The following is a 230,686-nucleotide window of genomic DNA, read 5'->3' on the forward strand; positions in this document are numbered from 1 at the left end:
GCGAGCTCAGCTTGTCCCAGACTCAAATCCTCGCCCAGCAGGCCTTGGCCGTGGGCAGCGCCAATGAAGTGCGCGCATTAGTGGAGGCCCTGTAATGGCCAGGATTCTCACCCTGACCCTCAACCCGGCGCTGGACCTCACCGTCCAGTTGCCGGTGCTTGCACCCGGTCAGGTCAACCGCAGCGACGCGATGCACACCCACGCCGCCGGCAAAGGCGTGAATGTCGCGCAGGTATTGGCCGACCTCGGTCATCAACTGACGGTCAGCGGTTTTCTCGGTGAAGACAATCTTCAAGCGTTCGACACCCTGTTCGCCAAACGGGGTTTTGTCGACGCCTTCATCCGCGTTCCCGGCGAGACTCGCAGCAACATCAAACTGGCGGAAAGCGACGGGCGCATTACCGATCTCAACGGTCCGGGGCCGGTGGTGAACGAAGCGGCGCAACAGGCGTTGCTTGAGCGGCTTGATCAGATTGCGCCCGGTCATGATGCGGTCGTGGTTGCCGGCAGCTTGCCGCGTGGCGTCAGCCCGCACTGGTTGCACGGCTTGATCCTGCGCCTGAAAAGCCTCGGCCTGAAAGTCGCCCTCGACACCAGCGGCGAGGCGCTGCGGGTTGGTCTGAGCGCGGCGCCGTGGCTGATCAAGCCGAACACTGAAGAACTCACCGATGCGCTCGGTTGTGAGGTGGTGTCGGTGGCCGCCCAGGCCGAAGCGGCGAGCCGCTTGCACGCCCAAGGCATCGAGCATGTGGTGATTTCCCACGGTGGCGATGGCGTGAACTGGTTCAGTGTCGGGGCGGCAATGCATGCCACGCCGCCCAGGGTCAGCGTCGTCAGTACCGTCGGCGCTGGCGACTCGCTGCTGGCCGGCATGCTCCACGGTTTGCTCAACGCCGATACGCCTGAGCAAACGTTGCGCACTGCCACCGCGATTGCCGCGATGGCCGTTACGCAGATCGGTTTCGGCATCGGTGATGCGGCGCACCTGGCGCAGCTCGAACAGGGTGTGCGCGTGCGCCCCCTGACAGAACAATAAGAGGGGTTGTCATGAAGTTAGCCATTGTTACGGCCTGTCCGAACGGCATGGTCACCAGTGTGCTGTGCGCGCGCCTGCTGGATGCGGCAGCCCAGCGTCAGGGCTGGAGCACGAGCGTTGAAGTGGTTGATTCGACGCACCCGGAGCGGGCGCTGTCGGCGGCCACGATCGAGGCGGCCGAGTGGGTGTTGCTGGTGACCAGCGCGCCTGTGGATATGTCGCGATTTATCGGCAAGCGAGTGTTCCAGAGCACCCCGGCCCAGGCCCTGCAAGACGTTGAAGCGGTGTTGCGCCGTGGCGCTGAGGAGGCGACGGTTTACGTCGCTGCCGAGGCTGTTCCTGCCGCTCCTGTCGAGGCCGCAAAGAATGCGCCGCGTCTGGTGGCGATTACCGCCTGCCCGACCGGCGTCGCTCACACGTTCATGGCCGCCGAAGCCTTGCAACAGGCGGCCAAGCGTCTGGGCTACGACCTGCAAGTGGAAACCCAAGGCTCGGTCGGCGCGCGTAACCCGCTGAGCGCCGCCGCGATTGCCGATGCCGACGTGGTGTTGCTGGCCTGCGATATCGAGGTCGCCACCGAGCGTTTCGCCGGCAAGAAGATCTACCGTTGCGGCACCGGCATTGCACTCAAGCAAGCCGAAGCCACACTCAATAAAGCGCTGGCCGAAGGCAAACAGGAAAGCGCATCCAGCGGCGCGGCGGGGCCGGCCAGGCAAGAGAAGACAGGCGTCTACAAACACTTGCTGACGGGGGTGTCGTTCATGCTGCCGATGGTGGTGGCGGGCGGCTTGATGATCGCGTTGTCGTTCGTCTTCGGCATCACCGCGTTCAAGGAGCCGGGCACCCTGGCGGCGGCGTTGATGCAGATCGGCGGTGAGACCGCGTTCAAATTGATGGTGCCGTTGCTGGCAGGCTACATCGCTTACTCCATCGCCGACCGTCCGGGCCTGGCGCCGGGGATGATCGGCGGCATGCTCGCCAGCACCCTCGGCGCCGGATTTATCGGCGGGATCCTGGCCGGTTTCATCGCCGGCTATGCGGCGCAGGCCATCAACCGTTACGCGAAGTTGCCGCAGAGCCTTGAGGCGCTGAAACCGATCCTGATCATCCCGTTGCTGGCGAGCCTGTTCACCGGTCTGGTGATGATCTACGTAGTCGGCAAACCGGTGGCGGGGATGCTCGAAGGCCTGACGCATTTCCTCGACAGCATGGGTACCACCAACGCGATTCTGCTGGGCGTGTTGCTGGGCGCCATGATGTGCGTCGACCTCGGCGGTCCGATCAACAAGGCGGCCTATGCGTTCTCCGTCGGGCTGCTGGCCTCGCAAAGTTATGCCCCGATGGCCGCGACCATGGCCGCCGGCATGGTGCCGCCGATTGGCCTGGGCATCGCTACCTTCATCGCCCGGCGCAAGTTTGCTCAAACCGAACGCGAGGCCGGCAAAGCGGCGCTGGTGCTGGGCTTGTGCTTCATCTCCGAAGGGGCCATCCCGTTTGCCGCCAAAGACCCGCTGCGGGTGATTCCGGCGAGCATCGCCGGTGGCGCGCTGACCGGGGCGTTGTCGATGTATTTCGGCTGCAAACTGATGGCGCCGCATGGCGGGTTGTTTGTGCTGGCGATCCCGAATGCGATCAACCATGCGCTGCTGTATTTGCTGGCGATTGTGGCGGGGAGTTTGTTGACGGCGGTGGCGTATGCCGTGCTCAAGCGGCCGGAGGTGGTGGAGTTGGCGGTGGAGCCGGTTAACGCCTGATCCACACATATCCCTACATCGCCCCCATATTTGATCGGCGCCAACCAAAAGTCTGTGTCACAACGGATTCATCCAACCGTGCTTTAGTTTCCCTTTTCCAGGGAGAACACCATGAGCGAATTCAATCTCGGTCGCCGTCGTGTCATGCAAGCGGTCGGGGCCGGGCTGTTATTGCCCGGCCTGGCGCCGGCGGTCATCGCTTCGGTCAAGGATCGACCACAACTCACCGACGGCGTGCAATCAGGCGATCTGCTGGGCGACCGGGCGATGATCTGGAGCCGCAGCGACCGCCCGGCGAGGATGGTGGTGGAGTGGGACACCCGCAGCCAGTTCACTAATGCGCGCCGATTCGTCTCGCGCCTGGCCGATGCCCGTACCGATTTCACTGCCCGGGTCGAACTCACCGGGCTGCCCGCCGACCAGGCGATTTTCTATCGCGTGCATTTCGAAGACGCCCAAAGCGGGGTCGCCAGCGAGCCCTGGCTCGGCCACTTGCGCAGCGTGCCCACGGCGCGTCGCGACATCCGTTTTGTCTGGAGCGGCGACACCGTCGGCCAGGGCTTCGGCATCAACCCGGACATCGGCGGCATGCGCATCTACGAAGCCATGCGCCAACGGCTGCCGGATTTCTTTATCCACAGCGGCGACACCATCTACGCCGACGGCCCCGTACCGGCTCAGCTCACCACCGAAAGCGGTCGTATCTGGCGCAACATCACCAGCGAGGCGAAGAGCAAAGTCGCCGAAACCCTCGACGAATATCGCGGCAATTATCGCTACAACCTGATGGATGAAAACGTCCGTCGCTTCAACGCCGAGGTGCCGCAGATCTGGCAGTGGGACGACCATGAAGTGGTGAATAACTGGTCGCCGGGCAAGCAACTGGATGAGCGCTATCAGGACAAAGATATCCACACGCTGGTGGGCCGCGCGCGCAAGGCGTGGCTCGAATACGCGCCGATGCGTTTGCAGAGCGCCGACAACGGCGGGCGGATTTATCGCAAGCTCAGTTACGGGCCGATGCTCGATGTGTTCGTGCTCGACATGCGCAGTTATCGCGGCGCCAACGATGACAACCTGGGGGCTGCCAAACCATTCCTGGGGCGTGAGCAACTGGACTGGCTCAAGCGTAAGTTGAAGTCATCCAGTGCCCAATGGAAAGTCATTGCCGCCGACATGCCGATTGGCCTTGGCGTGCCTGACGGCGAGGTCAGTCCCGGGGTGGCGCGCTGGGAAGCGGTGGCCAATGGCGACCCGGGACCGGCCCAGGGCCGCGAGCTGGAAATCGCCGAGTTGCTGGGTTTCCTGCGGGCGCAAAAGGTGCGCAACACGGTGTGGCTGACGGCGGATGTGCATTACTGCGCGGCGCATCATTACCACCCGGATCGGGCGGCGTTCCAGGATTTCGATCCGTTCTGGGAGTTTGTCGCCGGGCCGTTGAATGCCGGCAGTTTCGGGCCCAATCCGCTGGATAAAACCTTTGGCCCCGAGGTGGTGTTCGAGAAGGCGCCACCGGTGCAGAACAGCTCGCCGTTTGCCGGATTTCAGTTTTTTGGCGAGGTGAATATTGATGGGCGCTCGGGGGAGATGAGCGTGGTGCTGCGGGATCTGGCCGGTGTCAGTGTGTTTGAGCAGAAGCTCCAGCCGGTTTAAATCAGCGAATACACCGATCAAATGTGGGAGCGAGCAAGTCGCACCGCCGCTCCCACACAGACCAAAATGTGGGAGCGAGCCTGCTCGCGAAGAGGCCTCAACCATCAATCGAGATATATCAGTAAACGTCCCGGCGGTAGCGACCCTGCTCAATCAACCGGTCCACCTCTTCAATCCCCAGCACCTGGTTCAGCACATGATCCACGCCTGAAGCCATCCCCTGAAGGCTGCCGCAGATGTAAATCACCGCGCCCTCCGCCAGCCATTTTTTCAGTTCGTCGGCCGATTCGCGCAGGCGGTCCTGTACGTAGATTTTCTCGGCCTGATCTCGTGAAAACGCCAGGTCCAGCCGCTCCAGATCCCCGGAAATCAGCCAGTCTTCCAACTCGTCGCGGCACAGATAGTCATGCTCGCGATTGCGTTCGCCAAACAGCAGCCAATGGCGCTGCTGCCCATCGGCAATCCGCGCCTTGAGCAAACTGCGCAATCCCGCCAACCCGGTGCCATTGCCGAGCAAGATCATCGGCAGCGGTTCGGTTGGCAGGTGGAAGCCGCTGTTGCGCCGCACCCGCAGGCTGATGCTGCCGCCCACCGGCGCATGTTCGGTAAGCCAGCCGGAGCCAACCCCCAGATTGCCGTCGGCGTGCATTTCCTGACGCACGATCAGTTCCAGTACACCGTCGGCGGCAATCGAGGCGATGGAATATTCGCGCATCGTCAGTGGCACCAGTGCCTGCACCAATGCCTGGGCATGCAAACCGACCAGGTGGGCGCGGTTTTCCGGGAGTTGGCGACTGGCGAGGGCTTGCTCCAGCGGTTGCGACAGGCCATCGAGTTCCACAGTGGCTCGACCGTCAATCCCCAGGCCATCAAGCAAGTGCTCGATCGCCCACGCGCAATTGCGCGGCAGCACTTCCACCAGATCACCGGCCAGCCAGCTGCTGGTGCTCGGGGCGGTGAGGCCCAGCAAATACACTGGCGAACCGCTGCTGTCCGGGTTGAGCAGCTCGCGGCGGGTCAGGGTCCAGTTGTCGTAGCTCGGCGCCTGCCAGGTGTCCACCGGCGCTTGTCCGGTCAGCAGCCCGAGTTGTTGCTGCCAGTGACGCAGGGCGTACGGGTCGCCGCTGTCGACTTCCACAGGGGCGAACAGCGTCTTGCCGCCATGCTCGCCGAGCCAGTTGTGCAGGCGCCGGGCGAAACCGCAGAAGTGTTGATATTGCCGGTCGCCGAGACCCAGCACCGAATAGTTGAAGTTCGAAAGACTCAGCGTGCGGCCCAGCACCTTGCGCTCGAAACCACGGGCACTGTCCGGCGCTTCACCGTCACCAAACGTACTGACCACAAACAGGGCGTTGCTCGAATCCTGCAGGTCCTGCTCGCTGATGTCCGCCAGTGCTTGCACCTTCACCGGCAAGCCGGCGGCCTGCAATTGCCCGGCGGTCTGCCAGGCCAGTTGCTCGGCAAAACCGCTCTGGCTGGCGAAACCGATCAGCCAGGCCGGTGCATCGCTGCCCGGTTGCGTGAGCCCTTTGCGTGCATCCTTGATCTGTTTTTTCTTGCGCCGGCGATCCAGGTACAGCAACCAGCCGGTGATGAAAAACAGCGGCATGGTCAGCGCGGTGACAGTCAGGATGATCCGGCCGGCAATGCCGAAATAGCTGCCGACGTGCAGCGCGTAAAGGCTGGTCAGCCATTGCGCCTTGAGGCTCTTGTCGCTGTAGCGATCATGCTGGGTGACGATGCCGGTGGCCGGGTCCAGGGTGATCTGGTTCAGCGCCCGGTCATGGGGCGAGGAACTCAACAGATAGAACACCGTGGCCGGCTGGCCGGCCACTGGCGGCATACGAATGTTGTAGGCGGACAAGTGCGGACCGGCGGCGCTGTAGATGCTGCTCCACATTGCCGCATAGTCAGCCGTCGGTGCCGGGCCTTCGGGAGCCGGGCCGCGACCGCCGCGAACCCGTTCGTTCTGCGGCGCATCGGACAGCAGTCTGGTCAGGCCCTTGTTGTACCACTCGTACGACCAGGACAAGCCGGTCAGCGCCGCCAACAGGTAAAACACCAGGCACCAGGTGCCGGCGACCGAGTGCAGGTCCCAGTTGAAGCTGCGGCCCTTTTTCTTCCAGTCCAGGGCCAGCCAGGCGCGCCAGCTTTTCCACTGACGCGGCCAGCGCAGGTACAGGCCGGACAGGCAGAAGAACACCAGGATCAGCGTGCAGGCCCCGGTGATTTGCCGACCGGTGTCGCCCATGGCGAGGAAACGGTGCAGTTGCAGCATCAGGCCGAAGAAGTCCTGGCCGGTAGCGTCGCCCATGAACTCGCCGGTGTACGGATCGAAGTAGCGCATCTGGCCACGACGCTCGCCCGGCGGCGGGGTGAAGAACACCCGGGCGGCATTGCCGCTGTCGGTCTCGACCCAGAGCATCGAGACTTTCTTGCCGGTGGCGCCTTCGATTTTTTCCACCAGCTCGACGGGCGGCAACACACCGCTGACCTGCTTCTCGACCTGCAACACCGAGGGGTTCAGTGCCCGCAGGATTTCATCCTGAAACGACACCGTGGCCCCGGTGATGCCCATCAGAGCCAGGACGAGGCCGGCGCTGATGCCAAAAAACCAGTGCAACTGGAACAGGGTTTTCTTCAACACGTCGCTCGCCTTGTCCGTTCGAAAATAATCATCACGGCGCGCATTATGCCGTGGGTTGTCGAGAAACATTCTTTTTTACGCACAAAAGCCCCGTTCACCTGGATGAACGGGGCTTTGCCCTGCTTCCTGTCTCCACCCGCATTCAATGTGGGAGCGAGCTGGCTGGCGATCAGAAGTGGAAGTTGGCACTCAGCAAGGCAGTCCGGCCCGCCGCGACATGGGCGTAGTGGGTCTGGAACACCTGGTCGAAATAGCGCTTGTCAGTCAGGTTCTGCACGTTGAGTTGCAGGTCCACGTTCTTGGTCAGGGCGTAGCTGGCCATCGCGTCGTAGCGCCAGTAGGACGGGATCTCCACCGAGTTGGCGACGTTGCCGAATTGCGAATCGACGAAGGTCGCGCCACCGCCGACAGTCAACTTCTCCGGAATCAGGTCGTAGGTCGACCACAGGGTGAAGTTGTTTCGTGGCGTGCTCGGCATGTGGTTGCCTTTATCGGCAGCGAGGGTGGTCTTGACCACTTCGCTTTCCATATAGGTGTAGCCGCCGAAAACTTTCCAGTTGCGGGTCAGCTTGCCGGTGTAGGTCAGTTCCAGACCATTCACGGTTTGCTCGCCGTCGAGCACCTGAGTGGTGGCGCCGTCCGGATCGTCGATACGTGCGTTGGTTTTCTCGGTGCGGAACAGGGCCGCGGTCAGCGACAGGTCGTCACCGAAGAAGTCCCACTTGGTGCCGACCTCGTAGTTGCGGTTCTTTTCCGGGTCCAGGTCGCTGTTGTTCGCCGCCAGTTCCATGCCGCCATTACCGCTGGTTTCGCCGGCCGGGTTGCTGGAGGTGGAATAGGCTGCATACACGCTGCCGTTAGGCAACGGGTTGTAGACCACGCCGATCTGGTAGTTCAGCAGGTTGCTGGTGTTCTCGCGCGAGAAGTTGCCCGCCACTGCACCACGGCCGCCGGTGCTGTAACCGCTGGATTCGGTCTGGTAGTTGTCGTAGCGCAGGCCCAGGTTCAGGGACCATTGCTCGTTGAACTTCAGGGTGTCGAACACGTAGGCCGCAGCGGTCTTGGTGTCGGTATCGGTATAGGCGGCGCTGTCAGTGATGGTGCCCGACCAGTTATCCCCAGGCGTCGGCTTGTACAGATTGGTGCAGTCGCCGGAGCTGAACAGCGCGCGGTTGCACGTAGTGCCGGTGGCCGTCGAGGTCAGGACATACGGCCGGTTGTGCGTGTCCTGATAGGAAAACTCCAGGCCGGTGACCAGGCTGTGCTCGATGCCGGCCGTATTGAATTTGGCGCTCAGGTCGGTCTGGTTGACCCAGCCGCTGGACGTCGAGTTACGGCTTTTCGCACCACGGTACACGCTGCCATTGGCCACGTTGCCCTTGCTGTCGTCCGGGTTGGTGACGATGTAGTCCAGGGTCGAACGGGACATGCGGAAACTGTTGGAAACGGTCAGGTCATCATTCAGATCATGTTCGATCTTGACGGTGCCGCTGTCGTCGCTGGTCTGACGGTAATCGCGGCTGGTCAGGCCGTAGAAGTTGTCGCGATTGACGTTGGCCGGTTTGTCGACCTGGTATTTGCTGCGATTCGGGCTGAGGGTCAGCGGGATGCCGTAGTCCGGAATATCGTCACTCTCGTTGTGGTAGTAACCGACGATCACACGGGTGTCGGTGCCCAGGCCGAACGAGAAGGTCGGCGCCACGCCCCAGCGGCTGACGTCCACGGCGTCACGGCCGGCGACGTTGGCTTCGTGCTTCATCAGGTTCAGACGGAAGGCCGAGGTGTCGTTGATCTGCTGGTTCAGGTCCAGGGTGGTGCGTTTGGTCTGATCCGAGCCCCAGGTGAAGCCGCCGTTGTAGAAGTTACCCAGTTTGGCGGTCTTGCTGATCAGGTTCAGGCTGCCACCGGTGGAACCGGCGCCGGTGAAGGCCGAGCCTGGACCTTTGCTGATTTCAATCGACTCCACGTCGAAGATTTCGCGGCTTTGAGACGCCGGGTCGCGCATGCCGTCGATGAACACGTCGCTTTCAGCGTTGAAGCCACGAATGATCGGGCGGTCGCCGGCCGGGTTGCCACCTTCACCGGCACCGAAGGTGATGCCTGGGGTGGTGCGCAACGCATCGACCAGGCTGGTCGCGCCGGTGTCACGGATCACTTGCTGCGGGATGACGGTGACGCTTTTCGGGGTTTCACGAAGCGGCGCGGTGTACTTCTTGGAGGCCGATGTATCGGTCTTGTAGGAGGTGTCGTCCAGCTCGCCGGTCACGCTGGTGGCGTCCAGCGAGATTGCATTGCTCGGCGCTTTGTCGTCGGTCTTTTCAGCGGCAAAAACCAGGTGGCCTGCAGAGCCGGCAGTGATCGCCACGCCAATTGCAGACGCGAGCAAACGCGGTGAACTGACAGGTAATTGTGATGGTTGGCGTGACATGTGAATTCCCCTCCCCAAGGATTTGAGGTCGCGGAATATAGGGTAAACAGGTATCTGTATCAATTGCGAAACGTTGCTATTTGCGCTGAATTTACAATCTTTACGATTTACCCTTACGGTTTTTGTTGTCTCGTGCGTCACAGGGTTTTACATGTGCAATAAGAATCAATACCATTGGCATCCCTTTGCGTCTGGTGTTTTCCCTATGCTGCTGCACATCCCCGGCGTGTTCGCGAAAGAAGAAGTACAGCGCATTCGTGAGGCGCTGGAGCACGCTGATTGGGCCGATGGGAAAATCACTGCGGGCTTCCAGTCGGCCAAGGCCAAGCACAATCTGCAACTGCCGGAAGGCCATCCGCTGGCCAAGGAAATTGGCGCGGCGATGCTCGAGCGGCTGTGGAAAAATCCGCAGTTCATGTCGGCAGCGTTACCGCACAAGGTTTTTCCGCCGTTGCTGAACTGCTACACGGCGGGTGGCAGTTTCGATTTCCATATCGACAATGCGGTGCGCCAGCCCAAGGGCAGCGTCGAGCGGGTGCGTACCGATTTGTCGGCGACGCTGTTCTTCAGTGAGCCCGAGGACTACGACGGCGGCGAACTGGAAATCCAGGACACTTTCGGCACCCAGCGGGTCAAGCTGCCTGCCGGTGACATGGTGTTGTACCCCGGCAGCAGCCTGCACAAGGTCAACGCTGTCACCCGTGGCGCACGCTATGCATCGTTTTTCTGGACCCAGAGCCTGGTGCGCGAAGACAGTCAGCGCGCCTTGCTGTTCGAGATGGATGGCGCGATCCAGCAACTGACCCGGGACATGCCGGACCACCCGTCGCTGATTCGCCTGACCGGCACTTATCACAACCTGCTGCGCCGTTGGGTCGAGGTATGAGTTATCAACTGCGCCGCGAAGAGGTGCTCGACGGCGATCAGCTCAAAGCCATGCTTGAAGAAAGCCCGGCGCGGGCGGCCCAGGCGATCCTGATCGCCGCCCGCGAAGGCGTCCTCGACGCTCAGGCCTTGCTCGGGCAAATCCTGCTGGACGGGCAGGGCATCGAACAGGATCAGCCGCTGGCCGTGCGCTGGTTTGCAATTGCTGCCAACGCTGGACACCTGATGGCGCGCAACATGCTCGGGCGTTGTCATGAACACGGCTGGGGTTGCACTGCCGATGCGGTGGTGGCCGCCGCGCATTACCGCCAAGCTGCGCAGGCCGGGCTGGATTGGGCGATGTACAACTACGCCAATCTACTGGCCACTGGCCGTGGCGTCGCTGAAGACCAGGCGCAAGCGCTGATTCTTTATCGCCGTGCCGCTGAATTGGGCCATGCGAAGTCGATGAATTTGCTGGGGCGCTATCTGGAAGACGGACGGGTTTGTTCGGCTGATCCGCTGGCCGCCCGTGACTGGTATCAGCGTTCGGCGTTCGGTGGTGATTTCCGGGGACAGTTCAGCTATGCCGCGCTGCTGGCGGATGAGGGCCATATCGAAGACGCGCTGGGCTGGTTACGCAAGGCGCTGGCTGGCGGGAATCTGAATTTTTTGCGGGTGGCGAGTCAGACGTTATTGAACGCAGAGCATCCAGCTATTCGTGCATTGGCCACTGACTACGCCAAACGCTGGGCCGAACTGACGCCTCTCTGACATGCGACGCGGGGAGATATTTCACGCACAAAAAAGCCCATGACGCGTCATGGGCTTTTTCATGTCTACGAGTAGCGCTTAAACGTAGTACGACTTCAGCGGCGGGAAGCCGTTGAATTCAACCGCGCTGTAGCTGGTGGTGTAGGCACCGGTCGACAACCAGTACAAACGGTCACCAATCGCCAGGTTCAGTGGCAGGCCGTACTTGTAGTTTTCGTACATGATGTCAGCGCTGTCGCAGGTCGGGCCGGCGATGACGACTTCTTCCATCTCGCCTTTTTTCTCGGTCCAGATCGGGAACTTGATGGCTTCGTCCATGGTTTCGATCAGGCCGGAGAACTTGCCCACGTCCGTGTACACCCAACGCTCTACCGCGGTACGGGATTTACGCGCCACCAGCACCACTTCACTGACCAGGATGCCGGCGTTGGCGATCAACGAACGGCCCGGCTCCAGAATGATTTCCGGCAGGTCGTCGCCAAAGTCTTCCTTGAGGAAACGGATAATTTCTTCAGCGTAGGTTTCCAGGCTGTTGGTGCGGGTGATGTAGTTGGCCGGGAAGCCACCGCCCATGTTGATCAGCTTCAGGTGGATGCCGTCTTCTTCTTTCAGGCGCTCGAAGATCACTTTGACCTTGGCGATGGCCGCGTCCCAGACGCTGATGTCGCGTTGTTGCGAGCCGACGTGGAACGAGATGCCATAAGGCACCAGGCCCAGGTCGCGGGCGAGGATCAGCAGGTCCATGGCCATGTCGGTCTGGCAGCCGAATTTGCGCGACAACGGCCAGTCGGCAGTGGTCGAGCCTTCGGTGAGGATGCGCACATAGACTTTCGAACCCGGTGCAGCCTTGGCGATGTTGCGCAGGTCGGCTTCGGAGTCGGTGGCATACAGACGCACGCCCTTCTCGTAGAAGTAGCGAATGTCCTTGGATTTCTTGATGGTGTTGCCGTAGCTGATGCGGTCCGGGGTCACGCCCTGGTTCATCACTTTGTCGAGCTCGTAGATCGAGGCGATGTCGAAACTCGAGCCTTTCTCTTTGAGCAGGTCGATGATTTCCACGGCCGGGTTGGCCTTGACGGCGTAGTAGACCTTGGCGAATTCGAAACCGGCGCGCAGGTCGTCATAGGCCTGGCTGATCATCGCGGTGTCGATCACCACGAACGGGGTTTCTTGTTTGTCGGCGAACGCCTTCATTTTGTTGAAGGTATCGCGCGCGAAATAGTCTTCGACATCGATCGACATGGATGGGGCTCCTACTGGCAAACTGAGTAAATAAATGGGTGCAAATGAACGCCCTCCGTATCCCCACTTTGGTTCGCCTACTTCCCAAGGCATGTCGCCGAAAGCAAAAAGGCCATGGGCGATGGTTCTGCCCTTGGCCTTGCTGTCTCGTCGTCAGTACTTGAGCCGGATGGATCGTTTCCAGCATGGACGTTCGGCGCGAACTTTAGGGCGTGAGGGGCTTGAGATCAACAAAAAATGTCGCGTTTTTGCACGCTTCCGTCGTGTGGTCCTGGGTAGCTACTGATGTAACCGACCTGTGTGACGGTGTGATGTTCCCGTAGAAGGGAGATTTGAAGGGGATTGGATGGCCCTTGTGGCGAGGGAGCTTGCTCCCGCTGGGCTGCGCAGCGGCCCCAAAATCAGGCAATGCGGTTCTTCAGAAGGACCGTATCGGCTGATTTTACGACTGCTGCGCAGCCGAGCGGGAGCAAGCTCCCTCGCCACAAGAGCACTGGTGCCTCAGACAGATCAGGCGACGGCTGTCTCGGCTGGCGAAACAATGCTGGTCTTGCCACCACGCGACTTGCCGGAGCTCAGGTACTCGGCAATCGATTCCTGAGTCACCTCCCCAAGGAACACGCGCTCGGCATCCATCACCGGCAGCCACGAGCGGTTGAACTCGTACATGCGCGACAGCAGGATGCGCAGGTGCTCGTCGTACGCCGCCGTGGCGTTGAACTCGCGCAAGTACTGCGCGCAGGTGCCGGTCTGACGGTGCAGGTCGCGACGTCGTACATAGCCCAGTGCCTTGTTCTCACCGTCAGTGACGACGACATAACGACGGTCCAGTTCGTCCATCAATTCCAGGGCCTCGGCCACTGGTGTTTCCGGGCTGACCGACGGCGCGTTGTCCGCTGCGTCTTCGGCTTTCACCAGGAGCAGGCGCTTGAGCGTGCTGTCCTGGCCGACAAAATTGCTGACAAATTCATCAGCCGGATGCGCCAGCAGCGTGTCCGGGTGGTCGATCTGCAGCAGCTTGCCAGCACGGAAGATCGCGATCTTGTCGCCCAGCTTGATCGCTTCGTCGATGTCGTGGCTGACCATGATCACGGTCTTGTTCAGCGCCCGTTGCATCTCGAAGAATTCGTTCTGGATCATCTCGCGGTTGATCGGGTCGACGGCGCCGAACGGTTCATCCATCAGCAACAACGGCGCATCCGCCGCCAGCGCACGAATCACGCCGATCCGCTGCTGCTGGCCACCCGACAATTCACGCGGGTAGCGATTGAGGTACTGCTTGGGTTCCAGCTTGATCATGCTCATCAACTCGCGGGCACGGTCGTGGCACCTTTGTTTGTCCCAGCCCAGCAGGCGCGGAACGATGGTGATGTTTTCCTCGATGGTCATGTTCGGGAACAGACCGATCTGCTGGATCACATAGCCGATGTTGCGGCGCAACGTCACTTCGTCGAGGTCGGTGGTGTCTTCGCCGTTGATCAGGATCTTGCCGGAGGTCGGCTTGATCAGGCGGTTGATCATTTTCAGCGTGGTGCTTTTGCCGCAACCCGATGGCCCGAGGAACACACAGATTTCGCCTTCATTGACGGTCAGGCTTACCGAGTCCACGGCTTTCACATCTTTGCCGTTGCTTTGGAAGGTCTTGCTGAGGTTTTGAAGTTCGATCATTTCAGGAGTCCTTTTGGAGTCAGCGTGCGTTGCAGCCATTGCAGAAGCAGGTCGGCGAAGATGGCCAGGAGACTGACCAGCACGGCGCCGACGATCAGCATCGACATGTCGCTGCGGCTGATGGAAGCGAGAATGAGTACGCCCAGGCCGCCGGCGCCGATGGTGGCGGCGATGGTCATGACACCGATGTTCATCACCACGGCGGTGCGCACCCCGGCGAGGATCACCGGCACGGCAATTGGCAGTTCGACCATGCGCAGGCGCTGGCCGAAGGTCATGCCGATGCCTTTGGCGGCTTCGCGAATACCCGGTTCGACGCCGGTCAGGGCGAGGTAGGTGTTACGCATGATCGGCAACAGCGAGTACAGAAACACGGCGGTGATCGCCGGCATCGGGCCCAGCCCCTGGCCGAATTTGGAGTAGAACGGCAGCAGCAGGCCGAACAGCGCAATCGACGGCACGGTCAACAGCACTGTGGCGCTGGCTTGCAGCGGGCCGGCCAGCGACGGGAAACGCGTCATCAGAATGCCCAGCGGCACACCGACGAAAATCGCCAGCGTCACGGCGATACCCACCAGTGTGATGTGCTGCCAGGTCAGGTGTGCGACCTGCGCCCAGTCGAGATGGGAAAAGGCGTTCAAGAATTCCATGGCTTTTCCTCCTCAGTTGATCGGATGCTGGCGCAGGAAATCTGCGGCAACGGACGACGGGCTTTCGTGATCGACATCGACCCGCGCGTTGAGCTGGCGCATGGTTGCGTCGTCGAACAGTTCAGCCAGAGGCTTGAGTTCTTCAGCCAGTTTCGGATGCGCGTCGAGGTACACCTGACGCACCACGGGAGCGGCGGTGTAGTCCGGGAAGTAGTGCTTGTCGTCTTCGAGCAGTTTGAGTTTGAAAGCGTTCAACCGACCGTCGGTGGTGTAGACCAGGCCGGCAAACACCTGGCCGTTACGCAGCGCGGTGTAGACCAGCCCGGCGTCCATCTGGCGGATGTTCTTGCGGGTCAGGTTCATGCCATAGAGCTTGACCAGGCCGTCCAGGCCGTCGGAGCGGTTGGCGAACTCGGTGTCCAGCGCCACCAGGTGGTTTTGCTTGTGCTCGGCCTGCATCACCGTGTTCAGCTCGCTGATGGTGTTGATCTGCGGATACGCCTTGGCGGTGGTTTCCGGCAGGGCCAGGGCGTAGGTGTTACTGAATTTCGAGGGCGTCAGCCAGACCAGGCCTTTTTTCGCGTCGAGTTCTTTCACTCGGGCGTAGGACTGTTCGCTGTCGAGTTTTTCCGTGACGTGGTTATAAGCCACCAGCGACACGCCGGTGTATTCCCACATCAGGTCGAGCTGGCCGCTTTCGTGAGCGCTGCGGGCCAGGTTGCTACCCAGACCGCCGGTCACCTGGGTGTCATAACCCTTGGTGCGCAGGTACTGGGAAGTGATTTCCGCCAGCAGGGTTTGTTCGGTGAACACCCGTGCGCCGATGCGGATCACCGGTTTTTCAGCGGCTTGGGCAAATCCTGCGAACAGCAGGACGCAGCCTAGTAACAAGCTAATTCTTTTCATGAGTTTTCCTTTGCCGAGGCTTAAGACGGGCGCAAGCCGCGTTCGAGCCAGAGGCGGCTGGCCAGTGTCACCAGACCGTCGAGCAGCAAGGCCAGCAGGGCGGTGCAGGCCGCGCCGAGCAGCAGTTGCGGCTGATTGTTCAGGGCGATGCCGGGGAATATCAGGCTGCCCAAGCTGTTGGCGCCGATCAGGAATGCCAGCGGGGCGGTCCCGACATTGATCGCCAGCGCCACGCGCACGCCACCGATGATGATCGGTACGGCGTTCGGCAATTCGACCCGCCACAGCACTTGAGTCGGCGTCATGCCGATGCCGACGGCCGCTTCTTTCAGCGAACCCTGAACGTTTTTCAGGCCTTCATAGGTGTTGCGCACAATCGGCAGCAGCGAGGCGAGGAACAGGGCGAAGATCGCGGGACCGCTGCCGATACCGAGAATGCCCAGGGCGATGGCCAGTACGGCCAGAGGCGGCACGGTGTTGCCGATGTTGAAGATCTGCATGAAGCGTTCAGCGCGGCTAACCATGGTCGGGCGGCTGAGAAAGATGCCGGCGGGGATGCCCACAACGAGGGCGGCCAGCATGGAAGCGAGGACAAGGATCAGATGAGCTTGCAGGTAAAACAACAAATCGTCGCGGTAATGTTCGATCGTGTTGATGCCGATCCAGTGGACCAGCAGGGCCAGAAGGGCGACGACAACCGCACCTCCTATCAGCCCTTTGCCATAGCGAATAGCCACAGGCGGACTCCTTTTTTTCTTTGTCGGCGAACGCAGTCCCGAGTGGCAATGCCATTCCTGGCTGCCGGGAAAATACGTTCGCGAGAAGCAGCTCTTCATGCTGATGAAACCGCATGAGATCGAGCCATAAGCGCAGCCTCGTCAGGCTAACTTGCTGATTTATCAGCCCCTGGTACGAATGCTGTAACAGGGGAGTGGACGTCTGCACCTTTTAAAAGGTTCCATAAATAACAGCATTTAGCCACCCTTGATCTCGTTTCGCGGCCTTGCAGTGACCGATGGCGACTGGGCGAGCGGTGGTCCGTGAGGCTCGGTTTGCGCTATACTCGCCGCCCTTTTTTGAATCACCTGCCAGGCGATTTCCCATGACCAAACAGGCCGCCGAAGTCGCGAAACGCCGCACTTTCGCCATTATTTCCCACCCCGATGCCGGTAAAACCACCATCACCGAGAAGCTCTTGCTGATGGGCAAGGCGATTGCGATTGCGGGCACGGTGAAATCTCGTAAATCCGACCGCCATGCCACCTCAGACTGGATGGAAATGGAAAAGCAGCGTGGTATTTCCATTACCACGTCGGTCATGCAGTTCCCGTATCGCGATCACATGATCAACCTGCTCGACACCCCGGGCCACGAAGACTTCTCCGAAGACACCTATCGCACATTGACTGCGGTGGATTCGGCCCTGATGGTCCTCGACGGCGGTAAAGGTGTTGAGCCACGCACCATCGCCCTGATGGACGTCTGCCGTCTGCGGGACACGCCGATCGTCAGCTTCATCAACAAACTCGACCGTGACATCCGCGACCCGATCGAACTGCTCGACGAAATCGAAGCCGTCCTGAAGATCAAGGCCGCGCCGATCACCTGGCCGATTGGTTGCTACCGCGACTTCAAGGGTGTCTACCACCTCGCCGACGACTACATCATCGTGTACACCGCCGGTCACGGCCACGAACGTACCGATGTGAAAATCATCGAGAAGCTCGATTCCGATGAAGCGCGCGCACACCTGGGCGACGAGTACGACCGTTTTGTCGATCAGCTGGAACTGGTGCAGGGCGCCTGCCACGAGTTCAACCAGCAGGAGTTCCTCGACGGCCAGCTGACGCCGGTGTTCTTCGGTACGGCATTGGGCAACTTCGGTGTCGATCACGTGCTTGACGCCGTGGTCAACTGGGCCCCGAAACCGCTGGCCCGCGTCGCCAACGAGCGCACTGTGGAACCGGTTGAAGAGAAATTCGCCGGCTTCGTGTTCAAGATCCAGGCGAACATGGACCCTAAACACCGCGACCGTATCGCCTTCATGCGTATCTGCTCCGGCAAGTACGAAAAAGGCATGAAGATGCGCCACGTACGTACCGGCAAGGACGTGCGGATCGGCGACGCGCTGACGTTCTTCTCCTCCGAGCGTGAGCAACTGGAAGAGGCGTTTGCCGGCGACATCATCGGCCTGCACAACCACGGCACCATCCAGATCGGCGACACCTTCACCGAAGGCGAAGTCCTGGGTTTCACCGGTATCCCGCATTTCGCCCCGGAACTGTTCCGTCGCGTGCGCCTGCGTGACCCGCTCAAATCCAAGCAACTGCGTCAGGGCTTGCAGCAATTGGCGGAAGAGGGTGCCACCCAGGTGTTTTTCCCGGAGCGCAGCAACGACATCATCCTCGGCGCGGTCGGCGTGCTGCAGTTCGATGTGGTCGCCAGCCGTTTGAAAGAGGAATACAAGGTCGAGTGCTCTTACGAGCCGATCACCGTCTATTCCGCGCGCTGGATCGATTGCAGCGACAAGAAGAAACTTGAGGAATTCCAGATCAAGGCTGTGGAAAACCTGGCAGTCGACGGCGGCGGTCACCTGACCTACCTGGCGCCGACCCGGGTCAACCTGGCGTTGATGGAAGAGCGCTGGCCGGACGTGAAATTCCGTGCGACGCGTGAGCATCACTAAGCGCTCTGCCGGAACACCCAAAAGCCCCGTTGCGAAAGCAGCGGGGTTTTTTATTGCCTTCAGTAAGGTGCTGCACGGAAAGTAATGTTGCACGCCATAAGTAACTAACTGGTTATAGTGGAGCAAGGTCTGGACGGGCATCAATCTCGCTTATTTGTTTGACACATCGTATTTAGGATCTATAGTAGGCCGCAGCGAATTGGACGGATCCAATTACGCCGGACATCGGGAGCTTTATGATGTATCAGATTACGGATGATCTAAACTTAATCTTTGAGCCAGTCACTTTCAATGATCGCTCGGGTGTTGATTACACCACCGCATTTGATCTGGGCACGTACCACAACGGTAGGGTCCAGACTCGGTTGACCTCTCAGTCTTACCTCAAGCTATGCGCACACACTCCAATACTCGTCAACCCAATACCCCGCTGTTGGCGGTGCTCTGGCGCTCTGACTTTGTGTTCGGAAATAGCTTCTTTCTCTGTCTCTTGTAATCCTTTCATTACGCCCCTTCTGCATTAGCAGGACATACGGCTTGGCAATTCCATTGTTTGAGCGCCAGCACTGCGTCTGTAGCACTTAAGCACATGGACTGACGTCGTCCGTTTGCCCAAGAAAAATCTAATTCCAAAAGAGGGTGCGTCATGAACACGGTTAGCTATGTAGAACGAAGCCCTGTACTTGCAGATAACCAGCGGCGAACGGATGGTTTTATACTTCGCTCCGGGAAAGTTGAAGACGCCGAAGCGTTGGCGTCTTTATTTAGAATCTCGTACGGAGAAACGACCCACCCTTGCCAGAACACACGCTATATTTACAACGCGATTATTTCAGAGTTGCAAGAGTGGTTTGTTCTTGAAAATGACGCTTCAATTGTAGGTTGTTCGTGCATCGCACGTCGTACCTGGAACCGAACCTGGGAGTCATGCTACGGGGTTGTTCATCCTGGCGCTCGTCGATCAGGGGGCATCTCCAGCTTGATAAAACTCAGTTTTGAGGGCTTTGATCCAGACCCCATAGAGATAGGGTTCTATGTGCCGAGAAGCAGAGCCATCTACTCCATCATGAGCCAGATCCGCAAAGGTGTGCTGGTGGGGCATGATGGGGGACCCAATACGGTTGACGGCATAAGGGAGTACCACTTTACCGCGATACATCCTCCTGCCGCCGATGGGTTCAGCCACATCGCGCCGTCCTATGTCAGCGAATTGAAGTCTTCTTTCATAAAAGATCACTTGTATGATCCGCTCGGCCTTCAACCGATCAATGGCGACTACCCCAATACCTACTTTACTGGCCCATCCGACACTGAAGAGCACGGTTCTTTCTTGTATTCCTGCGACGCAGTGGCGGATGCATTCACCGTGTCTGGCTATACCGGCGCGGCAACAACTGAACGTGAAGTTTTTCTTGAGTTGAAGTCGGCTATCGCGACATGGGAAACATCTGCCTATATCGGCGCGTATATGCTTGCCGACAAAGTCGAGTTAATCAGTCAGATGGTTAAGCTGGGGTTTGTCATGACAGCTTATCTTCCAGCCTGGCACCTTCACGCCGGTGTTCGATTCGATTGCGTCATGCTTGTACGCCATCGCTTCTTGCAGCCTCCGCAAAGCCATGGCTTCGATCACGAAGTGGCCTTCTTTGATCAGGCTTACTCCGAACTGACCCAAAGTCTATGTCTTATTGGACGCAACAATTAATGCTCATTTATTCAGCCCGCCGAGCCCGATTCATGAGTGCCCGAATCACTACCGAGGAGTTTTAAAATGACAAGAGAACAATGGAGCGCTGTTCGAAAACAGATTCCCGACGGTGCCAAGGAGCCCTGGACACTTATTCTGTGGGTGGCTGATCTGTTTATTCTCGTGTTCGCCTGGAATCTATGGATCAGCTCATCTATCGCACTTCAAGGTATCGCCTTGATACTGGCCGGGCTTGCCATCGTGCAGATATACCTTATCTCGCACGAGGCGTTACACGGCTCAGCCTCGGACAACCGGAAAATCAACAATTTCATCGGCCACTTTAATGGTTGGCTAATTGCCCTGCCTTTTCTGGTTCGACGCCGATATCACATGGCGCACCATACGTGGACCGCTCACCCGGTCAATGATCCAGAAAACAAAAGCATGATTGAAAAATTTTCAGTGATGACCAAAAAGCAGGAAAGAACACTGGAGTTCATGTGGAAGCACTGGATTCCAATGATTGCTGCCAATCACTTCCTGGCCAACTGGCGAGCGCCGTTTGTCGCACGCGCCCAGGGTGATAACTCACCGAAGATAATGAAAGAGATCCGTTTCGCACGTCTTTATCTGGCGGGATACGTCGTCGTAGCGCTCATTGCTTTCGCGTTCGGCCGCCTGGCAGAGCTGGCATGTTTTTATCTTGCGATGTGGCTGATCCTCTTCTTCATGGTGGAGTTGTTGAATCTGCCTCATCACGCCGAAGCCCCGCTTCTGGACAAAGATGCCGATCGCCTCCAGTTCTGGGAGCAAGACACCGTTTCTCATGATTGCGGGAACGTACCGCTCTGGTCGCGCTTCATCATCCTGAACTTCAATCTCCATATCGTTCACCACGCGTTCCCCTCGGTCCCCTGGTATCGCTTGCCTCAAGCCCACAGTCTTCTGCATCAGCAAGAAGGCGACCATCTAGTAGAACAATCGAATGAATGGCGTTTTGCATGGAAAAATCGACGCCGGCCGTTACTCAAGCTGATGGGGCATTTCTTCGATCGGCGGGTCTGACCGTCACAAGCGCCAAGACCGGCAGTGTTTAAGAACCTCTTGCGGACTTGATGCCGAAAACCCCGTTGCGAAAGCAGCGGGGTTTTTTATTGCCCCGATCCCGGCCAGCAAGCAAATCCCTGTGGGAGTGTTGCGTTAGTTGAATTTGATATGTCGATTATTCCAAACCAGTCTATCCAGCGGCGGCAATTACTGCCCTTCGTTAGCGTCCTATCTGGAGAACCCGGCTGATCGGAACTAGATTTCATTCAGCGCCACGGCAATCGGGAATATCCGCCGCCAGGCACCCACGGTTTTACCCACGAAAGGATGGTATCGGCTATGAGAATTTTTCAACGCATCTTGCTGTTGATCAAAGTGATGGTGATGTTGTCGCTGGGGACGTCGGCCGCCTGGGCCAGTGGGCATCCCGCACAGGACCCCGGCATGTGGTCCTCGAAGGCCGCGCAGGGCAATGTCTTGATGGTCGCCAAGTCCGAATCGGAGCCGGGTGACGAAGACCAGGGCGGTACCAAGGGTGATGACGACTCCACCGACAAAGAGCCAGACACCGACGATGACGATGACGGCGATAGCCAGAGCTGAGTGATCGCTTGAAAAAGAAAACCCCCTCTACCTGACTGATGCGCAATCGAGGTAGAAGGGGTTTGGACAACTGAGGAAGCTGCAATCCCTGTGGGAGCGGGCTTGCTCGCGAAGGCGTTCAGACATTCAACATGATTGTTGAATGTGATGCCCTCTTCGCGAGCAAGCCCGCTCCCACATTTTCATGCCGCGCCGTCGAGGAATTGCTCGGCGTAGTGGCAAGCCACCTGGCGGTTATCGAGCGGGCGCAGGGCTGGCTCTTCGGTGCTGCAACGCTCGGTGGCGTACGGGCAGCGCTTGTGGAAAGCGCAACCGGACGGCGGGTTCAGCGGGTTGGGCAGTTCGCCGACGATCTTGATCTTCGGCTTGTTCGGGTCCGGGTGAATGGTCGGGGTGGCCGACAGCAACGCCTGGGTGTACGGGTGCAGCGGACGCTGGTAGATGTCGTTCTTGGGGCCCATTTCCACCGGGCGACCGAGGTACATCACCATCACGTCATCGGCCACGTGCTGGACCACGGCCAGGTTGTGGGAGATGAACACGTAGGCGGTGTTGAACTCTTGCTGCAGATCCATGAACAGGTTCAGTACCTGCGCCTGGATCGACACGTCCAGCGCCGAGGTCGGTTCGTCCGCCACCAGCACTTTGGGTTGCAGCATCATGGCGCGGGCCAGTGCGATGCGCTGACGCTGACCGCCTGAGAACATGTGCGGGTAACGCTGGTAGTGCTCAGGACGCAAGCCCACCTGCTTCATCATCGCCTGGACTTTCTCGCGACGTTCGGCGGCACTGAGGTTGGTGTTGATCAGCAGCGGCTCGCCGAGCTGGTCACCGACTTTCTGCCGTGGGTTCAACGAGGCGTACGGGCTCTGGAACACCATCTGCACGTCTTTGCGCAGTTGCTTGCGCTGCGCCTTGTCGGCACCGGCGACTTCCTGCCCGGCGATTTTCAGGGAGCCGGAAGACGGCTCCTCGATCAGCGTCAGGGCGCGGGCCAGGGTGGACTTGCCGCAACCCGACTCACCTACAACGGCGAGGGTCTTGCCAGCGTGCAACTCGAACGACACACCGTTCAGTGCGCGCACGGTCGCATGACCCTTGAACAGGCCACGGGACACTTCGTAGTGACGGGTCAGGTCGCGGGCGGTAAGTACGACGGCCATTACGCCACCTCCTGATTCAGCGGGTAGAAGCAGCGGGCGAGGCTGTTGCTTTTCGGGTCAAGGCCAGGACGCTGCGCGCGGCAGCTGTCTTGCACATACGGGCAGCGTGGCGACAGCAGGCAACCTTGCGGGCGGTCGTAGCGGCCGGGAACGATGCCCGGCAGCGTGGCCAGGCGCGTGGCGCCCAGGCTGTGTTCCGGGATCGCCTTGAGCAACGCTTCGCTGTACGGGTGCGCGGGGATGTCGAACAACTGCGGCACCTGACCCACTTCCACCGCCTGGCCGGCGTACATCACGCACACGCGCTGGGCGGTTTCAGCCACGACCGCGAGGTCGTGAGTGATCAGCACCAGGCCCATGTTCTGCTCTTTCTGCAACGCCAGCAGCAGGTCCATGATCTGCGCCTGAATCGTTACGTCGAGGGCCGTGGTCGGTTCGTCGGCGATCAGCAGTTTCGGTTCGCCGGCAATCGCCATGGCGATCGCAACACGCTGGCTCATACCGCCGGACAGTTGATGCGGGTAGGCGTCCATACGGCTGGCGGCGCCCGGGATTTCAACTTTTTCCAGCAGTTCAATGGCGCGCTTGCGTGCCTGTTTGCTGGACATTTTCAGGTGCAGGCGCAGTACTTCTTCGATCTGGAAGCCGACGGTGTAGCTCGGGTTCAGCGCGGTCATCGGGTCCTGGAAGACCATGGCCAGGTCTTTGCCGACGATTTGCCGACGCTGACGGTTACTGAGCTTGAGCATGTCCTTGCCGTCGAAATTCAGGGCGTCGGCGGTGACGATCCCCGGATGTTCGATCAGGCCCATCAGCGCCATCATGGTCACGGATTTACCGGAACCCGACTCGCCAACGATGGCCAGGACTTCGCCTTTGTCCACGGTAATGTCGAGGCCATCGACCACCGGAACGGCGTTCTTGTCGCCGAAGCGAACGTTGAGATTCTTGATTTCCAACAGTGACATTTGAATCTCCTCAGGCGGCGTTCTTGAGTTTCGGGTCCAGCGCATCGCGCAGGCCGTCGCCCATCAAGTTGATTGCCAGCACGCTGAGCAAAATGGTCAGACCAGGCAGACTTACCACCCACCAGGCGCGTTCGATGTAGTCGCGAGCCGAAGCCAGCATGGTGCCCCACTCAGGCGTTGGCGGTTGTACGCCAAGGCCGAGGAAGCCCAGTGCCGCGGCATCGAGAATGGCCGAAGAGAAACTCAGGGTGGCCTGAACGATCAGCGGTGCCATGCAGTTGGGCAGCACGGTGATGAACATCAGGCGTGGCAGGCCGGCACCGGCCAGGCGCGCGGCGGTCACATAGTCGCGGTTCAGCTCGCCCATTACCGCGGCGCGGGTCAGACGAACATAGGACGGCAGGGACACCACGGCGATGGCGATCACGGTGTTGATCAGGCCAGGGCCGAGGATGGCGACAATCGCCACGGCCAGCAGCAGGGACGGCAGGGCCAGCATGATGTCCATCAGACGCATGATGGTCGGGCCAAGCAGGCGCGGGAAGAAGCCGGCGAACAGACCCAGCAGGATCCCCGGAATCAGCGACATCACCACCGACGACAAGCCGATCAACAGCGACAGGCGCGAGCCCTGGATCAGGCGCGACAGCAGGTCACGCCCCAGTTCATCGGTGCCGAGCAGGAACTGCATCTGCCCACCTTCCAGCCAGGCTGGCGGGGTCAGCAGGAAATCGCGGTACTGCTCGCTCGGGTTGTGTGGCGCGACCCAAGGGGCGAACAGGGCGCAGAAAATCACCAGCAGCATGAACAGCAGGCCGGCGACGGCGCCTTTGTTCTTGGAAAATGCTTGCCAGAACTCTTTGTACGGAGACGGGTACAGCAGGCTTTGATCGACTGCTACCGCTGGAATTGGAGTGGTCATGGTCATGATGATCTCAGCGCTGGTGACGGATGCGTGGGTTGGCAAAGCCGTAGAGGATGTCCACTACGAAGTTGACCAGAATCACCAGGCAGGCGATTAACAGGATGCCGTTCTGCACCACGGGATAATCCCGTGCGCCAATGGCTTCGATCAGCCATTTGCCGATGCCGGGCCACGAGAAGATGGTTTCGGTCAGGACTGCACCGGCCAGCAGTGTGCCGACTTGCAGGCCGACCACGGTCAGTACCGGGATCAGCGCGTTGCGCAGGCCGTGCACGAACACCACGCGCGCCGGCGACAGACCTTTGGCGCGAGCGGTACGGATGTAGTCTTCGCGCAGCACTTCGAGCATCGACGAACGGGTCATCCGCGCAATCACGGCCAGCGGGATGGTGCCGAGCACGATGGCCGGCAGGATCAGGTGGTGCAGGGCGTCGAAGAATGCACCGACGTCATCGGCCAGCAAGGTGTCGATGAGCATGAAGCCGGTGCGCGGCTCGATGTCATAAAGCAGGTCGATCCGTCCGGAAACGGGGGTCCAGCCCAGGCTCACCGAGAAGAACATGATCAGGATCAGGCCCCACCAGAAGATCGGCATCGAATATCCCGCCAGGGAGATGCCCATCACCCCATGGTCGAACAGGGATCCTCGCTTGAGTGCCGCAATCACCCCGGCCAAAAGGCCAAGGACGCCGGCGAACAACAGGGCGGCCATGGACAGTTCCAGGGTCGCGGGGAATAGAGAGCTGAACTCGGTCCAGACACTGGTGCGTGTGCGCAGTGATTCGCCAAGGTCGCCGTGGGCCAACTTGCCGATGTAATCCAGGTATTGGGCATACAGGGGTTTGTTCAGACCTAGGCGTTCCATTGCCTGGGCGTGCATTTCGGGGTCGACCCGACGTTCGCCCATCATTACTTCCACGGGGTCGCCCGGAATCATGCGAATCAACGCGAAAGTCAGCAGGGTGATGCCGAAAAACGTGGGGATCAATAACCCCAGTCGGCGGGCAATAAAACTAAACATCTTGTTGTGTACCTCATCAGCCGGTTAGGCGTGCCCGGCTTCCCTGGGATCAGGGAGGCCGGGAGTTTCTTATCTACTTCACCTGGGTGGTGGCGAAGTTATTAGTGGTGAGGGGGCTAATGTGGTAGCCCTCTACGTTATTGCGCATTGCGGTGAACATGCGGGTGTGGGCCATGCTGATCCATGGCTGATCCTGGTTGAAGATCGCTTGGGCTTGTTCGTACAGCTTGGCACGTTCGGCCGGATCTACTTTAGCTCTTGCTTCGTCAAGCAGGGTCTGGAATTTCTCGTTGCACCAACGGGCGTAGTTTTCGCCGTTCTTCGCCGCTTCGCAACTGAGCATCGGCGTCAGGAAGTTATCCGGGTCGCCGTTGTCGCCCGCCCATCCGGCAGACACCATGTCGTGCTCGCCGTTTTTGGCGCGCTTGAGCATTTCGCCCCATTCCATGACGCGAATGTCGAGTTTTATCCCGACCTTGGCCAGGTCGGCCTGCATCATCTGTGCGCCGAGCATCGGGTTGGGGTTGGTCGGGCCGCCGCCGTTACGGGTGAACAGGGTCAGCTCAGTGCCTTCCGGTACGCCGGCTTCCTTGAGCAGGGCGCGGGCCTTGTCCAGGTCACGGGGCGGGTTCTGCAGATCATGGTTGTAACCCAGCAGCGTTGGCGGGTACGGGTTGACCGCCACGGTGGCGTTGCCTTTGCCGAACAGCGCGTTGACGTAGGCGGCCTTGTCGAAAGCAATGTCGATTGCCTTACGTACCCGCACATCGCTCATGTATTTGTGCTGGGTGTTCATGGCGATGTAGGAGACGGTCATAGCGTCCATTTCATCGACTTTCAGGTTGGTATCTTTCTTGATGCTCGGGATGTCGTCCGGTTTCGGATACAGCGCAATCTGGCACTCGTTGGCCTTGAGCTTTTGCAGGCGCACGTTGTTGTCGGTGGCGATGGCCAGGATCAACGCGTCAGCCGGTGGCTTGCCACGGAAGTACTCCGGGTTGGCCTTGAAGCGGACCTGAGCGTCCTTGGCGTAACGCTGGAAGATGAACGGGCCAGTGCCGATCGGCTTGCTGTTCAGGTCGCCGGTCTTGTCGGCCTTGAGCAACTGGTCGGCGTACTCGGCGGGGTAGATCGAGGAGAACGCCATGGCGATGTCGGCCAGGAACGGCGCTTCGCGGCGGGTCAGGGTGAACGTGACCGTGTTGTCGTCGACTTTCTCGACGCTTTTGAGCAGTTCCTTGAAGCCCATGCTTTCAAAGTACGGGAAGCCCACGCTCGATTTGTTGTGCCACGGGTGTTTCGGGTCCAGTTGACGCTGGAAACTCCAGACCACGTCGTCGGCATTCATGTCGCGGGTCGGCTTGAAATATTCGGTGGTGTGAAACTTGACGCCTTTGCGCAGGTGGAACGTGTAGGTCAGACCGTCCTCGCTGATGTCCCAGGAGTCGGCCAGTGCCGGAACCACTTCTGTGGTGCCGGGCTTGAAGTCCGCCAGACGATTGAAGATGGTTTCGGCCACCGCATCGGCTGTGACTGCAGTCGTGTACTGGACCATATCGAAGCCTTCCGGGCTGGCTTCGGTACAGACCACCAAGGGTTTGGCAGAGACGCCAACAGCGACACTCAGCAACGCGGCCGCGATGGCCGCACGTAGGGGAAGCAATTTCATCAAGAACCCTCTGCAATCGGTTGAAGGACTAAAGCCGAACGGCCGACTCATCATGAGTCAGCCGTTCGGTGGCGTTTTTACAGGATGTTGAATGGAACAGTGGTCACCAGACGGAACTCGTTGATGCTGCCGTCAGACTGGTTTTCGCTGGCACGGTGAGCGGTATAGGTCGCTCGAACAGTGGTGGCCTTGAGCGGGCCGCTCTGCACGGCGTACGAAGCACCGATGCCGTATTCATAGTGATGTTCGCCGTCCATGTTCTTCACGTCGTAGGCGGTGCCGGTGTAGTGAGTACCGTCGATGCCCCAGCCGCGAGCCTGGTAGATGTTGAACTTCAGGCCAGGCACGCCGTATTCCGCCATGTTCAGACCGTAGGCGATCTGGAAGGACTGCTCGTTCGGGCCGTTGAAGTCGGACAGCAGGGAGTTGGCCAGGTAGATGCCGTTGGTTTCGTGCAGGTAGTCGAAGTACTCGTCACCGTTAATTTTCTGGTACGAGAAGGTCAGGCTGTGAGCCTGGTGGGTCAGGCCGAACGACAGGGAGTAGGTGTTGTTGTCGATTTCACCCATTTCCTTTTTGCCGGTATCGACCGTTTTGTAGTAGTTCAGGCCGGTGGTCAGGCTCAGAAGCTGGCTGTCACCCAGTTCGTGGGTAGCGCCGAAGTAGTACTGGTTCCAGAAGTCTTCAACCTTGGAGGCGTACAGGCTGGTCTTCAGGCTTTTGAGCGGCTGATAGTTCAGACCAACGATGCTCACGCGATCGGTTTCGGCGCCATTGGCGCTGTACTCGGTGCGGAATTTCGACAGGCTTTCTTCAGTACGCGGGGATACGCGGTCGAAGCTGCCAGCGTCGAACGACAGGTTGTTCAGCTCTTCGCTGTGCAGGCTCACACCTTCAAAGCTCGAAGGCAGTGGACGGTTGCCGATGTTGTCGACGATGGGGGTGCTGAAGTTCTGGCGACCGGCAGTCAGGGTGGTGTTGGAGACACGGAACTTGACGTTGGCCAGGCCCAGTTTGCTCCACTGGCCTTGGGCGTCGCCGCCTTCGGTAGTCAGGGTACGGTTGTTGCCTGCCCCTGGACGCGAGCCCGGTGCGCCACCGTTGTTGGAAGCCAGGCTCTTGCGATCACGTTCCAGTGCAACGGCGTTGTACGCAGCCACTTCAGTGCTGACACCGACGGTGCCCTGAGTGAAACCGGAGGTGTAATTGACGATGGTGCCCTGGACCCAGTTGATACGGCGGTCGGTAGGCGTTGCTACGCCGTCTTTGCGGTAAGTGAACTTGCCGCCGCGTTTCAGCTGCTCGTTGGCGTACCAGTTGCGCGTGGTGCCGCTGACCGTTGAGCCTTCGACAAAGCCGGTAGCCGCGCCTTGTGCGCTTTTTTCGTTGACCGTCACCGGGGTGAAATCCTGGCTTTGGGTTTCTGCGTAAGCCGTGGCGGTTACGCTGCTAATGGCCAGGGCCAGTAACGCAGTGCTGCTCAGTTTCATGGGTGAAGCTCCTTTACTTTCTTTTTTTTTAGTGCCGGTTCTTTATGGTCCGGCTATTGGTTTTACAACTCATTCATGGCTTCGCAAACGTTTGCTGGAGGCCTGTTCGGCGAATTCAGGCAACACGCTTGCGTGAGGGCGAAAATCGCCCCCAGCGTCTTTGGCTAATCAGTTATTGGTCGAGGCTGACCCCCGAGAACACATTGCGACCGAAGGGGCTGACCTTGAACCCTTCGATTTTGGCGCTCAACGGCTGGTTGACCGTCGAGTGAGCGACTGGCGTGATCGGCACTTGCTGCTTGAGCAATTGCTGCGCCTGTTTGTAGAGTGCGGTGCGCTGACCAATGTCGGTGACGGTTTTGGCCTGCTTGATCAGCTTGTCGTAAGCCGGATCACACCACATGGAGTAGTTGTTGCCGCCAATGGCGTCGCAGCTGTAAAGCGTGCCGAGCCAGTTGTCGGGATCCCCGTTGTCGCCCGTCCAGCCGATCAGGCTGATGTCGTGTTCACCATTCTTGGTGCGCTTGATGTACTCGCCCCATTCGTAGCTGACGATCTTGACCTTGAGGCCGATCTTTGCCCAGTCCGCCTGGAGCATTTCGGCCATCAACTTGGCGTTGGGGTTGTAAGGGCGCTGGACCGGCATGGCCCAGAGGGTGATTTGCGTGCCGTCCTTCACGCCGGCAGCCTTGAGCAATTCCCTGGCTTTTTCCGGGTTGTAGGCGGCGTCTTTGATGGTGTCGTCGTAGGACCACTGGGTCGGCGGCATGGCATTGACCGCCAACTGCCCGGCACCTTGATAGACGGCGTTGAGAATGCCTTGCTTGTTCACCGCCATGTCCAGCGCCTGGCGCACTTCGAGCTGGTCGAAGGGTTTGTGGCGCACGTTGTAGGCGATGTAACCGAGGTTGAAGCCGGGTTTTTCGATGAGCTTGAGTTTCGGGTCGTTCTTCAGTGCGGCTACATCGGCAGGGCGCGGATGCAGGGTGATCTGGCATTCGCCGGCCTTGAGTTTCTGCACTCGCACCGAGGCGTCGGTATTGATGGCGAAGATCAGATTGTCGAGCTTGACCCGGCTCGGGTCCCAGTACTGCTTGTTGCCGGTGTACCGGATGTTCGAGTCTTTCTGATAGCTCTTGAACACGAACGGCCCGGTGCCGATCGGCTTCTGATTGATGTCGCTGGGCTTGCCGTCAGCCAGCAATTTGTCGGCGTATTCAGCGGACAGGATGGCGGCGAAGCTCATGGCAATGTTCTGGATGAACGCGGCGTCCACGCTGTTGAGCGTCATGACCACGGTCAGCGGCCCGGTCTTTTCGACCTTGGCGATGTTCTTGTTCAGGCTCATCCCGTTGAAATACGGGAACTCCGTCGGGTAGGCCTTACGGAATGGTTGTTGCGGGTCGAGCATGCGATTGAACGTGAACAGCACATCATCGGCATTGAAATCGCGAGTCGGCGTGAACCAGGGCGTGGTGTGGAATTTCACCCCTTCGCGTAGATGGAAGGTGTACTTGAGGCCGTCCTCGGAAATATCCCAGCTCTTTGCCAGGCCCGGTACGACGTTGGTCGCGCCTTTCTCAAACTCTGCCAGCCGGTTGTACAGCGGTTCGGCGGCGTCGTTGTCGGTCGCAGTGGTGTACTGCGCCGTGTCGAAACCGGCGGGGCTGCCTTCGGAGCAGAAGACCAGGCTGTTGTTGGCGGCCTGGCTGGAAGTGGCGGCCAACAGGCCGGTGCTCAGTAACGCGGATAAAACCAAGGTATGGCGCATAACGCTCCCTCTTTTCAGTGTTTTGACAATGAAGCGGCGCGCCGTCCGGGCACGTAATGCTTCATTGATCTCAATCCATCGCAGCAGCAGCAAACCGGTGGCGCACGCATGAACGGGTCGGATCCCGACGGTATGAGCCGTGGGTCCGGCAGTAAATGCGTAAAGCCTGAAAATCTCGTAGGAAAAGCCGACAGTCGTCTGTCTCTGCTGTGTGTGCAGTGGATCAGGCTGTAGGTAATTTCCCGCTTTTGCGGCGGATTAAACTGCGGCGACGTTAAACGTCGCCGCAGTCGAACCTTATTTGCTGATGCTGACGCCGTAGAAGGAGTTCAAGCCGAATGGGCTGATCTTGAAGTCCTGCACGTTGGCGCGCATGGGTTGATACACCGTCGAGTGTGCGATAGGTGTCATTGGAACAGCATCCTTGAGCAGATGTTGTGCCTGTTTGTACAGCTCGGTGCGTTTGGCCTGGTCCGGGGTGGACTTGGCTTCCTTGATCAGTGTGTCGTATGGCTTGTCGCACCATTTCGAGAAGTTGTTGCCGTTCATGGCATCGCAACCGAACAGGGTGCCGAGCCAGTTGTCCGGGTCACCATTGTCGCCGCTCCAGCCGATGATCATCGCCTGGTTCTCGCCACCTTTGGAACGCTTGATGTACTCGCCCCATTCGTAGCTGACGATGTTCACGTTCAGGCCGATTTTCTTCCAGTCGGACTGCAGCATTTCAGCCATCAGCTTGGCGTTCGGGTTGTACGGACGCTGAACCGGCATGGCCCACAGAGTGATCTGGGTGCCTTCCTTGACGCCAGCTTCCTTGAGCAGCTCCTTGGCTTTCTCAGGGTCGTACTTGGCATCCTTGATGGTGGTGTCGTAAGACCACTGGGTCGGGGGCATGGCGTTGACGGCCAGTTGGCCCGCGCCCTGGTAAACCGAATCGATGATCTGCGGCTTGTTCACCGACATGTCCAGCGCCTGACGAACGCGCAGGTCAGCCAACGGGTTGGCGTCGGTGCGGCCCTTGAGCACAGGCATGACGTTGTAGGCGATATAGCCCAGGTTGAAACCAGCCTGATGCGGCAGTTTCAGATCCTTGTCTTCGCCCAGTGCCTTGAGGTCGGCCGGACGCGGGAAGAGGGTGACCTGGCATTCGTTCTTCTTCAGCTTCTGAATGCGCACCGACGGGTCGGTGGTGATGGCGAAGATCAGGTTATCGATCTTCACGTCGTCAGGTTTCCAGTAGTCCTTGTTCCCGGTGTAGCGGATGTTGGAGTCTTTCTGGTAGCTCTTGAACACGAACGGACCGGTACCGATCGGCTTCTGGTTGATGTCGCCCGGCCTGCCTTCCTTGAGTAGCTTGGCGGCGTATTCGGCGGACTGGACGGAGGCGAAGCTCATGGCCAGGTTTTGAATGAACGCTGCATCAACGGTGTTCAGCACGAACTTGACGGTGTGATCGTCGATCTTCTCGACCTTGGCAATGTTGGTGTCCATGCCCATGTCGGTGAAGTACGGGAATTCGGTCGGGTACGCTTTGCGGAACGGATCATCCTTGTTAATCATGCGATTAAAGGTGAACAGCACGTCGTCGGCGTTGAACTCACGAGTCGGGGTGAAGTACGGCGTGGTGTGGAACTTCACACCTTCACGCAGGTGGAAGGTGTATTCCTTTACGTCCGGGGAAATGTCCCAGCTGGTCGCCAGGCCAGGAACAACGGCGGTGCCGCCGCGCTCGAACTGTGTCAGGCGGTTGAACATGGTTTCTGCAGAGGCGTCGAAGTCGGTTCCGGTGGTGTACTGACCAGGATCAAAACCGGCCGGGCTCCCTTCGGAGCAAAACACCAGGTTAGTCGCCGCAACGGCGAAAGGTGCGCTAGCCAACAGGCTGGCGCCGACTAAAAACGGAATGACCGCGTGTTTAAGCATGGTGGCCTCATGATTTGTTGTCATTTTTGGAATTAGAGGACGACCTCGTGAGTCGTGCCTGCGGATACTTATGCAGGGGCCATACCCATTGCAAGATCTTGCATGGCTACAAGCCTTAAACAGTGGCACGAACGTACCTTAATGTCGCATATGTATAAATTCTGACGCATTTGACCGTTTGCGGGCGTTTTTTACGGTGCAAACGGCGCACCGCGACGGGGCAACCGGGGCGTCTGGCGCACCCGGTTGGCGCGCGGTGTTACTTATTTATACCCACGCCGTAGAAGGGTGTGAGGCCAAACGGACTGATTTTGAAATCAGTCACTTCCTTGCGCAGCGGCTGGAACACCGTCGAGTTGGCGATCGGCGTGATCGGCACCTGCTGCTTAAGGATTTGTTGGGCCTGTTGATACAATTTGACCCGTTGGTCACGGTCGGTAGACACCTTCGCCTGCTGGATCAACGTGTCGTACGCCGGATCACACCACTTGGCGTAGTTGCTGCCTTTGACCGCCGCACAACTGTAGAGCACGCCGAGCCAGTTGTCGGGGTCACCGTTGTCACCGGTCCAGCCGTAGATCATCGCGTCGTGTTCGCCGTTCTTGGCGCGCTTGATGTACTCGCCCCATTCATAGCTGACGATGTTGGCCTTGATCCCGACTTTCTCCCAATCCTGCTGGATCATCTGCGCCGACATCCGCGCGTTCGGGTTGGAGGCGCGCTGCACGGTCATGGCCCACAAATTGAGGGTCGTACCCGGCGCAACCCCTGCTTCCTTCAGTAGCGCCTTCGCCCTGGTCGGGTCGTAGGGCGCATCCTTGATGTTCGGGTCATAGGACCATTGCGCCGGCGGCAGGGCGTTCTGCGCCAGCTGCCCGGCACTCTGGTAGACGGCCTTGATGATCGCCGGCTTGTCGATGGCCATGTCCAGCGCCTGACGCACCTTGAGCTGATCCAGTGGCGGGTGGGTGACGTTGTAGGCAAGGAAGCCCAGATTGAAACCGGCCTGTTTGAGTACTGTCAGGTTGGGGTCTTTCTCCATGACCTCGATGTCTGCAGGGCGCGGGTAGCCGCTGACCTGGCACTCGCCGGTCTTGAGTTTCTGCAAACGCACGGCGGCGTCCGGGGTGATCGAGAACACCAGATTGTCGATTTTCACGTCCTCGGGTTTCCAGTACGCCTTGTTGGCGACGTAGCGAATCTGCGAGTCCTTCTGATAACGCTTGAACACGAACGGACCGGTGCCGACCGGCTTCTGGTTGATGTCGGCGGCTTTGCCTTCCTTTAATAGCAGCGCGCCGTATTCGGCGGACTGCACCGAGGCGAAGCTCATCGCCAGGTTCTGGATGAACGCGGCGTCGACGTTGTTCAGGCTGAAGCGCACGGTGTGTTCGTCGAGTTTGTCGACGCTTTTGATGGTCTTGTTCAGGTCCATGTCGGTGAAGTACGGCGACTCGGCGGGGTAGGCCTTGCGAAAGGCGTTCTCCGGATCGAGCAGGCGCTGGAAAGTGAACAGCACGTCGTCGGCGTTGAAGTCGCGGGTTGGGGTGAAGTAGTCGGTGGTGTGGAATTTCACGCCGTCGCGCAGGTGGAAGGTGTAGCTGAGGCCGTCCTGGCTCACGTCCCAGCTTGTTGCCAGGCCCGGTTCTACTTCGGTGCCGCCGCGTTTGAATTGGGTGAGGCGGTTGAATACGGTTTCGGCCGAGGCATCGAAGTCGGTGCCGCTGGTGTATTGGCTGGGGTCGAAGCCGGCGGGGCTGGCTTCGGAGCAGTAGACCAATGTTGTGGCTGCGTTTGCGAAAGGGGCGATTGTGGCCAGGGTGAGTGCGAGTAGGAGCGGTTTGACGGTGGTTCTTGGCATGGGGGACCTGAGGGGGTTCTGGCGGCTATATGTTTTTGAGAGTAGCCGGGTTGGTGGGGGTGGCGGAAATATCGTTTTTTCAGGGGGACCCCTGTGTCTGGGCATAGTCGCTTGGACTTGGCGGCCTTAGGGCCGACCATGTTCTTCCAGGTGTGCACTGTTCAAACTGTGGGAGCTGGCTTGCCTGCGAAGGCGGCCTGACAGCCGACCGGGATTTTGATGGGGTGTATATCCGTTGCTGCGGTAACGGCGGCTTATGGTTTCGCCCTTACGGCGAGGCACTTTTTTCAAACGCCAAAAAAGTACCCCAAAAGGCTCGCCCCGAGCGTACGGCTCCTCGCCTGGGCTCGGTGTTCCCTCGCTCCGGTATTCATCTGGGGGCATCGCCTACGGTCTGCTTCGCGACGACCTCCTCTCGATGTGTGCGGCTGCGCCGCACGGCGCTACGCGCCCATCCCCAGATAAACACCTCCACTCGGCCTCCCGAAGGGGCGGGTAGATCAAGAGCTGCAGGCGAGCTAACGCTCGGCCTGATGAGTGGTGAAGGGCGGGGGGGGGGGATGCGGATCTGCTTCTGCTTTTGCTTTTGCTTTTCTGTGGGAGCGAGCTTGCTCGCGATGGCGGCCTACCAGCCGACCAATCTCTCCCGAATGTACCCCACTCAAACCTGTGGGAGCTGGCTTGCCTGCGAAAGCGGCCCACCAGCCAACCAATCTCCCCCAGATGCACCCGATCCACCTGTGGGAGCTGGCTTGCCTGCGAAAACGCCCAGCCAGCCAACCAATCTCTCCCAGATGCACCCCGCTCAAAACTGTGGGAGCTGGCTTGCCTGCGAAAGCGGCCCACCAGCCAACCAATCTCCCCCAGATGCACCCAGTCCAAACTGTGGGAGCTGGCTTGCCTGCGAAGACGCCCCACCAGCCAACCAATCTCCCCAGATGCACCCAGTCCAAACTGTGGGAGCTGGCTTGCCTGCGAAGACGCCCCACCAGCCAACCAATCTCCCCCCAGATGCACCCAGTCCAAACTGTGGGAGCTGGCTTGCCTGCGAAAGCGGCTCATCAGCCAACCAATCTCCCCCAGATGCACCCAGTCCAAACTGTGGGAGCTGGCTTGCCTGCGAAAGCGGCCCACCAGCCAACCAATCTCCCCCAGATGCACCCAGTCCAAACTGTGGGAGCTGGCTTGCCTGCGGAGACGGCCCGCCAGCCAACCAATCTCCCCCAGATGCACCCAGTCCAAACTGTGGGAGCTGGCTTGCCTGCGAAAGCGGCCCACCAGCCAACCAATCTCCCCCAGATGCACCCAGTCCAAACTGTGGGAGCTGGCTTGCCTGCGAAGACGCCCAACCAGCCAACCAATCTCCCCCCAGATGCACCCAGTCCAAACTGTGGGAGCTGCCTTGCCTGCGAAAGCGGCCCACCAGCCAACCAATCTCCCCCAGATGTACACCACTCAAAACTATGGGAGCGCGAAGGCGGCAGGCCAACCGTCAAATAAATCAGGGCCTGACGACAGGCAATAAAAAACGGCGATCACTCAAGTGATCGCCGTTCTGTATTCAAGTGCTATCGCCTCAAGGCGCCATCAACACTTCAATCGACCCGTCCGCCGTCATGCTCACCTGGCTGGTGCCCGCCTCAACATCCGGGGTCACGGGCGCCGAGTCCATGCCTGCTGCCGCTTTCATCATCATCGGCGCGCGCATGTACGGTTGTGGATAACCATTGCTGTTCAGGTTCAGGTTGACGATTTTGTAGCCCTTGCCGCCCAGCGCATCGGTCGCCAGTTGGGCGCGTGCCTTGAAGGCGGTCACGGCTTCTTTAAGCAGTGCGTCTTCGCTGGCCTTGCGGGTCGGGGTGGCGATGGCGAAATCCATGCCGCCCATTTTCAGGTCGGTGAGCAGTTCGCCGGTGAGTTTCGACAGGGCGGCAAAGTCCGAGCTTTCCAGGCGCAGTTCGGCACGTTCGCGCCAGCCGGTGATTTTCTGGCCTTTGGGCTCGTAGATCGGGTAGCTGTTGCGGCTGCCCTGGCGCAGGGTGATGTCTTTGACTTGCTTGGCCTGGGCCAGTGCTTTGTTCATGGTGGTGCTGATGTCGGCGGCGAGTTTGGCCGGGTCGGTGTTTTGTTCTTCGGTGTAGAGCGTCACGATCATCAGGTCGCGGGCCACTTCCTGGCTGACTTCGGCGCGCAGGGAAATCTGGTTGTAATGCAGATCGTCGGCGGCCAGGGCCGGGAGGCTGGCGACGGTGCCAACGCTGAGGGCGAGAAGGGCGGCGCTGCGGCGCAATGTGAACATGAAAAGCTCCTTGAAAGGGGGCGCAGGGGTGGTGGTCCGGGCCTGCGTGAACCATCAGACTCTAGCTTTTATGATCCGGTTCGCACAGTTACAACTTCTATACAGATGCGGGGGGGACTGCGGCGCAGTCAATCGCGAGCAGGCTCGCTCCCTCAGGGAGCGCATTCCAATGGTGGGAGCGAGCCTGCTCGGGAAGGCGTCCTTATAGACGCCAAAATCCGTTCTGCCATGTGGCTGTTTGCCGCACTTTTGCCTCCCGGCCCCCGTGCTTGGTTATACTCCGTGCGATCCGCCTGGAGCGCTCATCAGGAGAGCTCATGCTCGCCCCCGTTCAACTGACTTCCGCCACTCGCCAGAATCTCTGGCGGCTCACATTCATTCGCACCTTGGTGCTGGCTGCGCAGGCTGGTTCTGTCGGGTTGGCCTATTGGTTCGATCTGCTGCCGCTGCCGTGGCTGCAACTGGCGATGACCCTCGGCTGCTCGATGCTGCTGTGCGCCTTCACGGCCATACGCCTGCGCACTTCATGGCCGGTCACCGAACTTGAATACGCCGTGCAACTGGCCTGCGACCTGTTTATCCACAGCGCCTTGCTGTATTTCTCCGGTGGTTCGACCAACCCGTTTGTCTCTTATTACCTGGTGCCACTGACCATCGCTGCCGTGACGTTGCCGTGGCGTTATTCGGTGGTGCTGTCCGGTATTGCACTGACGATGTACACCCTGCTGCTGGCGCGTTTCTATCCGCTGCAAACGTTTCCCATCGCCCGGGAAAGTCTTCAGGTGTACGGGATGTGGCTGAGTTTTGCCCTGGCCGCCGCCGTCATAACGTTCTTCGCCGCCCGCATGGCCGAAGAGCTGCGCCGTCAGGAAGAGCTGCGCGCCATTCGTCGTGAAGAAGGCCTGCGCGATCAGCAATTGCTCGCTGTCGCAACGCAAGCCGCCGGTGCCGCCCATGAATTGGGCACGCCGCTGGCGACCATGAGCGTGCTGCTCAAGGAAATGCGTCAGGATCATCCCGATCCGCTGTTGCAGGACGATCTGAGCGTGCTGCAAGATCAGGTCAAACTCTGCAAAGAGACCTTGCAGCAGTTGGTGCGCGCCGCCGAGGCCAATCGTCGCCTGGCCGTGGAAATGCAGGACGTCACCGACTGGCTCGACGAAGCGCTGAACCGCTGGCACCTGATGCGCCCGGAAGCCAGTTACCGCTTCCAGCGCCTCGGCCAGGGCGCTGTGCCGCGCATGGCCCCGCCGCCGGACCTGACCCAGGCGCTGCTGAATTTGCTCAACAACGCCGCTGATGCCTGCCCCGAAGGGCTGCAAGTGACGCTGGACTGGAATGCCGAAGATTTGACCATCAGCATTCGCGACCACGGCGCCGGTGTGCCGCTGGCCATCGCCGAGCAGATCGGCAAACCGTTTTTTACCACCAAGGGCAAAGGTTTCGGCCTGGGCCTGTTTTTGAGCAAGGCCAGCGTGACACGCGCCGGCGGCTCAGTGAAACTCTACAGTCATGAGGAAGGCGGCACGCTCACCGAGCTGCGCCTGCCCCGTGTCGCCCGAGGAGACGAACATGAGTGACGAGATCCAAGTTGAAGGCGAAGAGCTGCCGCATTTGCTGCTGGTAGACGACGACGCCACCTTCACCCGCGTGATGGCCCGTGCCATGGCCCGCCGTGGTTTTCGCGTCAGCACCGCCGGCTCCGCCGAAGAAGGCCTGACCATCGCCCAGGCTGACCTGCCGGACTACGCCGCGCTCGACCTGAAAATGGACGGCGACTCGGGTCTGGTGTTGCTGCCGAAACTGCTCGAACTCGACCCGGAAATGCGCGTGGTGATTCTCACCGGTTATTCGAGCATCGCCACCGCTGTCGAGGCGATCAAGCGCGGCGCCTGCAACTACCTGTGCAAACCGGCCGATGCCGATGACGTGCTGGCGGCGCTGCTGTCCGAACACGCCGACCTCGACACCCTGGTGCCGGAAAACCCGATGTCCGTAGACCGCTTGCAGTGGGAACACATTCAACGCGTGCTGACCGAACACGAAGGCAACATCTCCGCCACTGCCCGCGCCCTGGGCATGCACCGCCGCACCTTGCAGCGCAAACTGCAAAAACGCCCGGTCCGTCGCTGAACCTGCGCTGAACGAATGCTGGTCGCATCTCGCGACAAATCGAACCGATCATCTATGATCGGTTCGTGCGTGTTCTTTTCTTTATCGAGCCTTTTCCATGAATCAGAACGCTGAATATTCCGCGGTCAACGATGCTGTGCGCGGGCAGTTTTTCCGCAAGGTATGGGCGATGACCACGCCGTACTGGCGCAGCGAAGAAAAGGGTAAGGCCTGGACGTTGCTGATCGCCGTGATTGCCCTGTCGCTGATCAGCGTCGGGATATCGGTGTGGTTCAACACCTGGTACAAGGATTTCTACAACGCCCTGCAAAAGAAGGACGAGGCGGCGTTCTGGAAGCTGATTCTGTATTTCGGCGCGATTGCGACGGTGGCGATCATCGGTGCCGTGTACCGACTTTATCTGACCCAGATGCTGACCATCCGCTGGCGGGCCTGGCTCACCGAAAAGCATTTCGCCCGCTGGCTTGGCGACAAGAACTATTATCAGCTGGAGCAGGGCGGTTACACCGATAACCCGGACCAGCGGATTTCCGAGGACCTCAACAGCTTCACCTCCAACACCCTGGCGCTGGGGCTTGGGCTGATCCGCAACGTGGTCAGCCTGGTGTCCTTCTCGATCATTTTGTGGGGCGTGTCCGGCAGCATCGAGGTGTTCGGTTTCACCATTCCCGGCTACATGTTCTGGTGCGTGCTGATTTATGCCGCGGTCGGCAGTTGGCTGACGCATCTGATCGGTCGTCGCCTGATTGGCCTGAACAACCAACAACAACGCTTCGAAGCTGACCTGCGTTTCTCCATGGTGCGGGTTCGCGAGAACGCCGAAAGCATCGCGCTGTACAACGGCGAGCCCAATGAGAACCGTCGTCTGAGCAGCCGCTTCGGCATGGTCTGGCACAATTTCTGGGACATCATGAAGGTGTCCAAGCGTCTGACCTTCTTCACCTCCGGTTACAGCCAGATCGCGATCATTTTCCCGTTCATTGTCGCCGCACCGCGTTACTTCACCGGCAAGATCGAACTGGGTGAGCTGATGCAGATCAGCTCGGCGTTCGGCAACGTGCAGGAGAGTTTCAGCTGGTTCATCAGTGCGTACTCGGACCTCGCCGCGTGGCGCGCCACCTGTGATCGTCTGCTGAGTTTCCGTCAGGCGATGACCGACAACGAAGAGCGCCAGCCGTCCATTGACGTGCAAAACCAGGGCTCGGAACTGAAAATCCACAACCTGGGCCTGGACCTGGCCGACGGCCGGCATCTGCTGACCAGTGCCGACATGACCGTGCAAGAGGGCGAGCGAGTGATGCTCAGCGGTCGTTCCGGCAGCGGCAAATCGACATTGCTGCGGGCGATGGGGCACTTGTGGCCGCGTGGTCACGGCAATATCCGGCTGCCGGCGGGACGTTATCTGTTCCTGCCACAAAAGCCGTATCTGCCGATCGGCAGCTTGCGTGAGGCGCTGAGTTATCCACAGACCGGCGACACGTATACGCAAGAGCGTTACGTGCATGTGCTGGAAACCTGTCGTTTGCCGCATCTGGTGGCGCGTCTGGACGAAGCCAATCACTGGCAGCGCATGTTGTCGCCGGGCGAGCAGCAACGCCTGGCCTTCGCCCGTGCGCTGCTCTTTGAACCGCAATGGCTGTACATGGACGAAGCTACCTCGGCGATGGATGAAGAGGACGAAGCGACGCTGTATCAGGCGCTGATCGATCAATTGCCGGGGCTGAGCATTGTCAGCGTCGGCCATCGCAGCAGCCTGAAACGCTTCCATCCACGGCACATCCGTATCGACAACGGTCATCTGGTGGATCAGGCCGTAACCGCGTAAACACCACAATCCCTCCTGTGGGAGCGGGCTTGCTCGCGAAGGCGATGTGTCAGTCAATATATATGGAGCTGACACTCCCTCTTCGCGAGCAAGCCCGCTCCCACAGGGGAATGGTGCAAACCGTGACGGTGATCGTACAACCCGCATTAAGTTATGATGCGATTTCAGCCGAATTTTCGAGAAAGACGTTCACCATGGAAAACCCGATTGACGCACCACGCCTCCCTCGCAAGCGCCGCAGCCTCGCGCAGGAACTGGTGACGGTGCTGTCCGAGCAGATCCGCGACGGTCAGCTCAAGCGCGGCGACAAGTTGCCCACCGAGTCGGCGATCATGGAAGCGCACGGCGTCAGCCGCACTGTGGTGCGTGAGGCGATTTCCCGTTTGCAGGCGGCAGGGCAGGTGGAAACGCGTCATGGCATCGGCACCTTCGTGCTCGACACACCGAGCCCAAGTGGCTTTCGCATCGACCCGGCGACCGTGGTCACCTTGCGTGACGTGCTGGCGATCCTGGAACTGCGCATCAGCCTGGAAGTTGAATCCGCTGGCCTGGCCGCGCAACGGCGCAGCGCCGAACAGTTGGCGTTGATGCGTGCAGCGCTGGATGCACTGAACGAAAGCGCTTCCCACGCCAGCGATGCCGTGGCCTCGGACTTCCAGTTCCACCTGCAAATTGCCCTGTCTACCGGCAACCGCTACTTCACCGACATCATGACCCACCTGGGCACCAGCATCATTCCGCGTACGCGGTTGAATTCGGCGCGCCTGGCCCATGACGACCAGCAGCACTACATGAGTCGCCTGAGCCGTGAGCATGAGGAAATCTACGATGCGATTGCCCGCCAGGATTCGGATGCCGCGCGGGCGGCGATGCGCTTGCACCTGACCAATAGCCGTGAACGGTTGCGCCATGCGCATGAAGAGGCTGAAGCGCAACGCGGTTGAGATTTTAGTCGCCTGACACGACGCCATCGCGGGCAAGCTCGCTCCCACAGGGTGCCATGTGTGACCACATTTTCGTGTTCGACACATGACACTGTGGGAGCGAGCTTGCTCGCGGTGAGGCCGGCAGCTTCAGTGCATAACTTTCAGATCCCCTTCAAAATCCCCCGATCCCACATTTTCGTGTTCGACACATGACACTGTGGGAGCGAGCTTGCTCGCGATGAGGCCGGCAGCTTCAGTGCATAACTTTCAGATCCCCTTCAAAATCCCCCGATCCACCCGCACCGCCAGTTTCGCGGCCCCAGGCTTGGCATCAAACGTCACCTGACCGCCATCACCCACCACCGCCCGGGCAATCGGCTTGCCATCGGCCAGCAGTTCCAGCGGTGCGCCTTTCAGGGATTGGCCCGAAGCCAGTTCCAGTGTCACTTTGATTGTCATGATCGATCTCCTTATCAAACGTTGCCTTTGGGGTTGTAGTCCTTGAGCAGCAAGTACGTGCTCCAGCCCCACCAGTCATCCACGGTCGCGGTGTCGTTGAGGTTGTTCACGTCCTTGCGCCGCAATACCTTGCTGCCCTCGACCCGGAACAGCGGCGAAAAGTTGTTCGCTAGGTTCAGCACTGCTTGCAGATCCGGCAGCCGTTTCAGCGCCGCGTAAGTGGTGGGCGAGGGCAGTGTGCCGCTCAGGTAGGCCGTAAAAATCTCATCGGCCGAATCCTGCACCGCCTGCTTTACATGGACGCGGTTGACGCTGTCGCCACTGTCGAAGTAGCGCTTGTCGCCATAAGCACGCCATTGATCGCCGTTGCCGTTGCGCACCTTGAGGCCGAACTTGCTGTCTTCGTCGTGCATGAAGCGGGTGATCAGCGAGCCCAGGTCGCTGGGGGTAACCACCGCTGCGAGCTCCTTGCGTGGTACGCGCAAATGGCCGGACGAGAACAGGTCGGTCAAAAAGTGATCAGCGAAGGCGTTCATTGCATACGCCTGTTCCAACAGCTTCTTGTCCTGGCTGGCCTTGGCGTTTACGGCGTGTTGTAGCGCGACGCTGTGCCCGGCGATGTACGCCAGTTGCGCGTATTGGGCAAAGTGATCGGCATTGTTGGCGGCCAGTTTCAGGTAACGGCCGAACGGGAACATCGCCGAGACAAAGCTGCCGCCGCCGGTGATGCGATTCCACTCCTCGGACAACGTATCTCCGAGGGCGTCATAGGCTTCGTGCGGCTCCTTGCCGTCCGCGATCGCCTGGTTGACCGCGTCGATTTCCTTTTTCATCACGGCGAGGATTTTCGTCGCTTCGGCGCGCGAGGCCGGCAGCACGGCCAGGGATTCGTAGGCGGCGATGAAGCGCTGCAGCCGGTCTGCCAGCGTGCTGCCTTCACTGATTGGCCGGTCCGGGATGCCATAAAAGTCGCCGCCTAACGCCAGCACCTGACCATACGTCAGCGCCAGTTCGTTGGGCAGGCGCAACTGCACATCTTTGGCCTGTTGATCGTGGCCGGCGTTAAAACTCAGGAAGATGTCGTCGCCAATCGCGGTGTGTTCACCGCCCTCGAACCGCGCCCGAGGTTTTTCTTTCAGGCCTTTTTTGCTGGCGACAGCCGGTTGTCGCGACTTGCCGTGCAGGTCGGCGGTGAGCAGCACCAGGTGGCTGCCGTCGCCGGAAACAGCAATGCCGTGTTCGCTGAACAAGTGATCGAATTCGGCAATTGTCTTGCCGTCCGCAGTGGGTGTGGCTTGAGGATGTGAGGGTAGACCTGACATTTCTGGCTCCTTGATATGTCTGTAGCACAGGAAAAAATAACTGTATGTATATACATCTGTTCCGAGCCTAGCTCAGAACTTTCCTACGTCAAGGTAAGCAGATGCCTACACGAATTTTTGAACGGGCGATGAAATGCAGTTGACGGTTGTATTTTAAGTTGTACGATGACTTACAACTTCGGCCAAGGCTGAACAGCTTCCTCACACAAACGTTGCTACCCAGGGTGTTCGAATAATGAATCCACAAGAACTGAAGTCCATCCTCTCCGCCGGCCTGCTGTCGTTCCCGGTCACCGATTTCAATGCTCAGGGCGATTTCCATCGCGCGGGCTACATCAAGCGTCTCGAATGGCTGGCCCCCTACGGCGCCTCGGCATTGTTCGCCGCGGGCGGCACCGGTGAGTTCTTTTCTCTGGCGGCCAGCGAATATTCGGAAATCATCAAGACTGCCGTCGACACCTGCGAAACCAGCGTGCCGATTCTGGCCGGCGTTGGCGGTTCTACCCGTCAAGCCATCGAGTACGCACAGGAAGCCGAGCGTCTGGGCGCCAAAGGCTTGTTGCTGCTGCCGCACTACCTGACCGAAGCCAGCCAGGACGGTGTCGCCGCCCACGTTGAAGCCGTGTGCAAATCGGTGAAAATCGGTGTGGTGGTCTACAACCGCAACGTCTGCCGCCTGACCGCGCCGCTGCTGGAACGTCTGGCCGAGCGCTGCCCGAACCTGATCGGTTACAAGGATGGCCTGGGTGATATCGAATTGATGGTGTCGATCCGTCGCCGCCTCGGTGATCGCTTCAGCTACCTGGGCGGTTTGCCGACCGCTGAAGTCTATGCCGCTGCCTACAAGGCCCTGGGCGTACCGGTCTACTCCTCGGCGGTGTTCAACTTCCTGCCGAAAACCGCGATGGATTTCTACCACGCCATTGCCCGCGACGATCACGCCACCGTTGGCAAGATCATCGACGACTTCTTCCTGCCGTACCTGGACATCCGCAACCGTAAATCCGGCTACGCGGTGAGCATCGTCAAGGCCGGGGCAAAAATTGTCGGCTATGACGCAGGCCCGGTGCGCTCGCCGCTGACCGACCTGACCGGCGAAGAGTACGAAATGCTCGCCGCGCTGATCGACAAGCAAGGTGCGCAGTAACCCATCCGATTAACCAGGGCCGCTGAGCAATCAGCGGCTTTTTGCGTGAGGAGAACATCCCGTGGCAGATGCAAAGCGTTTTGATAACTACATCAACGGTCAATGGGTTGCGGGCAGTGATTACTGCAGCAACATCAACCCGTCGGAGCTGAGCGACAACATTGGCGACTACGCCAAGGCAGACCTGGCGCAGGTGCACGCCGCCATCGACGCTGCCCGCGCTGCATTCGCGGCGTGGTCCACTTCCGGCATTCAGGCGCGCCACGATTCGCTGGATAAAGTCGGCAGTGAGATCCTCGCCCGTCGCGAAGAGCTCGGCACCCTGCTCGCCCGGGAAGAGGGCAAGACCCTGCCCGAAGCCATCGGCGAAGTGACTCGCGCCGGCAACATCTTCAAATTCTTCGCCGGTGAATGCCTGCGTCTGTCCGGCGACTACTTGCCGTCGGTGCGTCCGGGCGTCAACGTCGAAGTCACTCGCGAAGCGCTGGGTGTGGTCGGCCTGATCACCCCGTGGAACTTCCCGATTGCCATCCCTGCGTGGAAAATCGCCCCGGCCCTGGCCTACGGCAACTGCGTGGTGTTGAAGCCGGCCGATCTGGTGCCGGGTTGCGCCTGGGCCCTGGCTGAAATCATCTCCCGCGCCGGCTTCCCTGCGGGCGTGTTCAACCTGGTGATGGGCAGCGGTCGTGTGGTGGGCGATGCGCTGGTACAGAGCCCGAAAGTCGATGGCATCAGCTTCACCGGTTCGGTGGGCGTGGGTCGTCAGATCGCCGTCAGCTGCGTGTCGCGCCAAGCCAAAGTGCAGTTGGAAATGGGCGGCAAGAACCCGCAGATCATTCTCGACGACGCCGACCTCAAGCAAGCGGTCGAGCTGTCGGTCCAGAGCGCGTTCTACTCCACCGGCCAGCGTTGCACCGCCTCGAGCCGCTTCATCGTCACTGCCGGGATTCATGACCGGTTCGTTGAAGCCGTGGCCGAGCGCATGAAGTCGATCAAGGTCGGCCACGCGCTGAAAGCCGGCACCGACATCGGTCCGGTAGTGTCGCAAGCGCAGCTTGAGCAGGACTTGAAGTACATCGACATCGGCCAGTCCGAAGGTGCGCGTCTGGTCAGCGGCGGCGGCCTGGTGACGTGCGATACCGAAGGCTATTTCCTCGCGCCAACGCTGTTTGCCGACAGTGAAGCGTCGATGCGCATCAGTCGCGAAGAGATCTTCGGCCCGGTGGCCAACGTGGTTCGCGTGGCGGATTACGAGGCAGCGCTGGCGATGGCCAACGACACCGAATTCGGTCTGTCGGCGGGCATCGCCACGACCTCGCTGAAATACGCCAACCACTTCAAGCGCCATTCCCAGGCCGGGATGGTGATGGTCAACCTGCCGACGGCGGGCGTGGATTACCACGTTCCATTCGGCGGGCGTAAAGGTTCATCCTATGGTTCCCGCGAGCAAGGTCGCTACGCGCAAGAGTTCTACACCGTGGTGAAAACCAGCTACATCGGCTCGTAAACGCAATACCCCTGTGGGAGCGAGCTCCCACAAAAGCCACAGATTCACCCGCGCATAAAAATAATCAGTGGGAGTACATCTACATGCACGCGACCAAGCCGACTCACGTCCGCTATTTGATCCTGCTCATGCTGTTTCTGGTGACCACGATCAACTACGCCGACCGTGCGACCATCGCCATCGCGGGCTCCAGCCTGCAAAAAGACCTCGGCATCGACGCGGTCACCCTCGGTTTTATCTTCTCTGCATTCGGCTGGGCCTACGTGGCCGGGCAAATTCCCGGTGGCTGGCTGCTGGACCGGTTCGGCTCGAAAAAAGTCTATGCACTGAGCATCTTCACTTGGTCGCTGTTCACCGTGCTGCAGGGTTATGTTGGTGAGTTCGGCATGTCCACGGCCATCGTTGCGTTGTTCATGTTGCGCTTTCTGGTGGGGCTGGCCGAAGCGCCATCGTTCCCCGGCAACGCGCGCATCGTGGCGGCCTGGTTTCCCACGGCCGAGCGCGGCACCGCCTCGGCGATCTTCAACTCGGCGCAATATTTCGCCACCGTGCTGTTCGCACCGCTGATGGGCTGGATCGTCTACACCTTCGGCTGGCAGCATGTGTTCGTGGTCATGGGCGGCATCGGCGTGGTGTTCTCGCTGATCTGGCTGAAAGTTATCCACAGCCCGCGCCAGCACCCGATGATCAACGAGGCCGAGTTCAAGCACATCGCCGACAACGGCGGCCTGGTCGACATGGATCAGGACAAAGGCAAGGGCAGCAAGGTCGACGGTCCGAAGTGGGATTACATCCGCCAACTGCTGACCAACCGCATGATGCTGGGCGTGTACCTGGGCCAGTACTGCATCAACGGCATCACCTATTTCTTCCTGACCTGGTTCCCGGTGTACCTGGTGCAGGAGCGCGGCATGACCATCCTCAAGGCCGGTTTCATTGCCTCGTTGCCGGCGATCTGCGGCTTTATCGGCGGCGTGCTCGGCGGGATCATTTCCGACTACCTGCTGCGCAAGGGCCACTCGCTGACCTTCGCCCGCAAGGCACCGATCATTGGCGGCCTGCTGCTCTCGACCACCATCGTTGCCTGTAACTACGTGGACATCGAATGGATGGTCGTCGGCTTCATGGCCCTGGCGTTCTTCGGCAAAGGCGTGGGCGCGCTGGGCTGGGCGGTGGTGTCCGACACCTCGCCGAAACAGATCGCCGGCTTGAGTGGCGGCTTGTTCAACATGTTCGGCAACATCGCCTCGATCACCACGCCTATCGTCATCGGCTACATCATCAGCTCCACTGGCTCGTTCAAATGGGCGCTGGTGTTTGTCGGTTGCAATGCGCTGGTGGCGGTGTTCAGTTATCTGGTGATCGTCGGCCCGATCAAACGCGTGGTGCTCAAAGAACCACCGGTCAGCGGCCCGCAAGTGACCCATAAATTATCTCAAGCACATTCCTGAGGAGCGGCGTCATGCAGTTGATTGAACATTCCGACTCGCCGCGCTATATCCGCCTGCACGAGCGGGACAATGTGGTGATCGTGGTCAACGACCAGGGCGTGCCGGCCGGCACCGAGTTTCCCGACGGCCTGGTGACGGTGGACTTTGTGCCGCAGAGCCACAAAGTCACCCTGCAAGACATTCCCGAGGGCGGCCAGGTGATTCGTTACGGCCAGACCATCGGCTACGCCTTGCAGCCAATCCCGCGCGGCAGCTGGGTCAAGGAAGATCAACTGCGCATGCCCACCGCACCACCGCTGGACAGCCTGCCGCTGTCCACCGACGTGCCGGCGGCGCAGGCACCGCTGGAGGGCTTTACCTTCGAGGGCTATCGCAACGCCGACGGCACGGTCGGCACGCGCAATATTCTCGGCATCACCACGACTGTGCAGTGCGTCACTGGCGTGCTCGATCACGCGGTCAAGCGCATCAAGGACGAGTTGCTGCCCAAGTACCCGAACGTCGATGATGTGGTGGCGATCACTCACAGTTACGGCTGCGGCGTGGCGATCACCGCCACCGATGCCTACATCCCGATCCGCACCGTGCGCAACCTGGCGCGCAACCCGAACCTGGGCGGCGAAGCGCTGGTGATCAGTCTGGGCTGCGAGAAGTTGCAGGCCGGGCAGGTGATGCATGACAACGACAGCTCGGTGGATCTGAGCGAGCCGTGGCTGTATCGCTTGCAGGATTCGAGTCACGGTTTTACCGAGATGATCGAGCAGATCATGGCGCTGGCCGAAGTCCGTTTGAAGAAACTCGATCAGCGTCGCCGGGAAACCGTGCCGGCGTCCGAGCTGATTCTCGGCATGCAGTGCGGTGGCAGCGACGCATTTTCCGGTATCACCGCCAACCCGGCCTTGGGTTATGCCTCGGACCTGCTGCTGCGAGCTGGCGCGACGGTGATGTTCTCCGAAGTCACTGAAGTGCGCGACGCGATTTACCTGCTGACCTCAAGGGCTCAAAGCAAAGAAATTGCCGAAGAGCTGGTGCGGGAAATGGACTGGTACGACCGCTACCTCGCCAAGGGCGAAGCGGATCGCAGCGCCAATACCACGCCGGGAAACAAGAAGGGCGGGTTGTCGAACATCGTCGAGAAGTCGCTGGGCTCGATCGTCAAGTCCGGCAGCAGCGCGATCAACGGCGTGCTTGGCCCTGGCGAGCGCCTCAAGCGAAAAGGGCTGATCTTCTGCGCGACCCCGGCCAGTGATTTTGTCTGCGGGACGCTGCAACTGGCGGCGGGGATGAACCTGCATGTGTTTACCACCGGGCGCGGTACACCGTATGGACTGGCGATGGCGCCGGTGGTCAAGGTGTCCACCCGCACCGAGCTGGCGCAGCGCTGGCCGGATCTGATTGACATCGATGCCGGGCGGATCGCCACCGGGCGAGCGTCGATCGAGGATCTGGGCTGGGAGTTGTTCCACTTCTATCTGGACGTGGCCAGCGGCAAGAAACAGACGTGGGCGGAGCAGCACAAGCTGCATAACGACATCACCCTGTTCAACCCTGCGCCGATCACCTGATACCGCGTCGCCTGCATCGCGGGCAAGCTCGCTCCCACAGGGGGACCTTCGTTGTCGCACAAATGGCGTGAACACCGAAGATCATTGTGGGAGCGAGCTTGCTCGCGATAGCGGCCTGACAGACGCCGAAGTCCTCGGTGGCTTATCATTAGCCCACTTACGACACCCATCCAAGGTTCTCCCCGGCATGCTGGCAATTTTCCTCGACACCCTGAACATCACCGCGCCGGTGTTTGCCATGCTGTTTTTGGGGGTGCTGCTCAAGCGCATCGAGTGGATCAATGACAACTTCATCCACACCGCGTCGGCACTGGTGTTCAACGTCACCATGCCGGCGTTGCTGTTTCTGGGCATCCTGCATGCCGACCTGCACGCTGCTCTGCAACCGGCGCTGCTGATCTACTTTGCGGTCGCGACCCTGGCCAGTTTCGCCATCGCCTGGGGCTGGGCGATCTGGAAGTGCCCCCGTGAAGACCGGGGGGTTTATACCCAGGGTGCTTTTCGCGGCAACAACGGCGTTATCGGTCTGGCGCTGGCGGCCAGCATGTACGGCGATTACGGGATTTCCCTCGGGGCGATTCTCGCGGCGCTGGTCATCCTGTTCTACAACACGCTTTCGACCATCGTGCTGGCGGTGTACAGCCCGGTGATCAAGTCCGATCCATGGAGCATCTGCAAAAGCGTGATGGCCAACCCGCTGATCGTCAGCGTGATCGCGGCGGCACCGTTTGCCTGGTTCAAGATTGGCTTGCCGGCGTGGCTGGAGACGTCCGGTCAGTACCTGGCGCAAACCACCTTGCCGCTGGCACTGATCTGCATTGGCGGCACCCTGTCGCTGGCGGCGTTGCGCAAGAGCGGCAACATGGCGCTCAGTTCCAGCCTGGTGAAGATGATCGGCCTGCCGGTGCTGGCAACCCTCGGCGCGTGGCTGTGGGGCTTTCGCGGGGCGGAGCTGGGGATTCTGTTCCTGTACTTCGGCAGCCCGACGGCGGCGGCCAGTTTCGTCATGGCGCGTCAGGCCAATGGCAATCATGAACTGGCGGCGGCGATTATCGTGATTACCACGCTGATGGCGGCGGTGACCACCAATGTCGGGATTTTTGTGTTGCAGTGGGGTGGGTGGATCTAGGCTGGGATTTGCGGTGTTCTTCAGGGCCTCTTCGCGAGCAGGTTCGCTCCCACAGTGGTTTTGTGTCGATCACATAACCCCTGTGGGAGCGAGCTTGCTCGCGATGGTGGCAGACCTTTCACCACAATTTTTGGATAATCACTCAGGCTTCTGATAGCTATCAATCACTTCCTGCGCCGCCCGAAACGCATCAATCGCCGCCGGCACCCCGGCATACACCGCGCAATGCAGCAGCGCCTCGCGAATCTCCTCAACGGTGCAGCCATTGTTCAGCGCCCCCCGCACATGCCCCTTCAACTCCTGCGGGCACTTCAACGCGGTCAGGGCGGCGAGGGTGATCAGGCTGCGAGTTTTCAGCGGTAATCCCTCGCGATTCCAGACACTGCCCCAGGCGTGTTCGTTGACGAAATCCTGCAATGGTTGAGTGAACTCGGTGGCATTGCCCAATGCGCGGTCGACGAACGCGTCGCCCATCACCTGGCGGCGCACGTCAACGCCGGGTTTTTTGTTATCGGTCATGGCACATCCCTCTTGTGGTGTTGGCGGCGCCAGGCGAGCACGGAGGTGAACAGCAAAAACGCCACCAGCGCCGGCAGGACGAAAAACAGCATCAGGTGTTCAAGCTTGCCGGCCAGCGGCATGCCGGTGGTGAACGACACCACGTGCAGCCCGTAGGCCAGGTACAAGCCCAGGCACAGCAGGCCTTCGGCGCGGGTGATGCGGTAGCCGGTATAGAACAGCGGCAGGCACAGTACCGCAACACCGAGCATCACCGGCAGGTCGAAATCCAGCGCATTGGGCGAGACCGACAGCGGCGACGGCGCCACCAGCGCGGTAAACCCCAGCACTCCCAGGAGGTTGAACAGGTTGCTGCCGATCACGTTGCCCACCGCAATGTCCCGCTGCCCGCGCAAGGCGGCGATCAACGAAGTGGCGAGTTCCGGTAACGAGGTGCTGATCGCGACGATGGTCAGGCCGATGATCCGTTCCGACAAACCGAGGTCGGTGGCCACCGACACCGCCGCGCCCAGCAGCAAGTGACCTGCATACACCAGCATCGCCAGCCCGCCGATGATCATCAGCAGGCTGCTGAGCCATGGGCCTTTCGGGGCTTCTTCGGGGTGCGACTGAGGGCGGGTCGAGTGCCGTGACTGGCGCAGCAACAACCCCAGATACAGCGCCAGGGCAGACAGCAGAATCACCCCGTCGAGGCGTGTCAGTCTTTCGTTCCAGGCCAGCACGAACACCAGCAGGCTGGCGCCGATCATCAGCGGAATGTCCAGGCGCACCAGTTGCCGCGAGACGCGCAGCGGGATGATCAGCGCCGACAGGCCGAGGGTGACGAGGATGTTGAAAATACTGCTGCCGATCACGCTGCTCACGGCAATATCGGCGTTCTGCGCCAGGGTGGCTTGCAGGCTGACCGCCATTTGCGGGGCGCTGCTGCCGAGGGCGACGATGGTCAGACCGATGATCAGTGGACGTACATGCCAGCGTGCTGCGAGACGCACGGCGGCACGCACCATCAGCTCGGCGCCGACGATCAGTAAAAACAGGCCGCTGAGCAGTTCAAGCACGCTCAGCAGGGGGATGTCGTCTAATCCGTAAATGGTCGGGGCTCCGTCGGTCAGTTGTCGAGGGCTTGCACACGCACTTGCGCAGTGCCGCTGCCGAGCATGCCCAGGCGTTCGGCGGCTGCGCGCGACACGTCGATCAGGCGCCCACGAGTATGCGGACCGCGGTCGTTGATGCGCAGCACGCAGGATCTGTCGTTGTTCAAATTGGTGACCTTGACCAGGGTGCCGAACGGCAACTGGCGATGCGCAGCGGTCATGGCGTTGAGGTTGAACGGCTCACCGCTGGCGGTGCGTTTGCCATGATGCCGGGAACCGTAATAAGAGGCGACACCGGTCTGGTTGTAGCCGTGCGGGTCGATGATGCCCGTGCTGGCACAGCCGGCCAACAGCGAGAGCAGGGCGCAGGCGCCGAGTAGACGCTTCATTCAAGGGTTTCCCAAAACAAATGTGGGAGCGGGCTTGCTCGCGAAAGCGGCGTCACATTCAAAATCAATATTGAATGTGGCACTGCTTTCGCGAGCAAGCCCGCTCCCGCAGGGGATTGAGCCAGGCTTTGAATCTGGCTCCATTCCTGTCAGCCTTCGAGCTTGCTTTTCAGCAGTTCGTTGACCTGTTGCGGGTTGGCCTTGCCTTTGGAGGCTTTCATGGCCTGGCCAACGAAGAAGCCGAACATCTTGCCGCGTTTGGCTTCGTCTGCCGCGCGGTATTGCTCGACCTGCTCGGCGTTGGCCGCGAGCATTTCGTCCAGCACCGCCGAGATCGCGCCGCTGTCGGTCACTTGCTTCAGGCCGCGCTTGTCGATGATCTCGTCCGCGCTGCCTTCGCCGTTGGCCATGGCTTCGAACACCACCTTGGCGATTTTGCCGGAGATGGTGTTGTCCTTGATGCGCAGCAGCATGCCGCCCAGTTGTTCGGCCGAAACCGGCGACTGGTCGATGTCCAGGCCCTGTTTGTTCAACAGGCTGCCCAGTTCAACCATTACCCAGTTGGCCGCCAGCTTGGCGTCGCCGCCGATGCTCACGACTTTTTCGAAGTAATCGGCTTGTTCGCGGCTGGTGGACAACACGCTGGCGTCATACACCGACAGGCCGAACTGCTCCTGGAAGCGCTCGCGTTTTTGCGGTGGCAGTTCCGGCAGGGTGGCGCGTACTTCATGGAGGAACGAGTCCTCGATAACCACCGGCAGCAGGTCCGGATCGGGGAAGTAACGGTAGTCGTTGGCTTCCTCCTTGCTGCGCATCGGACGGGTTTCGTCCTTGTTCGGATCGTACAGACGGGTCTGCTGGATCACCTTGCCGCCGTCTTCGATCAGCTCGATCTGACGCTGGATTTCGCTGTTGATCGCCTTCTCGATGAAACGGAACGAGTTGACGTTCTTGATCTCGCAGCGCGTGCCGTATTCAACCTGGCCTTTCGGACGGATCGACACGTTGCAGTCGCAACGCAGCGAGCCTTCGGCCATGTTGCCGTCGCAGATGCCCAGGTAACGTACCAGCGCGTGGATGGTCTTGACGTAGGCCACGGCCTCCTTGGCGCTGCGCATGTCCGGCTCGGAAACGATTTCCAGCAGCGGCGTGCCGGCACGGTTCAGGTCGATGCCGGTGGCACCGTTGAATTCTTCGTGCAGGCTTTTACCGGCGTCTTCTTCCAGGTGCGCGCGGGTGACGCCGACACGTTTGATCGTGCCGTCTTCCAGGGCGATGTCCAGGTGGCCCTTGCCGACGATCGGCAATTCCATCTGGCTGATCTGGTAGCCCTTGGGCAGGTCCGGGTAGAAATAGTTTTTGCGGGCGAACACGTTGTGCTGGCCGATCTCGGCGTCAATCGCCAGACCGAACATCACCGCCATGCGTACCGCTTCCTGGTTCAGCACCGGCAATACGCCGGGCATGCCCAGGTCAACCAGGCTGGCCTGGGTGTTCGGTTCGGAACCGAAGGTAGTGGAACTACCGGAAAATATTTTCGACCGGGTGGTGAGCTGGGTATGAATCTCCAGCCCGATCACGACTTCCCATTGCATGTGTTTCTCCTCAGAAGCCGGTTGGGGTGCGGGTGTGCCAGTCAGTGTTCAACTGATACTGGTGGGCAACGTTCAACAGGCGACCTTCCTGGAAATACGGGGCGAGCAATTGCACGCCGACCGGCAGACCGTCGACAAAACCGGCCGGCATGGACAAGCCCGGCAGACCCGCGAGGTTGGCGGTGATGGTGTAGACGTCTTCCAGATAGGCAGCGACCGGGTCGCTGTTCTTGGCGCCGAGCTTCCAGGCCGGGTTCGGCGTGGTTGGGCCGAGGATGATGTCGACCTCATTGAAGGCGGCCATGAAGTCGTTTTTCACCAGACGGCGGATTTTCTGCGCCTTCAGGTAGTAGGCGTCGTAGTAACCGGCGGACAGCGCGTAGGCACCGACCATGATCCGGCGTTGTACTTCCGGGCCGAAACCTTCGCCACGGGAACGCTTGTACAGGTCTTCGAGGTTCTTCGGGTCTTCGCAGCGATGGCCGAAACGCACGCCGTCGAAACGCGACAGGTTGGAAGACGCCTCTGCCGGGGCGATCACGTAGTACGCAGGAATCGCGTGCTGCATGTTCGGCAGGCTGATTTCCTTGATCACGGCACCGAGCTTTTCCAGCGCCTTGATGCTGTTGTGGATCAGCTCGGCAATGCGCGGGTCGAGACCGGCGCTGAAATACTCTTTAGGCACGCCGATGCGCAGGCCTTGCAGCGAGCTGTTGAGGCTGGCGCTGTAATCCGGCACGGGCTCGTCGATGCTGGTGGAGTCATTGGCGTCGAAACCGGCCATGCCTTGCAACAGAATCGCGCAGTCTTCGGCAGTGCGAGCCAGCGGGCCGCCCTGATCGAGGCTGGAGGCGTAGGCGATCATGCCCCAGCGCGAAACACGACCGTACGTCGGTTTCAGGCCGGTGAGGTTGGTGAACGCCGCCGGCTGGCGAATCGAACCGCCGGTATCGGTGGCGGTCGCGGCAGGCAACAGACGAGCGGCAACAGCCGCCGCCGAGCCACCGGACGAACCGCCCGGCACGTGTTCCAGGTTCCACGGGTTTTTCACCGCGCCGTAATAGCTCGACTCGTTGGCCGAACCCATGGCGAATTCGTCCATGTTGGTCTTGCCCAGCGTCACGGCGCCGGCAGCGGCCAGCTTGGCGACGACGGTGGCGTCGTACGGTGCCTTGAAGTTGTCGAGCATCTTCGAGCCGCAACTGGTGCGAATGCCCTGGGTGCAGAACAGGTCTTTGTGGGCAATCGGCGCGCCGAGCAGGGCGCCGCTCTCACCGTTGGCGCGGCGTGCGTCAGCGGCTTTCGCCTGCTGGAGCGCCAGGTCTTCGGTGAGGCTGATGAAACTGTTGAGCTGCGGATCGAGCTGGGCGATACGCGCCAGCAGGGTCTTGGTCAGCTCTTCGGAAGAAAACTTTTTATCGGCGAGTCCGCGGGCGATCTCGGCCAGAGTCAATTGATGCATTGCAGGCTCTTTCCCTTTAGTCGATGACTTTCGGAACCAGGTACAGGCCGTTTTCGACCGCTGGTGCGATGGACTGATAGGCCTCGCGATGATTGGTCTCGGTCACGACGTCTGCGCGCAGGCGCTGGCTGGCTTCCAGCGGGTGGGCCAACGGTTCGATACCGTCGGTATTGACCGCCTGCATTTCGTCGACCAGCCCGAGAATGCTGTTCAGGGCCGAAGTGATGTGTGGAAGATCGGCATCATTGAGGCCAAGGCAGGCCAAATGTGCGATTTTTTCCACGTCGGAGCGTTCAAGCGCCATTGCGATTCTCCAGTGGAAAACAGAACGGACGGCGTCCGTGTGTTAGATTGTCGGAACACTACCGCATTTCTACGGTCATAAGGCCGCGATTGTGGGGGTTGGTGCACAGAAAAGCGGCCAATTTAACATATTGGCGCCTTGCCCAAAATCCCTGTCGTTGTTAGAGTTTGCCGCACTTTTTTACCCACGCGTTGCCTAGGGTCCCTTTCCCATGTTCAAGAAACTGCGTGGCATGTTTTCCAGCGATCTTTCCATTGACCTGGGCACTGCCAACACCCTTATTTACGTGCGCGAGCGCGGTATCGTCCTGAATGAGCCATCGGTTGTGGCTATTCGGACACACGGTAACCAGAAAAGTGTCGTTGCTGTCGGCACCGAGGCCAAGCGCATGCTCGGCCGTACGCCGGGCAACATTGCCGCCATTCGTCCGATGAAGGACGGCGTCATTGCCGACTTCAGCGTCTGCGAAAAGATGCTGCAGTACTTTATCAACAAGGTTCACGAAAACAGCTTTCTGCAGCCTAGCCCTCGTGTGCTGATCTGCGTTCCCTGCAAATCCACCCAGGTGGAGCGTCGCGCCATCCGTGAATCGGCCCTTGGTGCCGGTGCCCGTGAAGTGTTCCTGATCGAAGAGCCAATGGCGGCTGCGATCGGTGCCGGCCTGCCGGTAGAAGAAGCTCGCGGCTCGATGGTTGTCGATATCGGTGGTGGTACGACCGAAATCGCGCTGATTTCCCTGAACGGTGTGGTTTACGCCGAATCCGTACGGGTTGGCGGCGACCGCTTCGACGAAGCGATCATCACCTACGTGCGTCGCAACTACGGCAGCCTGATCGGCGAATCCACCGCCGAGCGCATCAAGCAGGAAATCGGTACGGCCTACCCGGGCGGCGAAGTTCGCGAAGTCGATGTTCGCGGTCGCAACCTGGCCGAAGGCGTTCCACGCGCATTCACCCTGAACTCCAACGAAGTACTGGAAGCTCTGCAAGAGTCCCTGGCTACCATCGTTCAGGCTGTTAAGAGCGCGCTGGAGCAATCGCCTCCGGAACTGGCTTCCGATATCGCCGAGCGTGGTCTGGTACTGACCGGTGGTGGCGCCTTGCTGCGTGACCTCGACAAGTTGCTGGCCCAGGAAACCGGTCTGCCGGTGATCGTTGCCGAAGACCCGCTGACCTGCGTTGCTCGCGGCGGTGGCCGTGCATTGGAAATGATGGACAAACACACCATGGACCTGCTCTCCAGCGAATAAATCGCCGGGTTGCATCTATGCTGTTGAGCGCGCAGGCAGCACTTTGCAGTGCTGCCTGTTGGCGTTTATCTTCTGTCAGTCTGCATCCAGGCCGGTCTGCCGTATGATTAAAGAGAACATATGCCTGGGAGGAGCGGCTTATTAAACCGCTTTTCGCCAAAGGCCCCTCATTGGGCGTGCGCCTGTTGGTGCTGGTCGTGCTATCGGTCGCGCTGATGGTGGTCGATGCCCGCTTCACACTGCTCAAGCCAGTGCGTAGCCAGATGTCGCTGGTGCTGATGCAGTCTTACTGGATCACCGACCTGCCGCAGCGGCTATGGCAAGGTGTGGCCAGCCAATTCGGCAGCCGGACCGAGCTTGTCGCCGAAAACGAAAAACTCAAGACCGAAAACCTGCTGTTGCAGGGCCGCATGCAAAAGCTTGCCGCCCTCACCGAGCAGAACGTTCGGCTGCGCGAGTTGCTCAATTCCTCTGCGCTGGTCAACGAGAAGGTCGAAGTGGCCGAGTTGATCGGCATGGACCCGAACCCGTTTACCCATCGCATCATCATCAACAAGGGTGAGCGCGACGGTGTGGTCCTCGGTCAGCCGGTGCTCGATGCCCGCGGCCTGATGGGCCAGGTGGTCGAGTTGATGCCTTATACCTCCCGCGTGTTGCTGCTGACCGACACCACCCACAGCATTCCGGTGCAGGTGAACCGCAACGGTCTGCGGGCGATTGCCAGCGGCACCGGTAACCCGGAGCGTCTGGAACTGCGGCATGTGGCTGACACCGCCGACATCAAGGAAGGCGATCTGCTGGTCAGCTCCGGCCTCGGCCAGCGCTTCCCGGCGGGTTATCCAGTAGCGACGGTCAAGGAAGTGATCCACGATTCCGGCCAGCCGTTCGCCATCGTGCGTGCCGTGCCGACCGCCGCCCTTAATCGCAGCCGCTACCTGCTGCTGGTGTTCAGCGACAATCGCACAGCCGAAGAGCGCGCCAACGACGCCGCTCAGGCCCAGGAAACCCAGGACCAGCAGGGCGGCGGGCCGATCATCCCGGCAACCGTGCCGAAACCGGCTGCCGCCACCGCACCCGCTCCAGTGGCACCTGCCGCAGCGCCGGTTGCCGCGACACCGGCCAAGCCTGCAGCCACTCATCCTGCCAAACCTGCCGCCAAGCCCACGGCCTCGCAACCGGCTGCCGCCAAACCACCCGCGGCCCAACCGGCTGCCGTCAAACCTGCTGCCAAACCGCCTGTCTCTGCACCGGCTACCACTGGGGGACGAGAATAATGGCCGGTGCAACCGCATCCCGAAACGGCTGGATAGTCTGGCTGACATTCGTCATCGGCATGCTGCTCAGCGTTTCTCCGCTGCCGCAATTCATGGAAATCCTGCGTCCGTTGTGGCTCGCCCTGTTACTGGCATTCTGGGTCCTGGCCTTGCCGCAGACAGTCGGCATGGTGACCGCGTTTTGCCTGGGGCTGGCTGAAGACGTGCTCTATGGCACATTGCTTGGCCAGAACGCGTTGATCCTGACCCTCATCACTTTTCTGGTGCTGTCGCTGCAGCAACGTCTGCGCATGTTCCCGATGTGGCAGCAGTGCCTGGTGCTGTTGGTGATCTTCGGCCTGGCCCAGCTGGTCCAACTGTGGCTCAGCGCGTTGACGGGCAATCGTCAGCCAACGCTGGCGCTGGTGCTGCCGGCACTGGTGAGCGCGCTGCTCTGGCCGTGGATCAGCTTCGGTTTGCGTGGTTTGCGTCGGCGCTACAAAATCAATTAACTCGGTCAGGCATTTGCCCGTACCACGACAAGGGAGATGTCTGATGAAGTCGCTTTACCTTGCCTCAGGCTCGCCCCGTCGGCGGGAATTGCTCACGCAGATCGGCGTGCCGTTTTACGCCGTCAGCGCGGACATCGATGAAACCCCTTTGAACGACGAATCCCCGTCGGCCTATGTCGAGCGTCTGGCGCGCGGCAAGGCTGATGCTGGCCGCTGCGCGATCACCGCAGAGGGCGGCTTCTGCGTGCTGGGTGCCGACACCGCCGTGGTGCTGGACGGAAAAATTCTTGGCAAGCCGGTTGATGAAGTCGACGCATGCGCCATGCTGATGATGTTGTCCGGTCGCGAACATGAAGTGCTGACGGCCATCGCAGTACTCGACGGTGAGCGGTGCGAGTCACAGGTGGTGCGCAGCCTGGTGCGTTTTCGCCAGATCAGCGCGCAGCAAGCGGCGGCCTATTGGGCCAGCGGCGAGCCCCGTGACAAGGCGGGTGGTTACGGCATTCAAGGCCTGGGCGCGGTGTTTGTCGCCGGCCTCGATGGCAGTTACTCGGCGGTGGTTGGATTGCCGCTGTGCGAAACCGCAGAACTGATCGGCCGTTTCGGCATACCCTGTTGGCAAACCCTTAACGCGCGCTGAGCGTCGTACTGAACCTGATGCGGCCATTATCGTGAACATGCCTGAACGAGACCCTGCCATGAGTGAAGAGATTCTGATCAACATCACGCCGATGGAATCGCGCGTGGCAGTGGTCGAAAACGGTGTGCTGCAAGAGGTCCATGTCGAGCGCACGCAAAAGCGCGGGATCGTCGGCAACATCTATAAAGGCAAGGTCGTACGCGTATTGCCGGGCATGCAGGCGGCCTTCGTCGACATCGGCCTGGACCGTGCAGCGTTCATTCATGCGTCGGAAATCTCCCTGCGCGAAGGCCCGGCCGTGGAGAGCATCAGCTCCCTGGTCCACGAAGGCCAGAGCCTAGTGGTGCAGGTCACCAAGGACCCGATCGGTTCCAAGGGAGCCCGCCTGACCACGCAGCTGTCGATCCCGTCGCGTTATCTGGTGTACATGCCACGCACCGCGCACGTCGGCATTTCCCTGAAAATCGAAGACGAAGCCGAGCGCGAACGCCTCAAGCAAGTGGTCACCGATTGCGTGGCCAAGGAAGGTATCAAGGAAGCCGGCGGTTTCATTCTGCGCACTGCCGCTGAAGGTGCCGGGGCCGATGAGATCCTCATGGACATCCGCTACCTGCGCCGGCTGTGGGACCAGATCAACGCCCAGATCAAAACCATCGGCGCCCCCAGCGTGATTTACGAAGACCTTGGTCTGGCGCTGCGGACTCTGCGTGATCTGGTGAGCCCGAAGATCGAGAAGATCCGCATTGACTCCCGGGAAACATTTCAGAAAACCACGCAGTTCGTTGCCGAACTGATGCCGGAGATCGCTGATCGCCTTGAGCATTATCCCGGCGAGCGGCCGATTTTCGACCTGTATGGCGTCGAAGATGAAATCCAGAAAGCCCTTGAACGCAAGGTCCCGCTCAAGTCAGGCGGGTATCTGGTAGTCGATCCGGCGGAAGCCATGAGCACCATCGACGTCAACACCGGGGCGTTCGTTGGCCATCGCAACCTTGAAGAAACCATTTTCAAGACCAACCTCGAAGCCGCTACCGCCATCGCCCGTCAGCTGCGCCTGCGCAACCTGGGCGGGATCATCATCATCGACTTCATCGACATGGAAGACGAAGAGCACCAGCGCCAGGTGCTGCGCACCCTGGAAAAACAACTGGAGCGCGATCACGCCAAGACCAACATCATCGGTATCACCGAATTGGGCCTGGTGCAGATGACCCGCAAGCGTACCCGTGAAAGTCTTGAGCAAGTGTTGTGTGAGCCGTGCAGCAGTTGCCAGGGCCGCGGCAAGCTCAAGACTCCGGAAACCGTGTGTTACGAGATTTTCCGTGAGATTCTTCGCGAAGCCCGGGCCTATCAGGCTGAAGGTTATCGCGTGCTGGCGAACCAGAAAGTGGTCGACCGTTTGCTCGATGAAGAGTCGGGCAACGTCGCCGAGCTGGAAGGTTTTATCGGGCGCACCATTCGCTTCCAGGTAGAAACCATGTATTCCCAGGAACAATATGACGTGGTGCTGCTCTGAAACGGCGCGTTTCATTTTTACTTAATCGGCTGGCCTCAGCTTTTTGCAGTATTTTTGCCATGGGAGCCAACTGACATGGAGCGTCTGACACGCATTGTAGCCGCACTGACCCGCTGGGGGTTGGGCCTGTGCGCGTTGGTTTTGGTGCTGATGGCCTTGTATGTCAGCCTCGGCCGCGAACTGACTCCCCTGGTGGCCGAGTACACCCGCGAGATCGAAACCAAGGCCAGCGCTGCGCTGGGCATGCCATTGCACCTGGGCGAACTGGAGGGCAAGTGGAGCGGTTTCGCGCCGATTCTGCTGGCCCACGATGTGACGGTCGGCGAGGGCGCCAATGCCCTGCGGCTGGATCAGGTTCGTGCCGTGCCTGACCTGTGGGCCAGTCTGCTGGCACGGGAAGTACGCATTGCGCATCTGGAACTCGGCGGCCTGAAGATCAGCCTCAAGGAGGGCGCCGACGGTCAATGGGCGCTCGAAGGCCTTCCGGTGCAGCAGGATCAACCGCTCGACCCTGAACAACTGCTCAATCGCATGCAGATGGTTCAGCAGCTGTCGGTACTCGACAGCCAGGTCACCTTGCAGCCGGTGGACCATGAACCGCTGACCCTGACGTACGTCGGCCTGAATCTGAAAACCGGCGCCTCGCGCCAGCGACTCGATGCACGCCTGACCCTGCCCGACGGCCAGCCCGTGGCGATGAGCCTGCGCACCCGCATCCGCGCCAGTCAGTGGCAGGACGGCCAGGTTGACGCTTACCTGAGCCTGCCGCAAAGTGACTGGTCGAAATGGCTGCCGGCGCGCCTGACCCGACAATGGAATTTCTCCGAGATCAAGGCTGGCGGCGAGCTTTGGGTCAATTGGAACAAGGGCGCCTTGCAAAGCGCGGCTGTGCGTTTCAATGCGCCGCAGCTCAAGGGCGCCTATGCCGAGCGCAAGCCGATCCAGATCAATAATCTGGCGCTCAACGGCTATTTCCAACGCAGCGACGACGGCTTCCTGGTGACCTTCGATTCGCTGGCGATGAGCTTGGGCGATGTCCGTTGGGAATCTCATGTCCAGCTCAAGCAAAGCACTGCCACGGACAAAACTACGGAGCTGTGGCACCTGCAGGCTGATCACCTCGACCTGACGCCGCTTACACCGCTGTTGAATGCATTGGGGCCGCTGCCCGAAGGCGTGGCCACGGCCGTCGAGAAGCTCAAGGTGACGGGCGGTCTGCGCAATGTGCTGATCGATCTGCGTCCGGATGCCACCGACGACAGCAAATTCAGCTTTGCCGCCAACCTGGATCAGGTCGGCTTTGATGCGTACCACGGCGCTCCGGCGGCACGTAATGTCAGCGGCAGCATTAGCGGTGACCTCGGCCACGGCGAGTTGCGCATGGACAGCAAGGACTTTGTCCTGCACCTGGACCCGATATTCGCCAAGCCATGGCAGTACCTCCAGGCGAACGCCCGCTTGACCTGGAAGCTCGACAAGGAAGGCTTCACCCTGATCGCTCCGTACCTGAAGGTACTGGGTGAAGAGGGCAAGATTGCCGGCGATTTTCTGATCCGCCTGCATTTTGATCACGCCCAAGAAGACTACATGGACCTGCGAGTCGGTCTGGTCGACGGCGACGGTCGCTATACCGCCAAGTACCTGCCGGCCGTCCTCAGCCCGGCGCTGGACGAATGGCTGCGCACTGCCATTCTCAAAGGCGCGGTCGATCAGGGCTTCTTCCAGTACCAAGGGTCGCTGAACCACGATGCGATTTCCGCCGCCCGCAGCATTACCCTGTTCTTCAAGGTCCATGACGCCGAGCTGGCCTTTCAGCCGGGCTGGCCTCACGTCAGCAAGGTCAGCGGTAACGTGTTCATCGAAGACAGCGGCGTGCGGATCGTGGCTGACAAGGGCCAGTTGCTCGACACTCAAGTCAGCAATGTCTATGTCAACATTCCCCATGTGCCTGCCGGGCAGAAAACCCACATGTTTCTCGACGGCGGGTTTGCCGGCGGTCTGGGCGATGGCCTGAAGATTTTGCAGCAAGCGCCCATCGGCACCGCCGACACCTTTGCCGGCTGGGAGGGTGAGGGTGATTTGCAAGGCAAGGTGAAACTCGATATCCCGTTGGAGAAAGGTGATGAGCCGAAGATCCTGGTGGATTTCAAAACCGCCAGGGCACGCCTGAAACTCAGCGATCCGAAACTGGAGTTGAGCGATCTCAAGGGTGATTTCCGCTTCGACAGCAGCAAAGGCCTGAGCGGGCAGAACATCATTGCAAAAGCCTTCGACAAACCGATCACCGCGCAGATTTTCGCCGATGGCAGCGCCGGCAAACTCAACACTCGCGTAACGGCGTCGGGTCAGGTCGAGGTGAAGAAACTCACCGACTGGCTGAACGTCACCCAGCCGTTGCCGGTATCTGGCGTCATTCCCTATCAGTTGCAACTGAACCTCAATGGCACTGACAGCCAGTTGATGGTCAGCTCCAACCTCAAAGGCGTGGCTGTGGATTTGCCGGCGCCGTTCGGCATGGCCGCCAGCGTGGGTCGTGACACGGTGTTCCGTATGACCCTGCAAGGGCCGGAGCGGCGCTATTGGGTCAACTACGATGGTTTGGCCAATTTCACGTTTGCCGCGCCCAATGGCAGTTTCGCCGACGGTCGTGGGGAGTTGTTCCTCGGTGGTACCCAGGCAGTCTTGCCAGACGCCAAAGGCCTGCGTGTGCGTGGTGTGCTGTCGGAGCTGGATGTCGGCCCGTGGCAGGACCTGGTGAGCAAGTACGCCGGCCAGGATCCGGGCGGCAGTGCCAAGCAACTGCTCAGTAGCGCGGACTTCAAGGTCGATAAACTCAGTGCCTTTGGCACCACGCTCGATCAGGCGTCGGTGCAGATCAATCGCAAACAGTCGGCCTGGACCTTGCAGCTGGACAGCCAGCAGGCCAAGGGCAGCGCCACGCTCCCGGATGCGAAAGCCGCGCCGATCGTGATCAATCTGCAAACCGTGCGGTTGCCGGCGCCAGACCCGACGGTGCTGGCTGACGAGAATTCACCGGACCCGCTGGCCTCGGTAGACCCGACGAAAATTCCGGCGCTGGATATCACCATCAATCAATTGTTCCAGGGCCAGGACCTGGTAGGCGCCTGGTCGCTGAAAGTCCGGCCGACTGCCAAAGGCATCGCCCTCAATACGCTGGACATGGGCCTCAAGGGCATTCTGTTGCAGGGCAGCGGCGGCTGGGAAGGCGCTCCCGGCAGCTCCAGCAGTTGGTACAAGGGCCGGATCAGCGGCAAGAACCTGGCCGATTCGCTCAAGGGCTGGGGCTTTGCCCCGAGCGTGACCAGTCAGGATTTCCACATGGATGTCGATGGCCGCTGGCCGGGCTCTCCAGCCTGGCTGGCCACCAAGCGGTTCTCCGGTAGCCTCGATGCGTCGCTGAACAAAGGCCAGTTTGTCGAAGTGGAGGGCGGTGCCCAGGCGCTGCGAGTATTTGGTCTGCTCAACTTCAACTCCATTGGCCGGCGCCTGCGTCTGGACTTCTCCGATCTGTTCGGCAAAGGCCTGAGTTACGACCGGGTCAAAGGCCTGCTGGTGGCGAGCAACGGGGTGTACGTGACCCGCGAGCCGATTGTGATGACCGGTCCCTCGAGTAACCTTGAGATCAACGGCACGCTGGATCTGGTGGGTGATCGGGTCGACGCCAAGTTGCTGGTGACTCTGCCGCTGACCAACAACCTGCCGATTGCCGCGCTGATTGTCGGCGCGCCGGCCATCGGCGGCGCGCTGTTCCTGATCGACAAGCTGATCGGCGACCGCGTGGCGCGTTTCGCCAGCGTCAAATACACCATCAAGGGCCCGTGGAAAGAGCCGAAGATCACCCTCGACAAACCTTTTTGAAACGCCACTTTGCGGCCCTATGGAGTAGCATGGCCGCAAGTCCCCTGTAGGCGCTGCCGGCGCCAGTTCTTGTGGGTATGTGTTGATTCCAGATAAGGAAATGTCCATGTCTGTAGCGGTGATTCAAATGGTCAGCCAGAGCGATGTGCTGGCCAATCTGGCCCAGGCCGGACGCTTGCTGGAGCAGGCCGCTGCCGGTGGTGCGCGACTGGCCGTGCTGCCGGAAAACTTCGCTGCCATGGGCCGTCGTGACATTGCCGACATCGGTCGCGCCGAAGCGATGGGCGAAGGCCCGATCCTGCCCTGGTTGAAACAGACTGCCCGCGCCCTCAAGTTATGGATAGTGGCGGGCACGTTGCCGTTGCCGCCGGCCGATCAGCCGACGGCCAAGGTGCATGCCTGCTCGCTGTTGGTGGATGACCGGGGCGAAACCGTTGCACGGTATGACAAGCTGCACCTGTTCGACGTCGATGTAGCGGACAATCGCGGGCGCTACCGTGAATCCGATGACTATGCTTATGGCAGTAACGTGGTGGTGGCGGATACGCCAGTCGGTCGAGTCGGCCTGACGGTGTGTTATGACCTGCGCTTCCCCGAGCTTTACAGCGAGCTGCGGGCTGCCGGTGCCGAATTGATCACCGCGCCGTCGGCGTTTACCGCCGTGACCGGCGCGGCGCACTGGGACGTGCTGATCCGCGCCCGGGCCATCGAGACACAATGTTATGTGCTCGCCGCTGCCCAGGGCGGGACGCATCCGGGGCCGCGAGAGACTTATGGTCATGCTGCCATCGTCGACCCGTGGGGTCGCGTGCTGGCACACCAGGATCAAGGCGAGGCCGTGCTGCTGGCCGAACGCGATAGCAGCGAACAGGCGTCCATCCGGGCGCGGATGCCGGTGTCCAGTCACCGGCGCTTTTTCTCGCAGGGCGCGCGGCGGCCTGCTTCAGACGAATTTAAGGCGTAAACCTATGAGCGAGTTGTTGTCCTCAGTCAGCGATCACCTGTTAGCGCCCGGCGGCGTGACCATCGAGAGCCTGCAAAGTGTGCTGGGCGATCTGGCCGGTCCGGGCATCGATGCGGCCGACCTGTATTTCCAGGGGCAGATTTCCGAGTCCTGGGCGCTGGAAGACGGCATCGTCAAGGAAGGCAGCTTCAACCTCGACCAGGGCGTGGGTGTGCGTGCGCAATCGGGTGAAAAAACCGGTTTTGCCTACAGCAATGCCATCACCCTCGAAGCGCTGGGTGCCGCGGCCCGTGCCGCGCGCTCGATCTCCCGGGCCGGGCAGAACGGCACGGTGCAGGCGTTCACCACTCAGGACGTCGCCCAGTTGTACGGGCCAGACAACCCGCTGGAGGTGATGAGTCGTGCCGAGAAAGTCGAACTGCTCAAACGCATCGACGTCGCCACTCGTGCCCTTGACCCGCGTATCCAGCAAGTCACCGTGAGCATGGCCGGGGTGTGGGAACGCATTCTCGTGGCCTCCACGGATGGCAGTCTGGCGGCGGATGTACGGCCGCTGGTGCGTTTCAACGTCAGCGTGATCGTCGAGCAGAACGGGCGTCGGGAACGTGGCGGCCATGGCGGCGGCGGTCGCACCGATTACCGTTATTTCCTCAGCGATGACCGTGCCATGGGTTATGCCCGTGAAGCGCTGCGTCAGGCGCTGGTGAACCTGGAAGCCATTCCGGCGCCGGCTGGCACGTTGCCGGTTGTCTTGGGTTCGGGCTGGTCCGGCGTGCTGCTGCACGAAGCGGTCGGCCATGGCCTGGAAGGCGATTTCAACCGCAAGGGCAGTTCCGCCTACAGCGGGCGTATGGGCGAGATGGTTGCGTCCAAGCTCTGCACCATCGTCGATGACGGCACCCTGGCCGGTCGTCGTGGCTCGTTGAGCGTCGATGACGAAGGCACCCCGACCGAGTGCACCACGCTGATTGAAAACGGCGTACTCAAGGGCTACATGCAGGACAAACTCAACGCCCGCCTGATGGGCGTGGCGCGCACCGGTAACGGTCGTCGCGAATCCTATGCGCACCTGCCGATGCCCCGCATGACCAACACCTACATGCTGGCGGGCGAAAGCGATCCGGCGGAAATCATCGCCTCGGTGAAGCGTGGCATCTACTGCGCCAACCTCGGCGGCGGTCAGGTGGACATCACCAGTGGCAAGTTCGTGTTCTCCACCAGCGAGGCGTACCTGATCGAGGACGGCAAGATCACCGCTCCGGTCAAAGGCGCGACGTTGATCGGCAACGGGCCGGAAGCCATGAGCAAAGTGTCGATGGTCGGCAACGATCTGGCGCTGGACAGTGGTGTGGGAACGTGTGGCAAGGATGGGCAGTCGGTGCCGGTGGGTGTCGGCCAGCCAACGCTGAAAATCGATGCGATCACTGTGGGTGGCACAGGATCGTAAGAGGCAGTGAGGCTTCGGGTGAGTTGCCAGGCAACTCACCCGGGAAGAGATTTAACGCAGACCGCGTTGAGTCTCGTCCAGCTCACGGATGTACTTGAAGATTTTACGGCTCGATGCCGGTGGCTTGTTGGTCGCCAGTTCGTGCTGGGCCTGACGGATCAGGGAGCGCAACTGTTGACGGTCAGCATCCGGGTAATCGACGACGAATTTCTCCAGGACCGCGTCATCGCCTGCGATCAAACGATCGCGCCAGCGTTCCAGGCCGTGGAAACGTTCGTTGTACTGCCGGGTGGAGGCATCGAGTTGATCGAGCAGCATCAGAATGGCGTCAGTGTCCTGGTCGCGCATCAGTTTGCCGATGAACATCAGGTGCCGTTTACGCGCGATATTCGCGGTGTGCTTCGGCGCATCGGCCAGTGCCCGGCGCATGGCGTCGGTCAACGGCAGTTTTGCCAGCAGGTCAGGCTTGAGTGTTGTAAGGCGCTCGCCAAGGTCAACCAGAGCATGCAGCTCGCGTTTGACCTGGGATTTGCTTTTTTCTCCCGTATCGAGGGAGTCGTCGTAAGAATCAACCATGGTGGCCGTCCGCAAAGAAACGCCGCCATGATAACCAGTCGGGGGCCGCTTGTCCGGCCCGGTCGCTCGAAGGCCCTAGCCGAAAGCAGAATTTGAGTGGAGAACAGCATGAGTGCAGTTGAAAGCGTCGGCCCACAAGCGTTGCCGGCACTGCAAGAGCAAGTCGAGCAGATCATCGCTGAAGCCAGGCGCCAGGGTGCCAGTGCCTGCGAAGTGGCTGTCTCGCTGGAGCAGGGGTTGTCGACGTCGGTGCGTCAGCGGGAAGTCGAAACCGTCGAATTCAACCGCGATCAGGGTTTTGGCATCACCTTGTACGTCGGCCAGCGCAAAGGCTCGGCCAGCACATCGGCCAGTGGCCCGGAGGCGATTCGCGAAACGGTTGCCGCTGCTCTGGCGATTGCCAAACACACCTCCGAAGACGAAGCCTCGGGCCTGGCAGATGCCGCGCTGATGGCCAAAGACTTGAAAGATTTCGACCTGTTTCACCAATGGGACATCACCCCGGAGCAGGCCATCGAGAAGGCGTTGGCCTGTGAAGCGGCGGCGTTTGCCACCGACAGCCGAATCAAGAACGCCGACGGCACCACGCTCAGCACCCACCAGGGCTGCCGTGTGTACGGCAACAGCCACGGTTTTATCGGCGGTTATGCATCGACCCGGCACAGCCTCAGTTGCGTGATGATCGCCGAGGCCGATGGCCAGATGCAGCGCGATTACTGGTACGACGTGAGCCGCCAGGGCAGTTTGCTGGCAGACCCGGTGAGCATCGGCCAGCGTGCCGCGCAACGGGCCGCGAGCCGTCTGGGGGCGCGTCCGGTGCCGACCTGTGAAGTGCCGGTGCTGTTTTCCGCGGAATTGGCCGGTGGCTTGTTCGGCAGTTTCCTGTCGGCAGTGTCTGGTGGCAGTCTGTATCGCAAGTCGTCGTTCCTTGAAGGCACTCTTGGGCAGAAGCTGTTCCCGGACTGGATGACCATCGACGAGCGTCCGCACCTGATGCGCGCCATGGGCAGTTCGGCGTTCGACGGTGATGGCCTGGCGACCTACGCCAAACCGTTCGTCGAGAAGGGCGAGTTGGTGTCGTACATTCTTGGCACCTACTCCGGTCGCAAGCTCGGGATGCCAAGTACCGCAAACGCTGGCGGCGTGCATAACCTGTTCGTCACCCATGGTGATGAAGATCAGGCCGCGTTGTTGCGCCGCATGGGACGTGGCTTGCTGGTGACCGAACTGATGGGCCAAGGCTTGAACATGGTCACGGGCGATTACTCCCGTGGCGCGGCGGGTTTCTGGGTCGAGAACGGCGAGATCCAGTTCGCGGTCCAGGAAGTGACCATTGCCGGCAACATGCGCGACATGTTCAAGCAGATTGTGGCGGTGGGTAATGACCTGGAACTGCGCAGCAACATTCGCACTGGCTCAGTGTTGATCGAGCGGATGACGGTGGCGGGCAGCTAAGCCACACCGTTACAAAAAAGGCGCGCCACCCGATTGGGTGGCGCGCCTTTTTTTATGGCGTTCACACCATCCCCTGTGGGAGCGAGCTTGCTCGCGATAGCAGTGTGTCAGACGACACATATGTTGAATGGTCGACCGTCATCGCGAGCAAGCTCGCTCCCACAATGGATCTCATCTAATGTTGCGGGGTTGTTTTGGTTCTCATTATCATATAATAATAAATCTCATTACCGAATGAGCCCGGATCATGAGTTCTGCCTTGCACGAGCAGCCCTACCTCGAAAGCTGGCGCTGGATGAGTCGCCAGATCCGTTGCGCGATGGATCCCGACGAGCCTCGCCTGATCGAACATTACCTTGCGGAAGGCCGCTATTTGGCGTGTTGCACCGCCACTTCGCCCTGGACCATCGCCGAAACGTCTTTTCGTCTGTTGCTCGATACCGCCGCCGATGTCGCGCTGCCCTGGCACTGGCGCACTTTGTGCCTCGACCAGGCCTGGCGCCCGCTGCGCGAGCTGGAACGCCTCTCCCTGTGCAAATGCCGCCTCAAGCGCTGGCAAAGCTACACCTGGCAACTGGCGACCTGCGAGTTGCAACCCTCGATTCCTCTCATAGAACTGGTGCAAGGATTTTCTGATGACCAAGACACGTATTGAGCGCGATAGCATGGGCGAGCTTCAGGTCCCGATGGACGCTCTGTATGGCGCACAAACCCAGCGCGCAGTGGATAACTTCCCGATCAGTGGCAAGCCGATGCCGGTGCAGTTCGTTCGTGCGCTGATCCTGGCCAAGGCGGCTGCCGCCCGCGCCAACGTTGAGCTCAAGCAGATCAGCGAATCCCAGGGCAAAGCCATTGTCGATGCGGCGCAAGGGTTGCTTGAAGGCGATTTCATGCAGCATTTCCCGGTGGATATCTTCCAGACCGGGTCCGGCACCAGTTCCAACATGAACGCCAACGAAGTGATCGCCACCCTGGCCAGCCGTCTGTTAGGTGAGCCGGTCAACCCGAACGATCACGTCAACTGTGGTCAGAGCAGCAACGACATCATCCCAACCACCATCCACGTCAGCGCGGCTCTGGCGCTGCACGAGCAATTGCTGCCAGCGCTGTTGCATCTGGTGCGGGTGACCGAGCACAAGGCCGGGCAGGTCCATCATCACGTCAAAACCGGACGCACCCACCTGATGGACGCGATGCCGGTGCGCATGAGCCAGGTGCTCAACGGTTGGGCGCAGCAGCTCAAGGCCAATATCGGCCACCTGCAGGATCTGCTGCCAAGTCTGCAATCGCTGGCTCAGGGCGGCACGGCGGTGGGCACCGGGATCAATGCGCATCCGCAGTTCGCGGCGCTATTCAGCCAGCAACTCAGTCACCTGACCCATGTGCAATTCACGCGGGGAAAGGACCTGTTTGCACTGATCGGTTCTCAGGACACCGCCGTAGCCGTCTCCGGCCAGCTCAAGGCCACAGCCGTTTCGCTGATGAAAATCGCCAACGACTTACGCTGGATGAACTCTGGTCCGCTGGCCGGGCTCGGCGAAATCGAGCTTGAAGCGTTGCAGCCGGGCTCCTCGATCATGCCGGGCAAGGTCAATCCGGTAATCCCGGAAGCCACCGCGATGGTTGCGGCTCAGGTCATTGGTAACGACACGGTGATCACCATTGCCGGTCAGTCGGGCAATTTCGAGCTGAATGTGATGCTGCCGATCATCGCGCAGAACCTGCTGAGCAGTATCGAGTTGCTGGCCAATGCCAGCCGTTTGCTGGCGGACAAGGCCATTGCCAGCTTCAAGGTCAATGACGCCAGGCTCAAGGAAGCGCTGTCGCGTAACCCGATTCTGGTTACCGCACTCAACCCGATCATTGGTTATCAAAAAGCCGCTGAAATCGCCAAGAAGGCTTATCAGCAGGGCCGTCCGGTGATTGATGTCGCCCTGGAACACACCGACCTGACACGCAGCCAGCTTGAGGTTTTGCTTGATCCGGAAAAGCTGACCGCAGGCGGCGTCTAACTCCCGCTACCGCTTTGGAGGCTCATCATGGAGCACTGGAAACGCACGATCGAAAGGGCTAATCGCTGTTTCATGCTGGGCGAATTCATCGATGCCCGCGAAGCCTATTTGCAGGCATTGGCCCTGGCCCAGGTGTTGTTCGAGCGTTGGGCGGATGCCGACGAAGCCGTGGCGGCCTGTGTCATATCCCATCACAACCTGGCCGACCTGCATTTGCGTCTGAATCAGCCGGAGGAGAGCGCCGAATATCTGTGCGCTATCCATCAGCGGTTGTTGCAAACCCTGCAGGATCCGCGACTGACGCCGGCGCTGCGTGAAGCCGCGTTGCGCCAGAGCAGCAAGACCTACGTCGAACTGCTGAATTTCATCAGCGAATACGGCGAATACCCGCGAACCCAACGCTTGCTGCCTACCGATGCCGCCTCACCCCGGTATCAACCTGCGTCTTTTCAACATGGAGTCCATTGAAATGGCTTTTACCTTGCCTGCCTTGCCGTACGCCTACGATGCCCTGGAGCCGCACATCGATGCGCAAACCATGGAAATCCACTACACCAAGCATCATCAGACCTACATCAATAACCTGAACGCCGCTGTTGAGGGCACCGAGTTTGCCGAGTGGTCAGTGGAAAAACTGGTGGCCGGCGTGCAGCAACTTCCAGAAAGTCTGCGCGCGGCGGTGATCAATCAGGGTGGGGGGCACGCCAACCATTCGCTGTTCTGGGAAGTGATGGCGCCTAACGCCGGGGGCAAGCCCGACGGTGCGCTGGCCAAGGCGATTGAAGAACAACTGGGCGGTCTGGACAGTTTCAAGGAGGCCTTTACCAAAGCCGCGTTGACTCGTTTCGGCAGTGGCTGGGCCTGGCTGAGCGTCACCCCGCAAAAGACCCTCGTAGTGGAGAGCAGCGGCAATCAGGACAGCCCGTTGATGAATGGCAACACGCCAATCCTCGGTCTGGATGTCTGGGAACACGCCTATTACCTGCAATATCAGAACCGCCGCCCGGAATACATCAATGCGTTTTTCAACGTGATCAATTGGCCCGAAGTTGCTGCGCGCTATCAGGCCGCGCTGGTCTGAGTCATCCATAAAAATAATCCAAGGCTGACTATGGGCACTGAAACACTGACGATCGGCGGCGGGCGAATGTTTCGCTACGCTTTCGGATCGTTGTTGCTGTTGGCGGGCATGACGTTACTGGCTGCCCATGGGCTGGCCTGGCTGGACCTTGAGCCGAAACTTTCCCGGGCCCTGCAAGGCGGTGCGATTTGTGCCTTGGGCACTGCGCTGGGTGCTGTGCCGGTGTTGGTGATCCGGCGCATGCCGCAGACCGTCAGTGATACGTTGCTTGGCTTTGGCGCCGGGGTGATGCTGGCGGCGACCGCATTTTCGCTGATCGTGCCGGGCATCGCGGCGGCCGAAAACCTGGGCCTTGCGCCTTGGGGCGCCAGCGGTTTGATCAGCTTGGGCATCATGCTCGGGGCGTTGGGGCTGTTTCTGGTGGATCGCAAAGTCTCTGGCGCTTCCCCGACAACGCGAGTGAGGACGCATGAGCATCCTGTTATCCCGCCACGGATCTGGCTGTTCGTCTTTGCGATCATTGCCCACAACATTCCTGAAGGCATGGCCGTCGGTGTTTCAGCGGGCGGGGGGATGCCCGATGCCGACAGTCTTGCGATGGGCATTGCTTTGCAGGATGTGCCTGAAGGGTTGGTGATTGCGCTGGTATTGGCCGGGGCAGGGATGTCGCGGGTCAGGGCGTTCCTGATCGGCGCCGCTTCAGGGCTGGTGGAACCGGTGTTTGCGCTGCTGTGCGCCTGGCTGGTGAGCCTGGCTGAAGTGCTGTTGCCTTTGGGGTTGGCATTGGCAGCGGGGGCGATGCTACTGGTGGTGACGCATGAAATCATTCCCGAGTCGCGGCGCAATGGTCACGACAAGCTCGCCAGCCTTGGGCTGTTGATCGGGTTTTGTCTGATGATGGTGATGGATACGGCTTTGGCTTGATTACCTTTTGTGGCGAGGGCGCTTTGTTCCCTCGCCACAAAAGGCGGTCTTGCTTATGCGTTACTCGCCTTCGTCGAAGAAGTTGTTGATCAGGTTTACCAGGGCCTGTAACGCCTCATCCGCTTGCTCACCTTCGGTACTCAAGTGAATTTTTGTGCCCTTGCCAGCTGCCAGCATCATCATCGCCATGATGCTTTTACCGTCGACCATCGATTCAGGTGTGCGCCCGGCCCTGATCTGGCAGGGGAACTGGCCCGCCACGCCAACAAATTTCGCAGAAGCACGGGCATGCAGGCCCAGCTTGTTAATAATTTCAATTTCCAGAGCAGGCATCGCGGTGTGAATCCTTTAGCTGAGGTCGCGGTGGCGAACCTGGACGTTCTTCAGGGATTGTTGCAGGACCTGGCCCAGACGTTCAGTCAGGTAGACGGAGCGGTGATGCCCGCCGGTACAGCCAATGGCAATGGTGACGTAGGCACGGTTGCTGGCGGCAAAGCGGGGCAGCCATTTGAGCAGGTACGAGGAGATGTCCTGGAACATCTCCTCGACATCCGGTTGCGCTGCCAGATAATCGGCCACCGGTTGATCCTGTCCCGACAGCGCGCGCAATTCCGGCTTCCAATAGGGGTTCGGCAAGCAGCGCACGTCGAACACCAGGTCCGCATCCACCGGCATGCCACGCTTGAACCCGAAGGACTCAACCAGGAACGCGGTCCCGGGCTCCGGCTGGTTCAGCAGGCGCAGCTTGATGGTGTCGCGCAGCTGGTACAGGTTCAGGTTAGTGGTGTTGACCTTGAGGTCGGCCAGGTCGGCAATGGGCCCCAGCAGATGCGTTTCGTCTTCAATGGCTTCTGCCAGTGAGCGATTGCCGCTGCTCAACGGGTGGCGACGGCGGGTTTCGGAAAAGCGCTTGAGCAGGGTTTCTTCGTCGGCGTCCAGGTACACCACATCGCACTGGATGTGCCGGCTGCGGACTTCTTCAAGCAATTCGGGAAAACGCGACAGGTGGCTGGGCAGGTTGCGCGCATCAATCGACACAGCGACCAGTGGCTGTGCGAGTTCGGTGTGAATCAATGCACGTTCGGCCAGTTCCGGCAGTAACCCGGCGGGCAGGTTGTCGATGCAGTAGTAGCCGTTGTCCTCAAGGACATCGAGCGCGGTACTTTTACCTGAGCCGGAGCGGCCACTGACAATGATCAAGCGCATGATTACTGACCGTTTTGCTCGCTCAGGACAACCTGATACAAGGCTTCGTTGCTTGGGGCGCTGCGCAGGCGATCACGGACTTCCTTGCGATCAAGCATGCTGGCGATCTGACGAAGCAATTCAAGGTGGGCATCGGTGGCCGCTTCCGGGACCAGCAGCACAAACAGCAGGTCAACCGGAGCACCGTCGATGGCATCAAAATCAATCGGAGCGTCCAGGTGCATCAGGGCGCTGATGGGCGAAGTACAGCCCTTGAGCCGGCAGTGGGGAATGGCGATGCCGTTGCCAAAACCGGTGGAACCGAGTTTTTCACGGGCAATCAGAGCCTCGAAGACATCTTGCATCTCCAGATCCGGTACTTCCCGGGCGATCAGGTTGGCAATTTGTTCGAGGGCTTTCTTTTTACTGCCACCCGGCACGTTCACCAAGGAACGGCCGGGGGTCAGGATGTTTTCAAGTCGGATCATGGGTTGGGAGTGTTAACGACCGGTTGCGCCTTGAAGCTGGCGCTGGGTCTTTTCCTTATGCTTTAGGAGTTGGCGATCCAGTTTGTCGGTGAGCAGGTCGATTGCCGCATACATGTCGTCATGTTCGGCGTTGGCGACCACTTCACCGCCGGGTATATGCAGCGTGGCTTCGATTTTCTGTTTCAGCTTTTCGACCGTCATCGTGACTTGCACATTGGTGATCTTGTCGAAATGCCCGGCGATCTTCTTGAGTTTTGCCTCAACGTACTCGCGCAGGGGGGGAGTCACTTCCAGTTGGTGTCCACTGATGTTGACTTGCATACAGCTTCTCCTTCGTTGCCAGTGCATAAAGCGGCAGGTAGGAATACCTGCCACTGGAACGCTGTGCTGTGGCTTACATCAACCGCTTGCGTTCGCTCGAAGGCGCGATCCCCAGGGATTCGCGGTACTTGGCGACGGTGCGGCGAGCCACCTGAATGCCTTGTGCCTCCAGTAAACCAGCGATCTTGCTGTCACTCAACGGCTTTTTCTGATTTTCCGCGGCAACCAGTTTTTTGATGATCGCGCGGATCGCCGTGGACGAGCATTCGCCGCCTTCGGAGGTGCTGACGTGGCTGGAGAAAAAGTATTTCAGTTCATAAATACCCCGAGGGGTGTGCATGAATTTTTGCGTGGTCACCCGGGAAATCGTCGATTCGTGCATGCCGACCGCTTCGGCGATGTCATGCAGTACCAGCGGTTTCATGGCTTCGTCGCCGTATTCGAGAAAGCCGCGCTGATGCTCGACGATCTGGGTGGCCACTTTCATCAGGGTTTCATTACGGCTTTGCAGGCTCTTGATGAACCAGCGGGCTTCCTGCAGCTGATTGCGCATGAAGGTGTTGTCGGCGCTGGTGTCGGCGCGGCGCACGAAACCGGCGTACTGGGCGTTGACCCGCAGCCGTGGCACCGACTCCTGATTCAGCTCCACCAGCCAGCGCTCGTTGTCCTTGCGCACGATCACATCGGGTACGACGTACTCGGCTTCGCTGGACTCGATCTGCGAGCCAGGGCGCGGGTTGAGGCTCTGTACCAGTTCGATGACTTGGCGCAGTTCATCTTCCTTGAGCTTCATGCGGCGCATCAGTTGGCCGTAGTCGCGGCTGCCCAACAGGTCGATGTAGTCAGTGACCAGGCGTTTTGCCTCGGCCAGCCAGGGCGTTTTGGTTGCGAGCTGGCGCAATTGCAGTAACAGGCACTCGCCCAGGTTGCGGGCGCCGATGCCGGCCGGTTCGAATTGCTGGATGCGGTGCAGGACGGCTTCGATTTCGTCCAGTTCGATGTCCAGCTCCGGATCGAAGGCCTCAAGGATTTCCTCAAGGGTTTCGTCCAGGTAGCCCTGATTGTTGATGCAGTCGATCAGGGTGACGGCGATCAGGCGGTCGGTGTCGGACATCGGTGCCAGGTTCAATTGCCAGAGCAGGTGGCTTTGCAGGCTTTCGCCTACGGATGTGCGGGTGGTGAAATCCCACTCGTCGTCATCGTTGCTCGGCAGGCTGCTGGCGCTGGTCTGGTAGACGTCTTCCCAGGCGGTGTCGACGGGCAGCTCGTTGGGAATTCGCTCGTTCCAGTCGCCTTCCTCTAGGTTATCCACCGTGGGGGCGGTTTCCTGGTAGGAGGGCTCTTGAATATCGGCGTTGGGTTGCTGTTCGGCTTTGTCGGCCAGGGGATCGGCATTATCGAAGTCGTCGCCTTCTTCCTGGCGTTCGAGCATCGGATTGGACTCCAGGGCCTCCTGGATTTCCTGTTGCAGGTCCAGGGTCGACAATTGGAGCAGGCGGATGGCCTGTTGCAGCTGCGGTGTCATCGTCAGCTGCTGGCCCATTCTCAAGACTAGCGATGGTTTCATGGCTGGGGCTTAACACCTTATTCGCCGGCGCACATGCGCCATCCACTACAGGGCGCCGAAGCGCCAAACATAAGCAAATTATATGCCCGAAACCGCAGCGTTTGCCTAGAGCGCTGTAACAATAAAAACCTATAAAGCTTTATTGACAGGGTGCCCTTGCTGAAAGCCGAACATCTTTGAAGCGCAGTGTTTGCCTAGAGCGCTGTAACAATAAAAAACGATTGATTTTTTATTGAAGCAAGCGCCCGGACAATCCGCCAGACACTTCAGCGCTTACAGGCGGAACTCATGGCCCAGATACACTTCCTTGACCAGCTCGTTGGCCAGGATGGTGGCGGAGTCGCCTTCGGCGATCAGCTGGCCATCGTTGACGATGTAGGCGGTTTCGCAGATGTCCAGGGTTTCACGGACGTTGTGGTCGGTGATCAGCACGCCAATGCCTTTGGCCTTGAGGTGATGGATGATCTGTTTGATGTCGCCCACCGAAATCGGGTCCACACCGGCGAAGGGTTCGTCGAGGAGGATGAATTTGGGTGCGGTCGCCAGCGCCCGGGCGATTTCCACGCGGCGGCGTTCACCACCGGAGAGGCTCATGCCCAGGTTGTCGCGGATGTGGCTGATGTGGAATTCCTGCAGCAGGCTTTCCAGCTCCTTGCGACGACCGGCCTTGTCGAGCTCCTTGCGGGTCTCGAGGATGGCCATGATGTTGTCGGCCACCGACAATTTGCGGAAGATCGACGCTTCTTGCGGAAGATAGCCGATACCTGCCTTTGCACGGCCGTGCATTGGCTGGTGGCTGACGTCCAGGTCGTCGATCAGTACGCGACCCTGATCGGCCTGTACCAGGCCTACGATCATGTAGAAGCAGGTGGTCTTGCCGGCGCCGTTAGGGCCGAGCAGGCCAACGATCTGGCCGCTGTCGATGGACAGGCTGACGTCACGCACAACCTGGCGGCTCTTGTAGCTCTTGGCCAAATGCTGGGCTTTAAGAGTCGCCATTATTTAGCCTTCTGCTTCGGCGGGATCACCATGTCGATCCGTTGGCGCGGAGTGGTGATTGGCGCGCCATTGGCACGACCGGCAGTTGCAACCTGTTTCACCGTGTCATAGACGATTTTCTCGCCTTCGGTGGTGCTGCCATCGTCGCTGATCACTTTGGCCTGATCGATCAGTACAATGCGATTTTGCTGGGCATGGTACTGAATGGTCTTGCCATAGCCTTTGACCGGCTGCGGGGAGTCGATTTTCTGCTTCTGCTCGAAATACGCCAGGTTGCCCACGGAGGTGACGACATCGATGTCGCCGGCGGGGGTGCGAGTCAGCGTCACGGTATTGCCCTTGACGATCATCGAGCCTTGAGTAATGACGACGTCGCCCTTGTAGGTGGCGATGCCTTGCTTGTCATCCAGCTGCGCGTCGTCGGCTTGAACGCGGATAGGCTGTTCGCTATCGTTCGGCAGAGCCCAGGCGCTCACGCTTCCCAGTGCTGCGCCCAGACTGAGCAAAATAGGGAGGGTTTTAACGAGCCTCATACTGTCCTCTTACGTTCGATAGCAGGTGTATCCTGCTTTCTTTCAAATACGCTTTCATTCCCGTGCCAAATGACACGCCGCCAGCTCCGTCAATTCTAACGGGTTGCTCGGTCTGCGCATATTGCTGCTGCGGGAACACTGTCATGCGGGTACTGGTAATAATGGTGTCACGGTTCTTTTCGTCGGTGCGTGCAATACGCACCGAGTCGATCAGTTCTACCTGTGTACCGTCCGGATTGACCTCGCCGCGCAAGCTCGTCACATGCCACGGGTATTCACTGCCGCGGTACATGTTCAGGTCGGGGTTGGTCAGCAGCGACACGTCGCTCGCCTTCAAATGCTCGACCTTGTCGGACGTCAGGTCATATTGCAAACCACCGTCCGGCAGGAACTGCATGCTGTGGGCGTTGGTGGCGTAATAGTCGATCGCGCTTTCATCGACCTTGACCACTGGCTTGTCGAGGAAGCGTTCAGGGCTGATGTTCCAGTAGCCGACCGCCGCGAATATCGCGGCGATGACAGTGAACAGCAGGAAATTGCGAAACTTTTTACTCAGCATAATTGGCTCACAGGTACGCGGCGTTGGCCGCATCGAGGCGGCCCTGGGCGCGCAGGATCAGTTCGCAGAACTCGCGGGCGGCACCTTCGCCACCACGGGCAAGGGTGATGCCGTGGGCGTGTTCACGCACAAAGCTTGCAGCGTTGGCCACCGCCATGCCCAGGCCGACGCGGCGAATCACCGGCAGGTCCGGCAGGTCGTCACCGAGGTAGGCCACCTGTTCATAGCTTAGGTTGAGTTGCGCAAGAAGCTCGTCGAGCACCACCAGTTTGTCTTCGCGACCCTGATACAGATGGGGAATGCCGAGGTTTTTTGCTCGCCGCTCGACCACCGGGGTCTTGCGGCCGCTGATGATAGCGGTCTGCACGCCGGCTGCCATCAACATCTTGATGCCCTGGCCGTCCAGTGTGCTGAACGTCTTGAATTCGCTGCCGTCTTCGAGGAAGTACAGGCGACCGTCGGTCAGGACGCCGTCGACGTCAAAAACCGCCAGTTTGATCTGTTTGCCGCGTTGCAGCAGGTCATCGCTCACTTACATCACTCCCGCACGCAGCAAATCGTGCATGTTAAGGGCGCCAACCGGGCGGTCTTCGCTATCGACCACCACCAGTGCGTTGATTTTGTTGTCTTCCATGATTTTGAGCGCTTCAGCGGCGAGCATCTCGGCGCGGGCGGTCTTGCCATGGGTGGTCATTACTTGATCGATGGTCGCGTGATGAATGTCGATGGCGCGGTCCAGGGAGCGGCGCAGGTCGCCGTCGGTGAAGATCCCGGCGAGGGTGCCATCGGCTTCCAGGATCACGGTCATGCCCAGGCCCTTGCGGGTCATTTCCATCAATGCGTCCTTTAGCAGCGTGCCGCGCTGGACCTTTGGCAGTTCATCGCCGGCGTGCATGACATGTTCCACCTTGAGCAGCAGACGTCGGCCCAGGGCGCCGCCCGGATGGGAAAAGGCGAAATCTTCGGCGGTAAAACCGCGCGCTTCCAGCAAGGCAACCGCCAGGGCATCGCCCATGACCAGCGCGGCGGTGGTCGAAGAGGTCGGTGCCAGGTTCAGTGGGCAAGCCTCGTGCTCGACATGCACATTGAGATTGACCTCCGCGGCCTTGGCCAGCGGCGACTCGGGATTGCCGGTCATGCTGATCAATTGAATGCCCAGGCGCTTGATCAGCGGCAGCAGGGTCACGATTTCGTTGGTGGAGCCGGAGTTCGACAGTGCCAGAATGATGTCGTCACGGGTGATCATGCCCATGTCGCCGTGGCTGGCTTCGGCCGGGTGGACGAAAAAAGCCGTGGTGCCGGTGCTGGCCAGGGTGGCGGCAATCTTGTTGCCGATGTGCCCCGATTTGCCCATGCCGACCACGACCACGCGGCCTTTGCTGGCCAGAATCATCTCGCAAGCGCGTACGAAATCTGCGTCGATATGGGGCAGCAAGCCGTTTACGGCTTCCAGTTCGAGGCGGATGGTGCGTTGTGCCGATTGAATCAGCTCGCTGGATTGGCTCATGTCAGAAATCGTATAGCCCGATGAAAAGGCGGCGATTATAGCGGTAATGATCAAAACCCTCACGCAAGTTCGTCAGCCTTTGTCATTCACTGTTACCGAATCGCTCTGTAACAGGAGTTTTTGCCTGTCAAGTTGCTGAACATCGTCTGGCATGGGCCTTGGGCGCTTGCCCTTTGCAGTGATATAGTTCGCCGCCAGTTCGGCCTGCCCGGGAGGTATGTGCTTTCGCCAGAAAGCCAGGCGTCCGAGTGAGAGGCTGCATCGCAAGGAGTTTAGATGAGTGCCGATAACGCCTACGCGGTCGAGCTGAAGGGACTGTCCTTCAAGCGCGGTGCGCGCAGCATTTTCAATAACATCGATATCCGCATCCCGCGCGGCAAGGTCACCGGCATCATGGGACCTTCCGGGTGTGGCAAGACCACGCTGCTGCGGCTGATGGGGGCGCAATTGCGTCCTTCCAGCGGCGAAGTCTGGGTCAACGGTCAGAACCTGCCGAATCTGTCGCGCAGTGATCTGTTCGATGCGCGCAAGCACATGGGTGTGCTGTTCCAGAGCGGCGCCCTGTTTACCGACCTCGATGTCTTCGAGAACGTGGCTTTTCCCCTGCGCGTTCATACCCAGTTGCCGGAAGAAATGATCCGCGACATCGTCCTGCTCAAGTTGCAGGCGGTGGGCTTGCGTGGCGCCATCGACCTGATGCCCGACGAGTTGTCAGGCGGCATGAAGCGTCGTGTCGCGCTGGCGCGGGCCATTGCCCTCGACCCGCAGATCCTCATGTATGACGAGCCCTTTGTCGGCCAGGACCCTATCGCCATGGGCGTGCTGGTGCGCCTGATCCGCCTGCTCAACGATGCGCTGGGCATCACCAGTATCGTGGTGTCCCACGATCTGGCCGAGACAGCGAGCATTGCCGATTACATTTATGTAGTGGGCGATGGGCAAGTATTGGGGCAGGGCACGCCGGACGAGTTGATGAGCTCGGAGGAGCCGCGTATCCGTCAATTCATGACGGGTGATCCCGACGGTCCGGTTGCGTACCACTTTCCAGCGACGGATTACCGCGCAGATCTTCTGGGGAAGCGTTGATGCGCAAGATTTCACTGATAGAAAAGGTGCGTCGCTTCGGCGAAGGGGCTATCGATGCCATTGCCGTGTTCGGCCGCGCGACGCTGTTCCTGTTTCATGCCCTGATCGGCCGTGGCGGCATTGGCGGCGGCTTCGGCTTGCTGGTCAAACAGTTGCATTCGGTGGGCGTGATGTCCCTGGTGATCATTGTGGTCTCCGGGGTGTTCATCGGCATGGTGCTGGCGCTGCAGGGGTTCAACATCCTCTCCAGCTACGGTTCGGAGCAGGCGGTCGGCCAGATGGTTGCGCTGACGCTGCTGCGTGAACTGGGCCCGGTCGTGACGGCCTTGCTGTTTGCCGGGCGCGCCGGTTCGGCGCTGACCGCCGAAATCGGCAACATGAAGTCCACCGAGCAGTTGTCCAGTCTGGAAATGATTGGCGTCGACCCGCTCAAGTACATCATTGCCCCACGCCTGTGGGCCGGCTTCATTTCCCTGCCGGTGCTGGCGATGATTTTCAGCGTCGTCGGGATCTGGGGTGGTTCCTGGGTAGCTGTCGACTGGCTGGGGGTCTATGACGGCTCTTACTGGGCGAACATGCAAAACAGCGTGACGTTCAATGGCGATGTGCTCAACGGCATCATCAAAAGCATTGCTTTCGCCTTTGTCGTGACCTGGATCGCCGTATTCCAAGGCTATGACTGTGAGCCCACTTCCGAGGGGATCAGCCGTGCCACTACCAAGACCGTGGTATATGCCTCTTTGGCAGTACTCGGCCTGGACTTTATTCTGACTGCCTTGATGTTTGGAGATTTCTGATGCAAAACCGCACCCTGGAAATCGGTGTAGGCCTTTTCTTGCTGGCTGGCATCCTGGCTTTGCTGTTGCTTGCGTTGCGGGTCAGTGGCCTGTCCCCGAGCGCAACGACCGATACGTATAAACTTTACGCTTACTTCGACAATATCGCCGGTTTGACTGTCAGAGCCAAAGTGACCATGGCCGGTGTGACCATCGGCAAGGTCACGGCGATCGATCTGGACCGCGACAGTTTCACTGGCCGGGTGACGATGCAACTGGAAAAACGCGTAGATAATCTGCCGACTGACTCCACTGCATCTATCCTGACGGCTGGCCTGTTGGGCGAGAAATACATCGGTATCAGCGTGGGTGGCGAACAAGCCTTGCTCAAGGATGGTGGAACCATCCATGACACCCAGTCGTCGCTGGTGCTCGAGGACCTGATCGGTAAATTCCTGCTCAATACCGTTAGCAAAGACGCCAAATAAGGAGTTTTTCCATGATTTCTACCTTGCGACGTGGCCTGCTGGTACTGCTCGCAACATTGCCGCTGATGGGCAACGCCGTGGCGGATACGTCCGCGCACGCGCTCGTGCAGGACACTACCAATCGGCTGCTGGCCGATCTGGCGGCCAATAAAGAGAAGTACAAGCACGATCCGCAAGACTTCTATACGGCGTTGAACACTATCGTCGGGCCTGTCGTGGATGCCGAGGGCATTTCCAAAAGCATCATGACGGTCAAGTACTCGCGCAAAGCCACGCCAGCGCAAATGCAGACCTTTCAGGAAAACTTCAAGAAGGGTCTGTTCCAGTTTTATGGCAACGCGTTGCTTGAGTACAACAACCAGGGCATCGTCGTTGATCCTGCCAAGGATGAGTCAGGCGACCGCACCAGCGTTGGCATGACAGTCAAGGGCAGCAACGGCGCGGTTTATCCGGTTTCCTACACCCTTGAGAAAATCAACGGCGAGTGGAAACTGCGCAACGTGGTCATCAACGGCATCAACATCGGCAAGCTGTTCCGTGACCAGTTCGCTGACGCGATGCAGCGCAATGGCAACGATCTGGACAAGACCATCAATGGTTGGGCCGGTGAAGTCGCCAAAGCCAAGCAAGCCACTGAAGAGAAACAGGCCCAATGAGTGAGTCGGCTGTTCGCATGAACGAAACCGGCGAGCTGCTGCTCAGTGGCGTGCTGGATTACCGCAGTGGCCCGGGCCTGCGCAAGCAGGGCCAGGCGCTGATCAAGTCGAGCAAGGCTGCCGCACTGGTAGTCGACTGCTCGGCAGTGGAGAAGTCCAGCAGCGTCGGCTTGTCGCTGTTGCTGTGCTTCATACGCGATGCCCAGGCGGCCGGCAAGGCCCTGAGCATCCGCGCAATGCCCGAAGACATGCGCGAAATCGCTCAGGTCAGCGAACTGACCGAGCTGTTGGCGCACCCCTGAGCGACATCTATAAAGAAGCCCCCCGTCAGAGTCCTGTGAATGCGGGGTTCGCAGGCGCGGGGCTTTTTTGTATGATGTCCGACCCGTGCGCACAGGGCGCCGATTGAGGTTGAGCATGCAGGCCGTAGAAGTTAAGAGCTTCCTTGAGGGAAAGCTGCCAGATACGAAGGTAGAAGTTGAAGGCGAAGGCTGCAACTTTCAGCTGAACGTGATTAGCGATGAACTGGCGGCGTTGAGCCCGGTGAAGCGTCAGCAGCAGATCTATGCGCATTTGAACCCGTGGATCACCGATGGCAGCATCCATGCGGTCACTATGAAATTTTTCAGCAGCGCGGCCTGGGCCGAGCGCACCTGAGCCCAAGGGCGTCGAGATTCTTATGGATAAACTGATTATTACCGGCGGCGTTCGTCTTGATGGCGAAATCCGCATCTCCGGGGCAAAAAACTCTGCCCTGCCGATTCTGGCTGCAACCCTGCTGTGCGATGGCCCGGTGACCGTGGCCAACCTGCCACACCTGCACGACATCACCACCATGATCGAGCTGTTCGGTCGCATGGGCATCGAGCCGGTGATCGACGAGAAGCTCAGCGTCGAAATCGACCCGCGCACCATCAAGACCCTGATCGCTCCGTACGAACTGGTGAAAACCATGCGTGCGTCGATCCTGGTGCTGGGCCCGATGGTTGCCCGTTTCGGTGAAGCCGAAGTCGCGCTGCCTGGCGGTTGCGCCATCGGTTCGCGTCCGGTTGACCTGCACATCCGTGGCCTCGAAGCCATGGGCGCGATCATCGACGTCGAAGGCGGCTACATCAAGGCCAAGGCGCCTGAAGGCGGCCTGCGCGGTGCGAACTTCTTCTTCGACACCGTCAGCGTAACCGGCACCGAAAACATCATGATGGCCGCGGCTCTGGCCAAGGGCCGCAGCGTGTTGCAAAACGCCGCTCGCGAACCTGAAGTCATCGATCTGGCGAACTTCCTGATCGCCATGGGCGCCAAGATCAGCGGCGCCGGCACCGACACCATCACCATCGATGGCGTCGAGCGTCTGCACCCGGCCACTTACAAAGTGATGCCGGACCGTATCGAGACCGGCACCTACCTGGTTGCTGCTGCCGTGACCGGCGGCCGTGTGAAGGTCAAGGACACCGATCCGACCATCCTCGAAGCCGTTCTGGAAAAGCTTCGCGAAGCCGGCGCCGAAATCACCTGCGGCGAAGACTGGATCGAGCTGAACATGCACGGCAAGCGGCCCAAAGCCGTCAACGTGCGGACCGCTCCGTACCCGGCATTCCCGACCGACATGCAGGCGCAGTTCATCTCGCTCAACGCCATTGCCGAAGGCACCGGTGCCGTGATCGAGACGATCTTCGAAAACCGCTTCATGCACGTCTATGAGCTGCACCGCATGGGCGCCAAGATCCAGGTCGAAGGCAACACTGCCATTGTTACCGGCACCGAAGTCCTCAAGGGCGCGCCTGTCATGGCGACCGACCTGCGGGCTTCTGCCAGCCTGGTGATTTCGGCCCTGATCGCCGAAGGCGACACCCTGATCGACCGCATCTACCACATAGACCGTGGTTACGAGTGCATCGAAGAGAAACTGCAGATGCTCGGCGCCAAGATCCGCCGCGTACCGGGCTAGTTTCTGCTGCATGGGCGCAGGGACGCGCCCGTTGAATTCGTTTCAGGTCGAGGGCATTGCGCCCTCGATGTGTGTCCGGCGCCGATTGCGACCGGGCATGAGTACCTTGATAAGGACTGACGTTTCCCATGTTGACCATCGCACTGTCCAAGGGCCGCATCCTTGACGACACCCTGCCGCTTCTGGCTGAAGCGGGCATCGTGCCGACCGAGAATCCGGACAAGAGCCGCAAGCTGATCATCCCCACGACCCAGCCCGACGTACGTCTGCTGATCGTGCGCGCCACCGACGTGCCGACTTACGTCGAACATGGTGCCGCGGACCTGGGCGTCGCCGGTAAAGATGTGCTGATGGAATATGGCGGCCAGGGTCTCTACGAGCCATTGGATCTGCGAATTGCCCTGTGCAAGCTGATGACGGCCGGCAAGGTCGGCGCCGTCGAGCCCAAGGGCCGTCTGCGTGTCGCCACCAAATTCGTCAATGTTGCCAAGCGTTACTACGCCGAGCAGGGCCGTCAGGTCGATATCATCAAGCTCTATGGCTCGATGGAGCTGGCGCCGCTGATCGGTCTGGCAGACAAGATCATTGACGTGGTCGACACCGGCAACACGCTGCGGGCCAATGGCCTGGAGCCACAGGATTTCATCGCTGACATCAGCTCCCGGCTGATCGTCAACAAAGCGTCCATGAAAATGCAGCACGCCCGTATCCAGGCGTTGATCGACACCCTGCGCAAGGCAGTGGAGTCTCGACACCGCGGCTGATTCACCTGCGCGGCCATAAACCGCGCCCGTCTATCCGCCTCATAGCCAGAATTCTCGGGTGCCCAAGCGGATCAGCGGCTAGCTTAGGGCGCCCGAGTTTTTGCCAATCCTATGAGGCTCTCGCTATGACCGCACCGACTGCAATTCGCCGACTCAACGCTGCTGACCCGGATTTCGCGCATCATCTGGATCATCTGCTGAGCTGGGAAAGTGTGTCTGACGACTCGGTCAATCAGCGGGTGCTGGACATCATCAAAGCCGTGCGCGAACGTGGCGATGCGGCGTTGGTGGAGTTCACCCAGAAGTTCGACGGTCTGCAAGTCGCCTCCATGGCCGACCTGATCCTGCCGCGCGAACGCCTGGAACTGGCCCTGACCCGGATCACCGCGCCCCAGCGCGAAGCCCTTGAGAAAGCCGCCGCTCGGGTGCGCAGCTACCACGAAAAACAGAAGCAGGACTCCTGGAGCTACACCGAAGCTGACGGCACGGTGCTGGGCCAGAAAGTCACGCCGCTGGACCGCGCCGGTCTGTACGTACCGGGTGGCAAGGCGTCTTACCCCTCGTCGGTATTGATGAACGCGATTCCGGCCAAGGTGGCGGGTGTGACCGAGGTGGTCATGGTCGTGCCAACGCCACGCGGTGAAATCAACGAGCTGGTACTGGCCGCCGCCTGCATCGCTGGCGTGGATCGCGTGTTCACCATCGGCGGCGCACAAGCCGTTGCTGCACTGGCTTACGGCACCGAAAGCGTGCCGAAGGTCGATAAAGTGGTCGGGCCGGGCAACATCTATGTCGCCACCGCCAAACGTCATGTATTCGGCCAGGTCGGTATTGACATGATTGCCGGCCCGTCGGAAATTCTGGTGGTGTGCGATGGCCAGACCGATCCGGACTGGATCGCCATGGACCTGTTCTCCCAGGCCGAGCACGACGAAGACGCGCAAGCGATTCTGGTCAGCCCCGACGCCGAATTTCTCGACAAGGTTGCCGCCAGCATCAGCAAACTGCTGCCGACCATGGAACGCGCCGCCATCATCGAAACCTCGATCAATGGTCGTGGTGCGCTGATCAAGGTCCGCGACATGGAGCAGGCCATCGAAGTCGCCAACCGCATCGCCCCGGAACACCTGGAGTTGTCGGTTGCCGATCCGCAAGCCTGGTTGCCGAAGATCCGCCACGCCGGTGCGATCTTCATGGGGCGTCACACCTCTGAGGCACTGGGCGATTACTGCGCAGGGCCGAACCACGTATTGCCGACCTCTGGTACTGCGCGCTTCTCTTCGCCGCTGGGTGTCTATGACTTCCAGAAACGCTCGTCGATCATCTTCTGCTCCGAGCAGGGCGCTTCCGAACTGGGCAAGACCGCATCCGTGCTAGCCCGTGGCGAGTCGCTGACCGCGCACGCCCGTAGCGCCGAATACCGCATCGTTGACGAAGACTCTCTACAAGGGCAGGGCAACTGAACATGAGTAAATTCTGGAGTTCGTTCGTCAAGGATCTGGTGCCTTACGTGCCGGGTGAGCAGCCGAAGCTGGCGAAACTGGTGAAGCTCAACACCAACGAAAACCCCTACGGCCCATCGCCCAAAGCCCTGGCAGCGATGCAGACCGAGCTGAACGATAATCTGCGCCTGTACCCGGACCCGAACAGTGACCGGCTGAAAAACGCCGTGGCCACCTATTACGGTGTGCAGAGCAATCAGGTGTTCCTCGGCAACGGTTCCGATGAAGTCCTGGCGCACATCTTTCACGGCTTGCTGCAACACGACCGCCCGATCCTGTTCCCGGACATCAGCTACAGCTTCTATCCGGTGTATTGCGGGTTGTACGGCATCAAGTTCGACGCGGTGCCGCTGGACGCGCAGTTCCAGATCGACCCGGCGGACTACGCCAAGCCCAACGGCGGGATCATTTTCCCCAACCCCAACGCTCCCACCGGTTGCCTGCTGGCGCTGGATGCCGTCGAGCAAATTCTCAAGGCCAGCCCGGACTCGGTGGTGGTCGTGGATGAGGCGTACATCGACTTCGGCGGCGAGACGGCGATCAGCCTGGTGGACCGTTATCCGAACTTGCTGGTGACCCAGACCCTGTCCAAGTCCCGTTCGTTGGCGGGCCTGCGGGTTGGTTTGGCGGTGGGGCATCCAGAGCTGATCGAGGCGCTGGAGCGGATCAAGAACAGCTTCAACTCCTATCCGCTGGATCGTCTGGCGAACGTGGGGGCTGCGGCGGCGTTCGAGGATCGCGAGTACTTCGACAAGACGTGCGGTCTGGTCATCGAACATCGTGAGAAGGTGGTGTCGCAGCTGGAGGCGAAGGGGTTTGAGGTGTTGCCGTCGGCGGCGAACTTCATCTTCGCCCGTCACCCACAGCACGATGCGGCCGGGCTGGCGACGAAGTTACGTGAGCAGGGCGTGATTGTCCGCCACTTCAAACAGGAACGGATTGCTCAGTTCCTGCGGATTTCGATTGGCACACCTGAGCAGAATCAGGCGCTGATCGACGGCCTGGGCGACCTCTAGACCCTCATCAATCCCTGTGGGAGCGTGGCTTGCCCGCGATGAACGATAACGCGGTGAGTCTGATGCACCGCGGTGTGCCTATCGCGGGCAAGCCACGCTCCCACAAGGTTTTTGCGGTGTCTGGTTACTCTTCTTCTTTCACCGGCGCCGGCGGTGGACGCAGGCCCACTTCTGCGGTCAGCTTGATTTCCTTGCCGTTGCGCATCACCTGAATCGCCACCTTGTCCGTCGGCTTGATCCGCGCCACCTGGTTCATCGAGCGGCGGCCATCGCCGGCCGGTTCGCCGTCAATACTCAGAATCACGTCACCCAGTTGCAGGCCGGCCTTCTGCGCCGGACCGTCGCGGAAAATCCCCGCCACGACAATTCCCGGACGCCCGGACAGGCCAAACGATTCCGCCAGTTCCTGGGTCAACGGCTGCACTTCGATACCGAGCCAGCCGCGAATCACCTGGCCGTGTTCAATGATCGACTTCATCACCTCCGTGGCCAGCTTGATCGGGATCGCGAAACCAATGCCCTGAGAGCCACCGGACTTGGAGAAAATCGCCGTGTTGATGCCGGTCAGATTGCCGTTGGCATCCACCAGCGCGCCGCCGGAGTTGCCGGGGTTGATCGCGGCGTCGGTCTGGATGAAGTCTTCGTAGTTGTTCAGGCCCAGCTGATTACGCCCGGTGGCGCTGATGATGCCCATGGTCACGGTCTGGCCGACCCCGAACGGGTTGCCGATGGCCAGTGCGACATCGCCGATGCGGATGTTGTCGGAGCGACCGATGGTGATCGACGGCAGGTTTTTCAGGTCGATCTTCAACACCGCGAGATCGGTTTCCGGGTCGCTGCCGATCACTCGGGCCAGGGTTTCACGTCCGTCCTTGAGCGCTACAACTATCTGGTCGGCGCCGGTGGTCACGTGGTTGTTGGTCAGAATGTAGCCTTCGGGGCTCATGATCACGCCGGAGCCGAGGCTCGATTCCATGCGCTTCTGCTTGGGCGAGTTGTCACCGAAGAAGCGCCGGAATTGCGGGTCCTCGAACAGCGGATGGCTGGTCTTGTTGATGACCTTGGTGGTGTACAGATTGACCACCGCTGGCGCCGCAATGACCACGGCATCGGCATACGACACCGGTCCCTGTTGCACGCTGGTGGTCTGTGGCGCTTGCTGCAGGTTGACGTCAAGGCTTGGCAGCCCGACCCATTGTGGGTAACGCTGGATTATCAACAGAGCGATAAGCACGCCGGCCAACAACGGCCAGCCGGAAAAACGCAGCGCCTTGAGCATTAAGCAAGTCCTACAGAGGTTGCAGGCGGTATGAGACCGCCCATAATGTCGCGCATTATACGAGGCCGCGTGCGCCTCGGAACGGGATATTTAGGAGTCTTTTATGGCCGTTGCCCTGAACACCCTGGTCGAAGAAGCGGACCGCTACCTGGCCAGTGCAAAGATTGCCGATTATTGCCCAAACGGCTTGCAGGTCGAGGGCCGTCCGCAGGTCATGCGCATCGTCAGCGGCGTCACCGCCAGCCAGGCCCTGCTCGATGCTGCCGTGGAAGCCAAGGCCGATCTGGTGCTGGTGCATCACGGCTATTTCTGGAAAGGCGAGAACCCGTGCATCACCGGCATGAAACAGCGCCGATTGAAGACCTTGCTCAAGCACGACATCAGCCTGTTGTCCTATCACTTGCCGCTGGACCTGCACCCGGAGGTTGGCAATAACGTGCAGCTCGCTCGGCAACTGGACATCACTGTCGAAGGTCCGCTGGATCCGGATAACCTGAAAGTCGTCGGTCTGGTCGGTTCCCTGGCTGAGCCGATGAGCCCGCGTGATTTCGCCCGGCGTGTGCAGGAAGTCATGGGCCGCGAACCGTTGCTGATCGAAGGCAGCGAGATGATTCGCCGAATCGGCTGGTGCACCGGCGGCGGTCAGGGTTACATCGACCAGGCGGTGTTGGCAGGGGTTGATCTGTACCTCAGCGGCGAAGCGTCCGAGCAGACGTTCCACAGCGCCCGGGAAAACGACATCAGCTTCATCGCCGCCGGCCACCACGCCACCGAGCGCTATGGTGTGCAGGCGCTGGGGGATTACCTGGCGCGACGGTTTGCCCTTGAACACATCTTCATTGATTGCCCGAATCCGATCTGATTGGCAAATCTGAGGGCAACCTAAATCAAATGTGGGAGCGAGCTTTCATTCAACATTGATGTCGACTGGGGCGCCGTCATCGCGAGCAAGCTCGCTCCCACAGTGACTTGAAGTGCCCAATCAGGCAGGCATATTCATATACCCTTTCGGTCTAGTCGGCGCCCTGATTAGAAGAGGGCCGCTGTGCTAGGATTCCCCGCTCGAACACGGCCCGCTGGCCGTTCATAAGAAAGCTTTCGTGAGTAGCCATGGTCGACAAACTGACGCATCTGAAACAGCTGGAGGCGGAAAGCATCCACATCATCCGCGAGGTGGCCGCCGAGTTCGATAACCCGGTGATGCTGTACTCCATCGGTAAAGACTCCGCCGTGATGCTTCACCTGGCACGCAAGGCGTTCTTCCCCGGCAAGCTGCCATTTCCGGTGATGCACGTCGACACCCAGTGGAAATTCCAGGAAATGTACAAGTTCCGCGACCGCATGGTCGAAGAGCTGGGCCTGGACCTGATCACTCACGTCAACCCGGACGGCGTGGCGCAAGGGATCAACCCCTTCACCCACGGCAGTGCCAAGCACACCGACATCATGAAAACCGAAGGCCTGAAACAGGCGTTGGACAAGTACGGTTTTGATGCCGCTTTCGGCGGTGCCCGTCGCGATGAAGAGAAATCCCGCGCCAAAGAGCGCGTGTACTCGTTCCGCGACAGCAAGCACCGCTGGGACCCGAAAAACCAGCGCCCCGAGTTGTGGAACGTCTACAACGGCAACGTCAACAAGGGCGAGTCGATCCGTGTCTTCCCGCTGTCGAACTGGACCGAGCTGGACATCTGGCAATACATCTACCTGGAAGGCATCCCGATCGTGCCGCTGTACTTCGCCGCCGAACGTGACGTGATCGAGAAGAACGGCACGCTGATCATGATCGACGACGACCGTATCCTCGAACACCTGTCCGACGAAGACAAAGCGCGCATCGTCAAAAAGAAAGTGCGTTTCCGTACCCTTGGCTGCTACCCGTTGACGGGCGCGGTGGAGTCCGAGGCCGAAAGCCTGACGGACATCATTCAGGAAATGCTCCTGACGCGAACTTCCGAGCGCCAGGGCCGAGTCATCGATCACGATGGCGCCGGCTCCATGGAAGAAAAGAAACGTCAGGGTTATTTCTAAGGGGTTGTCATGTCGCATCAATCTGATTTGATCAGCGAGGACATCCTCGCCTATCTGGGCCAGCACGAACGCAAGGAAATGCTGCGCTTTCTTACCTGTGGCAACGTCGATGACGGCAAGAGCACCCTGATCGGGCGCCTGCTGCACGACTCCAAGATGATCTACGAGGATCACCTGGAAGCCATCACCCGCGACTCGAAGAAAGTCGGCACCACCGGTGACGATATCGACCTGGCGTTGCTGGTCGACGGCCTGCAGGCCGAGCGCGAGCAGGGCATCACCATCGATGTCGCCTATCGTTATTTCTCCACCGCCAAGCGCAAATTCATCATCGCCGATACCCCCGGCCATGAGCAGTACACCCGCAACATGGCCACTGGTGCTTCCACCTGTGACCTGGCGATCATCCTCGTGGATGCCCGTTATGGCGTGCAGACCCAGACCCGTCGCCACAGCTTCATTGCCTCGTTGCTCGGCATCAAGCACATCGTCGTCGCGATCAACAAGATGGACCTCAATGGTTTTGACGAAAGCGTGTTCGAGTCGATCAAGGCCGATTACCTGAAGTTCGCCGAAGGCATCGCGTTCAAGCCGAGCACCATGGCGTTTGTACCGATGTCCGCGCTCAAGGGCGACAACGTGGTGAACAAGTCCGAGCGCTCGCCTTGGTACACCGGGCAGTCGCTGATGGAAATTCTTGAAACCGTAGAAATCGCCAATGACCGTAACTACACCGACCTGCGTTTCCCGGTGCAGTACGTCAACCGTCCGAACCTGAACTTCCGTGGTTTTGCCGGCACCCTGGCCAGCGGCATCGTGCACAAAGGCGACGAAGTCGTGGTGCTGCCGTCGGGCAAGAGCAGCCGTGTGAAATCCATCGTCACTTTCGAAGGTGAGCTGGAACACGCTGGCCCCGGTCAAGCGGTGACGCTGACGATGGAAGACGAGATCGACATCTCTCGCGGTGATCTGCTGGTACACGCCGACAACCTGCCGCAAGTGACTGACGGCTTCGACGCCATGCTGGTGTGGATGGCTGAAGAACCGATGCTGCCGGGCAAGAAGTACGACATCAAGCGCGCGACGAGTTATGTGCCGGGTTCGATTACCAGCATCGTCAACCGTGTGGACGTGAACACCCTGGAAGAAGGTCCTGCCAGTTCGTTGCAACTGAACGAGATCGGACGGGTCAAGGTCAGCCTGGACGCGGCCATCGCGCTGGACGGCTATGCCAGCAACCGCACCACCGGTTCGTTCATCGTTATTGATCGTTTGACCAATGGCACCGTTGCCGCCGGCATGATCATCGCCCAGCCCTTGACCCATGGCAGCAGCACGCACCATGGCAAGCTGGCTCACGTCGCCACCGAAGAACGCGCCCAGCGTTTTGGCCAGCAACCGGCCACCGTGCTCTTCAGCGGCTTGTCCGGCGCTGGCAAAAGCACGCTGGCCTACGCAGTGGAGCGCAAGCTGTTCGACATGGGCCGTGCGGTGTTTGTACTCGATGGCCAGAACCTGCGTCACGACCTGAACAAAGGTCTGCCGCATGATCGTGCCGGACGCACCGAGAACTGGCGTCGTGCGGCGCACGTTGCGCGGCAGTTCAACGAAGCGGGCCTGCTGACCCTGGCGGCATTTGTTGCGCCGGATGCCGAAGGCCGTGAACAGGCCAAGGCCCTGATCGGTGCCGACCGGTTGCTGACCGTGTACGTGCAGGCCTCGCCAGCAGTGTGCGCCGAGCGTGATCCGCAAGGACTGTACGCGGCGGGCGGCGACAACATTCCGGGTGAGTCTTTCCCGTTTGATGTACCGCTGAATGCTGACCTGGTGATCGACACCCAGTCGTTGTCGCTGGAAGACAGCGTCAAGCAGGTGCTGGAGCTGCTGCGTCAGCGCGGCGCGATCTAAGCGTCAGCCGATAATGAAAAACCCGCCGATGAGTGATCATCTGCGGGTTTTTTTTGCGTCTGGCCGGGCCTCATCGCGAGCAAGCTCGCTCCCACATTGGATCTGTGTCGGACGCCATGTTGTGTTCAACAAAGCTCAACTGTGGGAGCGAGCCTGCTCGCGAAAGCGGTGGGTCAGTCAACAATGATGGTGGCTGATAAGGCCTCATCGCGAGCAAGCTCGCTCCCACACTGAACCTGTGTCGAACGCCGGTATTGTATCCACCAAAGCTCAACTGGATCTGTGTCGGACGCCAATGTTGTGTTCAACAAAGCCCAACCTGTGGGAGCGAGCTTGCTCGCGAAAGCGGTGGGTCAGTCAACGACAATGGTGGCTGACATGGCCTCATCGCGAGCAAGCTCGCTCCCACACTGGATCTGTGTCGGACGCCAATGTTGTGTTCAACAAAGCTCAATCTGTGGGAGCGAGCTTGCTCGCGAAAGCGGTGGGTCAGTCAACAATGATGGTGGCTGATAAGGCCTCTTCGCGAGCAAGCTCGCTCCCACACTGGATCTGTGTCGGACGCCAATGTTGTGTTCAACAAAGCTCAATCTGTGGGAGCGAGCTTGCTCGCGAAAGCGGTGGGTCAGTCAACAATGATGGTGGCTGATAAGGCCTCATCGCGAGCAAGCTCGCTCCCACACTGAACCTGTGTCGAACGCCGGTATTGTGTCCACCAAAGCTCAACTGGATCTGTGTCGGACGCCAATGTTGTGCTCTGCAAAGCTCAACTGTGGGAGCGAGCTTGCTCGCGATGGGGCCAGAGCAGGCGGCTCAATACTTCGCTGGATACTCGCGATGCATCTGCTCCAACAGCGCATCCTTTTCTTCCCAAAGCCGATTGATCCATCCCTGAAATTCCAACCGGTACTCACTATCCTGGTCATAGTTCTTGCCAATAAACTGCGGCGGGATCTTCACTTCTTCAAAGTGCACCACCACGTCTTTCACATTGCCGCACAGCAAGTCCCAGTAACCCGGGCGTCCGGCCGGATAGTGGATAGTCACGTTGACGATGGACTCCAGCTGCTCCCCCATCGCATCCAGTACAAACGCAATGCCGCCAGCCTTGGGCTTGAGCAGATATTTGAACGGTGACTTCTGCTGGGCATGCTTGCCCTCGGTGAAGCGCGTGCCTTCGACGAAGTTGAAAATCCCCACCGGGTTGTTGCGGAACTTGTCGCAGGTCTTGCGGGTGGTTTCCAGGTCTTTGCCTTTCTTTTCCGGGTGTTTTTCCAGGTAGGCCTTGGAGTAGCGCTTCATGAACGGAAAGCCCAGTGTCCACCACGCCAGACCAATCACCGGCACCCAGATCAGCTCTTGCTTGAGGAAAAACTTCAGCGGCTGGATCCGACGGTTGAGCACGTATTGCAGCACCATGATATCGACCCAGCTCTGGTGGTTGCTGGTGATCAGGTACGAGTGTTGATAGTCCAGGCCTTCCAGGCCTCTGAGGTGCCAGCGGGTGCGGCAGACCAGGTTCATCCAAGCCTTGTTGTTGCTGATCCAGGCTTCATGGGTGTGGCTCATCAGCCAGAGAGTGAAGCGCCGGGTAATGGCGAACGGCAGCACCTTGCAAAGTGCCACGCAGAACAGGAACGAGCACAGCAAAATCGTGTTCAGCGCCAACAGCAGCGAGGCGATCACGCCGCGCACGGGAGCAGGTAGAAAATCCAGCATTTAAAGATCCAAAGGTCGGTTGGCAGCTTGAATCGCGGTCAACGCGATGGTGTAGACGATGTCGTCGACCTGCGCGCCGCGCGGCAGATCGTTCACCGGCTTGCGCAGGCCTTGCAGCATCGGCCCGAGGCTGACGCAGTCGGCGCTGCGTTGCACGGCTTTGTGGGTGGTGTTGCCGGTGTTCAGGTCGGGGAACACGAACACCGTGGCGCGACCGGCCACCGGGCTGTTCGGCGCCAGTTGCCGGGCCACGTCTGCGTTGGCGGCGGCGTCGTACTGCAACGGGCCGTCGATCAGCAGCGAGTGCTGTTGTTCATGGGCCAGCAGCGTGGCTTCGCGGACTTTCTCGACTTCTTCGCCACTGGCCGATTCATCGCTGGAATAGCTGATCATCGCCACTCGCGGAATGATGCCGAATGCGGCAGCCGAGTCGGCGCTTTGCAGGGCGATCTCGGCCAGTTCGCTGGCGCTCGGGTGCGGGTTCATCACGCAGTCGCCATAGACCAGCACTTCTTCGGGAAAGAGCATGAAGAACACCGACGACACCAGCGTACAGCCCGGCGCCGTTTTGATCAGCTGCAGCGCAGGACGGATAGTGGTCGCGGTGGTGTTGATGATGCCGGACACCAGGCCATCGACTTCATCCAATGCCAGCATCATGGTGCCGATCACCACGGTGTCGTCCAACTGCTGCTCGGCCATCGGCGCATTCAGGCTTTTGCTTTTGCGTAGCGCGACCATCGGTTCGACGTAGCGCTCGCGGATCAGGTCCGGGTCGAGGATTTCCAGCCCCGGCGGCAGCTCGATGCCATGAGCGCGGGCCACGGCTTCGACATCGGCCGGCTTGGCCAGCAGCACGCAACGGGCAATGCCTCGGGCCTGACAGATCGCCGCCGCTTGCACGGTCAACGGCTCGCTGCCTTCTGGCAGGACGATACGCTTGTTGGCAATCTGGGCGCGCTGGATCAATTGATAGCGGAATACCGCAGGCGACAGGCGCATTTCCCGCGGCGTACCGCAGCGTTGGTGCAGCCACCGGGCGTCGAGATGGCTGGCGACGAAGTCAGTAATGATCTCCGCACGCTCGCGGTCGTCGATCGGGATTTCCTTGTTCAGGCTGTTCAGCTGGTTGGCGGTTTCGTAAGAGCCGGTACTCACCGACAACACCGGTAAACCGGCCTGCAAGGCGCCACGGCACAGATCCATGATGCGCGGGTCGGGCAGGGTGTCGCTGGTCAGCAACAGGCCGGCCAAGGGCACACCGTTCATCGCGGCGAGGCTGACGGCGAGGATGATGTCGTCGCGGTCGCCCGGCGTCACCACCAGCACGCCGGGCTTGAGCAGCTCCACGGTGTTGCGCATGGTGCGGGCGCAGATAATGATTTTGGTCATGCGCCGGGTTTCGTAGTCACCGGCATTGAGGATCTGCGCGCCCATCAGGTCGGCGACGTCACGGGTGCGCGGGGCGTTCAGTTCCGGCTGGAACGGGATGCAGCCCAGCAAGCGGAAGTCGCCACTGCGCAGCAACGGCGAGTGTTCCTTCAGGCGCGAGGCGAAGGCCTCCATGCTCTCGTCGGTCTTGACCTTGTTGAGGATCACACCAAGGACTTTCGGGTCTTTCGGCCCGCCGAACAATTGCGCCTGTAATTCCACGCGCCCGGAAAGTTCGGTCAGCACTTCGTTTTCCGGTGCCGAGACCAGGATCACTTCGGCGTCGAGGCTCTTGGCCAGATGCAGATTGACCCGCGCGGCATAGCTGGCACTGCGGGTCGGGACCATGCCTTCGACGATCAGCACGTCCTTGCCCACGGCAGCCTGCTGATACAGGGCGATGATTTCTTCCAGCAGTTCATCCAGCTGGCCGTCGCCGAGCATGCGTTCGACGTGGGCCAGGTTGAGCGGTTGCGGAGGCTTCAGGCCATGGGTGCGCGCAATCAGTTCGGTGGAGCGTTCAGGGCCGGTATCACCCGGATGCGGCTGGGCAATGGGTTTGAAGAAGCCGACTTTCAGGCCGGCCCGCTCAAGGGTGCGCACCAGTCCGAGGCTGATGGAGGTCAGACCCACACCAAAATCAGTGGGCGCGATAAAAAAAGTTTGCATGCGTATTCTCGCAATGGTCGCGGCCTATGGCTGGCCGTCTACCGAAATTCAGTCACCAAGGTTATCGCTAACCGGGCCTTGTGCACACCAACCGCAGTCAAAGGGCTGGCCTATTTTTTCAATACGTTGCGCCGGGTCGAGCACCCAGGCCCGGGATTGCCATGGCGGCTGGTGACGCAGGTGCTGGGTATGGCCGCAGGACAGCTCGGCAACCCAGTGGCCGTCCTCGTCCTGGTGGAAACCGGTGACTGTCATGTCTTGCGGCACAATCCGTCTGTCCGGGTTGTGTTCGCTTTCGGGCGATTGCTTCGCTAAACTTGGTCTTTCTATATTCTTCTGCAAAAGGTCTCGCCCCATGCTGATCGCCGCCAATAAGGCTGTCTCCATCGACTATACCCTGACCAACGACGCTGGTGAGGTCATCGACAGCTCCGCCGGCGGCGCGCCGCTGGTCTACCTGCAAGGCGCAGGTAACATCATCCCGGGCCTGGAAAAGGCACTGGAAGGCAAAACAGTCGGCGACGAGCTGACCGTAGCCGTTGAACCTGAAGATGCCTACGGCGAATACGCTGCCGAACTGGTCAGCACCCTGAGCCGCAGCATGTTCGAAGGCGTCGACGAGCTGGAAGTGGGCATGCAGTTCCACGCTTCCGCTCCGGACGGCCAGATGCAGATCGTCACCATTCGTGACCTGGACGGCGACGATGTCACCGTTGATGGCAACCACCCGTTGGCCGGTCAGCGCCTGAATTTCCAGGTCAAGATCGTCGACATCCGTGACGCCAGCCAGGAAGAAATCGCTCATGGTCACGTCCATGGCGAAGGTGGCCATCACCACTGATTTCTGCGCTAAGCTCAGATAACTGGAGAGGCGCCCGAGGGGCGCCTTTTTAGTCCGCGGCTGTTGCTGATGACGCCGCCAAGTGGCTGTTTCGAGAAGAACACGGGAATCTGGAGTTCGTCATGAGTGCTTTCCACGACCTTAAATTGACAGCCCTGGATGGTCAGGCGCTACCTCTGGCTCCCCTCAAGGGGCACGTCGTGCTGGTGGTCAATGTCGCTTCCAAATGTGGCCTGACCCCACAGTACAAAGAGCTGGAAAATCTTTACCAGAAGTACAAGGCACAGGGTTTCAGTGTGCTGGGCCTGCCGTGCAACCAGTTTGCCGGGCAGGAACCGGGTACGGAGCAAGAGATCCAGGAGTTTTGCAGCCTCAACTATGGCGTGACGTTTCCATTGTCCAGCAAGCTGGAAGTCAACGGTCATGACCGTCATCAGCTCTACCGTCTGCTGGCGGGCGAGGGCGCGGAGTTTCCTGGGGATATCACCTGGAACTTCGAAAAATTCCTGCTGGGTAAAGATGGCCGGGTGCTGGCGCGGTTTTCGCCACGTACCGCACCGGATGATCCGACGATCATTCATGCAATTGAAAAAGCGCTGGGCTGAATACAGTTCCTGTGGGAGCGTCGATCCGACTTGCTCGCGAAAGCTATCTGTCAGTTGCCAGAGTAGGTAACAGACAAACTGCCTTCGCGAGCAAGCTCGTTCCCACATTGCTCATGTTCTGACGACTGACTTTTATCCCTTGATCACCAAAATCAATAGTGCTATCCAAGGCTTGTCACTCTCCATATTATCGCCGTCATAAAGTCTTTTCCCGTGGAGCGTCCCATGCCTGTCAAAGCCTTGTTCAAACCGTTCCACCTCGGCGGCCTCGAATTGTCGAGCCGCGTTGTCATGGCGCCGATGACCCGTTCGTTTTCACCAGGCGGCGTACCCAATTCCAAAGTGATCGAGTACTACCGTCGTCGCGCCGCGGCTGGCGTTGGCCTGATCATCACCGAGGGCACCACCGTCGGTCACAAGGCGTCCAACGGCTATCCGAATGTGCCGCACTTCTACGGTGACGCAGCGTTGGCCGGCTGGAAAAAGGTAGTGGATGCAGTGCATGCCGAAGGCGGCAAGATTGTTCCGCAGTTGTGGCATGTGGGCAGCGTGCGTCGTACCGGCACCGAGCCGGACGCCAGCGTGCCGGGTTACGGGCCGTCGGAAAAACTCAAGGACGGTCAGGTCGTGATACACGGCATGACGAAACAGGATATTCAGGACGTGATCGCCGCGTTCGCCCAGTCTGCCAAAGACGCGCAGAGCATCGGCATGGACGGCGTGGAAATTCATGGTGCCCACGGCTATCTGGTGGACCAGTTCTTCTGGGAAGGCACCAACACGCGCACCGACGAATACGGTGGCAGCCTGGCCAACCGCTCGCGCTTCGCCATCGAACTGATTCAGGCGGTACGGGCGGCTGTCGGCGAGGGCTTCCCGATCATTTTCCGCTTCTCCCAGTGGAAACAGCAGGACTACACCGCACGTCTGGTGCAGACGCCAGAAGCCCTGGGTGAATTTCTCCAGCCGTTGTCCGACGCCGGTGTGGACATTTTCCACTGCTCGACGCGGCGTTTCTGGGAGCCAGAGTTCGACGGTTCCGAACTGAACCTGGCCGGCTGGACGCGCCAGCTCACCGGCAAACCGACCATCACTGTGGGCAGCGTTGGCCTGGATGGCGAGTTCCTGCAATTCATGGTCAATACCGACAAGATCGCTCAGCCGGCCAGCCTGGAAAAACTGCTGGAACGGTTGAACAACGATGAATTCGATCTGGTGGCGGTGGGGCGTGCGCTGCTGGTGGATCCGGATTGGGCGCAGAAAGTGCGTGATGGTCGTGAGGAAGATATTTTGCCGTTCAGTCGTGAGGCGCTGATGACGCTGGTTTAAGCGGCGACTATCAGGGGCCCATCGCGAGCAAGCTCGCTTCCACATTCGACCGTGTTTCTCTGGTAGAAATCGGTCACCTGTGGGAGCGAGCCTGCTCGCGAAGACTGACTCAAATGCACCGAAAATTCAGGGCAGAGTCACCCCATCTGGCACCACCTGCTCCCCTACACAAGCCCCCCGCAACTGCCCCTCGAACTGTTCAATGATCGCTCCCCAACCCTGCCGGCTGGCATGTTGTCGCGCATTGAGCCGCACGCAGCGCAACGTCTCGTCTTCCTCCAGTAACCAGCGCGCCGCGTCACAGAACGCCTCCTCATCCCCCGGCATTGCCAGCACGCCGTTGTAGCCGTGGCGAATATGTTGACCCGCTGCTGCCAGGTCGTACGCCACCACCCCAAGCCCCGACGCCAGTGCCTCCAGCACCACATTGCCGAAGGTCTCGGTCATGCTCGGAAACAGAAAAACATCCCCTGAGGCGTAGTGGCTGGCCAGCGCTTCCCCGCGCTGCGAACCACAGAAAATCGCTTCGGGCAGCGCCTTCTCCAGCGCCATCCGCAAAGGCCCGTCGCCAATCACGATCAATTTCAGGGTGCGCTGTGGATAAGTCGCTTGCAGCGCCTCGAAGCTGCGCTTGAGCAAACCCAGATTCTTTTCCTGGGCAAGACGCCCGACGTGGATCACGGCGATGTCATCCTCGCCCAGCCCCCATTGCTCGCGCAGTGTGTTCAAGCGTTTGGCTGGGTGAAACAATTGGCTGTCGACGCCTCGGGACAACAGCGCCAGGCGATCGAAATGCCGCCGTTGCAGTTCCAGGCGCTGACTGACGCTCGGCACCAGCGTCAAGGTCGAGTGGTTGTGAAACCAGCGCAAATAGTGGGTCAGCAGGCGGCTCAACAACCCGAGCCCGTACTGGTTGGAATATTGCTGGAAATTGGTGTGAAAGCCGCTGACCACGGAAATCCCCAAACGCCGCGCCGCCCTCAGAGCAGACAGCCCCAGCGGGCCTTCGGTGGCGATGTACAACACATCCGGGCGATGGCGTTTCCAGCGGCGCAGCAGCTTGTGCATCGACGATTGACCCCACTGCAACCCCGGATAGCCCGGCAACGGCCAACCCCGGCACAGTAGCAACTCGTCGTCGCTGCCCAACTGCCGGTCGCCGCCCTGACGCGGTCGCACCAGTTCCACCTGATGCCCGCGCGCGCGCAAACCGTCGCACAAGCGGCCAAGGGTATTGGCCACGCCGTTGATTTCCGGTGGGAAGGTCTCGGTGATCAGAGTGATATGCAGAGCTGTCGTCATGGCCTCAGTGTCAGCTGAGGCCATGTCGTCATTGTGTCGGTGCGATGATGGATTTGTGACGGCGTCAGCGTTGTGGCACCAGATTCTCCGCCCCGCGCTCACGGACCCAGAACAAGGTCGCGCCGGCCACGGCTGCCGGCATCATCAGGATATTGACCACCGGAATCAGCAGTGCCAGATACACGATCCCGCCAAAACTCATGCTCTGCCAGCGTTTCTGGCGCAGCCAGGCGAGCATCTCGTTCCAGCCCAGTTTGTGGTTGTCTGCCGGGTAGTCGATGTACTGGATCGCCATCATCCACACCCCGAACAACAGCCACAGCGGCGCGGCGATGATGTTCACCACGGGGATGAACGACAGGATGAACAGGCCGATGGCGCGCGGTAGGAAATAGCCCAGTTTGCGCATCTCCCGAGCCAGGGTGCGCGGGATCATGGCGATCAGTTCGCCCCAGCTGAAGGCCGGGAAGTCGTCGGTGCCGCGGACCACCACTTCGACTTTCTCCGCGAGAAAGCCGTTGAACGGTGCGGCGATGACGTTGGCGAGCAGGGTGAAGGTGAAGAACACCATCAGCGCCACCAGCACCACGAACAACGGCCAGAGGATGTAGCTGAGAAAACTCAGCCAATCGGGCAATGAGGGCATCAATGAATCGACCCACAGGCTGAACTGGTGGCCGGCCAAGTAAATCAATCCGACGAACAGCACCAGGTTGATCGCCAGTGGCATCAGCACGAACAGACGCAGGCCGGGGGTCAGGACCAGCTTGAGGCCTTCACGCAAATATTGCGGGCCGGACAGAACAGGGGCGGGCATAACGTGCTCCGAACTAGAGGAAAACGCGCCGACCTTACCGGCTTTGCCTTGGGGGGGAAAGCGTGGCGGCAATATCGACATTCACTGTAACAAAGGCGTCTATAAAATCACGGTGACGGGATAGAGACCGCCTATTAGCTGGATTGTTAATCCGTATTTCCTTAATCTTTGCCCCCTCGATACGCTGCACCCATTCTTTTACAGGACTGTCGAGCTCAAGCCTTCCCCAAGGCTTTCAACAGTCCTTTTTTATTCCCGCCGGCAAGCCGGCGTTCCGCGCCAGGTGTTTCGGCCCGGTCAACAGGAGCAGGTCATGTCTGAAGTCCGTCATTCGCGAGTGATTATTCTCGGTTCCGGCCCTGCCGGTTACAGCGCCGCGGTCTATGCCGCCCGCGCCAACCTCAAGCCATTGCTCATCACCGGCATGCAGGCCGGCGGTCAACTGACCACCACCACCGAAGTCGACAACTGGCCGGGCGATGTCCACGGCCTGACCGGCCCGGCACTGATGGAGCGGATGCAGGCGCACGCCGAGCGTTTTGAGACTGAGATCGTTTTCGATCACATCAATGCCGTGGACTTCGCTTCCAAGCCGTACAGCCTGACCGGCGACAGCGCGACCTACACCTGCGATGCGCTGATCATCGCCACGGGCGCCAGCGCCCGTTACCTGGGTCTGCCGTCGGAAGAGACGTTCATGGGCAAAGGCGTTTCGGCGTGTGCGACCTGCGACGGTTTCTTCTACCGCAACAAGCCGGTGGCTGTGGTCGGTGGCGGTAACACTGCCGTGGAAGAGGCGCTGTACCTGGCCAACATCGCCAGCACCGTGACCCTGATTCACCGTCGCGAGACATTCCGCGCCGAGAAGATCCTGATCGACAAGCTCAATGCCCGGGTTGCCGAAGGCAAGATCATCCTGAAGCTGAACGCGACCCTGGACGAAGTACTGGGCGACAACATGGGCGTGACCGGTGCCCGCCTGAAGAACAACGACGGCAGCTTTGACGAGCTGAAAGTCGACGGCGTGTTCATCGCCATCGGCCACACCCCGAACACGTCGTTGTTCGAAGGCCAACTGACGTTGAAAGATGGCTACCTGGTGGTTCAGGGCGGCCGTGACGGCAATGCGACCGCGACCAGCGTCGAAGGCATCTTCGCTGCCGGTGACGTGGCTGACCACGTTTACCGTCAAGCCATCACCTCGGCTGGCGCCGGTTGCATGGCGGCACTGGACACCGAGCGTTATCTCGACGATCTGCAGAACGTTTCGTTCTGATTCCGTAGAAACAAAAAAACCGGCTCAGGCCGGTTTTTTTGTGCCCGCCATCTGGAGGGCGATGCGATAACAATGTGGGAGCGAGCTTGCTTGCGATAGCGGTTTATCAGTCGACATCAGTGTTGAATGTCAGTCCGCCATCGCGAGCAAGCTCGCTCCCACAGGGGATTGTTTAAGCCGGATTTTTAGCGGCGAGCCAGTGGTTGCCCGGTGAACTTCACACCCGCCAACCCGTGCGCAATCAACGCCCGGATATTGCCATGGTCACTGCCCTCAGGTGTCGCCACCACCGAGCGGTAGTGTTCGCCGAACGCCAGCAGCGCTTCTTCATCGCTCAGGCCTTCCAGCAACGCCAGACCGAGGGTCTTGCACGAGCCTTCGTTTTGCCCGGCAGCGTTTTCCACGCCGCCATTGCTGAAGGCTTGCGGCTGATAGTCGTAGTGGGCGGCAATGAGCGCCAGGGTGTCGGCGAAAGCGTGTTCGCCGCTCTTGAGGCTGGCGCGCAGGGTGTTCAGGTCACTCATGGGTTTTTCCTTTGGCAAACACCGCTTGTTGTTCGGCGCTGGCTTGTTGCTGATATTGGGCTTTCCACTCGGCGTACGGCATGCCGTAGACCACTTCGCGAGCGTCGTCGAGGCTGACCTCGATCTGGCGTTCGTCGGCGGCGGCCTTGTACCACTTGGACAGACAGTTGCGGCAGAAACCCGAGAGGTTCATCAGGTCGATGTTCTGCACGTCCTTGCGGCTGTCCAGGTGGGCGACCAGCCGGCGGAAGGCGGCGGCTTCAAGTTCGAGGCGTTGTTGATCGTTCATGGCGGGCTCTGTGCAATCGAATCGTGGCGCGGATGATAAAAGCCTGACGGCCAATGTGCCAGATGCGCTCAGCGGCTGGCGGCCAGGGTAATCGACACCGACTCGGCGAATCGCAGCGCATGGGGTTTGTCGACTTCCACTTCGGCATACAGGACCGAGGTGTTGGACATGACCAGATCGAGTATTTCCTGGGTCAGGCGTTCGAGCAGCGCAAAACGATTGCCCTCCACGTGGGCGATGATCGCCTTGGTGATGGTGCGGTAGTTGAGCGCGTGATCGATGTCGTTGTCACGCACCGCTTCTTGCGCGGCATACAGGATGGTCAGGTTGATCAACACATCCTGCTTGTTGAGGATCTCGTCCTCGTTGATTCCGATAAAGGTGCGCAGGCACAGGTCCTTGACCCGGATACGCGCCATTCCTGGCTGAAGTTGTGGCATTGCTACTTGCTCCGTCCAATCAATTGCAGGAACTCCTGGCGGGTGTTGCTCGACTCGCGGAAGACGCCGAGCATCACTGAGGTGTTCATGGTCGAATTCTGTTTCTCGACGCCGCGCATCATCATGCACATGTGCCGGGCTTCGATGACCACCGCGACACCGGCTGCGTCAGTCACCTGTTGTACGGCATCGGCGATTTGCCGGGTGAGGTTTTCCTGGATTTGCAGGCGCCGGGCGAACATGTCCACCAGTCGCGCAATCTTCGACAGGCCCAGCACCTTGCCCGTCGGAATATAAGCCACGTGCGCCTTGCCGATGAAGGGCAGCATGTGATGTTCGCACAGCGAATAGAGCTCGATGTCGGCAACGATCACCATTTCATCGCTGTCGGAGGCGAACAATGCACCGTTGACGATATCGTCGACGCTCTGTTCGTAGCCGTGACACAGGTACTGCATGGCCTTGGCCGCCCGCACCGGGGTGTCGAGCAGGCCTTCGCGGTCGGGATCTTCGCCGAGGCCGAGCAGAATCTCGCGATAACTCTGGGACAGAGCGTTCTGAGGCAGGGGTAACGTCATGGTGCATCCTCGCGGTGGGCGGCTTATTTGACGTGCCGTCCGCCGTTGACGGTCAGGGTCGTGCCGGTGACATAAGGATTGTCGAGCAGATAGCGCAGGCTCTGGTAGATCACTTCGCTGCCGGGTTCAATGCCCAGCGCGGACTTGGCCAGGGCCTTGGCGCGGTACGCCGCGTCGTCGTCGGGGTTGAACAATAGCAGGGCCGGGGCGATACCGTTGACCTTGATCGCCGGCGCGTATTTCGCGGCGAAGGACAGGGTCAGGCTGTCGAGCCCGGCTTTGCTGGCGCAATAGCCAATGTGCCGGCTGCTGCCCTTGCGGGTCGCATCGTCGCTGATATGGACGATGTCGGCCGGGCTGGAGCGCTTGAGTAGCTCGGCACAGTGCAGGTTGATCAGATAGGGCGCCAGCATATGCACGTTGAACATGCGGGTGAAGGCATCTGCCTCGTGGTCCCGGGTTTCGGCCAGCCATTCGGAAGCGTTGTGCACGATTGCCCGTAATTGCCCGGTGTGGGTGTTGAGTTCGCGGATGAACGCGAGAATCCCGGTTTCACTGGAGAAGTCGGCGAACAGCGCCGTCGCGCCCAGGTCGCGCAATAGCTGAACGCCAGGGCGTTCGCTGCGGTAGCTGAAAATCACGCGGTGGCCGTCTTCGATCAGGCGTTGCGCGCAATGCAGACCGACACGCTGGCCTGCACCGGTGATGAGGATTGGGGCTGCAGAAGAGGTCATGAATGGCTCGCATCGCGGTAATGGCAAAACTATAACAGCGACGGGAGTTGTGCAGCTATTGTGGGGAAGGTGATGGAGAAAGGGGATTGTCCCGGTTTTATCGAGTGACACTGATCTGTGGCGAGGGCGCTTGCTCGCGCTCGGCTGCGTAGCGGCCGCAAATGCCTGTGAGCGCTATGTACTCAAGCGCGAGCAAGCTCCCTCGCCACCCAGGCATCTTCGATCAGTTGGATCAGCGATTCGGCGTGGACGGCGCCGCAGGCAACCGACGCGCCGGCGTGCTGTGCAGCCAGGCCGCCAGCAAGTGGGTCGACAGCGGGATAAAAAAATAGACCATCAGCGGCGTCAGGCACAACGTACTGATGAACACCCTGGGCAGCAGACTCATTTCGCCGAGCAGCGGCCCCAGGACGAAGTTGAACAGCAGCGACACCGGAAAGAACGCCAACCAGATCGCCACGGCCTGTTTCCAGCGTGGCGGACGTTGGCCTGGGGCGGCGCCGAACCAGCCTTCGATACCACTGACCCGATGTTCTGTCGGGTGGGCGAACAGCTCGCTGCCGCGCCCCAGCCATGCCGTACGCGAGGCAGAATGCTCCCAGGCGTGCAGCGTCTGCTCATCGGCGAAACGGAAAATGATCTGGAATTCGTCATCATCGGGCGGCGGAGCGAGCACGCCAGAGCCGAGATAACCGGGAAAGTCGGTGGCCAGTTGCTCGCCTTCGCGCAGCCAGGCAATCAGGTCCTGATAACGACCATTGGCGACACGACGCGCGACCATCAGCGTGACGGGGGAAGTAGACATTGTGTATCTCCGTAGTGCAAACGCGTCGCTCCGGGTAGGAGTTTCGCCAGGCGCAGCGCCGGGGTAGTGGGCTGCGTCTTGGGACAAGCAAGGATTATTCCTGATTATGACAATTACGCCAGAGACTTTGCCCTGTCAGCGTATTGAATAATGAGGGCGCAAGAGAGTTAGAATGGGATCCATATAAAGCAAGGACGTTGACTGCCCCATGCCTGTCCTGACTGACGTTGCCGCAGGTAAGCGGCTAGCTGTTGCCCTTGAGCGCGAAGAGCTGTTTCCAATTCGTGAAGTGTCGCGCATGACCGGTATCAACCCCGTCACCCTGCGAGCATGGGAGCGTCGTTATGGCCTGATTCAGCCGACGCGCACCGAAAGCGGGCATCGACTGTATTCCATGACCGATATTGAGCGCGTTCGCAGCATTCTCGACTGGATCGAGCGTGGCGTGGCAGTCAGCAAGGTTGGCAAGATTCTGGCCCGGACCGAACCACTCAAGGTGTTGTCGCGGATCATCCCCGATGAAATGGTGCAGGATGACTACGCACAGTGGCAGCAGCAGATGCACGCGGCCGTCAGCGCCTTCGACGACATCCAGCTGGAGCAGGTCTACGGTCAGATCTTTTCCAGTTACCCGCTATCGGTGGTGTTTCAGGACATTCTGATGCCGCTCTGGAAACAGCTGCTGCAACGTCAGGAGATGTTCGGACAAACCAGTGAGTGGCTGTTTCTGGACGGCTTCCTGCGGTCGCGGGTGCTGCATCGTCTGATGCTGATGCGCAACGCGCGGCCACGGGACGTGATTGTCAGTGCGTTGGCCGGGCAATGTCGTGAGCTTGAACTGTTGGTAGCTGCGCTGTTTTTAAGCGGCTCCGGGGCCGGCGTTCGCGTGCTGACCATCGGCCAGCCGTTAGAAGAACTGATGCTGGTATGCGAGAAAATCAAACCGCGTGCGCTGGTGCTGTTTTCCAATCATGCGCCGACACCGGAGTTACCGAGGCACCTGAATCGCCTGGCATTGAGCCTGGATTGTCAATTGCTGCTGGCGGGTGACATGTCCGATCTGACACAGGAAAGCCTGGCCGGCTCATCCATCGGTTGTCTGGGTAACGAAGGGGGTCTGATGCGTCAGCGCCTGAGGCAGTTTCTGGCCGGTAATCTCGATACCTGAGGCTCAGACGTGCAGGGCGGGGTGGGTCAGTCGGTGTTGCTGCAGGATGAACTGGCGCAGGCGTTCGGTTTCGTCCTTGTCGCTTTGACTCAACTGATAGGCAAAAAAGCCCTGCTCGGTTTCCCGTTCAAACGTGCCGCGCAAGGCAATGCGCTCGTAGCCTGAAGGGCTGAACCACAACGCGAAATGCCGGGGTGGCTTGGTCTTGTTGCGAACTTCAAGCAACACACCCTTGAACGACACTTCGTGGACCCACATCGTACCGGATTGCCCCTTGGCATTTTCCAGCGCGACCGGCTCTTCGAGTGCCAGACGCCAGGGGCGGACCATCGGTCCGTCTTCGTAGATGCTCGGAACGCCCAGGCGCAGGTGCAAGGCGTGAAACTCGTCCTCGACCAGATGCAACGGGAACGTCATTTGCTGATTGTCGAAGTTGGCCTGGATGGTGACTTGTTCATGGGCGGCCAGGCGCGTGAGCAGGTCACGAATTTGCGAACCACCGTTAACCAGAAGGCTCGATGTTGCATCCCGCATGTTGAGCTGCGGGTTGTGCTGCATCGTCTGGATAAAATCCAGCTCATCCTGGGTCAGGAGGGCGTCGCGTTGCATGGCAGACTCGAAAGTAATAGTTACAAAGTTATCGGTGATTGTAGTTAATGACCATTAATTCGCAGAATTGTTTGATCCGTTCGTCGCTTTGAGCGCCACCAATTCGGCCTGCAACTGCGCCAGTTGCTCTTCCAGTTGCATGACCCGCTGCTGGGCCTTGACCTGAACGGTGACGTCTTTTTGCACACCGACAAAATAGGTCAGTCCATCGTTCTGGCTTTTTACCGTCGAAAGAGACAGTTCGTTCCAGAACGGCGTGCCGTCCTTGCGATAGTTCCTGAGAATTTCCCGACAGGAGCCACCCTGGTTTATGGTTTCACGAACCACCTCCAGAGCCGCCTGGTCTCGATCTCCCGCTTGCAGGAAACGGCAATCCTGATAAAGAATTTCCTCGCTGGTATACCCCGTGAGGCGCTCAAACGCCGGGTTCACATAGATCAGTATGGTGTCCTGATCCCCTTCCTTTTCCGCGATCACAATGCCGTCGTTGGAAGCGTTTACCACCATTTGCAGCAATTGAGCGTTGATCATCGGGTGGTTCCTCTGGCAATTCCATTGCGCGGTGGATTCTAGAATATCAGTGAAGGCTGTCCACTTGCCATCAGCATTGATTGAGAGTCAATCGCAGCTTTTTTGCCAGTGCTGTTAATATCGAGGTTTTGACTCAGGTTCAGGATCAGATTGATGAAAGTCGCCATCCTTTCAGGCTCGGTGTACGGCACGGCTGAAGACGTCGCCCGGCACGCAGCGGATATTTTGAAAAGCGCCGGTTTCGAGACCTGGCACAACCCACGCGCCAGCCTCACTGACGTTCAGGCCTTTGGCCCCGAAGCGTTTCTGGTGGTGACCTCGACCACCGGTATGGGTGAACTGCCGGACAATCTGCAACCGCTGTATTCGATGATCCGGGATCAACTGCCTGCTGCCTGGCGTGGTTTGCGGGGCGCGGTGATTGGCTTGGGCGATGCCAGCTACGGCGATACGTTCTGCGGCGGCGGCGAGCAGATGCGTGAATTGTTCGGCGAACTGGGCGTGCGTGAAGTGCTACCAATGCTGCGCCTGGACGCCAGCGAAAGTGTGACCCCGGAAACCGACGCCGAGCCTTGGCTGGCCGAGCTGGTTACTGTGCTGCGGGACTGACTGGCCGTTCACGCAAGAGGGCAAGCCAGGCTTGGGCGGCCTTCGATAAATAGGCGCCCTCGCGCCATATGAACGCTATATCCCAACGCAAGTAGGCCGGCGCGTTCAAGGTCAGGCGCACCACGCCTGGCCGCACCAGCCCACGTGCCACGACGCTTGGCAACAGCACCACACCTTGCCCGGCAGCCACCAGTGCCGCGAGAAAATCCGCCTGACCGCTGCGGCCACCCTCCTTGGGGGTAAAACCCAATTGCTGGCAGGCTTGAAGCAAGCGATCGTTGAGCACGAAGCTGCGCTGGTACAGCAGGAATGGCGTGTCGGCCAGTTCCTCCAGGCCAATCACTGACTTCGCGGCCAACGGGTGATCCGCCGGTAGCAGGGCGTCCAGCGGCTCGTCGCAAAACGGCTGAAAGGCAAATTGCGGGTCTTTTGTCAGCAGGCTGCCGCCCAGTTCCAGTTCGCCGCTCAGCACGGCCTGCTCAATGTTGAGACTGCCCCCTTCCAGCAACTGAATGCTGATGTTCGGATAGCGTCGCCGGTACTCGGCGAACAGCCCGGCGAACAGCGCATCACTGCCCAGCAGCGGCAAACCCAGACGCAGTTCGCCTCGGGCCAGTTGGCTCAGGTCATCGAGTTCGACCAGCAATTCGTTGCGCAGGCGCAGCATGCCTTCGGCCCGTTGCAACACCACGCTGCCAGCGGCGGTCAGGCGCAGTTGCGAACCCAACCTTTCGAGCAGCGGCGTGCCCAGGCTTTGCTCCAGTTGTGCAACCTGCTTGCTCACCGCTGACTGGCTGATGTGCAAGGTTTTGGCCGCCTGCGTGAAACCGCCCTGGTGCATCACTTCGACAAAACTGCGCAGCTGTTTGAATTCCATTGCCTGATTCCATATTGGAATGGCTTTGAGTCTAACAATTCGCTTCGGGGATAGCAGCACGCTCCGTAAAATGAGCGCCTGTGAGGACCGAATTCAATGAACGCATTTACCCTGAAAACCCTGTTTCGTCTGCTGACCGAGTTGGTTGTGATACTGGCCATCTACTTGCTCGGCTGCCAATTGAGCACCTGGCTCGCCTGGCCGATTCCTGGCGGCGTGATCGGCATGGCGCTGTTGCTGCTGGCCTTTGCGTTGGGGTTGGTCAAGCCGGCCGCGCTGCAGATGGGCGCGGGGCTCCTGATGGCGGAGATGCTGCTGTTCTTCATTCCGGCATTGATGAGCCTGCTCGATTACGGTGGCCTGCTGCGCGCCGACGGCTGGAGGATCTTGCTGGTCATCGGCGTCAGTACATTGATGGTGATGCTGGTGACAGCGTTTACGGTGGAACTGGTTGTACGTCTGGGGAAGCGCCATGAAGCTTGAGCTGATGCCAATGTTCTGGCTGGCCTTCACGTTGCTGGCGTACCTGTTCAGCCGCTGGCTCTATGGGCGCACCGGTCAGTATCTGTTGTCACCGCTGATTCTGGTACCGGCTTTGCTGCTGGCGCTGGCCGTACCGCTGCACACCGCTTATGCCGAATATTCGAGCAACACCCATTGGCTGATGCTGGTGCTGGGGCCTGTCACTGTCGCCTTTGCGGTGCCGATCTGGCAGCAGCGGCAGATGCTGGTACGGCATTGGCCGGCGCTGATGCTCGGTATGCTCGCGGGCAGTGTGGCGTCCATCGGCACCTCGTTCGGCCTGGCCAAGGCGCTGGCGCTGGACAGTTCGGTGACGATGTCGCTGGTGCCGCGCTCAATCACCACACCGTTCGCCATGCCATTGGCTCACGACCTGGGCGGCGTACCGGAACTGACCGCCGTGTTCGTGATGTTCACCGGGGTGTTCGGGGCGATGCTCGGCGGCATCCTGCTCAAGTGGCTGCCACTGCGCAGCGCTCTGGCCCGTGGCGCGCTGTTCGGCGTCGGTGCCCACGGCGCCGGGGTCAGCCGGGCGCGGGAAGTGGGCGGCGAAGAGGGCTCTGTCGCGGGGCTGGTCATGGTCTTGACGGGGTTGCTGAACCTGTTCGCCGCCCCGTTATTGGCGGCGATACTTTGACGTTGCCCCTGAGTCGTTGCGCCGCTGACTCGCTCGGCCATCAAGCTGGCTGCCAATGCAACTACAGGAATTGCGAGGGCTGACTAGACTGCTGTTACGTCAGCAAAATAATAAAAGCGTGAGGTCCTTGCCGTGAACGTAGCTCCCGTTCAAACGCTGCACAGTGTCAAAGACCAGGTCAGCGCCGCCGAGTGGCAGACCCGTGTCGATCTTGCCGCCTGTTATCGGCTGGTTGCCTTGCATGGCTGGGACGACCTGATCTTCACCCACATCTCGGCCAAGGTGCCGGGAACCGAAGATTTTCTGATCAACCCGTTCGGGCTGATGTTCGACGAAATCACCGCATCAAGCCTGGTCAAGGTCGATCAGGCTGGCCACAAGTTGATGGACAGCCCCTACGAGATCAATCCCGCCGGCTACACCATTCACAGCGCGGTACATGAAGTGCGTCATGACGTGGTCTGTGTGCTGCACACGCACACGGCGGCGGGCGTCGCGGTCTCGGCGCAGAAGCAGGGCATCCTGCCGATCAGCCAGCAGTCGTTGTTCGTGCTGTCGAGTCTTGCTTTTCACGGCTATGAAGGCGTGGCGCTGAACCACGAAGAAAAGGCCCGGCTGCAAGCCGACCTCGGCGAAAACAATTTCCTGATGTTGCACAACCACGGCCTGCTGACCTGTGGCGGTACCATCGCCGACACCTTCCTGATGATGTTCACCTTCCAGCGTGCCTGTGACATTCAGGTGCTGGCGCAAAATGGCGGTGCCGAGTTGATTGCCATCGAGCCGCAAGTCCTGGCTGGCGCCAAGGCCATGATCGCCGGCGTCACCAAAAGTGCTCAAGGGATGGGTGGCGCGCTGGCCTGGCCGGCGCTGCTGCGCAAACTCGATAAACAAGATCCGGGTTATAAACTCTAATGCCACTCGCCGAGATTCCCCTGTGTGTCTGGCGCAAACGCAGCCAGACGTTGATCTTTCGTGGCCAGACCATCCATTACTGGACGGTGGGGCAGGGTGAGCCGTTGTTGCTGATCCATGGCTTTCCGACGGCCAGTTGGGATTGGCATTACCTCTGGCAGCCGCTCGCTCAGCGTTACCGGGTAATTGCCTGCGACATGCTGGGCTTCGGCGACTCGGCCAAACCGCTGAATCACCCTTACAGCCTGCTGGAGCAGGCAGATTTGCAGCAGGCGTTGCTGGCGCACTTGAATGTCGAGCAACCGGTGCATGTGCTGGCCCACGATTACGGCGACAGCGTGGCCCAGGAACTGCTGGCCCGGCATCATGAATCGCGCATCGATATCGCCAGTTGCGTCTTTCTCAACGGCGGCCTGTTTCCGGAAACCCATCGCCCGTTGCTGATGCAAAAACTGCTGCTCAGCCCCTTGGGCTGGATGATTGGTCGCGCCTTTACCCGGGACGTGCTGGTGAAAAGTTTCCGCCAGATCTTCGGACCGCAAACCCGTCCGAGCGAAAGCGAATTTGATGATTTCTGGAGCCTGATCGACAGTCATCACGGCCCCCGAATCATGCACAAACTGATCGGTTACATCCCCGAACGGCGAATCCAGCGCGATCGCTGGGTCGGCGCCATGCAGCGTGGTGGCGTGCCATTGCAAGTGATTGATGGCGAGGTCGATCCGATTTCCGGCGCGCACATGGTCGAGCGCTATCGGCAACTGATCCCCGACCCGGACACAGTGCTGCTGCCTGGCATCGGACATTACCCGCAGATCGAAGCGCCGGCCCAGGTGCTCAAGCATTACCTGGCGTTCCGTGATCGCCTGGTATCACCATCGCGCAAGGTGGCGTGTTCCTGAACGCACAGTGTTTGAGCGAGGGGGTGTGGTGAGCCGATAACCCCCCTCGCCACGGGGCCCTCTGCTCATCATCATCCCCCTGCCTTATCACCCACCATTCAGCCCTTCCGTATTCATTGTGACCCGCAGCCCCGTGCCTGACACTCGGCCTCATCATCCCTTGGCCTGCCGGAGTTGCCCCATGAATGAGTCTGTGCGTTTCGAAGATAAAGTCGTGATCGTCACCGGTGCCGGCGGCGGGCTCGGGCGGGCGCATGCGCTGCTATTCGCCAGGCAGGGTGCCAAAGTGCTGGTCAATGACCTCGGCGGTTCGACCCAGGGTGAAGGGGCCAACGCCTCGGCGGCAGACCGTGTGGTCGCCGAAATCCGCGAGGCCGGCGGTACTGCCGAGGCCAATCACGACTCGGTCACCGACGGCGAAAAAATTGTACAGAACGCCCTCGACGTTTTTGGCCGCGTTGACGTGGTGGTCAACAACGCCGGCATCCTGCGCGACAAGACCTTCCACAAAATGGACGACGCCGACTGGGACCTGGTTTACCGCGTCCACGTCGAAGGCGCCTATAAAGTCACCCGCGCCGCGTGGCCGCACATGCGCGAGCAAAACTATGGCCGGGTCATTTTCACCGCCTCGACATCGGGCATCTACGGCAACTTCGGCCAGTCCAACTACGGCATGGCCAAACTCGGCCTCTATGGCCTGACCCGAACCCTGGCCATAGAAGGTCGCAAGAACAATATCCTGGTCAACGCCATTGCCCCCACCGGCGGCACCCGCATGACCGAAGGCCTGATCCCGCCGCAAGTGTTCGAGCAACTGAAACCTGAACTGGTCAGCCCGTTGGTGGTGTACCTGGCCAGCGAAAACTGTCAGGAAACAGCCGGATTGTTCGAGGTGGGCGGTGGCTGGATGGGCAAGGTGCGCTGGGAACGCAGTCTGGGCGCGGGGTTTGATCCCCGGGCCGGGTTTACACCTGAGGATGTCGCGGCCCATTGGGCGCAGATTTGCGACTTCGAAGGGGCGGCGCATCCCAAGGACAACATTGAAGCGCTGAAGGAAATGATGGCGAATTTGCAACGGTATTCGCTTTGAGCCCGTGCCGGTCATTGCGCTGAATCGCGGGCATAAAAAAGGCCGCTGCAAACGCAGCGGCCAAGGTAAGACGTTGGATCAAGGAGCTACAAATCAACGTCAGTGAACACGGGGCGATGAGTTGAACGGTTCAATTCATCTGAATTCTGTCGCAATGCGCTGTTTCGCTCACAGCGGTATGACTGGGTGCTTTCGGCGTGTTTTGCCGTGAAAGCCAGGCAAGAATAAAGGCTTGAGCGCAAAGGAAAAACACCGATTCGTGACATGCACTGTTACGGTGCGCGTAACAGTGCGCTGGACGGCTGGCACGCGGAACTGCCAGGGCCGCCCACCCGGCTGCTCCTTGCGACACAGGCAATGTGAGGTGGAAGTAAACGTCAGGTATTGAGAGGTGCACGGCGCAGCGGTCAAAGGCAAATCAAACCAGACAGTTGGATCAGTCGCTTCGAGTTCTTGTTTACGATTGCATACATGTTCATCGTGTCGTTCGCTCAGTTATCTACTGTATATTTTTCAAAGACAAAAGCGCACTGTTTTCGTTTATATCGTCGGTTCGTGGCCCGAGGCTTTTGCTGATGGTTTAATGGATGATGTTGATCGTTTGAGAAAAATTGAAGTTAATCAAAGGGCCACGCAGGATGCTTGAGCCTAATAAATGACAGGATGTTTTTATGGTTGATGTGACGTACTCTTACAGTGATCCACGGATAGTAGCCTTAAAGAGCATTCGTGCGTCTTTTGCGGTCGAAGTGCTCTTGGTCGAGCGCCTTGAGAAATATGGAGTTAACCCTTTCAAGGCTTATTTAAGTATTTTGAATGATGAGTATGAAGTGGGCGCTTCCAGAACACTGTTCGACGAAGTGCTGGATCATGTCGAAAGAGAAGAGCTTCCAAATTATGTGATGCCCAGTGATGTGTTTAGTCGACAATTCTCGTTCGCTGAGAAGGACCGGGTGAAAAGCTTGCGTTTGGACAGTTTTGAAAAAATCAGCATGAGTATCGTCAGGGTGCTGACTTTGGCGCCTTCGGTAAATCGGTCAAACCGCGCGGTGAGGTCATTGAGTTTTGAAGAGGTTCATGGGGTATTGAAGTACAAGTTTCCGGACGTGAATATTGATGAAGTCTATGTAACCAGTTTTGCGGAGGGGGTGGCGGGGCGCGATGTATTTCAGTCCAGGCGTCTGGCTGAAGACGTGTATTACCACCTTCAACATGACCAAATACCGCACTACCATGGCGAGCATATTGGCGTCTATTCAGTTGCCCATAGTTCGGAGGAAGCTCACTTGCATGAGCAGTTGAACGTCAGCGATATCAAGAATATGGTTATCGAAGTCGTTCCAGGTTTCATGGCTTGATGTTTGGAAGGCACTCGTCAATCTGACAGCTGAGTGCCAGTAGCTATCAATTATTATTTATGGAGTTTTAAATCATGGACGATCTGAATATTGATCGAGTGCGTGCCATTTTGCACGCAAAATTCGGTGGTCGCGGCATTGATGTGGATAAAGTCTATATCAATGGTGTCCATACACTTGAAGATCAGCTGGTCACGTATTCTCAAACACTGGTTTGGGCGTTTCTTCTTCGATTGCAGGACGGCGAAGTACCGAATTTCGAAGGAGAGCAGTTAGGGATTTTCTCCCATGCCTATACCTTTGATCCCGATCTGCGTTTCAAAGGGCTGGAGTTCGATGAGATCAATGGGCTAGGCGCAGAAATGGCGACACTGTTTCTGGGTGACCCGATAATTTGATGAAGCGCGGCTGTCCCAGACTCATGTTGGGCGCAGCCGCTTTTTTCATGAAGTCGCAGTCGTGGGTTCAAAACCCATCCGCCAACTGACGGCCCGGGCAACCGATAGCAGGCGTTGTGCTGCCGGTCCATTTTCATCGGCATGAAACAGCGACGTCGGCCCAACGACTGTCAGCACCGCGACCACTTTACCCACCGCGTTGAAAACGGGCGCCGACAACGCGTCCACGCCGGGCATCAGCAATCCATGCACATGGTGCAGGCCGCGAGTGCGGATCTGCTCGCACAAAGCCGCATAGGCCTGATCGTTCGCCAGGGCATGGGCGCTACCGTTTTGCAGTTCCTGCTCGCGCAAATCGACGGTTTCACGCTTGGGCAGGTAAGCGCCAAACACCAATCCCGTGGATGAACTGAGCAGCGGCAACACCGAGCCCAACTGTGTCACCACCGTCACCGCACGCACCGCCGGTTCGATATGCACCACGGTCGCGCCCTGATTGCCCCACACCGCCAGGAAGCAGGTTTCATTCAACTCATCGCGCAATTCGGCCAGGGGCAGGGCGGCAATTTTCAGCACGTCCATACTGTTCAGTGCGGCCAGACCCACGCGCAACGCCTCGCGACCCAAGCCATAGTGGTTGGTGGCGGTATTCTGTTCGGCAAACCCGCTGGCGATCAGCGCCTGTAAATAGCGGTGCACCTTGCTCGCCGGCATTTGTACGTGTTCGGCCAACCGCGAGAGGGACGTCGAGGGCGACAACTCGGCCAAGGCCTTGAGGATGTCGGTACCGACCTCTGCCGAGCGGACTTTCTGTTTACCGTTGCTGTCGCTGGGCTTTTCCATGAAGGCGTTTTTGATCCTGGGACGAATGGGCGTCTTTATAGCTTGACGGTCAATACCAATCAAATTACGTTGTGCGTAATTCGATTACGATAAAAATAACCCCGGCGTGCCAGAACCTCTTGAAACGGAGTGACAGGCCATGCCGACTCCCTGTTCAGGAGGCTCCATGAACCTCGATTCAACGGCGCCGGCGCTGGCTTATCAGTCAGGCTTCGGCAACGAATTCAGCAGCGAAGCATTGCCCGGCGCATTGCCCGTCGGCCAGAACTCCCCGCAAAAAGCGCCGTACGGTCTCTATACCGAACTGTTCTCAGGCACCGCGTTCACCATGGTCCGCAGCGAAGCGCGGCGCACCTGGATGTACCGGATTCAGCCATCGGCCAATCACCCGGCATTCGTCAAACTGGAGCGGCAACTGGCCGGCGGCCCGTTGGGCGAAGTGACGCCCAATCGCCTGCGCTGGAACCCCCTGGACATCCCCAGCGAGCCCACCGATTTCATCGACGGGCTGGTGAGCATGGCGGCCAATTCGGGCCCGGACAAACCGGCCGGGATCAGCATTTATCACTACCGCGCCAACCGCTCCATGGACCGGGTGTTCTTCAACGCCGACGGCGAATGGCTGCTGGTGCCCGAGCAGGGTCGGCTGCGCATTGCCACTGAACTGGGCGTCCTGGAGCTTGGGCCGCTGGAAATTGCCGTGCTGCCTCGCGGCCTGAAATTCCGCGTCGAACTGCTCGATCCGCACGCCAGGGGCTACATTGCCGAGAACCACGGTGCCCCGCTGCGTCTTCCAGACCTGGGGCCGATCGGCAGCAACGGCCTGGCCAACCCGCGGGACTTCCTGACCCCGGTGGCGCACTACGAAAACCTCAAGCAACCGACGACCCTGGTGCAGAAATTCCTCGGTCAGTTGTGGGGCTGCGAGCTCGATCATTCGCCGCTGAACGTGGTCGCCTGGCACGGCAACAACGTGCCGTACAAATATGATCTGCGTCGCTTCAACACCATCGGCACGGTCAGTTTCGATCACCCCGACCCGTCGATTTTCACCGTCCTGACTTCGCCGACCAGCGTCCACGGTCTGGCCAACCTCGACTTCGTTATTTTCCCGCCACGCTGGATGGTCGCCGAGAAAACCTTCCGGCCGCCGTGGTTCCACCGCAACCTGATGAACGAATTCATGGGTCTGATCCAGGGCGCCTACGACGCCAAGGCCGAGGGCTTCCTGCCCGGCGGTGCGTCGTTGCACAGCTGCATGAGTGCCCACGGCCCGGACGGCGAAAGCTGCACCAAGGCGATCAACGCGGCACTGGCGCCTGTAAAAATCGACAACACCATGGCCTTCATGTTCGAGACCAGCCAAGTGCTGCGCCCGAGCCGTTTCGCCCTAGACTGTCCGCAACTGCAAACCAACTATGATGCCTGCTGGGCCACGCTGCCTGCCACTTTCGACCCGACCCGGAGATAACCCATGACTCAGACTTCCACCCCTCGTAGCTGGGTTGCCTCCGCCAACGGCCATAGCGATTTCCCGCTGCAAAACCTGCCGCTGGGCGTGTTCAGCATCAACGGCTCGGCCCCGCGCAGCGGCGTGGCCATCGGCGACCATATCCTGGATCTGGAAGCGGCGCTGGACGTCGGCCTGTTCGACGGCGCGGCCCGTGCAGCGGTTGAAGCGACCCGTGGCGGCCAACTGAATGCCTTCTTCGAACTGGGCCGCGAAGCCCGGGTTGCTCTGCGCGAACGCTTGCTGGAACTGCTTGCCGAAGGCAGCAGCCTGCACGGCAAACTTGAAGCCCAAGGCGCCAGACTGCTGCCATTGGCGGCCAACTGCGAGATGCACCTGCCGGCGAAAATCAGCGACTACACCGACTTCTACGTCGGCATCGAGCACGCGCAGAACGTCGGCAAACTGTTCCGTCCGGACAACCCGCTGCTGCCGAACTACAAGTACGTGCCCATCGGTTATCACGGTCGCGCCTCGACCATCCGTCCGTCCGGCACCGACGTGCGCCGTCCTAAGGGCCAGACCCTGCCAGCCGGCCAGACCGAACCGACCTTCGGCCCGTGTGCGCGTCTGGACTACGAGCTGGAACTGGGCATCTGGATCGGCCAGGGAAACGACATGGGCGACTCGATCGCCATCGGTGACGCCGCTGATCACATTGCCGGTTTCTGCCTGCTCAACGACTGGTCGGCGCGGGACATCCAGGCCTGGGAATACCAGCCGCTGGGGCCGTTTCTGTCGAAAAGCTTTATCACCAGTATCTCGCCATGGGTCGTGACCGCCGAGGCGCTGGAGCCGTTCCGTCGTGCGCAACCGGCGCGTCCTGAAGGCGATCCGCTGCCGCTGCCGTACCTGACCGATAAGCGCGATCAGGCGGCGGGTGCGTTCGACATCGAACTGGAGGTGCTGCTGACCACCGAAGCCATGCGCGAGCAGAATCTGCCGGCTCATCGCCTGACCCTGAGCAACACCAAACACATGTACTGGACCGTGGCGCAGATGGTCGCGCACCACAGTGTCAACGGCTGCCAGTTGCAGGCCGGTGACCTGTTCGGCTCGGGCACCTTGTCCGGCCCTGAAAGCGGTCAGTTCGGCAGCCTGCTGGAAATCACCGAAGGCGGCAAAAAGCCGATCGAACTGGCTTCGGGCGAAGTGCGCAAGTTCCTGGAAGATGGCGACGAAATCATTTTGCGCGCACGTTGCAGCCGCGACGGTTTCGCCTCCATCGGCTTCGGCGAATGCCGTGGCAAAGTCGTACCGGCGCGTTAAGAGGAGCGGGTCATGGAACTCTATACCTACTACCGTTCGACCTCGTCTTACCGCGTGCGCATCGCATTGGCGCTCAAGGGGCTGAAGTACCAGGCGGTGCCGGTCAACCTGATCACGCCGCCGGGAGGCGAGCATCGGCAGCCGCCGTATCTGGCGATCAATCCACAGGGCCGAGTACCGGCCTTGCGGAGTGATGGGGGTGATTTGCTGATCCAGTCGCCTGCGATCATCGAGTACCTGGAGGAACGTTATCCACAGGTGCCGCTGCTCTCTGGTGACTTGGCCGCTCGTGCCCATGAGCGCGCCGTGGCGGCGGTGATCGGTTGCGATGTGCATCCGCTGCACAACGTCAGCGTGCTCAACAAACTGCGTCAGTTGGGCCATGACGAGGCGCAGGTAGTGGAGTGGATCGGCCACTGGATCAGCCAGGGGCTGGCGACGGTGGAGCAACTGATCGGCGACAACGGTTATTGCTTTGGCGAGCAGCCGGGGCTGGCGGATGTGTATCTGATCCCGCAGCTGTACGCCGCTGAGCGCTTCACTATTGCCCTCGATGCCTACCCGCGTATTCGACGGGTGGCGGCATTGGCAGCCAGCCATCCGGCCTTCATCAAGGCGCACCCGGCGAACCAGCCGGATACCCCGCAATAAAGAACGCTGCAAACCCCTGTGGGAGCGGCGGTGCGGCGATTCGACTTGCTCGCGAAGGCGTTCTGTCAGTCAACATCAACTTTGCTGACACACCGCTTTAGTCGGAACGCCGCCCGGAGGGCGGCTCGCTCCCACAAATGATGTTCGGCTACACCTGCACCAAAACCATAAAAACAAAACAGGTACCTTGCGATGCATAACCAGATTGCCAGCTTCCGGGCGGCGCTCGACGCCCGTCCCGTGTCCCGTTATCAGTGGTTACTTCTTCTACTGCTGGCGCTGTTGCTGGTGACCGATGGTTACGATGCCCAGGTATTGGGTTACGTGGTGCCTGCTCTCGCCCAGGACTGGGGCCTGGAAAAATCCGCCTTCGGCCCGGTATTCAGCGCCAATCTTCTGGGCCTGACCCTGGGCTCCCTGGCAGTGACACCACTGGCGGATCGCTTCGGCGTGCGGCGGATTCTGCTGTGTTGCGTACTGATCTACGCCAGCCTCACTGTGTTGATGGTGTTCGCCAACTCCCTGGACACCCTGATGGCCGCACGCTTTATTTGCGGCATCGGCATGGGCGGAGCAATGCCCAGCGCGATGGCCTTGATGTCCGAGTATTCGCCCCCGCGTCTGCGCACCCTGATGGTGACGCTGGCGGCCTGCGGGTTTTCCTTTGGCGGTGCGGCGGGTGGTTTTGTCGCTGCCGGCTTCATCGACAGCTTTGGCTGGCAGGCGGTATTCCTGGCTGGCGGCGTCACGCCGCTGCTGTTGTTCCCGTTTCTGGCCTGGTTCCTGCCCGAGTCCTTGCCGCGCCTGCTGCGGGACGCACCGCCTTACGCCCGTTTGCGCAAAGTGACGGCGCGCATGCTGCCGGATTGGCAACCCCCTGCGGCATCGGTGGCGCAAAACGAGCAGGAGCAAGGCAGCAAACTGACCGTGGTCGAATTGTTCCGCAACGGTTATGCACGGCCAACCTTGCTGATCTGGGCGACCTTTTTCGTCAGCCTGATCCTGTTGTATTTCATGATCAGCTGGCTGCCGACGCTGCTGCTGGAAAGCGGCTTGACGCTCAATGAAGCCAATCTGGTGACCTCGATGTTCCTGTTCGCCGGGACCGTCGGCGCGATCTGCATGGCCTGGTTTGCCGACCGCCTCAAAAGCAAGGTGCGGCTTTTGTCATGCGTATTGGCCGCGGCGGCGGTTTGCACCATTCTGCTGGGCCTGAATCATGACAACCCGCGTTATCTGGTGGCCAGCGTGTTTGCCGCCGGGTTCTGCATCATTGGCGGCCAACTGACCCTCAACGCCTTCGCCAGTAACTTCTACCCGGCCCAGGTACGCGCCACCGGCACCGGTTGGGCGCTGGGCGTAGGGCGTTTCGGTTCGATCCTCGGGCCGCTGTTCGGCAGCATGCTGCTGGCGATGCACATTCCGGTGCAGCAGATTTTTTTCTTCTGCGCGATACCGGCGGTGATTGCGGCGCTGTTCATCATTCAGGTGCGTTCGCCAGGGGAGGCGACGCCGTCCCCCTGTGGGGGCGGGCTTGCTCGCGAAGGCGTCGGGTCAGCCAATATTCATGTCGACTGACACTGCCTCTTCGCGAGCAGGCTCGCTTCCACAGGGGGCTTGCGGTCAATGAACGATTGAGTTGGGTGGCAGATGTCCCAGCCGCTCCGTCAGCCGCAGCCGCTGAATCGGATCGTCACTGAGCAGCAGCGCATGTTCCAGGTCGAAGCGCTCGGCATTCGGGCAGTCTAGCCGCTGATACAGGCTGGCACGGGCCAGGTAGTCGGCGGCGCTGGCATTGCCCAGCTCCAGCACGCGTTCGGCGTCGATCAGGGCACTGATGTAATCGTCATGGGCCAGGTGCAACTGGCGCAGGTTGCGCGACAGCCGTTGGAGCATGTGCCGTGGTTCGGCGGTCATCAGGTGGTCGGCGCCGAGTTTCATGTTCGGGCCATACTGACGATGCAGCAGTTCTCGGCAATCGTTTGGGTACAGTCGCCGACCGCCACACGGGTCGAGCAGATGATCGGCCCCCGGCACCCGCAACAGAAAATGCCCCGGGAAGTTGACGCCGACCAGTGGAATCTCCAGACCTCTGGCCAGTTCCAGGGCAATCAGTCCCAGCACCAGCGGCTGGCCGCGCCGGCATTCAAGCACCTTGTTGAGCAAAGCCGCTTGCGGGCGCAGCGGCGCGAAATCGTCCTGGGCGAAACCCAGGTCATTCATGCGCCGCAACAGCGGCTGGGCCAGTTCGCTGACGGGCAGCATCGGCAATCCGTAACTGACTCGCTGTTGCAGATCCTGGAAGTTAACCAACAGTTGCGCAGGATCCACCTCGGCGTCGTGTTCGGCGCCAATCCACAGCGCCGCCTCGAACAAGGCGGGCGGCGAAGCGTGCAGGCAGGCGAAGAAGCGTTGGCGCGGGGTCATCAAAATCTCCGGGGCATGCCTCGTTTTAGCCCCGTCGCGTGCGTTCGTCCAGTGACATACGCAGGTGGTTACAGGTTATGTCCGAAAGCCCTCAGCCGCGAGCTGCTTATTCCGGTGCGCTTCAGCAATTTTTGCGCGCAAGCCTATACTGGCGACTACAAGAAGTGATTCGGGAGCCCGACGATGTTCGCTCTCATGCAAAGCACTCGCCTTGAATCGCTGCACCTCAGCGTCGACCCGGTCACCGGGCTGAAGGCGGTCATTGCCATTCATAACAGTCACCTGGGGCCTGCCCTGGGCGGTTGTCGTTACCTTGCCTACCCCACCGACGAATCTGCGGTCGAGGACGCTGTGCGCCTGGCTCAGGGCATGAGCTACAAGGCGGCGCTGGCGGGCCTGGCGCAGGGCGGCGGCGTCGCGGTCATCGTGCGGCCGGCACATGTTGAAAATCGCGGCGCGCTGTTCGAAGCGTTCGGGCGTTGCATCAATCAGCTGGACGGGCGCTACATCACCGCCATCGACAGCGGCACCTCGGTGGCGGACATGGATTGCATCGCCCAGCAAACCCAGCATGTCACCAGCACCACTTCGGCAGGCGATCCGGCGCCGCATGCCGCCATGGGCGTGTTTGCCGGAATCCGCAGCACGGCGATGGCGCGTCTGGGCAGCGACAACCTTGAAGGCTTGCGCGTAGCCATTCAGGGCCTGGGCAATGTCGGTTATGCGTTGGCCGAGCAACTGCACGCAGCGGGCGCTGAACTGTTGGTCAGTGACATCGACCACGGCAAGGTGCAACTGGCCATGGAGCAACTGGGCGCACATCCGATTGCCAACGATGCCTTGCTCAGCACGCCGTGTGACATTCTCGCGCCCTGCGGTCTGGGCGGTGTGCTCAACAGCTTCAGCGTGACGCAACTGCGCTGCGCGGCGGTGGCCGGTTCGGCGAACAATCAGCTGACTCACCTCGATGTCGCCGACCAACTGGAGCGGCGCGGCATTCTGTATGCGCCGGATTACGTGATCAATTCCGGCGGGCTGATCTATGTCTCGCTCAAGCATCGCGGGGAAGAGTTATCAACCATCACCGCGCACCTGTCGAAAATCAGCGCACGACTGACCGAAGTCTTCGCCCACGCCCAGGCGGAAAAACGCTCGCCGGCGCGCGTGGCGGATGAATTGGCGGAGCGGGTGTTGTATCGCTGAGTTCCCGGCAAAAATCGTCGACATGAAAAAGGCCCTGAGCCAATGACTCAGGGCCTATTCAATTCGGGCACGACTTACTTTGCAGCCTTGGCCGCTTTGGCTGGCTTGGCCGGTTCGGTGCTTTCTGGCTCCTCAACCGGTGCCACGACTTCAACCGGTGCGCTCAACAATTCGGACAATGCGTCCGGCTGGCTCTTGAACGCCTTGGCGAACACATCGCGGTTCTTGGCCATGTAGATCCCGGCTTCTTCCACTTGCTGTTCGGTCAGGGACGGAACGGCTTTTTGCAACACTTCGGCCAGCAGTTCGGCCAGTTCGAGCATTTTGTCATGACGGTCAGCTTCGGCTTTATCCATGAACAAGCGCTCCAGATCTCGGCTGCTGCGGTATACCACTTCGACGGCCATTCACCACCTCACATGCCTTCACATTAAGTTGTCTTTGCGACTACTGTATCTATATACAGCGAAAAGGATAAGCGAATCCCTGCGCTTTGGGTAGTGGCTTTTCAATGTAGACCGAATTCAGGGTTTGTCAGGTGGACCGAGTCGTTCCCTTCGCGAGCAGGCTCGCTCCCACAGTGGTTTTGTGAACACCACAGATCCCCTGTGGGAGCAGGCTTGCCCGCGAAGGCGTGCGTCCAGGCACCGTGAACGTGTCTCATATCACGCAGCCATCATCTCAACTCAAAGTCGCTGGCCTTTTTTCTGCATGCAGAACAACCGTCACGTCAAACCCGCATCATCCGCTGCGAACCGAGCTAAGGAAGAATCATCGTGAAAATCAATTGGGCCGAGAACCTGCGGCAGAACGTGCACCAACTGGCCGAGTCCCTGGGCAACCTGTTCGTCGAGACCTTCCACTACATGGCACTGTTCGCCATCGGTGCCGTGACCGCCTGGGCGGCGGTGATGGAGTTCTTGCAGATGATCGAGGCGGGGCACATCAAGATTGATGACATCTTGCTGCTGTTCATCTACCTGGAACTGGGAGCAATGGTCGGGATTTACTTCAAGACCAATCACATGCCGGTGCGTTTCCTGATCTACGTGGCGATCACCGCGCTGACGCGGCTGCTGATCTCCAACGTCTCGCACCACAACCCGCCGGACATCGGCATCATCTATCTGTGCGGCGGGATTCTGCTGCTGGCGTTTTCGATTCTGGTGGTGCGTTACGCTTCGTCGCAATTTCCTTCGGTGAAGATCGAACACCCGCAACGCAAGATCGGCGCGGGCTCCGGTGAACATCCCGAAGTGGAAAAGGGCGAGCTTTAAAGTCCGAACGCGAGGCGGTGCTGGTTTTTGACCGAGGGCGGTGGCGCAGTGCGGTTGTCGCCGTCGGTCATCGCTTCGAGGATCGCCACGGCGCTGTGGCCCTGTTCGATGGCGATGCCGAATTGGATACTTTGCACCAGCCGCTTCAAGCGTTTGGGGTCGTTGCGCTGGTCGACGCTGATCATCCGCTTGGCCACCACGCGACCGCTGTTGGAGAGGGTCAGCATGATGCTGCCGTCCAGGCCCTGAATGCTCAGGTTGATCTGATAGTCCGGTGCAAAGGCATCGGTGATGAGTTGAAAAGGGTTGTCCATGATGCGTCACCGCCTGATTGAACGTGCAGTTGTTGACCGGCCATGATCAGGTTGGTTCGTAATACCGGACCATCGGCCATTCCATAGCCATAGAGCCATCATCGCTTTCACAGGGCGTGTAGCAAGGGGCATGCCGGGAAAAACGGCGAACAATGAATGCTGAAAAAACCAGGCGGACTCGATGGTCCGCCTGGTTTTTTGCCTGCCCGTTTCAGGGCATGAAGCGGGCCATGTTCGCGGACGGTGCAAGCAAACCGGTCAGCATTCCACCCAACTCACCGCCAGGCCACCGCGAGACGTTTCTTTGTATTTGTCCTGCATGTCGGCGCCGGTGTCGCGCATGGTGCGGATCACCCGATCCAGGGAAATGAAATGTTTGCCATCGCCGCGCAGGGCCATTTGCGTGGCGTTGATTGCCTTCACCGCGGCAATGGCATTGCGCTCGATGCACGGCACTTGCACCAGGCCGCCGACCGGGTCGCAGGTCAGCCCGAGGTTGTGTTCGAGGCCGATCTCGGCGGCGTTTTCCAGTTGCTCGGGGGTAGCGCCGAGTACGTCTGCCAAACCCGCTGCGGCCATCGCGCAAGCAGAGCCAACCTCGCCCTGGCAACCCACTTCAGCGCCGGAGATCGAAGCGTTTTTCTTGCACAGGATGCCCACCGCGGCAGCCCCCAGAAAGAACGCCACCACATCATCGTCCGACGCGTCCGGGTTGAATTTCATGTAGTAGTGCAGCACCGCCGGGATGATCCCCGCCGCGCCGTTTGTCGGGGCGGTGACCATGCGTCCGCCGGCGGCGTTTTCCTCGTTCACGGCGAGGGCAAACAGGTTGACCCACTCCATGGCCGACAGCGTGGAGGTGATGACATTCGGCTTGCCGATTTCCAGCAGGCTGCGGTGCAGTTTCGCCGCGCGCCGAGGGACATTCAGGCCGCCCGGCAGGATGCCCTCGTGGCGCAGCCCCTGCTCGACGCACTCACGCATGACCGACCAGATATGCAACAAACCCTGACGAATCTCGGCGTCGCTGCGCCAGGCCCGTTCGTTGGCCATCATCAGTTCGGAAACCCGCAAGCCGTGCAGGTTGCAGAGCCTGAGCAATTCGGCGGCGCTGGAAAAATCATACGGCAGCACCACGTCAGTGCCCGGCGCGACGCCGGACTCGGCTTCTGCCGCTTCGATGATGAAACCGCCGCCTACCGAGTAGTACGTCTGCTCGAATATCTCGCCGGTTTCGCCGAAGGCGGTCAGCGACATGGCGTTGGGGTGGTAGGGCAGGCTCTCGTCCAGCAGCAGGAGATCGCGCTGCCAGATGAAGGAAATGGATGTGCCTGCCAGGGACAATTCGCCGGTTTCGCGCAATTGCTGGATTCGCCGGTCAATGGACGTCGGGTCAATGCTGTCCGGCCACTCGCCCATCAGCCCCATGACGCAGGCGCGGTCGGTGGCGTGACCGACGCCGGTGGCCGAAAGAGAGCCGTAAAGACGGATTTCCACCCGCCGTACGTCGGCCAGAAAACCCTGGTCAACCAGCGCCTGGGCGAAGGTCGCGGCAGCGCGCATCGGGCCGACGGTGTGGGAGCTGGACGGACCGATGCCGACTTTGAATAGATCGAAAACACTGATAGCCATGCTAAAGCCTTACAAGCAATGGAGTAGGAATCGCAGCCATGTTTTGTAGGACAAGCGCAATGTCGGCGATACTGCCCGGGTCGGTCCAGCGTGACCAACGAAACTTTCTAAGACAGCCTTTAGCAGGACTAAACGATGAGTCGTCAATTGCATGCCCAGACGTACGTGTGGCTGCACGTGTTTTCCTGTGCCGCGCGGCACTTGTCGTTCACCCGCTGCGCCGAGGAATTGCACATCACGCCGGGGGCGGTCAGTCAGCAGATCCGACTGCTGGAAGATCGCCTGGGCTTTCGTCTGTTTCACCGCCGCGCTCGCGGTGTGGAGCTCAGCGCTGAAGGCCAGCGCCTGGCGATTACCGTCAACGAGGCGTATGGCAGCATCGACGCCGAATTGCGCCGTCTCGACGCCGGAATGATCAGCGGTACGCTGCGGCTGCGTTCGGTGCCGTCCTTCCTTGCCAAGTGGCTGACCCCGCGTTTGCCACGCTTGCAACAGCGCTTTCCCGACATCCAACTGCGTCTGGTAGCCGAGGACAGCAGCGTGCCGTTGCACGAAGGCGACTTCGACCTGGCCATCGATCTGAACGACGGCAGCTATCCCGGTCTGTTATCCACAGCCTTGCTCGATGAGCAGATTTTTCCAGTGTGCGCTCCGAGCCTCTTGCGCGGACGGCCGCCACTGCACGGCCCGGCGGACCTGGTGCATTTTCCCCTGCTGCACGACATCACTGCCTGGCGTGGCAGTTATGAATATGCGGAATGGGAGTTCTATCTCAACACCATCGGTTTCGAAGGCGCCGACGTACGGCGCGGGCACACGTTCAATCGCAATCACCTGACCATTGAGGCGGCGATTGCCGGCATGGGCGTGGCGATTGCGCGCCGAACGCTGCTTAACGATGAGCTGGAGCGGGGGACGTTGATCGTGCCATTCGGCCTGGCGGTGCCCAATCACAAACGCTACGTGCTGCTCTATGCGCCGGGGGCCTTGAGCCATCCGGGCGTGCGTGCAGTCCATGACTGGCTGGTGGAAGAGGCGGGAGCATTTCGCAGCCTGCACCCGCTGGCGGAGCAGCAGATGTGAGCAATTATGACAAAGAAGTGACGCGACCCAACTCCCGACCTTAACAGTGCTTTTGGCAGTTGTCCGGCTTTTTTTGCGAATGAATATTTATCTTCTTTTAGGGGTTGAATTGTTCGTCGCACAGACCGATTGTGTAAGTAAGAGGTCACGGTGATGACGCCCAAGGGCCAGCCGAAAGGCCTCTCGCGAGCTAGCTGAAATAAGGGATGAACTATGCAAATCCAAGTCAATAGCGACAACCATATTCAAAGCAGCATCCGACTGGAGGAGTGGGTACGTACTACCATTGAGAGCACGCTCGAACGTTATGAAGAGGACCTGACCCGAGTCGAGGTTCATCTGCGGGACGAGAACGGCGACAAGCCCGGACCCCATGACAAACGCTGCCAGCTGGAAGCGCGGCCAAAAGGCCATCAACCAATTTCTGTTACCCATAAAGCCGAGACCCTGGAACAGGCCATCGACGGGGCGGCCACCAAACTGGAACATGCGCTGGAACACCTGTTTGGCAAACTGCGCGGCAAACCACGCGCCGCCATCCTTCCATTCGAGCACGGTGCGCATGCCGACGTGCTGTTGGAAGAGGAATTTCTCGAGAACGAACAGGCCGCGCAAAACGGCTGAAACCTGAACTGATTTTTTCCTTCCCTCTGAAAACGGGCCTGCAATTGCAGGCCCGTTCTTGTTTGTGGCATTGATTGAATGCTGTGGCTTGATGGACACCTGTTGTGAGGGGAGTCAGCGCAACGGCACACCGCCCCTTTCGGCCGCGCAGCCAGTGTGGACGATTTCATCCAACCTCTTTTGCATATGAGAATATTTATCATTAGTATTGCGACCTTACTGGCCCCATGACGCTCATGGGGCCTAATCCCGGTTTCCAGGTCGGAACATGAAAGGCAAAACCACCACGCTACCCGTTTCCTGTCACCTGCCGGTCGCTGTGCCGGTGGTGACTGCCGGGCCGGGTGTCATCCCCGTCGCCAGTTTCGTGCAGGTCTGAACCGATGATGACCTTGCCGCCGGAATCACGGGAAGACGAACACCACGGCGCGCGTGCGCATTTCCTGCAAGTGTTCCTGTCCCAGCGCTCGCAGATGGAAGCGCTGGTGAACCGCCGCGTGGGCTGCCGGGCGACCGCTGCCGATCTGGTGCAGGACCTGTTTCTGCGCTTCTGGCGACGGCCGTTGGTGCAGGTCGAAGAACTCAGCACTTACTTGCTGCGCTGCGCCGGCAACATCGCCATCGATCATTTGCGCAGTGAAGGCACGCGGGTGCGGACCAACGAAGGCTGGATGCCGGACGCGCCCGACAGCCATGGCAGCGAGCCGCAAGCGGCGCTGGAGGCGGGCAATGATTTGCGCCACGTCGAAGCGGCGTTGCGCGCTTTGCCCGAACGCACCCGGCAGATTTTTCTGCTCAACCGTATTCACGGGCGCAAGTACGCCGAGATCGCCAAGGCCATGGGTTTGTCCCAAAGCGCTGTGGAAAAACATATGATGCGCGCCCTCGAAGCCTGCAAGGCCAGCCTTCGTGAACCGCAACCGCGCACGCCAGGGAAAGCACCGTGAACCACACCGAACGTGTCACTCCGACACCCGCTCAGGAGCAGGCGGCCTTTGCCTGGCTGAGCCTGTTGCACGATCAGCCCAGCAGCGGCGATCAACTCACTTTCAGCCATTGGTTGCAGGCCGACCCAGCTCACGCCGAGGCCTATGCCCAGGCGCAAGTAATGTGGGAGTTGAGCGAAGGGCCGGCGCGCACGCTCGCCGATGAAGACGCCTTTGCCTTGCAGGGTTATCTCGACAGCATGAACCGCTCGCGCCACACCCGCGTGCGGCGTTGGAGCGGTGCGCTGGCGATGGCGGCGTGTCTGTTGCTGATGGTCAGCATCGGCGCCGGTTGGCAGCCGTCGCGGTGGATCGATGATCTGGGTGCTGATTATGTGTCGGCGCCGGGGCAAGTTCGTACCGTCACCCTGGCTGATCAGTCGCAAGTCACGCTGGATGCCGACAGCGCCATCGCTGTGGATTTCAGTCGCGGCGAGCGCCATGTGCAATTGCGCCGTGGCGCCGGTTTTTTCAGCGTGACTCACACCGGCGAACCGTTTGTGGTCGAGGCGCAAAAGGGCCAGGCGCGGGTGCTCGGCACGCAGTTCGAAGTGCGCCTGCAACCCCGTGGTGCGCAGGTCACGGTACTGTCCGGGCGGGTCGGGGTGACAGCGAACAAAAACGCTGAGCAGCAAGTCTTGATCGCTGGCCAGCAAGTGGCCTATCGCGATGGCACGGCGGAAAAACTGCATGCCGTCGACAGCGAAGCGCAGTTGGCGTGGCGTCAGGGCTGGCTCAATTACTACAAGGCCAGCCTGGCCGATGTGGTGCAGGATTTGCGGCGTTATTACCCTGGGCGAATTGTGCTGTTGAATGATGAATTGGCAGCGCGGCGGGTCAGTGGCAGTTTTCCCAGCAAGGATCCGCAGGCGGTGTTGAGTTCATTGCAGGGGGTGATGGGGTTTGAGCAGCATCGGGTGTTGGGGCAGCTCATTATTTTGCGGTGATGCGGCTGGCCTCTTCGCGAGCAGGCCGCACACATTTGATCACAACACGATCACCTGTGGGAGCGAGCCTGCTCGCGAAGGGGCCGGTTCAGACAACCCATCATCCCCAATAAAAATATTTTCAACATTCTGGTGAGGTAAACCCGGTCGCCATCCGTGTAGTGACTGAAACTGCGAGTCATTCGCATCCGTTGCGGTTCTACACAGGTCATGAGCAATGAAGTCCAGGGCAAAATCGGGTTCGGTCAAACAGTGGTTGGGTGCATCAGCGCTGGCCGTTTCGGCATTTGCATTGCTGCCGTTGAGTGTGGCATTGGCCGCTGAAACCAGCGTTGCGCTACCCAATACGCAGTTCAGTTTCGCGATAGCCGCCAAACCCTTGCCCCAGGCTCTGAGCGACTTCAGCCGGATCACCGGCATCAGCGTGGTCTACACCGATGAAGCGCCGTACGGCCTCAATGCCCCGGCCATCAACGGCCAGATGAGCGCCGAACAGGCCATGCAGCGCCTGCTCCGCGGTTCCGGGTTCACCTTCCGCCGCACCGATGCCCACACGCTGGCGCTGGAACCGCTGCCCACCGCCGGCACCCTTAGCCTGGGCGCGACCACCATCACCTCGGTGATGGATCAATCCATGAGCTACCAGCCGCCACCGACCAGTTCGGTGATGCGCTCGTCCGCCTTGCTTCAGGAAATCCCGCAGACCATCAACGTGATTGCGGCCCAGGTCATCCGCGATCAGGCGCCGCGCAATCTCGACGACGCCTTGGCCAACGTCAGCGGCATCACCCAGGGCAATACGCTGGCCAGCACCCAGGACTCGGTGATGACGCGCGGTTTCGGTGACAACCGCAACGGCTCGATCATGCGCGACGGCATGCCGATCGTGCAGGGCCGGGGCATGAACGAAACCGTGGACCGGGTCGAGGTGCTCAAGGGCCCGGCTTCGCTGCTTTACGGCATCCAGGATCCGGGCGGCGTGGTCAACATGGTCAGCAAAAAGCCCGAACTTGAACAGTACAATGCCCTGACCTTGCGCGGCTCGAGCTACGGCGACGGCAAGAACGGCAGCGGTGGCAGCCTCGACAGCACCGGTGCCCTGGGTACATCCGGCCTGGCCTATCGCATGGTCCTGGACCACGAAGACGAAGACTACTGGCGCGATTTCGGCACCCACCGCGAGACGCTGGTGGCACCGTCCCTGGCCTGGTTCGGTGAAAGCACCAAGCTGTTGTTCTCCTACGAGCACCGGGAATTCCTGACGCCGTTCGACCGCGGCACGATCATCGACCCGCGCACCAACCACCCGCTGAACATCTCGCGCAACGAGCGTCTGGACGAGCCGTTCAACAACATGGAAGGCCGCTCGGACCTGTATCACTTCGAGGCCGATCACGAGCTCAACGACAACTGGACAGCCCACTTCGGCTACAGCTGGAACCGCGAAACCTATGACGCCAGCCAGGTCCGTGTCACCGCCATCGACACCAACAAAGGCACGCTGACCCGCAGCATGGATGGCACGCAGAACGCTATCAGCACCGACCGTTTCACCACCGCCAGCCTTGAGGGCAAGGTCAACGTATTGGGCATGCAACACGACCTGGTGTTCGGCGTCGATGACGAGTACCGCAAGATCTACCGCGAGGATCTGATCCGCCAGAAAAGCCTGACCACCTTCAGCTACCTCAACCCGGTCTATGGTCGCGAAGTCGCGGGCACCACCGTCAGCCCGGCAGACAGCGCCCAGACCGATCTGCTGCGCAGCGATTCGCTGTTCCTGCAGGACTCGATCCACCTCAACGAGCAGTGGATTCTGGTGGCGGGCGGGCGCTTCCAGGAATACGACCAGTACGCCGGCAAAGGCGTGCCGTTCCAGGCCAACACCGACAGCAACGGCCAGAAGTGGGTGCCCCGCGCCGGTCTGGTGTACCGCTACACCGACGAGTTGTCGTTCTACGGCAGCTACACCGAATCCTTCAAACCGAACTCGACCATCGCGCCATTGAGCGGCAGCACGGTGGTCCTCGACGGCAGCATTGCGCCGGAAGAAGCCAAGTCCTGGGAAATCGGCGCCAAGCTGGATATGCCGGGCCGGATCACCGGTAACGTCGCGTTGTTCGACATCAAGAAACGCAACGTGCTGGAGTCCAACACCGAAGGACCGACAACGACTTACAGCGCGGCGGGTGAAGTGCGCTCCCGTGGCCTGGAAGTGGACCTGACCGGCCAGCTCAGCGAGCGCTGGAGCATGATCGGCAGCTACGCCTACACCGATGCCGAGGTCACTGAAGACCCGGTCTACAAAGGCAAGCAACTGGCAAACGTCGCCAAAAACAGCGGCTCGCTGTCGGCGGTGTATGACTTCGGCACCGTTGTCGGTGGCGATCAGTTGCGAGTGGGAGCCGGGGCGCGGTACGTCGGCGAGCGGGCGGGCGATTCGTTGAACGATTTCGAACTGCCGAGCTACACCGTGGCCGATGCGTTCGCGACCTACGACACCAAGGTCGAAGGGCAGAAGGTCAAGTTCCAGCTCAATGTGAAGAACCTGTTTGACCGCACCTACTACACCTCGGCGGCGAGTCGGTTCTTTGTGTCCATGGGCGATTCGCGGCAGGTGTCGATTTCCAGCACACTGGAGTTCTGAAGTCAGACCGCGTCATCGTTCATCGCGGGCAAGCCCGGCTCCCACAGATGACCGCATTCCTATATGAGAATGCTGCCCCCTGCGGGAGCGAGCCTGCTCGCGAAGGCGGCATCCCAGACACCGAAAATCTGCGGGTTGATCAGCGCAAAAACGCCTGCCGATACTCCCCAGGCGTCCCACCCAACACCTGGCGAAACCGATGGGTGAAATGACTCGCACTGGCAAACCCGCAAGCCAGTGCAATCTCACCCAGCGGCCGCGATGTGGTGCGCAACAACTCCCGCGCCCGACTCAAGCGCCGTGCCAGCACATACTGGTGGGGCGGCAGGCCAAAGCTCTCGCGAAACATCCGCGCAAAGTGATATTCCGACAGCGCGCACAACGCCGCCAACTGCCCCAGGCTGATGGCTTCGGCCAATTGATAGTCGATGAACTCCACCAGCTGGCGCCGCTGATGCGCCGCCAACCCACCCCGCAGGCGCAGGCCCTCGCGCTTGCCCACCTGACCAAGCAGTGTATGGCTGAGCATTTCGTGGGCCAGGCTGCTGGTTAGCAGGCGTTCGCCGGGCTCGTCCCAGTTCAGCGTGATCAACTGCCGAAAGCGCAACGCCTGCTGTGGATCTTCAAGGAACGTCTGTTCGTGCAGCTGCATTTCCCGCGGCTCGCGATCCAGCAGGGTGATGCAACCCAGGGCAAATTGTTCGGGACTGAAGTAAAGGTGCGCCAGGCGAATCTCGCCGTTGATCACCCAGCCCGACTGATGATCGGCCGGCAGGATGCACAGCTTGTTTGGTGCGCCTTTGCTGTCGGGCTGGCCGCGACGAAAGGTGCCGGTGCCACCGGCGATGTAGCAGGACAAGGTGTGGTGTCTTGGCCCTTCGTAGTCCTGGGCGTCGTGGTGGTTGTTCCACAAGGCTGCGGCCATACCGTCACCGAGCTCGGCGCTGTGCTCAAGACGAGCATTGGGCGAGCGGTTGAGCGCTTGAAAGACTTGCAGGGTTTCCAGTGCGGGCATGATCGGTTCTCTCCAACGCCTTGCATCCTACTCCGTAGACGTTGGCCTGCCAGCCTGCGGGCCGACAAAAGCGCAAGTTTATGCAAGTGCGCCTCCGATCGGCGCTGCAGACTGATTCCCTGATCAGGCAGTTGCCTGTGGTGAGGGAGCTTGCTCGCGCTTGAGTGCGCAGCACTCACAAAATTGCCATGGTTGGCGAAATTTTGGGGCCGCTTCGCAGCCCGGCGCGAGCAAGCTCGCTCGCCACAAAAGCGAACCGAATGGCCCCCTGTTGGAGTTTTTGTCATGAACCTGTTTTTGTACCTGCTGACCGTGCTGATCTGGGGCACTACCTGGATTGCCTTGAAATGGCAACTGGGCGTGGTGGCGATTCCTGTGTCCATCGTTTATCGCTTCGGCCTCGCCGCGCTGGTCTTGTTTGTGATGCTGTTGCTCAGCCGTCGCCTGCAGGTGATGAACCGCCGTGGGCATCTGATCTGTCTGGCGCAGGGGTTGTGTCTGTTCTGCATCAACTTCATGTGCTTTCTCACCGCCAGTCAGTGGATCCCCAGTGGTCTGGTGGCGGTGGTGTTTTCCACTGCGACGCTGTGGAACGCCCTGAATGCACGGGTGTTCTTCGGTCAGAAAATTGCTCGCAACGTATTGATGGGCGGCGCACTGGGCTTGCTGGGGCTGGGTTTGTTGTTCTGGCCGGAGCTCGCCGGTCACACCGCCAGCCCGCAAACCCTGCTCGGGTTGGGTTTGGCGTTGTGCGGCACCTTGTGTTTCTCGGCGGGCAACCTGTTGTCGAGCCTGCAGCAGAAGGCCGGGCTCAAACCCCTGACCACCAACGCCTGGGGCATGGCGTATGGCGCGGCGATGTTGTCGGTGTGGTGCCTGGTCAAAGGCATTCCATTCGACATCGAATGGAGCACCCGCTACCTCGGCTCGCTGATGTACCTGGTGATCCCAGGCTCGGTCATTGGCTTCACCGCTTACCTGACGCTGGTCGGACGGATGGGCCCGGAGCGGGCGGCTTATTGCACCGTGTTATTCCCCGTTGTGGCGCTGAATGTGTCGGCGTATGCCGAAGGCTATCAATGGACCGCGCCGGCGCTGGCAGGGTTGGTCATGGTGATGCTGGGCAACGTGTTGGTATTTCGCAAGGCGAAGGCGGGTGTGCGAGGCAACGTCAAACTGGCTTGAAAAGAGTCTTCAGGGTTCGTGCAAGACACTTATCGCTCAATTCTCATCGTCACATAAATCAGTAGCGCAAATATGAAATCGACAATGTGCCGCGCCCAATCCTTGTAATTCCACTTTTCTGAAAGGTCCATGTTGAACCACTCGACACCAATAACTTGCAGGCAGACGTAATAGACAAAAATGGCGATCAATAAACCAATGATCGAGTATTTTTTTGCTTCATGAAACGCCTGGCGGCTACTGTTTATATTTCTAAATAATGACCAGGCGCCTATCAGGCAAAAGACCGTATAAGTCACTTCGAGTGTCATGATGATCCAGTAGATTCGATGGTGCAGCATGGGGGAGGTAATGGCTCTGTGGCTGTACCTGCCAGCGTCGTCAATGGTGTCCATGCTTAATATATGACTGACGTACTCATGGTTGGCGGTGTAGTCGGTAAAATTGCTGTGCATCATGAGCAAGCCGAATATACAAAAGAACAGCATGAGTGTGGCTTTGCTGGTTCTAATCAATTTGTCGGTGGTGATGTTGTTCAAAGTAGTTGATCTCCATGTCAGGCTCCGAACGTTCGGATAAGTGTGGAGAGTCTATAGGGAGTAGGGTTCTTTAGGCGCCAGACTAAGTTTCTGTGTGTGTATAAAAAACGGGACGATCTGATTGAGTTGGTGAGTGCCAACGGGCAGGCATTCACACTGCCTGCCCGTTGTTTCAGCCCTTCCAGACTTGCGGGTTTACCAGATCCTGCGGGCGTTCACCCGACAAGGCACTGCGCAAGTTGGCCAGGGCGCGGTTCGCCATCGCTTCGCGGGTTTCGTGAGTGGCCGAGCCGATGTGTGGCAACGTCACGGCGTTCTTCAGTTGAAACAACGGCGATTCGGCCAGCGGCTCTTTTTCATAAACATCCAGGCCTGCACCACGAATGCGGTTGTTTTGCAGGGCTTCGATCAGCGCCGGTTCGTCCACTACCGGGCCTCTGGCAATGTTGATCAGAATCGCACTCGGTTTCATCAAGGCCAGTTCACGGTGGCTGATCAGGTGTCGGGTCTTGTCGCTGAGTGGCACCACCAGGCAGACGAAGTCGGCTTCGGCCAGCAATTGGTCCAGGCTGCGGAACTGTGCGCCGAGTTGCTGTTCAAGGTCGGTCTTGCGGCTGTTGCCGCTGTAGATCACCTGCATGTTGAAACCCAGCCGCCCCCGGCGGGCGATGGCTGCGCCGATGTTGCCCATGCCGACGATGCCCAGGGTCTTGCCATGTACGTCACAGCCAAACAGTGGGGCGCCGACGCTGGCTTGCCATTGGCCGGCCTTGGTCCAGGCGTCCAGTTCGGCGACGCGGCGGGCGCTGCTCATCAGCAGGGCGAAGGCCAGGTCCGCGGTGCTTTCGGTGAGGACGTCGGGGGTGTTGGTGAGCATGATTGCGCGTTCGTTGAAGTAGGCGACGTCGTAGTTGTCGTAGCCGACCGAGACGCTGGAGACCACTTCGAGTTTGCTGGCGGTCTCGAGTTGGGCGCGGCCCAGTTTGCGGCCGACGCCGATCAGGCCGTGGGCGTGGGGCAGGGCTTCGTTGAATTGGGTGTTGATGTCGCCGTTTTTTGGGTTCGGTACGATTACGTCGAAGTCTTGTTTGAGTTGTTCGATCATTTCGGGGGGGATGCGGCTGAAGGCGAGGACGGTTTTTTTCATGGTCTCGGGGCTCGGCTTTGGGTGGTTTTTTTTTGGACGTGGCGGCCTTGGGGCCGACCATGTTCTTTGTTGTTTGTGTGTATATCCATTTGTGCGGTAACGGCGGCTTATGGTTTCGCCCTTACGGCGAGTCCCTTTTGTCAAACGCCACAAAAGGAACCAAAAAGTCTCGCCCCGAGCGTACGGCGCCTCGCCAGGGCTCGGCGTTCCCTCGCTCCGGTATTCATCTGGGGGCATCGCCTACGGTCTGCTTCGCGACGACCTCCTCTCGATGTGTGCGGCTTCGCCGCACGGCGCTACGCGCCCACCCCCAGATAAACACCTCCACTCGGCCTCCCGAAGGGGCGGGTAGATCAAGAGCTGCAGGCGAGCTAACGCTCGGCCTGTTGAGTGGTGAAGAGCGGGGGGGGGAGGGATGCGGATCTGCTTCTGTTTTTGTTTCTGCTTTCCTGTGGGAGCTGGCTTGCCTGCGAAAGCGGCCCAGCAACCAACCAATCTCTCCCTGATACACCCCGCTCAAAACTGTGGGAGCTGGCTTGCCTGCGAAGACGCCCAGCCAGCCAACCAATCTCTCCCTGATGCACCCCGCTCAAAACTGTGGGAGCTGGCTTGCCTGCGAAGACGCCCAGCCAGCCAACCAATCTCTCCCTGATACACCCTGCTCAAAACTGTGGGAGCTGGCTTGCCTGCGAAAGCGGCCCAGCAACCAACCAATCTCCTCCAGGATGTACACCGCTCAAAACTGTGGGAGTTGGCTTGCCTGCGAAGACGCCCAGCCAACCAACCAATCTCTCCCTGATGCACCCCGCTCAAAACTGTGGGAGCTGGCTTGCCTGCGAAGGCGCCCAGCCAGCCAACCAATCCCCGCCAGATGTACACCCCTCTCACAGATACTGACCTACTGAATATCAGAACGGCAAACTCAATTCGCCACTCTCACCCCACCCAGACTCCGACTCAATTCATAAGCCACCAATTCCGCCTGATGCGCCGCCAATATCTCCGGCAACGACCCACGCAGGTACTCGACCCAGGTCTTGATCTTCGCGTCCAGGTACTGCCGCGACGGGTAGATCGCATACAGGTTAAGTTCCTGTGAGCGATAGTTGGGCATCATGCGCACCAGCGAGCCATTGCGCAGGCCTTCAATCGCCGCATACACCGGCAGCACCCCAACGCCCATGCCGCTGGTGATGGCGGTTTTCATCGCGTCGGCGGAGTTCACCAGGAACGGCGAGCTGTTGATGGTGACCATTTCCTGGCCTTCCGGGCCGTCGAAGGTCCACTTTTCCAGCGGGATCACCGGGCTCACCAGGCGCAGGCAGGCGTGGTTGAGCAGGTCGCTGGGTTTGTGTGCGCAGCCGTTGGCTTTCACGTAGGCCGGTGAGGCGCAGACGATGCTGTAGGTGATGCCCAGGCGCTGGGAGACGAAGCCGGAGTCCGGCAGTTCGCTGGCCAGCACGATGGACACGTCATAGCCCTCATCCAGCAGGTCCGGCACGCGGTTGGCCAGGGTCAGGTCGAAGGTGACGTCCGGGTGGGTCTTGCGGTAGCGGGCGATGGCGTCGATCACGAAGTGCTGACCGATACCGGTCATGGTGTGCACCTTGAGTTGTCCGGCCGGACGGGCGTGGGCGTCGCTGGCTTCGGCTTCGGCTTCTTCGACGTAGGCCAGGATCTGTTCGCAGCGCAACAGATAGCGCTTGCCGGCCTCGGTCAGCGCGATGCGCCGGGTGGTGCGGTTGAGCAGGCGGGTTTGCAGGTGGGCTTCCAGGTTGGAGACCGCGCGCGAGACGTTGGCGGTGGTGGTGTCCAGTTGCACGGCGGCGGCGGTGAAGCTGCCGGCTTCGGCCACGTAACTGAAGGCGCGCATGTTTTGCAAAGTGTCCATGGGGTGCTCTCAAGGGAGATGGCAAATTGTGACACGAAGCTTCGGGTTCTGAGACCCCCGACCAAGGGATTATCGCGTTAACGGTAACAAAGATTCACAAGAATCCCAGCTTATCGCCATTCGGGCCGCCCCATAGAATTGCGCCCAGCAGGAGCAGGCTGGCGATAGAGCCTGTCACGGCGCAAACCCTGTGGGAGCGAGCTTGCTCGCGATGACTGAATATCAGTCGACATGAATGTTGAATGTCAGACCGATATCGCGAGCAAGCTCGCTCCCACAGGGTTGCGACGTCCGATCCCACAATTTTCTCACTCCTCCCCCCTTATTTCAGGAATTCGCAGCAGTGCCGCGTCGCATCAACAGAGCGCTCAAGACGCTCAGTGTTTTGGCTTTAACCCTGGCAATCAGCGGCTGCATCGGTACTGGAGGCATTGCCCCGCAGGGCAAGGCACTGGAGGCCGACTCCCTGGCCACCGACGAAGCCATCCAGAGTGCCGCCCAGGACGCTCACTGGCCCACTGCGCAATGGTGGCAGGCCTTTGGCGACCCGCAACTGAACCGCTGGATAGACCTCGCCGTGCAAGGCAGCCCGACCATGGCCATGGCCACTGCCCGTGTGCGTCAGGCCAAGGCCATGGCCGGTATTGCCGAGTCCGCCGAGTCGTTGCAGATCAATGGCGAGTCCACGCTCAAGCGCCACAATTGGCCCACCGATCAGTTCTATGGGCCGGGCGAGTTGGCCAATACCACCACCTGGGACAACAACGCCTCGCTCGGCTTGAGCTACGCCCTGGACCTCTGGGGCCGGGAAAGCAGTGCCAGCGAGCGCGCCGTGGACATGGCGCACATGAGCGCCGCCGAAGCACGGCAGGCCCAGCTCGAATTGCAGAACAACATCGTGCGCGCCTACATCGAGTTGTCGCTGCATTACGCCCAGCGCGACATCGTTGACGCGACGTTGAAGCAGCAACAGCAGATTCTCGATCTGGCGCAAAAGCGCCTGAACGGCGGTATCGGCACGCATTTCGAAGTCAGCCAGGCCGAGACGCCGCTGCCGGAAACCCATCGTCAGCTCGATGCGCTGGGCGAAGAAATCGCCCTGAGCCGCAACCAGCTCGCTGCCTTGGCAGGATTTGGTCCGGGGCAGGGCGCGCAGTTGCAGCGGCCAACATTGTCGTTGAACGCGGCGCTGAAACTGCCCTCGTCGTTACCCGCACAATTGCTCGGCCAGCGCCCGGACGTGGTTGCCAGCCGTTGGCAAGTGGCCGCGCAGGCCCGTGGTATCGATGTCGCCCACGCCGGCTTTTATCCCAACGTCGATCTGGTTGGCAGCCTCGGCTACATGGCCACGGGCGGCGGCGCGCTGGAGTTTCTGACCGGCAAGAAGTTGACCTACAACGTCGGCCCGGCCATCTCGCTGCCGATTTTCGATGGTGGGCGTTTGCGCTCGGAACTGGGCGAGGCCTCGGCCGGGTATGACATCGCCGTCGCCAGGTACAACCAGACGTTGATCAACGCGCTGAAAAACATCTCCGACCAGTTGATCCGCCGCGAGTCGATGGACAAGCAGCAGGTGTTTGCCGCCGAGTCCGTGGCCACCGCGCAAAAGACCTACGACATCGCGATGATCGCCTACCAGCGCGGGTTGACCGACTACCTCAACGTGCTGAATGCCCAGACGCTGCTGTTCAAACAGCAACAGGTGCAGCAGCAGGTGCAGGCAGCGCGGTTGAGTGCTCATGCGGAACTGGTGACGGCGCTGGGTGGTGGTCTGGGTGCGGGCAACGACGTGCCGAAAGACAGCCAGACCACTGCACCTAAAACCCCGGCCATTCTCAAGAGCCTCTCCAATTGAACACGATGTTCCTGGCAAACCTGCTGTTGTGGCGAGCGAGCTTGCTCGCGCTTGAGTGCGCAGCACTCACAAAATGGCTAAGAGGCGCCAGAAGCTGGGGGGCCCTACGCGGCTCGGCGCGAGCAGGCTCGCTCGCCACAGAATCTCGCTCGTCACAAGGCCTTACTCGCCTCATGTCTTTAATAATTGAGCAGGATTAAATGACTCCCTTGCCCGCACCTCTGCGCTGGCTGTATTCCCTTGAATGGCGCCGGGGTTTCTATGACTGGGCGCGCAGCGATGGCGTGACCTGGGTCTACATTTTCAAAGTGCTGACCGCAGCCTTCCTCACGCTGTGGCTGGCCATGCGTCTGGAACTGCCGCAGCCGCGCACGGCGATGATCACCGTGTTTATCGTGATGCAGCCGCAAAGCGGTCACGTGTTTGCCAAGAGTTTCTACCGCTTCCTCGGCACCCTGGCCGGTTCGACGGTGATGGTCGCGCTGATCGCGCTGTTTGCGCAAAACACCGAACTGTTCCTCGGGTCGCTGGCGATCTGGGTCGGCATCTGCACGGCCGGCGCGGCGCGTTATCGCAACTTTCGCGCCTACGGTTTTGTGCTGGCGGGGTACACGGCGGCGATGGTCGGCTTGCCGGCATTGGCGCACCCGGACGGGGCGTTCATGGCGGCGGTGTGGCGGGTGCTTGAAATCTCCCTGGGCATTCTTTGCTCGACCCTGGTCAGCGCCGCGATCCTGCCGCAAACCGCCAGCGCCGCGATGCGCAACGCCTTGTACCAGCGCTTCGGCGTGTTCGCGCTGTTCGTCACCGACGGCTTGCGCGGGCGCAGCCAGCGCGAGGCCTTTGAAGCGAGCAACGTGCGTTTCATCGCCGAGGCGGTCGGGCTGGAAGGGCTGCGCAGCGTCACCGTGTTTGAAGACCCGCACATGCGTCGGCGCAACGGTCGGCTGAGTCGCTTGAACAGCGAGTTCATGAGCATCACCACCCGCTTCAATGCCTTGCATCAGTTGCTTGAGCGCTTGCGCAACAGTGAGGCGGATCACGTGGTCGCAGCAATCAAACCGGGCTTGCAGGACCTGGCCGAAGTGCTCGACGGCTTCAGCGGCCGCGCCCTCACCAGCCCCGATGCGGCACGCCTGGCCACGGCACTCGCCGGCTACAAGGCCGAGTTGCCGGCGCGGGTGCGCAGCCTGCGGGCGATCTTCCAGGAGTGGGAGCCGAGCGACGCTGAACAACTGGACTTCCATACGGCTTACGAACTGCTCTATCGCTTTGTCGACGACCTGCACAGTTATGCACAGACCCACGCATCGCTGGCCGATCACAGTCACGTCCGGGAGCAGTGGGACGAGCCGTTCACCCCGCAAACCAACTGGCTGGCCTCGGCGGCAGCGGGGATTCGGGCGGCGTTCATTCTGGTGGTGCTGGGCAGTTACTGGGTGGCGACCGCGTGGCCGAGTGGGGCGACCATGACGTTGATTGCCGCCGCCACGGTTGGTCTTTCCGCCGCCACGCCGAACCCCAAACGCATGGCGTTTCAGATGGCCTGCGGGACGTTTCTCGGGGCGCTGATCGGCTTCGTCGAGATGTTTTTCATCTTCCCGTGGATCGACGGTTTCCCGTTGCTGTGTGTGATGCTGGCGCCGGTGATCGTGCTCGGTTCGTTCCTCACTTCGCGCCCGCAGTACGCCGGGATCGGCCTCGGCTTGCTGATCTTTTTCAGCACCGGTTCGGTGCCGGACAACCTGACGATCTACAACCCCTACACCTTCATCAACGACTACATCGCCATGGTCATCGGCATGCTGGTGTGCGCCGCTGCCGGGGCGATCATCTTGCCGCCCAACAGCCGCTGGTTGTGGCGCCGGCTGGAACAGGATCTGCGCGGGCAAGTGGTGTATGCCATCAGCGGCAAACTCAAGGGCCTGGGATCGAGTTTCGAAAGCCGTACCCGCGACCTGCTGCATCAGGCCTATGGACTGGCGGCCGGGCAACCGCAGGTGCAGCGTAATTTGCTGCGCTGGATGTTCGTGGTGCTGGAAGTCGGTCACGCGATCATCGAGTTGCGCAAGGAACAGGCGATTTTGCCGGTACACCCGGCATACGCCGAATCCCAGCCGTGGCGCCAGGCGATCCGGGTGATGGGCCGCTCGCTGGTCCGGCTGTTCCTGCAACCAAGCCAGAGCAATCTGGAGCGCGGCCTGGTCGCCGTCGATCATGCGATCAGCCGCGTACAGGCCACCGACGAACCGTTCGCCCCGCATTTCGACACCTCGGCATTACGCCGGGTGAAGAGTTACCTGCACTTCATCCGCACTTCATTGCTGGACCCGCAATCGCCGCTCGCCGCCTATACGTCTGCCGCGCCTCAAGGAGTTGAACATGCCGCGTGAAATCGCCTTCCACGGCGTGTACATGCCGACCATGACGCTGATGTTTTTCATCGCCGCCGCACTGGCCTGGGCGCTGGACCGGTTCTTGTCCGGGTACGACCTGTATCGTTTTTTCTGGCACCCGGCGTTGCTGCGCCTGAGTCTGTTTACCTGTCTGTTCGGCGCCTTGGCGCTGACTGTTTACCGTTGACTTTCTATCTCTGAAGAAGGCCCTGATGAAAAAGTTTTTCAGCCTGCTCGCCACCTTGCTGGTACTGGCCCTCGCGATGTGGATCGGCCGCACCCTGTGGGTGCATTACATGGACACGCCCTGGACCCGCGATGGCCGGGTGCGTGCCGACATCATCAACGTCGCCGCTGACGTGACCGGCGAAGTGGTGGACGTGCCGGTGCGCGACAACCAGTTGGTGAAAAAGGGCGACCTGCTGATGCAGATCGACCCCGAGCACTACCGCATCGCGGTCAAGCAGGCGCAGTCGCTGGTGGCTTCGCGCAAATCAACCTGGGAGATGCGCAAGGTCAACGCCCACCGCCGCGCCGACATGGACGCGCTGGTGATTTCAAAGGAAAACCGCGACGACGCCAGCAACATCGCCGACTCGGCCCTGGCCGATTACCAGCATGCGCAAGCTCAACTCGAAGCCGCCGAACTCAACCTCAAACGCACCGAAGTTCGCGCCGCCGTGGACGGCTACGTGACTAACCTCAACGTCCATCGCGGCGACTACGCACGCATCGGCGAAGCGAAAATGGCCGTGGTCGACATGAACTCGTTCTGGGTCTACGGCTTCTTCGAAGAAACCAAACTGCCCCATGTGCGCGTGGGTGATAAAGCCGACATGCAACTGATGAGCGGCGAAGTATTGAAGGGGCATGTGGAGAGTATTTCTCGCGGCATCTACGACCGCGACAACCCCGAGAGTCGTGAACTGATTGCCGATGTTAACCCGACCTTCAACTGGGTGCGTTTGGCACAACGGGTGCCGGTGCGCATCCACATTGATGAAGTGCCGGAGGGGGTGCTGTTGGCGGCGGGGATTACCTGTACGGTGGTGGTGAAGCAAAAGCAGGGCGAGTAACCCCTGTGGCGCGGGAAAGCCCCTCGCCACAGGCGGCCTGTATTAACTGTGATAGCCGTAAATGTGGCCGAGCGCTCCGCCTATACCCAAGGTATTGGTCGCCAGGAGAATGCGACCGTTTGTTTGCATCTGAAGCTCGGCCGGTGGGGCCTTCATCGGTGTGTCTTCCTGGATGCAGCCTTGTTGACCGAAAGTTCGATCAACAGAGCCGTTAGCCAGATAACGAGCCGTGTAGAGGCGATTGACGCCACCGGCGGCGACGATTTTTCCATCAGCCTGCCGGTACGCGCAGATCCATTCGTTTCCGTGTTCGGCGTTGAATGAAGTCAGGACGGGTCTGCCGCCATTAAACGTCGGGTATGGGTTGCCGGTAGCATCGACGCCCGCGAGCATGCCCCAGTTTCTCTTGCCGACGCTTGCCAGGCCAACACCGACGAATTTATCTTCGCCCGCGTCGATCAACTCATGAAAGATAATCGTTCCATTGGTTATTTTCAGCGTTGAAAAGCCTGGCGTCTCGGTATCGCCAAACTCAGTATCAAGTTGACCTGTTTCAGAATAGCGGGCGATATAACCCTGTACTTCCGATGCCGAGTATCGAGCGCCACCGGCCACCAATATGCAACAGCCAGGTTGCACGGACAGTGCGTTGGCCGATGTTCCGATGAAAGCGGGATGCCGGATTTCCAGTTGTCCGGATTGATTGAAATTATTATCCGGTTCGCCACGAGCGTTCAATCGAATGATGACGCCGATAGAACTGTCATCAGTCAGGTAAGTTGCACAAACGAGGAGTGTTCCATCCGCGAGTAATTGCAAATCCCCACTGTCACTTTCCAGTTCTCCCAGATGGCTGTTGTCGATCACTACGCAACCTTGTCGGCCAAAGCTTTGATCAGCGGCACCGTCCTTGTCGAATCGACTGATTACCAGACGTTTGGGGCTGTTAATGTCCACTTTTCGGGACCAGCCCAACATGACAATGTGCCCGTCCGCCTGGACCGCGACTTTGCCACCGGCGCAGTCGTAGCCATCGGCGAAGCTGCCATGAGCCAGTCCCTTCTCGGCGAATGAGGTGTCCACGCTACCGTCAGAATGAAAGCGTGCCAGTCCGAAAAGTCCCCTCAGTTCATGAGCAAGCCATACACCTGCCAGGATTTTGTCGTCGGCCAGTACTTTGATTCCTTTGATATGCCGGTCGAGATCAAGTGGGTGATCCAGTTCAAATAGCGTAATGGTGCCTTCATGGCCAAAGCTTTGATCGCGCTCTCCGGTAATAAAGAAGTTAGCTTGGTTGTGGGTAATAATATCCATATTATTTATATCCGTTTTCAAGTTGATGGTTGTTCTTCGGCTCACTGCTTGTGAGTGAAGTTGACGTTATAGCGTTGATTGTTATTTGGCGATGGCTGTTGTTTTGATGAGTGTTTAATGATGTTGCTGATCTGCTGTCGTCAGCTACTTACAATGAGAAGGGGCGAATGATGGAGTCAACGAGTCAGTCTGCGAGTTTTTTACAGTGTCAGTCACAAAGCGTCTCCTGCAAATGCCGCCAAATCACCTTGCCTGACGCGAGCTTCTCAAACACCACCGTCGAACGCCGGTCCGTCTGAAGTCCGCTGGCATCGCTCTGCCACTCGCGATAACTCACCGTCGCGCCGCCATCGTGCCGTGCAATTCCCTGCAACTCGCCCAGCTCAATCCTGAAGCCGGGTTTTTTCCCGCCCGCCATCCGGAACAACGCGCTCAATGCGTCGAAATCCAGCCCCTTGCCCGCTGGCGAAACCATGGAAAACTGCGCTGAAAATCGAGCCAGCAATGCGTTCAGCGCCGACTTATCGCCGCCTTGGGCGAACCAGTGTTCGATGGCCAAATGAGCCTGAATTACTTCGTTGAAGTAGTCGTTGTAGTCGTTCATGACGTTTGTTCCTGAGTGGGATTAACGAGAGCCTGTACGCCGGCTGAATCAAAGCGCAATACGGCAAGAATCGGTAGCAGAGAGAGGACTGCTGCAACAAGAAAACACCGTTCGAACGCATCAGGCGATTGCGGGCCGAGCGCGCCCAGCAACGAACTCAACACCGCCGCGCCGAGGCAGAAACTCAGCTGGCGATTGATGTTCCACAACGCGCTGGCGTGGTTCATGCGTTCCGGGTGTACATCGACAAAGGCCAGGGTTTGCGCACAGCTGCTGCACAGGCTGCCGCCCAGTCCCATCAGGGCATAGGCGATGATCGGCAGCCAGCCTTGCGGCTGATCGATCAACACCAGCAAGCCGATGCCAGCGCTTTGTAGCAGCGCGCCGACCAGCAACAATGGCTTGGGGCCCCAGCGATTGAAACCCCGTTTGCCCATGGCAATCGCCAGCGCCGAACCCAGCGCCCACGGCAACATCAGCGCGCCGATTTGCGCGCTGCCCCAGCCGCGTTGGTGCAGGTACAGCACGGCAATCAGGCTGGTGCCGATAAACACGCCGGGGATCAGCAAGTACACCAGCATCGCCAGGCGTAACGACGGGCTACGCAGCAGTTGCAGGTCGAGCAGATTGCGCAAAATCAGTGGCGGGCGAATCTTCGGTGGTTCATCGACCTTTAACCACAGTGCGCCGAGCAACAGCGCCAGCAAGGTGAACGGCACGTTGAGGTAGAACACCCAACGCCAGGACAGTGCCTGCACGATCAACCCGCCCGCCGCTGGCGACAGCGCCGGGACCAGCAACGCAACCGACATCACCCAAGTCGTCAAGCTGCTGCGCTGTTCTGCCGGAAATTGTCGAAACGCCAGGCTCTGGCCGATGGGAATCAACAACCCGCCGCTGAGCCCTTGCACCAGTCGCCAGCCAATCAGGCTTTCAATCGAGCCGGCACCCGCCACCCATATCGACGCCAGGCCGAACAGCAGCAGTGAGCCCAGAATCAGTCGCCGCTCGCCGACCCGGGCCGCCAGCCACACGCTCAATGGAATGATCAGTGTGAGCCCGAGCATGTACGCATTGCTGATCCATGCCAGCTCGGTCACTGAGGCGTGCAATTGTTGCGCAATGTCGGGGTAGGCGATGCTGGCGACGAACATGTTCAGCAGGTCGAGGGCAAACCCCAACAGATACACCAGCGCGACTTTCCATCGATAGGCCATGGGCAACTTCCCGGTAATGAGAAGCGCAGGGTAGGGCACTACAAACGCTGGAGAAACACCGGTTTGGCTGCTAGTTTGTCAAAAGTATTTTGACAATGAGTGCCACCAACATGGTCAGCCTGGACCGTTTCGATACTTTCAAAGCGGTGGTCGAAGCCGGTTCATTGACCGCCGCGGCCGATCTGTTGGGGCAGACGCGTGCGGTGGTCAGCTTCAACCTGAAACGCCTGGAGGCCGAACTGGGTGTGACGCTGCTGACCCGCAGTACGCGCAAACTGGCCCTGACCGATGCTGGCGAGCGCTTTTATTTGCGCTGCCTGCGTACCCTGGACGAAGCCCGACTGGCGATTGAAGAGGCGCGTTCGGAACACACTCAGCTCAAGGGCACGTTGCGCATCACCACCACCGTGGAGTTTGCCCTGGCCCAGGTCGTGGCGGCGCTGGAGGTGTTTCGCCAGCAGCATCCGCAGTTGAACGTGCATTTGTCGACGTCCTCGACCCATGCCGATCTGATTTCCGAGCGGTTCGATGTAGCGATTCGTCTGGGGCGCATGTTGGATTCCAATCTGCGCGCGGTGCAGTTGTCGACCTTCGAGATTTTTGCGGTGGCAGCGCCGGTGCTGATTGAGCGCCACGGGTCTGCCGCCACGTTGGCGGCGCTGGAGTCGTTACCAACGCTGGGGCACGGGCGGGTGCCCGAGTTGACGATCAGCGACCCCGAGGGCGTGGAGCGTGTTTATTCGCCCAAGCCCGGGAAAACCGCCATTGTGGCGGACAATTCGGCGACGCTGCGCGCGTTTGCGTTGTCCGGGCAGGGGGTGGCGATTCTCCCAGAATGGCTGGTGGATGAGGATCTGCAAGCGGGGCGGTTGGTGCGGTTGCTGGCCGATCACCGGTTTGCCCGGCAGGGGGTTTATGCGTTGTACCCGGATACCCGGCATTTGCCGCTGAAGGTGCGGGCGTTTATTGATTTCATGAAGGGCTGGACCTGAAGTTTAGTGGTGGCCGTTCGGCCGCCTTCGCGAGCAGGCAAGCCAGCTCCCACCTTTGATCGCATTCCAGCCACAGAGCGCGGTCGACTGTGGGAGCGTGGCTTGCCCGCGATGGCGTCGCCTCGGTCTCAGAGCCTCCCACCCAACCCGAACCGCTTCATCAGTACCGACTCCAGCACCCCTTTAGGCAGCAGCGCCGACAACAGCGGCAACGCCCGAGAGCCATTGCCCAGTCGCACCAATCTCGGCGGCTTGCTCTGTTGCACGGCCTTCAACAACCCGGCAGCAAATTCACTGGCCGATGTCGGCTTGTCCTGCGAGGCCTTGGCCCGTGCGCGAATGCCTTCACGCAACGGCCACCAGGGCGACTGTTCGCTGATCAGCCGTTCGGCTTCATGGCCGGCACTCTTGGCAAAATGGGTGTCAATGGCACCGGGCTGGACCTCCATTACCCGTACGCCAAACGGTGCCAGCTCCATGCGCAGCGCATCGCTCAAGGCATGTACGGCGGCTTTCGAGGCGCAGTAGGCGCCGGCAAACGGGGTGACCAACACGCCGGACACGCTGCCGATGTTCACCACCAGGCCCTTGTTCCGGCGCAATGCCGGGAACAGCGCGCGCGTGACGCCGACCAGCGAAAACACATTGGTTTCGAACTGGCGCTGCATCGCCGGAACACCGCCATCGAGCAACGGCCCCATGGCACCGTAACCGGCGTTGTTGATCAGTACATCGAGGCCACCCTGCTGCTGAATTCGCTCGCTCAACTGCTCGAGCGCCAGAGCGTCGTTGACGTCCAGTTGCACGCCAGTAAAACCGGCCGAGGCCAGCGCCGCCACGTCTTCAGTCTTGCGGGCCGTGGCCCAGACGTCGTAACCGGCCTGTTTGAACACATCGGCCAGGGCGCGGCCAATGCCGCTGGAACAACCGGTAATCAATGCAACGGGCATGGCGCAATCCTTGTGCAAAAAGGGGAATCAGTCGGAGAAACTACCCTGCAGATGCTCGGCGCGAAACTCCAGGGTTTGCGCACGATAACCAGGGCGCAGCGGCGGCATCGGCAGGCAGTCTTCCCAGTTGGCGCCGGCCTGCAATTCGCCGGGGCCGCGATAGCGTGGGGCAGCGTATTGATTGTCGGCCAGGTTGACCGTATCGCCAGGTGCGTAAGCCGCGATGCGCCAGCGCAGTTCGGTCAGTGGCACGGCGTTGCCGTTGTTCATGGTCAGCTGTAACGGACGGTCGGCCGGGCAGCGTTCGGGGGCGTAGGTGATGCGCAACTCCAGACGCGCCAGTTGCTTGACCTCGCGATTGTCCATCCAGATCACCCATGTTGCCACCAGGCCCAGCCCGACGGCGGCGGCGACCGAAACCGGCAGAGCCTTGGCGGGATAGCGCAGCAACAGGATCAGCCAGGTGATGACCAGCAGGACGCCGATGAACATGTCGCGAAACCTCGCAGTCAGAGAAGATCATCCTACCTAAGCCGGGGGGCGGTTGACCATCGACTTATAACCCTGGGCAGATTATCTGGAGCCAGGCTTGCCCACGACAGGGGGGCATGTTCAATAATAGATGGTTAATTGTAATTTGATATTTGATTCGCTACGGTAATGTTCTTGTGTGTTAGGTTTTAGTTGTCGGTTAGTTAATAGTTTATCGTTCAGTTTTTTATTTTTCTAAAAGGATTTAGAAATGGCAAGGATCATTGACATAAGAATGGATAACTTGGTTAACGGCATCAAAAAAGGTGTGCCGGTGACATTCAATTTCACCTTGAACAGTGATGGTGCACCGCCTGCGCCCGGTTCAAGACTGCAGTTCAGGCCAGTGCCAGGCGTCACGTTGCTGCACGCGTCGATACCGGCCAGCGGTGCGCAGATGACCTACGCCGATTTTTGGCGATTCAGCACGATCACCATCAACGCAAATCAGACCACAGGGTGGAATGCCCGTCGCACGGTGACCTTGCAGTCCGAGAAAGACCTGCTCCCCTCACAAACGATCAACCTGTGCGGTATTGTTTATTATCAACCGGATCATATGCAGGACTTATATTGTCCGGTGTTCGGGGTCGATCTCGAAGAACAGGTGATTGAGACGCGTCAAGTATTTAAAGGTGCCTGGCAGGATGAAGTTACCAAAGGCTGGATTTGCAGTTACGACGTGGTATTGAAAGCCAGCCGCCAATCGTTTACGCGATGGAAGTTTTCCAGTGCCGGATTGCCCCAGGGCAGCAGGATTGTCGGTACCCCTTGGCTCGACGTCAGTCATGACGCAACCGAAGGCGTGATGGAACTGGTCGCACCGGCAGGCGACAAGTACCTGCTGGAGCCGGGGCGGGAACTTGTCGTTTCCGTCCAACTGCTGTACCCGGCAACGGCTCCGGCGCTGCAAAGTCTGCCTAACCTGAGTGCCTACTCACTCTGAGTGCAGGGCCGATAAATCTTCACTGGCCATGGGGCCTCTTCGCGGGCAAGCCCGCTCCCACAGTGGAGCGCATTCTTCCCGGAGAACGCGCTCCACTGTGGGAGCGAGCCTGCTCGCGAAGAGGTCCTTTGAATCAGCACAAAAGCCAGAGTTGACCGCGTTTGCCAGGAGGAATGCGATCACCTGTGGGAGCGGGCTTGCCCGCGAAGGGGCCACCAGCATCCCTCAAAAAAACCAGACAAAAAGAAGCCCCCACCCAACTCACTGCGGATAGGGAACGCAATGAGCTGGACGAGGGCTTCTTGTTTCAGCGATCAATCACTGCGCAATGGTTTTCACCGAGACGCCGCGTTCAATCGGGGTGGAGCGACCATAGATATCTTCAAACCGCTCGATATCGTCTTCACCCAGATAACTGCCCGATTGGACTTCGATGATTTCCAGCGCAATCTTGCCCGGGTTGCGCAAGCGGTGGACCGAGGCAATCGGGATGTAGGTCGACTGGTTTTCACACAGCAGGAACACGTTTTCGTCGCAGGTCACTTCGGCGGTGCCGCTGACCACGATCCAGTGTTCGGCGCGGTGGTGGTGCATCTGCAATGACAGGCACGCGCCCGGTTTGACCGAGATGTGCTTGACCTGGAATCGCCCGCCCATGTCCACCGAATCGTAGGAGCCCCACGGACGATAGACTTCGCAGTGGTTCTGGGTTTCGCTGCGGCCCTGTTCGTTGAGGGTGTTGACCATCTGTTTCACGCCTTGGACCGAATCCTTGTGGGCGATCATCATGGCGTCCTTGGTTTCGACGACGACAATGTTTTCCAGGCCGATCACCGACACCAGTTTGCCATTGCCGTGGATCATGCAGTTGCGGCTGTCCTGGATGACTACGTCGCCTTTGGAAACGTTGCCATTGGCGTCTTTCTCATTCACTTCCCACAGCGACGCCCAGCAACCGACATCGCTCCAGCCGGCGGACAGCGGCACCACGCAGGCGCGCTGGGTTTTTTCCATCACCGAGTAGTCGATGGAGTTGTCCGGGCAGCAGGCGAAGGTGGCTTCGTCGAAAGTGATGGTGTCGTTGTCGTGCTGGCTGCGTTCCAGGGTCAGCAGGCAGGTGTCGTAGATGTCCGGGTCGTGTTTTTTCAGCTCTTCAAGGAAGCGGCTGGCGCGGAACAGGAACATGCCGCTGTTCCAGAAATAACCGCCGGACTCGACGTATTCGGTGGCGCGTTTGACGTCGGGTTTTTCGACGAAGTGCGAGACGCGGCTGACGCCTTCGGGCAGCAGCGAATCGTTGGTCGACTTGATGTAGCCGTAGCCGGTTTCCGGTTTGGTGGCCGGTACGCCGAACAGCACCATTTCGCCATTTTCAGCGGCGACGGTGGCCAGGGCCAAGGCGCGTTGCAGGGCTTTCTGATCTTCCAGCACGTGATCGGCGGGCAGCACCAGCATCAGTTCGTCGCGGCCTTCGTTGACCAGCATCATCGCGGTCAACGCCACGGCCGGCGCAGTGTTGCGCCCGAACGGTTCCATCAGGATGCGCTGCACTTCGAGTTTGCGGTTGCTCAACTGCTCGTTGACGATGAAGCGATGGTCCTTGTTGCAGACCACGATCGGGGTGTCCATGCCTTCGAACACCAGGCGTTCCAGGGTTTGCTGGAACAACGTGTGTTCACCGGTCAGGGCGAGAAATTGCTTGGGGAATTGCTTGCGCGAAAGCGGCCAAAGACGTGAGCCGCTACCACCTGACAAGATCACCGGAATCATATTGTTACTCCTTTAAAATCGATTGGTTAGAGCACGAACGTTCTGTCGTTTTCACTCTTGTTTTTGTTTCGTGTCCGGACTGCCACCTCGGTCCCTTGTGGGAGCAGGCAAGCCAGCTCCCACAGGAAAATGGGGCGATCCGGAAAATTTGTTAGCGCGTAGAAACCGGGCGCTTCACCCACACTGGCGACAGGTTGCTGCCACTGCCGGTGACGTACAGCACCGCCGCTTCACCACGCTCCAGGGCAACCGGCTTGACGTCGCCGACTTTGGTCGCGCCGTCGTACAGCGCCAGGCTGACTTTCACCGGGTTGATTTCGCGTTCGCCACGCCCCTTGGCGGCCACGTTCGGCACCACTTCGGTCTTGCCGTCGGCGGTTTTCAGGGTCAGGGTCTTGTCGCTGAGGTTCTGCACGCGCACCAGGGATTTCTGCTTGTTCTTGAACGGCGGTTCTTCGATCAGTTGCGGGGCGCCGCTGGCGTTGTTGACCAGGGTGTAATAGTGATCACCGGCCAGCTTGACCGGCAGGGTCTGGCTACCGACCTTGGCGCTGTAATCGCCGCCAGGCATGAAGCTGAAATCACTGCTCGACAGCGGCGCGACGTCGCTCAGTGCGGTGCTGCCAACGGTGGCGCTGACTTCGGCGTTGCTGGCGTTGTAGATGCGTACGAAGGACGAGCCTTTCGGTGCAGTCGGGCCGTAGAGCGCGGCGTCGCCACCGGCAAAGGCATTCATCGACAGCACGCTGAAGGTCGCGGCCAAAGCAAAGGTCTTGGCGAGACGACGAGGAGTAGTAGTGAACGTCATGTTGTTACCTCTCTCTTTCAGTTTTGCGCCCGGTCGGGCGTCTCGGATTTAATAGTTGCGGCTACGTTTTGTTGGCGAGCGCCGGCTTGTTTGAGCTCTGCGACCCACTGCGGGTCGGCGTCGCCGATTTCGTTGTTCACAGGCAGATATCGTTCGGGAAACTCCCAGATCAGCACTTGTGGCGGGCTGTTCTTGAAGGCATCGCTTTTCAGGTAGCTGAGCATCGGCAGGATCGGGCCGTGGCCGTCTTCGGCGTAATTGACCACATCGCTGTGCAGCGCCTGCTTGAGTGCGCCCACAAAATTCCAGTTGGGGTTGGCGCTGTAGCTGGTGCCGATCAGCGCTACCGGTACTTCGGTGTTGGCGAACAGCGCGTCGTCACCGGCAGGCGGGTCTTCAACCGCCACGGTGTTGCGCTTTTGCAGGGGCTCTTGCGCCGGCATCAGGTTTTCGAACAGCGGGTCCAGTGGCAGGAACAGACGCAAGTCGCCCTTGTGCGTGACTTTCTCCGCTGGCGTGGTGACAAAGCGCTGCGGCTCGCCGCTGAGCGGGAATTTGTCGGCGATGGTCTTGGCCAACTGATTGGCGGCGATTTCCGCGCCTTCCGGCGTCCAGTGGGTATCGGTGCGCAGGAACACTTGCTGACCGTTCTGCTTGGCTTGCTGGAACGGGCCAAGCAGGTCGGGGGCGAGGATCTTGTCGGCGGCTACACGGGCATGGAAATCCTGATAAAGGTTGGCGTGGATGCGCGATGGCTTCACTTCATCCAGGTGTTCCGGGTACAGCCGAACCTTGGCCGGGACAATCGCCATCACCAGTTTCACGCCCTTGGCTTTGAGCGTCTGACGCACGCCTTGGACCAGCGCGTAGTTGCCTTGCAGGTTCAGCTCTTCGTTGACGATGGGGTTGAATTCTTCGTCGCTGTACAGCCACTGATCGCGGCCGAGCACCACGCCCGGACGGCCTTCATTGAACAGTTTGAAATCCATCGCAGCCCAGAGATTGGTGCCCAGGCGCTTGATCGGAAACTCGGCGTCGTAGTGCGTCTCCACGGCTTTGGTCCAGCGGCCGTTGAGCACCGTCGCGTCGGCGTTGGTGCTGAAGCCGAAGAAGCTGCGTGTGGACCACAGGCCCAGCCCCAGCAGCGTCAGCAGGAACAAGGCGATGTAGAAGATGCGTAATGAGCGGGTCATGGTCAGATCCCTCAGAACTGGAAGTAAAGGAACGGCGAAAAGCTTTGCGCCGAGAGTTTGAGAATCGAGGCGATGAACAGCAGCAACACCAGGGCGCGCATCACGTAACGCGACCAGTCAGCACTCCAGTAGGCCGGTTGCACCTGGGCTTCGACGCCGACGGTGTAGCCCGGCTCGTGGATGCTGGCGGGGTTGTCGCCAGGCACTGCCTTGATCATTCCCGGGGTCATCGCGGCCGGGCCATCGGCCTCGACATTCACCACAGGCTTGGTCTTGACCGGCGGCCGGTTGGTGTAGAAATCGCGGATGCCGAAGAACGCCAGCGTTGCGTAAGCCACCACCAGGGTCGCCATTTGCAGGCCGGTGAGGCTGGCCTGATTGAGCTCCGACAGCGACCACTCGCCAAAGCTGAACATCGCGCCGTACATGCGCCCGGCGACGTGCAGGTTTTCCGAACGGAAGATCACCCAGCCCATCACCACCAGCAGGAAGGTCAGTGCCCAGCGGATCGGGTTGATGCTGCGCGGCGAAGTGTTGAGGCCCAGGGCTTTTTCAATCGCCAGCCACATGCCGTGCCACGCCCCCCAGACGATGTAGGTGATGTTCGCGCCGTGCCACAGACCACCGAGCAGCATGGTCAGGAACAGGTTGCGGTACGTCATCAACGTGCCTTTGCGATTGCCGCCCAGGGTGATGTACAGGTAGTCACGCAGCCAGGTGGACAGGCTGATGTGCCAGCGGCGCCAGAACTCGGTGATCGACTGGCTGATGTACGGCTGCTTGAAGTTTTCCATGAAGCGGAAACCCATCATCAAGCCCAGGCCGATGGCCATGTCGCTGTAGCCGGAAAAGTCGAAATACAGCTGCGCGGTGTAGGCCAGCGCGCCGAGCCAGGCGTCGCCCGTGGTCGGGTGTTGCAGGGCGAAACAATGGTCGGCGACCACCGCCAGGGTGTCGGCGATGAAGACTTTCTTGATGAAACCCTGCATGAACCGCGTGCAGCCCTCGGAGAATTTATCGAGGGTGTGGGTGCGGTTGTTGAACTGATCCGCCAGGTCGCGAAAGCGCAATACCGGGCCGGCAATCAGGTGCGGGAAGATCGCGACGAAGGCGGCGAAGTCGATCAGGTTGCGTGTTGCCGGGGTGTCGCCACGGTAGACGTCGATGATGTAGCTGATGGACTCGAAGATGTAGAACGAGATCCCGATCGGCAACAGCACGTGGGTCAGGATGAACGGTTCAAGGCCCACGGACGTCATCATCGCGTTGATGCTGTCGACGCCGAAGTTGGCGTACTTGAAGTAGCCGAGAATGCACAGGTCGACGGCGACGCCGAGCAGCAGCCAGCGTTGTGCCGGTTTGGTCCTGACCCCGGCGGCACCGACCTTGAGGCCGATCCAGTAATTCCACAGCGTGACAGCGGCGAACAGCAGCAGGAAGTCCACCCGCCACCAGGCGTAGAACACGTAGCTGGCAATCAGCAGCAGCAAATTGCGATAGCGTTGCCCGCTCAAGTAGTACAAGCCGAGAAAGATCGGCAAGAACAAAAACAGGAACACATTGGATGAAAATACCATCCCGATCTCTCCTTGTTTGAACCCACAGTCAAGGGCCAACGGCCCCCCCAAACCCCCCATGAAAAATCATGCGGGCTGCATTGCATATCACTGTCGGAACCGGGTCATTGTGGGAGCGGGCTTGCCTGCGATTACGGTCTGACATTCAGCATTGATGTCGACTGATAAATCGCTATCGCAGGCAAGCCAGCTCCCACATTTGACCGAGTTCCGGAGGGGAATCTGTGTCAGCTTCCCTTGTTGCCTTTTTCATTGGCCGGGTCATAGACCTTGGTCAGGTCCCCGCCCAGGCGGAAGGTCTTGAACGGCTGCATCCCGTGTTTCTTCGCCAGTACATCCGGCGCGCAGGTGTAGAGGGTGCAGAACGGTTCGAGCCAGGCGAATTTCATGTCCTGTTTCAGGTCGCTCATGTCCTGTTCCTTGCCGTTCTTCTTCTCGAAGATGTCCGGGTCTTTCACCCCGGCCAGCACGTTGTCGGCCAGGCGTTTCAGTGCGCCGTTGTTTTCCTGGCGCAGGTCCACACCATTGACCTGGGCGAAACTGGCAATCATGGCCAGCGGCGGCAGGGCGTAGTTGTGATAGGCCAGCGCCCGTTGCTGGCGCTTGAGTTCGTTGGGCAGGAAGCCGTTGGCATCGACCTGATTGGCGCCGACCTTGTATTCCTTCACGGCCCAGTCAAACAGGTCGCGACGATTGGTGGCCACGGACGTCGCCATCACCGACCAGGCGGCCCAGTACGAGTGGTTGTTGGTCTTGTCGAGCGGCAGGTTGTCCCAGTCGCTGACCACCTGATCGGCCATGCGGTTGAACCAGGCCTCGATCACCTGGGATTCCTGCTGGTGCGTGGCCAGCGGGTGCGAGTCGGAGAATTTGAGGCGAATATAGGCCGAAGCCATGCTGCCCAGCGCCCATTTGCGCATCGACTTGCCGGTGTGGTTGAAGTCCTTGGACATCAGCGCATCCGCCTTGGCCCAGGCGGTCAGCCAGTTGAGCGTGCAGTCCAGTTGTTCCGGGCGACCGTCGCGCATGAACTGCATGACGCGCTTGCTGGTGCCGCGTTCCAGTTTGGTGATGTCGGCGGTGGTGTCGCGAAAGGCTCTTTCCGACTGCACGTTCAGGGTCGAACGGGCCTTGTCCGAGCCTTCGTACTTGCTGCGAAATTGCAGCGGGCCGGTGTAGGGCGCAGGCATCGCGTCACAGCCTTCGCTGTTGTCGCCGGTCTTGAATTTATCCACAGGCGCGAAGTAGCCCTGCGGCGGTCGCAATGGCGCGGCGGCCTGAGTGGCGCCGGCGAACATCGCCAGGCTCAGTAGCGTCGGAGCCAACAGCTTTTTCAATGTCGGATTTTGCATGGCAGACCTCATTGCCCGGCCTGAGCAGTACGTTGCTCGGCGCTCGGGAATACGTTGCGTTTGCAGATTTTCGCTTCGACTTTTTGCGGCGCGGCACCTGCTTCAGGCCCCTGGATTTCGACCGCCAGCAAGTTCTGCGAGGCCCAGTCTTCGTCCGTGCGCAACTCAAAGGCGAAACGACCGTCGGTGTCGGAGGTTTCCGGCTTTTCGATCTTGATGTCCTCGTGGCGACCGTTCATGTACCAGAGGGTGGCTTGCAGGGTTTTCACCGAGGTGTCGGCGAAGCGGATGTCGACCTGATGCGCGCTGTTTTGCAGGTTCAGGTTTTTGCTGTTGACCAGCAGTTCGTTCTTGCCGGGTTTGAGCGTGGTGCTGCCGGTCATCTGTGCATCCTTGCCTTCGCAACCGTTGTCCAGCAGCGCCATCATCTGGCGGTAGATGGTTTCCTGATCGAGGCGATAGAGCGGCGAGAATTCCCAGATGAGAATCTTCGGCGGCTTTTTCTGGAACTCATCGCTGCCCAGGTACTGCAGCATCGAGCCTTCCAGGCCACCGCCGGGGAACGCCACGTTGAGGATGTCGGCGCCGATGGCCTCTTCGAGGAAACCGGCGAAGTTGTAGTTCTTGCCGCTGTGACTGGTGCCAACCAGGGTGATTTCCGGGTTGCCGGCATCACTGAACAGGTCGCCGTCGGCTGCTTCGCCCTTGGGCTCGGTGGTGAATTGATCCATGTACTGGATCGCGTAGCTGGTGCCACAGAGTTGACCGGCCATGTTGTGCAATGTTCCGGTCTTGCCCATGCGACCCGACTTGTGGCTCTCGAATTCGCGCTTTGGAATGTCGGCGAAGGCCGGCATCTGTTTGATTTTGTCGCCGACGATTTTCGCTGTGCGCTGGGCGCCATACGGCGTCCAGTGCTGGTCACCACGGAAGTAGAAATCGTGGGCCGGCAGGGTGTCGGGCAGCGTTTCGTTGGTCAGCGGCGACAGATCCGGAACCGTGTAGCCCATGGCGGCGAAACGGCCGAGCATGCTCTTGTAATTTTTCAGCGCCTTGTCGAAATCGAATTTGGCTTTGTCTTCAGGGTTGAGCTTGTTGCGGTTCACCAGGCCACGGGTCGGCTGGTACACGACCACCAGTTCCACGCCTTTGCTCTTGAACGCATCGTGCAGGGCCTGCATGCGTTTGTAGCCGGCAGGGGAGGTGTCGAATTCAGTGCGCAGGTCTTCCTGGGTACGGAACAGCCAGTCGCCCTGAGCCTGCACCAACGTGGTGAAATTCTGCTGATAGCGCGTGGTGTAGTTCTTCGCATCATGGGCTTCAGGGCACAGGTTGCAGCACGGCTCGGCGGTGAAGGCCGGCGCCTTGAGTTCGTCATCGGCACGGGCGCCAGTGCTGGCGGCCATGACGCCCAGGGTCAGGGCCGAGAGGCTGAGTAATCTGATCAAGTGTGGGTGCATAAAATTATCCTCAGTCCCGTATTTCGGTCTGGCGTTCGACAGGGTCGATCAGCACGGCTTTCTGCTGGCGCACCAGCAGATCGAGAATTTCATCCTGGCGCTCGCCGAGAATCCCGTTGAAGCTGATGCCGCTGGATTTGGTCGGCGCGAGCATCGACACGCGATACAGCTCGACGCTCAGCGGCGAGTCGATCGACAACGGTCCGCTGCCATTGGCCGCCAGTTCACCGCCGACCACGATCAGCGATACTTCGGCGTCGAACGGATCGAGCTTGATGTCGCGGTCGGTGTCGCTCAGGTCCTTGATGTGGCCGTAGACGCCGGTCAGGCCGTTGGCCATAGCGACGTTTTCGTAGAGGCGGATGTTCACGCTGTTACGAATGCGGATGCCGTGGCGTTTGTTGCTGAGCACCTTGTTGCCGTAGATCAGGTTGTCGGCGCTCTCGTAGAGGGTGATGCCGTCGGTGTGGTTCTTGTAGATCTCGTTGTAGGCCACCAGGTTGTTCACGCTGTTACGGTCGATCACCAAACCCGAAAGGTGGTTGTCGTAGCTGCGGTTGTTGAAGATGAAGCTGTCGTTGACCTCTCGGGAAATGATGATCCCGTGCTTCTTCTTCGTGCCGTGCACCGTGTTGTCGGCGATGATCAGGCCGTGTGACCGGTCATGGGGGTCGATGCCGTAGACGATGTTGTCTTTGTAGGTGTTGCCCTTGACCACAAAGTCGCGGGTCTCGTAGCAGTAGAAGCCGTACCACATGTCCGAGAACTCGGAGCCGATGATCCAGCCGGTCGGTTCCGCACGCTTGAGCACCTTGGCCATGTTTGGCGTGTACTGGGAAATACTCACCCCGTACGACTTACTGTTGGAGTAGCCGAAACTGGCCATCTTGCTGTTGACGATGTACGTCTCGGTGCCGCCCCAGGCCAGCAGGAACGGGCGGAACTCCTTCGGCTCGCGGAAGGTCGCCGGGCCGTTGTTCTTCTCGCTCCAGCCGGTGATCCGGGTGTCACGCACAAACAACTGGCCGTCGTTGACCAGGAACGAGCCGGCCTCTTGCGACAGGCGCAATTCCTGCGTCTGTTTATCGATTTCAAGGATGCCCTTGCGCCCGACCACGATCGGCAATTTCGCCAGGAACACGCCGGGCGAGGTTTCGCTGATGTACTGCTTGGGCAGCTTGTTCACCAGGTCCTTGAGGTTGATGTAGCCGTCGTCGATGAAGATCGCCTGCGGGATGCCGTGTTGACGCACCACCCACTCGGCCATCTTGTTATCGCCGCCGATGAAGTCCTTCAGGGCGTCTTCCTGCATCATCCGGCGCACGCTGATCTTGCCCGGTTTGCTGCGCACGATTTTCGCGGCGACGGCCTCGGCGGTGTAGCCGCTGAGGTCGGGCAGGGTGGGCGGGGCCATCTCCAGCGGCGCGGTTGGCGCGCTGTTGACGGTGTAGGTCTTGGCCTGTTGCAGCTCTTTGCCCATGGTCACCTTGCGCTCTTGCTTGACCGGCGCAGCCGGCTCCACGCTGGCGAAGGCGGCGGCACTGGCCAGCAGCATCGCGCCGGCCAGCAGGCTGATCGAGCCTCTCTTGGCATTGTTCATGTCGGGCACTCCCTTCGCGGTTTGCATCAGAAGCGCCAGATCACGTCGATGAACGCGCGGTGCATGTACGAATCGACCTGCTTGCCATAGGCATCGCCGGGCTTGAACACACCGCCACGCAAACGCACCAGCGCCGACGGCTCGTCGATCGACTGGCTCAACGCCGCAGGCAGCAGGCCTTGTTTGAAGTACTTGGTGACCACCAGGTCCATTTCCTGACCGAGGTCTTTCTTGCCATCTTCCAGCGGCAACGAGGTGCTGGAGAGGATCGCGCCGGTGCCGTCGTCGGTGTTGTTCTCGACGGCGTTGATGCCGTTGCTGCCCACTGGCTTGTTGCCGTCCACGCGCCAGAATTTGTGGTAGATCAGGCTGGCGTCGTATTCGTCGTTGAGCATCCACGAACCGAACAGGGTCGCGGTCTGCATGTTGTTCATTTCGCCACGGAACGCCTCGCCGAAACGGTGCACGCGCGAACGGGTGCCGGTGTAGTTCGAGCGGTTGCTTTCCAGGCCGTTCTGTTGGTACTCGGCGCTGGCGCGGGCATAGGCGGCACCGACCTGCCATTGCGGATCGAGGCGCAGGCGCACACCGAGATCGGTGGCCCAGCCGTTGAGATCGTCACCGCGCCTGGCTTCGGTGGGGCGCGTGCCGTCGGCGTTCAGCGCGTTGACCGTGTCGGTGTCGCCGCGCATGCCGGTAATGCTGCCCCAGTAGTTGACGGTGTTGGTGTTGCGCCAGTTGTAGGCGTCGCTGTCGGCGGTCAGGCCCAGCCAGCTGATGTCGCCGTTCTGTTTCTTGTCCAGCGAATCGCTGGCCACGCCCGGTTCCGGGTAGTCGAGTTTGCCGTCATCGTGAGTGTGATGACCGCGAACGCCGACCCAGTTGCCCGGTGACCACTGATACGCGGCATCGGCGTAGACGTGCAGGCGATCCTTGTCCTGGGGCGACAGCTCTTTCAAATCGGTGCGGTATTCGCTGAAGCGTTCGGCGACACCGGCGTTGGCACGCAACAAGGTGGTGTCGAAGGTCCAGTTCAGCGCTTCGATATTGGTGTCGCGCCATTGGCCGTCGTCGTTGCGCAGGCGTTGACGACCGAGCTTGAGCATCTCGCCGGGGTACGGCGTGAGGCCGCTGTAGCCGACCCAGAATTCACGCATGGCCAGGTAGTTTTTCTTGGTCTTGCGATCACCGTTGTCGGTGGTCTGGTTGGCGCTTTCATCGGACTCTTGCAGGGTGTCGGTTTCGATGATGTCGGTGGACGTCACCGCCTGACCCATGGCATAGGCGCTCCACGCGCCGCTCTCGCCGTAGATCCAGGGGCGCAGGTCCAGGCCGATGCCGTTGACGTCGCCGCCCGGCGCGGTGCCCAGGTCACGGTCGTCTTCGGACTGACCGGTGATTTTCACTTCCAGGCCGAAGTTCTTGGCTTCGGTGAGTGCCGCCAGGGTCGGACACGACCACATCAGGGCGAACGTGAGGCCAATACCGGCCTTCACAAAGGGGTTCAACTTCATAATGATTCCTCGCCGTCTTCTTCTTGCAGGGCGTGCAGTTGCAGCGTGTTCTGGCTCAAGGCACCGCGAATCGCCTGTTCCTGTTTCAACAGGCGTTGGGCTTCGGGGAGTTGGGCCGGCGGCAGTTGGGCTTCGAGGGTTTGCGCGAGCTCATTGGCTTGCGGGGTGTCCTGAGCCTTGGCCAACTGGCTGAACACGTAGGCGTTGAGCGGGTTGGGCTTGGTGCCGCGGCCTTGGGAGAACAGCTGGGCAATGGCGAAGTCGGCGCTGTTCTGGCCGTTGCGCGCAGCGGTCAGCAGGTGGTCCAGGGCTTTTTGCGAATAGACCTTGCCCAGGTAGCCACGGCGATAAATCTGGCCGAGGTAGTAATCGGCCGCGACTTCTCTGCCGACGGCTTTCTGGAAGTGTTCTTCGGCAACCCTGGCGTCGGCCGGCACCCATTTGCCTTCGTAGTAGAGCTTGCCCAGCAGCAATTCGGCGCGCGGTTGATCGGCGGCGCGACCGTTGTCCAGGTACTTCATCATGGTGTCGACGTCGCCCAGTTCCGGGAAGTCGTAGAGCAATTGCGCCAGGCTGACCCAGGACGCCGGGTAGCCGGGGGCGATGTCTTCGAGCAACGCCTGCGCGGTTTTTTCGTCGGTCTTGCCCAGGGTCGAGTCGCCCAGTACGCGAGCGACGCTGTCGACGCGCTGAGATGAAACCGTGCCGCGAGCGTGAGCGACTTGCATCTGTTTGATCAGCGCCGCCTGCTGCTCGGTCTTGCCTTGTTTCTGATAGACCGTGGCCAGCTCGACGTAGCAGATGTCAGTGCTGTTCAGCGCCGCTTTGCAGATGCTTTCCACTTCGTCCAGGTGCTGGTCGTAAGTGCCTTGGGTGCGATAGAGCAGCACCTGGGCCAGGCCGGCTTCCGGCTTGCCTTCGGCGCGCCATTTGCTGATCTGCTGCTGGGCGTTGATGTTGGGGAAACTGTGCGGGTATTGCAGGTACAGCATGGCCAGCGGGATCAGGGTATTGCCTTCGCCATTGGCCGAGGCCTTTTTCAGCAGGCCTTCGGCTTCGTGTTGCTCGGCTTCGGTCGAGCCGGGTTTGGCCACCAGCAAACGACCCAGACGTGCCTGAGCGCGGGGCGAGGTGTCGGCGGCGGCGCGGTAAGTCGCCTCGGCCTGCCTGATTTGCGCCGGGTCGCGGCTGTCGACCTGAATATCCGCCAGCCCGACCTGGGCTTCGGTGTAACCCATGGCCGCCAGTTGCTGGTAATTGTGCTGCGCCAGCGCGGTGTCGCCACGCTTGAGGGCTTCGTTGGCCAGGCGCTGGTCAGGCAGGCCGGCGCAGCCAGCGAGGCTCACTGCCAATGCCAGCACACAGAATGTCCCTTTGTGGGAGCGAGCCAGTGTGGGAGCCGGGCTTGCCCGCGATGCAGACGACTCGGTATTACCTGTAGACCGAGGTGATGCTTTCGCGGGCAAGCCCGCTCCCACAAAAGCTCGCTCCCAGAGGGTCGGCGGTGTGTTGAAAATAGGCGTCGTCACAGGCATGTCCTCCGCTTAAAGACCGGCGGCCATGGCTTTGTCGATCAGCCAGTTCAGGTTCGGGCCACGGTCGCTGTTCACTTCCACCGGGCGACCGGCAAGGGTGGTGTCCAGCGGCTCGTCCGGCTTGATCACGACGCGGATGTCGGAAGACAGGTCGGCGCTTTTCAGGCTGGTGCTGCTGACGATCTTGCCGGTGCGGCTCTGGTCTTCGCCGGCAATCTGGAAGCGCACCTGGGTGCCCGGACGCACGTCGCCGAACTGGCGATAAGTGAAGCGTGCTTCAACGTTGGCTTCGCTGTTACGCGGCACCAACTGGAAGATCACGTCGCCCTTGCTGGCGTACTGACCGTCGGCGACCAGTTGCTGGGCCACGGTGCAATCGCATGGCGAGGTCAGGGTGCCGGTCATCTGCTTGCCGAACAGTTCTTCAACCTTGGCCGGTTGCAACTGGTCTTCGTCCAGATGGCCCTTGAGCACGTCGAGCATGCTGGTGCTGAAGGTCGCCAGCGGTGCGCCTTTGGCGGCGACGCCGTCGGCCTTGACCAGACTCTGCACGGTGCCGTCACGCGGCATGGTGATGTTCATGCCCGGTACGCTGACCAGGCCGGCCTGGGCGTGGCTGACGAAGTACATGCCGTACACCGATTTGAAAATGAACCCGAACGCCGCCAGGCCGACGAGGAAAATCGCCAGGCTGAACGTCACCGCTTTCAGGCGACCGAACGGGGTCATGCCGTGGCCGCCATCCTTGACCTTGCGCGCCTTGGTGAAGTTGTCGCGCTGCAGGGTCGCCAGCACTTCACCCATGCTGACGATGTCGCCGGCCAGGTGCGAGGTGATCAGGTGACGCAGGGTGGAAATATCCTGCGGTTCGAGGTTCTGGAATTGGCAACCGGTGCGGCCGGTCTGGCGATCGTAGGAGCGGATCTGCAACTCCACGTCCATCGCCAGGCCCAGGTTATCGATGACAAATTGCAGGCGGCCCTTGTGCACTTCACCAACGGTCAGGGCTTTCTGGGTGCCGGCGTTGAAGCACAGGCCACCGGCGGACAGGTCTTCGACCCGTGCTTCGAGCGGTGCGCCCGTGCTGCCGAAAAAGCGCAGTTTGGCGGGGATTTTTACCCGGGCGTGCTGACGCTGGGCTTCGGATTCATGCACTACGTTAGTGTTCACGGCGGTATTCATAAGGGCTATTTCCTGGCTAATTCAATAAGGGGGCGGTCAGACCATCATCAGCAGCACGGCGACGAAAATACTGCCGGCGGAGAAGGTCATGGTCCGAGACGACCAGGTGTTGAACCAACGTTGAAAGCTGGCGAGATCTCGGGTCAATTTGGTGTCCTGGCGGGTCCAGGATTGTTGGTCGAGGCGGAAGAACACGTAGATCTTCACCAGCGCGCCGACGATCTGGTTGTAATAGAGAATGGCCGGGTAGGCCGGGCCGATCCGGTGACCGGAGCACGACAGCAGCAGCGTCAGGATCAGGCGGGTGATGCCGATCCACAGCAGGTAGGCGAGGATGAACGCGCCGCCGTATTTGAAACTGGCGATGATCGCCACGGTCAGGCCCAGCAAGGACGTCCACATCGATACGCGCTGATCGAACAGCACCACTGAGGTGAACAGGCCAAGGCGTTTCATCCCCAGGCCCAGGGCGCGGGAGTTCTGCCGAAGGTTGTTGCCGTACCAGCGGAACATCAGTTTGCGGCTGGCCTTGATGAAGCTCTTTTCCGGCGGGTGTTCCACGGTGTGGATCGCCGCGTCGGGCACGTAGAAGGTGTCGTAGCCCAGGCGCATCAGGCTGAACCAGCTCGACTTGTCATCACCGGTGAGGAACTTGAAGCGGCCCAGGCGCCAGTGCTGCAGTGAGTCGCTCTCGACGTCGGCGATGAAGTCCGGGTCGGTGACCACGGTGGCGCGGAACACCGACATGCGTCCGGTCATGGTCAGCACGCGTTTGGACAGGGCCATGGAGCACATGTTGATGTGGCGCTGGGCGAAACGCAGCTTGTGCCATTCGCTCATGATGTAGCCGCCACGCACTTCGCAGAATTCGTTGGTGGTCAGCCCGCCGACGTTACCGAACAGCTGGAACCATGGCACGGTCTTGAGCACAACGCCTTCAGCGAGCACGGTGTCGCCATCGATCACGGCAACCACTGCTCGGTCGTCCGGCAAGTGGCGGGAGATGGCGCGGAAACCGTAGGCCAGGCCGTCGCGTTTGCCGGTGCCGGGAATGCGTACGAAGTCGAGCTTGACCCGGTCCGGCGGGTTCATCCGCGACCAGAGGCTCTTGACCAGCAGCTCATCGGACATTTCCACGATCGAGCAGACCATGGTGGTCGGCAAGCCGCAGTCGATCGCTTCACGAATCACCGAGCTGTAGACCTGGGCGGTGGTCAGCGCATCGATACGAAAACTGGTGACCATCAGGAACACGTGCGACGGATCTGCCGCCTTGCCCAGCTTGCGCACTTTGCGCCGCAGGTGCGGGTAGACGATGTACAGAAAAATCATGCCGCGCACAAAATGCGTGGCGCCCATCGAGTAGCGCCAGATCCCGATGAAGCCGATCAGGAAAATGAAGTCCTTCGACTCGGAGTCGAATGTGGACGCCGGCAACGCCATGGCGATGCCCATTAAAATACTGAGGTAAAACAGCCAACCGGCGGCCTGAAGTAGGCCGTGCTTTAGCCTGTGCATAATCTGCATCCGTCTCGATCTCGGGCGAGCCTGTTGGGTGGCCCGATGGGGTTAAGGCAGGCGAAAGTCCGGCCGGGGGTTCAAATCCCCCGGTCGGCAAACTGACTTACCAGCAGATGCCTTCGGTGCGGCCCGAAACACTGGTGGCTTTGGACATGAAGCCGACCAGGTCGACCACTTGCTTGCCGTGTGGAGCGTTCTGCGCCAGGGCGCGGAATTTCTCGTCACGGTTGCCCAGGATGATCACGTCGGAATTGTTGATCACGTCGTCGAAGTCCGAGTTGAGCAGGGACGACACGTGCGGGATCTTCGACTCGATGTAGTCCTTGTTCGCGCCGTGGACACGGGCGTACTCGACGTTGCTGTCGTAGATGCTCAGGTCGAAACCCTTGCCGATCAGCATTTCCGCCAGCTCCACCAGCGGGCTTTCGCGCAGGTCATCGGTGCCGGCCTTGAAGCTCAGGCCGAGCAGGGCGACTTTGCGTTTGTCGTGGCTGGAGACGATGTCGAAGGCGTTCTGCACTTGCGACACGTTGCTGCGCATCAGCGAGTTGAGCAGCGGCGCATCGACGTCCAGCGAACTGGCGCGGAAGGTCAGGGCACGCACGTCCTTGGGCAGGCACGAGCCGCCGAAGGCAAAGCCTGGACGCATGTAGTACTGCGACAGGTTGAGGGTCTTGTCCTGGCAGACCACTTCCATCACTTCGCGGCCATCGACGCCGACCGCCTTGGCGATGTTGCCAATCTCGTTGGCGAAGGTGACCTTGGTGGCGTGCCACACGTTGCAGGTGTACTTGATCATTTCGGCCACGGCGATGTCCTTGCGGATGATCGGCGCGTCGAGCTCTTCGTAGAGCGATTGCAGGACGTCGCCCGAGGCGGTGTCGAACTCGCCGATGACGGTCATTGGCGGCTGGTCGTAGTCCTTGATCGCGGTGCTTTCACGCAGGAACTCAGGGTTGACCGCGACACCGAAATCGACACCGGCCTTCTTGCCGGAGCAGTCTTCGAGAATCGGGATCACCACGTTCGCCACGGTGCCCGGCAATACGGTGCTGCGCACGACGATGGTGTGGCGGGTGGTCTTGTCACGCAGGACAAAACCGATCTCGCGGCACACGGCTTCGATGTAGTTGAGTTCCAGGTCACCGTTTTTCTTGCTCGGCGTACCCACGCAGATCATCGACAGGTCGGTGTCACGAATCGCTTCGGCGAAATCGGTGGTACCGCGCAGACGACCGGTCTCGATCCCTTGCGCCAGAAGTTCGCCCAGACCCGGTTCAACGATTGGCGATTTGCCTGCGTTGATCATGTCGATCTTGTCTTTGGCGACATCGACGCCAACCACGTCATGGCCTCGTGCAGACAGGCAACCGGCACAGACTGCGCCGACGTAACCCAAACCGAATATGCTGATGCGCATCGCAATTACCTCTATGTTAATCAAGCCGTTAGATGGCCGGAGTTAATGGTGTTCAGCGGTCATAGTGCACTCGAAAGTGCGGCTTACAGGCGCCGCAATACCGCGTGCAGGCATAAGTAAGTATCGAGTGTCTAAATAAATGCACTCAAGGTGTGCGCAACTAGGCCTTGTTGTTATGACGTGCCCTGTTATGCAGCCGATCCTCTGTTCAGAAGACGCTTGTGCAAAGGTGTTCCGCGCTCGATGTCTGGCGTGATACCAGTAAAATCAAGCGTTTCAATGCTCAGATGAGCATTTTTATTGGGGCGCAGCCTTGGCCATGTAGGGGATATCAATGGTGCGTATCTCCTGTCCTTTGGATGTTTCTCAAATAAGCGAACCCGCTGCGAAAGTTAATATGACAACTTCGCTACATGGCTCTCTTCTCCGTGTAAGTTATTGCTTACAAGATCCCGTAAGAATAGTTACCGGTGGTATGAGCAGTGCAATTTGACATAGTTCCTGCCCACTCATCGCGATTTTTGAAATTTCTTGAAATATTGAAAAAGATGGCACTGTATGCATTTTGATAGCACGGGGCTTTTGGCCCTTTATATACAGGCTAATATTCGGCTTAGATGGTTTTGTGCCACTACCCAAAAAATTTTTTGGTGCCACTACTGAAAAAATCGACGAATGTCGAGTGAAAGAAAATTTAGAAATGGAGAGGGTGTATTTTTGGCGCCAATAAGTTGGCGAAAAGTGGGTCGATTGTTTGACGATTGGACCGTGACGTATGTCCGGGAAAAGGGGGCTTGCAAAAATTCCTGTGGGAGCGAGCCTGCTCGCGAAAGCGGTGTGTCAGCGACATTTATGCCGGCTGGCACTCCCTCTTCGCGAGCAGGCTCGCTCCCACGGGTTTTGGGCAGGGCAGGAGCTGATCGGTTGCTTTATTCCGGTGCGTGGTCGCGCAGGAATACCAGATTGTCCGGTTTCGATTGCTCGGCGCTGTAGCGATAGCCCTGCGCGTCGAACTGCTTGAGGGCGACGGGATCATTGATGCGTTCTTCAATGACAAAACGGCTCATCATCCCGCGGGCTTTCTTCGCGTAGAAGCTGATGATCTTGTACTGGCCGTTTTTCTGGTCCTTGAACTCGGTATTGATGATGCGCGCGTTGAGGGCGTTGCGTTTGACCGCCGAGAAGTACTCGTTGGAGGCCAGATTCAGCAGCGCGTCATCGCCTTGCTCGGCCAGGGCTTCGTTCAGCCACTCACTGATGCGCGTGCCCCAGAACGCGTACAAGTCCTTGCCTCGGGCATTGGCCAGTTTGGTGCCCATCTCCAGCCGATAGGGTTGCATCAGGTCCAGCGGGCGCAACAGGCCGTACAGGCCGGACAACATGCGCAGGTGTTGCTGGGCGTAATCGAAGTCGGCTTCGCTGAAAGTCTGGGCGTCGAGGCCGGTATAGACGTCGCCCTTGAACGCCAGCAGCGCCTGCTTGGCATTGTCGGGGGTGAAGGCGGGCGTCCAGCTGCCGAAACGCGCGGCGTTAAGGCCGCCGATCTTGTCGGAGACGTGCATCAGTTCGCTGATTTGCGCCGGTGTCAGGTCGCGCAGCTGCTGGATCAGTTCCTGGGAGTGGTCCAGGTATTGCGGCTGGGTAAAGCGCTGGGTCGCGGGCGGTGTTTCGTAATCGAGGGTCTTGGCGGGGGAAATCACCATCAGCATGAAGTCGTCTCCTTTAATCGTGGGGGCGATTCTAGGGGGTTGTCGGTGTTGACTCCAGCTATCAAGTCCATAGGTGATCGGTGGTTTGGCCATAAGGACTTTTGTGGCGAGGGAGCTTGCTCCCGCTCGAGCGCGAAGCGGTCGCAAAATCCATGTGCAGGTTCTATCTGGAAAGATGGGCTGCAGCCTTTAGGGCCGCTTCGCAGCCCAGCGGGAGCAAGCTCCCTCGCCACAATGAGTTCTGCGCCGCTGCGGGAGTTGGGTCTGGATCAGCTATAGTGCCGCGCGGGTTTTGTTATGGAGACATCCCATTGCGTATCGTTTTTCTTTTTATGGCCGGGTTGCTGAGCTTCGGTGCTGTAGCGGCGCCGGGCGACATTGCGACGCTGGATCGCAGCACCTGGCCCGAACAGCTGAATAATCCGACCCTGTTCGACGTCGCCTCGCGGGCCGAGATCCTGATGTTCGCCCGCGTCCTGCTGGCCAGCGAGTCCCTCGATGAGCCGGCCCTGGCCGACCGCCTGGGCCTGCGCACGATCAATCTGGAGTCGATCAACAACCTGCGCCAGCGCATGTGGCAGCGTTTGCTGGTCAACTACAACTTCGCCCAGCAGAGCTGCGATCAGGACGCGTCTTTCTGTTTCCTGGTCGAAGACATGCCGACCCTGCGCGAGCAGGCCGCCAAGTTTCAGGTCAGCGACGAGAGCTACTACACCCGATGGGCCGAGCCGAGCCGCCTGTTCCACGCCCAGTACCTGGACGAACAGATGCGCAAGGCTGCGCTGTCTCCGCAGACCAGCAGCGAAGTCGATCATTTTGGCGACTATGAGCGCAACGGCGACGAAATGAACGACCGGCTGTTCCTGCTGAGTTTCGACAGCGCCGCCAACGCCGTTCCCGACAATACCGGCTGGGCGACCGAATACCTGCGCAAGTCGAACATCAGCGGCACCTTCTTCGTGCTCGGCAAGGACATCCAGAACCGTCTGGCCGAGCGTTCGGTGGCGGGCCTGCAAGCCCTCTATTCCGGGCAGTGCATTGGCGTCCAGGGTTGGGAGTTCCGCTCCCACAGCCATTGGCAGGACTGGCAGGACTCGGTGCGGCGCAGTGCCGATCTGGTCAAAAGCAAGCTGCCGGAGAACTACGTACCGCTGTTTCGCCCGCCTGATGGCCAGCGTCGCGCCGACGCCGGCGACTTCTTCAAGTCCCAGGGCTTGCAGGTGGCGCTGTGGGACATCGACGCGCAGGACGGCGCCGGCAAGCTCAAGGCCAGCGAGAGCGCGCAGCGGGTGCTGACCCTGATGCTGTTGTGGCGTCACGGGGTGATCAATTTCAATGTGAAGCAGGACGGGGTGAAAACCTCGATGCCCTGGCTCATCACGCAAACGGCGCAGAGCGGGATCGGTTGGGAAGACTGTCAGGACGCGTTTCGCTGAAATTGGCGAAAGCCCGTAAACATTGGGGGCGGGGCGATTCGCTGCGGCAAATCGATGCAGGCGGACTTCCGACTTTAACGGCACGCCGCCTGCACGCCAAGGGCTATTCGTCACTCTGAAAAATAAACTTCAAAAAAACGTCAAAGTGCTTTTTTCTGTCACGGGTTTTGGAGTATTACGAAGACAGACCGCCGAAACCTGCAACACAGGTGGCGTCTTCCAAGACTCCTATTGTGTGCAGTTCACTTGCCCCCCTCATCAAGAGCATCGCAGGTGAATTCGGTGGCCACTTCGAGGCGCAGCACTGTCACGGTATTGCGTCGACTGGCTCCCACAAAGGTGACCGAGTATGGATGATCACGGACGTAGCCCTTCTTCCAACCAGCCAATCCTTTATGTACTCGATACCAACGTACTGATTCACGATCCCAACGCCCTGCTCAATTTCGAAGAACACCACGTTGCCATCCCGATGACCGTGCTTGAAGAGCTGGACAAGCTCAAGAGCGGGCATCACAGCGTCGCCGCCGAATGCCGCCAGGCGATTCGCCTGATCGACAAGACCCTGGGCGATGCCAGCCCCGAAGACGTCGAACTGGGTGTGCCGATCCAGCGCGGCAAGAGTGGGCCCAAGGGGTTGCTGTCAATTCTGATGAGCAAGCGCGCCGAGCCGAACATCATTCTGCCGGAGCATCTGAACGACAACATCATCATCAACCAGCTGATCGACCTGCACGCGCGTGACGCCGCGCTGCGCCTGGTGCTGGTCACCAAAGACATCAACATGCGCCTCAAGGCCCGCGCCTGCGGGATTGCGGCCGAGGACTACAGCACCGACCAACTGGTCGACGACGTATCGCTGCTGCCCAACGGTTACCACAACATGACCGGCTCCTTCTGGGACCTGGTGAGCAAGGTCGAAACCCGCCAGGACCATGGCCGCACCTGGCATCAGGTGAAGCTGATCGACAACCTGCCGGCGGTGCATATCAACGAGTTCATCATTGATGAACAGGGCTTTGTCGGCTGGATCAAGGAGATCGAAGAGGACCGCTTGCTGATCCTCGACCTGCATCAGGAACCGCTGCTGCATCAGGAAGCGTGGGGCCTCAAGCCTCGCGACATCTATCAGAGCCTGGCGCTGTACGCCTTGCTCGACCCGGACATCCATCTGGTCAATCTGTCCGGTGCCGCCGGTTCAGGGAAAACCATTCTGGCGCTGGCCGCTGCCATCGAGCAGACCATGGTCAGCAAACGTTACCGGCGGATCATCGCCACCCGCAGCGTGCAGGGCCTGGACCAGGAGATCGGCTTCCTGCCCGGCACCGAAGCGGAAAAAATGGAGCCCTGGCTGGGCGCCATCACCGACAACCTCGAAGCCTTGCACATGGATGACGAAAACACCCATGGCAGCGTCGACTACATCCTCAGCAAAGTGCCGTTGCAGTTCAAATCCCTCAACTACATTAGGGGTCGCAGCTTCCAGCAGAGTCTGATTTTGATCGATGAATGCCAGAACCTCACGCCGCACCAGATGAAAACCATCATCACCCGTGCCGGCGCCGGTTCCAAAGTGGTGTGCCTGGGCAACCTGGCACAGATCGACACCCCTTACCTGTCCGCGACCAGCTCCGGGCTGACGTACCTGACCGAACGCTTCAAGGATTTCCCCAACGGTGTGCACATCACCCTGCAAGGGGTGCCTCGCTCGATTCTGGCCGAATACGCCGAATCGCACTTGTAACAACCTCACCCAAACCGGGCGGCCTGAAAGCCGCCCGGTTTTTATGTCCGCCACAAATCAAAATGTGGGAGCGTGGCTTGCCCGCGATGCAGGCGCTGCGGTTCACTTGTTACACCGCGGTGATGCCATCGCGGGCAAGCCACGCTCCCACAGGGATTCAACGTGATCTTGCAATCAAACTCGCGATAATCTGACCCGCAGGTTTACAATCGACGCTCCTGATCAGGAGTAACCCCGTGCTGACTCATCTCGATTCCCAAGGTCGCGCCAACATGGTCGACGTCACTGAAAAAGCCGTGACGTTTCGTGAGGCGACGGCCCAAGCGCTGGTGCGCATGCAGCCACAAACCCTGCAAATGATCGTCAGCGGCGGTCACCCCAAGGGTGATGTGTTCGCCGTGGCGCGTATTGCCGGTATCCAGGCGGCGAAGAAAACCAGTGATCTGATTCCGCTGTGCCATCCGCTGATGCTCACCGGGGTCAAGGTCGAGCTCAGTGCCGAAGGCGACGACGCCGTACGCATCGTGGCGCGCTGCAAATTGTCGGGGCAGACCGGTGTCGAGATGGAAGCGCTGACCGCCGCCAGCGTCGCCGCGCTGACGATCTACGACATGTGCAAGGCCGTGGACCGCGGCATGATCATCGAAAGCGTGCGCCTGCTGGAGAAGGTCGGTGGCAAGAGCGGGCATTTCCAGGCGGATCAGCCATGAACGTCACCGTGAAGTTTTTTGCCCGTTACCGTGAAGCGTTGGGCGTGGACTCGGTGCAGGTTGAGGGCGAGTTCGCCACCGTCGATGACGTGCGCGCGCTGTTGGCTCTGCGCGACGGTGCCCAGGTGCTGAGCGAGCAGAACCTGATGTGTGCCCGCAACGAAGACTTGTGTCAGCTCGACGAACCGCTCAGCGATGGCGATGAAGTTGCGTTTTTTCCAACCGTGACCGGGGGCTGAGCATGGCGATTCGCGTGCAGTCCACCGCGTTCGATCCGGGAGCTGAAGTCAATGCCATGCACGCAGCCAACGTTGGCGTCGGTGCGGTGGTGAGTTTTGTTGGCTACGTGCGCGATTTCAATGACGGGCTCGACGTGGCCGGGATGTTTCTTGAGCATTATCCGGGCATGACCGAAAAGGCGTTGGGCAAGATAGCCATCGAAGCCGAGCAACGCTGGCCGCTGTTGAAGCTGGAAGTGCTGCATCGCATCGGCGCCCTGGAGCCGGGTGAGCCGATTGTTTTTGTGGGTGTCGCCAGTGCTCATCGTCAGGCTGCGTTTGACGCCTGTGCCTTTGTCATGGACTACCTGAAAACCCGTGCACCGTTCTGGAAGAAGGAAAACACCAGCGACGGGCCGCGATGGGTTGAGGGGCGCGACAGCGATCATGCGGCGGCGGATCGTTGGAAGTAGTGATTCAGCTGCATTCTTTGCTGTTCATCTGATAGCTATCGCGAGCAAGCTCGCTCCCACATTTGATCTTCACATGTCACAAAATTTGTGAACGAAGCAGAACCCCTGTGGGAGCGAGCTTGCTCGCGATGACACTCTTCGCAACACCTCATTTCTCCCGGACTTGCCTATCGGCCAGAGGCGCGGCAGATCTGCGCTCGCCCGATTGACGCCAAATACATAAAAGTCCAGTATGGAATTATAAGTACAAAAAAGCCCCGCATCCCTTTCTTCAATCTTGCCCAAACCAACAACAACCCGCGAGAAACCCACCATGAAGAAACTTCCCCTTATCACCGGTCTGGCCCTGAGCCTGTTGGCCTCAAGCCACCTGTTCGCCGCCGAGCAGACCTTGCGCATCGGTATCGAAGCGGCTTACCCGCCATTCGCATCGAAAACCGACAAAGGCGAAATCGTCGGGTTCGACTACGACATCGGCAATGCCCTGTGCGCGCAGATGAAGGCCAAGTGCGTGTGGGTCGAGGGTGAGTTCGACGGGCTGATTCCTTCGCTGAAGGTGAAGAAAATCGACATGGCCCTGTCGTCCATGACCATCAATGAAGACCGCAAGAAGTCAGTGGATTTCACTCACAAGTACTACTTCACTTCATCGCGTCTGGTGATGAAGGACGGCGCGGTGGTGGACGACCAGTACGCCAGCCTCAAGGGCAAGACGATCGGCGTGCAGCGCGCCACGACCACCGACCGCTATGCCACCGAGGTGTTCGAGCCCAAGGGCATCGTCGTCAAGCGCTACGGTAATAACGAAGAAATCTACATGGACCTGGCGGCCGGCCGCCTGGATGCGATCTTTGCCGACACCATCCCGCTGAATGACTTCCTGTCGATGCCGCGTGGCCAGGGCTACGCCTTTGTCGGGCCGGAGCTCAAGGACCCGAAATACGTGGGTGAGGGCGCGGGGATCGCGGTGCGCAAGGGCAATGCCGAGTTGGTCAGCGAGCTGAATGCGGCCATCGACGGGATTCGGGCGAGTGGCGAATATCAGAAGATTTCAGACAAGTATTTCAAGTCCGACATTTACGGTGACTGATACACCGCCATCGCGAGCAAGCTCGCTCCCACATTGGACCGTGTTCGCAGGACAAATGTGGGAGCGAGCTTGCTCGCGATGGGGCCCTGTCAGTCAATACAAATCTCAGGGGTCAGCCTTTCAACTCTTTCAAATGCTTGTAAACCGTCGCCCGCCCCATGTTCAGCACATTGGCCACATAGTTCGAAGCGCTTTTGCCCTTGAAAGCCCCTTCGGCATGCAGCGCCAGCACCAGTTCGCGTTTGTGGTCGCGGGTCAGCAGGTTCAGGCTCAGCTGACGTTCACGCAGCCAGGCGTGCAGGAAGGTATTGATCCGTTCCTGCCAGTCATCGCGAAACAGTGAGTCCGGTTGCGGGATCAGTTTGCTTGGCGACAGGAACAGGTCCAGCGCCGCCTTGGCGTTTTCGAACAGTGAAATATTCAGGTTGATGCACAGCACCGCCAACGGGCGACCGTCGCCATCGCGCAGCACGGTGCTCAGGCTGCGAATCTTCTGGCCGTCCCAATTGAGTTTTTCGTACGGCCCGATGTTGGTTTCGTTGACGTCGTCGCTGAGCAAGTCTTCCAGCGCCGAGTCGTCACCGAGCTCGCGTTTGGACAGGTTGTTGGCGATGTAATCGACCTTCTGCGTGCGCAAGTCATGCAGCACCACCTCGGCGTGGGGGAAGAACAGCGTGGCAATCGCGTCGGCGATGGCGCGGAAGTTGTTCAGGGCCGGGTCTTTTTCAGGTGCGTTCATACAGTGGAACTCCAGGCAGCGTCAGCGCCCGTAAACAAGGGCGCGGGGAGTTTGCCGCAATCGTGTCGGCACGTCACCTGAGCCGATCAGCGCAGGCGCGCAGGGGAGAGCATGCCGGCGTCCAGACCGAAGCGGGTCAGCTGTTCGGGCAGTTCTGCGCCACGTACCAGGGCGGCGCTGGCCTGACCCATGGCCGGCGACGTCTGAATGCCGTAGCCGCCCTGTGCCGCGACCCAGAACAGCCCTGGCACGCGCGGGTCGAAGCCGGACAGCAAATCGCCGTCGCGCACGAAGCTGCGCAGGCCGGCCCAGGTGCGGGTCGGGCGGCGGATGGTCAGGGTGGTGGCTTCTTCGATCTGGTAGATCCCCATGGCGATGTCCAGTTCTTCGGGCTGCACGTCGTGCGGTTCCACCGGGTCGGCGTTGGCCGGTGAGCCGAGGAACATGCCGGCATCGGGCTTCATATAGAAGGATTCGTCGAGGGCCACCAGCATCGGCCAATGATGAGTGTCCACGCCTTCGGGCCCTGCGAAGATGAAGGCGGCCCGACGCTTGGGTTGCAGGCCGATCGAGGCGGCGCCGGCCAGCGCACCGATTTTGTCGGCCCAGGCGCCAGCGGCATTGATGATGATCGGTGCGCTGAAGGTCTGGCCGTTAGTGTGCACTTGCCAGAGGCCATCGCCGTCGCGGGTCAGGCTCAGCACCGTGCTGTCGGTGTGCACCTGGCCGTTGTTGCGGCGGATGCCGCGCAGATAACCCTGATGCAACGCATCGGTGTCGATGTCGCAGGCGGTCGGGTCGTAGATCGCACCGTGGACTTTTTCCCGACGCAGGATCGGCAGCCGCGCGCAGGCTTCGTCTGCGGTGAGCAATTGCATCTGTGGCACCGTGGCTTTGGCACTCAGGTACTGGTTGTTCAGCTCGGCCGGATCACCGGTGAAGTCCACGGTCATTTCGCCACGCGGAGTCAGCAACGGGTGCTCGCAGAACCCGGCGGGCGGGGCGTCGAAAAAGTCACGGCTGGCCTGGGTCAGCGCTCGTACCTGCGGCGTGCCGTAGGCGGCTGTGTACAGCGCGGCGGAGCGTCCGGTGGAGTGATAGGCCGGATGGGATTCACGCTCCAGCACGATCACTTTACCGTGCTGCGACAGCCAGAAACCGGTGGAAGCCCCGGCGATTCCGCCGCCGATGATGATGAAGTCTGCGTGGCTCATGCATGTCTCCGCGAGAGCAAAAATAGTGACGTCCCTGTAGGAGCGAGTGGTGGTGTCAGCGCTGCAGTTGGTAGATCGCGTTAGCCAGCGCAATATCCTCCAGCCCCAGACCAATGGAACGGAAGAACACATGACGCTCATAGTCGGGGCGCTGCACCCGTTCGCTGAGCAACTCCGGCAGGTCGCCGACGATGGCGCGTTTGTCCCAGCCATGCTGTTCACCCGCAATCAGCATCTCGCCTGCCGACCCCGGCGTGGTCTGACGATAGTCGCAGAACACCTGCATGTCGTTGAGGCTGTGCGGCGGTACTTCGTGAGCACGCGGGGCGTTGGTGCTGATGGAGGTGATCAGTGCCGGTTTGCTCAGGCGCGACGGGTCGACGACCGGGCCGGCGGACGAGGTGCACAGCATGATCACGTCAGCGTCCAGCGTGGCTTCATCGCTGGAACCGGCGATCACCAGTCGTGGGTCGAGGCGCTTGAGCTGGGCCAGTGTCTCGGCCGTGGCGTTGCCCAGGCTCGGCGAAAACAGGCTGATGCTCTGCCAGTCCCGCAGGCCTTTCACATGATGCAGGTGCGCCAGGGCGACTTTGCCGCTGCCGATAATGGCCAGGCGTCGAGCTGACTGCGGGGCGAGGGCATCGACCGCCACGGCCGTGGTCGCAGCGGTACGCGCCGTGGTCAGTTCCCCTGCATCGCAGAGCAACAGCGGCTGGCCGGTCTGCATCGACATCAACAGCGTCCACGCCGTTACCAGCGCGCCTTGCTCGCGGACGATGTAGGGCGAGGTCTTGACCCCGTACACGCCATCCTCGGCCAGCACGCCGAGGTAATTGATGAAATCGCCGGCGCCTTGCGGGAATTCCACCCATTGTTGCGCCGGTTGCACGGCGTGCCCGGCCGCCAGATCGCGGAACAGCTTGCGCAGGATCTGCGGCACATCAACCTGGGACAGCCATTCGCGGGCCTGGGCCTGGTTGATCACTTGAGGCGTGCTGGACATAAGCGGCTCCGAAAGCTGAAAGTAAACTAATTTGTCCATTATGGACTTTTAGTTCTGTTGAGCAAGCGCCTGTTGAAAAAAGCAGGACGAAAAAAAAGCGCAGTCCGTTTCCGGCTGCGCCTTTCTCACTGCGACCCGCGTTATGGGCGCTTGCGTTCAACCGCTCGCAACAGATGCGTCGGCGGCGTTTCACAACTGATCTTGCGACCCAGCAGCGCCTCGATGGACGGCAACTGATAGGAGTCGTCTTCACCGGCGAAGCTGATGGACACGCCATCGGCGCCGGCACGCCCGGTACGGCCGATACGGTGCACGTAGTCGTCCGGCACTTCCGGCAGAGTGAAGTTGATCACGTGGCTGATGCCGTCGATGTGAATGCCGCGACCGGCCACATCGGTTGCCACCAGCACGCGGATCTTGCCTTCGCGAAAACCTTCGAGGGTCTTGATGCGCTTGTGCTGCGGCACGTCGCCGGACAGCTGCGCGGCGTTGACGCCATCGCGCACCAGACGCTCTTCGATGCGCCGCACTTCATCCTTGCGGTTGGCAAAAACCATCACCCGCTCCCAACCGTTGTCGTTGACCAGGTTGTAGAGCAGTTTGTATTTGTCGGCACCGGCGACGGCGTAGATGTGCTGCTCGACGTTTTCGCTGGCCACGTTCTGCGCTTCGATCTCGACGATCGACGGCTCGGTGGTCCATTGCTTGGCGAGGTTCATCACGTCTTCGGTGAAGGTCGCGGAGAACAGCAGCGTCTGGCGCTCGTTCTTCGGCGGGGTCTGGCGAATGATCTGACGCACTTGCGGGATGAAACCCATGTCGAGCATCCGGTCGGCTTCGTCCAGCACCATCACTTCGACCATGTCCAGGTGCACGTCGCCGCGCTGGTTGAAGTCCAGCAGGCGGCCAGGGGTGGCCACGAGGATGTCGCAGTGACGGGCTTCGAGGTGTTTGAGCTGCTTGTCGAAGTCCATGCCGCCGACGAACGTCATGACGTTGAGGCCGGTGTACTTGGTCAGGTCAGCGGCGTCCTTGGCGATCTGCACCACCAGCTCACGGGTTGGCGCGATGATCAGCGCCCTTGGCTCGCCCATGTAGCGTTCTTTGGGCGGCGGGGTTTCCAGCAACTGGGTGATGATCGAAATCAGGAAGGCGGCGGTTTTGCCGGTGCCGGTCTGGGCGCGACCGATGGCATCTTTGCCGGCCAGGGTGAAGCCAAGTACTTGTGCCTGGATCGGCGTGCAGTACGGGAAGCCCAGGTCCTGGATGGCGTGCATCAGTTCAGGCGCCAGTTTGAAATCGTGGAAGCGGGTTTTGCCTTCCAGGGGCTCGACGGCGAAGTCTTCGAGTTTCCAGGGAATGACCGGCGCCTTTGGCTTCGGTTCGCGACGCGGTCTTGCAGGTTTCGGTGCTTCGCTGAGCGGTTGCTCTGCAGCGACAGCTTCGACAGGTTGGGTGGCCGGTGTGGTCACGGGCTCGTGTTTCGGTGCCGCGACAGCTGCGGTCCGGCCAGGCTGATGACCGTCGGTGCGGTGGCTGGGGGTGTGAGACGGAGCGCTGGCGACTGGCGCGAGCTGCTCAGTCTCGCTTTTACCGAACATTTTTTTGAGTGCTTTGAGCACGGTCATCTCATCAATTGGTTAAGGAATATACGCCGGCCAGTGTAATGCAAGAATCGGGCGCGGCGTAGCGGGATGATCAAAGGGCTACATAAAGAGCCGCGATTAGCGCAAACGCTCGGCAAGCCAGACGCCGATGTCGTGAATCTCCTCGGGTAACACTTCGTGGCCCATTGGGTATTCCTGCCATGCGACGGTGACACCGCGCTGCTTCAAATGCTCGTAAGCGCTACGGCCCATGGCGTTCTGTACCACGTCGTCGTACTGGCCATGCAGGCTCAGCAGTGGAATGCGTTGCTGACTGGCCGAAAGCTCCAGTTCATCGCTGAAGGTCGGTGCATAGGTAGAGAGGGCAAGTACGCCACCGAGCGGTCCCTGCCATTTCAGGTAAGCGCTGTGCAGCACCACGGCGCCACCTTGGGAAAAACCGGCCAGGAAAATCCGCGAGGCGTCTATTCCGCTGGCTCGCTGCTCTTCGATCAGATCAATGACCATCTGCGCCGACTCTTCCAGCTGCTCGCGATTGATCGCGCGGGCCGGGTTCATGGCCAATATGTCGTACCAGCTCGGCATCTCGTAGCCGCCATTGATGGTCACGGCGCGGGTCGGTGCCTGGGGCAGCACGAAGCGGGTGGTCAGCAGGCTTTCCTGCAGGGCTTCGGCCACCGGCAGGAAGTCGTAGCGGTCGGCGCCCAGGCCGTGCAGCCAGATAACGCAGGCGTCTACGGGCTTGCCGGGCTGAAGAATCAAGGGCTGGGTCATGGCTGCTCCAAATGTGTGCGTGCGCTCTCATTGAGTGCGTGATTCGAGTGCGCGACGGGTTGATCAGTTAAGAAGATGTCGCACGGGTGCAAGTTTTGCTATTGACCAGCCGCTGAATCGCTTGAGCAGTTGGTGTGGTACGGGCTTTGCTATGTGGAAGCTTGTGCAACTCATCTCGCGTCCGGCGGTAACACTATCAGTGTACGGCCGGCGACGGGATAGCAAAAAATCCGGTGATGGATGTTCGCCAGTGGCCGCTACGGGCTTAGCGAACGTGAAAGGGCTACAGCCCGTTCGGCCGATTGGTGAGAAGTGAGTTGTCCATGATGTGGATTTTCTCCTACTAGACTCATAGCTAAGGTCCTGACGTCGGTTGACCCCAAAAAAAGCCAACACGGGTCGACAACGCCTCATAAGGGTGCGACTGGACTCAAGCTCCGACACAACAAGAGCAAAACTGGAGGTTTGAATGAAGATGTTGAAATCCACCCTGGCCATCGTGACTGCTGCAACAGTCCTCGGTGTCAGCGGGTTCGCTCAGGCGGGTGCAACCCTGGATGCAGTGCAGAAGAAAGGTTTCGTACAGTGCGGCGTCAGCGATGGCTTGCCGGGCTTTTCGGTTCCGGACTCCACCGGCAAGATCCTCGGGATCGACGCTGACGTCTGCCGCGCTGTTGCCGCTGCCGTATTCGGCGACGCGACCAAGGTCAAGTTCAGCCAGTTGAACGCCAAGGAGCGCTTCACCGCGCTGCAATCGGGCGAAATCGACGTGCTGTCGCGTAACACCACCATGACCAGCTCCCGTGACGCGGGCATGGGTCTGAAATTCCCTGGCTTCATCACTTATTACGACGGCGTGGGCTTCCTGGCCAACAGCAAGCTGGGCGTGAAAAGTGCCAAGGAACTGGACGGCGCAACCATCTGCATCCAGGCCGGTACCACCACCGAGCTGAACGTGTCCGACTACTTCCGCGCCAACGGCCTGAAGTACACCCCGATCACTTTCGACACCTCCGATGAAAGCGCCAAGTCGCTGGAATCCGGTCGTTGCGACGTACTGACTTCCGACAAGTCGCAGCTGTACGCACAGCGCAGCAAACTGGCTTCGCCAAAAGACTACGTGGTCCTGCCGGAAACCATCTCCAAAGAACCACTGGGCCCGGTCGTGCGTAACGGCGACGACGAGTGGCTGGCGATCGTTCGCTGGGTTGGCTACGCGCTGCTGAACGCAGAAGAAGCCGGCATCACTTCGAAAAACGTGCTTGAAGAAGCCAAGTCGACCAAGAACCCGGACGTTGCTCGTCTGCTGGGCGGCGACGGTGAATACGGCAAGGACCTGAAACTGCCGAAGGACTGGGTCGTCAAGATTGTTTCCCAGGTCGGTAACTACGGCGAAATCTTCGAGAAAAACCTCGGCAAGAGCACTCCGCTGGAAATCGACCGTGGCCTGAACGCGCTGTGGACCAACGGCGGCATTCAATACGCACCACCAGTGCGCTGATGGTTCTATCACCCGGTGGGCCAACCACCGGGTGATGTTCTGTTCCATTATTTCCGGGGCACTCCATGCAAAAATCAATCGGCGCACCAAAGCAGAGGCTCAGCCTCAGCGATCCGCGAGTGCGTGCGTGGCTATTCCAGATCATCACCATTGTCGCGGTCGTCGCGATGGGCTGGTATCTGTTCAACAATACGCAAACCAACCTGCAACACAGGGGTATTACCTCCGGTTTCGGATTTCTGGAGCGCAGTGCCGGGTTCGGCATCGCTCAACACCTGATCGACTACACCGAATCGGACAGCTATGCCCGGGTGTTTGTCATCGGTCTGCTCAACACCTTGCTGGTGACCGTGATCGGCGTGGTGCTGGCGACCATCCTCGGTTTCATCGTCGGCGTGGCACGGCTGTCGCCGAACTGGATCATCAGCAAGCTGGCAACGGTGTACGTGGAAGTTTTCCGCAACATCCCGCCACTGCTGCAAATCCTGTTCTGGTACTTCGCCGTGTTCCTGACCATGCCGGGGCCGCGTGCCAGTCATAACTTCGGCGACACCTTCTTCGTCAGCAGCCGTGGCCTGAACATGCCGGCCGCGCAAATGGCCAATGGATTCTGGGCGTTTGTGATCAGTGTGGCGGTGTCCATCGTCGCCATCGTGCTGATGTGCCGCTGGGCCAACAAGCGTTTCGAAGCCACGGGCGTGCCATTCCACAAGTTCTGGACCGGTCTTGCGATCATCATCGTGATCCCGGCGCTGTGTGCGTTGATCTTCGGCGCACCGCTGCACTGGGAAATGCCCAAGCTGCAAGGCTTCAACTTCGTCGGTGGCTGGGTGCTGATCCCGGAACTGCTGGCGCTGACCCTGGCCCTGACGGTGTACACCGCGGCGTTTATCGCCGAGATCGTGCGTTCGGGCATCAAGTCGGTCAGTCACGGCCAGACCGAAGCGGCGCGTTCGCTGGGCCTGCGCAACGGTCCGACCCTGCGCAAGGTGATCATCCCGCAAGCCCTGCGCGTGATCATCCCGCCGCTGACCAGCCAATACCTCAACCTGGCGAAGAACTCTTCGCTGGCCGCCGGTATCGGTTATCCGGAAATGGTGTCGTTGTTTGCCGGTACGGTGCTGAACCAGACCGGGCAGGCGATCGAGGTCATTGCCATCACCATGAGCGTGTACCTGGCGATCAGCATCAGCATTTCCCTGCTGATGAACTGGTACAACAAGCGCATTGCGCTGATCGAGCGGTGAGGAAACGCGCATGACTACCCATACTTTCAAACCCGACATGCCACCACCGAGCCGCAGTATTGGCGTGGTGGCGTGGATGCGCGCCAACATGTTCTCCAGCTGGATCAACACCCTGCTGACCCTGTTCGCGTTCTACCTGATCTACCTGGTGATTCCACCGCTGCTGCACTGGGCGATCCTGGACGCCAACTGGGTCGGCACCACCCGCGCCGACTGCACCAAGGAAGGCGCCTGCTGGGTGTTCATCCAACAGCGCTTCGGCCAGTTCATGTACGGCTACTACCCGCCCGAGCTGCGCTGGCGCGTGGACCTGACCGTGTGGCTGGCGATCATCGGCGTGGCCCCTTTGTTCATCTCGCGTTTCCCGCGTAAAGCGGTCTACGGGCTGAGCTTCCTGGTGGCGTACCCGATCATTGCCTACTTCCTGCTGCATGGCGGCATCTTCGGCATGACCAACGTGGCGACCAGCCAGTGGGGCGGCCTGATGCTGACCCTGGTCATTGCCACCGTCGGTATTGCCGGTGCGTTGCCGCTGGGGATTGTGCTGGCGCTGGGTCGTCGTTCGAACATGCCGGCGATTCGTGTGGTCTGCGTGACCTTCATCGAGTTCTGGCGCGGCGTGCCGTTGATCACGGTGCTGTTCATGTCCTCGGTGATGCTGCCGCTGTTCCTGCCTGAAGGCATGAACTTCGACAAACTGCTGCGGGCGTTGATCGGCGTGATCCTGTTCCAGTCGGCCTACGTGGCCGAAGTGGTGCGCGGTGGTCTGCAAGCGATCCCCAAAGGTCAGTACGAAGCGGCTGCCGCGATGGGCCTCGGTTACTGGCGCAGCATGGGCCTGGTGATTCTGCCGCAAGCCCTGAAGCTGGTGATTCCGGGCATCGTCAACACCTTCATTGCGCTGTTCAAGGACACGAGCCTGGTGATCATCATCGGTTTGTTCGACCTGCTCAACAGTGTCAAGCAAGCGGCCGCCGACCCGAAATGGCTGGGCATGGCAACCGAAGGTTATGTGTTTGCGGCCCTGGTGTTCTGGATTTTCTGTTTTGGTATGTCCCGCTACTCCATGCATTTGGAACGTAAGCTGGACACTGGCCACAAGCGTTAGGAGTTGACTCATGAGTGAAGCGATCAAACAGCCTGTGAGCCCTGAAGGCATTATTCAGATGCAGGGCGTGAACAAGTGGTACGGCCAGTTCCACGTGTTGAAAGACATCAACCTGAACGTCAAGCAGGGCGAGCGTATCGTCCTGTGCGGCCCGTCGGGTTCCGGCAAATCCACCACCATCCGTTGCCTCAACCGTCTGGAAGAACACCAGCAGGGCCGCATCGTGGTCGATGGCGTGGAGCTGACCAACGACCTCAAGCAGATCGAAGCGATCCGCCGTGAAGTCGGCATGGTGTTCCAGCACTTCAACCTGTTCCCGCACCTGACCATCTTGCAGAACTGCACCCTGGCACCGATGTGGGTGCGCAAGATGCCCAAACGCAAGGCCGAGGAAATTGCCATGCACTACCTGGAGCGCGTACGCATTCCGGAGCAGGCGCATAAATTCCCGGGGCAACTGTCCGGCGGTCAGCAACAGCGTGTGGCGATTGCCCGCGCGCTGTGCATGAAACCGAAAATCATGCTGTTCGACGAACCGACTTCGGCGCTCGACCCCGAGATGGTGAAAGAGGTACTGGATACCATGATCGGCCTGGCCGAAGACGGCATGACCATGCTCTGCGTGACCCACGAAATGGGCTTCGCCCGCACCGTGGCCAACCGCGTGATCTTCATGGACAAGGGCGAAATCGTCGAACAGGCCGCGCCGAACGACTTCTTCGACAACCCGCAGAACGACCGCACCAAACTGTTCCTGAGCCAGATCCTGCATTGATCGACGCCAGGCACTGAAATAAACCCGGACCGTGTTCCGGGTTTATTTTTGCCCGGGATTTAGCCGCCAGACACAAATCCCCCCTGTGGGAGATCCTATGTTGTAGGGCAAGCCCGCTCCACAGGGGGGATGTGTGTTTGTCACTCCATTTGTCGTGCTGCTTCTCCAAAGGTTGCCCTGTCAGACAAAGCTGACTACCATGTCAGAAAATTCATCCTATGATTGGATGAAAGGGCGAATTCCAATGTCAGAAATTTCTCCACTCATCAAGCGTTCCCTGGTTGACCAGGCCCTGGATCAATTACGTCTGCGCATTACCCAAGGTGCATGGGCGGTCGGTGAACGTCTGCCCACCGAGCCTGAGTTGTCCGCCGAACTGGGTATCAGCCGCAACACTGTGCGTGAAGCCATGCGCGTGCTGGCGTTTTCCGGGTTGATTGAAATCCGCCAGGGCGACGGCAGTTATCTGCGTGCCGTGATCGATCCGCTCGACACCATGAAAGCGTTGTCGCGCTGCACCCTCGAACAGGCTCGCGAGACCCGGCACATTCTTGAAGTCGAGGCCATCGGCCTGGCTGCCTTGCGCCGCACCGATGAAGACCTGGTGGCCTTGCGCGAAGCATTGGGCGTCAGTGGCACTCACTACCACGGTGACCTGGAAAGTTTTATTGCCTGCGACCTGGTGTTCCACGGTCGTCTGGTAGACGCCGCCCACAACCCGACGCTCAGCGAGTTGTACCGCTACTTCTCCAGCATCGTCGGCGCACAGTTGCGCAAAACCCTGAACATCACCCCCCGCCGCCAGGAAGTGTTCGACTTGCACATCGAGTTGCTCGATGCCGTCGAACAACGCGACCCGGAACGGGCCAAAGCCCTGTCGAGGCAGTTGATCAATGAACCTTGAAACCGAGAAAACCATGTCCAGCCCGAACAGTATTCAACCCAAACGCACGGCGGAGCTCGAAGAGCTGTTGATCGATGCCGAGGCCGATGATGAAGTCGTCCAGCAAAGTCATCCGCTGCTCAAGCGCCCGTGGCTGTTGCTGCTGGGTTTGATCCTGGTGGCACTGAACCTGCGGCCGGCGCTGTCGAGCATGGCGCCGATGCTCAGCGAGGTGTCGAAATCCCTTGGCCTGTCGGCGGCGCAGGCCGGTTTGCTGACGACGCTGCCGGTGCTGTGCCTCGGTCTGTTCGCACCGCTGGCGCCGATCCTGGCCCGGCGTTTCGGCGCCGAGCGGGTGGTGCTGGGGATTCTCCTGACCCTGGCCGGCGGGATCATCCTGCGCAGTTCGTTCGGTGAGGTCGGTCTGTTTGCAGGCAGCGTGCTGGCCGGTGCGAGCATCGGTGTGATCGGCGTGTTGCTGCCGGGTATCGTCAAGCGCGACTTCGCCAAACACGCCGGGACCATGACCGGTGTCTACACCATGGCGTTGTGTCTGGGCGCGGCGATGGCGGCGGGGGCGACCGTGCCGTTGAGCGAACATTTCGATCACAGCTGGACCATGGGGCTGGGCATCTGGATCGTGCCGGCGCTGGTGGCGGCGATGTTCTGGTTGCCGCAAGTCGGCCAGAAACACGGCGCGCACAACGTGGCCTATCGGGTGCGCGGTCTGCTGCGAGATCCTCTGGCCTGGCAAGTGACGCTGTACATGGGGCTGCAATCGTCCCTGGCGTACATCGTCTTCGGCTGGTTGCCGTCCATCCTCATCGGCCGTGGCCTGACGCCGACGCAAGCGGGGCTGGTGCTGTCGGGCTCGGTGATCGTGCAGTTGGCCAGTTCCCTGGCCGCACCGTGGCTGGCGACCCGTGGCAAGGATCAGCGGCTGGCGATTGTGGTGGTCATGCTGCTGACCCTCGGTGGTCTGTTTGGCTGCCTTTATGCGCCGCTCGACGGCCTATGGGGCTGGGCGATTCTGTTGGGTCTGGGGCAGGGCGGTACGTTCAGCCTGGCGCTGACCCTGATCGTGCTGCGCTCACGGGACTCGCATGTTGCGGCCAATCTGTCGAGCATGGCCCAGGGCTTCGGTTACACCCTGGCATCGATGGGGCCGTTCGCGGTCGGCGTGGTGCATGACTGGACCGGTGGCTGGAACGCCGTGGGCTGGATCTTCGGTGTGATCGGCCTGGGCGCGATTATCGCGGGCCTTGGGGCGGGACGTTCGTTGTACGTTCAGGTGGTCAGCGAAAAGCTTTAGGTTTCAATCTCCAGGCTCGCGCTCGTGGCACCGATGCCGGTGCCACGAGCGCAGACTCAGCGAATTACAGGTACGTCATCTCAAGGGTTGCCGAGCCATCAATGGGCACTTCATTGCTCAGGTCCAGTCCGTCCGCCCGAGCGATAGACGTGCCGATCAGCAGATCCAGCGTCAGGTTCTGAGCGGCAATCGGTTGGCTGACGTTATCCATGGCAGCCACTGACATGTATTAAGTGGGCCACCAGAACAGATTGTGCTGCCAGTCCGTTTTCCCGTCCGGGGACCTGATTGCCGCGACTTCTACGCCATCGGCAACAGCATTCATCATCACAATGTTGTAGCCCCCCAGTTTCTGGCTGCCGTTGATCAGCCCCAGGCCGAAGTACAGGCTGCCTGCCTGCGAGGCCGTTCCCGCGCGATTGTCCGTGGCGAGCAGGGCGAAAGGGATGGCAGAGTCGCAACTCACTTGCAGCGTCAGCGTGTGATCCGGCAGAGGCGTCGAGCCGGTTTGCCGCAGGTCCTTTGCCGCAATCCTGTCAAAATCGACCACGCCGCCGCCGGACAGGTTCGGCAAACAAGCCGCCGGGGTAATGGCGCCGTTGACCGCCAGGTCGACCGTAGACGCCGCGAGAGCCTGGGGCATGGCAGCGATCAGCACAGCCGTGGACAGGACCGCAAAACAGTACTTCATTCGGGTGTTTCCTTAATGTTGTGGTTACAGGTATTTGATGTGCAGGCTGCCTGAGCCATCGATGCGCACGTCACTGCTCAGGTCCAGGTTTTTCAGGGCGGCGAGCACCACCTCGATGTTCAACAAGCTGTTTAGATCCTGGATCGCTGAAGGGCCTGCGGTGCTGCCTTCGATATCGGTGAAGCCCAGGTAGCTGCGTGAACCGATATCGATCGGTCGCAGGTTGGAGGTGCGCCAGGCGGCGCCGCCGGTGGTGGATTCGGTGCCATAGATTTGCGGCAGGCTGTCGGCCACGGTGAGCTTCGGGTCGAAGCTCACCGAAAACAGGCCGACCTTGTTGCCTTTGTTGTCGAAGCCCAGCCCGTAGTAAATCTCGCTGTTGACGTTCGCCGAGCCGTCGCGGTTGTCTGTCATGAGCAGGACGAAACGGGTGGGGCCGTTACAGCTGATGCCAAGGCTCAACTGGCGCAGTTGCAGCCTCGTGCCGGTCTCGATGTTCAGGTCCTGATGCGAGATCCTGCCCAGGTCGACCACGCCGCCGCCGGACAGGGTCGGGACGCAGGCCAGTGGCGTAATGCGGCCCTGGACGGTCAACTCGACGGAAGATGCCGCCTGTGCCAACGGCAGGGTCAGCAAGCCGACCACACTGGAAAATGCAATGCCATAAAGGTTCATCAGTGGTTCCTCGATAGACGTTACAGGTAAATGATTTCGATGGTGCCCGAGCCGTTCAGGCGCACGTCGTTACGCAAATCCAGGGCTTGGGTAGGGGCTACAATCGCCTTGATGTGCAGGCTCCCGGACAGGTTCTGGATCGACACCGGGCCAGTGCTGTCGCCGACGCTGTCGGTAAACCCCAGATAGCTGTTGGCGCCGATGGGGATCGTCCGGGAGCTGGCGCTGCTCCACGCTCTGCCGGACGTGGTGGAGTCGGTGCGATAGAGCGTGGCGAGGGTGTCGGCGCTGAACTCGGCGGGGTCGACGTTCACGTAGAAGCGACCGATCTTGTTGCCGGTGCCGTCCAGGTCCAGGCCATAAGACGTTTCATCCGTACCGCCCGTGGCGGAACCGTCGCGGTTGTCCTGCATGCGTACGGCGAACGGGGTGGCGGCGTCACAGGCGACGGAAAACAGCAGCGTTTTGGTCGGGAGCACGGTTTCCTTGTCGATGTTCAGTTCCTTGACCGACAGCCTGCCGTAATCCACCACGCCGCCGTTGGACAGTGTCGGGATACAGGACGCCGGAACGACACGGGCGCGCAACGTCAGCTCCCGGGCACGACCGGTGCCAACGGCGTCGATCAGGCCGCTGGCTTCCCAGGTGGTTGCGTCCTGGACCAACGTGGCGCCCGCGTCGGCCCAGGCGTTGACCGACAGTTGCAGGGCCAGGCTTTTGCCTGATACCACGGCCCCGGCGCGCACCGGTGCGATGCCGTAGCCAGGAAGCCAGTCGAGCACGGTGGCGTTGTCGGCAGGCGGTTGGCCGACGGCGCTCAACAGTCCCAGTTCGGTGGCCTGGCCATCCACCACCGCGTCGCTGACCTGGAGCCGATAGTTGCCGCGTTCGGTAAAGCGCAGCCGTTCGGCGCTGGCCGCCAACCCTCGGTAGAACAGGCTCAAGTCCATGACCTGCGGGCAGTTAAGGGTCAGGCTCAGGCGGCGTTCGCCAATTAATTGCTGGCCGGCTTGATGGTGCCGGGCGATGCGGCTCAACTGGCCGAAATCCAGCACCGTTTCGCTCAGGTTGAGCTGGCACTCTTCCAGCGCCTGAGCGCTGGTGGCTGTGCCGATCAGCAGAAAGATCGCCAGCCGTTGCAGGGTTTTATCCAGGTTCATTGCAAAGTCCTCAAGGCGTCTGGCAGCGGGCGGGCGCGGTTTCGAAATACACCTGCGGATCAGCCTTTTCCGGCAGTTTGAAGTGCAACTGACAGCGACTCATGCCGGGGGCTTTTATCCACAGCGAAGGTTGATCGAGCACGTTGGGCAAGAACACCTGGCTGTTGTCCTGTACCAGGGTCACGAATGCACCCTGATCGTCAGTGACCGACGCGCCACGGGGCAGTGGTTGGTCCTGATCGGTGCTGACGGTGAGCAATGCGCGGCGTGTCATCGAGACACCGAAGTCGATCCGGTCCACGGCCCCGCGTCCGGCGGAGACCATTGCCAAGCCGTTGCTGATGTCGGCGTTGCGTGGTAGTGAGCGGGTCTGCACCTCCACGGCACTACGTCCATAGGCCGACACTTGCGGGACCACGGCCTGGCCTTGCCAATCGGTCCAGACCGGGCCGCTTGGGGTGTTGACCTTGATGCCGGACATGTCGCCGACCGAGAGCAGGGCGAAGGTGTCGCGCACCGGATAAGGCGAGAACGTAACCCCGCCGGCATGCGCCACGACGCCACCACGCGCGCCCCCCTGATAGCTCGATTGATCAGCGTTGGATCGGGTGTAGTTGAAATCGAACTGGCTGTAGCGCGGCAAATAGGAAACACCCAGCGAGCTTTCCACTTCCTGGTCGCGGCTGTCGTGTTCGGCGGCGACGCGATAGCTGAGCTGGTCGTTGACCTGCTCGTTCAGGCCCAGGCCAGTGCGGTGCTCGCCTCCAGAGTTACGCAGCCAGGAGCGGCCTCGGCGGTTTTCGCCCAGCGGCACGCTGACGGTGAAGTACAGCGCGTTGTCCTGGAAATTTTCGCCGCCCATTTGCCTTTCGCCACTGGCGGAAACCGACACGCCCCTGATGTTGGTGCCCCAGGATGCGAACAGGCGGCTGCTGTCGTCACCGTTGAAGGTCGTGGCGCGCGACGCCCCGCCGCTGAATGCGCCCAGCCACGGATGCGTCCAGGACAGCGCGAGGCTTTGCTGGTCGCGATAGCGGTGACGGGTGTTGCGGCGAGTCTCGCGGTCGTTCTGGTAGACCGTTTCTTCCAGCTCGCGATAGTGAGGCGTGCGATAGGAATTGGCGGCCGTGAACGACCATTGCTCGTCCAGTCGCTGAGTCCAGGACAGGTCGGTTTGCAGTCCGCGCTCAGCCTCATCGATACGTGCATCGGCGGCCTGGGTCGAGAGCTGGATCTGGCTGTCGGCCCAGGGCAACCAGCCCAGGCTCAAGCCGGCGGAGCGGTAATCACTGGCAAACAACGTACCGGCGCCCAGGCTCAGTTGCGGGTGCAGCGCGCCGCTCCAGCCGGCACTGACCACCCAGGGGTCGTTGCCATCGGCGTCGCCGATATTGCGTACTCGCCCCGCGCCGATTGAATAGCCGGGGGCAGGCAAACCGATGCCGAGCATGGCGGCAGGGACGGTATAGCGCCGTTCGCCGCCCGACGTTTCCTTGACCGTGACTTCGACATCCGAACGGCTGTTGAGGCGTCGGACGTCGGTCAGGGAAAACGGCCCGGCGGGCACCACCGTCGAGTGGATCAGCGCGCCGTTCTGGCGAATTTCCACCTGCGCGGGGCTGTTGGCGATGCCGTCGATGGTTGCGCCCTGATGCTGGTCCTGCAACGCCTGTTCAGTGAAGACCTGCACGCCAGTGATCTGCGCACCGGACAACACCGGGTTGTAGAGGTTGATCTGACCGCCCTGCAGCACCGCCTGATGACTGGCGAAGGTGCGTTGCGCATAGGCTTCCAGGTGCGTGGTGCTGGAACGGTCGTCTTGCCAGGTCTGCACTTGCCGACTGCGCACGATCCAGTCGCCGGCATTGAACCCGACTTCGGTGTTGGCTGATCCGAAGCGGTTGCTGTCATCATTGAAACGGTTGTAGACACCGCTCAAATCGTAATTGAGCAGGGCGGCCACGCCACCGGTCTCGTAGCCGGAAATATCCTGCTGGGTCGGGCGCAGGGCGGCGGTCGGTACCACCAGCGCGACACTCAGCGTGGCCGGGTCCTGTTCCACCACGGTCTGCGGGTAAGCCTTGATGAAGTCATGACAGCGCTGATTGTCATCGGGGACGATCAGTTTGCCCGTGTCGAGTAGCGGGCGATCAAAACACAGCATGCCCTGCTGGTCGAACTGCACGTCGATGCGTCCCTGCCGCAGGCCGTTGACGCTCAGGCTGACGGCATGGGTGCCGGCGGTAAAGCGCGGGCTCTCCAGCAGCAACCTGGCCAGCGCCGGATCGATCCCGCGCTGCTGCAAGGTCTGCGCGTCGAACTGGCCCTGATTGTCTGCCCAGGCGGGGGTGAGCCACAGCAGATTGATCAGCGGTAGCGCGGCCCGGCTCAGGCGTGTTCGCACCAAGGTCCGGCGCGAACCGACGCGCACAGCTGCGCCGTCACGGTAATTCAATACTGTTTTCACGAAGGACACTCGGTTTGTGGGGGCGCGCAGGCTTACTGCGCAGCGTTCCCGGGCTGTCGGGTGGTGACCGTCACATCGCGGTCACTTCATTCTTGTTAGGGGCGACTCCTGAAGCGTGAATGGCTCAGGGGCTGATCGGTGCGTCATAGGCGGCGACTGCAAAGCCGTACACGGTGGCCGGTTGCAGGCGTACGGTGTTGGCGGACTGCGTCGGCACGCCCACCGTCAAGTGCTCGCCTGGCAGGATGTAGGTGCGCGGCAACATCGCCTTGTCCTTGCCGGGGAGCAGTTGCAGTTCCTGCGCCAGGCGCACCACATAAGGGGTGTCGTTGAGCACGCTGAGTTCGTTGTTTTTCAGCGACCAGCTCAAGCCGGTCCAGGGCGTGCGATTCGTTGCCAGGCCCTTGGGGTGAATGATCACCGGCAGGTTCTGCCTGACCGTCACGCCGACCCGGGCATGACCCGCTTCGGTGGCCTCGCGGTCCTGGGGCATGCCTTCGAAAATCGCTCGCTTGAGCCGTTGGGTCCGCAGCGGCTGCGGATTTTGCAGAATGAAGCGCACCAGTTGCGATGCCGAGGGGTTCACCCTGGCCAGTGGCGGGGTGACGACCAGCAGGCTTTCGGTGTCTTCGGGCACGTTTTCCAGGGTGACATGCAACAGTGAAACTTTTGCATCGGTGTTGGTGACAGAAACGGCAGCTTCACCCTCTGCCTCGTAGACGATCACCACGGACGTTTCCGGCACCATGCCGTCGGCCTGGGCCGAACAGCTCAACACCAGGCTCAACAGGCCCAGGCTCAGGGTGCGTCGCAGATCGTATTTTGAATATAGCGTGGTCATGACGTGTCTCGTCAGGTCATTCATGACCCGGCCCCAGGCAAAAGGCCTGAGGTCGGATCGCGAGAACGTTAAAGGTATTTGACGGTTATCGTGGCTGAGCCATCCAGTGGCACTTCGTTATCCAGTGTCAGCTGTCGGGTCGGTGCGATTTCCGCACCGATCCGCACATCGGCCGTCAGGTTGCGTACGGGAATCGGCACCAGAGAGCCAATATGAGCGACACTGAGAATGTCACCCCGAACAAGATTGGGTTCGGCCCACCATGAACCGCCGCCGTTCGGCGAAGCGATGGTATGGACCGTTATGCCGTCGGCAACGGGCGAAGAAAATCGCAGATCGAAAGCCCCGAGTTTTTCACCGCCGTTGATCAACCCCAGGCCGTAATACTGGAGATCGTTCCGGTGGTCCGAGCCTTCACGGTTGTCGTTGCCTTGCAAGGCCAGCAACGTGCTGCCCTCGCAGGTGACGGCCAGTTGCAGGTTGACGTTGGCCAGGGAGGTGGCGCGGTCGGGCCTCAGGTCCTTGGAGGACATTTTGCCGTAGTCGACCACGCCGCCGCTGGTCAGCGACGGTGTGCAGGAACTCGGTGTAACCAGCCCCTTGACTGCCAGATCCACGGTCGAAGCCGCGTGAGCACCAAGGGCGCTGCCCAACAGCAGGACGGGCGCGATGGCGCTGAGCATCTTGTTCATGGTGAAACGAACTCCTTTTCAGTACAGATCCAGTGGTTACAGGTACTTCACTTCCAGTGTGGCCGAACCGTCGATCGGCACTTCATTGCTCAGGTCCAGGCCGTCGGTGCGGGCGATGAGTGTTTGCACTTCCAGGTCCACTGTCAGGTTTTGCATAGGGATCGGTTGCGAGTCATCGCTCATGGCGGCGACCGAGGACAGATATTGCGGGTTCCAGAACGCATCGTTCATCCAGGACCGGCCGTTGTCCTCGGTAACGATGGGCTGGACGGCCACGGTGTCAGCGATCGGGTTGCGCAGGTACAAATAGTAGTAACCCAGCTTCTGATCACCGTTGATCAGGCCCAGCCCCATACCCTGAAGCGTTGCCGAAGAACCAGAACGATTGTCGATTGCCTTGAGGCCAACGAGGATCGGTGCATCGCAACTCACGCTCATTTGCAGGGTTCTCACGCCGATCAAGGTGCTCTGTGTGGTCTTGAGATCTTTCGCCGAGATCTTGCCGTAGTCGACCTGGCCACCGCCGGACAACAGCGGCGTGCAGGAGTTGGGGGTAATCAGGCCAGTGACCGTCAAGTCCACGGTGGACGCAGCAAACGCGGCGGGCGCGCAGGCAATCAACAGGGTGCTGGTAACGGTTTTGAGTAGCTTGTTCACGGTAGAAAGTTCCTTTGTATAAAGGGTAGGGTGAGGAATGTTGCGGATCACAGGTATTTCAATTGCAGCGTGACGTGGCCGTCGATGGGCTCCTGATCGATCAGGGTCAAACCGTCGGCCGGAGCGATATTGGTGGCGACACTCAGGTCGGCATCCAGGTTTTGCACGGCAATGGGGGTAAGCGCACCGTCCATGGACGCGACGGCAGTCAGGGCGGCGTGTCCCAGGTAGGACGCAGCGACCCAGGTACTTCCGCCATTGAGTGAAAAGATGGCGCGCACCGGCACGGTATCGGCCACGGGGTTCATGAGCCCAAAGGCAGCGCTACCCAGCTTCTCGTTATTACTGGTCATGCCAAGCCCATGCAGACTCTCGACAGGCGATGTGCCTGGACGGTTGTCGATCATATTCATGGCAAAAAGAATCGCGCCTTCACAACGCACGCTCAAACGCAGCGCTTGAGTCGGCAAGGCGGTGTGCTGGTCAGGCTTCAGATCGGCGGCCGCAATCTTGCCCAGATCTACCGACCCGCCGCTGGATAGCAAGGGCTGGCAGGAGCTGGGAGTGATCGTCCCTGTGACGTTCAGATCAGTAGTGCTGGCAGCCCAGACCGACGATGTCAGTACCGAGGCGAGGACTGCCGGAACAAGTCGCTTCATGTTCATAACCTTTGTGATGGGCCGCCGATGACAGGTGTCTGTTTCACCCTGCCGAAGGGCGGCAAGGGTCAAGCGTGACCGTTGCCCCAAGTGGGGTGCGGCGCAATCTAACGAACGGTCGGGGTCGGGGAAATACAACTATTACGAGAAGTGCGTGCGGCACCGAAATGACGGAGTTGGTCATCAGAATCGTCAATTTTTGATGTAGGAAATTATCCTTTTCGTAATTGTTGTATCGCGCCGGGTCGGGTCGCGCGAATAGTCTGCTCGCTCATCGGAAGCGTTCACGCAACGCGTTCTGTCTTCTCTGGCCGCCGCCCCTTTGAGTGTTCGTTGCCAAGGGGCAGCCCTGACGAGTTTTTCCAGCGGTATGAAGTCTCTAGCCAACATTGGCGCCCGAGGGGCGCAAGACACCCACAACCCCGCTCCCTTTAACGTGCCGTTGCGCCATACCCGTGAAAGTCTGATCCAGCTGTTTGGTTCTGCGCAGATGGTGGACCGATTGCTGGACACCATGATTCGAGAGGTGAACCAGGACTTGACCGTCCTGCAACGGGCCCAATCGAGCCTGGATGTAACGGCGGTCGTGGAGCAGTTGCATCGGATTGTGGGCTGCGTCGCCTTTCTGGGCGCGACCGAATCCGAAACTCAGGGGGCGCGATTGATTGCTGCCGTGCGCCAACGAGGGGTTGTGATCAATCAGCCGCTTTTGGAGGATTTTCACAAGAGGATGCTGGCCTACCTCAACGATCTTAAAAATCTGTGAGGCGCCGTGATACAGCGCCGTATCTGTCAGCCTATATCCGTGGTGGTGTAGGTTTGTTTCGTAGGTTTTTTCTGTTTTTGTTGTGGGCATGTGGCCTGCTTCAACAGGCATGGGCAACCCGGAAATGAGGGCACTGATTGGCAGTTGTGGGACGTGTGAAGCGGGGGTATTTTGCGCGAGTCCAGATTGTCATCACGAGTAGGTCCAATGCTCCGCGTAATTATTGCTGACGATCATCCACTGGTACGCATCGGGCAAAAAGTGGTTATCGAGGCGAATGGCCGATGCGAGGTTGTGGGGGAGGCTGACGGGCCTGACGAGCTGCTGGCCCTGCTGGCCACTGTGCCGTGTGACTTGCTGGTGACCGACTTTGCCATGCCGGGTAACCAGCACACGGACGGCTATGGCCTGTTGTGCCTGCTGCAACGCAAGTATCCGCAATTGCCGGTGATTCTGGTGACCATGTTCGCCAATGTCGCCACGTTGCGGGCATCGTTTGCCCGAGGTGCGCGAGCGGTCGTGGCCAAAAGCGCGTCCGCCCGCGAGTTGCCGCTTGCAATCGATGCAGTCAGCAAGGGCCAGACCTTTATTACCGAGCATTTGCGCATGCAACTGATGGAGGCGGGGACGCAGGATCCTGCGCACGAACCACAGTTGTCGCGCAAGGAACACGAAGTGGTGCGCATGCTTGCTACCGGCATGACCGTCAGTGAGATTGCCGCTCACGTCAATCGCAGTATTTCGACGATCAGCAAACAGAAAAGCACCGCAATGAACCGGCTCAGCATTTCGACCGACGTGGATTTGTTCGCGTATGCCCGGCGTAGCGGCATGGTGCCTTAGTGCGCGATGCCAGTCAGTTGCGAAACCTGAGGGCGCGGGCTTGCTCGCGAAGGCAGTGTGTCATTCAACATTGAGATTGGCTGACACGGTCTCTTCGCGAGCAAGCCCGCCCCCACAAGGTTTAATGTCACGCGATATCCTGGGCATTCTCATCATTGATGACCATGGTTTTATCCGTGTCGGCAGACTATCGTGCAAAGCCTGCCCACCCCATCACGGAGCCTGTCCATGAGTGACGCCCATAGCGCTTTGATCACTGAGTTCTACAAGGCCTTCCAGCGCCTGGATGCCGAAGCCATGAGCGCCTGCTACACCGAGGACGTGGTGTTCAGTGACCCGGCATTCGGCGAGCTGCGTGGCCGCGATGCCGGTGACATGTGGCGCATGCTCACTACTCGCGCCAAGGACTTCTCCCTGACCTTCGACAACGTGCGCAGCGATGAGCGTACCGGTGGTGCCCATTGGGTCGCGACCTACCTGTTCAGCCAGACCGGCAACACCGTGGTCAATGATATCCAGGCGCGCTTCGTGTTTCGCGACGGCAAGATCTGCGAACATCACGACAGCTTCGACCTGTGGGCCTGGTCGCGTCAGGCACTGGGTGTCAAAGGGCTGCTGCTGGGCTGGACGCCGCTGGTACGCAACGCCGTCCGCGCCCAGGCGTTGAAGGGGCTCAAGGCATTTCAGGCCAGTCGCTGATAAGATCGCGGCTTGTCTCCATTCAAGCCCTGATCGCCGCATGAACACCCTCAGCGAATCCATCGTCATTGCCACCGAACCGGTTCCTGCCAGCAAGCCGTGGTTCGTCTATCTGGTACGCGCCGCCAACGGTTCGCTGTATTGCGGCATCAGTGACGATCCGGTGCGCCGTTTCGCCACGCACCAGAGTGGCAAAGGCGCACGCTTCTTCCTCTCAAGCCCGGCTGTGGCGCTGGTCTACACCGAAGCCTGCCGCGATAAAAGCGAAGCGCTGCGCCAGGAACGGCTGATCAAGAAACTGAAGAAAAGCGCCAAGGAATGTCTGGTCGCCAGTGCGAATCTTTCACTCCCGGAACCCGTGAAGTAGCCAGGTGATCAAGGCGGAAAAATTCTTTTGAACAGGATTTTGATTCGGTGCTGACGAGCTCCAGTCTATAACGATGACCGCCAGTAACACTTGCAAGAGTGCAAAACCACCCACAATTAATGAAAGGTACTTGGTGAATCTAAGGTTTTTGAACTGCAGTTGATCGTTGCTTAGGGCTTTGCGTTCGTGAATGGATATTAGCAGGTGGTCTATCTTTTCTATCAGAACGTCAAGCCCTTCCAGTGCGGGCTGTTGGAAAGGTGAAAAGCACCGATCTGAAATAAAGATCCTCAGTGTTGTTGTTCTTTTCTTTAGGGTATTGATTTGCAAGTTGGCTTCCAATAGTGCATGCAGGCTTTTTTCGCTTTTCTTGCTGATGGTCAGTAGAGTTGGGTTGATAAGGTCGCGGCATTTTTCATATTGATTGCTTGCCTCTTTAATGAGTGAAAGATAGAGGTGGGATTGACGGTAATCCTTAAGGTCGTACGGGTCGTTATCTTCGCTAATATGGACAGCGTCTGCCAGAAAGTCATCGAAGTCAAAGTCATAGAGATAACTCTCCTCGGTAAATTTTGCCGTGCAGTAGCTGTAAGCACGGCCGTCTCTTTCCAGTAGATAGAAATCAGTGTCTTCCAGGCCGATGTAAGCACTCTCGTTTCCAGCGTATGGCATGCTGAGGTCGCTGTTGAAGCTAGCCACGGTAATCGGGTTTTTCGTTCTGGCATCGATGCCCCATCTTCCGAATAGCGTTCCTGCTGTTTCTTGAACATCGGATAGAACTTGGTTTGCCAGGTAAATGACTCGATCTTCAATATGGTGGACTGAGTGCTCGATCCGAAACTTCCGTGAGTAAGGGTTGAATGATCTGAATGCGTGGTATTCGGTAATGTCGGACGTATCAACTTTGTAGCACTGATCGGTGGCTTGGGCGTTTAGGTAAAAATCCAGAGACAGATAAATGGAGTCGCTCGCAAGGCGAATAACAGTGATCGTGCACCTGGAGCAGAACTGAGTATCGATCAGGACTCGGTCTGTATCATAAGGGTTAGTGTCATTGAACGGCAGGGTGTTGATAATTTCAATAGGTTCTTGCGGATGTTCGGTGTGGAGAATGGTTGGGGGCGATTCGTGACCATAGATAATGGCGTTTGTTTTGAGGGCTTTGTGCAGGCGCAACAGTTCTTTAGGAGTGATGGCAGCTGTTATGTTGACGGATTTCCATTGGCTTGTTCCTTTCAGCAAGCTGGCGTGCGGATGGAGAAAGGTAGAGGGGGGTGGATAAAAGAGTTGTGTTGAATAAGGAAAAAATTTGTTTTTGAAGCTTTTGGTGAAAAGAGTGGGCCACTTACGGACGCAATAGAATATGAAGTCTGTGCAGTGAGCTTTAATGGGTTTCATGGGCTTTATCAGTTCAGTGACCTGTTTTACGGTGTCGGCGTACGGTGCGGCCGATCCGATGTGTTTTGGTGATGCTCAATCATAAGGCAGGTTATATACGCTGACCGCTCTTTGCACGCTAAGCTCTTGAATATCAATCAAACGGTGGAATTTTTCAGAATGTCACATCTGATTTTGCACAATTACCCGACGTCCCCGTTCGCCGAAAAGGCGCGCCTGCTGCTGGGCTTCAAGGGCTTGTCCTGGCGCTCAGTGAAGATTTCGCCGGTGATGCCAAAACCTGATCTGACTGCCCTGACCGGCGGCTATCGCAAGACGCCGGTGCTGCAGATCGGCGCTGACATTTATTGCGACACCGCACTGATCGCCCGTCGACTGGAGCAGGAGAAAACCTTGCCGGCGTTTTTCCCCGAAGGGCAGGAAATGGTCGTCGCCAGTTTTGCGGCCTGGGTCGATTCGGTGGTGTTCCAGCATGCGGTGAGTCTGGTGTTTCAGCCGGAATCGGTAGCCGTGCGTTTCGGTAAATTACCGCCGGAAGCGATCAAGGCATTCCTGGCGGATCGCGCCGGGCTGTTCAGTGGTGGCAGCGCGACGAGGTTGTCGGCAGAACAGGCTCGGCACCAGTGGCCGACGATCATGGGCCGTCTGGAGCAACAGCTTCAGCGCGAGCAGGGTGATTTCCTGTTCGGCGAGGCGTCGATTGCCGACTTTTCCCTGGCGCACTGCCTGTGGTTTCTCAAGGCAACACCCGTGACGTCGCCGTTGGTGGATGCGTATCCGGCGGTTTTGGCCTGGTTTGGTCGAGTGATGGGCTTTGGTCATGGCGCGTTCAGCGAGATGACCGCCGAGGAGGCGCTTGAGGTGTCTCGCCATGCCACGCCGGCGGTGTTGCCGGATGAGTCGTTTGTTGAGCCGAATGGCTTCAAGGTTGGGCAGCCGGTGGTGATTGCGGCGACGGACTATGGCGTTGATCCCGTGGCGGGCGAGTTGTTGTTTGCGGGGCGTGAGGAATTGATTGTGCGGCGAGAAGACGAGAGGGCCGGGTTGGTGCATGTGCACTTTCCGCGGTTTGGCTTTCGGATGGAGGCCCGTTGAAGATCAACTGTGGGAGCGAGCTTGCTCGCTCCCACAGGGATTGTGTGTTTCTGGGAATTTATTTCAGTGCAGCGAGGATTTCGTCCGGGTCATACCCGCGAATCAACGTGCCGTTTACATCGATCAACGGAATCCCGCGCCCGCCCAGCGCTTCATAGGCCTTGCGCGCCTGGGCGTCCTTCTCGATATCGAATTCCTTGTAGGGAATGCCCTTCTGATCAAGGAAGCGCCGGGTCAGCTTGCAGTAGCCGCACCAGTCAGTGGCATAGAGCACGACACTGGCCTTGGCCTGCGTCTGCTCGGACACCACCTGCGAGGGGTTGAACACCCGCTCGATCTTGCCCCAGTTCTGGTAAACCACCACCACCAGCAGGATCAGCAGGAATTTCTTCAGGATGCCGTTCAACATCAGTTGCGCCGCTTGAGCTGGTCGGTCAGTTGGGTCGGCAGGCCCTTGATGATCAGCGTGCCGGCTTCTTCGTCGTATTCGATCTTCGAGCCCAGCAGGTGCGCTTCGAAGCTGATGGACAGCCCTTCGGCGCGGCCGGTGAAGCGGCGGAACTGGTTCAGGGTGCGTTTGTCTGCCGGGATTTCCGGGGACAGGCCGTAGTCCTTGTTACGGATGTGATCGTAGAAGGCTTTCGGGCGCTCCTCGTCGATCAGCTCCGAGAGTTCTTCCAGGCCCATCGGCTCGCCGAGTTTGGCCTGGCTGCTGGCGTAATCGACCAGGGTCTTGGTTTTCTCGCGGGCAGACTCTTCCGGCAGGTCTTCGCTTTCGACGAAGTCACTGAAGGCCTTGAGCAGGGTGCGGGTTTCGCCGGGGCCGTCGACGCCTTCCTGGCAGCCGATGAAGTCGCGGAAATACTCCGAAACCTTTTTGCCGTTCTTGCCCTTGATGAACGAAATGTACTGCCTGGACTGCTTGTTGTTCTGCCACTCGGAGACGTTGATCCGCGCCGCCAGGTGCAATTGGCCCAGGTCCAGGTGGCGCGACGGCGTCACGTCCAATTGATCGGTCACCGCCACGCCTTCGCTGTGGTGCAGCAGGGCGATGGCCAGGTAATCGGTCATGCCTTGCTGGTAGTGCGCAAACAGCACGTGGCCGCCCACTGACAGGTTCGACTCTTCCATCAGCTTTTGCAGATGCTCCACCGCCACCCGGCTGAACGCGGTGAAATCCTTGCCGCCATCGAGGTATTCCTTCAGCCAGCCGCTGAAAGGATGCGCCCCGGACTCGGCATGGAAGAAACCCCAGGCCTTGCCCTGTTTGGCGTTGTAGCTCTCGTTAAGGTCGGCAAGCATGTTCTCGATGGCGCTCGACTCGGCCAGTTCGGAGTCGCGGGCGTGGAGAACTGCAGGTGTGCCGTCGGGTTTTTTGTCGATCAGGTGGACGATGCAATGACGGATCGGCATGGGCTTCTCGGCTGATGGAAGGGAGGAGGGCGTGCTCCCCCAAAAAAGCGCTCAGTGTACCGCAATCACTGGTTTTGGCGCGGGTTGTAGGGCAATTCCCGGTCACCGGGCGGCCCTTATGCAGTTTTTTCCCGGTTTAGAGCAATAAAGCTGACCAAATGGGTAGCTAGAGGCGGATATTTCCCCGTCTCTGTGCTAGTTTTGCCCCGTCTTACGCGAAGTCACTGCGTTAAGCGTGCATTCAGCATTTGTCAGGTCGAACCAAACCCTGATTTCGGTATCTATTACCCCGACTCGTCGCGGTTATGGCCGAGGGTGCCAGATCCAGAAGATCGGGCTCGATGGCTGACACTGCACTCTGCAATCCATATGAATTTGATAGGGAAGGAACACTACATGGCTCTTACTAAAGACCAACTGATCGCCGACATCGCTGAAGCTATCGACGCGCCAAAAACCACCGCGCGTAACGCTCTGGACCAACTGGGCCAAATCGTTGCCGATCAGCTGGAAAACGGCGGCGAAATCACCCTGCCAGGTATCGGCAAGCTGAAAGTGACCGAGCGTCCTGCCCGCACCGGCCGCAACCCTTCGACTGGCGCTGCCATCGAAATCGCTGCCAAGAAAGTTATCAAGCTGGTTGTGGCCAAAGGCCTGACCGACGCTGTTAACAAGTAAGACGCAGTATTGAAAAAGCCGTGCCCGGAGTGATCCGGGCACGGCTTTTTTGTGTTTGTGATTTAGCGGCGCTTTCGCACGCACCGCTAAACCAATGGTGGGAGCGAGCCTGCTCGCGAAGGGGTTATGACATTCAGCATCACTGTTGAATGTAAGACCGCTTTCGCGAGCAGGCTCGCTCCCACATTTTTTGAACTGTATCCGTCAGTTACTTGCGAGCCCAGCGCTCACGCCACACCTGCTGCTCGGATTTGGTCTGGAAAGTCCAGGCGACAAAGCGGCTCTGCTTCTGGCCCTGGGACATTTCCACGACCTGGCTTTCCAGGACGCCGGCTTTTTTCAGCGCGGTCTGGATCGCCGGCAGGTTCGACGCCTTCGACACCAGGGTGCTGAACCACAGCACTTTGTGCTGGAAGTGCGCGCTCTCGGCGATCAGTTGCGTTACAAAGCGTGCTTCGCCGCCCTCACACCACAATTCCGCCGATTGGCCGCCAAAGTTCAGTACCGGCAGTTTGCGTTTCGGGTCGGCGCGGCCCAGTGCGCGCCATTTTCGCTCGCTGCCCTTGGTCGCCTCATCCATCGACGCATGGAAGGGTGGGTTGCACATGGTCAGGTCAAAGCGTTCACCCGGCTCCAGCAGGCCCAGCAGGATCTGCTTGGGGTTGGTTTGCTGGCGTAGCTGGATGGCCTTGTTCAGCCCGTTGGACTGCACGATGGCCTTGGCAGCGGACACGGCGGTCGGGTCGACTTCCGAACCGAGGAAGTGCCAACGGTATTCGCTGTAGCCGATCAATGGGTAGACGCAGTTGGCGCCCATACCGATATCGAGCACCTTGACCGGCGCGCCACGCGGGATTTCGCCGTCGTTGACGCTGGCCAGCAGGTCGGCCAGGAAGTGCACGTAGTCGGCACGCCCCGGAACCGGCGGGCACAGGTAATCGGCCGGGATGTCCCAGTGATTGATGCCGTAGAACGATTTGAGCAAGGCCCGGTTGAACACCCGTACCGCGTCGGGGCTGGCGAAGTCGATGCTTTCCTTGCCGTACGGGTTGAGGATCACGAACTTCGCCAGTTCTGGCGTGGTTTTGATCAGCGCCGGGAAGTCGTAACGACCCTGATGGCGGTTGCGCGGGTGCAAGGTGGCCTCTTTGCGCGGCTCAACGGCTTTGGCCGGGGTCGCGGATTCAGGCTTCTTGCGCGCGGGGCGGGGTGTGCGGGGGGCGGTCATGGGCGTGGTCGATTCGGGTATGGCTGAAAGTGGCGGGTATTGTCCCACATCCGGCCGTTGTGAACCCAATTGTGACGAACACCAATATCCCCTGTGGGAGCGAGCTTGCTCGCGATGGCGGTGTAACAGTCGACATCAATGTTGAATGTAATGGCCTCATCGCGAGCAAGCTGGCTCCCACAGGGGATATTCGTCGTGGACGAGAGAGTGGCAGGCACAAAAAAGGGAGGCCGTTACCGGCCTCCCTTTTTCATTGCGATGTGCCGTTACAGGCTGGCAATCCGCGCGTGCTGCTCGGCCAGTTTGCCCAAAGCCTGTTCAGCTTCGGCCAGTTTGGCGCGTTCCTTCTCGATGACTTCGGCCGGGGCCTTGTCAACGAAACCGGCGTTGGACAGCTTGCCACCGACGCGCTGGACTTCACCCTGCAGACGCAGGATTTCCTTGTCCAGGCGCGCCAGCTCGGCGTCCTTGTCGATCAGGCCGGCCATCGGCACCAGCACTTCCATCTCACCCACCAGCGCGGTGGCGGACAGCGGTGCTTCTTCGCCAGCGGCCAGCACAGTGATCGATTCCAGACGCGCCAGCTTCTTGAGCAGCGCTTCGTTCTCAGTGAGACGGCGCTGGTCTTCGGCGCTGACGTTTTTCAGGAACAGGTTCAGCGGCTTGCCCGGACCGATGTTCATCTCGGCGCGAATGTTGCGCGTGCCGAGCATCAGCGTCTTCAGCCATTCGATGTCATCTTCGGCTGCCTGATCGATGCGTGCTTCAACGGCCACCGGCCAAGGCTGCAGCATGATGGTCTTGCCTTCGATGCCAGCCAGCGGCGCGATGCGCTGCCAGATCTCTTCGGTGATGAACGGCATGAACGGGTGCGCCAGACGCAACGCGACTTCCAGCACCCGAACCAGCGTGCGACGAGTGCCGCGCTGACGTTCTACCGGTGCGTTTTCGTCCCACAGCACGGGCTTGGACAGTTCCAGGTACCAGTCGCAATACTGGTTCCAGATGAACTCGTACAAGGCTTGCGCCGCCAGGTCGAAACGGAACTGGTCGAGTTGACGGGTCACTTCGGCTTCGGTGCGTTGCAGCTGCGAGATGATCCAGCGATCCGCCAGCGACAGCTCGTAGGCTTCGCCGTTCTGGCCGCAGTCTTCGCCCTTGTCCAGAACATAGCGCGCGGCGTTCCAGATCTTGTTGCAGAAGTTGCGATAGCCTTCGACGCGGCCCATGTCGAACTTGATGTCGCGACCGGTGGACGCCAGCGAGCAGAAGGTGAAGCGCAGGGCGTCGGTGCCATAGCTGGCGATGCCGTCGGCGAACTCGTCGCGGGTCTGCTTCTCGATCTTCTTCGCCAGTTTCGGCTGCATCATGCCGGAGGTGCGCTTTTGAACAAGCTCTTCCAGCTCGATACCGTCGATGATGTCCAGCGGGTCCAGGACGTTGCCCTTGGACTTGGACATCTTCTGGCCCTGGCCATCGCGCACCAGGCCGTGAACGTAGACAGTCTTGAACGGCACTTGCGGCGTGCCGTCTTCGTTCTTCACCAAATGCATGGTGAGCATGATCATCCGGGCAACCCAGAAGAAAATGATGTCGAAACCGGTCACCAGCACGTCGGTGGAGTGGAATTTCTTCAGGAACTCGGTCTGCTCAGGCCAGCCGAGTGTGGAGAACGTCCACAGGCCGGAACTGAACCAGGTGTCCAGAACGTCGTTGTCCTGTTGCAGCGCAACGTCCGGGCCGAGGTTGTGCTTGGCACGCACTTCGGCTTCGTCGCGGCCGACGTAGACTTTGCCCGACTCGTCGTACCAGGCCGGAATCCGGTGGCCCCACCACAGCTGACGGCTGATGCACCAGTCCTGGATGTCGCGCATCCACGAGAAGTACATGTTTTCGTACTGCTTGGGCACGAACTGAATACGGCCGTCTTCAACGGCGGCAATCGCGGGCTCGGCCAAAGGCTTGGTCGATACGTACCACTGGTCGGTCAGCCACGGCTCGATGATGGTGCCGGAGCGGTCGCCTTTCGGCACTTTCAGGTTGTGATCGTCGACGTTGACCAACAGACCGGCGGCGTCGAAGGCAGCCACGATCTGCTTGCGTGCTTCGAAGCGGTCCAGGCCAACGTATTGCGCCGGGATCTTGCCATCGATGCTTTCGTTCAGCGTGCCGTCGAGGTTGAACACCTGACAGGCCGGCAATACGGCCGCGTTCTTGTCGAAGATGTTCAGCAGCGGCAGGTTGTGGCGCTTGCCGACTTCGTAGTCGTTGAAATCGTGGGCCGGGGTGATTTTCACGCAGCCGGTGCCGAATTCAGGGTCGCAATAATCGTCGGCGATGATCGGGATGCGGCGGCCGACCAGCGGCAGCTCGACAAACTTGCCGATCAGCGCCTGGTAGCGCTCATCGTTCGGGTTAACCGCGACGGCGGCGTCGCCGAGCATGGTTTCCGGGCGAGTGGTCGCGACGATCAGGTAATCGTTGCCTTCAGCGGTCTTGGCGCCGTCAGCCAGCGGGTACTTGAGGTTCCACAGGAAGCCCTTCTCGTCGTGGTTTTCCACTTCAAGGTCGGAAATCGCCGTGTGCAGCTTGGTGTCCCAGTTGACCAGACGCTTGCCGCGATAGATCAGGCCGTCTTCGTGCAGGCGCACGAAGGCCTCTTTAACCGATTCCGAAAGACCGTCGTCCATGGTGAAGCGCTCACGGCTCCAGTCAACGGACGAGCCGAGGCGACGGATCTGACGGCTGATGTTGCCGCCGGACTGGTCTTTCCATTCCCAGATTTTCTCGAGGAATTTCTCGCGGCCCAGGTCGTGACGGTTTTGGCCGATGGCTTCGAGTTGGCGTTCCACCAGCATTTGCGTGGCGATACCGGCGTGGTCGGTGCCCGGTTGCCACAGGGTGTTGCGACCCTGCATGCGGCGGAAACGGATCAGGGCGTCCATGATCGCGTTATTGAAGCCGTGGCCCATGTGCAGGCTGCCGGTGACGTTCGGCGGCGGGATCATGATGGTGTAGGACTCGCCCGCGCCTTGCGGGGCGAAGTAATTCTCGGACTCCCAGGTGTTGTACCAGGAAGTTTCAATGGCGTGCGGCTGGTAGGTCTTATCCATGCGCGGCGGGACCCTATTGGCATTTATTCAGGAAAAGCCGGCAAGTATAGCGGGGCATGGGGCCGAGGGCGAGCAGGGGCGGACAGCACGTATGGTCAATAACGATGCAAATCAAATGTGGGAGCGAGCTTGCTCGCGATGAGGGCATTACATTCAACATCTTTGCTGAATGTTAAACCGCTATCGCGAGCAAGCTCGCTCCCACAGGGGATGGGGGTTATTCGTACTGGCTGAGAAGCCGTTCCATCCGCGCATCCAGGCGGCGCTTGATCTCGGTTTCAATGTGCGGGGCGAAGTCGTCGATCACGTCCTGCATGATCAATTGCGCGGCGGCGCGCAGTTCGCTGTCCAGGTGCAGCAGGGCGTCGGGGCCTTTGCTCGCGGCAGCTGCCGGTTGGACCGCAGGGGCGGGTGGTGCTGGCGGCTCGACGGCGGGTGGCGTATTGCCGGCAGCCTCGAACAGCATCGGAATCTGTTCCTGATCACCGTCGTGAACCGTGTCGGTCAGCAGCGGCGGTTGCAGGTTGTCATCACCGAGCAATTTGCGGATCGACTCAAGGTCGTCCAGCAGGTGCGCGGACTTTTGCTGCGGTTTTGGAGTGTCCATCGGAATGCTCAGAGTCGCTGTAAACGGTGGTCTTGCAGAGGATAGCCCTGTTCGCGATAGAAACGGAAACTCTCCCGGGCAGCCGTACGGATCGCCGGATCTTCCACCACCACTTCCGCCACACGGGCGAATTTGTTGGCGAAGGCCGGTACTTTCAGGTCCAGGTTGACCAGCAGATCCTGATGCTGACCGCAGTCATTGCCAAGGCCCAGCACAATCAGACCGTCCGGCTCGCTCTCAGCGGGGCCGTGGGGTACGAAACTCTCACCCTTGAACGCCCAGAGACGTGCATCGAGGTCGTCACGCTGGGCGGCATCGCTGCAATGCAGGTAGATGCGGTGACCCATGCGCCAGGCTTTTTCGGTGAGCTTGCAGGCAAAATCCAGCCGCGCCGAAGGATCGGCACTGGGCAGGATATAGAAGTCGACTTTGGTCATTGCGGTTCCTGGGCCATGGACGGCGGTGCCCGAAAGCAGCGCCGCCCAGGGTCATCGGTTTCAGGCTTTGGCGCGGTCCAGCAGGTACTGGGTCAGCAGGGGAACCGGACGGCCAGTGGCGCCCTTGTCCTTGCCGCCGCTGGTCCAGGCCGTGCCGGCGATGTCCAGGTGCGCCCAGTTGAGGTTCTTGGTGAAGCGCGACAGGAAGCAGGCAGCGGTGATGGTGCCGGCTTTCGGCCCGCCAATGTTGGCGATGTCGGCGAACGGGCTGTCCAGCTGTTCTTGGTACTCATCGAACAGCGGCAGCTGCCAGGCGCGGTCGTCGGCAGTCTGGCCAGCGCTCAGCAGTTGGCCGATCAGCTCGTCGTTGTTGCCCAGCAGGCCGGAGGTGTGAGCACCCAGTGCCACCACGCAGGCGCCGGTCAGGGTCGCGATGTCGATCACGGCCTGTGGCTTGAAACGCTCGGAGTAGGTCAGGGCATCGCACAGCACCAGGCGGCCTTCGGCGTCGGTGTTGAGGATTTCGACGGTCTGGCCGCTCATGGTGGTGACGATGTCGCCAGGACGCGAAGCGTTGCCGCTCGGCATGTTCTCGGCGCAAGCCAGGATGCACACCAGGTTGATCGGCAGCTTCAGTTCAAGCACGGCACGCAGGGTGCCGAACACGCTGGCAGCGCCGCCCATGTCGTACTTCATTTCGTCCATGCCGGCGCCCGGCTTGAGGCTGATGCCACCGGTGTCAAAGGTGATGCCCTTGCCGACCAGCGCGTACGGCTTCTCGGATTTCTTGCCGCCGTTGTATTGCATGACGATCAGGCGCGGTGGCTGGGCGCTGCCCTGGCCCACGGCATAGAACGAGCCCATGCCCAGCGACTTGATTTTCTTCTCGTCGAGGACTTCGACCTTCAGGTCCTTGAACTCTTTGCCCAGGTCCTTGGCTTGCTCGCCCAGGAACGTCGGGTGGCAGATGTTCGGCGGCAGGTTGCCCAGGTTGCGGGTGAAGGCCATGCCGTTGGCAATCGCGGTGGCGTGGTTCACGGCGCGCTGCACTTCGGCCTGGGCGGCCTTGATGGTCACCAGGGTGACTTTCTTCAGGGCGCGCGGCTCGGCTTTCTGGCTCTTGAACTGGTCGAAGGTGTATTCGCCGTCCACCAGGGTTTCGGCCAGCAGGCGGGTCTTGCCGTAGCTGTCGCGACCTTTGACGATGATTTCGTCCAGCGCCAGCACGGCATCGCTGCCGCCCAGACCTTTAAGGGTGTTGAGTACGCCGGCAATGATTTTACGGAACGGGCGGTCGCCCAGTTCTTCATCCTTGCCCACGCCCACCAGCAGCACGCGCTCGGCCTTGAGGTTCGGCAGGCTGTGCAGTAACAGGCTTTGGCCGACCTTGCCGGCCAGATCGCCACGCTTGAGTACGGCGCTGATGGCGCCACCGCTCAGTTCGTCGATTTGTCGGGCGGCGGCGCCGAGCTTGCGGCCTTCGCCGACGGCGACCACCAGAGTGGCGGTTTTCAACGTTTCCGGGCTAACGCTTTTTACAACCAGTTCCATGTCGGGGTCCCTGAATTAATGGTCAACACGCAGGCGTTTGACGGCAGGCGCACACGCTTGCTTATAGAGAGAAAGGCGCAGGCCAAAGCCAGCGACAAGGGCCGCAGTTTGAACCTCGCTCCCCGCGCCTGACAACCCTCGGATCACCTGCTTGAGCATGCGCAGTGACAGGCGACCCCAATCACAGGATAATGCGCCATCTTTTTCGGCGGCTCTGTCCTGTGGGGCCGTCTGATACGTTTGCTTGTTTGGCCGCCTTAGCCTGACAACCCTGGAGTGTCTGGTTTGATCGTCTTCCGTTATCTGTCCCGCGAAGTCCTGTTGACCTTGAGCGCCGTCAGCGCCGTGCTGCTGGTCATCATCATGAGCGGTCGCTTCATCAAATACCTCGCCCAGGCGGCTTCGGGCCAACTGGACCCGAGCTCGCTGTTCCTGATCATGGGCTTTCGCCTGCCGGGCTTCCTGCAACTGATCCTGCCGCTGGGCCTGTTTCTCGGGATCCTGCTGGCCTACGGTCGGTTGTACCTCGAAAGCGAAATGACCGTGCTCTCGGCCACTGGCATGAGCCAGCAACGCCTGCTGGGCATGACGCTGTTCCCGGCGACCCTGGTGGCGCTGCTCGTTGCGTGGCTGAGCCTGAGCCTGGCGCCGCAAGGGGCCAATCAGTTCCAGTTGCTGCTGAACAAACAGGACGCCCTGACCGAGTTCGACACACTGGAGCCAGGCCGTTTCCAGGCCCTGCGCGACGAGACCCGGGTGACTTACACCGAACAGCTGTCGGCTGACCGGGTCAATCTGGCCGGTGTGTTCATCTCGCAAAAGAACATTTCTACCGAGCAGAAAGATCGCGGCATTTCCGTGTTGGTGGCCGAGAAGGGCCGTCAGGAAATTCGCCCTGACGGCAACCGCTACCTGATCCTCGAGAATGGTTATCGTTATGACGGCCAGCCGGGGCAAGCCGACTACCGTTCGATCAAGTACGACGAGTACGGTGTATTGCTGGCCAAGCCGGACGTGAGCGACGAAGTCACCGATCGGGATGCACTGACCACTCAAGCGTTGCTGAGCAGCGATGACATTCGTTACCGCGCCGAGCTGGAATGGCGCCTGTCGTTGCCGTTGCTGGTGTTCATCGTGACCCTGATGGCCGTGCCGTTGTCGCGGGTCAATCCGCGTCAGGGCCGTTTCCTCAAGTTGCTGCCGGCCATTCTGCTTTATATGGCTTACCTGACCATCCTGATCGCCGCTCGCGGCGCGCTCGAAAAGGGCAAGCTGCCGCCGTCCCTCGGCCTGTGGTGGGTGCACCTGATCTTCCTGGTGATCGGTCTCGGATTACTTTACTGGGAGCCCATGCGCTTGAAGATGGCGAGTCGCCGCAGTGTGCGGGAGGTGGCCCGTGGTTAAGCTCGATCGCTATATTGGCAGCAGTGTATTCATGGCGATCCTGGCGGTACTGGGGATCATTCTCGGTCTGGCTACGTTGTTCGCCTTCATCGACGAGATGGGTGACGCCAGCGACACCTACACCCTCATGGACATTCTGAGCTACGTCGTGCTGACGGCACCGCGCCGTCTCTACGACATGCTACCGATGGCGGCGCTGATCGGTTGCCTGATCGGTCTCGGCAGCCTGGCCAGCAACAGTGAACTGACCATCATGCGCGCCGCTGGCGTGTCCATTGGTCGGATCGTCTGGGCGGTGATGAAGCCGATGCTGGTGCTGATGCTGGCCGGCGTGTTGATCGGCGAGTACGTGGCTCCGGCCACCGAGAACATCGCCCAGGCCAATCGCTCCCTGGCTCAGGGTAGCGGCGACGCACAAAGTGCCAAGCACGGTCTGTGGCACCGTCAGGGTGACGAGTTCATCCACATCAACTCGGTGCAGCCTAACGGTGTGCTCTATGGTGTGACCCGCTATCGCTTCGACAAGGAGCGGCACATGCTGTCGTCGAGCTTCGCCAAGCGTGCGCAGTTCGACAAGGATCACTGGCAGCTGACCGACGTCACCACCACGCTGTTCCATGCGCGCAGCACCGAAGTGGTGACCACCCCGGACGAGCGTTGGGACGTGGCCTTGAGCCCGGAACTGCTCAATACCGTGGTGATGACCCCTGAGACACTGTCGATCAGCGGCCTGTGGGGCTATATCCATTACCTGGCGGATCAGGGCCTGAACAACGGTCGTTACTGGCTGGCTTTTTGGGTCAAGGTGTTGCAACCACTGGTGACGGCCGCACTGGTACTGATGGCGATTTCCTTCATCTTCGGGCCGTTGCGTTCGGTGACGTTGGGTCAGCGAGTATTTACGGGTGTACTGGTGGGCTTCACCTTCCGCATTGTTCAGGATTTGCTCGGCCCTTCGAGCCTGGTGTTCGGTTTCTCGCCGCTGTTCGCGGTGCTGGTGCCGGCCAGTGTCTGTGCCTTGGCCGGGGTCTGGCTGTTGCGTCGGGCCGGTTGATTCCGGGGGCTTGCTGATCGTTCCCGCAAAAAAAAACGCCCTGGTCGCAAGACCGGGGCGTTTTTACAGGTGCCGTCTGACCTGCGAACGTGACGCTTGCGTCGTGGATCAGGTACAATTCCCGGCTATTTTTCGGCGGGCTATGCCTGCAGCCTTTTTGAGTGTTGATCCGTGAGTGATTTGAGTCATATCCGCAATTTCTCCATCATCGCCCACATTGACCATGGCAAGTCGACGCTGGCCGACCGGTTCATCCAGATGTGCGGCGGCCTTGCCGAGCGCGAAATGGAGGCCCAGGTACTGGACTCCATGGACCTGGAGCGCGAACGCGGGATCACCATCAAGGCCCACAGCGTTACCTTGTATTACACCGCCAAAGACGGCATCAAGTATCAGCTGAACTTCATTGACACCCCGGGCCACGTTGACTTCACCTATGAAGTCAGCCGGTCGCTGGCGGCTTGTGAAGGTGCGTTGCTGGTGGTCGATGCCGGCCAGGGCGTGGAAGCGCAGTCCGTAGCCAACTGCTATACGGCCATCGAGCAGGGCCTTGAGGTCATGCCGGTTCTGAACAAGATCGACCTGCCACAGGCCGATCCGGACCGCGTAAAAGAAGAAATCGAAAAAATCATCGGTATCGATGCCACCGACGCGGTCGAGTGCAGTGCCAAGACCGGTCTGGGCGTCGACGAAGTGCTTGAGCGTCTGGTCAAGACCATTCCCGCGCCGACCGGCAACATCGAAGATCCGCTGCAAGCGTTGATCATCGACTCCTGGTTCGACAACTACCTGGGCGTTGTTTCCCTGGTACGCGTGCGCCACGGTCGCGTGAAGAAGGGCGACAAGATTCTGGTCAAGTCCACCGGCAAGATCCACCTGGTGGACAGCGTCGGTGTCTTCAACCCGAAACACACCGCCACCGTTGACCTGAAGGCCGGCGAAGTGGGCTTCATCATTGCCGGTATCAAGGACATTCACGGTGCGCCGGTCGGTGACACCCTGACCCTGAGCTCCACGCCCGACGTTGACGTGCTGCCCGGCTTCAAGCGCATCCAGCCGCAGGTTTATGCCGGTCTGTTCCCGGTCAGCTCCGACGACTTCGAAGACTTCCGTGAAGCGCTGCAAAAGCTCACGCTCAACGACTCGTCCCTGCAGTACACCCCGGAAAGCTCCGACGCGCTGGGCTTCGGCTTCCGCTGCGGCTTCCTCGGCATGCTGCACATGGAAATCATCCAGGAGCGCCTGGAGCGCGAGTACGACCTGGACCTGATCACCACGGCGCCAACGGTTATTTTCGAGCTGTTGCTGAAAACCGGTGAAACGATTTACGTCGACAACCCGTCCAAGCTTCCGGACGTGTCCTCGATCGAAGACATGCGTGAACCGATCGTGCGGGCCAATATTCTTGTGCCGCAAGAACACCTGGGCAACGTCATTACCCTGTGTATCGAAAAGCGTGGCGTGCAGCACGACATGCTGTTCCTCGGTTCCCAGGTCCAGGTGACCTACGATCTTCCGATGAACGAAGTGGTCCTGGACTTCTTCGACCGTCTGAAATCCACCAGTCGCGGCTATGCTTCGCTGGATTACCACTTTGATCGTTACCAATCGGCTAGTCTGGTGAAACTGGACGTGCTGATCAACGGTGACAAGGTCGACGCCCTGGCGCTGATCGTGCACCGTGACAATGCGCACTACAAAGGTCGCCAGTTGACCGAAAAGATGAAAGAACTGATTCCGCGCCAGATGTTCGACGTCGCGATCCAGGCCGCCATCGGCGGGCAGATCATTGCACGGACCTCCGTCAAGGCTCTCAGAAAGAACGTATTGGCCAAATGCTACGGTGGCGACGTTAGCCGTAAGCGCAAGCTGTTGGAAAAGCAGAAGGCCGGTAAAAAACGCATGAAGCAAGTCGGCAACGTGGAAATTCCACAAGAAGCCTTCCTTGCAGTGCTCAGGTTGGATAGTTAGGTCCTATGTCACTAAATTTCCCGCTGTTGCTGGTCATCGCCGTGTTCGTCTGCGGCCTGTTGGCGTTGCTCGATCTGCTGATTCTGGCACCGCGTCGTCGCGCTGCCATTGCCTCCTATCAGGGCAGCGTCAGCCAGCCCGATGTGGTGGTGGTCGAGAAACTGAACAAAGAGCCGCTGCTGGTTGAATACGGCAAGTCGTTCTTTCCGGTGTTGTTCATCGTGCTGGTGCTGCGTTCGTTCCTGGTGGAACCGTTCCAGATTCCGTCCGGCTCGATGAAACCGACCCTGGACGTTGGCGACTTCATTCTGGTGAACAAGTTCTCTTACGGGATCCGCCTGCCGGTGATCGACAAGAAAGTCATCGAAGTCGGTGATCCGCAGCGCGGCGACGTGATGGTGTTCCGCTACCCAAGCGATCCGAACGTCAACTACATCAAGCGTGTAGTGGGCTTGCCGGGTGACCAGATTCGCTACACCGCCGACAAGCGTCTGTTCGTCAACGGCGAGTCGATTGCCGAACAACTGGTTGGCTCCGAGCCAGGCACGTTGGGCAGCGCTGAGCTGTACAAGGAAAAGCTCGGCGAAGCAGAGCATCTGATCCGCAAGGAGATGAACCGCTACCGCGCCACGCCGGACCGTTCCTGGACTGTGCCGGCCGGGCACTACTTCATGATGGGCGACAACCGCGACAACTCGAACGACAGTCGCTACTGGGATGATCCAAACATTCCCAAGGATCTGCTGGGCATGGTTCCCGACCAGAATATCGTCGGCAAGGCCTTCGCGGTCTGGATGAGCTGGCCGGAACCCAAACTCAGTCACCTGCCGAACTTCTCGCGGGTTGGCCTGATCAAGTAATCACACACGGCGCTGTTGAACACAGCGCCGAATGCATTTCTGGCGTCGACATAATTGACGCCAGAAGCATGAAAACAATGATATTCAGGACGTTATTTTTGAACACAGCGTTAATTGTCCCAAGCCTGCGCCATACCATGGCCCTGGCAGTGGTATCCAGCCACGAACTCAGCGTGGGTAAACCGTGAGCGTCTCCTTAAGCCGTCTAGAGCGTCAGCTCGGCTACACCTTCAAGGACCAGGAGCTGATGGTTCTGGCCCTGACTCACCGCAGTTTTGCCGGGCGCAACAACGAACGCCTGGAATTCCTCGGTGACGCCATCCTCAACTTCGTCGCCGGCGAGGCATTGTTCGACCGCTTCCCGCTGGCCCGCGAAGGCCAGCTGTCGCGTTTGCGCGCACGCCTGGTGAAAGGTGAGACCCTGGCCGTACTGGCCCGTGGTTTCGACCTGGGTGAATACCTGCGCCTGGGCTCCGGCGAATTGAAAAGCGGCGGTTTCCGGCGCGAGTCGATCCTGGCCGATGCCCTCGAAGCGCTGATCGGCGCGATCTACCTGGACGCCGGCATGGACATGGCACGCGAGCGCGTGCTGGCCTGGCTGACCGGGGAGTTCGAAGGGCTGACGCTGGTCGACACCAACAAAGATCCAAAAACCCGCTTGCAGGAATTCCTGCAGTCGCGTGGTTGCGAACTGCCGCGTTACGAAGTGGTGGATATCCAGGGTGAGCCACATTGCCGAGTTTTCTTCGTCGAATGCGAAATCACCTTACTGAATGAAAAAAGCCGAGGTCAGGGTGTGAGTCGTCGTATTGCCGAACAGGTAGCGGCCGCCGCAGCACTGATTGCCCTGGGTGTGGAGAATGGCAATGACTGATTCAACCGCAACACGCTGTGGCTATGTTGCCATCGTCGGCCGTCCCAACGTGGGCAAGTCCACGCTGCTGAACCACATCCTGGGTCAGAAGCTGGCGATCACTTCGCGCAAGCCGCAAACCACCCGCCACAACATGCTGGGCATCAAGACCGAAGGCGACGTCCAGGCGATCTACGTCGACACCCCGGGCATGCACAAGGGCGGCGAAAAGGCCCTGAACCGCTACATGAACAAGACCGCTTCGGCAGCGTTGAAAGACGTCGACGTGGTGATCTTCGTGGTTGATCGTACCAAGTGGACCGACGAAGACCAGATGGTCCTCGAGCGCGTCCAGTATGTCACCGGCCCGCTGATCGTGGCGCTGAACAAGACCGATCGCATCGAAGACAAAGCCGAGCTGATGCCGCACCTGAGCTGGTTGCAGGAGCAGTTGCCGAACGCGCAGATCATGCCGATCTCGGCCCAGCACGGGCACAACCTCGAAGCGCTGGAGCGGGTGATCGCCGGTTACCTGCCGGAAAACGATCACTTCTTCCCGGAAGACCAGATCACCGACCGCAGCAGCCGCTTCCTCGCCGCCGAACTGGTACGCGAGAAAATCATGCGCCAGATGGGCGCCGAGCTGCCGTACCAGATCACCGTCGAAATCGAAGAGTTCAAGCAGCAGGGCAAAACCCTGCACATCCATGCCTTGATCCTCGTTGAGCGTGACGGCCAGAAGAAGATCATCATTGGCGACAAGGGCGAGCGCATCAAACGCATCGGCACCGAAGCGCGCAAGGACATGGAGCTGCTGTTCGACTCCAAGATCATGCTCAACCTCTGGGTGAAAGTGAAAGGCGGCTGGTCCGACGACGAACGCGCATTGCGTTCGCTGGGTTATGGCGACTTGTAATACCGGTCCGCGCTACACCGTTGAACCCTTGTGGGAGCGAGCCTGCTCGCGAAGAGGATGTAACATTCAGCATTGATGTTGACTGTCACACCGTATTCGCGAGCAGGCTCGCTCCCACATTTGGTTTTGGGTTGTTTGTAAAAACTGCGCCTGTGCACTGAGAACTCCATGTCCCAAACCCCACCTCCCGGCCAACCCGCCTTCGTCCTCCACAGCCGCGCCTACCGCGAAACCAGCGCGCTGGTGGACTTCCTCACGCCGCAAGGTCGGCTGCGGGCGGTGTTGCGCAGTGCGCGGGGCAAGGCCGGGACGTTGGCGCGCCCGTTTGTGCCGCTGGAAGTGGAGTTTCGCGGCAGGGGCGAGCTGAAGAATGTCGGACGTATGGAGAGCGCCGGCGTCTCGACCTGGCTCAACGGTGAGGCGCTGTTCAGTGGCCTTTATCTCAATGAGTTGCTGATTCGTCTGTTGCCCTCCGAAGACCCGCATCCGGCTGTCTTCGATCACTACGCCGCCACCTTGCTCGCGCTCGCCGAAGGCCGTCCGCTGGAGCCGTTGCTGCGCTCTTTCGAATGGCGTCTGCTGGATGATCTCGGTTACGGTTTTGCGCTGAACACCGACATCCATGGCGAGCCTGTCGCGCCGGACGGTCTCTACCGGTTGCAAGTGGATGCCGGCCTGGAACGGGTCTATCTGTTGCAACCCGGCCTGTTCAACGGCACCGAGCTACTGGCCATGGCCGATGCCGACTGGTCAGCCCCAGGCGCGCTGTCAGCCGCCAAGCGTCTGATGCGCCAGGCACTGGCTGTTCATTTGGGCGGCCGCCCTCTTGTCAGTCGCGAGCTGTTTCGCAAACCCTGATCAACGTATGCTGTGCACCGAATTTCCCCTTATTCAGGAGCGCTTCCGTGACCACCAGCACCCGCATTCTTCTTGGCGTGAACATCGACCACGTTGCCACCCTGCGTCAGGCCCGGGGCACGCGTTACCCGGACCCGGTCAAGGCCGCACTGGACGCGGAAGAGGCGGGCGCTGACGGCATCACCGTGCACCTGCGCGAAGACCGTCGGCACATCCAGGAGCGCGACGTGCTGCTGCTCAAGGACGTGCTGCAAACCCGCATGAACTTCGAAATGGGCATCACCGAAGAAATGATGGCGTTCGCCGAACGCATCCGCCCGGCGCATATTTGCCTGGTGCCGGAAACCCGTCAGGAGCTGACTACCGAAGGCGGGCTGGACGTGGCAGGGCAGGAAGCGCGGATCAAGGCCGCTGTGGATCGCCTGTCGAAAATCGGCTGCGAAGTGTCGCTGTTCATCGATGCGGATGAGCGCCAGATCGAAGCGTCCCGTCGTGTGGGCGCACCGGCCATCGAGCTGCACACCGGTCGTTACGCCGATGCGCAGACGCCGACCGAAGTGGCTGAAGAGCTCAAGCGTGTGGCGGACGGTGTGGCGTTCGGTCTGACCCAGGGCTTGATCGTCAATGCCGGTCACGGCCTGCACTACCACAACGTCGAAGCGGTCGCGGCGATCAAGGGTATCAACGAATTGAACATCGGCCATGCGCTGGTGGCACATGCATTGTTTGTCGGGTTCAAGTCGGCTGTTTCTGAAATGAAGGCGCTGATTCTGGCAGCCGCCGCAAAAGCCTAAGCCAAAACCAAAATGTGGGAGCGGGCTTGCTCGCGAAGAGGCAGTGTCAGTCGACAGCAATGCTGCCTGACACACCGCTTTCGCGAGCAAGCCCGCTCCCACATTTGATTGTGCGTCGCCCGTTAAAGCGGCGGGGTTTCCTGATTCGGCTTGCTCTTGTCGATGCCCGGCACATGAAGGTTGCCCTCGGCCACCTGGTCGCCCTCCAACTGCGGCTGCGTGACCCAGGTCAGGATGTCGTAGTAGCGCCGGATGTTCGCCACGAAGTGCACCGGCTCGCCGCCACGGGCGTAGCCGTAACGGGTCTTGCTGTACCACTTTTTCTCCGACAGGCGCGGCAGGATCTTCTTCACGTCCAGCCACCGGTTCGGGTTCAGCCCTTCCTTGGCCGTCAGCTTGCGCGCGTCATCCAGGTGGCCACTGCCAACGTTGTAGGCCGCCAGGGCAAACCAGGTGCGGTCCGGCTCCTGAATCGAATCGTCCAGCTGGTCCTTCATATAAGCCAGGTACTTGGCGCCGCCCATGATGCTCTGCTTGGGATCGAGGCGGTTGGACACGCCCATCGCCTGCGCGGTGTTCTGGGTCAGCATCATCAGGCCGCGTACGCCGGTCTTGGAGGTGACCGCCGCTTGCCATAACGATTCCTGATAACCGATGGCCGCCAACAGGCGCCAATCGACTTTTTCTTTCTTGGCATACGCCTTGAAGTGCTGTTCGTACTTGGGCAGCCGCTGCTGCAAGTGCTGGGCGAAGGTGGTGGCACCCATGTAGCCGAGGACATCGACGTGGCCGTAGTAGCGGTCTTTCAGCCGTTGCAGGGTACCGTTCTTCTGTACCTTGTCGAGGTAGGCATTGATCTCGTTGAGCAGGCTGTTGTCGTCACCGGCCGCTACGGCCCAGCTCTGTTCGCTGGCATCACCGAGGTCGAAGGCGACCTGGATGTTGGGGAAATAGACCTGGTTCATCGCCACTTCATTGGAGTCGACCAGGGTCAGGTCGATCTGCCCTTCATCCACCATGCGCAGCAGGTCGACGACCTCAACCGCGTCGGACTCTTCGTATTCGATGCCGGGATATTTCAGTTTCAGCTGCGCCAGTTGCTCGGCGTGGGTGCTGCCCTTGAGCACCATGATCTTCTTGCCCACCAGGTCTGCCGCGTCGGTCGGCCGCGATTGGCCGTTGCGGTAGATGACTTGCGGGGTGACTTCCAGATAAGAGTGGGAAAACCGTACCTGCTGTTTGCGTTTCTCGCTGCTGACCAGACCGGCAGCAGCCAGCACCGGGCCGTTGGGCTTGCCCACCTGATTGAACAGATCGTCGAGGTTGTCAGCGGTTTCGATCTTGAGCTCGACCCCCAGATCTTCGGCGAAACGCTTCACCAGCTCGTACTCGAAGCCGGTTTCACCGTTGCGATCCTGAAAGTAGGTGGCGGGGCTGTTACGGGTAATCACCCGCAGCACGCCATCCTCCTTTACGCGCTCCAGCGTGTTGGGTTTATCAACACAGCCAGTGAGCATCAGGAAGAGTCCGGTAGCGATCAGCCATTTGGCGTACCGCGGACGCAAAGCCGTTGGGGAAAACATCTGCGCAGTATACGCAAAGGACCACGAGCGCCATATCTCGACAGCGGAGGGCTTGTCTGCTAGGGAGTGAAAAACCGCCGTGGAGCCCGCAGGAATGGGCTCGGATAGCATTTTGTGACAGAAAAAATAACGTCTGAATGACATCTGTTTACGCTTCGAATGGCCGGCCCGACGTCCGGGTGTACCCGCCCATACCGTTTCGGGTGCTGTTGCGGGCGGTTTAGGCTAGAATGCACGGCCTCAAAGCACACCCCTTCCCGAGGCTGTCCCGAAGATGTTGATCCTGCGCGGCGCTCCTGCCCTTTCTGCCTTTCGCCACAGCAAACTCCTTGAGCAACTGAGCCAGAAAGTATCGGCTGTCAGTGGCTTGTATGCTGAATTCGCTCACTTCGCCGAAGTTGCCGGCGTCCTGACCAGCGACGAACAGCAGGTGCTTGCGCGCCTTCTGAAGTACGGTCCAAGTGTTCCGGTACAAGAGCCGACCGGCCGTCTGTTCCTGGTACTGCCACGTTTCGGCACCATCTCGCCGTGGTCCAGTAAAGCGAGCGACATCGCCCGCAACTGTGGCCTGAGCAAGATCCAGCGTCTGGAGCGCGGTATTGCGTTCTACGTGGCCGGCCAGTTCAGCGACGCTCAAGCGCAACTGATTGCCGATGTGCTGCACGACCGCATGACCCAGATCGTGCTGGGCAACCTCGAACAGGCTGCCGGCCTGTTCAGCCACGCCGAGCCCAAGCCGCTGACCGCAATCGACGTGCTGGGTGGCGGCCGCGCCGCGCTGGAAAAAGCCAACACCGAGCTGGGCCTGGCCCTGGCCGAAGACGAAATCGACTACCTGGTCAACGCCTTTGTCGGCTTGAAACGCAACCCGCACGACATCGAACTGATGATGTTCGCCCAGGCGAACTCCGAGCACTGCCGTCACAAGATCTTCAACGCCAGTTGGGACATCGACGGTCAGAGCCAGGAAAAAAGCCTGTTCGGCATGATCAAGAACACCTACGTGATGCACAGCGAAGGCGTTCTGTCGGCTTACAAGGACAACGCTTCGGTGATCGTCGGCAACGTTGCCGGCCGTTTCTTCCCGGACCCTGAAACCCGCCAGTACGGCGCGGTGCAGGAACCGGTGCACATTCTGATGAAAGTCGAGACCCACAACCACCCGACCGCGATTGCCCCGTTCCCGGGCGCATCCACTGGTAGCGGTGGCGAGATTCGCGACGAAGGTGCAACCGGTCGTGGCGCCAAGCCAAAGGCCGGCCTGACCGGTTTCACCGTATCGAACCTGCAGATTCCCGGTTTCGAGCAACCTTGGGAAGTGCCCTATGGCAAGCCTGAGCGCATCGTTACCGCGCTGGACATCATGATCGAAGGCCCACTGGGTGGCGCCGCGTTCAACAACGAATTCGGTCGTCCGGCCCTGACCGGTTATTTCCGTACCTTCGAACAGTCGATCACCACCCCGCGTGGCGACGAAGTTCGCGGTTACCACAAGCCGATCATGCTGGCTGGCGGTATGGGCAACATCCGCGCCGAACACGTACAGAAAGCCGAAATCACCGTTGGCTCCAAGCTGATCGTTCTCGGCGGCCCGGCGATGCTGATCGGCCTGGGCGGCGGTGCTGCCTCCTCCATGGCCACCGGCACCAGCTCGGCAGACCTGGATTTCGCTTCCGTTCAGCGTGAAAACCCTGAGATGGAACGCCGTTGCCAGGAAGTCATCGACCGTTGCTGGCAGTTGGGTGACAAAAACCCGATCAGCTTCATTCATGACGTCGGCGCGGGTGGCCTGTCCAACGCCTTCCCGGAACTGGTCAACGACGGCAATCGTGGCGGTCGTTTCGAACTGCGCAACATTCCAAACGACGAGCCGGGCATGGCCCCGCACGAAATCTGGAGTAACGAATCCCAGGAACGCTACGTTCTGGCAGTCGGTCCGGCTGACTTCGAGCGCTTCCAGGCGATCTGCGAACGTGAGCGTTGCCCGTTTGCCGTGGTCGGCGAAGCCACTGCCGAACCGCAGTTGACCGTCACCGACAGCCACTTCGGCAACAGCCCGGTGGACATGCCGCTCGAAGTGCTGCTGGGCAAAGCCCCGCGCATGCACCGTTCGGCCGTTCGTGAAAGCGAACTGGGTGACGATTTCGATCCCGCCACCCTGGACATTGCCAACTGCGTTGAACGCGTCCTGCATCACCCGGCCGTGGCAAGCAAGAGCTTCCTGATCACCATCGGCGACCGCACCATCACTGGCCTCGTGGCCCGTGACCAGATGGTCGGCCCGTGGCAGGTTCCGGTGGCCGACGTTGCGGTCACCGCCACCAGCTTCGACGTCTACACCGGTGAAGCCATGGCCATGGGCGAGCGTACTCCGCTGGCTCTGCTGGATGCTCCGGCATCGGGCCGCATGGCCATCGGCGAAACACTGACCAACATCTGTGCGTCGCGCATCAACAAGATCTCCGACATCAAGTTGTCGGCGAACTGGATGTCGGCTGCCGGTCACCCGGGCGAAGACGCGCGTCTGTACGACACCGTGAAAGCGGTCGGCATGGAACTGTGTCCTGAGCTGGGCATCACCATTCCGGTGGGCAAGGACTCCATGTCCATGGCCACGCGCTGGAACGACGAAGGCGTCGACAAGACCGTGACGTCGCCGATGTCGCTGATCGTGACCGGTTTCGCGCCTGTGGCTGACATTCGTCAGACCCTGACGCCGGAACTGCGCATGAACAAGGGCACCACGGACCTGATCCTGATCGACCTGGGGCGTGGCCAGAACCGCATGGGCGCCTCGATTCTCGCTCAGGTGCATGGCAAGCTCGGCTCGCAAGCGCCGGACGTCGATGACGCTGAAGACCTCAAGGCCTTCTTCGCGGTGATCCAGGGCCTCAACGCCGACGGTCACCTGCTGGCTTACCACGACCGTTCCGACGGTGGTTTGCTGACCAGCGTGGTGGAAATGGCCTTCGCCGGCCACTGCGGTCTGAGCCTGAACCTCGACGGCCTGGCAGAAACCTCCGCCGACATCGCCGCGATCCTGTTCAACGAAGAACTGGGCGCGGTGATCCAGGTTCGCCAGGACGCCACCCCGGACATCCTCGCGCAGTTCAGCGCTGCCGGCCTGGGCGACTGCGTGTCGGTGATCGGTCAGCCGATGAACAACGGCCAGATCAACATCACCTTCAACGGCGAAACCGTGTTCGAAGGTCAGCGTCGTCTGCTGCAACGTCAGTGGGCTGAAACCAGCTACCAGATCCAGCGTCTGCGCGACAACGCCGACTGCGCCGAGCAAGAGTTCGACGTGCTGCTGGAAGAAGACAACCCTGGCCTGAGTGTCAAACTGAGCTTCGACGTCAACCAGGACGTCGCCGCGCCTTACATCAAGAAAAACATCCGCCCACAGGTTGCCGTACTGCGTGAGCAGGGCGTCAACGGTCAGGTGGAAATGGCGGCAGCGTTCGACCGCGCCGGTTTCAACGCGATCGATGTGCACATGAGCGACATTCTGGCCGGCCGTGTCGACCTGAACGACTTCAAGGGGATGGTCGCTTGCGGCGGTTTCTCCTACGGTGACGTGCTGGGTGCCGGCGAAGGCTGGGCCAAGTCCGCGCTGTTCAACAGCCGCGCTCGCGACGCGTTCCAGGGCTTCTTCGAGCGCACCGACAGCTTCACCCTCGGCGTGTGCAACGGTTGCCAGATGATGTCCAACCTGCACGAGCTGATTCCGGGCAGCGAGTTCTGGCCGCACTTCGTGCGTAACCGCTCCGAGCAGTTTGAAGCCCGTGTGGCGATGGTTCAGGTCCAGGAGTCGAACTCGATCTTCCTGCAAGGCATGGCCGGTTCGCGCATGCCGATCGCCATCGCTCACGGCGAAGGTTATGCCGAGTTCGAAAGCGAAGAAGCGCTGCTGGAAGCCGATCTGTCGGGTTGCGTGGCGATGCGTTTCGTTGATAACCACGGCAAGGTCACCGAGAAATACCCGGCCAACCCGAACGGCTCGCCGCGCGGGATCACCGGTTTGACCAGCCGCGACGGTCGCGTGATGATCATGATGCCGCACCCGGAGCGTGTGTTCCGCGCCGTGCAGAACTCATGGCGTTCGGAAGACTGGAACGAAGACGCGCCGTGGATGCGTATGTTCCGTAATGCACGCGTCTGGGTTAACTGATAGCTGTGTATAAGCTCAGTTTTTTTGTTCCGGCCAGTCATGTCGAAGTGGTCAAAAGCGCTGTATTCGCTGCCGGTGGCGGCCGGATTGGCGCTTATGACCACTGCGCCTGGCAGGTGTTGGGTCTGGGGCAGTTTCGGCCTTTGGACGGCAGTCAGCCGTTTATTGGCGAAGCGGGTCAGGTCGAGCAGGTTGAGGAATGGAAAGTCGAGCTTGTGGTCAGCGATGAGTTGATTCGGGCGGTAGTGGCGGCGCTGAAGCAGAGCCACCCCTATGAAACGCCGGCTTATGAAGTGTGGCGGCTGGAGGATTTCTGATCCGCCAACCGCTGTAAAAGAAACCCGCTGGGCCATCACGGCCAGCGGGTTTTTTGTTGGGTGTGTTATTGACGTCTCTGACACTGGAGCAGATTTTCCGCCTGCTATTCAGGGAACGGGCGTCAGGTTCACCTCGACGATCAGCATCTGGATCAGCGTGTCCTGATACTTGAAACGCTGTTCCTTCTTGCCCCAGCGATCAATAAAAAACAGCCCGTTATCGTCCACCTGAATGGGCGTGGCGACAATCTCTCCAGTGCCGGAACGGTGCACAAGAAGCGTTTCGGCGGCGGAGGGGCGCTCGATCAGGAAGTACCCCGAGCGGATCAACCTTGACCGTTCAACCGGTAGAAAAGGCTTAGGTGCTGGCATTCCGGCAACACCGACCTCCAGCTTGAAGTCGCTACGCAGTGCCCTCCACGAGTCGCCCGAGTTGATCGCTTCCCAGGAACCTGGGTGAATGCTTCTGGACAGTGTCGGTGCAGTATCCCGGACATGCAGGCTGACCGCCCCCAGCATTTCCGCCAGCCCCGGCACTGCGAGGTTGTTGTTGGTGTGTGCACTGCCGACGAAGGCGATCCATTTATGCGGGCCCTGTGCCGCCTGATCGGCCCGAATGACCTGGGCGGCAAAGTAACTGAATATCTGGTTGCGCGTTTTGTCTGTCTTGCGATGCAAGCCTTTGAGGTGATAGCTGGCGGTGCAGTCGAGTGCTCTGACGCGCAGGCCATATTTGGCGGCGACCTGGACCACTTCGGTATAAGTATCGGGCCCGGTGTGGAAGGGCATGTGACCGCTGTCCTGTCTCTTCAGATAGGACTTGAGCCGGCGGGGAAGGCGGTGGGTGCGATGCAATAGATCCAGTTCGGCCTGATGCAGGTCCGTGAGCAGGTGTTCGACATAGAGCGTCTTGAACCCTGACTCCTTGATATGTTTCATCTGTTTTCTAAGCAGGGCCTTGCTCGACCTTTGTATGTGGCCCTCACCGATTATCAGCCCCGACAGTTGGCTGTCACTGCCAATCTGTTTCAGGAATGACTCCGGCGTGGTACTGGACGTTGTCACCGGGAGCCTCGGCCGAGAGGGCGGTACATAGTCGGCAAAGAAGCTTTCGGCCCTGTCCCTCAGGGTTGCACGCAGCTCGGCAAACTTATCGAACGCTTCCTGATAAGCCGGATTGGCCAGTCCATAGTGGGTGTCCATTCCCCTTGGCTCATCGGACAGGCGGACAATGTCGTCTGTGAGCGACGGTGGAATATCGAACTCGTTGAAATGGAGAACATCAGGGGCAGCGGCTGCCGCTCCAGCCGTCTCGGGCGCCTTGTATGACGTTTGTACTGCAAGGCGGTAGTCGCCCTTGGCCAGTGCGTCACCCGGTATCGCGCCAGGGATGTCCGTCGATAGACCCAGGGGCTGTGCCAGACCGACGTCTTCGATGCGTAACGCGACGGCTTTTTGCAGGTCTGCCATACCTGGCGTCTGATTGAACGTGGTCATGCGTGACTGATCGACCAGGGCAATCCAGCGTTCTCCCGGTGCGTCTGCCGTATCGGCCTCGATGACTTTGTGGGAGTAGAAGTTCCTCAGGCTGTTGGCCTGTGGTGTCGTCGGCGGGGTTTCGCCCATGAGCAGCGCATCGTCCAGTTGATAAGACGTCGAGGCGTCCAGCGCCATGATTTTCAAACCCTTTTCCTGAGCCTTGCGCACCAGGCCGAGGTAGGAGTATTCAGCGTTCTCGGTGAAGCCGAAGGCCTTGTCGATGCCCTTCAAATGCTTCTCTATGTGTCGCCATGTTTGGCCATTGTTGAGCTTCTCAAGTTTCACTCTGAACACATCACCTGGCAGGTACTCCAGGTACAGGCGCTTGAAGCCTTTTTCGATCAGGGCGTCCAGGTTATTGATCAGCGCCTGTTTACTGGCAATCGAGCCCGGTACGGCACCGATGATCAGGTTCTTGTTGCCGGCAAAGGCGTCACCGGCGATCAGTTGCGCGAATGAAGAGTTGGTCTCGACGGGAGGGGCATCAGCACGGGCGGGCACCGGCGCAAGCTCGTTGAAAAACTTCTCTGCGTCCTTGCTCAGGCGCTGGCTCTGTTGCAGGTAAACAGTCCGGACTTTGCGCAGTTCCATGGCCCCGGTGTCCAGGACGACGGTGGGGTTGTTGAACAGGTCTTCGCTGTAGCTCATCACGTGCGCCCGATAGCCCGGGTCCATGACCGATTCAAGCCTGCTCCAGTGTTTTGGCGGCATCCCGAAGTCTTTATGCGGGCCGGGTGTTTCAGGCACCAACTCGTACTTCGGCGCCCCTCCGGTAACACCACTGCGAACCCAGAGCCCTTCGGCGTTCGGGGCGGCCAGGCGCGACGTCGAGATCAGATTGCCGCTGTTCGGGTCCAGGCGATACAACAAGTATCGACCGATGGCATCCGGGGTCTTGGGGGCCCACAGCGTTTGTCCGCCGAAGAACACTGGCTGCATATCTTGCGGGGAGGGCGTGATGGGCTCCAGTTGGCGGATCAGTTCCATGGCCTTGATCTGTTCCGCGCCGGCAATGGCCGGGCGCAACGATCTGCTGACGGGGGTGAGCGCACGCAAGGCTGGACGCAGGTCGGTAAACACGGCGCCGGCACTGTTGAGCAGATAACCGATGAAGTGCTCAAGCGCCGCAGAAGTGTCGCCCTGGTTGTAGGCGTGCAACGCGAGCATGGCGTCCTTGAAGGCCAGCAGCAGGCCGACGCTCAGGCTCAGGACAGGGAAAGGCGCCGTGGCGATGGCGGCCACCCATTCCACACAGGTCCAGAGAATGCCGGTGATCATCTGCGTGCGGTTGACGGTGGTGGCGACAACGTCGTCGATCTTGCGTTGCAACTTCATGTTGTACAGCGCCACATGCAGATCTGACACCGGAGCCACCCTGTGGGTGGAGTCGTAACGCGCAGGGCTGGGAGTGGTTGTGTTCAATTGTTCCGGCAAGCCTCTTTTCGCCTCTTCGAGAAAGGTGCGGACTCTGGTTCGGGATTGAACGCCGACGCGCTCGGTGAGGTAGGCGATCATGCCGGGTTGTTTTTTCAGCAGGTAGTTGAACAACCGCGCTTGGCGAAAGCTGATGCCGTCAGGCGCTTGAGGGGTATAGAGCAGAACAGGATTGTCGCCGTGGCTGAACAGGCAGGTGCCGATGACCCAGTCGCCATCGATCAGCAGACGATGGATGGCGTACTCGTTGCGTGTTTTTGCCTGGGTGTCGCCCATGCTGGCGATGCTTCGTTCAAGCCATTGCAGATCGGCTCCTGCGATATGCCCCTGGAGGTGACACTCAAGCGCGGCGCTTTGCATCTGCCGCTGGGTGATGGTCAGTACTGCAAAGCGTCTGAAGTGATAGCCCCGACTGTCAGCACTCAGCAGTTCGGCCTTGAGTTTGTCGATATAACGTTGGCCAATCCAGACCCCTGTGACAGAGCGTGTGACGTTTTCTGCAGTCAGGGCGCTGATGTCGATACCTGGCGGGCCCTTGAACCGCGCCATGCGTGAGAAGTTGTCATCGATAAAGCCCAGGCTATGGTCGTACCCGTCACGAAACAGCTGGGTATAAGTTACCGGCGGCATGGTCCAGATACCGATGAGGTCGGGCGGCGAGTAGGCCCATACGGTGTCCGGGTCAACATCGTTGCGGGGGCGGCCCAGCAACCCGTTCAAGCGCAGTCTGGCCTGTTCATGCACGTAACTTTCAAAACCGGGAAAACGGGTGTCGGAAGAAGGGTGATCGTTGTAGGTTCGCAGGAGGCCGTCGGTCTCCTCGGCCAATGTCGTGAGTTTCTTTCGGGTCTGGGCGGTGGTCGAGCGATACCAGATTGGCGTGCTGAATTCGTAGTCGTCAATCCGTGTTGCCAGCACATGCTCTGCCATTGACGTCAGGCATTGGCGATGGCTGCCGGCAACGTTGAATATGAGCTTGTCTTCATTGCGCGCGTCGGGCGTGAAGCTCAGGCCGGTCAGGACCTGTTTCATGCTGTTGCGAAAACGCAGGGGCAGCCGGGTAATCAAGTAATCGGTCATGCTGCCAGAGGTGGCCTGAGTGCCGTTACCCTGAGCCCAGCCAAGTATGTGTTGCTGGCAGTCGCGCTCGCTGTCGAACGCTTGAAACTGCTGGTCTCGTGGGGCTTCGGGGGTACAAAGCAACACCCGCTTGATCGTTCCGCTGGCATCCGTCTGGCGCAGCACCCACAGATCCTTGAGTTGCGCGCCATGCAGTGATTGTGTGCCGGCACCCAAGGCGGCGGCACTCAGTTGTGTATCGCTGCCCGCGCGCAGACGCTGGATCAACTGAAAGTCGTCTTCGCGCAGGTGATTCTGCAGTACCGCTGCGTAGGCCAATGCGTTGATTCGCCGGTCGAGCATGTCTTCGATGGCTTGCCTGACTTCAACCTGGGCGTGCGCCTGCTTTTGCACCTCGGCAAAATCGATCCGCGGTTGCAGGGTGGTCAATTGTTGCGCGAGCCATGTGGGTGTCAGGTCTTTGTAGGACGCGTGCAGGGGAGCGTTGTTGTGGGTGAGCGTGGTGTTCACGAGAAAGTCCGAGCCGGGCAATTCGTCGCCGGTATGCAGACCACGCAACGTCAGGTCGATCAGGGTGCGCTGTTGCTCATAGACACCGAAGCCGGCGACAGAGCGACGCGTGCTGACTTGCAGGTGCAGCGGGTCCAGGTCATCAATCTGCAGTTCGTCGCTCAGCCGTTCCAGCCATTGATAACGGGCCAGGTCTTGTGGGGCGGTGGCAGGGCCCAACAGGTTCAACAAGCTCTGGCGTGCCTGGTTATAGTGGCCCAGGTGTTCGGCCAGCGTGGCCCGCTGCGTTTCGCTGGCGCTGCGATACCAATCCGGTGCGCTGTTGCGCAGACACCGTTCGAGCAGTGCCTGGGTACGCAGTTCGAGGCGAGCGCCGAGGTCGGGCAGGGCGCCGCCGATGGCGCGGTCCAGGGCGTCGATCAAGCGGGCGGGATTTTGTTGCGGGTTGTCCGTGAGGCTCAAGGCCTGGGCGATATCCTGCGTACGTTTTTCGATCAGTGCGTCATGGGTGTGTTCAAACAATGGCTCGGCGTCGATGGGCGACAGCTCCAGAGGCCATATCCCCGCGACACTCAAGGCGTGATAACAGGTGGGCAGCATCGCCATGAACTCGTTGCGTCCTGTGGCGTGGTCCATGTTTTGCAACAAATGAGTATTCAGCGCGGCCAGGGAATCGAAGGATTCGATGCCACGCGACGGCGTGAACAGCAAGACCTGACCGATATTGCCGCTGGCCATCAAGTCCGTGACAACCGGGTTGTTTTTTTCCGTGGCAACAAAGGCGCCGGCCAGTTCGACAGTCTTGTCCTGATAACTGAACTGCAAGGCGTACAGGCCCGGACGCAGCGTCGGGCCCAGCGTCAGATTGTCGAGCATCGTGCCTTCTTGCGGATGTAACAGGCGATCCTGAACACCGAGCCTGCCTTCGTGGCCGATGGCGGTGAAGCCGGCGTCATAAGTCATGAAGGCTTTGCGGCCCTTGCCGTCGATCTGCTCGCGCAGGTCCATGTCCAGCAGTTGCGTATTCAGCGTGGTCCTCAGCGTCGCCAGCAGGCTCTTGCCTGCCGGGCTTCGCAGGTCGTTGTTTTGCAGTGCCTGATA

206 protein-coding genes and 1 pseudogene (2 of these 207 only partly in view) are annotated in these 230,686 nt (G+C 59.9%); 105 read left to right on the top strand and 102 right to left on the bottom strand.

What is annotated here, in order from left to right; all coding sequences use genetic code 11:
• From ptsP to POF45_RS20295, 4 genes are all read left to right on the top strand, one after another.
• Positions 1–95: the end of a phosphoenolpyruvate--protein phosphotransferase gene (ptsP, locus tag POF45_RS20280; RefSeq protein WP_282316557.1), read on the top strand. The gene continues 2,767 nt to the left of window position 1, outside the view; 95 of the gene's 2,862 nt are visible here — the last part of the coding sequence; the start codon falls outside the window, past its left edge; it ends in the stop codon at positions 93–95.
• Positions 95–1,036, top strand: coding sequence for a 1-phosphofructokinase (gene pfkB, locus POF45_RS20285; protein ID WP_282316558.1), 942 nt, complete (start codon positions 95–97; stop codon positions 1,034–1,036). The genes ptsP and pfkB overlap by 1 nt, the downstream gene beginning before the upstream one ends.
• Positions 1,037–1,047: 11 nt before the next feature.
• Positions 1,048–2,790 carry a PTS fructose-like transporter subunit IIB gene (locus tag POF45_RS20290; RefSeq protein ID WP_259499293.1) on the top strand — a complete coding sequence of 581 codons (1,743 nt, stop codon included), beginning with the start codon at positions 1,048–1,050 and terminating at the stop codon, positions 2,788–2,790.
• 111 nt (positions 2,791–2,901) lie between these two features.
• Positions 2,902–4,443 carry an alkaline phosphatase D family protein gene (locus POF45_RS20295; RefSeq protein ID WP_282316561.1) on the top strand — a complete coding sequence of 514 codons (1,542 nt, stop codon included), beginning with the start codon at positions 2,902–2,904 and terminating at the stop codon, positions 4,441–4,443.
• A gap of 118 nt (positions 4,444–4,561) precedes the next feature.
• On the opposite strand, the gene POF45_RS20300 is transcribed toward POF45_RS20295, so the two are convergent.
• Positions 4,562–7,090, bottom strand: a complete 2,529-nt coding sequence (locus POF45_RS20300) for a sulfite reductase flavoprotein subunit alpha (RefSeq protein WP_282316562.1) — start codon at positions 7,088–7,090, stop codon at positions 4,562–4,564.
• Positions 7,091–7,259: 169 nt separating this feature from the next.
• Positions 7,260–9,518, bottom strand: a complete 2,259-nt coding sequence (locus tag POF45_RS20305; protein ID WP_282316563.1) for a TonB-dependent receptor — start codon at positions 9,516–9,518, stop codon at positions 7,260–7,262.
• A gap of 205 nt (positions 9,519–9,723) precedes the next feature.
• Here POF45_RS20305 and POF45_RS20310 point away from each other — a divergent pair, with 205 nt between their 5' ends.
• Entirely contained in the window at positions 9,724–10,404 is a 681-nt protein-coding gene (locus POF45_RS20310; protein ID WP_259499300.1) for a Fe2+-dependent dioxygenase, read from the top strand.
• The gene (locus POF45_RS20315) at positions 10,401–11,156 is read left to right on the top strand and encodes a tetratricopeptide repeat protein (RefSeq protein WP_282316564.1); all 756 of its coding nucleotides are present in this window, start codon (positions 10,401–10,403) and stop codon (positions 11,154–11,156) included. The genes POF45_RS20310 and POF45_RS20315 overlap by 4 nt, the downstream gene beginning before the upstream one ends.
• Before the next feature lie 78 nt (positions 11,157–11,234).
• Here the strand turns inward: POF45_RS20315 and POF45_RS20320 are convergent, their stop codons facing one another.
• The 5 genes from POF45_RS20320 to POF45_RS20340 form a co-directional block, all read right to left on the bottom strand.
• A complete protein-coding gene (locus POF45_RS20320; protein WP_259499304.1) occupies positions 11,235–12,398 on the bottom strand; it encodes a type III PLP-dependent enzyme in 1,164 nt (387 codons plus the stop codon).
• Positions 12,399–12,908: 510 nt separating this feature from the next.
• Positions 12,909–14,066: an osmoprotectant ABC transporter ATP-binding protein OsmV gene (locus tag POF45_RS20325; protein ID WP_259499306.1), complete on the bottom strand. Its 1,158-nt coding sequence runs from the start codon at positions 14,064–14,066 to the stop codon at positions 12,909–12,911.
• Positions 14,063–14,716: an ABC transporter permease gene (locus POF45_RS20330; protein ID WP_259499307.1), complete on the bottom strand. Its 654-nt coding sequence runs from the start codon at positions 14,714–14,716 to the stop codon at positions 14,063–14,065. Before POF45_RS20330 ends, POF45_RS20325 begins: the two co-directional genes overlap by 4 nt.
• A gap of 12 nt (positions 14,717–14,728) precedes the next feature.
• On the bottom strand, positions 14,729–15,622 hold the full coding sequence (locus POF45_RS20335) for a glycine betaine ABC transporter substrate-binding protein (RefSeq protein WP_259499309.1): 894 nt from the start codon (positions 15,620–15,622) through the stop codon (positions 14,729–14,731).
• A gap of 20 nt (positions 15,623–15,642) precedes the next feature.
• On the bottom strand, positions 15,643–16,359 hold the full coding sequence (locus POF45_RS20340; protein ID WP_282316567.1) for an ABC transporter permease: 717 nt from the start codon (positions 16,357–16,359) through the stop codon (positions 15,643–15,645).
• Between the two features lie 365 nt (positions 16,360–16,724).
• Between POF45_RS20340 and POF45_RS20345 the strand changes: the two genes are divergently transcribed.
• The 4 genes from POF45_RS20345 to POF45_RS20360 all read left to right on the top strand — a co-directional run bounded on the left by POF45_RS20345 (position 16,725) and on the right by POF45_RS20360 (position 21,648).
• Positions 16,725–18,308 (top strand): peptide chain release factor 3, encoded by a 1,584-nt coding sequence (locus tag POF45_RS20345; protein WP_259499313.1) that lies wholly within the window; start codon positions 16,725–16,727, stop codon positions 18,306–18,308.
• 646 nt (positions 18,309–18,954) lie between these two features.
• Positions 18,955–20,013, top strand: a complete 1,059-nt coding sequence (locus tag POF45_RS20350) for a GNAT family N-acetyltransferase (RefSeq protein ID WP_282316569.1) — start codon at positions 18,955–18,957, stop codon at positions 20,011–20,013.
• 66 nt (positions 20,014–20,079) lie between these two features.
• The gene (locus POF45_RS20355) at positions 20,080–21,063 is read left to right on the top strand and encodes a fatty acid desaturase family protein (RefSeq protein ID WP_282316571.1); all 984 of its coding nucleotides are present in this window, start codon (positions 20,080–20,082) and stop codon (positions 21,061–21,063) included.
• Between the two features lie 321 nt (positions 21,064–21,384).
• The gene (locus POF45_RS20360; RefSeq protein ID WP_259499317.1) at positions 21,385–21,648 is read left to right on the top strand and encodes a hypothetical protein; all 264 of its coding nucleotides are present in this window, start codon (positions 21,385–21,387) and stop codon (positions 21,646–21,648) included.
• A 182-nt stretch (positions 21,649–21,830) separates the two neighbouring features.
• Here the strand turns inward: POF45_RS20360 and POF45_RS20365 are convergent, their stop codons facing one another.
• From POF45_RS20365 to POF45_RS20410, 10 genes are all read right to left on the bottom strand, one after another.
• Positions 21,831–22,811 carry a peptide ABC transporter ATP-binding protein gene (locus POF45_RS20365; RefSeq protein WP_259499319.1) on the bottom strand — a complete coding sequence of 327 codons (981 nt, stop codon included), beginning with the start codon at positions 22,809–22,811 and terminating at the stop codon, positions 21,831–21,833.
• Positions 22,811–23,779 carry an ABC transporter ATP-binding protein gene (locus POF45_RS20370; protein WP_259499321.1) on the bottom strand — a complete coding sequence of 323 codons (969 nt, stop codon included), beginning with the start codon at positions 23,777–23,779 and terminating at the stop codon, positions 22,811–22,813. The genes POF45_RS20365 and POF45_RS20370 overlap by 1 nt, the downstream gene beginning before the upstream one ends.
• A 10-nt stretch (positions 23,780–23,789) precedes the next feature.
• A complete protein-coding gene (locus tag POF45_RS20375) occupies positions 23,790–24,701 on the bottom strand; it encodes an ABC transporter permease subunit (RefSeq protein ID WP_259503091.1) in 912 nt (303 codons plus the stop codon).
• A gap of 13 nt (positions 24,702–24,714) precedes the next feature.
• The gene (locus POF45_RS20380; protein ID WP_201200520.1) at positions 24,715–25,725 is read right to left on the bottom strand and encodes an ABC transporter permease subunit; all 1,011 of its coding nucleotides are present in this window, start codon (positions 25,723–25,725) and stop codon (positions 24,715–24,717) included.
• A gap of 73 nt (positions 25,726–25,798) precedes the next feature.
• The gene (locus POF45_RS20385; RefSeq protein WP_259499325.1) at positions 25,799–27,394 is read right to left on the bottom strand and encodes an ABC transporter substrate-binding protein; all 1,596 of its coding nucleotides are present in this window, start codon (positions 27,392–27,394) and stop codon (positions 25,799–25,801) included.
• Between the two features lie 77 nt (positions 27,395–27,471).
• On the bottom strand, positions 27,472–28,884 hold the full coding sequence (locus POF45_RS20390) for an OprD family porin (protein ID WP_259499327.1): 1,413 nt from the start codon (positions 28,882–28,884) through the stop codon (positions 27,472–27,474).
• Positions 28,885–29,056: 172 nt separating this feature from the next.
• Positions 29,057–30,655, bottom strand: coding sequence for an ABC transporter substrate-binding protein (locus POF45_RS20395; RefSeq protein WP_259499329.1), 1,599 nt, complete (start codon positions 30,653–30,655; stop codon positions 29,057–29,059).
• A 297-nt stretch (positions 30,656–30,952) separates the two neighbouring features.
• On the bottom strand, positions 30,953–32,578 hold the full coding sequence (locus POF45_RS20400; protein ID WP_259499331.1) for an ABC transporter substrate-binding protein: 1,626 nt from the start codon (positions 32,576–32,578) through the stop codon (positions 30,953–30,955).
• Positions 32,579–32,837: 259 nt separating this feature from the next.
• Positions 32,838–34,439 carry an ABC transporter substrate-binding protein gene (locus tag POF45_RS20405; RefSeq protein ID WP_259499333.1) on the bottom strand — a complete coding sequence of 534 codons (1,602 nt, stop codon included), beginning with the start codon at positions 34,437–34,439 and terminating at the stop codon, positions 32,838–32,840.
• A gap of 1,576 nt (positions 34,440–36,015) precedes the next feature.
• A complete protein-coding gene (locus POF45_RS20410) occupies positions 36,016–36,738 on the bottom strand; it encodes an SIMPL domain-containing protein (protein ID WP_259499335.1) in 723 nt (240 codons plus the stop codon).
• A gap of 317 nt (positions 36,739–37,055) precedes the next feature.
• Between POF45_RS20410 and POF45_RS20415 the strand changes: the two genes are divergently transcribed.
• From POF45_RS20415 to POF45_RS20430, 4 genes are all read left to right on the top strand, one after another.
• Positions 37,056–38,318, top strand: coding sequence for an ATP-binding protein (locus POF45_RS20415; RefSeq protein ID WP_259499337.1), 1,263 nt, complete (start codon positions 37,056–37,058; stop codon positions 38,316–38,318).
• Positions 38,311–38,871 carry a response regulator transcription factor gene (locus POF45_RS20420; RefSeq protein WP_007942792.1) on the top strand — a complete coding sequence of 187 codons (561 nt, stop codon included), beginning with the start codon at positions 38,311–38,313 and terminating at the stop codon, positions 38,869–38,871. Before POF45_RS20415 ends, POF45_RS20420 begins: the two co-directional genes overlap by 8 nt.
• Positions 38,872–38,968: 97 nt before the next feature.
• Positions 38,969–40,696 (top strand): ABC transporter ATP-binding protein/permease, encoded by a 1,728-nt coding sequence (locus POF45_RS20425; protein ID WP_282316577.1) that lies wholly within the window; start codon positions 38,969–38,971, stop codon positions 40,694–40,696.
• A gap of 194 nt (positions 40,697–40,890) precedes the next feature.
• Positions 40,891–41,640: a FadR/GntR family transcriptional regulator gene (locus POF45_RS20430; protein ID WP_259499342.1), complete on the top strand. Its 750-nt coding sequence runs from the start codon at positions 40,891–40,893 to the stop codon at positions 41,638–41,640.
• 249 nt (positions 41,641–41,889) lie between these two features.
• Here POF45_RS20430 and POF45_RS20435 read toward each other — a convergent pair whose 3' ends face one another.
• Together POF45_RS20435 and POF45_RS20440 are read right to left on the bottom strand one after the other, a co-directional pair.
• On the bottom strand, positions 41,890–42,081 hold the full coding sequence (locus POF45_RS20435; protein WP_259499343.1) for a hypothetical protein: 192 nt from the start codon (positions 42,079–42,081) through the stop codon (positions 41,890–41,892).
• A gap of 14 nt (positions 42,082–42,095) precedes the next feature.
• Entirely contained in the window at positions 42,096–43,403 is a 1,308-nt protein-coding gene (locus POF45_RS20440) for a phospholipase (RefSeq protein ID WP_282316578.1), read from the bottom strand.
• Between the two features lie 235 nt (positions 43,404–43,638).
• On the opposite strand from POF45_RS20440, the gene kdgD reads away from it, so the two are divergent.
• From kdgD to POF45_RS20465, 5 genes are all read left to right on the top strand, one after another.
• Positions 43,639–44,550 (top strand): 5-dehydro-4-deoxyglucarate dehydratase, encoded by a 912-nt coding sequence (kdgD, locus tag POF45_RS20445; protein ID WP_259499346.1) that lies wholly within the window; start codon positions 43,639–43,641, stop codon positions 44,548–44,550.
• A gap of 61 nt (positions 44,551–44,611) precedes the next feature.
• Positions 44,612–46,057, top strand: a complete 1,446-nt coding sequence (locus POF45_RS20450; protein WP_282316579.1) for an aldehyde dehydrogenase family protein — start codon at positions 44,612–44,614, stop codon at positions 46,055–46,057.
• A gap of 83 nt (positions 46,058–46,140) precedes the next feature.
• Entirely contained in the window at positions 46,141–47,508 is a 1,368-nt protein-coding gene (locus POF45_RS20455) for an MFS transporter (RefSeq protein WP_259499350.1), read from the top strand.
• An 11-nt stretch (positions 47,509–47,519) separates the two neighbouring features.
• Positions 47,520–49,073: a galactarate dehydratase gene (gene garD / locus POF45_RS20460; RefSeq protein ID WP_282316580.1), complete on the top strand. Its 1,554-nt coding sequence runs from the start codon at positions 47,520–47,522 to the stop codon at positions 49,071–49,073.
• 187 nt (positions 49,074–49,260) lie between these two features.
• On the top strand, positions 49,261–50,202 hold the full coding sequence (locus POF45_RS20465; protein ID WP_282316581.1) for an AEC family transporter: 942 nt from the start codon (positions 49,261–49,263) through the stop codon (positions 50,200–50,202).
• A 138-nt stretch (positions 50,203–50,340) separates the two neighbouring features.
• Here POF45_RS20465 and POF45_RS20470 read toward each other — a convergent pair whose 3' ends face one another.
• The 6 genes from POF45_RS20470 to gatC all read right to left on the bottom strand — a co-directional run bounded on the left by POF45_RS20470 (position 50,341) and on the right by gatC (position 55,565).
• The gene (locus POF45_RS20470) at positions 50,341–50,721 is read right to left on the bottom strand and encodes a carboxymuconolactone decarboxylase family protein (RefSeq protein ID WP_259499357.1); all 381 of its coding nucleotides are present in this window, start codon (positions 50,719–50,721) and stop codon (positions 50,341–50,343) included.
• The gene (locus POF45_RS20475; protein ID WP_282316582.1) at positions 50,718–51,779 is read right to left on the bottom strand and encodes a calcium/sodium antiporter; all 1,062 of its coding nucleotides are present in this window, start codon (positions 51,777–51,779) and stop codon (positions 50,718–50,720) included. Before POF45_RS20475 ends, POF45_RS20470 begins: the two co-directional genes overlap by 4 nt.
• Positions 51,780–51,829: 50 nt before the next feature.
• Positions 51,830–52,204: a septal ring lytic transglycosylase RlpA family protein gene (locus tag POF45_RS20480; protein ID WP_259499361.1), complete on the bottom strand. Its 375-nt coding sequence runs from the start codon at positions 52,202–52,204 to the stop codon at positions 51,830–51,832.
• Positions 52,205–52,353: 149 nt separating this feature from the next.
• The gene (gatB, locus tag POF45_RS20485; RefSeq protein WP_259499364.1) at positions 52,354–53,799 is read right to left on the bottom strand and encodes an Asp-tRNA(Asn)/Glu-tRNA(Gln) amidotransferase subunit GatB; all 1,446 of its coding nucleotides are present in this window, start codon (positions 53,797–53,799) and stop codon (positions 52,354–52,356) included.
• A gap of 10 nt (positions 53,800–53,809) precedes the next feature.
• Positions 53,810–55,261 (bottom strand): Asp-tRNA(Asn)/Glu-tRNA(Gln) amidotransferase subunit GatA, encoded by a 1,452-nt coding sequence (gatA, locus tag POF45_RS20490; protein ID WP_259499366.1) that lies wholly within the window; start codon positions 55,259–55,261, stop codon positions 53,810–53,812.
• 16 nt (positions 55,262–55,277) lie between these two features.
• Complete coding sequence (gene gatC / locus POF45_RS20495) at positions 55,278–55,565, bottom strand: Asp-tRNA(Asn)/Glu-tRNA(Gln) amidotransferase subunit GatC (RefSeq protein WP_007901429.1); 288 nt, start codon at positions 55,563–55,565, stop codon at positions 55,278–55,280.
• Positions 55,566–55,776: 211 nt separating this feature from the next.
• Between gatC and mreB the strand changes: the two genes are divergently transcribed.
• From mreB to tldD, 8 genes are all read left to right on the top strand, one after another.
• Entirely contained in the window at positions 55,777–56,814 is a 1,038-nt protein-coding gene (gene mreB, locus POF45_RS20500) for a rod shape-determining protein MreB (protein ID WP_002555108.1), read from the top strand.
• A gap of 140 nt (positions 56,815–56,954) precedes the next feature.
• The gene (gene mreC / locus POF45_RS20505) at positions 56,955–58,088 is read left to right on the top strand and encodes a rod shape-determining protein MreC (protein WP_282317449.1); all 1,134 of its coding nucleotides are present in this window, start codon (positions 56,955–56,957) and stop codon (positions 58,086–58,088) included.
• Complete coding sequence (mreD, locus tag POF45_RS20510) at positions 58,088–58,579, top strand: rod shape-determining protein MreD (protein WP_259499368.1); 492 nt, start codon at positions 58,088–58,090, stop codon at positions 58,577–58,579. The genes mreC and mreD overlap by 1 nt, the downstream gene beginning before the upstream one ends.
• Before the next feature lie 43 nt (positions 58,580–58,622).
• Complete coding sequence (locus POF45_RS20515) at positions 58,623–59,219, top strand: Maf family protein (protein ID WP_259499370.1); 597 nt, start codon at positions 58,623–58,625, stop codon at positions 59,217–59,219.
• Between the two features lie 58 nt (positions 59,220–59,277).
• The gene (gene rng, locus POF45_RS20520; RefSeq protein WP_123516354.1) at positions 59,278–60,735 is read left to right on the top strand and encodes a ribonuclease G; all 1,458 of its coding nucleotides are present in this window, start codon (positions 59,278–59,280) and stop codon (positions 60,733–60,735) included.
• A gap of 75 nt (positions 60,736–60,810) precedes the next feature.
• Positions 60,811–64,614, top strand: a complete 3,804-nt coding sequence (locus tag POF45_RS20525) for a YhdP family protein (protein ID WP_282316583.1) — start codon at positions 60,811–60,813, stop codon at positions 64,612–64,614.
• Positions 64,615–64,720: 106 nt separating this feature from the next.
• Positions 64,721–65,578, top strand: coding sequence for a carbon-nitrogen hydrolase family protein (locus tag POF45_RS20530; protein ID WP_259499373.1), 858 nt, complete (start codon positions 64,721–64,723; stop codon positions 65,576–65,578).
• A 4-nt stretch (positions 65,579–65,582) separates the two neighbouring features.
• On the top strand, positions 65,583–67,025 hold the full coding sequence (gene tldD, locus POF45_RS20535) for a metalloprotease TldD (protein WP_259499375.1): 1,443 nt from the start codon (positions 65,583–65,585) through the stop codon (positions 67,023–67,025).
• A 51-nt stretch (positions 67,026–67,076) separates the two neighbouring features.
• Here the strand turns inward: tldD and yjgA are convergent, their stop codons facing one another.
• Positions 67,077–67,601 carry a ribosome biogenesis factor YjgA gene (gene yjgA, locus POF45_RS20540; RefSeq protein WP_259499377.1) on the bottom strand — a complete coding sequence of 175 codons (525 nt, stop codon included), beginning with the start codon at positions 67,599–67,601 and terminating at the stop codon, positions 67,077–67,079.
• A gap of 108 nt (positions 67,602–67,709) precedes the next feature.
• On the opposite strand from yjgA, the gene pmbA reads away from it, so the two are divergent.
• From pmbA to POF45_RS20570, 6 genes are all read left to right on the top strand, one after another.
• Entirely contained in the window at positions 67,710–69,056 is a 1,347-nt protein-coding gene (gene pmbA, locus POF45_RS20545; RefSeq protein ID WP_282316584.1) for a metalloprotease PmbA, read from the top strand.
• 247 nt (positions 69,057–69,303) lie between these two features.
• Positions 69,304–69,711, top strand: coding sequence for a FagA protein (locus POF45_RS20550; protein ID WP_259499381.1), 408 nt, complete (start codon positions 69,304–69,306; stop codon positions 69,709–69,711).
• Positions 69,692–71,068 (top strand): class II fumarate hydratase, encoded by a 1,377-nt coding sequence (locus POF45_RS20555; protein WP_282316585.1) that lies wholly within the window; start codon positions 69,692–69,694, stop codon positions 71,066–71,068. Before POF45_RS20550 ends, POF45_RS20555 begins: the two co-directional genes overlap by 20 nt.
• A gap of 27 nt (positions 71,069–71,095) precedes the next feature.
• Positions 71,096–71,536, top strand: coding sequence for a DUF2753 family protein (locus tag POF45_RS20560; protein WP_259499385.1), 441 nt, complete (start codon positions 71,096–71,098; stop codon positions 71,534–71,536).
• A 1-nt stretch (position 71,537) separates the two neighbouring features.
• Positions 71,538–72,149: a superoxide dismutase gene (locus POF45_RS20565; RefSeq protein WP_282316586.1), complete on the top strand. Its 612-nt coding sequence runs from the start codon at positions 71,538–71,540 to the stop codon at positions 72,147–72,149.
• A 30-nt stretch (positions 72,150–72,179) separates the two neighbouring features.
• Positions 72,180–73,073 (top strand): ZIP family metal transporter, encoded by an 894-nt coding sequence (locus tag POF45_RS20570; protein ID WP_282316587.1) that lies wholly within the window; start codon positions 72,180–72,182, stop codon positions 73,071–73,073.
• 60 nt (positions 73,074–73,133) lie between these two features.
• On the opposite strand, the gene POF45_RS20575 is transcribed toward POF45_RS20570, so the two are convergent.
• The 10 genes from POF45_RS20575 to POF45_RS20620 form a co-directional block, all read right to left on the bottom strand.
• Entirely contained in the window at positions 73,134–73,406 is a 273-nt protein-coding gene (locus POF45_RS20575; RefSeq protein WP_259499391.1) for an HPr family phosphocarrier protein, read from the bottom strand.
• Positions 73,407–73,421: 15 nt separating this feature from the next.
• A complete protein-coding gene (gene rapZ / locus POF45_RS20580; RefSeq protein WP_259499393.1) occupies positions 73,422–74,279 on the bottom strand; it encodes an RNase adapter RapZ in 858 nt (285 codons plus the stop codon).
• Positions 74,280–74,281: 2 nt separating this feature from the next.
• On the bottom strand, positions 74,282–74,746 hold the full coding sequence (gene ptsN / locus POF45_RS20585) for a PTS IIA-like nitrogen regulatory protein PtsN (RefSeq protein WP_259499394.1): 465 nt from the start codon (positions 74,744–74,746) through the stop codon (positions 74,282–74,284).
• Between the two features lie 12 nt (positions 74,747–74,758).
• Positions 74,759–75,067, bottom strand: a complete 309-nt coding sequence (gene hpf, locus POF45_RS20590; protein WP_259499395.1) for a ribosome hibernation-promoting factor, HPF/YfiA family — start codon at positions 75,065–75,067, stop codon at positions 74,759–74,761.
• Positions 75,068–75,140: 73 nt separating this feature from the next.
• Entirely contained in the window at positions 75,141–76,634 is a 1,494-nt protein-coding gene (locus tag POF45_RS20595; protein ID WP_259499397.1) for an RNA polymerase factor sigma-54, read from the bottom strand.
• A 273-nt stretch (positions 76,635–76,907) separates the two neighbouring features.
• Complete coding sequence (gene lptB / locus POF45_RS20600; protein ID WP_259499399.1) at positions 76,908–77,633, bottom strand: LPS export ABC transporter ATP-binding protein; 726 nt, start codon at positions 77,631–77,633, stop codon at positions 76,908–76,910.
• Positions 77,633–78,166: a lipopolysaccharide transport periplasmic protein LptA gene (gene lptA, locus POF45_RS20605; protein ID WP_259499401.1), complete on the bottom strand. Its 534-nt coding sequence runs from the start codon at positions 78,164–78,166 to the stop codon at positions 77,633–77,635. The genes lptB and lptA overlap by 1 nt, the downstream gene beginning before the upstream one ends.
• Positions 78,153–78,725 (bottom strand): LPS export ABC transporter periplasmic protein LptC, encoded by a 573-nt coding sequence (lptC, locus tag POF45_RS20610; protein WP_259499403.1) that lies wholly within the window; start codon positions 78,723–78,725, stop codon positions 78,153–78,155. Before lptC ends, lptA begins: the two co-directional genes overlap by 14 nt.
• Before the next feature lie 7 nt (positions 78,726–78,732).
• Positions 78,733–79,257, bottom strand: coding sequence for a KdsC family phosphatase (locus POF45_RS20615; protein ID WP_259499405.1), 525 nt, complete (start codon positions 79,255–79,257; stop codon positions 78,733–78,735).
• Positions 79,258–80,232 carry a KpsF/GutQ family sugar-phosphate isomerase gene (locus tag POF45_RS20620; protein WP_259499407.1) on the bottom strand — a complete coding sequence of 325 codons (975 nt, stop codon included), beginning with the start codon at positions 80,230–80,232 and terminating at the stop codon, positions 79,258–79,260.
• Between the two features lie 276 nt (positions 80,233–80,508).
• Here POF45_RS20620 and POF45_RS20625 point away from each other — a divergent pair, with 276 nt between their 5' ends.
• From POF45_RS20625 to hisC, 10 genes are all read left to right on the top strand, one after another.
• Positions 80,509–81,318 (top strand): ATP-binding cassette domain-containing protein, encoded by an 810-nt coding sequence (locus tag POF45_RS20625; protein ID WP_282316588.1) that lies wholly within the window; start codon positions 80,509–80,511, stop codon positions 81,316–81,318.
• Positions 81,318–82,115 (top strand): lipid asymmetry maintenance ABC transporter permease subunit MlaE, encoded by a 798-nt coding sequence (mlaE, locus tag POF45_RS20630; protein ID WP_259499411.1) that lies wholly within the window; start codon positions 81,318–81,320, stop codon positions 82,113–82,115. Before POF45_RS20625 ends, mlaE begins: the two co-directional genes overlap by 1 nt.
• Positions 82,115–82,582, top strand: coding sequence for an outer membrane lipid asymmetry maintenance protein MlaD (mlaD, locus tag POF45_RS20635; RefSeq protein ID WP_018927199.1), 468 nt, complete (start codon positions 82,115–82,117; stop codon positions 82,580–82,582). Before mlaE ends, mlaD begins: the two co-directional genes overlap by 1 nt.
• Before the next feature lie 11 nt (positions 82,583–82,593).
• A complete protein-coding gene (locus POF45_RS20640) occupies positions 82,594–83,238 on the top strand; it encodes an MlaC/ttg2D family ABC transporter substrate-binding protein (protein WP_259499414.1) in 645 nt (214 codons plus the stop codon).
• Positions 83,235–83,540 carry an STAS domain-containing protein gene (locus POF45_RS20645; protein WP_259499415.1) on the top strand — a complete coding sequence of 102 codons (306 nt, stop codon included), beginning with the start codon at positions 83,235–83,237 and terminating at the stop codon, positions 83,538–83,540. The genes POF45_RS20640 and POF45_RS20645 overlap by 4 nt, the downstream gene beginning before the upstream one ends.
• Positions 83,541–83,655: 115 nt before the next feature.
• A complete protein-coding gene (locus tag POF45_RS20650; RefSeq protein WP_076028636.1) occupies positions 83,656–83,895 on the top strand; it encodes a BolA family protein in 240 nt (79 codons plus the stop codon).
• Positions 83,896–83,917: 22 nt separating this feature from the next.
• Positions 83,918–85,183 carry a UDP-N-acetylglucosamine 1-carboxyvinyltransferase gene (gene murA, locus POF45_RS20655; RefSeq protein WP_259499418.1) on the top strand — a complete coding sequence of 422 codons (1,266 nt, stop codon included), beginning with the start codon at positions 83,918–83,920 and terminating at the stop codon, positions 85,181–85,183.
• Between the two features lie 128 nt (positions 85,184–85,311).
• Positions 85,312–85,947: an ATP phosphoribosyltransferase gene (gene hisG, locus POF45_RS20660; protein WP_121757288.1), complete on the top strand. Its 636-nt coding sequence runs from the start codon at positions 85,312–85,314 to the stop codon at positions 85,945–85,947.
• 125 nt (positions 85,948–86,072) lie between these two features.
• Positions 86,073–87,410, top strand: a complete 1,338-nt coding sequence (hisD, locus tag POF45_RS20665; RefSeq protein ID WP_282316593.1) for a histidinol dehydrogenase — start codon at positions 86,073–86,075, stop codon at positions 87,408–87,410.
• Positions 87,411–87,412: 2 nt separating this feature from the next.
• The gene (gene hisC / locus POF45_RS20670) at positions 87,413–88,465 is read left to right on the top strand and encodes a histidinol-phosphate transaminase (protein ID WP_282316595.1); all 1,053 of its coding nucleotides are present in this window, start codon (positions 87,413–87,415) and stop codon (positions 88,463–88,465) included.
• 124 nt (positions 88,466–88,589) lie between these two features.
• Here the strand turns inward: hisC and algW are convergent, their stop codons facing one another.
• Positions 88,590–89,744, bottom strand: a complete 1,155-nt coding sequence (gene algW, locus POF45_RS20675; RefSeq protein WP_259499425.1) for a Do family serine endopeptidase AlgW — start codon at positions 89,742–89,744, stop codon at positions 88,590–88,592.
• A 103-nt stretch (positions 89,745–89,847) separates the two neighbouring features.
• Between algW and POF45_RS20680 the strand changes: the two genes are divergently transcribed.
• The 3 genes from POF45_RS20680 to cysN all read left to right on the top strand — a co-directional run bounded on the left by POF45_RS20680 (position 89,848) and on the right by cysN (position 93,680).
• Positions 89,848–90,606 carry a Nif3-like dinuclear metal center hexameric protein gene (locus POF45_RS20680; protein ID WP_259499427.1) on the top strand — a complete coding sequence of 253 codons (759 nt, stop codon included), beginning with the start codon at positions 89,848–89,850 and terminating at the stop codon, positions 90,604–90,606.
• Positions 90,607–90,854: 248 nt separating this feature from the next.
• Positions 90,855–91,772 carry a sulfate adenylyltransferase subunit CysD gene (gene cysD, locus POF45_RS20685; RefSeq protein WP_259499429.1) on the top strand — a complete coding sequence of 306 codons (918 nt, stop codon included), beginning with the start codon at positions 90,855–90,857 and terminating at the stop codon, positions 91,770–91,772.
• A gap of 9 nt (positions 91,773–91,781) precedes the next feature.
• Entirely contained in the window at positions 91,782–93,680 is a 1,899-nt protein-coding gene (cysN, locus tag POF45_RS20690) for a sulfate adenylyltransferase subunit CysN (RefSeq protein WP_282316596.1), read from the top strand.
• Between the two features lie 813 nt (positions 93,681–94,493).
• Here cysN and yihG read toward each other — a convergent pair.
• The 3 genes from yihG to POF45_RS20705 are packed head-to-tail and all read right to left on the bottom strand — an operon-like array spanning position 94,494 to position 97,886.
• On the bottom strand, positions 94,494–95,399 hold the full coding sequence (gene yihG, locus POF45_RS20695) for a 1-acylglycerol-3-phosphate O-acyltransferase, YihG family (RefSeq protein ID WP_282316597.1): 906 nt from the start codon (positions 95,397–95,399) through the stop codon (positions 94,494–94,496).
• Positions 95,400–97,499, bottom strand: a complete 2,100-nt coding sequence (gene pta / locus POF45_RS20700; RefSeq protein ID WP_259499435.1) for a phosphate acetyltransferase — start codon at positions 97,497–97,499, stop codon at positions 95,400–95,402.
• Positions 97,500–97,547: 48 nt separating this feature from the next.
• Positions 97,548–97,886, bottom strand: a complete 339-nt coding sequence (locus POF45_RS20705) for a DUF3565 domain-containing protein (protein ID WP_259499437.1) — start codon at positions 97,884–97,886, stop codon at positions 97,548–97,550.
• On the opposite strand from POF45_RS20705, the gene POF45_RS20710 reads away from it, so the two are divergent.
• From POF45_RS20710 to POF45_RS20720, 3 genes are all read left to right on the top strand, one after another.
• Positions 97,855–98,340 (top strand): FKBP-type peptidyl-prolyl cis-trans isomerase, encoded by a 486-nt coding sequence (locus POF45_RS20710; RefSeq protein ID WP_145252538.1) that lies wholly within the window; start codon positions 97,855–97,857, stop codon positions 98,338–98,340. The genes POF45_RS20705 and POF45_RS20710 overlap by 32 nt on opposite strands.
• Before the next feature lie 122 nt (positions 98,341–98,462).
• Positions 98,463–98,945, top strand: a complete 483-nt coding sequence (locus POF45_RS20715) for a glutathione peroxidase (protein WP_259499440.1) — start codon at positions 98,463–98,465, stop codon at positions 98,943–98,945.
• A 225-nt stretch (positions 98,946–99,170) separates the two neighbouring features.
• The gene (locus tag POF45_RS20720; RefSeq protein WP_259499442.1) at positions 99,171–100,274 is read left to right on the top strand and encodes an NADH:flavin oxidoreductase; all 1,104 of its coding nucleotides are present in this window, start codon (positions 99,171–99,173) and stop codon (positions 100,272–100,274) included.
• Between the two features lie 126 nt (positions 100,275–100,400).
• Here the strand turns inward: POF45_RS20720 and POF45_RS20725 are convergent, their stop codons facing one another.
• Positions 100,401–101,600, bottom strand: a complete 1,200-nt coding sequence (locus tag POF45_RS20725; RefSeq protein WP_282316599.1) for a glycosyltransferase family 4 protein — start codon at positions 101,598–101,600, stop codon at positions 100,401–100,403.
• Positions 101,601–101,640: 40 nt separating this feature from the next.
• Positions 101,641–102,393: a sulfate transporter CysZ gene (gene cysZ / locus POF45_RS20730; protein ID WP_259499447.1), complete on the bottom strand. Its 753-nt coding sequence runs from the start codon at positions 102,391–102,393 to the stop codon at positions 101,641–101,643.
• Between the two features lie 313 nt (positions 102,394–102,706).
• Here cysZ and trxB point away from each other — a divergent pair, with 313 nt between their 5' ends.
• Entirely contained in the window at positions 102,707–103,669 is a 963-nt protein-coding gene (gene trxB, locus POF45_RS20735; RefSeq protein WP_259499449.1) for a thioredoxin-disulfide reductase, read from the top strand.
• 185 nt (positions 103,670–103,854) lie between these two features.
• Here the strand turns inward: trxB and POF45_RS20740 are convergent, their stop codons facing one another.
• The 6 genes from POF45_RS20740 to POF45_RS20765 all read right to left on the bottom strand — a co-directional run bounded on the left by POF45_RS20740 (position 103,855) and on the right by POF45_RS20765 (position 107,039).
• Positions 103,855–104,193: a HopJ type III effector protein gene (locus tag POF45_RS20740; RefSeq protein ID WP_282316600.1), complete on the bottom strand. Its 339-nt coding sequence runs from the start codon at positions 104,191–104,193 to the stop codon at positions 103,855–103,857.
• Positions 104,186–104,482 (bottom strand): DUF1244 domain-containing protein, encoded by a 297-nt coding sequence (locus tag POF45_RS20745; RefSeq protein ID WP_282316601.1) that lies wholly within the window; start codon positions 104,480–104,482, stop codon positions 104,186–104,188. The genes POF45_RS20740 and POF45_RS20745 overlap by 8 nt, the downstream gene beginning before the upstream one ends.
• Before the next feature lie 68 nt (positions 104,483–104,550).
• Positions 104,551–104,922 (bottom strand): dihydroneopterin triphosphate 2'-epimerase, encoded by a 372-nt coding sequence (gene folX, locus POF45_RS20750; RefSeq protein ID WP_003208474.1) that lies wholly within the window; start codon positions 104,920–104,922, stop codon positions 104,551–104,553.
• A 2-nt stretch (positions 104,923–104,924) separates the two neighbouring features.
• Positions 104,925–105,500 (bottom strand): GTP cyclohydrolase I FolE, encoded by a 576-nt coding sequence (gene folE, locus POF45_RS20755; protein ID WP_259499458.1) that lies wholly within the window; start codon positions 105,498–105,500, stop codon positions 104,925–104,927.
• Positions 105,501–105,523: 23 nt separating this feature from the next.
• Positions 105,524–106,234, bottom strand: a complete 711-nt coding sequence (folM, locus tag POF45_RS20760) for a dihydromonapterin reductase (protein WP_282316602.1) — start codon at positions 106,232–106,234, stop codon at positions 105,524–105,526.
• Between the two features lie 232 nt (positions 106,235–106,466).
• A complete protein-coding gene (locus POF45_RS20765; RefSeq protein WP_282316603.1) occupies positions 106,467–107,039 on the bottom strand; it encodes an antibiotic biosynthesis monooxygenase in 573 nt (190 codons plus the stop codon).
• A gap of 208 nt (positions 107,040–107,247) precedes the next feature.
• Here POF45_RS20765 and POF45_RS20770 point away from each other — a divergent pair, with 208 nt between their 5' ends.
• Positions 107,248–108,207 carry a MerR family transcriptional regulator gene (locus tag POF45_RS20770; protein WP_282316604.1) on the top strand — a complete coding sequence of 320 codons (960 nt, stop codon included), beginning with the start codon at positions 107,248–107,250 and terminating at the stop codon, positions 108,205–108,207.
• A gap of 3 nt (positions 108,208–108,210) precedes the next feature.
• Here the strand turns inward: POF45_RS20770 and POF45_RS20775 are convergent, their stop codons facing one another.
• Positions 108,211–108,816, bottom strand: coding sequence for a hypothetical protein (locus tag POF45_RS20775; RefSeq protein WP_259499466.1), 606 nt, complete (start codon positions 108,814–108,816; stop codon positions 108,211–108,213).
• Between the two features lie 54 nt (positions 108,817–108,870).
• Positions 108,871–109,347: a PAS domain-containing protein gene (locus tag POF45_RS20780; RefSeq protein ID WP_259499468.1), complete on the bottom strand. Its 477-nt coding sequence runs from the start codon at positions 109,345–109,347 to the stop codon at positions 108,871–108,873.
• 153 nt (positions 109,348–109,500) lie between these two features.
• On the opposite strand from POF45_RS20780, the gene POF45_RS20785 reads away from it, so the two are divergent.
• Positions 109,501–109,956 carry a flavodoxin gene (locus POF45_RS20785; protein WP_259499470.1) on the top strand — a complete coding sequence of 152 codons (456 nt, stop codon included), beginning with the start codon at positions 109,501–109,503 and terminating at the stop codon, positions 109,954–109,956.
• Here the strand turns inward: POF45_RS20785 and POF45_RS20790 are convergent.
• The gene (locus tag POF45_RS20790; protein ID WP_282316606.1) at positions 109,937–110,833 is read right to left on the bottom strand and encodes a LysR family transcriptional regulator; all 897 of its coding nucleotides are present in this window, start codon (positions 110,831–110,833) and stop codon (positions 109,937–109,939) included. The two genes, POF45_RS20785 and POF45_RS20790, sit on opposite strands and share 20 nt — an antisense overlap.
• A 96-nt stretch (positions 110,834–110,929) precedes the next feature.
• On the opposite strand from POF45_RS20790, the gene POF45_RS20795 reads away from it, so the two are divergent.
• From POF45_RS20795 to POF45_RS20825, 7 genes are all read left to right on the top strand, one after another.
• Positions 110,930–111,316, top strand: a complete 387-nt coding sequence (locus POF45_RS20795; RefSeq protein WP_282316607.1) for a CidA/LrgA family protein — start codon at positions 110,930–110,932, stop codon at positions 111,314–111,316.
• A complete protein-coding gene (locus POF45_RS20800; RefSeq protein WP_259499475.1) occupies positions 111,306–111,992 on the top strand; it encodes an LrgB family protein in 687 nt (228 codons plus the stop codon). The genes POF45_RS20795 and POF45_RS20800 overlap by 11 nt, the downstream gene beginning before the upstream one ends.
• A 132-nt stretch (positions 111,993–112,124) precedes the next feature.
• Complete coding sequence (locus tag POF45_RS20805; protein ID WP_259499477.1) at positions 112,125–112,907, top strand: class II aldolase/adducin family protein; 783 nt, start codon at positions 112,125–112,127, stop codon at positions 112,905–112,907.
• Complete coding sequence (locus POF45_RS20810; protein WP_282316608.1) at positions 112,907–113,809, top strand: alpha/beta fold hydrolase; 903 nt, start codon at positions 112,907–112,909, stop codon at positions 113,807–113,809. Before POF45_RS20805 ends, POF45_RS20810 begins: the two co-directional genes overlap by 1 nt.
• Before the next feature lie 181 nt (positions 113,810–113,990).
• Positions 113,991–114,902 carry an SDR family oxidoreductase gene (locus tag POF45_RS20815; RefSeq protein ID WP_282316609.1) on the top strand — a complete coding sequence of 304 codons (912 nt, stop codon included), beginning with the start codon at positions 113,991–113,993 and terminating at the stop codon, positions 114,900–114,902.
• Positions 114,903–115,573: 671 nt separating this feature from the next.
• A complete protein-coding gene (locus POF45_RS20820; protein ID WP_282316610.1) occupies positions 115,574–116,260 on the top strand; it encodes a hypothetical protein in 687 nt (228 codons plus the stop codon).
• Positions 116,261–116,334: 74 nt separating this feature from the next.
• Positions 116,335–116,658, top strand: coding sequence for a hypothetical protein (locus tag POF45_RS20825; RefSeq protein WP_282316611.1), 324 nt, complete (start codon positions 116,335–116,337; stop codon positions 116,656–116,658).
• 45 nt (positions 116,659–116,703) lie between these two features.
• Here POF45_RS20825 and POF45_RS20830 read toward each other — a convergent pair whose 3' ends face one another.
• Positions 116,704–117,501 carry an IclR family transcriptional regulator gene (locus POF45_RS20830; RefSeq protein WP_259499486.1) on the bottom strand — a complete coding sequence of 266 codons (798 nt, stop codon included), beginning with the start codon at positions 117,499–117,501 and terminating at the stop codon, positions 116,704–116,706.
• Between the two features lie 166 nt (positions 117,502–117,667).
• Between POF45_RS20830 and hmgA the strand changes: the two genes are divergently transcribed.
• The 4 genes from hmgA to POF45_RS20850 all read left to right on the top strand — a co-directional run bounded on the left by hmgA (position 117,668) and on the right by POF45_RS20850 (position 122,509).
• Positions 117,668–118,972 (top strand): homogentisate 1,2-dioxygenase, encoded by a 1,305-nt coding sequence (gene hmgA, locus POF45_RS20835; protein ID WP_282316612.1) that lies wholly within the window; start codon positions 117,668–117,670, stop codon positions 118,970–118,972.
• 3 nt (positions 118,973–118,975) lie between these two features.
• The gene (gene fahA, locus POF45_RS20840) at positions 118,976–120,280 is read left to right on the top strand and encodes a fumarylacetoacetase (protein WP_282316613.1); all 1,305 of its coding nucleotides are present in this window, start codon (positions 118,976–118,978) and stop codon (positions 120,278–120,280) included.
• Positions 120,281–120,292: 12 nt separating this feature from the next.
• Positions 120,293–120,931: a maleylacetoacetate isomerase gene (gene maiA / locus POF45_RS20845; protein WP_282316614.1), complete on the top strand. Its 639-nt coding sequence runs from the start codon at positions 120,293–120,295 to the stop codon at positions 120,929–120,931.
• A 192-nt stretch (positions 120,932–121,123) separates the two neighbouring features.
• Entirely contained in the window at positions 121,124–122,509 is a 1,386-nt protein-coding gene (locus tag POF45_RS20850; RefSeq protein ID WP_282316615.1) for an MFS transporter, read from the top strand.
• A 45-nt stretch (positions 122,510–122,554) separates the two neighbouring features.
• On the opposite strand, the gene POF45_RS20855 is transcribed toward POF45_RS20850, so the two are convergent.
• The gene (locus tag POF45_RS20855; protein WP_282316616.1) at positions 122,555–123,358 is read right to left on the bottom strand and encodes a SirB1 family protein; all 804 of its coding nucleotides are present in this window, start codon (positions 123,356–123,358) and stop codon (positions 122,555–122,557) included.
• Between the two features lie 183 nt (positions 123,359–123,541).
• Here POF45_RS20855 and POF45_RS20860 point away from each other — a divergent pair, with 183 nt between their 5' ends.
• On the top strand, positions 123,542–124,561 hold the full coding sequence (locus POF45_RS20860) for a Leu/Phe/Val dehydrogenase (protein ID WP_259499497.1): 1,020 nt from the start codon (positions 123,542–123,544) through the stop codon (positions 124,559–124,561).
• A gap of 167 nt (positions 124,562–124,728) precedes the next feature.
• On the opposite strand, the pseudogene POF45_RS20865 reads toward POF45_RS20860, so the two are convergent.
• A pseudogene (locus POF45_RS20865) lies at positions 124,729–124,968 on the bottom strand (YebG family protein); the annotation flags it as partial.
• 369 nt (positions 124,969–125,337) lie between these two features.
• On the opposite strand from POF45_RS20865, the gene POF45_RS20870 reads away from it, so the two are divergent.
• Complete coding sequence (locus tag POF45_RS20870) at positions 125,338–125,838, top strand: phosphate-starvation-inducible protein PsiE (protein ID WP_192410187.1); 501 nt, start codon at positions 125,338–125,340, stop codon at positions 125,836–125,838.
• On the opposite strand, the gene POF45_RS20875 is transcribed toward POF45_RS20870, so the two are convergent.
• Both POF45_RS20875 and POF45_RS20880 read right to left on the bottom strand, forming a co-directional pair.
• Positions 125,835–126,152, bottom strand: a complete 318-nt coding sequence (locus POF45_RS20875; protein ID WP_259499500.1) for a DUF3509 domain-containing protein — start codon at positions 126,150–126,152, stop codon at positions 125,835–125,837. The two genes, POF45_RS20870 and POF45_RS20875, sit on opposite strands and share 4 nt — an antisense overlap.
• A gap of 258 nt (positions 126,153–126,410) precedes the next feature.
• On the bottom strand, positions 126,411–127,784 hold the full coding sequence (locus POF45_RS20880; RefSeq protein WP_259499502.1) for an L-serine ammonia-lyase: 1,374 nt from the start codon (positions 127,782–127,784) through the stop codon (positions 126,411–126,413).
• A gap of 135 nt (positions 127,785–127,919) precedes the next feature.
• On the opposite strand from POF45_RS20880, the gene POF45_RS20885 reads away from it, so the two are divergent.
• The 5 genes from POF45_RS20885 to POF45_RS20905 all read left to right on the top strand — a co-directional run bounded on the left by POF45_RS20885 (position 127,920) and on the right by POF45_RS20905 (position 134,071).
• A complete protein-coding gene (locus POF45_RS20885) occupies positions 127,920–128,867 on the top strand; it encodes a LysR substrate-binding domain-containing protein (RefSeq protein WP_259499503.1) in 948 nt (315 codons plus the stop codon).
• 213 nt (positions 128,868–129,080) lie between these two features.
• Entirely contained in the window at positions 129,081–129,491 is a 411-nt protein-coding gene (locus POF45_RS20890; RefSeq protein WP_259499505.1) for an HPF/RaiA family ribosome-associated protein, read from the top strand.
• 383 nt (positions 129,492–129,874) lie between these two features.
• Positions 129,875–130,438 (top strand): RNA polymerase sigma factor, encoded by a 564-nt coding sequence (locus POF45_RS20895; protein WP_282316617.1) that lies wholly within the window; start codon positions 129,875–129,877, stop codon positions 130,436–130,438.
• Positions 130,435–131,424: a FecR family protein gene (locus POF45_RS20900; protein WP_259499509.1), complete on the top strand. Its 990-nt coding sequence runs from the start codon at positions 130,435–130,437 to the stop codon at positions 131,422–131,424. The genes POF45_RS20895 and POF45_RS20900 overlap by 4 nt, the downstream gene beginning before the upstream one ends.
• Positions 131,425–131,641: 217 nt before the next feature.
• Positions 131,642–134,071, top strand: a complete 2,430-nt coding sequence (locus POF45_RS20905; protein WP_282316618.1) for a TonB-dependent siderophore receptor — start codon at positions 131,642–131,644, stop codon at positions 134,069–134,071.
• Between the two features lie 139 nt (positions 134,072–134,210).
• On the opposite strand, the gene POF45_RS20910 is transcribed toward POF45_RS20905, so the two are convergent.
• The gene (locus POF45_RS20910) at positions 134,211–135,086 is read right to left on the bottom strand and encodes a helix-turn-helix domain-containing protein (RefSeq protein WP_282316619.1); all 876 of its coding nucleotides are present in this window, start codon (positions 135,084–135,086) and stop codon (positions 134,211–134,213) included.
• 285 nt (positions 135,087–135,371) lie between these two features.
• On the opposite strand from POF45_RS20910, the gene POF45_RS20915 reads away from it, so the two are divergent.
• Positions 135,372–136,271 carry a DMT family transporter gene (locus tag POF45_RS20915; RefSeq protein WP_259499515.1) on the top strand — a complete coding sequence of 300 codons (900 nt, stop codon included), beginning with the start codon at positions 135,372–135,374 and terminating at the stop codon, positions 136,269–136,271.
• 29 nt (positions 136,272–136,300) lie between these two features.
• Here the strand turns inward: POF45_RS20915 and POF45_RS20920 are convergent, their stop codons facing one another.
• The 3 genes from POF45_RS20920 to POF45_RS20930 all read right to left on the bottom strand — a co-directional run bounded on the left by POF45_RS20920 (position 136,301) and on the right by POF45_RS20930 (position 139,848).
• Positions 136,301–136,810 carry a DUF2165 domain-containing protein gene (locus POF45_RS20920; protein ID WP_259499517.1) on the bottom strand — a complete coding sequence of 170 codons (510 nt, stop codon included), beginning with the start codon at positions 136,808–136,810 and terminating at the stop codon, positions 136,301–136,303.
• 172 nt (positions 136,811–136,982) lie between these two features.
• Positions 136,983–137,957 carry a 2-hydroxyacid dehydrogenase gene (locus POF45_RS20925; RefSeq protein ID WP_282316620.1) on the bottom strand — a complete coding sequence of 325 codons (975 nt, stop codon included), beginning with the start codon at positions 137,955–137,957 and terminating at the stop codon, positions 136,983–136,985.
• A 922-nt stretch (positions 137,958–138,879) separates the two neighbouring features.
• Complete coding sequence (locus POF45_RS20930; protein WP_282316621.1) at positions 138,880–139,848, bottom strand: LysR family transcriptional regulator; 969 nt, start codon at positions 139,846–139,848, stop codon at positions 138,880–138,882.
• A 343-nt stretch (positions 139,849–140,191) separates the two neighbouring features.
• On the opposite strand from POF45_RS20930, the gene POF45_RS20935 reads away from it, so the two are divergent.
• The 4 genes from POF45_RS20935 to POF45_RS20950 all read left to right on the top strand — a co-directional run bounded on the left by POF45_RS20935 (position 140,192) and on the right by POF45_RS20950 (position 145,175).
• Positions 140,192–141,703 (top strand): efflux transporter outer membrane subunit, encoded by a 1,512-nt coding sequence (locus POF45_RS20935; RefSeq protein ID WP_282316622.1) that lies wholly within the window; start codon positions 140,192–140,194, stop codon positions 141,701–141,703.
• A gap of 200 nt (positions 141,704–141,903) precedes the next feature.
• A complete protein-coding gene (locus tag POF45_RS20940) occupies positions 141,904–144,096 on the top strand; it encodes an FUSC family protein (protein ID WP_282316623.1) in 2,193 nt (730 codons plus the stop codon).
• Entirely contained in the window at positions 144,086–144,286 is a 201-nt protein-coding gene (locus tag POF45_RS20945; RefSeq protein ID WP_259499529.1) for a DUF1656 domain-containing protein, read from the top strand. Before POF45_RS20940 ends, POF45_RS20945 begins: the two co-directional genes overlap by 11 nt.
• Before the next feature lie 25 nt (positions 144,287–144,311).
• A complete protein-coding gene (locus tag POF45_RS20950) occupies positions 144,312–145,175 on the top strand; it encodes an efflux RND transporter periplasmic adaptor subunit (protein WP_259499531.1) in 864 nt (287 codons plus the stop codon).
• A 42-nt stretch (positions 145,176–145,217) separates the two neighbouring features.
• Here POF45_RS20950 and POF45_RS20955 read toward each other — a convergent pair whose 3' ends face one another.
• The 3 genes from POF45_RS20955 to POF45_RS20965 all read right to left on the bottom strand — a co-directional run bounded on the left by POF45_RS20955 (position 145,218) and on the right by POF45_RS20965 (position 148,310).
• A complete protein-coding gene (locus tag POF45_RS20955) occupies positions 145,218–146,489 on the bottom strand; it encodes a hypothetical protein (RefSeq protein ID WP_259499533.1) in 1,272 nt (423 codons plus the stop codon).
• Between the two features lie 208 nt (positions 146,490–146,697).
• Positions 146,698–147,093 (bottom strand): DUF4440 domain-containing protein, encoded by a 396-nt coding sequence (locus tag POF45_RS20960; protein ID WP_282316624.1) that lies wholly within the window; start codon positions 147,091–147,093, stop codon positions 146,698–146,700.
• Positions 147,090–148,310, bottom strand: a complete 1,221-nt coding sequence (locus POF45_RS20965; protein ID WP_259499537.1) for an MFS transporter — start codon at positions 148,308–148,310, stop codon at positions 147,090–147,092. Before POF45_RS20965 ends, POF45_RS20960 begins: the two co-directional genes overlap by 4 nt.
• A gap of 110 nt (positions 148,311–148,420) precedes the next feature.
• Here POF45_RS20965 and POF45_RS20970 point away from each other — a divergent pair, with 110 nt between their 5' ends.
• On the top strand, positions 148,421–149,302 hold the full coding sequence (locus tag POF45_RS20970) for a LysR family transcriptional regulator (RefSeq protein WP_259503093.1): 882 nt from the start codon (positions 148,421–148,423) through the stop codon (positions 149,300–149,302).
• 128 nt (positions 149,303–149,430) lie between these two features.
• Here the strand turns inward: POF45_RS20970 and POF45_RS20975 are convergent, their stop codons facing one another.
• On the bottom strand, positions 149,431–150,252 hold the full coding sequence (locus tag POF45_RS20975) for an SDR family oxidoreductase (RefSeq protein ID WP_259499539.1): 822 nt from the start codon (positions 150,250–150,252) through the stop codon (positions 149,431–149,433).
• Between the two features lie 27 nt (positions 150,253–150,279).
• Positions 150,280–150,744, bottom strand: coding sequence for a multidrug transporter (locus POF45_RS20980; RefSeq protein ID WP_259499541.1), 465 nt, complete (start codon positions 150,742–150,744; stop codon positions 150,280–150,282).
• Between the two features lie 250 nt (positions 150,745–150,994).
• Here POF45_RS20980 and POF45_RS20985 point away from each other — a divergent pair, with 250 nt between their 5' ends.
• The gene (locus POF45_RS20985; protein ID WP_282316625.1) at positions 150,995–151,729 is read left to right on the top strand and encodes a hypothetical protein; all 735 of its coding nucleotides are present in this window, start codon (positions 150,995–150,997) and stop codon (positions 151,727–151,729) included.
• A gap of 318 nt (positions 151,730–152,047) precedes the next feature.
• On the opposite strand, the gene POF45_RS20990 is transcribed toward POF45_RS20985, so the two are convergent.
• From POF45_RS20990 to yaaA, 13 genes are all read right to left on the bottom strand, one after another.
• Positions 152,048–153,499 carry a mannose-1-phosphate guanylyltransferase/mannose-6-phosphate isomerase gene (locus POF45_RS20990; protein ID WP_259499545.1) on the bottom strand — a complete coding sequence of 484 codons (1,452 nt, stop codon included), beginning with the start codon at positions 153,497–153,499 and terminating at the stop codon, positions 152,048–152,050.
• 151 nt (positions 153,500–153,650) lie between these two features.
• Positions 153,651–154,307, bottom strand: coding sequence for an alginate O-acetyltransferase AlgF (locus POF45_RS20995; protein WP_282316626.1), 657 nt, complete (start codon positions 154,305–154,307; stop codon positions 153,651–153,653).
• Between the two features lie 17 nt (positions 154,308–154,324).
• Positions 154,325–155,500 carry an alginate O-acetyltransferase gene (locus POF45_RS21000; RefSeq protein WP_282316627.1) on the bottom strand — a complete coding sequence of 392 codons (1,176 nt, stop codon included), beginning with the start codon at positions 155,498–155,500 and terminating at the stop codon, positions 154,325–154,327.
• A gap of 11 nt (positions 155,501–155,511) precedes the next feature.
• The gene (locus POF45_RS21005; protein ID WP_282316628.1) at positions 155,512–157,077 is read right to left on the bottom strand and encodes an MBOAT family O-acyltransferase; all 1,566 of its coding nucleotides are present in this window, start codon (positions 157,075–157,077) and stop codon (positions 155,512–155,514) included.
• 227 nt (positions 157,078–157,304) lie between these two features.
• On the bottom strand, positions 157,305–158,429 hold the full coding sequence (locus POF45_RS21010; protein ID WP_282316629.1) for a mannuronate-specific alginate lyase: 1,125 nt from the start codon (positions 158,427–158,429) through the stop codon (positions 157,305–157,307).
• A gap of 8 nt (positions 158,430–158,437) precedes the next feature.
• Entirely contained in the window at positions 158,438–159,889 is a 1,452-nt protein-coding gene (locus POF45_RS21015; protein WP_282316630.1) for an alginate O-acetyltransferase, read from the bottom strand.
• A 10-nt stretch (positions 159,890–159,899) separates the two neighbouring features.
• Positions 159,900–161,489: a mannuronan 5-epimerase AlgG gene (algG, locus tag POF45_RS21020; protein WP_282316631.1), complete on the bottom strand. Its 1,590-nt coding sequence runs from the start codon at positions 161,487–161,489 to the stop codon at positions 159,900–159,902.
• Positions 161,490–161,515: 26 nt separating this feature from the next.
• The gene (locus POF45_RS21025; protein WP_282316632.1) at positions 161,516–163,003 is read right to left on the bottom strand and encodes an alginate export family protein; all 1,488 of its coding nucleotides are present in this window, start codon (positions 163,001–163,003) and stop codon (positions 161,516–161,518) included.
• Positions 163,000–164,538: an alginate biosynthesis TPR repeat lipoprotein AlgK gene (gene algK, locus POF45_RS21030; RefSeq protein ID WP_431978612.1), complete on the bottom strand. Its 1,539-nt coding sequence runs from the start codon at positions 164,536–164,538 to the stop codon at positions 163,000–163,002. The genes POF45_RS21025 and algK overlap by 4 nt, the downstream gene beginning before the upstream one ends.
• A gap of 9 nt (positions 164,539–164,547) precedes the next feature.
• Complete coding sequence (locus tag POF45_RS21035; protein WP_282316634.1) at positions 164,548–165,720, bottom strand: alginate biosynthesis protein Alg44; 1,173 nt, start codon at positions 165,718–165,720, stop codon at positions 164,548–164,550.
• 36 nt (positions 165,721–165,756) lie between these two features.
• On the bottom strand, positions 165,757–167,238 hold the full coding sequence (alg8, locus tag POF45_RS21040; protein WP_409077920.1) for a mannuronan synthase: 1,482 nt from the start codon (positions 167,236–167,238) through the stop codon (positions 165,757–165,759).
• 106 nt (positions 167,239–167,344) lie between these two features.
• Complete coding sequence (locus POF45_RS21045) at positions 167,345–168,661, bottom strand: nucleotide sugar dehydrogenase (RefSeq protein WP_259499564.1); 1,317 nt, start codon at positions 168,659–168,661, stop codon at positions 167,345–167,347.
• 929 nt (positions 168,662–169,590) lie between these two features.
• Positions 169,591–170,370, bottom strand: coding sequence for a peroxide stress protein YaaA (yaaA, locus tag POF45_RS21050; protein WP_282316636.1), 780 nt, complete (start codon positions 170,368–170,370; stop codon positions 169,591–169,593).
• Between the two features lie 311 nt (positions 170,371–170,681).
• Between yaaA and POF45_RS21055 the strand changes: the two genes are divergently transcribed.
• The 6 genes from POF45_RS21055 to POF45_RS21080 all read left to right on the top strand — a co-directional run bounded on the left by POF45_RS21055 (position 170,682) and on the right by POF45_RS21080 (position 176,041).
• Positions 170,682–171,806 carry a polysaccharide deacetylase family protein gene (locus POF45_RS21055; protein WP_282316637.1) on the top strand — a complete coding sequence of 375 codons (1,125 nt, stop codon included), beginning with the start codon at positions 170,682–170,684 and terminating at the stop codon, positions 171,804–171,806.
• Positions 171,807–172,155: 349 nt separating this feature from the next.
• On the top strand, positions 172,156–173,550 hold the full coding sequence (locus POF45_RS21060) for a PhoH family protein (RefSeq protein WP_282316638.1): 1,395 nt from the start codon (positions 172,156–172,158) through the stop codon (positions 173,548–173,550).
• Positions 173,551–173,786: 236 nt separating this feature from the next.
• On the top strand, positions 173,787–174,260 hold the full coding sequence (gene moaC / locus POF45_RS21065; RefSeq protein ID WP_259499572.1) for a cyclic pyranopterin monophosphate synthase MoaC: 474 nt from the start codon (positions 173,787–173,789) through the stop codon (positions 174,258–174,260).
• A complete protein-coding gene (gene moaD / locus POF45_RS21070) occupies positions 174,257–174,499 on the top strand; it encodes a molybdopterin converting factor subunit 1 (protein WP_259499574.1) in 243 nt (80 codons plus the stop codon). Before moaC ends, moaD begins: the two co-directional genes overlap by 4 nt.
• Positions 174,500–174,501: 2 nt before the next feature.
• Complete coding sequence (moaE, locus tag POF45_RS21075; RefSeq protein ID WP_259499576.1) at positions 174,502–174,951, top strand: molybdopterin synthase catalytic subunit MoaE; 450 nt, start codon at positions 174,502–174,504, stop codon at positions 174,949–174,951.
• 313 nt (positions 174,952–175,264) lie between these two features.
• A complete protein-coding gene (locus tag POF45_RS21080) occupies positions 175,265–176,041 on the top strand; it encodes an ABC transporter substrate-binding protein (protein ID WP_282316640.1) in 777 nt (258 codons plus the stop codon).
• Between the two features lie 112 nt (positions 176,042–176,153).
• Here the strand turns inward: POF45_RS21080 and POF45_RS21085 are convergent, their stop codons facing one another.
• The 5 genes from POF45_RS21085 to POF45_RS21105 form a co-directional block, all read right to left on the bottom strand.
• Complete coding sequence (locus tag POF45_RS21085) at positions 176,154–176,780, bottom strand: helix-turn-helix transcriptional regulator (protein ID WP_282316641.1); 627 nt, start codon at positions 176,778–176,780, stop codon at positions 176,154–176,156.
• An 86-nt stretch (positions 176,781–176,866) separates the two neighbouring features.
• Complete coding sequence (locus POF45_RS21090; RefSeq protein WP_282316642.1) at positions 176,867–177,994, bottom strand: NAD(P)/FAD-dependent oxidoreductase; 1,128 nt, start codon at positions 177,992–177,994, stop codon at positions 176,867–176,869.
• A 55-nt stretch (positions 177,995–178,049) separates the two neighbouring features.
• Positions 178,050–178,997 (bottom strand): ornithine cyclodeaminase family protein, encoded by a 948-nt coding sequence (locus tag POF45_RS21095; protein WP_282316643.1) that lies wholly within the window; start codon positions 178,995–178,997, stop codon positions 178,050–178,052.
• A gap of 140 nt (positions 178,998–179,137) precedes the next feature.
• Positions 179,138–180,625, bottom strand: a complete 1,488-nt coding sequence (gene rhlB / locus POF45_RS21100; protein WP_259499587.1) for an ATP-dependent RNA helicase RhlB — start codon at positions 180,623–180,625, stop codon at positions 179,138–179,140.
• 96 nt (positions 180,626–180,721) lie between these two features.
• Positions 180,722–181,378: an alpha/beta hydrolase gene (locus POF45_RS21105; protein ID WP_259499590.1), complete on the bottom strand. Its 657-nt coding sequence runs from the start codon at positions 181,376–181,378 to the stop codon at positions 180,722–180,724.
• A gap of 469 nt (positions 181,379–181,847) precedes the next feature.
• Here POF45_RS21105 and POF45_RS21110 point away from each other — a divergent pair, with 469 nt between their 5' ends.
• From POF45_RS21110 to POF45_RS21135, 6 genes are all read left to right on the top strand, one after another.
• Entirely contained in the window at positions 181,848–182,879 is a 1,032-nt protein-coding gene (locus POF45_RS21110; protein WP_259499592.1) for an amino acid ABC transporter substrate-binding protein, read from the top strand.
• Positions 182,880–182,944: 65 nt separating this feature from the next.
• Positions 182,945–184,126 carry an amino acid ABC transporter permease gene (locus POF45_RS21115; RefSeq protein ID WP_259499594.1) on the top strand — a complete coding sequence of 394 codons (1,182 nt, stop codon included), beginning with the start codon at positions 182,945–182,947 and terminating at the stop codon, positions 184,124–184,126.
• 10 nt (positions 184,127–184,136) lie between these two features.
• Positions 184,137–185,234, top strand: coding sequence for an amino acid ABC transporter permease (locus POF45_RS21120; protein WP_259499596.1), 1,098 nt, complete (start codon positions 184,137–184,139; stop codon positions 185,232–185,234).
• A 10-nt stretch (positions 185,235–185,244) separates the two neighbouring features.
• Positions 185,245–186,009, top strand: coding sequence for an amino acid ABC transporter ATP-binding protein (locus tag POF45_RS21125; RefSeq protein WP_003171943.1), 765 nt, complete (start codon positions 185,245–185,247; stop codon positions 186,007–186,009).
• A 244-nt stretch (positions 186,010–186,253) separates the two neighbouring features.
• The gene (locus POF45_RS21130; protein ID WP_282316645.1) at positions 186,254–186,913 is read left to right on the top strand and encodes a FadR/GntR family transcriptional regulator; all 660 of its coding nucleotides are present in this window, start codon (positions 186,254–186,256) and stop codon (positions 186,911–186,913) included.
• Positions 186,903–188,204: a CynX/NimT family MFS transporter gene (locus POF45_RS21135; protein WP_259499614.1), complete on the top strand. Its 1,302-nt coding sequence runs from the start codon at positions 186,903–186,905 to the stop codon at positions 188,202–188,204. Before POF45_RS21130 ends, POF45_RS21135 begins: the two co-directional genes overlap by 11 nt.
• 64 nt (positions 188,205–188,268) lie before the next feature.
• Here the strand turns inward: POF45_RS21135 and POF45_RS21140 are convergent, their stop codons facing one another.
• From POF45_RS21140 to POF45_RS21180, 9 genes are all read right to left on the bottom strand, one after another.
• Positions 188,269–188,415, bottom strand: a complete 147-nt coding sequence (locus POF45_RS21140) for a hypothetical protein (RefSeq protein WP_282316646.1) — start codon at positions 188,413–188,415, stop codon at positions 188,269–188,271.
• Positions 188,416–188,433: 18 nt separating this feature from the next.
• Positions 188,434–188,895 (bottom strand): DUF1120 domain-containing protein, encoded by a 462-nt coding sequence (locus POF45_RS21145; protein WP_282316647.1) that lies wholly within the window; start codon positions 188,893–188,895, stop codon positions 188,434–188,436.
• Between the two features lie 24 nt (positions 188,896–188,919).
• Positions 188,920–189,570 (bottom strand): DUF1120 domain-containing protein, encoded by a 651-nt coding sequence (locus POF45_RS21150; RefSeq protein WP_282316648.1) that lies wholly within the window; start codon positions 189,568–189,570, stop codon positions 188,920–188,922.
• A 20-nt stretch (positions 189,571–189,590) separates the two neighbouring features.
• Positions 189,591–190,730: a DUF1120 domain-containing protein gene (locus POF45_RS21155; RefSeq protein WP_259499620.1), complete on the bottom strand. Its 1,140-nt coding sequence runs from the start codon at positions 190,728–190,730 to the stop codon at positions 189,591–189,593.
• A 10-nt stretch (positions 190,731–190,740) separates the two neighbouring features.
• Positions 190,741–193,197: a fimbria/pilus outer membrane usher protein gene (locus POF45_RS21160; RefSeq protein WP_409077921.1), complete on the bottom strand. Its 2,457-nt coding sequence runs from the start codon at positions 193,195–193,197 to the stop codon at positions 190,741–190,743.
• Between the two features lie 124 nt (positions 193,198–193,321).
• Positions 193,322–194,038 (bottom strand): fimbria/pilus chaperone family protein, encoded by a 717-nt coding sequence (locus POF45_RS21165; RefSeq protein WP_259499622.1) that lies wholly within the window; start codon positions 194,036–194,038, stop codon positions 193,322–193,324.
• A gap of 68 nt (positions 194,039–194,106) precedes the next feature.
• Positions 194,107–194,730: a DUF1120 domain-containing protein gene (locus tag POF45_RS21170; protein WP_282316649.1), complete on the bottom strand. Its 624-nt coding sequence runs from the start codon at positions 194,728–194,730 to the stop codon at positions 194,107–194,109.
• Between the two features lie 36 nt (positions 194,731–194,766).
• On the bottom strand, positions 194,767–195,387 hold the full coding sequence (locus tag POF45_RS21175; protein WP_282316650.1) for a DUF1120 domain-containing protein: 621 nt from the start codon (positions 195,385–195,387) through the stop codon (positions 194,767–194,769).
• Between the two features lie 47 nt (positions 195,388–195,434).
• Positions 195,435–196,046, bottom strand: coding sequence for a DUF1120 domain-containing protein (locus POF45_RS21180; RefSeq protein ID WP_259499627.1), 612 nt, complete (start codon positions 196,044–196,046; stop codon positions 195,435–195,437).
• Between the two features lie 370 nt (positions 196,047–196,416).
• Here POF45_RS21180 and POF45_RS21185 point away from each other — a divergent pair, with 370 nt between their 5' ends.
• The 4 genes from POF45_RS21185 to POF45_RS21200 all read left to right on the top strand — a co-directional run bounded on the left by POF45_RS21185 (position 196,417) and on the right by POF45_RS21200 (position 198,721).
• Positions 196,417–196,812: an Hpt domain-containing protein gene (locus POF45_RS21185; protein WP_259499629.1), complete on the top strand. Its 396-nt coding sequence runs from the start codon at positions 196,417–196,419 to the stop codon at positions 196,810–196,812.
• A 207-nt stretch (positions 196,813–197,019) separates the two neighbouring features.
• Positions 197,020–197,655 carry a response regulator gene (locus POF45_RS21190; RefSeq protein ID WP_259499630.1) on the top strand — a complete coding sequence of 212 codons (636 nt, stop codon included), beginning with the start codon at positions 197,020–197,022 and terminating at the stop codon, positions 197,653–197,655.
• A 228-nt stretch (positions 197,656–197,883) separates the two neighbouring features.
• Positions 197,884–198,354, top strand: a complete 471-nt coding sequence (locus POF45_RS21195; protein ID WP_259499632.1) for a nuclear transport factor 2 family protein — start codon at positions 197,884–197,886, stop codon at positions 198,352–198,354.
• Between the two features lie 40 nt (positions 198,355–198,394).
• Positions 198,395–198,721 carry a GIY-YIG nuclease family protein gene (locus tag POF45_RS21200; RefSeq protein ID WP_259499633.1) on the top strand — a complete coding sequence of 109 codons (327 nt, stop codon included), beginning with the start codon at positions 198,395–198,397 and terminating at the stop codon, positions 198,719–198,721.
• Here POF45_RS21200 and POF45_RS21205 read toward each other — a convergent pair.
• Positions 198,698–200,119 carry a hypothetical protein gene (locus POF45_RS21205; protein WP_282316651.1) on the bottom strand — a complete coding sequence of 474 codons (1,422 nt, stop codon included), beginning with the start codon at positions 200,117–200,119 and terminating at the stop codon, positions 198,698–198,700. The genes POF45_RS21200 and POF45_RS21205 overlap by 24 nt on opposite strands.
• Before the next feature lie 159 nt (positions 200,120–200,278).
• Between POF45_RS21205 and POF45_RS21210 the strand changes: the two genes are divergently transcribed.
• Positions 200,279–201,214, top strand: coding sequence for a glutathione S-transferase family protein (locus POF45_RS21210; RefSeq protein WP_259499637.1), 936 nt, complete (start codon positions 200,279–200,281; stop codon positions 201,212–201,214).
• 58 nt (positions 201,215–201,272) lie between these two features.
• Here POF45_RS21210 and POF45_RS21215 read toward each other — a convergent pair whose 3' ends face one another.
• Together POF45_RS21215 and yejK are read right to left on the bottom strand one after the other, a co-directional pair.
• Positions 201,273–201,623 carry a glutaredoxin family protein gene (locus POF45_RS21215; protein WP_259499639.1) on the bottom strand — a complete coding sequence of 117 codons (351 nt, stop codon included), beginning with the start codon at positions 201,621–201,623 and terminating at the stop codon, positions 201,273–201,275.
• Positions 201,623–202,627, bottom strand: coding sequence for a nucleoid-associated protein YejK (yejK, locus tag POF45_RS21220; RefSeq protein WP_150709897.1), 1,005 nt, complete (start codon positions 202,625–202,627; stop codon positions 201,623–201,625). The genes POF45_RS21215 and yejK overlap by 1 nt, the downstream gene beginning before the upstream one ends.
• Positions 202,628–203,023: 396 nt before the next feature.
• Between yejK and POF45_RS21225 the strand changes: the two genes are divergently transcribed.
• Positions 203,024–203,305, top strand: coding sequence for an HU family DNA-binding protein (locus POF45_RS21225; protein WP_007905514.1), 282 nt, complete (start codon positions 203,024–203,026; stop codon positions 203,303–203,305).
• 208 nt (positions 203,306–203,513) lie between these two features.
• Here the strand turns inward: POF45_RS21225 and rlmF are convergent, their stop codons facing one another.
• The 5 genes from rlmF to POF45_RS21250 all read right to left on the bottom strand — a co-directional run bounded on the left by rlmF (position 203,514) and on the right by POF45_RS21250 (position 210,241).
• The gene (gene rlmF, locus POF45_RS21230; RefSeq protein WP_259499642.1) at positions 203,514–204,533 is read right to left on the bottom strand and encodes a 23S rRNA (adenine(1618)-N(6))-methyltransferase RlmF; all 1,020 of its coding nucleotides are present in this window, start codon (positions 204,531–204,533) and stop codon (positions 203,514–203,516) included.
• A 266-nt stretch (positions 204,534–204,799) separates the two neighbouring features.
• A complete protein-coding gene (locus tag POF45_RS21235) occupies positions 204,800–207,646 on the bottom strand; it encodes a valine--tRNA ligase (protein WP_282316653.1) in 2,847 nt (948 codons plus the stop codon).
• Between the two features lie 217 nt (positions 207,647–207,863).
• A complete protein-coding gene (locus tag POF45_RS21240) occupies positions 207,864–208,253 on the bottom strand; it encodes a DNA polymerase III subunit chi (protein ID WP_259499646.1) in 390 nt (129 codons plus the stop codon).
• Positions 208,254–208,261: 8 nt separating this feature from the next.
• A complete protein-coding gene (locus POF45_RS21245) occupies positions 208,262–208,690 on the bottom strand; it encodes a DNA polymerase III subunit chi (protein ID WP_259499648.1) in 429 nt (142 codons plus the stop codon).
• Positions 208,691–208,750: 60 nt separating this feature from the next.
• Complete coding sequence (locus POF45_RS21250) at positions 208,751–210,241, bottom strand: leucyl aminopeptidase (RefSeq protein WP_259499650.1); 1,491 nt, start codon at positions 210,239–210,241, stop codon at positions 208,751–208,753.
• 285 nt (positions 210,242–210,526) lie between these two features.
• Here POF45_RS21250 and lptF point away from each other — a divergent pair, with 285 nt between their 5' ends.
• The 8 genes from lptF to pdxJ all read left to right on the top strand — a co-directional run bounded on the left by lptF (position 210,527) and on the right by pdxJ (position 218,951).
• Positions 210,527–211,645 (top strand): LPS export ABC transporter permease LptF, encoded by a 1,119-nt coding sequence (gene lptF / locus POF45_RS21255; protein WP_282316654.1) that lies wholly within the window; start codon positions 210,527–210,529, stop codon positions 211,643–211,645.
• Complete coding sequence (gene lptG / locus POF45_RS21260) at positions 211,638–212,699, top strand: LPS export ABC transporter permease LptG (RefSeq protein WP_259499654.1); 1,062 nt, start codon at positions 211,638–211,640, stop codon at positions 212,697–212,699. Before lptF ends, lptG begins: the two co-directional genes overlap by 8 nt.
• A gap of 171 nt (positions 212,700–212,870) precedes the next feature.
• A complete protein-coding gene (lepA, locus tag POF45_RS21265) occupies positions 212,871–214,670 on the top strand; it encodes a translation elongation factor 4 (RefSeq protein WP_259499655.1) in 1,800 nt (599 codons plus the stop codon).
• Between the two features lie 5 nt (positions 214,671–214,675).
• On the top strand, positions 214,676–215,530 hold the full coding sequence (gene lepB, locus POF45_RS21270) for a signal peptidase I (RefSeq protein WP_282316655.1): 855 nt from the start codon (positions 214,676–214,678) through the stop codon (positions 215,528–215,530).
• A gap of 184 nt (positions 215,531–215,714) precedes the next feature.
• Positions 215,715–216,404 carry a ribonuclease III gene (gene rnc, locus POF45_RS21275; RefSeq protein ID WP_259499659.1) on the top strand — a complete coding sequence of 230 codons (690 nt, stop codon included), beginning with the start codon at positions 215,715–215,717 and terminating at the stop codon, positions 216,402–216,404.
• On the top strand, positions 216,397–217,299 hold the full coding sequence (gene era / locus POF45_RS21280; RefSeq protein WP_218436993.1) for a GTPase Era: 903 nt from the start codon (positions 216,397–216,399) through the stop codon (positions 217,297–217,299). Before rnc ends, era begins: the two co-directional genes overlap by 8 nt.
• 168 nt (positions 217,300–217,467) lie before the next feature.
• Positions 217,468–218,157: a DNA repair protein RecO gene (gene recO / locus POF45_RS21285; protein WP_259499662.1), complete on the top strand. Its 690-nt coding sequence runs from the start codon at positions 217,468–217,470 to the stop codon at positions 218,155–218,157.
• Positions 218,158–218,204: 47 nt separating this feature from the next.
• Entirely contained in the window at positions 218,205–218,951 is a 747-nt protein-coding gene (pdxJ, locus tag POF45_RS21290; protein ID WP_282316656.1) for a pyridoxine 5'-phosphate synthase, read from the top strand.
• A 122-nt stretch (positions 218,952–219,073) separates the two neighbouring features.
• On the opposite strand, the gene mltF is transcribed toward pdxJ, so the two are convergent.
• Entirely contained in the window at positions 219,074–220,534 is a 1,461-nt protein-coding gene (gene mltF, locus POF45_RS21295) for a membrane-bound lytic murein transglycosylase MltF (protein ID WP_259499666.1), read from the bottom strand.
• Between the two features lie 274 nt (positions 220,535–220,808).
• Here mltF and purL point away from each other — a divergent pair, with 274 nt between their 5' ends.
• Together purL and cutA are read left to right on the top strand one after the other, a co-directional pair.
• A complete protein-coding gene (gene purL / locus POF45_RS21300) occupies positions 220,809–224,705 on the top strand; it encodes a phosphoribosylformylglycinamidine synthase (protein ID WP_259499667.1) in 3,897 nt (1,298 codons plus the stop codon).
• A gap of 5 nt (positions 224,706–224,710) precedes the next feature.
• A complete protein-coding gene (gene cutA, locus POF45_RS21305) occupies positions 224,711–225,022 on the top strand; it encodes a divalent cation tolerance protein CutA (protein ID WP_259499669.1) in 312 nt (103 codons plus the stop codon).
• 108 nt (positions 225,023–225,130) lie between these two features.
• Here the strand turns inward: cutA and POF45_RS21310 are convergent, their stop codons facing one another.
• Positions 225,131–230,686, bottom strand: partial view of a membrane-targeted effector domain-containing toxin gene (locus POF45_RS21310; RefSeq protein WP_282316657.1) — the 3' portion only. 195 nt of this gene lie beyond the right edge of the window; the window shows 5,556 of its 5,751 coding nt (coding positions 196–5,751); its start codon lies beyond the right edge, outside the window; its stop codon occupies positions 225,131–225,133.

The sequence above is a fragment of the Pseudomonas fungipugnans genome, from assembly GCF_029955235.1.
In the GTDB taxonomy this organism is placed as follows: domain Bacteria; phylum Pseudomonadota; class Gammaproteobacteria; order Pseudomonadales; family Pseudomonadaceae; genus Aquipseudomonas; species Aquipseudomonas fungipugnans.

Excerpts from the sequence above, each read along its gene's own strand:
- pfkB (WP_282316558.1), top strand. The coding sequence starts at position 95 with ATGGCCAGGATTCTCACCCTGACCCTCAACCCGGCGCTGGACCTCACC.
- POF45_RS20290 (WP_259499293.1), top strand. The coding sequence starts at position 1,048 with ATGAAGTTAGCCATTGTTACGGCCTGTCCGAACGGCATGGTCACCAGT.
- POF45_RS20295 (WP_282316561.1), top strand. The coding sequence starts at position 2,902 with ATGAGCGAATTCAATCTCGGTCGCCGTCGTGTCATGCAAGCGGTCGGG.
- POF45_RS20305 (WP_282316563.1), bottom strand. The coding sequence starts at position 9,518 with ATGTCACGCCAACCATCACAATTACCTGTCAGTTCACCGCGTTTGCTC.
- POF45_RS20310 (WP_259499300.1), top strand. The coding sequence starts at position 9,724 with ATGCTGCTGCACATCCCCGGCGTGTTCGCGAAAGAAGAAGTACAGCGC.
- POF45_RS20315 (WP_282316564.1), top strand. The coding sequence starts at position 10,401 with ATGAGTTATCAACTGCGCCGCGAAGAGGTGCTCGACGGCGATCAGCTC.
- POF45_RS20320 (WP_259499304.1), bottom strand. The coding sequence starts at position 12,398 with ATGTCGATCGATGTCGAAGACTATTTCGCGCGCGATACCTTCAACAAA.
- POF45_RS20325 (WP_259499306.1), bottom strand. The coding sequence starts at position 14,066 with ATGATCGAACTTCAAAACCTCAGCAAGACCTTCCAAAGCAACGGCAAA.
- POF45_RS20330 (WP_259499307.1), bottom strand. The coding sequence starts at position 14,716 with ATGGAATTCTTGAACGCCTTTTCCCATCTCGACTGGGCGCAGGTCGCA.
- POF45_RS20335 (WP_259499309.1), bottom strand. The coding sequence starts at position 15,622 with ATGAAAAGAATTAGCTTGTTACTAGGCTGCGTCCTGCTGTTCGCAGGA.
- POF45_RS20345 (WP_259499313.1), top strand. The coding sequence starts at position 16,725 with ATGACCAAACAGGCCGCCGAAGTCGCGAAACGCCGCACTTTCGCCATT.
- POF45_RS20350 (WP_282316569.1), top strand. The coding sequence starts at position 18,955 with ATGAACACGGTTAGCTATGTAGAACGAAGCCCTGTACTTGCAGATAAC.
- POF45_RS20355 (WP_282316571.1), top strand. The coding sequence starts at position 20,080 with ATGACAAGAGAACAATGGAGCGCTGTTCGAAAACAGATTCCCGACGGT.
- POF45_RS20360 (WP_259499317.1), top strand. The coding sequence starts at position 21,385 with ATGAGAATTTTTCAACGCATCTTGCTGTTGATCAAAGTGATGGTGATG.
- POF45_RS20365 (WP_259499319.1), bottom strand. The coding sequence starts at position 22,811 with ATGGCCGTCGTACTTACCGCCCGCGACCTGACCCGTCACTACGAAGTG.
- POF45_RS20370 (WP_259499321.1), bottom strand. The coding sequence starts at position 23,779 with ATGTCACTGTTGGAAATCAAGAATCTCAACGTTCGCTTCGGCGACAAG.
- POF45_RS20375 (WP_259503091.1), bottom strand. The coding sequence starts at position 24,701 with ATGACCACTCCAATTCCAGCGGTAGCAGTCGATCAAAGCCTGCTGTAC.
- POF45_RS20380 (WP_201200520.1), bottom strand. The coding sequence starts at position 25,725 with ATGTTTAGTTTTATTGCCCGCCGACTGGGGTTATTGATCCCCACGTTT.
- POF45_RS20385 (WP_259499325.1), bottom strand. The coding sequence starts at position 27,394 with ATGAAATTGCTTCCCCTACGTGCGGCCATCGCGGCCGCGTTGCTGAGT.
- POF45_RS20390 (WP_259499327.1), bottom strand. The coding sequence starts at position 28,884 with ATGAAACTGAGCAGCACTGCGTTACTGGCCCTGGCCATTAGCAGCGTA.
- POF45_RS20395 (WP_259499329.1), bottom strand. The coding sequence starts at position 30,655 with ATGCGCCATACCTTGGTTTTATCCGCGTTACTGAGCACCGGCCTGTTG.
- POF45_RS20400 (WP_259499331.1), bottom strand. The coding sequence starts at position 32,578 with ATGCTTAAACACGCGGTCATTCCGTTTTTAGTCGGCGCCAGCCTGTTG.
- POF45_RS20405 (WP_259499333.1), bottom strand. The coding sequence starts at position 34,439 with ATGCCAAGAACCACCGTCAAACCGCTCCTACTCGCACTCACCCTGGCC.
- POF45_RS20410 (WP_259499335.1), bottom strand. The coding sequence starts at position 36,738 with ATGTTCACATTGCGCCGCAGCGCCGCCCTTCTCGCCCTCAGCGTTGGC.
- POF45_RS20415 (WP_259499337.1), top strand. The coding sequence starts at position 37,056 with ATGCTCGCCCCCGTTCAACTGACTTCCGCCACTCGCCAGAATCTCTGG.
- POF45_RS20420 (WP_007942792.1), top strand. The coding sequence starts at position 38,311 with ATGAGTGACGAGATCCAAGTTGAAGGCGAAGAGCTGCCGCATTTGCTG.
- POF45_RS20425 (WP_282316577.1), top strand. The coding sequence starts at position 38,969 with ATGAATCAGAACGCTGAATATTCCGCGGTCAACGATGCTGTGCGCGGG.
- POF45_RS20430 (WP_259499342.1), top strand. The coding sequence starts at position 40,891 with ATGGAAAACCCGATTGACGCACCACGCCTCCCTCGCAAGCGCCGCAGC.
- POF45_RS20435 (WP_259499343.1), bottom strand. The coding sequence starts at position 42,081 with ATGACAATCAAAGTGACACTGGAACTGGCTTCGGGCCAATCCCTGAAA.
- POF45_RS20440 (WP_282316578.1), bottom strand. The coding sequence starts at position 43,403 with ATGTCAGGTCTACCCTCACATCCTCAAGCCACACCCACTGCGGACGGC.
- kdgD (WP_259499346.1), top strand. The coding sequence starts at position 43,639 with ATGAATCCACAAGAACTGAAGTCCATCCTCTCCGCCGGCCTGCTGTCG.
- POF45_RS20455 (WP_259499350.1), top strand. The coding sequence starts at position 46,141 with ATGCACGCGACCAAGCCGACTCACGTCCGCTATTTGATCCTGCTCATG.
- garD (WP_282316580.1), top strand. The coding sequence starts at position 47,520 with ATGCAGTTGATTGAACATTCCGACTCGCCGCGCTATATCCGCCTGCAC.
- POF45_RS20465 (WP_282316581.1), top strand. The coding sequence starts at position 49,261 with ATGCTGGCAATTTTCCTCGACACCCTGAACATCACCGCGCCGGTGTTT.
- POF45_RS20470 (WP_259499357.1), bottom strand. The coding sequence starts at position 50,721 with ATGACCGATAACAAAAAACCCGGCGTTGACGTGCGCCGCCAGGTGATG.
- POF45_RS20480 (WP_259499361.1), bottom strand. The coding sequence starts at position 52,204 with ATGAAGCGTCTACTCGGCGCCTGCGCCCTGCTCTCGCTGTTGGCCGGC.
- gatB (WP_259499364.1), bottom strand. The coding sequence starts at position 53,799 with ATGCAATGGGAAGTCGTGATCGGGCTGGAGATTCATACCCAGCTCACC.
- gatA (WP_259499366.1), bottom strand. The coding sequence starts at position 55,261 with ATGCATCAATTGACTCTGGCCGAGATCGCCCGCGGACTCGCCGATAAA.
- gatC (WP_007901429.1), bottom strand. The coding sequence starts at position 55,565 with ATGGCGCTTGAACGCTCCGACGTGGAAAAAATCGCACATTTGGCCTGC.
- mreB (WP_002555108.1), top strand. The coding sequence starts at position 55,777 with ATGTTCAAGAAACTGCGTGGCATGTTTTCCAGCGATCTTTCCATTGAC.
- mreD (WP_259499368.1), top strand. The coding sequence starts at position 58,088 with ATGGCCGGTGCAACCGCATCCCGAAACGGCTGGATAGTCTGGCTGACA.
- POF45_RS20515 (WP_259499370.1), top strand. The coding sequence starts at position 58,623 with ATGAAGTCGCTTTACCTTGCCTCAGGCTCGCCCCGTCGGCGGGAATTG.
- rng (WP_123516354.1), top strand. The coding sequence starts at position 59,278 with ATGAGTGAAGAGATTCTGATCAACATCACGCCGATGGAATCGCGCGTG.
- POF45_RS20525 (WP_282316583.1), top strand. The coding sequence starts at position 60,811 with ATGGAGCGTCTGACACGCATTGTAGCCGCACTGACCCGCTGGGGGTTG.
- POF45_RS20530 (WP_259499373.1), top strand. The coding sequence starts at position 64,721 with ATGTCTGTAGCGGTGATTCAAATGGTCAGCCAGAGCGATGTGCTGGCC.
- tldD (WP_259499375.1), top strand. The coding sequence starts at position 65,583 with ATGAGCGAGTTGTTGTCCTCAGTCAGCGATCACCTGTTAGCGCCCGGC.
- yjgA (WP_259499377.1), bottom strand. The coding sequence starts at position 67,601 with ATGGTTGATTCTTACGACGACTCCCTCGATACGGGAGAAAAAAGCAAA.
- pmbA (WP_282316584.1), top strand. The coding sequence starts at position 67,710 with ATGAGTGCAGTTGAAAGCGTCGGCCCACAAGCGTTGCCGGCACTGCAA.
- POF45_RS20550 (WP_259499381.1), top strand. The coding sequence starts at position 69,304 with ATGAGTTCTGCCTTGCACGAGCAGCCCTACCTCGAAAGCTGGCGCTGG.
- POF45_RS20555 (WP_282316585.1), top strand. The coding sequence starts at position 69,692 with ATGACCAAGACACGTATTGAGCGCGATAGCATGGGCGAGCTTCAGGTC.
- POF45_RS20560 (WP_259499385.1), top strand. The coding sequence starts at position 71,096 with ATGGAGCACTGGAAACGCACGATCGAAAGGGCTAATCGCTGTTTCATG.
- POF45_RS20565 (WP_282316586.1), top strand. The coding sequence starts at position 71,538 with ATGGCTTTTACCTTGCCTGCCTTGCCGTACGCCTACGATGCCCTGGAG.
- POF45_RS20570 (WP_282316587.1), top strand. The coding sequence starts at position 72,180 with ATGGGCACTGAAACACTGACGATCGGCGGCGGGCGAATGTTTCGCTAC.
- POF45_RS20575 (WP_259499391.1), bottom strand. The coding sequence starts at position 73,406 with ATGCCTGCTCTGGAAATTGAAATTATTAACAAGCTGGGCCTGCATGCC.
- rapZ (WP_259499393.1), bottom strand. The coding sequence starts at position 74,279 with ATGCGCTTGATCATTGTCAGTGGCCGCTCCGGCTCAGGTAAAAGTACC.
- ptsN (WP_259499394.1), bottom strand. The coding sequence starts at position 74,746 with ATGATCCGACTTGAAAACATCCTGACCCCCGGCCGTTCCTTGGTGAAC.
- hpf (WP_259499395.1), bottom strand. The coding sequence starts at position 75,067 with ATGCAAGTCAACATCAGTGGACACCAACTGGAAGTGACTCCCCCCCTG.
- POF45_RS20595 (WP_259499397.1), bottom strand. The coding sequence starts at position 76,634 with ATGAAACCATCGCTAGTCTTGAGAATGGGCCAGCAGCTGACGATGACA.
- lptB (WP_259499399.1), bottom strand. The coding sequence starts at position 77,633 with ATGGCGACTCTTAAAGCCCAGCATTTGGCCAAGAGCTACAAGAGCCGC.
- lptA (WP_259499401.1), bottom strand. The coding sequence starts at position 78,166 with ATGAGGCTCGTTAAAACCCTCCCTATTTTGCTCAGTCTGGGCGCAGCA.
- lptC (WP_259499403.1), bottom strand. The coding sequence starts at position 78,725 with ATGCTGAGTAAAAAGTTTCGCAATTTCCTGCTGTTCACTGTCATCGCC.
- POF45_RS20620 (WP_259499407.1), bottom strand. The coding sequence starts at position 80,232 with ATGAGCCAATCCAGCGAGCTGATTCAATCGGCACAACGCACCATCCGC.
- POF45_RS20625 (WP_282316588.1), top strand. The coding sequence starts at position 80,509 with ATGAGTGCCGATAACGCCTACGCGGTCGAGCTGAAGGGACTGTCCTTC.
- mlaE (WP_259499411.1), top strand. The coding sequence starts at position 81,318 with ATGCGCAAGATTTCACTGATAGAAAAGGTGCGTCGCTTCGGCGAAGGG.
- mlaD (WP_018927199.1), top strand. The coding sequence starts at position 82,115 with ATGCAAAACCGCACCCTGGAAATCGGTGTAGGCCTTTTCTTGCTGGCT.
- POF45_RS20640 (WP_259499414.1), top strand. The coding sequence starts at position 82,594 with ATGATTTCTACCTTGCGACGTGGCCTGCTGGTACTGCTCGCAACATTG.
- POF45_RS20645 (WP_259499415.1), top strand. The coding sequence starts at position 83,235 with ATGAGTGAGTCGGCTGTTCGCATGAACGAAACCGGCGAGCTGCTGCTC.
- POF45_RS20650 (WP_076028636.1), top strand. The coding sequence starts at position 83,656 with ATGCAGGCCGTAGAAGTTAAGAGCTTCCTTGAGGGAAAGCTGCCAGAT.
- murA (WP_259499418.1), top strand. The coding sequence starts at position 83,918 with ATGGATAAACTGATTATTACCGGCGGCGTTCGTCTTGATGGCGAAATC.
- hisG (WP_121757288.1), top strand. The coding sequence starts at position 85,312 with ATGTTGACCATCGCACTGTCCAAGGGCCGCATCCTTGACGACACCCTG.
- hisD (WP_282316593.1), top strand. The coding sequence starts at position 86,073 with ATGACCGCACCGACTGCAATTCGCCGACTCAACGCTGCTGACCCGGAT.
- hisC (WP_282316595.1), top strand. The coding sequence starts at position 87,413 with ATGAGTAAATTCTGGAGTTCGTTCGTCAAGGATCTGGTGCCTTACGTG.
- algW (WP_259499425.1), bottom strand. The coding sequence starts at position 89,744 with ATGCTCAAGGCGCTGCGTTTTTCCGGCTGGCCGTTGTTGGCCGGCGTG.
- POF45_RS20680 (WP_259499427.1), top strand. The coding sequence starts at position 89,848 with ATGGCCGTTGCCCTGAACACCCTGGTCGAAGAAGCGGACCGCTACCTG.
- cysD (WP_259499429.1), top strand. The coding sequence starts at position 90,855 with ATGGTCGACAAACTGACGCATCTGAAACAGCTGGAGGCGGAAAGCATC.
- cysN (WP_282316596.1), top strand. The coding sequence starts at position 91,782 with ATGTCGCATCAATCTGATTTGATCAGCGAGGACATCCTCGCCTATCTG.
- yihG (WP_282316597.1), bottom strand. The coding sequence starts at position 95,399 with ATGCTGGATTTTCTACCTGCTCCCGTGCGCGGCGTGATCGCCTCGCTG.
- pta (WP_259499435.1), bottom strand. The coding sequence starts at position 97,499 with ATGCAAACTTTTTTTATCGCGCCCACTGATTTTGGTGTGGGTCTGACC.
- POF45_RS20710 (WP_145252538.1), top strand. The coding sequence starts at position 97,855 with ATGCTGATCGCCGCCAATAAGGCTGTCTCCATCGACTATACCCTGACC.
- POF45_RS20705 (WP_259499437.1), bottom strand. The coding sequence starts at position 97,886 with ATGGAGACAGCCTTATTGGCGGCGATCAGCATGGGGCGAGACCTTTTG.
- POF45_RS20715 (WP_259499440.1), top strand. The coding sequence starts at position 98,463 with ATGAGTGCTTTCCACGACCTTAAATTGACAGCCCTGGATGGTCAGGCG.
- POF45_RS20720 (WP_259499442.1), top strand. The coding sequence starts at position 99,171 with ATGCCTGTCAAAGCCTTGTTCAAACCGTTCCACCTCGGCGGCCTCGAA.
- POF45_RS20725 (WP_282316599.1), bottom strand. The coding sequence starts at position 101,600 with ATGGCCTCAGCTGACACTGAGGCCATGACGACAGCTCTGCATATCACT.
- cysZ (WP_259499447.1), bottom strand. The coding sequence starts at position 102,393 with ATGCCCGCCCCTGTTCTGTCCGGCCCGCAATATTTGCGTGAAGGCCTC.
- trxB (WP_259499449.1), top strand. The coding sequence starts at position 102,707 with ATGTCTGAAGTCCGTCATTCGCGAGTGATTATTCTCGGTTCCGGCCCT.
- POF45_RS20740 (WP_282316600.1), bottom strand. The coding sequence starts at position 104,193 with ATGAGTGACCTGAACACCCTGCGCGCCAGCCTCAAGAGCGGCGAACAC.
- POF45_RS20745 (WP_282316601.1), bottom strand. The coding sequence starts at position 104,482 with ATGAACGATCAACAACGCCTCGAACTTGAAGCCGCCGCCTTCCGCCGG.
- folX (WP_003208474.1), bottom strand. The coding sequence starts at position 104,922 with ATGCCACAACTTCAGCCAGGAATGGCGCGTATCCGGGTCAAGGACCTG.
- folE (WP_259499458.1), bottom strand. The coding sequence starts at position 105,500 with ATGACGTTACCCCTGCCTCAGAACGCTCTGTCCCAGAGTTATCGCGAG.
- folM (WP_282316602.1), bottom strand. The coding sequence starts at position 106,234 with ATGACCTCTTCTGCAGCCCCAATCCTCATCACCGGTGCAGGCCAGCGT.
- POF45_RS20765 (WP_282316603.1), bottom strand. The coding sequence starts at position 107,039 with ATGTCTACTTCCCCCGTCACGCTGATGGTCGCGCGTCGTGTCGCCAAT.
- POF45_RS20770 (WP_282316604.1), top strand. The coding sequence starts at position 107,248 with ATGCCTGTCCTGACTGACGTTGCCGCAGGTAAGCGGCTAGCTGTTGCC.
- POF45_RS20775 (WP_259499466.1), bottom strand. The coding sequence starts at position 108,816 with ATGCAACGCGACGCCCTCCTGACCCAGGATGAGCTGGATTTTATCCAG.
- POF45_RS20780 (WP_259499468.1), bottom strand. The coding sequence starts at position 109,347 with ATGATCAACGCTCAATTGCTGCAAATGGTGGTAAACGCTTCCAACGAC.
- POF45_RS20785 (WP_259499470.1), top strand. The coding sequence starts at position 109,501 with ATGAAAGTCGCCATCCTTTCAGGCTCGGTGTACGGCACGGCTGAAGAC.
- POF45_RS20790 (WP_282316606.1), bottom strand. The coding sequence starts at position 110,833 with ATGGAATTCAAACAGCTGCGCAGTTTTGTCGAAGTGATGCACCAGGGC.
- POF45_RS20795 (WP_282316607.1), top strand. The coding sequence starts at position 110,930 with ATGAACGCATTTACCCTGAAAACCCTGTTTCGTCTGCTGACCGAGTTG.
- POF45_RS20800 (WP_259499475.1), top strand. The coding sequence starts at position 111,306 with ATGAAGCTTGAGCTGATGCCAATGTTCTGGCTGGCCTTCACGTTGCTG.
- POF45_RS20810 (WP_282316608.1), top strand. The coding sequence starts at position 112,907 with ATGCCACTCGCCGAGATTCCCCTGTGTGTCTGGCGCAAACGCAGCCAG.
- POF45_RS20815 (WP_282316609.1), top strand. The coding sequence starts at position 113,991 with ATGAATGAGTCTGTGCGTTTCGAAGATAAAGTCGTGATCGTCACCGGT.
- POF45_RS20820 (WP_282316610.1), top strand. The coding sequence starts at position 115,574 with ATGGTTGATGTGACGTACTCTTACAGTGATCCACGGATAGTAGCCTTA.
- POF45_RS20825 (WP_282316611.1), top strand. The coding sequence starts at position 116,335 with ATGGACGATCTGAATATTGATCGAGTGCGTGCCATTTTGCACGCAAAA.
- POF45_RS20830 (WP_259499486.1), bottom strand. The coding sequence starts at position 117,501 with ATGGAAAAGCCCAGCGACAGCAACGGTAAACAGAAAGTCCGCTCGGCA.
- hmgA (WP_282316612.1), top strand. The coding sequence starts at position 117,668 with ATGAACCTCGATTCAACGGCGCCGGCGCTGGCTTATCAGTCAGGCTTC.
- fahA (WP_282316613.1), top strand. The coding sequence starts at position 118,976 with ATGACTCAGACTTCCACCCCTCGTAGCTGGGTTGCCTCCGCCAACGGC.
- maiA (WP_282316614.1), top strand. The coding sequence starts at position 120,293 with ATGGAACTCTATACCTACTACCGTTCGACCTCGTCTTACCGCGTGCGC.
- POF45_RS20850 (WP_282316615.1), top strand. The coding sequence starts at position 121,124 with ATGCATAACCAGATTGCCAGCTTCCGGGCGGCGCTCGACGCCCGTCCC.
- POF45_RS20855 (WP_282316616.1), bottom strand. The coding sequence starts at position 123,358 with ATGACCCCGCGCCAACGCTTCTTCGCCTGCCTGCACGCTTCGCCGCCC.
- POF45_RS20860 (WP_259499497.1), top strand. The coding sequence starts at position 123,542 with ATGTTCGCTCTCATGCAAAGCACTCGCCTTGAATCGCTGCACCTCAGC.
- POF45_RS20875 (WP_259499500.1), bottom strand. The coding sequence starts at position 126,152 with ATGGACAACCCTTTTCAACTCATCACCGATGCCTTTGCACCGGACTAT.
- POF45_RS20880 (WP_259499502.1), bottom strand. The coding sequence starts at position 127,784 with ATGGCTATCAGTGTTTTCGATCTATTCAAAGTCGGCATCGGTCCGTCC.
- POF45_RS20885 (WP_259499503.1), top strand. The coding sequence starts at position 127,920 with ATGAGTCGTCAATTGCATGCCCAGACGTACGTGTGGCTGCACGTGTTT.
- POF45_RS20890 (WP_259499505.1), top strand. The coding sequence starts at position 129,081 with ATGCAAATCCAAGTCAATAGCGACAACCATATTCAAAGCAGCATCCGA.
- POF45_RS20895 (WP_282316617.1), top strand. The coding sequence starts at position 129,875 with ATGATGACCTTGCCGCCGGAATCACGGGAAGACGAACACCACGGCGCG.
- POF45_RS20905 (WP_282316618.1), top strand. The coding sequence starts at position 131,642 with ATGAAGTCCAGGGCAAAATCGGGTTCGGTCAAACAGTGGTTGGGTGCA.
- POF45_RS20910 (WP_282316619.1), bottom strand. The coding sequence starts at position 135,086 with ATGCCCGCACTGGAAACCCTGCAAGTCTTTCAAGCGCTCAACCGCTCG.
- POF45_RS20915 (WP_259499515.1), top strand. The coding sequence starts at position 135,372 with ATGAACCTGTTTTTGTACCTGCTGACCGTGCTGATCTGGGGCACTACC.
- POF45_RS20925 (WP_282316620.1), bottom strand. The coding sequence starts at position 137,957 with ATGAAAAAAACCGTCCTCGCCTTCAGCCGCATCCCCCCCGAAATGATC.
- POF45_RS20930 (WP_282316621.1), bottom strand. The coding sequence starts at position 139,848 with ATGGACACTTTGCAAAACATGCGCGCCTTCAGTTACGTGGCCGAAGCC.
- POF45_RS20940 (WP_282316623.1), top strand. The coding sequence starts at position 141,904 with ATGACTCCCTTGCCCGCACCTCTGCGCTGGCTGTATTCCCTTGAATGG.
- POF45_RS20945 (WP_259499529.1), top strand. The coding sequence starts at position 144,086 with ATGCCGCGTGAAATCGCCTTCCACGGCGTGTACATGCCGACCATGACG.
- POF45_RS20950 (WP_259499531.1), top strand. The coding sequence starts at position 144,312 with ATGAAAAAGTTTTTCAGCCTGCTCGCCACCTTGCTGGTACTGGCCCTC.
- POF45_RS20955 (WP_259499533.1), bottom strand. The coding sequence starts at position 146,489 with ATGGATATTATTACCCACAACCAAGCTAACTTCTTTATTACCGGAGAG.
- POF45_RS20960 (WP_282316624.1), bottom strand. The coding sequence starts at position 147,093 with ATGAACGACTACAACGACTACTTCAACGAAGTAATTCAGGCTCATTTG.
- POF45_RS20965 (WP_259499537.1), bottom strand. The coding sequence starts at position 148,310 with ATGGCCTATCGATGGAAAGTCGCGCTGGTGTATCTGTTGGGGTTTGCC.
- POF45_RS20970 (WP_259503093.1), top strand. The coding sequence starts at position 148,421 with ATGGTCAGCCTGGACCGTTTCGATACTTTCAAAGCGGTGGTCGAAGCC.
- POF45_RS20975 (WP_259499539.1), bottom strand. The coding sequence starts at position 150,252 with ATGCCCGTTGCATTGATTACCGGTTGTTCCAGCGGCATTGGCCGCGCC.
- POF45_RS20980 (WP_259499541.1), bottom strand. The coding sequence starts at position 150,744 with ATGTTCATCGGCGTCCTGCTGGTCATCACCTGGCTGATCCTGTTGCTG.
- POF45_RS20985 (WP_282316625.1), top strand. The coding sequence starts at position 150,995 with ATGGCAAGGATCATTGACATAAGAATGGATAACTTGGTTAACGGCATC.
- POF45_RS20990 (WP_259499545.1), bottom strand. The coding sequence starts at position 153,499 with ATGATTCCGGTGATCTTGTCAGGTGGTAGCGGCTCACGTCTTTGGCCG.
- POF45_RS20995 (WP_282316626.1), bottom strand. The coding sequence starts at position 154,307 with ATGACGTTCACTACTACTCCTCGTCGTCTCGCCAAGACCTTTGCTTTG.
- POF45_RS21000 (WP_282316627.1), bottom strand. The coding sequence starts at position 155,500 with ATGACCCGCTCATTACGCATCTTCTACATCGCCTTGTTCCTGCTGACG.
- POF45_RS21005 (WP_282316628.1), bottom strand. The coding sequence starts at position 157,077 with ATGGTATTTTCATCCAATGTGTTCCTGTTTTTGTTCTTGCCGATCTTT.
- POF45_RS21010 (WP_282316629.1), bottom strand. The coding sequence starts at position 158,429 with ATGCAAAATCCGACATTGAAAAAGCTGTTGGCTCCGACGCTACTGAGC.
- POF45_RS21015 (WP_282316630.1), bottom strand. The coding sequence starts at position 159,889 with ATGCACCCACACTTGATCAGATTACTCAGCCTCTCGGCCCTGACCCTG.
- algG (WP_282316631.1), bottom strand. The coding sequence starts at position 161,489 with ATGAACAATGCCAAGAGAGGCTCGATCAGCCTGCTGGCCGGCGCGATG.
- POF45_RS21025 (WP_282316632.1), bottom strand. The coding sequence starts at position 163,003 with ATGAAGTTGAACCCCTTTGTGAAGGCCGGTATTGGCCTCACGTTCGCC.
- algK (WP_431978612.1), bottom strand. The coding sequence starts at position 164,538 with ATGCCTGTGACGACGCCTATTTTCAACACACCGCCGACCCTCTGGGAG.
- POF45_RS21035 (WP_282316634.1), bottom strand. The coding sequence starts at position 165,720 with ATGAATACCGCCGTGAACACTAACGTAGTGCATGAATCCGAAGCCCAG.
- alg8 (WP_409077920.1), bottom strand. The coding sequence starts at position 167,238 with ATGCACAGGCTAAAGCACGGCCTACTTCAGGCCGCCGGTTGGCTGTTT.
- POF45_RS21045 (WP_259499564.1), bottom strand. The coding sequence starts at position 168,661 with ATGCGCATCAGCATATTCGGTTTGGGTTACGTCGGCGCAGTCTGTGCC.
- yaaA (WP_282316636.1), bottom strand. The coding sequence starts at position 170,370 with ATGCTGATGGTGATTTCCCCCGCCAAGACCCTCGATTACGAAACACCG.
- POF45_RS21060 (WP_282316638.1), top strand. The coding sequence starts at position 172,156 with ATGGATGATCACGGACGTAGCCCTTCTTCCAACCAGCCAATCCTTTAT.
- moaD (WP_259499574.1), top strand. The coding sequence starts at position 174,257 with ATGAACGTCACCGTGAAGTTTTTTGCCCGTTACCGTGAAGCGTTGGGC.
- moaE (WP_259499576.1), top strand. The coding sequence starts at position 174,502 with ATGGCGATTCGCGTGCAGTCCACCGCGTTCGATCCGGGAGCTGAAGTC.
- POF45_RS21080 (WP_282316640.1), top strand. The coding sequence starts at position 175,265 with ATGAAGAAACTTCCCCTTATCACCGGTCTGGCCCTGAGCCTGTTGGCC.
- POF45_RS21085 (WP_282316641.1), bottom strand. The coding sequence starts at position 176,780 with ATGAACGCACCTGAAAAAGACCCGGCCCTGAACAACTTCCGCGCCATC.
- POF45_RS21090 (WP_282316642.1), bottom strand. The coding sequence starts at position 177,994 with ATGAGCCACGCAGACTTCATCATCATCGGCGGCGGAATCGCCGGGGCT.
- POF45_RS21095 (WP_282316643.1), bottom strand. The coding sequence starts at position 178,997 with ATGTCCAGCACGCCTCAAGTGATCAACCAGGCCCAGGCCCGCGAATGG.
- rhlB (WP_259499587.1), bottom strand. The coding sequence starts at position 180,625 with ATGACCGTGCTCAAAGCACTCAAAAAAATGTTCGGTAAAAGCGAGACT.
- POF45_RS21105 (WP_259499590.1), bottom strand. The coding sequence starts at position 181,378 with ATGACCCAGCCCTTGATTCTTCAGCCCGGCAAGCCCGTAGACGCCTGC.
- POF45_RS21110 (WP_259499592.1), top strand. The coding sequence starts at position 181,848 with ATGAAGATGTTGAAATCCACCCTGGCCATCGTGACTGCTGCAACAGTC.
- POF45_RS21115 (WP_259499594.1), top strand. The coding sequence starts at position 182,945 with ATGCAAAAATCAATCGGCGCACCAAAGCAGAGGCTCAGCCTCAGCGAT.
- POF45_RS21120 (WP_259499596.1), top strand. The coding sequence starts at position 184,137 with ATGACTACCCATACTTTCAAACCCGACATGCCACCACCGAGCCGCAGT.
- POF45_RS21125 (WP_003171943.1), top strand. The coding sequence starts at position 185,245 with ATGAGTGAAGCGATCAAACAGCCTGTGAGCCCTGAAGGCATTATTCAG.
- POF45_RS21130 (WP_282316645.1), top strand. The coding sequence starts at position 186,254 with ATGTCAGAAATTTCTCCACTCATCAAGCGTTCCCTGGTTGACCAGGCC.
- POF45_RS21135 (WP_259499614.1), top strand. The coding sequence starts at position 186,903 with ATGAACCTTGAAACCGAGAAAACCATGTCCAGCCCGAACAGTATTCAA.
- POF45_RS21140 (WP_282316646.1), bottom strand. The coding sequence starts at position 188,415 with ATGGATAACGTCAGCCAACCGATTGCCGCTCAGAACCTGACGCTGGAT.
- POF45_RS21145 (WP_282316647.1), bottom strand. The coding sequence starts at position 188,895 with ATGAAGTACTGTTTTGCGGTCCTGTCCACGGCTGTGCTGATCGCTGCC.
- POF45_RS21150 (WP_282316648.1), bottom strand. The coding sequence starts at position 189,570 with ATGAACCTTTATGGCATTGCATTTTCCAGTGTGGTCGGCTTGCTGACC.
- POF45_RS21155 (WP_259499620.1), bottom strand. The coding sequence starts at position 190,730 with ATGAACCTGGATAAAACCCTGCAACGGCTGGCGATCTTTCTGCTGATC.
- POF45_RS21165 (WP_259499622.1), bottom strand. The coding sequence starts at position 194,038 with ATGACCACGCTATATTCAAAATACGATCTGCGACGCACCCTGAGCCTG.
- POF45_RS21170 (WP_282316649.1), bottom strand. The coding sequence starts at position 194,730 with ATGAACAAGATGCTCAGCGCCATCGCGCCCGTCCTGCTGTTGGGCAGC.
- POF45_RS21180 (WP_259499627.1), bottom strand. The coding sequence starts at position 196,046 with ATGAAGCGACTTGTTCCGGCAGTCCTCGCCTCGGTACTGACATCGTCG.
- POF45_RS21185 (WP_259499629.1), top strand. The coding sequence starts at position 196,417 with ATGAAGTCTCTAGCCAACATTGGCGCCCGAGGGGCGCAAGACACCCAC.
- POF45_RS21190 (WP_259499630.1), top strand. The coding sequence starts at position 197,020 with ATGCTCCGCGTAATTATTGCTGACGATCATCCACTGGTACGCATCGGG.
- POF45_RS21195 (WP_259499632.1), top strand. The coding sequence starts at position 197,884 with ATGAGTGACGCCCATAGCGCTTTGATCACTGAGTTCTACAAGGCCTTC.
- POF45_RS21200 (WP_259499633.1), top strand. The coding sequence starts at position 198,395 with ATGAACACCCTCAGCGAATCCATCGTCATTGCCACCGAACCGGTTCCT.
- POF45_RS21205 (WP_282316651.1), bottom strand. The coding sequence starts at position 200,119 with ATGAAACCCATTAAAGCTCACTGCACAGACTTCATATTCTATTGCGTC.
- POF45_RS21210 (WP_259499637.1), top strand. The coding sequence starts at position 200,279 with ATGTCACATCTGATTTTGCACAATTACCCGACGTCCCCGTTCGCCGAA.
- POF45_RS21215 (WP_259499639.1), bottom strand. The coding sequence starts at position 201,623 with ATGTTGAACGGCATCCTGAAGAAATTCCTGCTGATCCTGCTGGTGGTG.
- yejK (WP_150709897.1), bottom strand. The coding sequence starts at position 202,627 with ATGCCGATCCGTCATTGCATCGTCCACCTGATCGACAAAAAACCCGAC.
- POF45_RS21225 (WP_007905514.1), top strand. The coding sequence starts at position 203,024 with ATGGCTCTTACTAAAGACCAACTGATCGCCGACATCGCTGAAGCTATC.
- rlmF (WP_259499642.1), bottom strand. The coding sequence starts at position 204,533 with ATGACCGCCCCCCGCACACCCCGCCCCGCGCGCAAGAAGCCTGAATCC.
- POF45_RS21235 (WP_282316653.1), bottom strand. The coding sequence starts at position 207,646 with ATGGATAAGACCTACCAGCCGCACGCCATTGAAACTTCCTGGTACAAC.
- POF45_RS21240 (WP_259499646.1), bottom strand. The coding sequence starts at position 208,253 with ATGGACACTCCAAAACCGCAGCAAAAGTCCGCGCACCTGCTGGACGAC.
- POF45_RS21245 (WP_259499648.1), bottom strand. The coding sequence starts at position 208,690 with ATGACCAAAGTCGACTTCTATATCCTGCCCAGTGCCGATCCTTCGGCG.
- POF45_RS21250 (WP_259499650.1), bottom strand. The coding sequence starts at position 210,241 with ATGGAACTGGTTGTAAAAAGCGTTAGCCCGGAAACGTTGAAAACCGCC.
- lepB (WP_282316655.1), top strand. The coding sequence starts at position 214,676 with ATGTCACTAAATTTCCCGCTGTTGCTGGTCATCGCCGTGTTCGTCTGC.
- era (WP_218436993.1), top strand. The coding sequence starts at position 216,397 with ATGACTGATTCAACCGCAACACGCTGTGGCTATGTTGCCATCGTCGGC.
- recO (WP_259499662.1), top strand. The coding sequence starts at position 217,468 with ATGTCCCAAACCCCACCTCCCGGCCAACCCGCCTTCGTCCTCCACAGC.
- mltF (WP_259499666.1), bottom strand. The coding sequence starts at position 220,534 with ATGTTTTCCCCAACGGCTTTGCGTCCGCGGTACGCCAAATGGCTGATC.
- purL (WP_259499667.1), top strand. The coding sequence starts at position 220,809 with ATGTTGATCCTGCGCGGCGCTCCTGCCCTTTCTGCCTTTCGCCACAGC.